Here is a 221,044-nt window from a genome sequence, read left to right as displayed (position 1 = left end):
AGATACGGCGCCTTCGCGTAGGCGTGGTCACGCAGCTGCGTGATGACCAGCTTCGGCGACAGCGGCTTGCCGGTGTTCCACGCGGGGCACTGCTCCTGGCAGCGGCCGCACTCGGTGCACGTCGAGAAGTCCAGCCAGCCCTTCCAGCTGAAGTCCTCGATCTTGCCGACGCCGAAGGTGTCCTCGTCCGGGTCGGCCTCCTCGAGGTCGAGGACCTTGCCGCCGCTCATCATCGGCTTGAGCGCGCCGAGAGCGACGCCGCCGTCGGCCTCACGCTTGAAGTAGATGTTGAAGAAGGCGCTGAAGCGGTGCCACGCGATGCCCATGGTCATCGTGCGCGCGACGACGATCAGCCACACCGTGGCGCTCATCAGCTTGACGAACGCGAAGATCGTGACGAGGTTCGGGCTGGCCGGCAGCAGCTGGCCGATCGGGTTGGAGACGAAGGACGCCCACAGGGGTCCCTCGTGGGTGTTCAGCGCGGACTTCGCGGCGCGGACGCCGATGATGCCGATGCCCTCGATGAGCACGACGGCTTCGATGAAGTACGCCCACTTGAAGTTGGAGCCCTGGAAGCGCGACTGGCGGTCCGCGCGGCGCGGGTGGTTGCGCTGGCGGATCGCCATCAGGACCAGGATGCCGACGATGGTGCCGAGCCCGAGCAGCTCCATGAGCAGCTGGAACGGCGGGAAGTCGTCGAGGATCGGCCAGCCCCAGGTCGGGACGAAGACCTCGCCGTAGGCCTCGAACAGGGCGAGCGAGCCCAGCAGGAAGCCCCACATGACCAGCCAGTGCGCGGGGCCGACGCTGCGCTTGCGGTTCATCCGCGTGTGCGCGGCGAACTCCTTGACCAGCGTCTTGAACCGCGGCCAGAACGGGCCGTTGCGGGTCGAGTCGGGCTGCCCGAGACGGATGACGCGCACGAAACGCGCGATCGTCGCGGCGAACATCCCCCAGGCGACGACGCCGAGGACGACGGCGATGCCGCCCAGCGTCAGTTGTAGAGCGCCCATCGTTCGGGTGCCTTTCGTCCGGATGATTCGTGGTGGTAGCCGGCAGACTAATGCTTCCTACCGATGAGTAACCCGTTGAGTGGCCCTAAGTCCCACCGATGTGGTGTACGTCGCTCTTTGTTTTGGGACGATCGTTCAGGTAGTTTTCACCCTATGGGTGCGTACCTTCTCCTCGCGCTGGCGATCGCCGCCGAGGTCTCCGCGACGGTCTCGCTGAAGCTCTCCGAGGGCTTCTCGAAGCTCGGGCCGTCGATCGTCGTGGTGGCCGGGTACGCCGTCGCGTTCGTCGCGCTGTCCTACGTGCTCAAGCTGGGCATGCCGATCGGCGTCGCCTACGCGATCTGGGCGGCGGCAGGCGTCGCCCTGGTCGCGGCCGTCGGCGTCGTGTTCCTGAAGGAGCCGCTCAACGCGGCCATGATCGCCGGGCTGGCGCTGGTCATCGGCGGTGTCGTGCTGATCGAACTCGGGAGTGCATCGACGTGAAACTGCAGGTCGACGGGCGTAAGGCGCGCGGGGAGAAGCGGCGCGCGGAGATCATCGAGGCGACGCTGCGGGTGATCGAGCGCGACGGCGTCGCGGGCGTCACCCACCGGACGGTCGCGGCCGAAGCCGGCGTCCCGACGACGTCCACCACCTACCACTTTTCGTCGCTGGACGACCTGCTGGTCGCCACCCTCATCTCGTGCGCCAGGGACATGGCGACCGAGGTCTACTGGATGATCGACCGGGCGCGGTCGCGTGGTTCGCGCGGCGCCGAGGAGGTCGCCGGCCTGCTCGCCGAGGCGCTGGGGCCGCGGCGCGGGCGCACGATGGCGGAGTACGAGCTGTACCTGCTGGCGGCGCGGAAGCCGGAACTGCGCCCGGCCGCCCGCCGCTGGCTCGACGTCCTGACGTCCATGGTCCGCCACGACGACGAAGTGGCGTTCCGCGTCTTCCTGGCGGGGATCGACGGGCTGCTGATCCAGGGCCTGATCGACGACGAGCCGCCGTCGGCCGACGAACTGCGTCCCGTGGTGGACTACCTGCTGAAACCGCGTTGACGGGCCGGTTAGCTTCGGATCATGCGGACCTTCGGTGAGTACGAACTGGACGACGACCGGACGCGGCTGGACCTCGACGTGGTGTGGAAGTTCCTCTCCACCGAGGCGTACTGGGCCCGCTGGCGCACTCGGGAGCAGGTCGAAGCCGCGATCGCCGCGTCGTGGCGGGTCGTCGGCGCGTACCGCGACGGCGAGCAGGTCGGCTTCGCCAGGGCGTTCTCCGACGGTGTTTCCTCCGCCTACCTCGCCGACGTCTTCGTCGTCGAATCCGCGCGAGGCGGCGGCCTCGGCAAGGAGATCGTGCGCGAGATCGTCGACAACGGCCCCGGCGCCGGGTTCCGCTGGATGCTGCACACCGCCGACGCCCACGGGCTGTACCGGCAGTTCGGGTTCGCCGAGCACACCAAGGGCCACTACCTCGAACGCGAGAACGTCAACGTGCGCTGAAGGACGGCGTACAGAGCACCGGGGACGGCCAGGCCGATCAGCCACGAGACGTCCGCGCCGCCCAGCACCGGGGCCATCGGGCCGACGAAGACGCCTTCGACGTTCGAAAACGGGATCTGCGCGGCGATTCCGGCGAAGTACGCGATGAGTGCCGGCGCGGCCCAGCGTCCGTAGCGGCCGCCCGGGTCGTACATCGCCTCGAGGTCGTAGGACTCCTTTCGCACCAGGTAGAAGTCGACCAGGTTGATCGAGCTCCACGGCGTCAGGAAGTACAGCAGGAAGTCCAGGAACAGGACGAAGTTCCCGAGGAACTCCCCGCGCCCGAGCACCGCGATGACCCCGCCGAGCACGCCGACGACGGCGATGTACCCGACCCGCGCCCGCTGTGACAGCACGGCCCGGCGGCTGAACGCCGTCAGCGCTGTCGCGACCGTCATGGAGCCGCCGTAGATGTTCAGGACGTTCACGGTGAACTTCCCCAGTGCGATGGCGAACAGCAACGGGATGAGCAGCGCCTCGCCGCCGAGCCCGACGACGTACGCGACTTCGTGGCCCTTGAACGCCTTCCCGGCGAAGGCGTAGGCGAGCGCGCCGAACGACATCGCCCACGTGGCACCGAGAACGGTGCCGCCGTAGGTCCACCAGAAGGTCGCGCGCACCGACGTGCCCGACGGCAGGTAGCGCGAGGTGTCGGCGACGTACGGGCCGAACGTCAGCTGCCACGACGCCGTGAGGGACAGGGCGAGCAGGAACTTCGGAAAGTCCAGCGTGGGTGCGCCGAGGACCGCGCCGAGGTCGTGGCCGCCGACGAGCCGGACGGTGAGATAGACGAAGACCACGACGCTCAGTGCCGAGGCCACCCAGCCGAACCGGTGGATCAGCCGGTAGCCGACGATCGCGATGAGCGCCGACGCGGCGGCGTACCCGCAGATGGCGACGTCGACCGGCAGCCCGGTGATCTGCGCGACCGCCTGCCCGCCCAGTACGTTGCCGCTGGCGAAGTACCCGAGGTACATCACGACGACGAGGACGAGCGGGAGAACCGCGCCGTACACGCCGAACTGCGCGCGCGACTGGATCATCTGCGGAATCCCGAGCTTCGGCCCCTGCGCGGCGTGCAGCGCCATGGGCACGCCACCGAGCACGTTGCCGCACAGGACGGCGACCAGCGCCCACAGCGGATGCACGCCGACGAGCACGGTCAGCGCGCCGGTGACCGCCGAGGTGATCTGCATGTTCGCCGCGAACCAGAGCGTGAAGAGGCTGCGCGGATGGCCGTGCCGTTCGCTTTCCGGGACCGGGTCGATGGACCTGCGTTCGAGGGCTGCCGCCACAGGGAACCTCCAGTGTTCGTCGTTGCCGTTGGTGGTGACATGACCGCAGTGTGTCATCGGGCACCGACAAAAAGGGGCCCGGCGCCGATCCGGCACCGGGCCCGCGGGCGAAAACTCAGCCCTTGTTCTCGTACACCGGCGTGATCACCGCGCGGGCCAGGGTGTGCCCGAACATGTTGAAGCCCAGGAACGCCGGCGTCGCGTCCTCCGGCACTTCCAGCTTCTCGACGTCCAGCGCGTGCACCGCGAAGTAGTACCGGTGCGGGCCGTGCCCGGGCGGCGGCGCCGCGCCGAGGAACCGCTTCACGCCGCCGTCGCCCTTCAGCGTCACCGCGCCTTCGGGGAGGCCGGAGCCGTCGCCCGCGCCGGACGCCAGCTCCGTCACCGACGCCGGGATGTTGAACACGGCCCAGTGCCAGAACCCGCTGCCGGTCGGGGCGTCCGGGTCGTAGCAGGTCACCGCGAAGCTCTTCGTCTCCGCCGGGAAGCCCTCCCACGCCAGGTGCGGCGACCGGTCCTCGCCGCCGGCGCCGAAGATGCCCGACAGCTGGGGCGTGGCCAGGGTTTCGCCGTCGGCGACGTCGTTGCTGCGCAGCGTGAACGACGGCACTTCGGGCAGGGATTCGTACGGACCGGGTGCTTGCGGCATGGATCCTCCTGATCACGGAACTCCAGACGTGCGCCAGGTTAGGCCCCGAGCCCGCCCCGCGCGTCTCAGGGAGGGATCTCAGGGTCTTTCGGGGGGATACCCCCATGTACGGCGGGCTCACCCGGCCATAACGTTCTCGGCGCAGAGGGAAACGAGACTTGAGGGGACCACGACCATGGCGCGTCCGCTGCTGGCCCTGGGTGGCATCGTCCTGATCGGCGTCGGGCTGGCGACCGCGTTCGGCTGGGGCTGGGGATCGGACTACGAGAACACCAGCACCGTTGCGCAGACCATCCGCAGCGTGAAGCTCGCGGGCGACTCCGGCTCGGTCCGGATCCGCACCGGCTCGGGGCCGTCGACGGTGCACGAAAAGGTGAGCTACCACTGGCGGAGCAAGCCGGGTGACACCTTCTACCGCGTCGAGGGCGACCAGCTCGTGCTCGCCGACTGCGGAACCAACTGCTCGGTCGACTACGAGGTGGTCGTGCCCGCCGGCATTCCGGTCAGCGGCAAGCTCGAATCCGGGGGACTGGACGTCTCGGGGGTGTCGAGTGTGGACGTTCAGGCGAACTCCGGGCACGCCCGCGTCGAGGACGTCTCCGGCGCGGTGAAGCTGCGGCTGGACAGTGGCTCGATCGACCTGCGGAACGTCGGCGAAGTCCAGCTGCACAGCGACTCCGGCAGCATCAACGGGGACGGCGTGCGCGGGCCGGTCGAGGTGACCTCGTCCAGCGGCAGCGTCGACTTCACGCTGACGCAGGCGAACAACGTCAAGGTGAACGCCGACAGCGGCAGCATCGACGTCACCGTGCCGGGCGGGTCCTACCACGTCATCGGCACCAGCGACAGCGGGCACCGCGACATCGACGTCCCGAACGACGGTTCCGCACCGCACACGCTCGACCTCACGACCGACAGCGGCAGCGTCACGGTCCGCGCGGCCTGACTTTCCTTACTACGGGGGCATTTCCGATGGGCAAGATCGAACGGCGCGTGCTGGCTTCCGCGCTGCTGGGGGCGTTGGCGATGCTCGGCGTCGTGGGCTTCGCCCGGGTGGACGGGGGCGGGACGCCGGCGCTGGGGGTGCCGGCGTCCGCGGATTCCCACTATCGAGTGACTTCCTGGTCCGAGACCTCGACGAAAGTCGTTGTGCCGCAAGGAAACCCCGATTTCTCCCTCGTTTCCTGGACGACCCGCCGCTCCTGAACTGTCGGTGGTCGCTGTTAGGAATGGGGTACGCCGAAGGACGGCGTGCAAGGGGAGGAAAACGTCATGGGAATCCGCCAGGCAGCCGCGGTCGTCGCCGCGGTCGTGATCATGGCGGCGGTGCCAGCCGTGGCCGAAGCGTCGGGCCTGCCGTGGCGGGCGTGTGCCACGCGGCAGGAGCCGGCGGCCGAGTGCGCGACGGTGGAAGTCCCGATAGACCGCGCCCGGCCGTCCGCCGGGGTGGCGCGGCTCGCGCTGGCCCGGCTGCCCGCGCTCGATCCGGCCCACCGGATCGGTGCCCTGCTGGTGAATCCGGGCGGGCCGGGCGGCTCCGGCGTCGGGTTCGTGCAGTACGGCGGGCTCGCTTCGCCGGACCTGGCGCAGCTGCGGCAGCGGTTCGACATCGTCGGCTTCGACCCGCGCGGCGACTGGTACAGCACGCCGCGGATCACGTGTGACCCGGCGCTGTGGGATCCGGCGGTCGACCGGTTCCCCTCGACCCGGCGGGCGTTCGACGCGCTGGTGGCGCACAACCGGAAGGCGGGCGAAGACTGCCTGGCCAGGACCGGGCCGCTGCTGGCGAACGCGGACACGCAGAGCGCGGCCGAGGACATCGAAACGATCCGGGCCGCGCTCGGCGAGCAGAAGATCTCCTGGCTGGGCCTGTCGTACGGCACCGAGCTGGGTGCGGTGTACGCGTCGAAGCACCCCGGCCGGGTGCGGTCGATGGTGCTGGACGGCGCGGTCGACCACGCCCGCCCGCTGCGCCAGGCGATCCTCGAAGAGGCGGCGGCCACCGAGGACGCTTTGGGCCGGTTCGCGACCTGGTGCCGCGGCTCGGCCGGCTGTGCGCTGCACGGCCAGGACGTCCTCCGCTTCTACGACGACGTCGTGGCGCGGGCGGCACGCGGCACGGTGTGGTCGAGCGAGCTGGGCCGCCCGGCGACGGCCGACGAGGTCTCCGCGGGCGTCTACAACCACCTGTATCTCCGGGAGGAGTGGCCGGCGCTGGGCAGGGCACTGGCCGCGGCCGGCGGCGAGTTCCCGGACGCCAAGGGCCTGACCGAGCGGAACCAGTTCCGGTCGCCGATCTACGGGGCGTACCGCGCGATCGGCTGCCACGACTTCCCGTCGCCGTTCACCGGCCCGGCGGACATGGCCGTCATGGCCGGGCTGCTCCGCGTGGCCGCGCCGCACAGCTGGCGGTACTCGGAGTACTGGGACTTCACCAGCGGCTGCACGGGCTGGCCGGTCCCCGCGAAGAACCCACCCCAGCCCCACCCGGTGCACGGGACCCCGCCGCTCCTGGTGGTCGGCGGCGCGCACGACCCGGCAACACCGCTGGCGTGGGCCCGCGGACTGGCGGCGAGCATCGACGGAGCAGCACTGCTCACCCGCACGGACGACGGCCACACGGGCCTGTTCAACTCGGCGTGCGCCCGCGTGGCCGAGGTGGGCTATCTGGTGAGCGGCACCGTCCCGGCGCGTGGGGCGGTGTGCGGGTGAGGAGAGATCGGCCCGCGACGGCCGGTGGGTGGGTTCGGCAGGCGAGCCGAGGGGCCGATGGGCTCGACGGCCGGTGGGCGGTGCCTTCGGCCGGAGGCGGGCGGCGGCTCGGCCGGGGCGTGGAGGGGCGTCGGCGTGCGGCCCGGAGCTTGGCGAGGCTGGTCCGGGGCGTGCCGGGCGGTGCCTCGGCGGGAAGGGTTGGTCGGCCCGCCTGGAGGCGCAGGGCCGTCCGGAGCAGCAGTCCCGGAACCTTGGCGAGGCGGGCACTCGGCCGCGGGGGCCGGGCCAGTGCGCGGCGCGGCGGCCCGGCGGAGGCGGTGGCGTCCAGCGGCTACCCGGCGTTCGCTCAGCCGGGCCCCGGCGAGGCAGCCCGGCCCGCCCGGGTGAGGCGATTCACCCCACCGCGAGCCGCCGGAACCAGGCAAAAGCGCAGGTGAGCGGCGTCACAGCAGCTTCCGCGGCCCTCGCCCGCCGAACCTGGGAACAAGAACCCGGACCGGCTCGTTAGGCTGGGTACGAAGGTTGAGCGCAGTCGACTCAAGTCCAGCTTGACGAGGTGCGTGAAGGCCGGATAGAACTTGCCAGGGCCCCGCTCAAGGTGGGGACGAACGTGCAGGTCACGAACAGAGCAGGCTTACACAGGAGGAAAGCACCATGGCGCGAGCGGTCGGCATCGACCTCGGCACGACCAACTCGGTCGTCGCCGTCCTTGAGGGCGGCGAGCCGACGGTCATCGCCAACTCGGAAGGCTCCCGGACCACCCCCTCGATCGTCGCCTTCGCCAAGAACGGTGAAGTGCTGACCGGTCAGCCGGCGAAGAACCAGGCCGTGACGAACGTCGACCGGACGATCCGGTCCGTGAAGCGGCACATCGGCACCGACTGGAAGACCGAGATCGACGGCAAGGCCTACACCCCGCAGGAGATCAGCGCGCGCGTGCTGATGAAGCTGAAGCGGGACGCCGAGGCGTACCTGGGCGAGGAGATCACCGACGCGGTGATCACCGTCCCCGCCTACTTCGAGGACGCGCAGCGGCAGGCCACCAAGGAGGCCGGGCAGATCGCCGGCCTGAACGTGCTGCGCATCGTCAACGAGCCGACCGCCGCCGCCCTGGCGTACGGCCTCGACAAGGGCGAGAAGGAGCAGACCATCCTGGTCTTCGACCTCGGTGGTGGCACCTTCGACGTCTCGCTGCTGGAGATCGGCGAGGGCGTCGTCGAGGTCCGGGCCACCTCCGGTGACAACCACCTCGGTGGTGACGACTGGGACGAGCGCATCGTCAAGTGGCTGGTCGACAAGTTCAAGGCCGCCAACGGCATCGACCTGACCAAGGACAAGATGGCGCTGCAGCGCATCCGCGAGGCGGCGGAGAAGGCCAAGATCGAGCTGTCCAGCTCGAACTCGGCCAGCATCAACCTGCCGTACATCACCGTGGACGCGGACAAGAACCCGCTGTTCCTCGACGAGACGCTGTCGCGCGCCGAGTTCCAGAAGATCACCTCGGACCTGCTCGACCGGACCAAGGCGCCGTTCAACAACGTCATCCGGGACGCCGGCATCTCCGTCGGCGACATCGACCACGTCGTGCTCGTGGGTGGTTCCACCCGCATGCCCGCCGTCGCCGAGCTGGTCAAGGAGCTGACCGGCGGCCGCGAGCCGAACAAGGGCGTGAACCCGGACGAGGTCGTCGCGGTCGGCGCGGCCCTGCAGGCCGGTGTGCTCAAGGGTGAGGTCAAGGACGTCCTGCTGCTGGACGTGACCCCGCTGTCGCTGGGCATCGAGACCAAGGGTGGCGTGTTCACCAAGCTCATCGAGCGCAACACCACGATCCCGACCAAGCGCTCGGAGATCTTCTCCACCGCGGACGACAACCAGCCGTCGGTGCAGATCCAGGTGTTCCAGGGTGAGCGTGAGATCGCCGCGCACAACAAGAAGCTCGGCATGTTCGAGCTGACCGGTCTCCCGCCCGCCCCGCGTGGCGTGCCGCAGATCGAGGTCACCTTCGACATCGACGCCAACGGCATCGTGCACGTGACCGCGAAGGACCTGGGCACGAACAAGGAACAGTCGATGACCATCACCGGTGGCTCCGCGCTGCCGAAGGAGGACATCGAGCGGATGGTCAAGGACGCCGAGGCGCACGCCGAGGAGGACAAGAAGCGCCGCGAGGAGGCGGAGACCCGCAACCAGGCGGAGACGCTGGTCTACCAGACCGAGAAGTTCCTCAAGGACAACGACGACAAGCTGCCCGAGGAGCTCAAGGGCAAGGTCAAGTCGGCGATCGACGAGGCGAACGAGGCGCTGAAGGGCACCGACTCGACCAAGATCCGCGAGGCGATCGAGAAGCTGAACACCGCTTCGCAGGAGCTGGGCTCCGCCCTGTACGCCAACGCGAACGCCGGTGCGGCGGGCGCCGAAGGCGCCGCGGGTGCGGGTGCGGCCGGGGACGCCGGTGCGGCCGGTGGCCAGGCCAAGGCCGATGACGTGGTGGACGCCGAGATCGTCGAAGAGGACCCGAAGAAGTGACCCACAGCTACGACGAATCCGAGAACCAGGGCCGCGGCCCCGAGGAGCCGGTGGTCGTGCGGGATCGGCGTCGGGTGGACCCCCAGACCGGGCAGGTCCGCCCGCCCGGTCCGGCCCACGCCGCGCCGGAGCCGGAGGAGGCGCCCGTGGAGCACGCGGGCCCCTCGCTCGGCGACACGATCGTGGACGACTCGGTGTCGGTCGTCTCCGACGTGGAGAAGGAGCTGGCCGAGCGCACCGCCGACCTCCAGCGCCTGCAGGCGGAGTACGCCAACTACCGCAAGCGGGTCGAGCGCGACCGGGAGGCGGTCGTGCTCGGCGCCAAGGCGTCCGTGGTGAACGACCTGCTGCCGCTGCTCGACGACCTCGAGCGGGCCGAGCAGCACGGTGACCTCACCGGGGCGTTCAAGGCGGTCGGGGACAAGCTGATCAGCGGCCTGCAGCGGGCGGGTCTCGAGTCGTTCGGCGCCGAGGGTGAGCCCTTCGACCCGAGCGTGCACGAGGCCGTGCAGCACAACACCTCGCCGGACGTGGCGGGCCCGACGGTCACCGTGGTCATGCGCCGCGGCTACCGCTTCGGGGACCGCGTACTGCGGGCGGCGCTGGTCGGCGTGACCGACCACGAGCCCGCTGCGGCCCCGGTGGACCCGTCCGTCGGTGGCGAGCTGCCACTCGACGGCGGAGTCGATGAACACCAGCAGTAAGCACTGTCGGTTCAAGTGGGAGGAGGAGACGCCCGATGAGCGCACGGGAATGGATCGGTAAGGACTTCTACCGTGAGCTGGGCGTCTCCTCCGACGCCACCGCGGACGAGATCAAGAAGGCCTACCGGAAGCTGGCCAAGGAGAACCACCCGGACGCGAACGCCGGCAACGCGCAGGCGGAGCAGAAGTTCAAGGCGGTCTCCGAGGCCTACGGCGTGCTGTCGGACCCGGCCAAGCGCAAGGAGTACGACGAAGCGCGGCGGCTCTTCGGCAGCGGGGGCGGGTTCAACTTCCCCGGCGGCGGCACCGGCGGCTTCGACATGGGCGACATCTTCGGCCAGGCCGGCGCCGGTCAGGCCGGGGGCTTCGGCGGGCTCGGCGACATCCTCGGCGGGCTGTTCGGCCGCGGCCGGACGTCGGCGGGCGCGACGGCCAACCGGCCGCAGCGCGGCGCCGACGTCGAGACCGACGTCCGGATCGACTTCACCGAGGCGGTCAAGGGCGCGACCCTGCCGCTGCGGCTGTCGAGCCCGGCGACCTGCGGGACGTGCGGCGGCAACGGCGCGCGGCCGGGGACGTCGCCGCGGACCTGCCCGACCTGTTCCGGGTCGGGCCTGGTCAGCCGCAGCCAGGGGGCGTTCGCGTTCTCGGAGCCGTGCCGCGACTGCCGTGGCCGCGGGACGATCATCGACGACCCGTGCCCGGAGTGCGGCGGCGAAGGCGTCAGCACGCGGACCCGCACGCTGACCGTCCGGATCCCGCCTGGCGTCGACGACGACCAGCGCATCCGGCTGGCAGGCCAGGGCGAGCCGGGCCGGGGTGGCGCGCAGGCGGGCGACCTGTACGTCCGGGTGCACGTGGCCCCGCACGCGTTGTTCGGCCGCAAGCCGAAGTCGCTCGACCTGACGCTGACCGTGCCGGTGGACTTCACCGAGCTGGCGCTCGGCACGACGATCACGGTGCCGACGCTGGACGGCAAGGTCTCGCTCAAGGTGCCGCCGGGCACCGCGAGCGGACGGGTGCTGCGCGTGCGCGGCAAGGGCGTCACCAAGCGCGACGGTTCGCAGGGCGACCTGCTCGTCACGCTCCAGGCGGCGATTCCCGCCAAACTGGACGACAAGGCGCGCGAGGCACTGCAGGCGTATGCCGAGGCGATGGCCGGGCACGACCCCCGGCCCGAGATCACCGAGCTGCTGCAAGGTAGGTGAGTGTGATGTTCGGCGGGAAACCCCCGGAAGGCGACGAGGAAACCCCGGTGTTCGTCATCTCGGTGGCGGCCCAGCTCGCCGGGATGCACGCGCAGACCTTGCGGACCTACGACCGGCAGGGCCTGGTGTCCCCGGGCCGCACCCCCGGCGGCGGACGGCGCTACTCGATGCGGGACATCGCGTTGCTGCGCGAGGTCCAGCGACTGTCCCAAGAGGACGGTGTGAACCTGGCCGGGATCAAGCGCATCATCGAGCTGGAGAACCAGGTCGACGCGCTCCGTGCCCGGGTCGCCGAGCTGACCGAGGAACTGGCGGCGGCCTACGCGGCGGCCGAGCAGGCCGCGGCGGCGGCGCACGCGTCCTACCGCCGCGACCTCGTCCCGCTCAACCAGCAGACGGCGATGGTGGTCTGGCGCCCCAAGCGCCGCTGACCCCAGCAGCAGCCGAAGGCCTCCCCGGGTGACCGGGGAGGCCTTCGCCCATCGGAGGAGGTGGGGGACGCGAGCATCCGGCGGCGGCCGCCCGGTACCCGGCCGCCGAACCGGAGAACTCGCCGACCGGGCGCCGGACTGGCGCGCTTCGGGCTGGTGATCGCGAGGTCTGGCGGGCGGCCGGGCGGGTAGACCGGCCAGCCCCGAGCCGGTAACCGCGAGAGCCTGCCGGGCGGCAGACCGGCCGGACCGGCGAGCCCCAAGTGGGTGACCGCGAGGTCCCGCGAGCGGCCGGACGACAGACCGGAACGGCTCGGCCGCGAGCAACTCCTCCCGGCTGCTCGCGGCCCCGCGCCGCGGGTCACGTCTTGAAATTCAGCAGCTGCCGCACCTCGGCCGTCCGGGACTCGACTACCCGGCGGGCCAGGTCGCGGGCCTGGGCGTTGACTCCTCCGTTCGGGCCGTTCTCCGTGCGGGCCAGCTCGGCCGCTCCTTGCTGCTGGCCTGTCAGGACGTCCAGGAACCTGCGGGGGAACTCCGCGTCCGGGGCCGTCCTCAACGCCGCGACCGCGTCCGGAGACGCGCCGTGGCCAGCGTGACCTGCGTGGGCGTTCGTTGTCTCCGGCTGGTTCCAGGCCCGCAGCCAGCTCCTCATGTCGGCGGTCTCGGTCCGCTGGGTCACCTCGATCGCCGCCGCCAGTTTCTTCAGCTCGGCTTCCAGGTTGCGGTTCGCCGCCAGGTGGGCGATCTCGATGCCCTGCTCGTTCTGGGGGATCAGCATCTGCAGGAACATCACGTCGGCCGCGTTGTACTCCGGTGGGGGCGGGGGGGGGGGGGCTGCCCGGACCCCCCCCCCCAACCCCCCCCCCCCCCCACACACCCGGGCCGCCCCCGGGGCGGGGGGGGGGGGGGGGGGGGGGGGGCGGCGCCCCCCCCCCCCCCCCCCCCCCCCCCGCCGCCGGCCACCTTCTCACTGGCGCTGCCAGAGGGCCGGGGTGTTCGGGGGCTCCCAGCCCGCGATTGCCGTGTGGGCCTGGAGGCAGCGGTAGCTCGCGCCGCCGTACGTCACCACGTCGCCTGCCTGGTACGCCGTGCCAGGGGACCAGGTTCCGCTCGACGGCGGCGTGGACGTGGTCGTCGGGGGCCGGGTCGTCGTGGTGGGTGGCGGGGTGGTCGTCGTCGGTGGTGGGGTGCTTCCGCCGATCTGGAGGTCGACGCAGCTGTAGAACGCGTTGGCCGTGTCGGAAATGTTCCAGATCGCCAGCACCTTCACGCGGCCCGAATACCCGGCCAGGTTCACCGTGTGCGACACCGTCGGCGGCGGCTGCTGGTTGTTGCCGCTGAACGACGCCACCAGGTTGCCGCCGACGTAGTACTCGTAGTTCTTCGTCGCGTGCCGGGCGGTGAACACCCAGTTGAACGTCACCGTCGTGCCGACCGCCTTGGCAGGCCACGGCTTCGACTCGTCGGACAGCTGCGAGAACTGGGCGTTGCCGCCGTCGCAGCTGCGCAGCCCTTTCGGGCCCTCGACGCTCTGGGGTTCGTACACAATGCTGCCGCAGTCGGGGACCTTGCCCGCCGCGCAGTTGGCCTGCCTGCTCGGCGGGTCGGACACGTAACCGTGGGCACTCGCGGTGCCGGCGGGGAGGACGACGACCAGCACCGGCGCCAGCAGGACACCGGCCGCGGCCGCGAAGAGCTTCCTGTTCCAGGTCATTTCGGCTCCTCGAAGGGGAACAGCGTCGTTCCGGGAGGGGAGGACGAACGAGCACAAGATGTGGTCTAGACCATAAGGCGATTCCGGCACAACGGTCAACGAACTACCGCCATTCGGCGGTTTCACTGCGCCGCCCGGCCCAGTGCGATGGTCGGGACGGCCGGTCAGTCCAGCGTGAACGGGTCGTAGGAGATCCGCTCCAGGTCGATCCCGCTCGCCAGCAGCTTCGCGATGGTCGCCTGGATCATCGACGGCGACCCGGACACCAGCACGTCGTGGTTCTCCCACGACCCGCGCTGGGTCACCGCGTGCGCGAGCGTTCCGCGGTCGCCGCCCGCGAGCGCGCCCTCCTCGGTGACCGGGGTGACCGTCAGCCACCGGCACGTCGCGGCCATCCGCCGCAGGTCGTGCAGCGCGTACAGGTCCTCCGGTCTTCGGCCACCGAAGAACAGGTGCACCGGCGGGTTGCGCTTCCAGCGGGACAGGTCGTCGAGAATGGCCAGCAGCGGCGTGATCCCGGTGCCGCCGCCGATCATCAGCAGCCGGTTCGTGGTGGCGGGCCGCACGGTCAGCACGCCCATCGGCGGCCCGAGCCGCCAGACGTCACCGGGCTTGGTGTGGCTGACGATGCTCCCGCTGACCCAGCCGCCGGGCACCGCGCGCACGTGGAACGTCAGCAGGCCGTCGCCGCGGGGTGCGTTCGCCGGGGACAGGTACCGCCAGAACCGGGGCCGCTGCGGCACTTCCACGCTGACGTACGCGCCGGCGCGGTACGGCAGGAGACCCTCGGTGCGCACCTTCACCAGCGCGACGTCGCGGGTGAGCCTGCGGTGTTCCAGCACGGTCGCCGCCCACGTCGCCGGCCCGGCCTCCGCCTGGGCGGCCTCGCGCATGGTCTTGGCGATGAGCCCGTACGCCGCGGTCCACGCCGACGCCACCTCGGGTGTCCACTTCTCCTTGAGGAACCGTTTGAGCGCCGCGATCAGCGCGACGCCGACGGCGTCGTAGTGGCGGGCGACGACGCCGAACTTGCGGTGGTCGCGGCCCAGCTGCGCGAGGAAGGTGGCCAGCTCGTCGGGCCGGTCCACCATCTGCACGACGTACACGATCGCGCGCAGCAGCCTGCTCCGCTGGGCCGCCATGGTGACCGGGAACAGGTCGCGGCAGTCGGGGGCGACGACGAACAATGCGCCGTAGAAGTACTGCGCCAGTTCATCGGCTTTCGGCTCGATCGCCGCAAAGCTTTCACGAATCAACCGTGCCAGCTCGCGACCTTCCACGGCGGAAACGGGAAGCGGATCGGGCATGGCTGAGATCTTCACGAATTCAGCTCTCATCGGGAACGGTGATCTCCAGTCGTGCAAAAGTTTTTTGCGCCGCCCACGCGGCGTCGCTGTCGCGATGCCGCCCCCGAGGGTTCCCGACTGTAGGCGCATTCCCGTGCAGATGCGCGTGATTCCGCGCGTTCCGCTCGATCGGAGCAATTTCACCACGCGCCGTCAACCCGATCTGGCGGTGCGTGAAAATGATCAGGAAACGCGATTAATCGATGGTGAACGGGTCGTACTGGATCTGGTCCAGTGCGCTGCCCGCGACCAGCATCCGCGACACCGTCGCGCGGATCATCGCCGGCGAGCCCGACACGAGAATGTCGTGGCCGGGCCAGGCCCCGTACCGCGTGACCGCTTCGGCCAGCGTGCCCTGCTCGAAGCCCGGGACGTCGCCGCCGCGCTCGACCACGGGCGTGATCGTCAGCCACGGGTTCACCGCCGCGAGCGCGCGCAGCGCGTCGAGGTCGTAGAGGTCCTCGCGGGTCGGCCCGCCGTAGAACAGGTGCGTCTTCGGGTTCTCGCCCCACAGCGCGAGGTGGTCGAGGATCGCGCTCAGCGGCGCGATGCCCGTGCCGCCGGCGACCATCAGCACGCCGCGCGAGGTCTCCCGGTCGACCGTCATCCGGCCCAGCGGCGGGCCGAGCCGCCAGACGTCGCCGGGCTGGGTGTGGCTGACGATGGCGCGGGACACCCACCCGCCGTCGACCGCGCGGACGTGGAACTCCATGCCGCCGTCCTCGCGGGGCGCGTTCGCCGGCGAGAGGTAGCGCCACAGCCGCGGCCGCTGCGGGACTTCGACGCTGATGTACTGGCCGGGCAGGTACGGCACCGGCTGGTCGGGCAGCAGCCGGACGAGGGCGAGGTCCCAGGTCAGCCGCCGGTGCTCGACCACGGTCGCCTGCCACGACGGCGGGTTCTGGTCGGCCGCGGCCGCGTCCTGCATGGCCCGCGCGACGATGGTGAACGCCTCGGCCCATGCCCGCTCGACCTCGGGCGTCCACTCCGGGCCGAGGTGGTTCTTCAGTGACGCCAGCAGCGCGGTGCCGACCGCTTCGTAGTGCCGGGGCACCACGCCGAACTTGCGGTGGTCGCGCCCGAGCTGGCGCAGGAACGGAGCGAGGTCGTCCGGCCGGTCGACCATCTGCACGATGTGCACCAGCGCGCGCACCAGCCTGCCGCGCTGGATCTCCATGTTGATCGGGAAGAAGTCGCGCGTGGTCGGGGCGAGGGTGAACAGCATCCCGTAGAAGAACTGCGAGATGTCCGCGATGTACGGCTCCGACTTGGCCCAGCTGTCCCGGATGAGCCGGACCATCGCGACGACGGCCGCGGGGGTTTCGCGCGGGGCCGAGGATCGGGGGAGCGGGCTGACCGAGTCGGCTGTCATGGGTACGGGGTCACGGGTCGGGGACGGTTGGCCGGTGGCACCCGATCATGCCCCGCCGGTCCGGGCGCGGGGACGGCGGTTCCGCACACAGCCGCCTCCTGGGTCCATCGCCACTGCATCCACCTCGTCACTCGAACGCGCCGCGCGCGCGGCTCGTCCGCAGGGTAACCGGCGGACAGCCTATTGCCCGCATTGTTGCTCCGACCGGGTGTATTACGCGTGGGGGACCTCACCGGCCCGATGGTTGCCCTCGGCAAGCGTCCGGCAATAAACTTGTATGGCACAACTAAGGGAGGTTCGGATGGGCTCCGACGACACCGACGACGTCCGGGTCGAGCTCATGCGTGAGCTGAAGACCGCTTCCCAGCTGCAGCACGCCTGGATCATGCAAGCGTGGCAGAGCGAGCCGGGGCTGCACCCGGCGGCCGCCATGCTGCTGTCGGACCTGGCCAAGCACGGCGAGGCCCGGCCGTCCGAGCTGGCGAAACGCCGGTTCGTCGACCTGTCGGTGGTGAGCAGGCAGATCGCCCAGCTCGCCGCCGCCGGGCTGGTCGACCGCCGTCCGGCACCCGAGGACGGCCGGGCGTCCCTGGTGAGCGTGTCGGAGAAGGGCCGTTCCGAGTTGGCCCGCTGGCGCGCCAACTACCTCGCGTTCATGGAAGAGGCGCTCGGCGACTGGGACGACCAGCGCGTCACCGACCTCATCGAGCGGCTCGCCGAGATGAACGCCGCCCTCCGCCGCGCACTCGGCAGCGACGCCTGTCTCGCCGGGAAGTAACCGGGACGAGGTCACACCCGCAGTGTTCTTCTGCCTGCCGGATTGTGTCCGATCGGTCCTGACTTCCCGCCTGCCGTCAGGGTTAACGTCGGCGGGATGACGCGGAGCCGGATCGCGCTGCTGTGCGCGCTGGGGATCGACAACTTCGGCTCGGGTCTGTTCCTCCCGCTGGCGCTGGTCTACGTGACGGAAGTGGTCGGCGTGCCGCTGGCGGTGGCGGGCACCGCCGTCACCTTCGGTACCGTCGCCGGCCTCGCCGTGCCGCCGCTGGCCGGACGGCTCGTCGACAGCGTGGGACCGCGCGCGGTGGTGATCGGCGCCCAGCTGCTGCAGGCCGTCGGGGTCAGCGCCTACCTCGTCGCCGACGGCGCGGGCCCGGTCGTCGCCGCGGCGATCCTGCTCGCCGCCGGGCAGCAGCTCTTCTACAGCTGCCTGTTCACGCTCATCGCGGACGTCGCGGGCGACGTCCCCAAGGACCGGCCGTTCGCCGAGGCGGGCATGGTGCGGGCGGGCTGCTTCGGGCTCGGCGGGCTCGCCGGGGGTGCGCTGCTGGCCTCGCTCGGTGCCGCCGGCTACCGGATCGCGCTCGTCCTGGACGCCGTGACGTTCTTCGCGGCCGCGGTGATCCTGGGCCTGTTCGTCCACCTGGCCCGGCCGCGCCACCGGCACGGCGAGGGGTCCGCCCGGGTGCTGCGTGACCGGCCGTACCTGACGCTGATCCTGTTCAGCGGGCTGTTCGGGCTTTCACTGGACTTCTTCCTGATCGGCCTGCCGGTGTTCGTGCTCGACCGGCTGCACGGGCCGGAGTGGCTGCCGGGGGTGATCGTCGCCCTGCTGACCGTGCTGACCGCCGTCGGCGGCACCTTCGCGCTGCGGCTGACCGCGCGGCTGACCCGGATCGCCGCGATGCGGGCAGGCTCGGCGTTGTTCGCCGCGTGGTGCCTGGTCAGCGCCGGCGTGCTGCTGGTGCCCGATGACTGGCGCGTGGTCTACCTGCTGGTGTCGACGCTGGTGTTCGCCGCGGGCGACCTCGTCTTCGGGCCGCGGTCGGGCGCGCTGGCGGAGGCCGCGGCACCTCCGGTCGCCCGCGGTCGTTATCTGGCCGCGTACCAGTACGCGTTCACCGTGGCGCAGGTGCTCGCGCCCGCCGTGGTGGCCTTGTTCGCGGTCGCCGACTGGTTACCCTGGGTGGTGGTCGGGACGTGTGCGTGTCTCGCCGTGGCCGGGCTCGGCCCGCTCGGCTCGCGGCTGCCGGCGAGCGCCGTCGCCCCCGGTCGAAGTTGAGCGGAACAGACTCAAGTTTTCGTGCGTTAGAGGAAGTGACGGGTCGCGGACACGCCCGTCACCTGGACTTTCTGTAGTACCGAGCATGAGGTGAGGGATGGACGCTTTCAACCCGACCACGAAGACCCAGCAGGCGATCTCGTCGGCGGCGCAGGCGGCCACGATGGCGGGCAACCCGCACGTGTCGGCCGCCCACCTGCTGGGCGCCCTGCTGGCGCAGGGTGAGGGGCTCACCGCGCCGCTGCTGACCGCGGTCGGGGCCGACCCGGAGGTGGTGCACAAGGAGCTGGAGCCGCTCATCGCGGCCCTGCCGTCGGCGACCGGCGCGACCGTGTCGAGCCCGCAGTTCGACACCTTCGCCGTCAAGTCGCTCACGCGCGCGCAGAAGCTCGCCACCGAGCTGGGGGACGAGTACGTCTCGACCGAGCACCTGCTCGTCGGGCTCGCCACCGAAGGCGGGCAGGTCGCCGACCTGCTCAAGCGGCACGGCGCGACCCCGGACGCGCTGCAGGAGGCGTTCGCCAAGGTCCGCGGCTCCGCGCGGATCACCAGCCCCGACCCGGAGAGCACGTTCAAGGCGCTCGAGAAGTACGGCGTCGACCTCACCGCGCGCGCCCGCAACGGCGACCTCGACCCGGTCATCGGCCGGGACACCGAGATCCGCCGCGTTGTGCAGGTGCTGTCGCGGCGCACCAAGAACAACCCGGTCCTGATCGGCGAGCCGGGCGTCGGCAAGACGGCCATCGTCGAAGGACTGGCCCAGCGCATCGTCGCCGGCGACGTGCCGGAGTCGCTGCGCGGCAAGCGTGTCGTCGCCCTCGACCTCGGGTCGATGGTGGCCGGCGCGAAGTACCGCGGCGAGTTCGAGGAGCGGCTGAAGGCCGTGCTCAAGGAAATCACCGACTCCGCGGGCGAGGTCATCACCTTCATCGACGAGCTGCACACGATCGTCGGCGCGGGCGCCACCGGCGAGGGCGGCGCGATGGACGCGGGCAACATGATCAAGCCGATGCTCGCCCGCGGCGAGCTGCGGATGGTCGGCGCGACCACGCTCGACGAGTACCGCCAGCACATCGAGAAGGACGCCGCACTGGAGCGGCGCTTCCAGCAGGTGCTCGTCGGCGAGCCGTCGCCGGAGGACACGATCGCGATCCTGCGCGGGCTGAAGGAGCGCTACGAGGTCCACCACGGTGTCCGGATCACCGACGCCGCGCTGGTCGCCGCCGCGACGCTGTCCGACCGGTACATCACCGCGCGCTTCCTGCCGGACAAGGCCATCGACCTGGTCGACGAGGCCGCGTCGAAGCTGCGCATGGAGATCGACTCGCGGCCGGTGGAGATCGACGAGGTCGAGCGCGCCGTGCGCCGCATGGAGATCGAGGAGATGGCGCTGGCGAAGGAGGAGGACTGCGCGTCGAAGGAGCGCCTCGCCGCCCTGCGCGCCGAGCTGGCCGAAAAGCGCGAGACGCTGACCGCGCTCACCGCGCGCTGGCAGAACGAGAAGGGCTCCATCGAGCGCGTCCGCGAACTCAAGGAGCAGCTGGAGCAGCTGCGCGGCGAGTCCGAGCGCGCCGAGCGCGACGGCGACCTCGGCAAGGCCGCCGAGCTGCGCTACGGCCGGATCCCCGCGCTGGAGAAGGAGTTCGAAGCGGCCACTGCGGCGAACGAAGCCAGCCAGCAGAACGTCATGCTCAAGGAGGAGGTCGGCGCGGACGACGTCGCGGACGTGGTCAGCGCGTGGACCGGCATCCCGGCGGGACGGCTGCTGGAGGGCGAGACCGGCAAGCTGCTGCGGATGGAGGAGGAGCTGACCAAGCGGGTCATCGGGCAGGCCGAGGCCGTGCAGGTGGTCGCGGACGCGGTGCGCCGCGCGCGGGCGGGCGTCGCCGACCCCGACCGGCCGACCGGCTCGTTCCTGTTCCTCGGCCCGACCGGCGTCGGCAAGACCGAGCTGGCCAAGGCGCTGGCGGAGTTCCTGTTCGACGACGAGCGCGCGATGCAGCGCATCGACATGAGCGAGTACGCCGAGAAGCACTCGGTGGCGCGGCTGGTCGGTGCCCCGCCGGGGTACGTCGGCTACGACCAGGGCGGCCAGCTCACCGAGGCCGTCCGGCGGCGGCCGTACTCGGTGGTGCTGCTCGACGAGGTGGAGAAGGCCCACCCGGACGTCTTCGACGTGCTGCTGCAGGTCCTCGACGACGGGCGGCTGACCGACGGGCAGGGCCGGACGGTGGACTTCCGCAACACCATCCTGATCCTGACCTCGAACCTCGGCTCGCAGGCCATCGCCGACCCGACGCTGGACGAGCGGCAGCGGCGCGACGCGGTGCTCGAGGTGGTCCAGCGGCAGTTCAAGCCGGAGTTCCTCAACCGGCTCGACGACATCGTCGTGTTCCACTCGCTCGGCACCGAGCAGCTGACGTCCATTGTGGACATCCAGGTCGCGCGGCTCGCCAAGCGGCTCGCGCAGCGGCGGCTGCACCTGGAGGTCACCGACGGGGCCCGCGAGTGGCTCGCGCTCAACGGCTTCGACCCGATCTACGGCGCCCGTCCGCTGCGGCGGCTGGTCCAGTCGGCGATCGGCGACAAGCTGGCGAAGGAGCTGCTGTCGGGCGAGATCCGGGACGGCGACACCGTGCGCGTCGACATCCCGGACCTGGAAGCGGGCGACGCCCTGACGGTCACCCGGGTCTGACCTGCAAGTCCGTGAATGCCACATCGAGGGACTTCAAGTCCGTCAATGTGGCATTCACGGCGTCCGGGGAGTCCAAAGTGGCGATTTGTCGACTCCGGGTGCCCGAAATGGCCCGAATGGGCCCGGCGACACGGGCGCCGGCGATCATCTCTTCGGCGTAGCAGGCGATACCCTGGCCGTCGTGGGTATTCCGGCGTGGATCTGGTTCGTCATCGCCGCCGTCGCGCTGGTCGCGGGGCTCGGCTTGCTCGCGGCCGACCGGGCCAAGGAGGGCTCGCGCAACCGTGAGCGAATGCGCTGGGCGCAGCTGCGCGGCTGGCAGTTCGTCGAGGAGGACGAGCGGCTCCCGCAGCAGTGGTCCGGCGGCGCGATCGGCTACTTCGGCGCGGACGCGGCGGTGAACGTCGTCGCGGGCTCGACCTTCACCTCCGACGGCCGCCGCCCGGTGTTCATCTTCGACATCGAGTCCGAGGGGCAGATCCCCGCGGTCGTGGTCGCCGTGCGCTGCAACAAGAAGCACCGGATCCCGATCGAGATGTGGCTGTCCAGCGTGCCGTTCCAGCGCGCCGACATGCCGGAGATGCTCGGCCCGATCGGCGCGCGCTACGCCTTCGCCGACGACGCCGAAGGTGCCCGCGTGGTCATCACCCAGGAGCTCGTCGACGCCGCGGACCAGCTCGGCGGCGACGTCGGCGTGGCCTGGCTGGAGAACGAGTGGGTGCTCGCAAGCGTCGTCCCGACCGCGGGGCCGTCGCGGCTGGAGCGCCTGCTGCGCGACCTCGGCGAGATCGCGGACATCGTCGACCCGTTCGACGAGGACTACGACGCGGGCCGCCACCAGGCGAGCGCGCCCATCCCGACGCCGGGTACTCCGGCCGCGGGGACGCCGGTGCAGCAGCCTGCCGAGCCGGAACCGCCGCAGCAGACCGAGAGCTGAAAGCCCGGTTGACGTCCGGAGGACGTCGGAGCGCTAGAGGCCGAGCGCGGGCTGGTCGAGCACGCTGACCGACAGCGACCGGTCGAGCGTGCCGCGGACCGACGTCGTCGCGCCGCCTTCGGCGTGCACCACGTGGTCGGCGGCGAGGTCGCCGCGGATCGAACCCGCCGGGCCCGCCGGGCCGTACGCCTGCGTTGTCTTCAGCCAGCCCGACGCGGGCCCGAGCTGACCGCCCGCCTCGTGCTTCTGTGTCACGTCGAGTACGCCCGCGAACTGGCCGGTCACCTGCTGCTCGGACGACGTGCCGAGGGCGCCGAGCCTGCCGAGGTCGATGGCCTGGCCGGACGAGCGGCGGGCGGAGACCGCGCTCAGGAGGTCGCCGGAGATGGTGCCGCGCAGGCCGGTGTCGAGCTGCTCGGTGTTCTGGCTCAGCACGTCGACGCCGTCGGCCAGCCAGATTCCGTGTGCCGTGCCTTCGCCGGCGCCGATCCGGTGGCCGGTACTGCCCGCCGGCGGCGTCAGGGACACCTCGCGCGCGGCACCCTGGCCGAGCTGCTGGTGGTTCGCGGTGACCGCGCGGACGTCGCCGAGCCGCAGGCGGTGCTGGCCGGAGCGGACGAGCGACTCGCTCTCCTGTGCCGCGGTCGAGGCCGCCGTCTGCCGCTCCTCGCGGTGGACGATCGCGGACTCGGTGAGGTCGTTGGCGAGCACCGCGCCGGCGACTTCCTTCGCCACGAAGTCGTGGCGGGTCGCGGTGACGGTCTCGCGCGTCACCGCCGACCCGTCGTCGCCGGAGGTCGAGACCTCACGGCCGAGTGTTCCGTCGTGGCGGTGGTCGAGCGGCAGGGTCAGCTCGGCCGGCAGCGGTGCCGGGGTGGCCAGCGCGGTCGCGGGCGCGGCGAAGAGCAGCGCGACGGGCGCCGCGCCGGCGGCGACCTTGGGCAGATAGCCGCTTTTGCGCCTGCTGTGCTTACCCATGCGCCGGACGATACTTCCCTGCCGGATCGACCGCACGCGGAGGTCTGACCAGCGGGTATCGTTCACCCACATGACTCACACAGCCGTGATCACCGGAGCCACCGCGGGTATCGGCGCGCAGTTCGCGCGCACGCTCGCGGCCGAAAAGTACGACCTGGTGCTCGTCGCCCGTGACACCGCGCGGCTGGAGGCGTTCGCCGCCGAACTGCGGGAACGCCACGGTGTCGGCGTGGAAGTGCTGCCCGCCGATCTGTCCGAAGTGGACGGACGCGCGGCGGTCGAGGAACGGCTTGCCGCCGGCCCGGTCGACCTGCTCGTCAACAACGCCGGATTCGGGCTGAACGGCGACTTCTGGACCATCCCGCCGGACGCGCTGCAGCGTCAGCTCGACGTCAACGTCACCGCGGTCCTGCGGCTCACCCGTGCGGTCCTGCCCGGCATGATCGAGCGCGGCCACGGTGACGTCATCCAGGTCAGCAGCGTCGCCGGGTTCTTCAGCGGCCGCGGCTCGACGTACACGGCCAGCAAGAACTGGGTCACGTCGTTCACCGAAGGCATTGCCGCGTCGCTGCCGAAGGGCATCCGGATGATGGCGCTGTGCCCCGGGTTCACCGCGACGGAGTTCCACGAACGGGCCGGCATCGGCAAACCCGGGCCGAAATTCGCCTGGCTGGGTGTCGAACAGGTGGTCTCCGAAGCACTCGCGGACCTGCGCCGCGGCAAGGTGATTTCGGTGCCGAGCCTGCAGTACAAGGCCGTCGTCGCGATCGGCGGCCTGCTGCCGCGCGCGGTGCTGCGCCGGATCAGCGGCGGCCGCGGCCGTACCTGATCGGGGGTGGGGTTTTCCTCACCCCGGAACTGCGGTTCACCGCAATGTGCCGGAGGCCGCGGCTGCCTAGCGTTGTCCCCATGGCGAACGACGCAGTCCGGCTGGAGGCCGTACGCAAGGAGTACGGCGAACTGGCCGCGCTGGACGGGGTTTCGATCTCGTTCCCGCGCGGCGGTTTCACCGCGGTGATGGGGCCCTCCGGCTCGGGCAAGAGCACGTTCCTGCACTGCGCGGCCGGTCTCGACCGGCCGACGGCGGGCCGGGTCGTGCTCGACGGGCAGGACCTCGGCGGCAAGAGCGAGACGTACCTGACGAAGCTGCGGCGCGACCGCGTCGGGTTCGTCTTCCAGGCGTTCAACCTGCTGCCGGCGCTGACGGTCGAGCAGAACGTCGTGCTGCCGCTGCAGCTGGCCGGGAAACGCCCGGACCGGCGGCTGGTGGCGCGGATCCTCGCGCACGTCGGGCTCGACGGGCGTCGCAAGCACCTGCCGGGCCAGTTGTCCGGCGGCCAGCAGCAGCGTGTCGCGATCGCGCGTGCGCTGGTCACGAAGCCCGCGGTGCTGTTCGCCGACGAGCCGACCGGCGCGCTCGACACCCGCACCGCCGCCGACGTGCTGGCGCTGCTGCGTGATTCGGTCCGGTCGTCGGGCCAGACGGTGATCATGGTGACGCACGACCCGGTCGCCGCGTCCTACGCCGACGCCGTCGTGTTCCTCGCCGACGGCCGGATCGCCGGCCACCTCGCGCGGCCGACCGCGGAGGCCGTCGCCGAGCGGATGACCCACCTGGGTGCCTGGGAGCGGATGGCGGTGCGAGCCTCGTGATCCGCCTGGCACTGAGAACCCTGCGCCTGCGCAAGGGCGGCTTCCTGGCGACGTTCGTCGCGGTGTTCTTCGGCGCGCTGATCGTGTCGGCGTGCGGTGGCCTGATGGAAACGGGAATCCGTACGGAGACGCCAGTGCAGCGGCTGGCCGCGGCCCCGGTTGTCGTCGGCGGGCAGCAGAACCTCAAGCTGCCTGAGGACGACCCGGCCACCCTCGACCCCGAGGACAAGCACAAGTTCGAGAACGCCACGCTGCCCGAGCGCGTCCGGCTCGACGCGTCCCTCGCCGACCAGCTGCGCGCGGTTCCCGGTGTGACGCGGGTGGTCGGCGAAGTCAGCTTCCCCGCCCAGATCGGCACGGCGAGCGTGCTCGGCCACGCGTGGGAGTCCGCCGTTCTGGCGCCGTACACGGTGAAGGGCGAAGCGCCGAAGCCGGGCGAGGTCGTCGTCGACGCCGGGCTCGGGATCGGTGTCGGCGCGACACTGCCGGTCGCGGCACACGGCGTCGTCGGCCAGTACCGCGTCTCGGGAATCGCCGAAGCACCGCAGGCGATGCGGGACGCGGCGGTGTTCTTCGCCGCTTCCGACGCCGAGCGGCTGTCCGGGCACCCCGGCCGCTTCGACACCATCGGCGTCTTCGGCGGTGACGTCGCCGCGGTGACGAAGGTCGTCGGCGACGCCGGGATCGTGACGACCGGGGTGGCCCGGGGCGTCCTGGAATTCCCCGAAGCGGGCAAGAGCGGCGAGGACCTGATCGTGCTGGCCGCCGTCTCGGGCGGGCTGTCGGTGCTGGTCATGGTGTTCGTCGTCGCGGGCACGCTCACGCTGTCGACCCAGCAGCGCCAGCGTGAACTCGCGCTGCTGCGCGCGATCGGCACGACACCGCGCCAGCTGCGGCGGATGGTGCTCGGGGAGGCACTCGTCGTCGGGGTGCTCGCGGTCGGCGGCGCGGTGGCGCTCGGCCCGGTGCTCGGGCAGTGGCTGTTCGGCCGGCTCGCCGCGCACCACGTCGTCCCGGACGTGCTGCGGTTCGCCCAAGGCTGGCTCCCGGCGACGGTCGCCGCGGGTGCGTCGCTGCTGGCGGTCGTGGCCGCCTCCTTCGTGGCGGGACGGCGGGCGGCGAAGGTCCGCCCGACGGAGGCACTCGCCGAGGCCGCCGTCGAGCGGCGCTGGCTGACGCCGATCCGGCTGATCACCGCGATCCTGTGCTTCGCGGGCGGCACGGCACTGGCGATCGTCACGGTCGCCGTGATGACCGGCCCGGTCGCGGCCAGCACGGCGGGCCCGGCGGTGATGCTGTGGGCGTTCGGCCTCGCCGCGATCAGCCCCGGTGTCACCAAGGTGACGGCGGCACTGCTGCGCTGGCCGGTGCACGCGATCACCGGCGTCACCGGCCGGGTCGCGCTGCTCAACACCCGCGTCGGCGCGGTGCGGACGGCGGGCGCGGTCACCCCGATCATGCTCGCGGTCGGCATCGCGACCGCCAACATCTACCTGCAGACGACCCAGGAAGCCGTCTCGAACCAGGCCTACACCGAGGACCTGCGCGCGGACGCGGTCGTCGGCTCGCCGGTCGGCCTCGACCCGTCGGTGCGGGAGCGGGTGCGTGCCGTCCCCGGCGTCGCCGGGGCCTCCGAATACGTCACCAGCACGGTGTTCGTCGAGAAGCCGTTCGACGGCAACCAGGACAAGGACGGCTGGCCCGCGCTCGGCGTCAGCGAGCTGACCGGGAACGCCGTCGAGGTGCCGGCGAAGCTCGGCCGCCAGGTCGGCGAAACGCTGTCGCTGCGCCTCGGCGACGGCACGCCGGTGGACGTGCGGGTGGCCGCCGTCGTCGCCCAGCGGCCCGGCTTCGAACGGCTCGTGCTGCCCGCCGGGCTGCTGGCGCCGCACACGACGGCCGGGCTCGCGCCGCAGCTGCTGGTCCGCGCCGCTCCGGGCGTCGACGCGGCGACGCTGACTGCGCGCCTTCGCGAAGCGACGGCCGGGCTGCCGGTGTTCGTCGGCGACCGCGACGCGCTGATCGCGGCGCACGCGAAGGGCAACGAGATCGGCGCGTGGGTCAACTACCTGCTCGTCGGGATGATCATCGCCTACACCGTGATCTCCGTGGTGAACACGCTGGTGATGGCCACCGCGAAGCGGCGGCGGGAGTTCGGGCTGCAACGGCTGGGCGGGTTCACCCGCGGCCAGGTGCTGCGCATGGCCGGTGTCGAGGGCGGGCTGATCGCGGCCATCGCGGTGCTGCTCGGGACGGCCGTCGCCGCGGGCGCGATCGTGCCGTTCTGCCTCGTGGTGACCGGCTCGGTGCTGCCGTCCGGGCCGCTCGCGATCTACCTGGTGGTGCTGACGATCGCCGTCGTGCTCTCGCTCGTGGCGATCCTGGTCCCGGCCTGGGCGGCGACGCGCGGGCGTGCGGCCGATGCCACATCCGCCGGTGCGTGAACCCGGCCGTGTGTAAGACTCTCGGCCGTGGCGAACCCCGGGTTGGATCAAACGGCGAAACTCGAACTGGCCAGGCTGGTCACCGATCTTTCCGTGGTGCACGGAAAAGTGACACTGGCGTCCGGCAAGGAAGCCGACTACTACATCGATCTCCGGCGGGCGACGCTGCACCACGCGGCCGCGCCGCTGATCGGCAAGCTGCTGCGCCAGCTCACCGCGGACTGGGACTACGTGGCGGCAGGCGGCCTGACCCTCGGCGCCGACCCGGTCGCACTGGCGATGCTGCACTCGGCGGCGAACGACGGGGTCGTGCTGGACGCGTTCGTGGTCCGCAAGTCGACCAAGGAACACGGCATGCAGCGGCGCATCGAGGGCATGGAGGTCCGCGGCCAGCGCGTGCTGGCGGTGGAGGACACCTCCACGACCGGCGGCAGCGTCCTGATGGCGGTGGCGGCCCTGCGCGAGGCGGGCGCGGACGTCGTGGGCGTCGCGACGGTCGTCGACCGCGACACCGGGGCACGCGAGGCCATCGAGAAGGAAGGCCTGGAGTACCGGTACGTCCTCGGCAAGGACGACCTCGGCCTCGACTGAGCGCGGCACGAAGTGGCGTCGGTGACCGCGGTCACCGACAATGCTTCGTGACGATTTCCCCGCGTCGGTGTCCTCCCGGTGAGGAGGTGCCGTGACGACGACTACGCCGCTCGACGACGTCACCCTGGTCGGCCGCGCGCGGGACGGCGACGTCCGGGCGTACGAGCAGCTCGTGCTGCGCTACCAGGGGCCGATGTTCCGGCTCGCGGTGAAGATGCTCGCCCACCGCGGCGACGCCGAAGACGTCGTGCAGGAAGTGTTCCTCAACGCCTGGCGCAAGCTCGGCCAGCTCGGTGACGACGCCGCGTTCGTCGGCTGGCTCTACCGGGCCACCACGAACCGCTGCCTCAACGCCATCCGCGCGCGGCGGCCGGTCGCCGACGTCGACCTCGACACCGCCGAGTCGCCGCGTGCCGACCTGCAGCCGGAGCGGGCCGCCCAGGTGAGCGGCCAGCTCGCGGCGTTGACCGCGGCGCTGGCGCAGCTGACTCCCGAGCAGCGGGCCTGCTGGCTGCTGCGCGAGGTGCACGGCCGGTCCTACGAGGAGATCGGCGACATCGTCGGCGCGAACGCGACCGCGGTCCGTGGCCGGATCGCGCGCGCCAGGGCCCAGCTGGCGGAGGTGATGAAGCCATGGCGATGACGGACTACGAGCTGCCCTGCGAGCGCGATGTCGAGCAGGTGTGGGAGCGGCTCGACGCGGTCGGCGCCGGGCTGGCCGACGAGCACGAGCTGACCTGCCCGCACTGCCGCGCCGCGCGCGAGAGCCTGCTGGCGCTGCGGGAGGCGACCGCGGAGCTGGCCGCGGAGGACGACGCGCCGTCGCCGGACCTGTTCGGCCGGATCATGTCGGCGGTGCGGGCCGAGGTGCGGCGCGGCTCGATGGTGCGGCTGCCGACGCCCGAGTCCGGGTACGTCGAGGTCAGCGAGCAGGCGGTGGCGGCGGTGCTGCGGTACGCGGCGGACACGGTCGACGGCGTGCGGGCGCGGCGCTGCCGGGTGCGTGCCGACGGCGAAGGCGTCGTCGACGTCGAACTCACCCTCGCGGTGAGCGTGCGGAACGCGACGGGCGGTGAAGCGTTGGCGAAGGTGCGGGAGCGGGTGACCGCGGCGGCCGCAGCCCGGGTGGGCCTGACGCTCGCGCGGCTCGACCTGCGGGTGGAAGACGTCTACGGGGAGCCGCGGGAATGAGCGTGGACTACGTCGTCGCCGATCCGGTGATCGCCAGCGTCGCGGCACGGGCGGCCCTCACCACGCCGGGTGTCGTGCGGCTCGAGCCGGGCGTGCGCGGCCTGGTGACGTCGTGGACGCGGGCGGCCCGGCAGCGCTGGAAGGGCCTCGACCCGGCCCCGGCCGACGGCGTCCGCGTCCGCACGGCCGACGGCAGGCTGACCGTCCAGATCGACCTGGTCACGACGGCGGCCGACCAGGCCGCGGCGGTGGGCCGCGCGGTCCAGCGCTCGGTCGCCCGGTTCGTGGCCGAGCAGACCGGCCTGGTCGTCGACGAGGTATCGGTGTCGATCCTGGACATCGAGCCGGTGACCCGATGACGGCGAAGGAAGCCGCCGACCGCATCGTCGGCGCCCTCGGCAAGGTGGACGGCCTCCGCCCGGCGACCCCGGTGTCCCCGGAGACGACGTGGCTGCCGGTCGACTGGGCCGGCCTGGCCGTGGACCTCGGCCCGGACCTGGTCCAGGTCCGCGTGATCGCGACCCGCCTGCCGATCCCGCCGCTGCTGGACCAGGCGGCCGAGGCGGTGCGGCCGGTGTTGGCGGGGACGCGGTGGGCGCAGGCCCGGTTGCGGCTGGTGGTCACCGATCTCGATGGTGCCGCGTTCGGCTGAGGGCGAAAACCCGACGCCGCGCGCCTGCCCCGGGCGTACCGTCGAGGTCATGGAGGAGCCACCGCGCGAGCCGCCGGAGCCGCCCGGGCCGGTGCGGCGGCCGCGGGATCCCAACCGGAAGAAGCCGGATGGCGCTCCCGACCAGTACCCACACGAGGAGCCGACGCAGTATCCCGGGAAACGGCCCCCGGAATTTCCACCCGGCGTGACACCTCCGTCACCGCCCAGGTGAACAGGTTGCTCTGCTGGGTTAAACATCACACAGCCGGGCACTCTTGAGGGCGGCCTGATCCGGACATCGGAGTAAAGTCGCTGGTAGGGGGATTGGGTGAAGGGGGCGTGTGGTGGCGAAGTTCCTGGCCGACGTGACCGTGACGCTGCACATCGGCGCCCTGCTCTTCATCGGGCTCGGCGGGTTCCTGGCCTGGCGGTGGCCGAAGGTCGTCTTCGTCCACGTCTTCTTCGCGCTCTGGGGCGTGCTGGTCAACGTCACGCCGATCCCGTGCCCGCTCACCGCGCTGGAGAACCACTTCCGCCACCAGCAGGGCCTCGGTGACCTGCCCGGCGGCTTCAACGCCTACTACTTCTACGACACCCTCTTCCCGCGGTCGTTCCTGCCGGTGATCGCCGTCTTCGCGCTCACCCTGCTGGTGCTGTCCTACGTCGGCGCGTACCAGCGGTGGCGCCACCGCCACGACGGCGAAGGAACCCACGCGCGTCCCGTCCACCTCGGTTAGACGACAATCGACGGGTGAGCACATCGCCCGGACCCACCGAGTGGGTGAGCCGCGAAGAGGTCGGCGTCGGCCCGTGGCCGGGTGACTGGCCCGAGGACGAGCGGTACGACCCCGAGCTGCTGCGCGACGGCGACCGCCGCAACGTCGTCGACGCCTACCGGTACTGGCGCCGCGAAGCCATCGTGTCCGATGTGGACAGCCGGCGGCATCCGTTCCACGTCGCCATCGAGAACTTCCAGCACGACCACAACATCGGCACCGTGGTCCGCACGGCCAACGCGTTCGCCGCGGCCGAGGTGCACATCGTCGGACGGCGGCGGTGGAACCGCCGGGGCGCCATGGTCACCGACCGCTACCAGCACCTGCGGCACCACGACGACATCGGCGGCCTGGTCACGTTCGCCGCCGAGCGGAACCTCGCCGTCGTCGCGGTCGACAACACCCCCGGGTCGCAGCCGGTCGAGACGGCCGAAATCCCGCGCGAGTGCGTGCTGCTCTTCGGCCAGGAAGGCCCGGGGCTCTCCCGCGAAGCGCAGGACGCGGCTTCGCTGGTGGTGTCGATCGCCCAGTTCGGCACGACCCGCTCGATCAACGCGGGCGTCGCGGCCGGGATCGTCATGCACGCCTGGATCCGGCAGCACGCCGACCTCGGCCGCGCCTGGTAGTCCGGACCGGCGGCGGCGCCCTACAGGCCCCAGCCCCAGCGCAGCTGGGCCACGCCCGTCGCGTTGTTGATCTCCAGGCCGCTGCCGCTCTGGCGGGTGATCGAATACGTGTCGCCGGAGCGCAGGCCGGGCCAGTAAACGACCCCCATCCCCCGCGAGCGCGTCAGATCCGTCGTGGCGGCGAAGTACGCCGTGAAGTTGTTGCCGTCCTGGTGGCCCGCGGAATAGTTCAGCCCGGTCGTCATCGGCGCGCCCGCCTCGTCGATGATCGTGCGCGAGGAGTACGACCCGAGCCGGTTGCTCAGGTTCGTCGTCCACGCCGAGCGGGTCGTGTCGCTGGCCCAGTAGCCGTAGAAGTGCAGGGACAGCAGCGTGCCGTTCAACGCGCTCGCCGCGCCGACGCCGGTGACGTTGTCGTTGTAGCCCGTCCCGCTGATCAGGACCCGGCCGCGCGGGATGTTCGAGTGCCGCGACAGCCACGACGAGCAGAGCGAAACCCAGTCGTTCAGGCTGTAGCCGAACGGCTCGTTCATCGGTTCGAAGTAGACGTTCCCGTTGCCGCCGTAGTCGCTGGTCACCTTGTCCCACATGGTGTTCCATGCGGACAGGTCGTCGACGAGGCCGTCCTTGTTCGCTTCCCAGTAGCCGAAGATGACCTTCATGCCGTGGGCCAGCGCCGAGTCGGCGGTGCCCTTGTACCGGGCCCACCAGTCGGAGTTGACGCTCTGCGGGTTGATCGGCAGCCGCACCGTGTTCGCGCCCAGCTTGTCGCGGAAGCCGGCGAGGATGCCGTCGGCCGTGGCGCGCACGGTGCTGTAGCTGTCCCCGGCGGTGAGGCCGGTCGGGATGACCCACCCGTCCACGTAGTTGTCGCGCGCGTCCGCCCAGTTGACCCCGCGGAAGTCGTTGGTCGTTGCCGAGGCGCTGTGCGGGACGGCCAGCAGGGGCACGGTGAGTGCCGCGGCCATGGCCGCGCGCAGCCAGGTACGAGTGCGGGTGCGCTTCATACGAACTCCGATGTCCGAGGGGCCGCGAATGTTTACGTCAACATCGCCAGGCGAGAATGCGGCAGCCCCCGCACCGGTGTCAAGGGTCAGGCGGGCACGACCTCGACCGGAATCCCGTTCAGCACCGACGTTCCGGACAGAACGTCCAGCAACGTCTCGTCGGCGAGCAGATTCGCGTTGACGCCGGGATTCGCGCGCGCCACCCGCGTCCGCGAGCCGTCGGCGTCGTGGCCCCAGCCGTGCGGAATGCTGACCACGCCCGGCCGGACCTCGTCGGTCACCTCGACCGGGACCTGCAGCTTCCCGGCACGGGACGTCACGGAGGCGAGGCCGCCGTCGGTGAGGCCGAGGCGTGCCGCGTCGGCCGGGTGGACCTGCACCGTGCACCGGTTGCCGCGGGCCAGCGGGGCGAGGTTGTGCATCCACGAATTGTTCGAACGGAGGTGACGGCGGCCGATCAGCACGAGACCGTCGTCCGAAATCTTCGAAATTTCCTCCGCCAATCGCGGAACGTCGGCGACGACCGTTTCGGGCGCCAATTCGATCCGGCCGGACGCGGTGCACAGCACGCCGGGAATCCGCGGCCGCAATGGCCCGAAGTCCATCCCGTGTGGGGCGGCTTCGAGGTCGGCCAGCGTGACGTCGTAGGGCCCGGCCCGCAGCATCAGGTCCACCAGCCGGGCGGGCCCGGTGCGGTCCCCGGCGACAGCGACGTCGAGCCCGCTGCGCCGCGCGGTCTCCGCGGCGACGAAGTCGTCGAGCGCCGCGACGTCGGCCTCGGGGCCCTGACCGGTGACGATGCCGGTGAGCCGCAGCAGGGTTTCCCACTCCTGCGGCACCTCGGACGGCAGCGTCGCGGGCGTCCAGTTGGCGACGTTGCGGACCGAGAGCTGGTAGAAGGCCAGATCGAAGTGCGGGCGCTCCAGCGGCGACGGGCCGGGCAGGATGACGTCGGCGTGCCGTGACGTCTCGTTGAGGTAGACGTCGAGGGAGATCATGAAGTCCAGGCGTTCGAGCGCCGCGGCCAGCCGCCCGGCGTTCGGCGTGCTCAGGCACGGGTTGCCGCTGACCGTGATCAGCGCGCGGACCTGGCCCTCGCCCGGCGTTTCGATCTCGTCGGCGAGGGTCGCGACCGGCAGCTCGCCGAGGACCTCGGGGTAGCCGCGGACGCGGCTGTGGTGGCGGCCCACCCGGAACGGCCGCCGGTTCCCGGTGGGACGGCACGCGGCCAGCGGGAACATCGCGCCGCCCGGCCGGTCGAGGTTGCCGGTGAGCACGTTGAGAACGTCGACCAGCCAGCTCGCGAGGGTCCCGAACGGCTGTGTCGTGGTGCCGATCCGGCCGTAGACCACGGCGTTGTCTGCGTCGGCCAGGTCGAGGGCCATCCGGCGGATCTCGGCGGCGGCGATGCCGGTGCGGGCGGCGACGGCTTCCGGGGTGAACGGCCGGGCCAGCTCCCGCACGTCGCCGAGGCCGCTGAGGTGGCCGGCGAGGCGGCCGGGCGCCACGCGGTTCTCCGCGAACAGGACGTTGACCAGCGCGAACAGCAGCAGCGCGTCGGTGCCGGGCCGGATGGCGTGGTGCTCGTCGGCGAACGCGGCCGTGCGGGTGCGGCGCGGGTCGACGACGACGATCCGCCCGCCGCGTTCGCGGATCCCGCGCAGCCGCCCACGGACGTCCGGCGCGGTCATCAGGCTGCCGTTCGAGACCAGCGGGTTGGCGCCGAGGATCAGCAGGTGCCGCGTCCGGTCGAGGTCGGGCACCGGGATGGCGAGCGGGTCGCCGAACATCATGCCCGCGGAGTAGTGCTTCGGCAGCTGGTCGACCGAAGACGCGCTGAAGAAGTTCTTGGTGCCCAACGCTTTGTAGAGCACGCCGCCGTAGAGCGACAGCGCGATGTTGTGCACGCCGGGGTTGCCCGCGTAGACGGCGACGGCGTCGCGTCCGTGCTGGTCGAGGATCGGCGGGAGCCGCCGGGCGATCTCGTCGTAGGCCTCCTGCCAGGTGACTTCGGCGAACTCGCCGTCGCGCTTGAGCAGCGGGGCTCGCAGCCGGTCGGGATCGTGGTGCAGCGCGCCCAGCGACGCGCCCTTCGGGCAGAGGTAGCCCTTCGAGAAGACGTCCTGCTCGTCGCCGCGCACCCGCGTGACCTGCTGGTTCTCGTCGAGCGTCACTTCGAGGCCGCAGATCGCCTCGCACAGCGGGCAGGTGACGTGTGCTGTGGTCATGGGCACCTCGCAGACCGTCGGGATCCCTCAACATACCGAGCGGTATGTCGGTGGGCAAGGCAGGATGACGCCATGGACGTCTCGGCTGTGTCCGCCGCGGAACGCGCGGTGACCGCCCGCCACCTGCGCCGGGTCTGGGCGCTGCCGGCCACGGTGCTGGGCCGCAGCGGCTGGCCGGCGACGGCGGGGCAGCGGCTGCACTGGCACTGGAACTACTGGTGGCAGGCCCACCTGCTGGACGCACTGGCCGACGCGCAGCTGCGCGCACCGTCGCCGCGGCGGCTGGCGCTGATCCGCCGGTTCGTGCGTTCGGTGCGGCTGCGCAACTTCGGCAGGTGGACGAACGACTACTACGACGACATCGCGTGGCTCGGCCTTGCCCTGCAACGGGTTGCGCCGCTGGGCATCGACGTCGGCCCGGCGCTGGCGGCCATCGACGCGCAGCTGCTGTCAGGCTGGACGTCGGCCGCGGGCGGCGGGATCTGGTGGCGCCGCGGCGACGACTTCAAGAACGCCCCGGCCAACGGCCCGGCGGCGATCTTCCATGCGCGGTCGGGAAATCGCGGCCGGGCCCAGGCCATCCTGGACTGGCTTTCGTCCACTTTGGTCGATCCGAAGACAGGCCTGGTGTGGGACGGCATCCGCGCGGACACCGGCGAGCTGGTCAAGCACATCTACACGTACTGCCAAGGGGTCTACCTCGGCGCCTGCCTCGAACTGTCCGAACTGGACAAGGCGGCCCGCACGGTCCGCGCGGTGGAAACCCACTGCGCGCCCGGCGGGGTGATCCGCGGCCAGGGTGGCGGCGACGGCGGCCTGTTCGCGGCGATCCTCGCCCGCTACCTGGCCTTGGCGGCACGTGCCCTGCCGGGCCCGGAAGCCGCGACGGCCCGCGCACTGGTGCTGACGTCGGCGGAGGCATGCCAGTCGGGCGCAGTGTCCACTTCGGAGGGTCCGGTGTTCGGTGCGTTCTGGGACCGGCCGGCACCATGGCCGTTGCCGGACGACGCCCCGGAACGCGACCTGTCGGTCCAGGTGGGCGGCTGGATGCTGCTGGAGGCCGCGGCGACGCTGTGAGCGTCAGTTCTGAACGCCTTCCGTGCGCGGGTCGAGGTCGATCCGGCCGCGCTGGCCGTATTCGCCCTCGCCGGCTTCCTTCCAGTAGGCGATCGCGGCGTTGAGCCGGGCCTTCTGCTCCGCGTCGCTCGCCGCGTACTTCTCGGCGGCCTTCTTGATCCGGTCGGCCGCCATGAGGTAGCGCGCGGTCGTCGTCCGGAAGAACGACTCGACGTCGTTGCGCAGGCCGATCAGCGCGGTGTCCGCCGCGGTGGGCACGACACCGCGGCCGACCAGCTGGCCGTCGGCGTAGGACGCCGCGGCGACCTTGCCCAGCAGGCCGGAGTAGATCTCGGCGGCGTCGTAGCAGTGCTGGGCGATCTCCATGACCACCGCGACGTCCACGGCGTACCGGCCGGACGCCGACGGGTCGGTGCCGTCGCCGTCGGGACTGCTCTTCTCGAAGTCGTAGAGCTCCAGCACCTTCCGGTCGACACCGGCGAGCCGCTCCTCGATGGCCGTGACGGCCTTCTGGTAGTCCTGTTCGGCCGCGGTCAGCTCCGTGCCGAGCGTCCGGACGGCGGAATCCAGGTGCGCGAAGAAGGCGCTCAGCTGCGGGAACCGGAACCCTCCGTTCGGGTTCGCCTCTTCGATGCTCAGTGCGACGTCGACCACGAAGCCGATCACGGGCAGCGCCGTGCCGATCTGCTCCGGCAGCTTCTGGCCCAGTGCCTTGGCGAGCGATGTGGCGATGCCCCAGGCCTCGCTGGCGGCGTTCACCGCCTTCTTCACCTTCGGCGTGTCCGCCGGTGCCGAGGGCGGCGCGGCTTCGAACAGCTCGCGGGTGGCCTGGGCGATGAGCTGCAGGACGTTGCTGCGGGTGGCGTGGACCGTCGTGGCCCGCATCGAGTAGCAGTTGGCCAGCCAGCGCACGAGCACGCCCTGGTTCTTCAGCGTGGGGCCGACGGTCGAGAGGAAGCCGCCCTTGAGGCTGTTCGCCGCGAGCCCGGTCCAGCCGGCCATCCAGGCCCGGTTGTTGTTGCCGTCGTCCCGGACGGAGAGCTTTTCGACCATGCCGGGCAGGGTGTAGGCGTCGACCGAGCCGTCCGGGCGCAGTGCCCCGTCGACCTTCAGGAGGCTGTCGCGCGCCTCTTCCAGCGACGACAGTTCCGGCCCGCCCGCGAGATCGGGGACGGCGTTCGCCAGCTGTTCCCGCTTCTCCCACGCCCAGTCGCCGACCTGCGCGAAGACGTCGGCCGCCCGGCATTCGACGTACTTCGCGTCGGGGACGCTCCAGCCGTCACACGGTACGGACGGGCGGTTGGCCGGCGTGCTGTCGTTGACCGCCCAGGCCACGATCGGGCAGGTCGTCAGGTGACCCCGCGACTCGGGCGGGACCTGCCAGCGGGCGGGCGACGGCGCGCCGTCGATCTGGCTCGTCCCGCCGCGCAGCGTCAGCCCGGCGTCCCGGATCCAGCGGCGTTCCAGTGTCTGCCAGTAGTCGTTGAGTGCTGCCGAGAGCGAAGCCGAGTAAGCGCTTCCACTCAGGTACTGACCGCTCATGCGCCACTTCCCCCGTCTTCGCCTGCGTCGAGCGCGACGAGAGTAGCAAAAAAGTGACGCATTCGGACAAGTTGTCACTCCACGGCGTCCGGAAATGTCAGCAGCCGCAGGACGCGCCGTGCAGGAACTTCGGGGCCAGCAGCACCGTCTCCGGCGGCCGGTCCGGGTCCGTCATCCGGGACATCAGCAGCTGCACCGCCCGGCGGCCCAGGTCCGGCACCGGCTGGGCCAGCGTCGTCACCGCCGGGCTCACCCGGCGCGCCCAGTCCATGTCGCCGTAGCCGACGACCGCCAGCTCCGAACCGATGTGGATGCCGCGGCGGTGCGCCTCGTACTGGACGCCCACCAGCATCGACTCGTCCGCCACCACCAGCGCCGTCGGGGAGGGCCAGCCGTCGAGGAGCTTGGCCGTCGCGCGGGCCGCGCCGCCCGGGGTCGACAGGCCGGACTCCACCAGTTCGCGGTTGAAGCGCAGGCCCGCCTGCTCCAGCCCGAGCCGGTAGCCGCGGACGCGCTCGCGGCTGACCTCCAGGCCTTCGTCGCCGGAGATCAGGCCGATCTTGCGGTGCCGCCGGGCGGTCAGGTGCCGGACCAGGGACGCCACCGCGTGCACGTTCTCCGTGCCCACCTGGTCGACGTCGTTGCGCGCGGCGATCCGGTCCACCAGCACCGTCGGCACGCCCATCCGCACCAGGCCGTTGACCACCGCTTCGTCGCCGGCCGACGGCACCAGCAGCACGCCGTCGACCACGTCCGCGCGCAGCGCGCGCACCACCGCGGCCTCTTCGCTGACGGTGTCCCCGGTGTCGGCCAGCACGACGTCGCACCCCGACTGTGCCGCGGCTGCCCTGATCGCGCGCAGCAGCTCACCCGAGTAGGGGTTCGCGTGCACACCCATCGCGACGCCGATCCGGGAGGTGACCGGGGGGTCCCATAGCCGGAGCTCCGGCGAAAGTGCGGTCATAAGCCCTCGCAGACGCTCAGCGGAACGGTATCCGCTGAACGGCCGCGTACCGCCGGCAAAACCGCAGAATCACTGATGTGAGTGAACCGGGGGACAGCCGCACGACTCACGGTGACGCAGAGTGGGCGGCAGCCGGACGGTTTCGGCCTTGCGGGCCGGGTCGTTGATCCGGGCCAGCAGCAGCCGCACCGCCTGGCGCCCGATCTCCTCGATCGGCTGAGCCATCGTCGTCAGCGGCGGGTCGACCAGGTCGGCCCACTCGACGTCGTCGTAGACCACCACCGGCAGGTCACGCCCGATCCGCAGCCCGCGGCGGCGTGCCTCGTGCAGGACCCCGACCATCATGCTGTCGTTGCCGACCACCAGCGCCGTCGGCGGCTCGGGCAGCGCCAGCAGCGTGCTCAACGCCAGCGCGCCGCCCTCGCGCGAGGAGTTCCCGCAGGCCACGAGCTCCGACGACCACGTGAGCCCGGACCGGCCGAGCCCCAGCCGGTAGCCGAGCACGCGCTCCTCGCTCGTCGACAGCCCGGGCACGCCGCTGATCATCCCGATCCGCCGGTGCCCGAGCGTCGCCAGGTGCGCGGTCAGCGCCGACGTCGCCTGGATGTTCTCCGACCCGACCTGGTCGACGTCGGTGCGGGTGGACAGCCGGTCGATGAGCACCGTCGGCACGTCCAGTGACACCAGCTCGCCGATCACCGGCCCGTCGCCCGGCGCCGGGGTGATGAGCAGGCCGTCGACGCGACGGGAGCGCAGCGCCCGCACGGTCTCACGCTCGGTGTCCGCGGCGTCGTGCGTGTCGGCCAGCAGGACGGTGTAGCCGTGCTCCGACGCCTCGCGCTCGATCGCCTGCATCAGCGTCGCGAAGTACGGGTTGGCGACCAGGGAGATCGCCATCCCGATCGACCGCGTCCCACCCGTGACCAGGGAGCGCGCGATCGCGTCGCCGGTGTACCCGGTCGCCTCGATCGCCCGCAGCACGGCCGCCTTGGTGCTCTCCGCGACCGCGCGCGTCCCGTTCACCACGTGCGAGACGGTCGTGATCGACACGCCCGCGAGCTCGGCGATGTCCCGCTGGGTCGGCCGGGAAGATCTCGGCTGCGGCATCCCCATCCTTTCCGGCAAGCGTTGCGCAAACGCTTGCGTGTCAGGAGCAGTCTGTCTACGTTCCCGACCATCGGCAAGCCTCGGACCTACCAAGGGCAGGGAACCCATGAGACAGCGAAGTCTCACCGCAATCGTGCTGGCTGCCGTCCTCGCCGCGACGACCGGGTGCACGGTCGAACGCCACTGGGGCGGCAACACCAACACCGGCGGGAGCGGCAAGGCGAAGGTCGGCCTGGTCACCAAGACCGACACCAACCCCTACTTCGTGGAACTCCGCAACGCGGCAAGAGCGGCCGCGCAGGCCAACGGCGCCGACTTCAGCGCGCTCGCCGGCCAGTTCGACGGCGACAACGACGGCCAGGTCCGGGCCATCGAGAACCTCCGCCAGCAGGGCGCGAACACCATCCTGATCACGCCGAGCTCGTCGACCGGCGTGCTCAAGGCGATCAAGGACGCCCGTGACGCCGGCATCCTGGTCATCGCCCTCGACACGGCCACCGAGCCGCCGGACGCCGTCGACGCCACCTTCGCCACGGACAACTTCGCCGCGGGCGAGCAGCAGGGCGCCTACGTCAAGGCAGCTCTCAAGGGCGTCCCGCCGAAGCTGCTCATGGTCGACGGCACCGCGGGCAGCTCGGTCGACACCCAGCGCCACGGCGGGTTCCTCAAGGGCATCGGGCTGACCGACGGCTCGCCGGAGATCAAGGGCCACACCGCGGCCAACGGCGACCAGAGCCTCGCCCAGCAGGGCATGGAGAACCTGCTGCAGCGCAGCACCGACATCAACGCCGTCTACTCGATGAACGAGCCGATGGGCCGCGGCGCGTACGCGGCGCTCAAGGCCCGCGGGCTGACCGGGCAGATCGTCATGGGCTCGATCGACGGCGGCTGCGAAGGCGTCCAGAACGTCAAGGACGGCCAGTTCGCCGCCACCGTCATGCAGTTCCCGGCGAAGATGGCCGAGCAGGGCGTGCTGGCCGCCGTCGAGTACGCCAAGACCGGCAAGAAGCCGTCCGGCTTCGTCAACACCGGGTCCGCCGTGATCACCGACAAGCCCGTGCCCGGCGTCGAAAGCCACGACACCGCCTGGGGCCTGCAGAACTGCTGGGGAGGCAAGAAGTGACGACGGCAGTGGCAACGAAAGAACGTGAGTCCCTCGGCGAGTTCCTCCTCCGCGCCCCCGCGGTCGGCCCGGCGCTCGCGCTGGTCGTCGCGATCGTGGTGTTCTCGCTGGCCACCGACACGTTCTTCGATCTCGACAACCTGTCCACCGTGGTCCAGCAGTCGCTCGTCGTCGGGACGCTCGCGCTGGGCCAGACGCTCGTCATCCTCATCGCGGGCATCGACCTGTCCAACGCGGCGTCGATGGTCGTCGCGACGCTGATCATGGCCAAGCTCGCCGCGGCGGGCACGAACGGCTTCGTCGCGCTGCTCGCCGGCGTCGTGCTGACGATCATCGTCGGCATCTTCATCGGCTCGCTCGCCACGCGGATCAAGCTGCCCGCGTTCATCATCACGCTCGGCACGTTCACCATGCTCACCGCGGTGTCCAAGCTGATCGCCGGCGGCCAGGCCGTGCCGGTGACCGACGGGCTGCTGCAGTGGCTCGGCACCAAGCGGTACCTCTTCGGCGGCATCCCGATCACCTACGGCATGACGCTGGCGCTGCTGATGTACCTCGGGATCTGGTACGCGCTGACGAAAACCGCGTGGGGCAAGCACGTCTACGCCGTCGGCAACGCGCCGGAGTCCGCGCGGCTGTCCGGTATCAAGGTCAACCGCACGGTGCTGTCGGTGTACGTCGTCGCCGGGCTGACCTTCGGCATCGCGGCGTGGCAGGCGCTCGGCCGGACGCCGAACGCCGACCCGAACCAGTTCCAGCTCGGCAACCTCGACTCGATCACCGCCGTCGTCCTCGGCGGGACGAGCCTCTTCGGCGGCCGCGGCTCGGTGCTCGGCACGCTGATGGGCGCGCTCGTCGTGGCGGTGCTGCGCTCGGGACTGACGCAGATGAACGTCGACGGCAACTACCAGGACCTCGCCACCGGCGCCCTGCTCATCGCCGCCGTCGTGGTGGACCGGATCGCGAGGAGGCAGCAGCAGTCATGACCGAACCGATCCTGTCCGCACGGGGACTGGTCAAGCGCTACGGCCGGGTCACCGCCATCGACGGTGCCGACTTCGACCTGCTGCCCGGCGAGGTGCTCGCCGTGGTCGGCGACAACGGCGCCGGGAAGTCCTCGCTCATCAAAGCCCTTTCCGGGGCGCTGATCCCGGACGAGGGAGAGATCAAAGTGGACGGTCGCACCGTCCACTTCAAGTCCCCTTTGGACGCTCGCCACTACGGCATCGAGACGGTGTACCAGGACCTCGCCGTCGCGCCCGCGCTCGACATCGCGTCGAACATGTTCCTGGGCCGGGAGAAGCGGCTGCGCGGGCCGCTCGGGCTGTTCCGCAAGCTCGACACCGCGACCATGCGGAAGGAGGCGCAGCGGATCCTCGACGAGCTGGGCATCAACATCAAGTCGATCAGCCAGCCCGTCGAGACCCTGTCGGGTGGTCAGCGCCAGGGTGTCGCGGTGGCCCGCGCGGCCGCGTTCGGCACCAAGGCCGTGATCATGGACGAGCCGACCGCCGCGCTCGGCGTCGCCGAGTCCGGCAAGGTGCTCGACCTCATCGGCCGGATCCGCGACCGCGGCCTGCCGGTGGTGCTGATCAGCCACAACATGCCGCACGTCTTCGACATCGCCGACCGCATCCACGTGCACCGCCTCGGCAAGCGCGTCGCGGTGGTGTCGCCGAAGACGCACACGATGAACCAGGTCGTCGGCCTGCTCACCGGTGCGCTGCGGCTCACCGAGAACGGCGAGGTGGAAGAGGCCGCGGCCGCGACCCACGTGGCCGGGCTGAGTTGAGAGTCCTGCTGGCGGGGCTGTGCACCGTGGACGTCGTCCAGCGGGTCGCGGAGCTCCCGGCGCCGGGCGAGAAGGTGCAGTCGCTGCGGGTGGACGTCGCCGCGGGTGGGCCCGCGACGAACGCCGCGGTGACGGCGGCCGCGCTCGGCGCCGAGGCGACCCTGCTGACCGTCCTCGGGGCACACCCGCTGGCCGCGCTCGCCCGTGCCGACCTCGAAACCCACGGCGTCCACGTCGTCGACCTCGCGCCCGCACTGGCCGATCCACCGCCGGTCAGCGCCGTGGCCGTCCGCGACCGCGACGGCGAGCGGACAGTGGTCTCCCGCAACGCCGGAGGGCGCCACTTTCACGTGAAAGTGCCGCATCCGGAGGCCGACGTCGTGCTGCTCGACGGGCACTATCCGGAACTCGCGCTGGCCGTCGCGCGGGAGAAGAAGGCGCCGGTCGTGCTCGACGCCGGGAGCTGGAAACCGGTGCTCGACGAGCTGCTGCCGCTGGTCGACGTCGCCGCCTGCTCCGCGCACTTCCGCGCGCCGGGCCCCGGCCTGCACGAGCGCGGGGTGCCCACCGTCATCACCACCGCGGGGCCGGACCCGGTGCGGTGGTCCACTGCGGACGGCGGCTCGGGTGAGGTGCCTGTCCCGGCCGTGGCGGCGCGGGACACACTAGGGGCGGGCGACGTCTGGCACGGCGCCCTCGCCGTCGCCGTGGCCCGCGAACCGACGGTGACCGACCGGATTCGCTTCGCCAACGAGGTGGCCGCCGAACGGGTGCGGCATGTGGGACCGCGGTCGTGGACGACCGCGATCGCAGGAAGGATCAGGACATGACGGCGTTCGACGACCTGCTGGCCCGGGCCGAGGGCCTGACCGTGCGCGGGCAGCGCAACGTGCTCGGCATCGTGGGCGCGCCCGCGTCCGGCAAGACCACGCTCGCCTGGGCGCTGGCCAACGCGCTCGGTTCGCGCGCGGCCGTGGTCGGCATGGACGGTTTCCACCTCGCGCAGGTCGAGCTGCGGCGGCTGGGCCGCACCGAGCGCAAGGGCGCCCCGGACACGTTCGACGCGGCAGGCTACTACCACCTGATCCGCCGGCTCGCCGAAGGCCGAGAGACGGTGTACGCGCCGGAGTTCCGCCGCGAGATCGAGGAGCCGATCGCCGGCGCGGTCGCGGTCCCGCCGGAGGTCCAGCTGGTCATCACCGAGGGCAACTACCTGCTGCTGCCGGACGACCCGTGGAGCGGGATCCGGCCGCTGCTGACCGAGGCGTGGTTCCTCGCGCCGGACGAGCCCGAGCGGATCGAGCGCCTGGTGTCGCGCCACCGCCGTTACGGCCGTTCGCTGGTCGAGGCCCGGCAGCGCGCGCTGGGTTCGGACCAGCGCAACGCCGACCTCATCTCGCAGACGCGCGACCGCGCGGACCTGGTATTGGAGAACCTGCCGCTGGCCAACTTCGCGATATGACCCTGGTCGTCACCGGCGGCAGCCGCGGCATCGGCGCGGCGATCTGCGTGCTGGCCGCCGCACGGGGACATGACGTCGTCGTCAATTTCTCCGGGGATCCCGCGCCCGCCCGCGAGGTGGCCGAGCGGGTGCGCGCGGCGGGACGGCAGGCGCTGCCCTTCCGCGCGGACGTCTCCAGTGAGGACGACGTCCGAGCGCTGTTCGACGCGGCCGCGGAGCTGGGCCCGCTGACCGGGCTGGTCAACAACGCGGCGATCACCGGCAACACACCCGGACGGCTCGACTCGTACGAGGTCGACGTCGTCCGCCGCACCCTCGACGTGAACGTCACGGGCGTGTTCCTGTGCTGCCGCGAGGCGGTCCGCCGGATGTCCACCCGGTACGGCGGGGCGGGTGGCGCGATCGTCAACATCTCGTCGACGGCCGCGCGCACCGGCTCGGCCGGGGAATGGGTCCACTACGCCGCGTCGAAGGCGGCGGTCGACACGATGACCTACGGGCTCGCGCAGGAGGTCGCGAGTGACGGCATTCGGGTCAACGCTGTCGCACCCGGGATGGTGCACACTGGACTGCACGAGGCCGCCGGGATGCCGGACCGGCTCGAGAAGTACGCGCGGCAGATCCCGATGGGCCGCGCCGGGCAGCCGGCGGAGATCGCCGAAGCCGTGCTGTGGCTGCTTTCGCCGTCCGCGTCCTTCACCGCCGGTGCGGTGCTCGAGGTGGGCGGCGGCCGCTGATCGTCGTGCACCGGCATTTCTTCAGCTTCGTGTGGTGAGCGTTTCCCGGAACCGCGCGAAAGGTGAACAGGAATGACCGTGCTGCGTACGTTCGAGCTGCCCGATTCGGTGAGCGGGACAACGGCGGACCGGGATCTCGGCCGCCGGCTGGTCCGCACCTGGGAGACCGACGGGATCTTCCAGGTCGCCGCCACGGCCGAGCAAGAAAAGATCACCGAGGAAGCGCTTACCGAAAGTCGGCGCTTCTTTGCCCGATCATTGCCGGAAAAGGCGCGGTTCGTCAGCGACCTGACCTACAGCGGCTACATCGCCTCGGGCGAAGAAGTGACTGCGGGGGAAGCCGACTTCTCCGAAATCTTCACGGTGTGCCCGGACATCCCGCTCACCGACAAGCGAGTCGCCGACGCCTGGCCGTGTCACGGGCCGGTGCCGTGGCCCGGCGAGGACTACCGGGCCGCGATGGAGAACTACCTCCGCGAGGTCGGCGGGATCGGCGAGAAGCTGCTGAAGCTCGTCGCGCTCGGCCTGGAGCTGGAACCCGGCCGGCTGACCCGGCTCACCCGCGACGGCTGGCACCACATGCGCGTGCTGCGGTTCCCCGCCCGGTCCGCGACCACCGAACGCGGGATCGGCGCGCACACCGACTACGGGCTGCTGGTGATCGCCGCGCAGGACGACGTCGGCGGCCTCTTCGTCCGGCCGCCGGTGCCCGGCGAGCCCCGCAACCGCAACTGGCTGCCGGAGGAGAGCACGGCCGGGATGTACCAGGACGAAGGGCCGTGGCACTTCGTCGAGCCCGAGCCGGGGGTGTTCACCGTCTTCCCCGGCGACATCCTCCAGTTCCTCACCGGCGGCAGGCTGCTGTCGACCCCGCACAAGGTCCGGCTCGCGACGCGGGAGCGTTACACCATGGCGTACTTCCACGAGCCGTCGTTCGGTGCCGTGGTCCGGCCCCTGACCGGCGGCGACGAGCCGATCCACTACGGCACGCACTTCACGAACATGTTCACCCGCTGCTACCCCGACCGGGTGACGACCCGGCGCATCCACCGCGAAGGACGGCTGGCCGTGCTGGATCGTATCCGCGACCCAGAGTGAGGCCGCAGTCGCGTTCGGTGCCGGATTTCCGTGTGGTGGGACGGCCGGAGACGGCGAGATCACGATTGGCCGGGGAATTGGTCACCTCGGTTTCGGCACGCGGACGCTGTGCAACTCTGGGAAGCCGCCACGCGAAAGGACGGCTTCGGAAGCCATGGCCAAACTCATGTCCGTGCACCACCTGGCGCTCACCGTGACCGACGTGGACCGCAGCGTGCCGTGGTACGTGCGTGTCCTCGAGCTCGAGGAGGTCACCCGGCGCGAAGAGCCGGAGACGGGACTGCGGAAGGTCGTGCTGCGCTCCGCCGGCGACGAGTTCTCCGTGGTGCTGGTCCAGCACGCCGACACCGGACGGCGCGGGTTCGACGAACGCCGCACCGGCCTCGACCACGTCGCGTTCCGCGTGCACTCGGCCGCCGAGCTGGCCGAATGGGAGAGCAGGCTCGCCGAGTTCGGCGTCCACTACCAGCAGGCGGCCCCGTCCCGCACCTTCGAGGGCTCACGCGTGCTGGTGTTCCGCGACCCCGACGGCATCCAGCTGGAGATCTGGGCCGACCCGGAACTCTGACTCAGACGTACCGAAGGTGCCCTTCAGCGCGCGGGACTCAGGAAGTGCGGGCGTCGTCCGGGGTGTCCACCGGGCGGCGCATCTCCTGCCGGTAGCGCAGCACCCCGTACCCCGTGCCGACCACGAAGAACGCGATGCTGATCCACAGCGCCGCCGTCTTCACCCAGGGCAGGGCGTCGAGCAGGCCCGCGCCGTAGTAGCCCAGGAGCACCAGCGTCGGCACCCAGAGCAGGCCGCCCAGGGTGGTGGCCAGGAGGAACCTGCGCGGGTCCATCCGGGCCGCGCCCGCGATCAACGGGGCCAGCGTGCGGATCCAGGGGATCCAGCGGGCCGCCACGATCGCGAAGAAGCCCTTGCGGTCCAGGAACCGCTGGGCGCGCTCGAGGTTGTGGCGGTTCAGCACCTTGCCGTCGCGGCGGGCGATCAGCTTCGTGCCGCTCGTGCGGCCGATGTAGTAGCCGATCTGGTTGCCGAGGACGGCGACGATCAGCGCGGCTCCTGACAGGAACCACGCGTTCGCGTCCGACCCGTGCTGTGCCAGCACCACCCCGGCGCCGAACAGCAGCGAGTCGCCGGGCAGGAACAGGCCGATGATCAGCGCGCACTCGACCAGGACGAAGCTCAGCACGATCACCCAGACGAGCAGCGGTCCGGCGGTGTCCAGCCAGCTCACGCCGACGCCCGCGGCCTCGATGCTCACGACGTTCACACCGCGAGCCTACGTGGCCCGGGTGAACTGTCCGCGGCGAACGTGCGAATCGAGCTGTCCGGAATATCCGTCGTCTACGAACGGTGAAGGCCCCCTCACCAGCGGTGAGAGGGCCTCCGGCCGGGAACTCAGAACTGCGGGAGCGACTCGCCCTGTACCGCTTCGATGTCCAGCTCGATCTTCACCGTCGTGCCGACCGCCGCGACGCCCGCGCGGACCATCGCGCTGTAGTTGATCGCGAAGTCGTTGCGGTGCAGCGTCGTCTCCGCGTGGAACGCCGCGCGCACGCCACCCCACGGGTCCGGGCCCCAGCCGCCGTAGGTCAGCTCCAGCTCGATCTCGCGGCGTTCGCCGTGCAGGGTCAGCTCGCCGGTCAGCGTCCACGAGTCCGCGCCGCGCTGCCGCAGCCCGGTGCTCTCGAAAGTGATGACCGGGTGGACGTCGACGTCGAGGAAGTCCGGCGAGCGCAGGTGGTCGTCGCGCATCCGGATGCCGGTGTCGATGCTCGCCGCCTTGATCTCGGCGTGCACCGACGACCGCTCGGCCGGGCGGCCGATCTCGATCCGGCCGGACAGGTCCGGGAACCGCGCCTTGATGCTCGCGATGCCCAGGTGCCGCGCGGTCGCGACGACCGACGAGTGCATCGGGTCGATCACCCACGGTCCCGCGGGCGGCAGCTCGATCGCCTCGGCGACCGGGGCCAGCACGACGTCGCCGAGCGAGCCGCCGCCGTCCGAGGCGATCTGCACCATCCGGGCGACCGGGGTGAACCCGGCCGCCGTGACGACCGCGGTGTAGGTCCCCGGCGCCAGCGCGTCGGTGACGACGTTCCCGCGGACGTCCGCCGCCTGCCGGGCGACCTGCCGCCCGGCCGGGTCGGTGACGGTGAGCACCGCGTGCTCCACCGCCCAGCCCCCGTCCGTGCGGAAGGTCGCGCGCAGGCCGGTCATGACCGGTCGGCCAGCTCGTCGAGGGCCTGGTCGTAGCTCAGCCGGACGTCGTGGTCCGCCTCGCCGCCGGTCAGCTCCACCTGGCTGGTCGCCGGCGGGTAGCCGCTGGCGACCACGGTGTACGCGCCCGCGGGCAGGTCGCTGACCACGTACTTGCCCTCGGCGTCGGTCCGGGCCACGGCCGCGACGTTGCCCTCGGCGTCGAGCACGGTGATCCGCGCGTCCGGGACCACCCGGTCGCCCTCGGTCCGCGCGGTGCCGGTGAGCAGCACCGAGCTGGCCAGCTCGACGTCGTGGCGCAGCACGCCGCTGTCGGGCACGGTCAGCGTGACCGCGACGGGCCGGTAGCCCGCGCCGCTGGCGACCAGGGTGTAGGCCCCGGCACCGACGCCGACGAAGGCGTACGTGCCGTCCGTGGTGGTGATGAACGCGCCGTTCACCTCGCCGCGGCCGTCGGTCAGCGTCACCGTCACGTTCGGCAGCGGAGTGCCGGTCGCGGCCGAGCGCACGGTGCCGGTCAGCTCGCCGGACCCGGTGAGCGTGACGTCGACCGTCGCGGGCCCGTTGCTGATCACGACGCTGGAGGCCTGCGGCTGGTGGCCGTGCGCGGACACGATGAGCACGTACGCGCCCGGGCCCTGGCTGGGCACCGAGAAGCTGCCGTCCGCGCTGCCGGTGGCCCGCGCGACCTGGCGGCCGCGCTGGTCGATCAGGGTCAGCGCGGCGCCCGGCACGTGACTGCCGTCCTGACGGCGCACGTGCCCGGTCACCGGCAGGCCGCCCGCGCCGACCGGGGTGTCGATCTCGGCGTCCGCCACGGAGTTCTTGATCGGCAGCGCACCCGAGACGGCCTGGTAGTCACCGTGCCCGTTGGTGCTCAGCGCGTGCTTGCCGCCCCCGACGAGTGCCGGTTCGCGGTCGAGCGGACGCACCGGCTCGACGATCTCGGTCGGCTCGTCGGCGTGGTCGTCCAGCAGTGCCTCGCCGCCTTCCATGGCCGCCGCGGCCGGGGCCGCGTTGGTCAGCGGGATCTCCTTCATGAACAGCAGGACCAGCGTGGCCAGCAGCGCCACCGCGCCCGCGATGTAGAAGACGGTGGTGATCGAGTCGGTGAAGCCGACCAGCACCGGCGTCTTGATCGCCTCCGGCAGGTTCTGGATGCCGCTGGTGTTCTCGGACAGGTTGCCGATGCCCGCGCCCGCACCCGGCGGCAGCTGGCCGCCGAACGCCTTGGTGATGTTGGGCAGCAGGGTGTTGAACAGGACGGTCAGGAAGATCGCGACACCCGCGGTACCACCGATCTGCCGGAAGAACGTCGCCGACGCGGTCGAGACACCCATGTCGCTGCGCGGGCCCGCGTTCTGCACCGCGATGATCAGCGTCTGCATGCACTGGCCGAGGCCGAGGCCGATGATGGCGGCCGCGACGAGCGGGTGCCACAGCGCCGAGTCGTACTTGACCTGCGCGAAGAAGAACGCGCCACCGGCGATGAGGATGGTGCCGACGATCGGGAACACCTTGTAGCGCCCGGTCTTCCCGGTGATCCGGCCCGACACGACGGAGCTGAACATGATGCCCGCCATCAGCGGCAGCATCAGCAGGCCCGACTCGGTCGGCGTGTACCCCTGCACGACCTGCATGAACTGCGGGATCATCGTGATCGCGCCGAACATCGCGACACCGACGATGACACCGCCGATGATCGCCACGGTGAACGTCGAGTTCTTGAACAGCCGCAACGGGATCAGCGCCGCGTCCTTCATCAGCTGCTCGACCACGATGAAGGCGATCACGCCGACGCCGCCGACGATGTAGCACCAGATGGCCTTCTGGTCGCCCCAGCCCCACTTCTGGCCCTGCTCGGCGACGAGCAGGAACGGCACGACGGCGACGACCAGCGTCAGGGCGCCCCACCAGTCGATCTTGTGGTCGTGGCGCTCGTGCGGCACGTTCAGGACCTTGGCCACGACGAACAGCGCAAGGACACCGATCGGGACGTTGATCAGGAAGACCCAGCGCCAGCCGTCGATGCCCGCCAGGTCGTCGAAGCCGGCGAAGAGACCGCCCAGCACCGGACCGAGCACAGTGGACAGACCGAACACGGCCAGGATGTAACCCTGGTACTTGGCGCGCTCCCGCGGCGGCACGATGTCGCCGAGGATGGTCATGGCCAGCGACATCAGGCCGCCGGCACCGAGGCCCTGGATCGCGCGGAACGCGGCCAGCTGGTACATCGACTGCGCGAACGTCGAGGCCAGCGAACCGGCGACGAAGATGGTGATCGCGGCCAGGTAGAACGGCTTGCGCCCGTAGATGTCGGACAGCTTGCCGTAGATCGGCGTGACGATCGTCGAGGTGATCAGGTACGCCGTGGTCGCCCACGCCTGCAGGTCGAAGCCGTGCAGGTCGTTGGCGATCTTGACGATCGCCGTGCCGACGATCGTCTGGTCGAGCGCGGCGAGGAACATGCCGCACATCAGGCCGCTCAGGATCGTGACGATCTGGCGGTGGCTCAGCCGTGGCGGTTCCTTCGCCACGGGTTGGTCGACGGTGGTGCTGCTCATGCGTTGGCCCCCTTGGCCGGTGCAGCGGCGGACGCGTCGGCGTCGGCCAGCTGTGGAGAGTGGTTCTCGATACCTGTGTTCAGCCGGGCGAAGAGCCGGTTCAGGGTCTGGATGTCCCCTTCGGTCCAGTCCCCGAGCACTTCGGCCAGCCACTGGTTGCGCTTCTTGCGGTTCTCCTCGAAGACCCGCAGGCCCTCGGCCGTCGGCGCGAGCAGGCAGGCACGCCCGTCTTCCGGGTCGGCCTGGCGCTCGACCAGCCCGTGCTGCACGAGGGAGCTCGACTGCCTGCTGATCGTGGAGATCTCGGAGTGGAGCGACTCGGCCAGCTTGCTGGTCCGCTGCGGGCCCTCGTGGATGAGGGTGAAGAGGATCGCGTACGCCGCCCGCTCGATGCCGTCCGGTCCCTGCTTCGCGACCTGCGACTTCGCCTTGTTGATCAGCCGGACCAGGCGCACGAGCTCGTGACCGAGCTGGTCGGCGAGATCCAGTTCGGCCGTGGGCCGGGTGGTGTTCGGTGCCATGGTGATCCTTCAAGGCGTTGGTTGGCGGCTGCAACTAGTTGCCTCAGGCAAGGATGTGCCTTCATCAGCGGTTGTGCAAGCGGAGTTACCCGGGATGTGTCGCAACACACTTTAGTTGCCGTATGCAAGCACATTTCTCCGGGGCTGCTCCGGAACAACGGCGGCCCTAGGGAGTTGGAAGGGGTATGACCGACGACACAGTGCTCAAGGACTTCCTGGCAGGCCACGGCCACGGCGTCCTGGCAACGATCCGCCGCGACGGGCGGCCCCAGTTGTCCACGATCACCTATCTCTACGACGCGGAGCCGGACACGATCACCGCGTCCATCACCGAGACCCGCGCGAAGACGAAGAACATGCGCCGCGACCCGCGGGTGACGTTCCACGTGGGCAGCGAGGACGGCCGCAGCTACGTCGTGGTGGAGGGTCGCGCGGAGCTGACCCCGCCGGCGGCCGCGCCGGACGACCCGACGGTGGAGGCGCTGGTCGAGTACTACCGCCGGGCCGCGGGCGAGCACCCGGACTGGGACGAGTACCGCCAGGCCATGGTCGCCGACCAGCGGGTCGTGCTGACGATCCACGTCGAGAAGCTGCTCGGCCTGATCCGCTAGCGTCCGGCAAATTCGAAAGAAAACTTCCGCAGTGCGGACTCTGCGGGCTTACGATGAGGCCATGGGCAACGAAGCTTTGGTCACCCGGCTGCGCGACCTGCTCGGCAGGAACGCGGTGCTCACCGACGCCGACGTCACCGCCTCCTACGCGCGGGACATGATGCCGCTCGCGCCGTCGGGGCGGCCGCTGGCCGTGGTGCTGCCCGTGGACACCGCGCAGGTGCAGGCCGTGGTCAAGGCGTGCGGCGAAGCGAAGGTGCCGATCGTGCCGCGTGGGGCGGGCAGTGGCCTCTCCGGCGCGGCCAACGCCGTCGACGGCTGTGTCGTCCTCTCGCTGACCAAGCTCGACCGGATCGTCGAGATCGATGCCGGCAACCGGCTCGCCGTCGTGCAGCCGGGTGTCGTCAACCTCGACTTCCGCACCGCCGTCGAAAAACACGGGCTGTTCTACCCGCCGGATCCGTCCAGCTACGACTGGTGCACGATCGGCGGCAACCTCTCGACCAACGCCGGCGGCCTCTGCTGCGTGAAGTACGGCGTCACCACCGACTCGGTGCTCGGCCTCGAAGTCGTCCTGGCCGACGGCTCACTGCTGAAGACCGGACGGCGGACCGTCAAGGGCGTCGCCGGGTACGACCTCGCGCGCCTGTTCGTCGGCAGCGAAGGCACGCTCGGCGTCATCACGCAGGCGACCGTCCAGCTCAAGCCGCTCCCGCAGGCTCCGGCGACGCTCGTCGCGGGCTTCACCAGCACCGAAGCGGCGGGGGAGGCGGTCGCCCGTGTCGTGCGCGAAGGGCTTGTGCCGTCGCTGCTGGAGATCATGGACGCGTCGTCGATCAAGGCGTCGGAGACCTACCTCAAGACCGACCTGGGTGCGGGCTCGGACTGCCAGGCGCTGCTGCTCGGCCAGTCCGACGCGGGCGGCGAGGTGGCCCGCCGCGAGCTGGCGGCCCTGGAGCAGATCTGCGTCGACTGCGGCGCGCACCTGGCGTACACGACGGAGGACCTCGAAGAGGGCCGCATGCTCCTGCAGGCGCGCCGGGTCGTGCTGACGGCGCTGGAGACGTACGGCATCTGGCTCACCGACGACGTCTGCGTGCCGCGCACGCGCATTGCCGAGCTGATCCGCGGCTGCGAGAAGATCAGCGAAGAGGTGGGCCTGCGCATCGCGGTGGTCGGCCACGCCGGCGACGGCAACATGCACCCGACGATCGTCTACCAGCCGGACGACCCCGACGAGTTCGCCCGCGCCCGGCAGGCGTTCGACGCGATCCTGGAGGTCGGGCTGTCCCTCGGCGGCACGGTGACCGGCGAGCACGGGATCGGCAAGATCAAGCGCGAGTGGCTGGAACGCGAGATCGGGCCGGTCGGCCTGCGGGTGCATCGGGAGATCAAGCGGGCCCTCGATCCCGAGAACCTCTTCAACCCGGGTTCGATGTTCTCCATGACCTGACAGAAAAAAGGGCCCCACCGCCGACCGGTGGGGCCCTTCGCCTGGAGGGGGACGTTCAGTCCCTGATCCGCGGAATCCGCTGCGTCACCTCGGCGTCGGTTTCCGCCACCGCCTTCTTCTCGCGCCGCGACTTCAGGTACTCCAGCGCGATCGGCACGACCGACACCAGCACGATCAGCACGAAGATCGCGTCGACGTTGTCGCGGATGAACGAGATGTTGCCCAGCAGGGAACCGAGCACCGTGATGCCCGCCGCCCAGAGGATGCCGCCGAGCACCGTGTACGTGAAGTAGCGCTTCGGGTCCATCCGGCCGATGCCCGCGATCCACGTGATGAACGTGCGCACGAACGGCACGAAGCGGGCCAGCACCACGGCCTTCGGGCCGTGCTTTTCGAGGAATTCGTGGGTCTTGTCGACGTATTCCTTCTTGAAGAACTTCGAATCCGGCCGGTTGAACAGCCTCGGGCCGACGAAGTACCCGATGTAGTAGCCGACGACGTTGCCGAGCAGCGCCGCGACCGTCACCAGCACGCACACCAGCCACAGCGGGGCCTTCAGCGTGCCGTTCGCGATGAACAGGCCCGCCGTGAACAGCAGGGAGTCGCCGGGCAGCACCGGGAAGATGCTGCTCTCGACGAAGATGATCAGGCACAGCACCGCGATGACCGGCGTCGTCAGGCCGCTCAGCAGGTGCTGCGGGTCCAGCCATGACGGCAGCAGCGACATCGTGTTGACCGTGCTCTGGGCGAGAATCACCTCGAAAACGGTACAGGGTCACCCTGAGTCGTGACTGAGACCCGGGTCAGACCAGGGTCAGCAGCCCCACCACGGAGCCCGCGGCGAGTCCCAGCAGCACCGCCAGCAACAGAATCCAGTACGCCGGAAGCTGCGCGGCCTGGCGCGGGGGCTCCGGCGGCCGCGGGGCGTACGCGGTCGGTGCTTCGGAGGCGGCGTCGAGGGCCGCGCGCTCGCGCTCCAGCGAGTCCGCGCCCGCGCCCGACAGCAGCCCGTACGCCGAGGGCAGCTCGTTGATCGCGGCGGTCGGGACCGCGTCGGTGCCCGGCTCCGGCTCGCGGGACGGTGCCGCCGAAGGGGCGAAGACGGCCTGCGCGCGAAGGGCGTCCGCCAGCAGCTGCTCGGGGTCCTTCGGCTCGCTCATCTCCGCCCGTCCGCTCGCTGGAAACCTATGTGCTCAAGGTAGCCGTACCCACCTCGGCAACCCACTCGCCCCGGCGCAGCACCTTGGACGGCCGCAGGTCCCGGTCGAGGACCACGAGGTCGGCCGCGTAGCCGGGGCACAGCATCCCGGTGCGATCGGCGATGCCGAGCAGTTCGGCGGGCCGCTGCGACGTCGCGTGGACCGCGTCGAGAATGCCGAGTCTGGCACCCTGGACCAGGTTACGGAAGGCGGCGTCCATCGTCAGGGTGCTGCCGGCCAGCGAGCCGTTGTCGGCGAGGGTGGCGACGCCGTCGTGGACGTCGACCTCCAGCCTGCCCAGCGTGTAGCGGCCGTCGGCCGCGTCGGTGGCGGACATCGCGTCGGTGATCAGGACCGTCCGGTCGCGGCCCGCGTGCTTCGCGGCCAGCCGGACCACGGTCGGGTGCAGGTGCACCAGGTCGCAGATCAGCTCGATGGTGATGCGCTCGTCGTCCAGCAGCGCCCCGATCGGGCCGGGCTCGCGGTGGTGCAGCGGCCGCATGCCGTTGAACAGGTGGGTCGCGACCGTCGCGCCCGCGTCGATCGCGGGCAGCAGCTGCTCCTCGACGCCGTCGGTGTGCCCGATGGCCGCGATGACGCCGGACTCGGCCAGCTGCCGGACCGCCTTGACGCCGCCGTGCAGCTCGGGGGCGATGGTGACCATCCGGATGGCGCCCTGGCCCGCGCGCAGGAGCTTCTCGACCGTGCCGGTGTCCGGCTCGAGCAGCGTCTCCGGGTCGTGCGCGCCGCAGCGGGCCTTGGAGATGAACGGCCCTTCCAGGTGGATGCCCGCGACTTCGCCGTCCTGGACCAGCTCACGCAGCGCCGCGATCTGCTCACGCAGGATGTCCACCGGGTCCGAGACCAGGCTGGCGAGCATGGTGGTGGTGCCGTGACGGCGGTGCGCCCGCACCGCCGTCCGGAGTTCCTCGGGATCGAGCGAGGTGAAGGAGGCGCCTCCCCCGCCGTGGCAGTGGGTGTCGACGAAGCCGGGCACGACCAGCGCGCCGCCGACGTCGACGTGCTCGCCCGACGGCGGGTTCCCGGAACCCACGCCGGCGATCCGCCCGTCGGAGACGGCCACCCAGCCGTCGTCGAGTATGCGGTCCGGGGCTGCGACCCGGCCGCCCATGATCACGAAATCTCCGGCGCCTCTCACGCACCCCAGCATATATTGGTCTGGACCAAGCATGGTGATACGACTCGGTGACTGGAATGGTCCACCCGGGTCACTGTGGGGCTTGCATGGCCTTCTGCAGCGCTTCGAGCGCCCGGCTGGCGGTCGATTTGACGGTACCCTTCGAGATGCCCGCGGCCTCGGAGATCTCGGCTTCGCTCAGCCCTCCGTAGTACCGCAGCACCAGCACCTCGCGCTGGCGGGGCGGCAGCTTGGACAGCGCGCTGACCACCGCCTGGTGCTCGCTGGAGAGCATCGCGAGGCTCTCGGCCGAGCGCGCGTTCACCGCGTGCGGCGGCACGTACTCGCGGGCGGTCTTGCGGCGGCGCAGCACGCTGCGCGACCCGTTGACCACGGCGGTGCGCAGGTAGCCGACGGCGGCCGCGGCGTCGCGCAGCCGTCCCCAGTTGCGGTGCAGGCCGGTGAAGGCCTCCTGGACCACGTCCTCGGCCGTCGCGGGCTCGTCGACCAGCAGGATCGCCAGCCGGACCAGCCGCATCCGGTGCTGGCGGTAGAGGTCCTCCAGGGTCAGCGGCGCGGCTGTCTGCGCCGGGGCCGGCCCGTCCATGACCCGCAGGTGGCCGAGGGTCGCCTCGACACTGCGTTCCGCATTGCCCTCGAGCATGAACCCCTGCCTGTTCTCGACCCCGGTTTGCACGGTGTGTCGCGTCAGCAGGTTCACGGTATTCACAGCGCTCACACAGGTACTGACGCACGCCCAGCCTATCGGGTTGGACTGCCGGTGCCACAGATCGGATGCTGGTACACGACTGTGACACGGGTAGCGTCGATCTTGTCCCGTCCACTCCCGACCCCGGAGATCCACATGGCCTGGTACCTCGTCGAAATCACCTACGTCCAGGAGAAGATGCCGGACGTCCGGCCGCGGCACCGCGAGTTCCTCTCGAAGCTGGCCGAGGAGGGCCGGGTCGCGATCGGCGGCCCGCTCGGCGACGGCACCGGCGGCGTCACGCTCTACCAGGCCGACGACGAGGCGCACCTCAAGGAGACGATCGACCAGGACCCGTACTTCCTCGAAGGCGTCATCGCGAAGCGGACGGTCCGCGAGTTCGTCCCGGTGCTGGGTGCCTGGCTGCCGCAGGAGTCATAGATCGAGCACGGCGCTGCCCCGGTCGACGCAGATCCGCACGGATCCGCCGTCGGCCGTGGGCACCGCGCAGGTCCCGCAGAAACCCTGACGGCACGAATACGGCGTTTCCGGGCGCACCTCGCGCAGGACGTCCAGGGCACTGCGGTCGCCCGGCACCTCCAGCACCCGCCCTGACCTGCGGAGCACCAGCCGGAACGGCTCGCCGGCGACGATCGGCGGCGGCGCGAACCGCTCGAAGTGGACAGCCTTGGCGGTGGTCAGCGCCAAGTCGACGCGGACGCCGGTGATCATCGGCGCCGGGCCGCAGCAGTACACGGACGCTCCTTCGGGGAGGTCCTCGAGGAGTTCGGCACCCGAGGCGGGCATGCCGTACTCGCTGTCCGGGCGGATCCGGACGCGGCCGCCGTATCCCGCCAGCTCGTCCAGGAACGGCATCGAGGCCCGGCTGCGGCCGGTGTAGACCAGCCGCCAGTCCGCGCCCATGGCGGCCGCGCGGTGGACCATCGGCAGGATCGGCGTGATCCCGATGCCGCCCGCGACGAACAGGAACGGCCCGCCGCCGACGAACGGGAACGCGGTCCGCGGGCCGCGGACGGTGACCCTGGTGCCCGGCGCCAGCGCGTGCACCTCGGCCGACGCGACACCGACCCGCCGGACGGCGATCCGGTAGTGCGAGCGGTCGCCGGGATCGCCGCAGAGGGAGTACTGCCTGGTCAGGCCGGACGGCAGGACGAGGTCGACGTGCGCGCCCGGCCGCCAGCCCGGCAGGTCCGGCCCGGTCAGGCGGACGCTGACGACGTCATCGGCCTCGGCCCGCACCGACTCGACGACCAGCGGCAGATCCCGGTCGACCGCGCGGACCGGCGGCCGCCGCTTCCCGCTGAACTGCGCAAGCCGCCGGTACACGCCAACGACACCGACCAAAGTGGACATCAGGAGGTCGGTCCGGCCGCTGCCGTCGAGCCGGGTCGGCCGCCCCAGCGTCACCCCGCCGCCCGCGCCGCGGGCGAACTCGCCAGGTACGCCACGGCCTGGTCGGTGTTCCCCGTCTGGGCCGGGTGGTACGACCTGCGGAAGTACGGCCGGATTTCCCGCAGCAGCTGCCGTCCGGTCGGCAGCAGCCCGCGCTTCGCCGCCCGGCGGTAGCCCCGCAGCGAAGCACGGCCCGGCCGCGTCGGGTCGTTGCGCATCAGGTACCGCGTGCCGCGGGCGAACACCCACGCCAGCACCGGCGTCACCGCCGCCATGCTGCGCACCCGGCGGGTGTGGCGGCCGTCGAGGTGGACGAACAGGTCGAACGCGACCGACCGGTGCTCGACCTCCTCGGCGCCGTGCCAGCGCAGCAGGTCCAGCATCACCGGGTCGGCGCCCGCGGCCTCCAGCGGCGCGTCGAGCACCCACTGCCCGAGGAACGCCGTGTAGTGCTCGATCGCGGCGATGATCCCCAGCCGTTCGACCAGCCATTCCTCGGCCGCCCGGCCGGTGAGGCCGCGGTCGCCGAGCAGCTTCCGGAACAGCCACTCCATCTGCGCCACGAACGGCCGCACGGGTACGCCGGCGGCTTCGAGGTGCCTGGCCGCGCCGTCGTGCGCCTCGGCGTGCACCGCCTCCTGGCCGATGAAGCCGAGGACGTCCTCCTTCAGCCGCTCGTCGCGGATCAGCGGCACCGCCTGCTTGAACACCTCGACGAACCAGCGTTCGCCCTCGGGCAGCGCCAGGTGCAGGACGTTGATCGTGTGCGTGGCCTGCGGTTCGCCGGGGATCCAGTGCATCGGCAGCGCCGCCCAGTCGAACTTCACGTCCCGGGCGTGCAGGACGAGCTGTTCCTCCGGCGAGGTCACGACGCCCGGCCGGACAGCTCGTAGTCGGCCGGGTCGACCTTGCGCGTTTCGAGCCAGTAGCGCCAGGTGAAGCCCGGCCAGATGGTCCGGTTGACGCCCTTGGCGTCGAGGTACCAGCTCTTGCAGCCACCCTGCGTCCAGACGCCCTTGACCAGCTTGTCCTGGATCTCCTGTTGGAACTTCTCCTGCACGCCGGGCCGGACGTCGAGCGCGGCCGCGTCGCGGGAGTCGGCGAGCTTGATGGCGTCGACGACGTACCGCGACTGCGACTCGATCATGAACACCACGGAGTTGTGTCCCAGCGCGGTGTTCGGGCCGAGCAGGAAGAACAGGTTCGGGAAGCCGGAGACGGTGATGCCCTTGTGCGTCTGCATCCCTTCGGTGGCCCACTCCTTGGCCAGGTTGCGGCCGTCGACGCCGGTGATGTCGAGGTACTCCAGCGCGTCGGTGACCTTGAAGCCGGTGCCGTAGATGATCGCGTCGACCTCGTGCTCGACGCCGGCGTTGTCGACGACCGAGTGCGCCCGGACCTCCTTGATGCCGTCGGTGACGACCTCGACGTTCGGCCGGTTCAGCGCCGGGTAGTAGTCGTTGGAGATCAGGACGCGCTTGCAGCCCATCGTGTAGTCCGGCGTGACCTTCCGGCGCAGCGCGGGATCCTTGACGCCCTTGGCGATGTGGCGCTTCGCGATCAGCTCGCCCGCCTTCATGATCGCCGGGTGGCCGTTGAAGCCGATGGCGCGGGCTTCGAGCAGCCAGTACAGCGCGTTGCGGTACAGGCGCTGGGTGCCGGGGACGCGCTTGAACAGCGTCTGCGCCCACTCCGGCATCGCGTGGTCGGGCTTGGGCATGATCCACGGCGGCGTGCGCTGGAACAGCGTCAGGCTTTCGACGTCCGGGGCGATCTTCGGGACGAACTGGATCGCGCTCGCGCCGGTGCCGACCACCGCGACCTTCTTGCCGCGCAGGTCGTATTCGTGGTTCCACCGCGCGCTGTGCCAGGTCTGCCCCTGGAACTTCGCGATCCCCGGCAGCTCGGGGATCTGCGGGATGTGCAGGCCGCCGACGCCGGAGACGAGGAACTGCGCGGAGAACTCCCGGCCGTCCTTGGTGGTCGCCGTCCAGCGGCGCTCCTTCTCGTCCCAGTGTGCGCCGGTGAGCTCGACGCCGAAGCGGATCTTCTCGCGCAGCCGGTACTTGTCCGCGACGCCCTTGAGGTAGGCGAAGATCTCCGGCTGCGGCGAGAACGACCGCGACCAGCCCGGGTTCTGCTCGTACGAGAACGAGTACATGTGCGACTGCACGTCGCACGCGCACCCGGGGTAGGAGTTGTCGCGCCAGGTCCCGCCCACCTCGTCGGCCTTCTCCAGGATCACGTAGTCCCGGATGCCGGCCTTTTCGAGCTGGATCGCCTGGCCGAGCCCGGAGAACCCGGTACCCACGATCACGACCTTGAACCGCTCGGTCATCTGTCGGCCTCCGCTGCTTCGAGGATGCTGCCCAGATGACGTTACCTCAGGTAACAGTTACTTGGAAGTACTCCCTACTGGTTAGTACGTCCCGCCGAGCTTGCCGTGGTCCCAGCTGGCCACCTTGGTCGGGTGGAAGACCAGCCCGACGCGCTTGGGGGCCTGACCTGCGATGAACGCGCTCAGCTCGGCGGGCACCGGGTCGCCGGGCTTGGCGCCGGCGTACCGCTGCATGAGCGTGATGCCCATCCGGGTGACCTCGGCGGTGTCCTCGACGATCTCGACGTCGGCCTCGAACGAGACGCCGCGGAGCTTCTCGTAGCTGTCGCCGTCCTCGATCAGCACGGTCGCCTCCGGCAGCCGCCGGAAGTTCTTCGCCTTCTGCGACGTGCCGTATGTCCAGGTCGCGACGCCGTCCCCGTGCGGGAAGTACCAGAGCGGCGCGAGGTGCGGGCGGCCGTTCGGGCCGATGCTGGCGACGTTGATGACCTTCTGCTCGGCGAAGTACGCCCGCACTTCGTCCTCGGTCATCCGGATCTGGTCGCGACGGGACATGCTCACCCCTTGGTGGCGGCCCGCCCGCCGTGGCCGGTGACCGCCGACTCGAATGCGCCGCGCGCCTCGATGTCGGCCAGCGCGGCCCGGTCCGCCGAAGGTACCCGGCTGCGCGAGCCGATCTCGACGATCGGCGGCAGGAACGCGCGGAACAGCTTGAGCCCGCCGACCCAGCGCGGCACGTGGATGGTCCGGGCGCGCTTGAGGATGCCCGCCTCCAGGTCGTCGAGGGCGACGTCCAGGGGATAGGTCTTGCCGATCAGGCCCGGCATCGACGCGCGCAGCTTGCCGAACACCGGGTGCGCGTCTGCGCTTTCGACCAGGTCGGTGCGGATCCACGTCGGGTGCGCGACGCCGACCTTGACGCCCAGGTGGGCGACCTCGGCGCGGAGGCTGTTCGAGAAGGCTTCGACGCCGGCCTTCGCGGCGGCGTAGTTGGCCATGCCGGGCGCGTGGGTGATCGCGGCGAGGCTGGAAACGGCCAGCAGGTAGCCCTTGCGCTCGATGACGTGCGGCAGCGTGACGCGGAAGGTCCGCCAGACGCCGAGCAGGTCGACCTCGATGACCTTCTCGAACGCGGCCCGGTCGACCGAGCGGACGAAGCCCGCGGTCGCGATGCCGGCGTTGGCGACCACGATGTCGATCCCGCCGAAGTGCGCGACGACGTCCTTGGTGACGCTTTCGAGCGCGTCCCAGCTGGTGACGTCGGCTTCCCAGGACTTCGCGTCCGGCCCGATCCGGTCGGCGACCTTCTGCTGCTCCTCGGCTTCGAGCCCGACGAGGGCGACCTTGGCGCCGCGAGCGGCGAGCCGTCCGGCCAGCCCGGCGCCGATGCCGCGGGCGGCGCCGGTGATCAGCACGACCTTGCCGTCGACCTTCTTGGTGCCGTTGAGCAGCGAAAACGGGTTGGCCACGGTGCCTCCTAGACGTCGCTTCACGGGCACGGTACCTCACCTTACCCGCGGTAAGCTACCCAGCAGTAGGTCAATTTCACGGGAGGTGCTCCCACAATGCGGGAAGCCGGGAGGAAAATCGGCGTCTCGCGCGTTGGGGTGTTCCATGGCAATCGAACTGGGCAAGCTCGGAATCTGGCGGTCCTACAACCAGGTGGACGCGAAGTTCGCGGCGGAGGCGGAGAAGCTCGGCTACGGCGCGATCTGGCTGGGCAGTTCGCCCGGCGGCGACCTCGCCTTCGTCGACGAGCTCCTCGCGGCGACGGACTCGCTGGTCGTCGCGACCGGCATCGTGAACATCTGGCAGGACGCCCCGGCGGACATCGCGCGGGCGTACGAGCGGATCGCCGGAAAGTACCCGGACCGCTTCCTGCTCGGCATCGGCGCCGGCCACCGCGAAGCGACGAAGGAGTACAAGAAGCCGTACGCGGCACTGGTCGACTACCTCGACGGCCTCGACGAGGCGGGCGTCCCGGTCGCCGGGCGGGCGCTGGCGGCGCTCGGCCCCAAGGTCGTCCAGCTGGCGGGCGACCGCACGGCGGGCGCGCACCCGTACCTGACCACGCCGGAGCACACGCGCAGCACGCGGGAGATCCTCGGCGCGGGCAAGCTGCTGGCTCCGGAGCACAAGGTGGTCCTCGGCACCGACGTCGCCGAGACCCGCGCGATCGGCCGCAAGACCGTGAAATTCTACCTCGGGCTGTCGAACTACGTCGCGAACCTGCGCAAGCTCGGCTTCACCGAAGAAGACGTCGAAGGTGAGGGAAGCGACCGCTTGGTCGACGCGCTGGCCCTGCAGGGGGACGCGGCGACGATCGCCCGCGGCCTGGCGGCCCACCTCGACGCGGGGGCGGACCAGGTGATCGTCCAGGTGCTGAACGAGGACCCGTGGCCTGCCTACCGGGCGCTGGCCGCCGAGCTGCTGTGATCCCCGTCCGGCCGCCGGTTCGCCGGCGGCCGGACCCTTCTCCTTCTGAACCGATCCGACGTGCGGGAAAGTTTCTGTGCGGGGACCGGTGTGCGGCGGCGGCGGACCTCGTACGATGCGGTCGGGACCACCCTGTGCCAAGGAGGAGTCAACGATGCCCATCGCCACCCCCGAGGTCTACGCGGAGATGCTCGACCGGGCCAAGGCGAACGAGTTCGCCTACCCGGCCATCAACGTGACCTCGTCCGAGACCGTGAACGCCGCCATCCGCGGCTTCGCCGAGGCGGAGAGCGACGGCATCATCCAGTTCTCCACCGGCGGTGCGGAGTTCGCGTCCGGCCAGAAGGTCAAGGACATGGTGACCGGCGCGACCGCGCTGGCGGAGTTCGCCCAGGTCGTCGCGGCGAAGTACGACGTGAACGTCGCGCTGCACACCGACCACTGCCCGAAGGACAAGCTGGACGGCTTCGTCCGCCCGCTGATCGAGATCTCGGCGGAGCGCGTCAAGAACGGCCAGAACCCGCTGTTCCAGTCCCACATGTGGGACGGCTCGGCGATCGACCTCGACGAGAACCTCGAGATCGCCGCGGAGCTGCTCGCCAAGACGGCGGCCGCGAAGATCATCCTCGAGGTGGAGATCGGCGTGGTCGGCGGCGAGGAGGACGGCGTCGAGGCCGAGATCAACGAGAAGCTGTACACGGCCGAAGGCGACTTCCTCAAGACGATCGACGCGCTGGGTGCGGGCGAGAAGGGCCGCTACCTGCTGGCGGCGACGTTCGGCAATGTCCACGGCGTGTACAAGCCGGGCAACGTGAAGCTCCGCCCGGAGGTCCTGAAAGGCGGCCAGGAAGCGGCGGCGAAGAAGCTCGGCCTGGACGCGGGAGCCAAGCCGTTCGAGCTGGTCTTCCACGGCGGCTCGGGCTCCCTGCCGGAGGAGATCCGCGCGGCAGTGTCGTACGGCGTGGTGAAGATGAACGTGGACACGGACACGCAGTACGCGTTCAGCCGCCCGATCGCGGACCACTTCTTCAAGAACTACGACGGCGTCCTGAAGATCGACGGCGAGGTCGGCAACAAGAAGGTGTACGACCCGCGCTCGTACCTGAAGGCGGCGGAAGCCGGCATGGCGGCCCGCGTCGTCGAGGCCTGCCAGGCCCTGGGCTCGGCGGGCACGAAGCTCAAGTAAGTCTCTTCGCGCGAAGGGCCGCCACTCGCTGTGGCGGCCCTTCGTCGTGTTCAGACTTCGACGACTTCGAGCAGGCTCTCGAGGCCGTGGAAGTCCTTGGCGTTCCGGGTGTACAGCGGCAGCCCGTGGACGGAAGCGATCGCGGCGATCATCAGGTCCAGGCGCCGTGGCCGGGGTGACCGGCCCGCGGCCACGGTCAAGGCGACCAGCGTGCCGAACCGCGCGGCCGCCTCGTCGTCGAACGGCAGCGGGGTGAACTCGACGATGGCCGCGGCCACTTGCTCGTTGCGCACAGCTCTCTCGGCCGGATCTGCTGTCATGGCCACGCCTTGGTGCAGCTCGGCCATTGTCACCGCGGTGATCTCGGGATACTCGGGGAGCACCTCGGGGTCCAGCGACGCGAGGCCGAGATAGGTGCAGGTGTCCAGCACGCCGGAGGCATGACGGTCAGCCACGCCGACGCTCCCAGGGGTTGTCCCCGTCGCCGATCCGGTCTTCGCCGCCGAAGAACTCGTCCGCCTCGCGCCGCATGGCGGCCGCGTCCACCCGTGGCAGGCGCTTGTGTCGTTGGCACAGCTCTTCGGCCGTGAACCGCTTGCGGCGCGGCACCGGCCGCACTTCGGCGATCTCCACACCGTTGCGCGTGACGTGGTAGGTCTCGCCCGCTTCGACCGCGTCCATGACGGCGGCCGAGCTGTTGCGGAATTCGCGCTGGCTGATGACCTTCACGCCTGAAGTGTAGCACCCTGTAGCACGCGGTGCTACAGCGTTGCCTGCCTCGCGGTCCACCGCCGGGTCAGCGGACCCGCGGCCGCCCACAGCGCGAACACTCCGGCCAGCGCCGCCAAAGCCGTCCAGTAGGCGACCGGTGGTGCCGACTCCGTGTGCGCGTCCCCGAGGATCCACGGCCGGAACTGCGACTGCACCCAAAGCGCCCCGTACCCGAACGCCGTCACCAGCAACGCCCCCGCGGCCGCGCGCACCGGGCCCGACGCCATCAGGAACGCCAGATCCACTGCCAGGCCCACGAAAAGCAGGTAGAACGGCACGGTCGACACCGGGAAACCCAGTCCCAGCAGCAACGGCCACATCACCGACCGGTAAGCGACATACGCCAGCGCCACCGAAGAAGCCGCCCAGCGGAATCCCAGCGTCCTCCGTGCCAGAACGAGGATCAACGCCATGACTCCGATGCCCCACAACGGATAGACCCATTCCGGGATCGGCATCGTGAAGTGCAGCACCGCCGTCCGGTCGACCGGGTGGCCGATCTGGTTGGCCGCGAAGTCCAACAGGGACTGCTCCGCCTCCGGCTCGCCGCGTTCCCACGCGCGCAGGCCGAGGATTCCGTACTCCTGCTGGCCGTTCGGGAAGAACGTGTTCTCCAGGAAGAACGCCCACAGCCCCAGCAGCACACCCGTGCGGAACCGGCCGGGCGGCGCGTACCGCAGCCAGCCCAGCAGGACGCCCGCCTGCATGATGCCCGTTCCCAGGTACAGCATCATGTGGGACGGGCTCCACGCCGTCAGGTCGAGGCCGTTGACGCGGTGGTTGATGACGTCCAGCGGCGCCGCCACCAGGAACGTCAGCAGGCCGATCTGCATCAGGCGCAGCGAACGCTTGTCGCAGCCCAGGCCCGTGTAGCTGTGGATCGCCACCAGCACCACGATGATCACCGTGCCGACGGTGTTGATCAGGTGCGGCGGGGCCAGGTCGTCGCGCAGCCACCGGAAGTGCCACGACATGTCCCACGACGAGCCCAGCAGCTTGAACGCGAACGCCGTCAGCCACATGCCGTAGCAGAACCGCAGCACCCAGTCCGGGGTCGGCTGCCCCGGTGCGCCGCGGTGCCAGTGCCGCGTGAAGAACAGCCGCGTCTTGCCGAGCGGGCTGCGCGGGATCACGTCCGCCGGGACGTCGACTGCCTTGGCCATGCCCGACATCATGGCCGGTCATGGTCACGAGCGGGCTAAGAAGGCCGAAAACCGGGGTTCACCCGTAGGGGTGGCCAACTTGCCTTGGCCCGCGACGGCTTGGCATGGTGTGCCGCCATGATGCCGAAACGAGTTGTCGCGGGCGTGCTGGTCGCCGCCCTGGTGCTGGCCGGTGGCGGGGTGCTCGGGGCGCTGTTCTTCTGAGGGCAGAATGGGCGGCATGACGCACAACCTGCTCGGCCCCGAGCCGACGCTGCTGCCCGAGCACACCGCCGCCCAGGCCGCGCTCGACGCCGGGAACGATCCGGCCACCGTCGCGGCCGAACACCCCTACTACAGCGAGGCGTGGGCTTCGCTGGCCGAGAAGGCCCTGGACGCGGGCGAGACCGTCGCCGCGTACGCGTACGCCCGGACCGGCTACCACCGCGGCCTCGACCAGCTGCGCCGCGCCGGCTGGAAGGGCTTCGGCCCGGTGCCGTGGTCGCACCGCCCCAACCAGGGCTTCCTGCGCGCCCTCGCCGTCCTGGGCAAGGCCGCGGGCAAGATCGGCGAGACCGAGGAGTACGAGCGCTGCAAGACCTTCCTCGCCGACTCCGACCCGGCCGCGTCCGAGGCCACCGGCCTGAAGTGACCCGCCCGGTCGTGGGGGGGTCACAAAGTGTTTAAAACCTGTTGGTAACACAAACACCCCCCCGGGCCTGAGGGCCCCCCCGGGGGGGTTGGTTACAACCTGTTTTCAACCCCTGTTTCTCACTCACGACCAGCCGCGGCAGACCTCAGAACAGGCCGCAGTTGACGGGGGCCGGGAGACCGGCGAAGCGGCCCTCCAGCCAGGCGAACGCCTCCGGGAACGCCCGCACCGCGCCCAGCACGTGCGTCGGCACCAGCGAGGTGCTGAACTGCACCTTCACGCCCTTGCCGCACCACGTCCGGCCCAGGTCGCGGTCCTGCGCGTAGGGCACGATGTCGTCGAGTGCGCTGTGGACGATCAGCACCGGCGCCGACGGCTTCAGCGTCCCGATCTTCTGCTCCGCCACCCGCGACCGGTACGGCTCCTCGCCGAGGTACGCGGTCAGCGAGCGGCCGTCGTTGGTCAGCGTCGCCGACTGCGTGAACGCGTGCGCGGCGATCGCCTCCACCGTGCACTCGGTCCGGACCTGCTCGAACAGCTGCTTGCCGCGGGCGTTGAGCAGTGCCGGGATGTTCAGCTCCGGGTACGCGTAGTTCATGCTCACCAGCGCGAAGCCGAGGAAGCCGACCGCGTAGTGACCGTCGAGGAGCTTGGCGACTTCGGCGAGGTCCGCCGGCACCGCGCCCGCGTACGCGCCCTTCAGCTTCAGTTCCGGCGCGTAGCTCGGCTGCAGCTCCGCCGCCGCGGCCGACGCGCCGCCGCCCTGGGAGTAGCCCGCGATCGCGACCGGCCCGTCGTCCGGCAGGTCCGCTTCGGGCAGCCGTTGCGCCGCGCGGATCGCGTCGAGCACCGCGTGTGCCTCCGCCGCGCGGTTGACGTACGTGTGGTCGCCCGGCGTGCCGAGCCCTTCGTAGTCGGTGACGACGACGCCGTACCCCCGGGTCAGCAGCCCGGCGATGAACGGGCCTTCGTACTCGAAGCCCGCGGCCAGCGCCTTCGACGGCGCGCAGTCGTCGCCCTCGCCCTGCGTGCCGACGGCGTAGGAGACGATCGGCCGGGCCCCGGCGCCGTGCCACGCCGACCGCGGCGTCAGCACCGTGCCGGTGACGGCGATCGGCGAGCCGTGCGTGTCGCGGCTGAGGTACATGATCCGCTGGACCTCGGCGTCGGCCTTGATCAGCTTGATCGGGTCGATGTAGAACGTCGACGCTTCGTGGCGGATGACGTCGCCGTCGCGGCCGGACGGCAGGGGTGACGGCGGGTCGTAGAAGGAGGCGGCGGAGGCCTGCGGCGGGCCGGCGACCGCCAGCGCCAGCACCGAAACCGTGGCGACGGCCGCGGACACGGCGCGACGGGGGAAGATACGCATGCTTGCTCCTCGTTGAGCAGGACGAGTGCGCGGGGAAGCACCTTTTCAGACACAGGTGTCGGAAAAAGAATCACGTGAGGTGGACCACCATGTCAAGCCCCGCTCCGCGTGGCAGGCCGCGCAAGCTCCCGGTCGGGGAGCAGCGCGCCCGCGTACTGCACGCGACGGCGAAGGTCGTCGCGCAGCACGGGATGCAGGGCGCGACGATCGAGCAGATCGCCCGCGAAGCCGGCGTCTCGCGCCAGGCCGTCTACGAGCAGTTCGGGGACCGCGCGACGCTGTTCGCCGAGGTCGTGGCCGTCACGGAGGAGCACGCGTTCGCCGCCATCGCGGGCCCGTCGGTGACCGATCCGCAGTCCGGGCTGCGGGCATGGGCCCGCGCCAACTACGCCAACATGGTCACCTTCGTCGCCGACCACCCCGAGGCCTACGGCGTGCTCCGCGCGGCCGAGCGGGCGGGCGACCCCGCTCTCACCCGGTTGAGGGAGAGGCTGGCCGCCGTCTACGCCGAAGCCAGCCGGCGGCGGTGGGCCGCGCACGGCATCGACTCCGGCCGGGCGGACCGCGCGCTCGTCACCCTGTTCTTCGCCATGACCGAGTCACTGGTCCAGGCCACCTGGGACGGCGAGCCACCGGACCAGGACGCCCTGATCGACCTGCTCACCGAGTTCACCGTCGGCGGGGTCGCCCGCCTGCAGGCCAAGGCGAGCGACGTCATCGAGCGGCTGCGCTAGGCGACGGCCATCTCCGGGAGTGCCACCGAGCCGACCACCCGGTTGCGCCCGCCGTGCTTGGCCGCGTACACGGCCGCGTCGGCGGAGGCCATCACCTCCTCGATGGACGATCCGTCGAGCGGGTACGCGGCGACGCCGATGGATGCCGTCTGCCGCTGGATGTCGACGGCTTCGCCCTCGTTGGTCCGGGTACTGATGACCAGCTCGCTGACCCGCTGCCGGATCCGCTCCGCGGTGACGATCGCGTCCTCTTTGGACGTCGCGGGCAGCAGCGCGACGAACTCCTCGCCGCCGAAGCGGCCGACCAGGTCGTGCGCCCTGGTTTCCTGCTTGACCACCGCCGCGACCGCCTTGAGCACGTCGTCCCCCGCGAGGTGCCCGTAGGTGTCGTTGATCCGCTTGAAGTGGTCGAGGTCGATCATCATGGCGCCGAAGCTGCCGTTCTCCCGCTCCGCGCGCGAGATCTCGCGCTGCGCGCCGTCCTGCCAGGTGGTGGCGTTGAGCAGCTGCGTCTTCTGGTCGGTGGTGGCCAGCTCCTCGAGCCGCTTGATCAGCACCGACCGCTGCAGCACGTACAGCGGCAGGATGACCAGCACCGACAGCAGCGGCTCGTGGCCGAGCACCAGCACGAGCAGCCCGCCGACGCACAGGGTGGACAGTTCGAGGAGGTTGTCGTCCATGCCGCCGAGGCAGCTCTCGGCCGTCGCCTCCTCGGGGTTGGCGAGGTAGAGGCCGAGGCCGGTGAGGGCGGCGTTGACCACGAAGTACACGAGCACGGCGATCGAGACGGCCAGGACGCTGAGCCCGTCCGAGTACAGCGTGACCAGCCCCGCCGAGCAGGCCGACAGCGTGGCGCTGGTGGCGTTCGCGGCGACCCGGTGCGGCTGGCCCGGCCGGGTGCCCGACCAGCTCCGCAGGGCCAGGCCGACGTAGAGCGTCACGCCGAGCAGGGTGACCAGCTGGGTCGGCAGCAGGAGCGCGGCGGGCAGCAGCCACACCGACGTCATGTTCATGTGCGGGCCGGCGCTCAGGATGCGCCGCTGGCGCTCGATCCGGCGGCTGACCTCGGTCTGCGCCAGTGCGAGCCCGGCCAGCAGCCCGAGGATGCCCAGGTGCTTGAGCGTGATCGGCGTGGTGACCGTGGCGACGGCCGTCCAGCCTGCCAGCACGGCGATCGCCGCGAGGGTGACGGCGATCCAGCGCGGCGGCCGCCGCCACAGCGCCCAGCCGGCAACACCAGAAATCACGCCTTGTCCAGACCGTTCCCCCGATGTGACCATTTTTCCCCCAAACCCTTGTGCTCTTCGGTGGTGATGAACCACTCACGGACAGTTTCAACGCGTTTGCCGTCTGTCCACAAGGGCTTAAGGTGTGTACATTTTCCGGGACGCCGGATCGAAGGGTGGCCAGCGATGCGTTCCAGAGATCAGTGACCGGAGCCGCGCCGCAAGGTCGCGATGACGAAACCAGCGTGTTGAGCGCGTTCAGGCGTGTTCGGCGCGCTGGCTTTCCCAGTCATGCCCGGAATCGGCAGCCGCGGTCCTCGACCGCCGCCACGCCAGGGCGAGCGGCACCGTAAGTATCAATCCGGCAACGCCGAAGATGCCGACGGTCGTCTGTGGCCCCACGAAGTCGGTCAGCGCGCCGCCCAGGAGCGGGCTCACCCCCAGCATCGTCGTCAGCCCGGTGTTCGACAGCCCCATCGTCTGTGCCCGGTTCTCGTCCGGGACGGCCAGCGTCAGCGACGCCGTGGCCTGCAGCAGCGCCACCGAGCCGAACGCGCCCGACAGGACGAACAGGACGAACGACACCCACGGGTCCGGCTGCGCGAAGCCCACCAGCATCGGCACCCCGCACAGCGCCGACAGCGGCGCGATCAGCTTCGGCCGGACGTCCGCGGGCACCCACCGCGTGAAAACGAACGTGCCGATCACGCTGCCCACCGGGTCCGCCGCGAGCAGGAGCCCGACGAGCCCGGCGCCACCGCCCGCCGCCGCGACGTACGGCGCAGCGATGCCCTCGTAGACCGGCAGCAGGCCCATCAGCCAGGTGAACAGCACGAGTGCCCGCAGCGCGGGGCTGGCGAACGCCACCCGGCCGCCGGTGCCGATCGTGGCGAAGAACGACTTCCGCTTCTCCGCGTTCGCGGCGGCAGGCCGTGACCGCACCCCAAAGCGGACGAACGTCGCCGACAGCAGGAAGGTGGCCGCGTCGAGCGCCAGCGCCACGTGCGGGTCGAGGGCCAGCAGCAGCGCGCCGCCGCCGGCGAACCCGAGCAGCTGCGCCGTCTGGACGGTCATCGTCCGCACGCCCATGCCGACGACGAACCGGTCGCCCTCCAGGATCTGCGGGAGCAGGGCCAGCTGGGCGGCCTTGAACGGCGGGTTCAGCAGCGAAACGGCCCCGACCAGCACGCAGACCAGCCAGAACGGCAGCGCGGGCACGGCGACGAGCAGGATCAGGCCCGCCCGCAGCAGGTCGACGGTGACCATCACGGTGCGCCGCGGGAAGCGGTCGGCGAGCCCGGTCAGGAAGATGCCGCCGAGCAGCGACGGCGCGAAGGTCAGCGCGTAGGTGAGGCCGGTCAGCGTGGCCGAGCCGGTGGAGCTGTACACCAGGATCGAGAGCGCGACTCTCGCCAGCTGGTCACCGGCGATCGACAGCAGTTCGCCGAACCACAGTGCCCGGAATTCGGCGACCCCGAACACCTCGCGGAACGTGACGCGATCCGGCGGTGCTGCCATGCGTATCTCCCGACCTGTTGTGCAGACCGCGTCTGTCGCGCATGACCTCCGGCGACGAGACGACCAGTCGGTCATGAGGCAGTCACGGTACGTGAGTTACCTCAGCCAGTGTCCCGTGACTGTTGGTAAATTCCTAGGTTCTTTCGCTGGTATCCAAGGTGTCACGGAGTTTTCCCGAACGGGTCAGACGATAGCCCGCCGTGTCTGACCGGTTGCCCAGGAGTCACCAATGGATCATTCCTCACCCGATGGGCGAGGACCAGAGGCAAAAGTAGCCACCTCGTCGGGTGAGGTGGCTACCGCTCAGGACCGCCGCCGGTGGTGCTCGATGACCTCGATCGAGGCGCGGACCTGCTCGAAGGTGGGCGGCGCCGCCCGGTTGAAGACGACGGTCAGGGACCGGCGCGGGATCACCACGAACTCGACGTCGACCCCGGCCGCCTCCGCGGCGGCCTCGACGACGTCCCGCCAGTGCTGCGGGTCGATCCCGTCGGGATCGGCCCATTCGTGGGCGAAGATCGCCCAGTTCCCCCGGAGGAGGGTGCCGACCACGTCCTGCGCGGTGTGGACGCGATGCGGCGGGCCGATCTCATCGGCCACGTCTTCGCGGCCGCGGCGGTGCTGGGCCATCCGGGGATGGCAGGCAGGCCCGGGCGCCTGGGTGGACGAGGGACAAACTGCGCTCCTTCCGCCGGTGTACCCGGGGAGTTCGGAGCCGCGCCCGGAGCGGATTGGTGCCGCGCCCCAGCGAGCGGGGGGGGGGGGCTTCAGAGGCATTCGCCGAGCCGCCCGGATTCCGCAGTGTGAGAACCCGGCTTCGCGGCGCAGCTCCGGCGTAGCTTCGGCGGCGTGGCCGATCTTCCGCCGTTCACCCTCGCGATCGTGGGCGCCGGGCCCCGCGGGGTCGGCGTTCTCGAACGGCTCGGGGCCAACGCCCCGGAGCTGCTCCGCGGGCGGCGGCTCGAGGTGCACCTGATCGACCCCTTCCCGCCCGGGCCCGGCCGCGTCTGGCGGTACGACCAGTCGCCGCTGCTGCGGATGAACTCCATGCCCGAAGACGTCACCATGTTCACCGACGACTCCGTGCAGCTGGCCGGCCCGGTGCGGCCGGGGCCGTCGCTGCTGGAGTGGGCGCGGCAGGTCCGGGACGGCGCGCTCGACGCCGAAGTGCCGTCGGACGTCTACGCCGAGCTGGCCGCGCTGGACAGCTTCGACTTCCCGACCCGGCGGCTGCAGAGCGCCTACCTGAGCTGGGTGTACCGGACCGTCCTGGAAAGCCTGCCCGAGAGCATCGACGTCGTCGAGCACGCCGCGCGCGCGACCGGCGTCGACGGGCGTGCCGTCGCCCTGTCGGACGGGTCCGTGCTCGACGCGGACGCCGTCGTCTTCACCGTCGGGCACCTCGACGCCGAGCCGGACGAGCGGGAGCGCGAACTCGCGTCGTTCGCCGCGCGGCACGGCCTGGCCTACTACCCGGCCGGGTACACCGCCGACGTCGACTACTCCGGCATCGCGCCCGGGGAAACCGTGCTGGTGCGCGGGTTCGGGCTGGCGTTCGTCGACCTGATGCTGCTGCTGACCGAGGGCCGCGGCGGCCGGTTCGAAGAACTGGACTCCGGCGGCCTGCGCTACCACCCGAGCGGCGCCGAGCCGGTGCTGCACGTCGGCTCCCGGCGCGGCGTGCCGTACCACGCGAAGATCGGTTACCGGCTGCGCGGGAAACCCTTGCGGCTGCCCAGGTTCTTCGACGCCTACGCCATGGACGGGCTGGCCGGGGACGCGCTCGACTTCCGCCGGGACGTCTGGCCGCTCATCGCCAAGGAGCTGGCCTGGGGCTACTACAGCGAGCTGTTCACCGGGCACCCTGACCGCGTGCGGCTGGACTTCGCGGTGTTCGCCGACGCCTTCGCCGACCTGGACTGGGATTCGCCGGGCATGCGCGACCTGGTCGCGCGGGCGGTGCCTGCCGAGGCCGACCGGCTCGACCTGGACCGGCTGGACCGCCCGATGGCGGACCGCGTGTTCGGCACTGCCGAGGAGTTCGGCAAGGAGCTGCGGGAGTACGTCGAGGCCGACCTCGCGCGCCGGGCGGACCCGGAGTTCAGTGCCGACCTCGGTGCCTTCATGGCCCTGCTGTCGGTGTACTCCCAGCTGCCCGTCCTTGTCCAAAAAGGACGGCTGGCGGCGTCGTCTCAGGTGTCCGATATGGACGGATGGTTCCACGGGTTCTTCTCGTACTACGCCAGCGGTCCGCCCCCACGCCGTCTGGAGGAGCTGCTGGCGTTGCACGAAGCGGGCGTGGTTTCCTTTGCTGGAGCGGAAATGCGGGTGACAGCGGAACGAGGCGTCTTCGTGGCGTCTTCGGCCAGCCACCCGGACACGGTGGAGGCCCGCACGCTCGTCGAAGCGCGGCTGCCGGGCCCGAGCGTGACCCGCGCGGCCGACGAGCTGCTCCGGCAGCTGCGTGACGCGGGCGAGCTGGCCGAGGAGACGGTCGCGGACCCGCTGACGGGCACGCGCCTGCCGTCCGGCCGGATCCACACGCGCGTCACGGATTCCCGCCTGCTCGACGGCGCGGGCCGCCCGCACCCGCACCGGTTCGCGGTGGGCCCCCACACGAGCGCCCGCTCGGCGGCGGCGTTCACCCGGCCGCGGACGAACGCGTTGTCGTTCCGGCAGAACGACGCGGTGGCGCGGGAAATCCTGGCGCTGGTCAGCTCGCCCAGCTGACCAGTTCGCCGAGCACCTTCTCCGGTGCGGGCATGCCCGCGATCTCCGTGGCGACGCGCTGGGCGACGTCGCGCGCGGCCGGGCCGGTCAGCAGTTCCCGGGCCGCGGCCTCGATCGCGTCGATCCGGATCGCGTCGCCCACCAGCGCCTTCGCCGCGCCCAGCGCCGAGAGCGCGCCGGCGTTGGCGAACTGGTCGGCGCCCTGCGGCAGCACCAGCTGCGGCAACCCCGCGGCGAGCGAGGCGAGCACCGTGCCGGAACCGCCGTGGTGCACCACCAGCCCCGCGTGCTTGAGCACTTCGGCCTGCGGCACGAAACCCGCGACCTGCACACGGTCCGGCAGTTCGCCCAGCGCCGCGGGATCGCCGGGACCCATGGCCACCAGGACGTCCACCGGCAGCCGCGAGAGGGCGGCGATCGCGCCGCGCAGCACGTCGGTGGCGCCGAAGACCACCGTGCCCAAGGTCAGGTACACGAAGCCGTCCGCGGGCAGCGGCGGCAACGGGACGTCCGGGTCGACCGGGGTGGGGCGCATCCGGAACACCGTCGGCACGCCCGCGCTGCCCGGGTCGCGGAGGCTGTCGGGCCAGACGTCGACGCAGGCGTCGCCGAGTATGGCGTCCGCGGGCAGCGTGCCCCAAACCGGCTTCAGCCGTTCGGTGGCGACCGCGAGCACCTCCGGCGGCATCGACCGGCCGATCACGAGCGAGACGGCCGGGATGCCCGCCTCCCGCGCCACCGCCCCGGCGCCGATGTCACTCTGTTCGTAGATCACCAGGTCGGGACGCAGTTCGGGGAGCAGCGGCCGCAGATCGGCCGCCGTCGCGAGCGGCAGCAGCTCGGCGAACATCGTGATGCCGATGTCGAAGACGCCGGCGTCCTCACCGTGCCGCCGCCGGGCTTCGGCCTCCGCGTCCCCGATGCCGATGCCGACCCGGTGGGCGGCGAAACCGAGGTCGCGCACCTTGCCGACGAACGCTTCACCGGTACCGAAGACGACCTCGTGCCCGGCCGCGCGTGCCGCGTTCGCCAGCGGCAGCAAGGGGAACAGATGGCCGTACGCCGGGCGGCACGAGAAGAGGATCCGCACCGCCCGAGCGTACCGGCGTCAGCAGCGGTTGAGCATGTCCGTCAAGGCGGACTTCTCGGCCGAATTGACCGTCAGCTTGAACTTGTACTTCACCGCGACCCACATCTTCGCGTAGGTGCACCAGTACGAAACCAGCGGCGGCTTCCACGCGTCCGGCGACTTGTCGCCCTTCTCCTGGTTCACGTTGTCCGTCACGGCGATCAGCTGCGGGTCGGTGAGGTCGTTCGCGAACGCCTGGCGCTGCGCGGTCGTCCACGCCGACGCGCCGGTGCGCCACGCGTCGGCCAGCGGGACCACGTGGTCGATGTCCACATCGGACGCCGCCGTCCAGGTTGCGCCGTCGTACGGGCTGAACCACCTGCCGGAGGTGGCCGCGCAGCTCGAATCCGTCACGACGTTCGTGCCGTCGCGCTTCAGCACCACTTCGCGCGTGTTGCAGCTGTTGCCCTGGTCGATCCAGTGCGGGAACTTGTCGCGGCTGTAGCCGGTCTGCGAGCCGTCGGCCTTGACGGTCAGTGCCGCCAGCTCCGACTTCGCGGTGGTCGCCGACGGGATGCCCGGCGGGGTGGCCTCGGCGACGCCGGCGAGCGTTCCGGAGAGCACGGCGGTGACCGCGAGCACGGCCAAGGAATGACGAACGGCACGCCTGGTCGGCATATTGCTGCCTCCGTGTCAGGGGCGGGGACAGCTCACCCTGATACACGATGGTGGCGCATGCAACACGTATAGGTGACGTGTTGCTGTCCGTTGGTGAACACTGCGTGAGCGCTCAGAGGGCGCCCCGCACCAGCCGCAGGTCCTCGGTGTGCCGGTACCACGTCCACTTGTTCACCGCGCGGTCGTAGACGACGTCGTCGCGGACCGGGCGGGTCGGGATGCAGCCGATCTGGAACGCCCGCGAGTACAGCGTCGTCGGCCGCTTGAAGATCGTCCCCTTCACCACGCGGACCGCCAGGCCGGGGCCGCCCGGGTCCGGGGTCACCTCGATCGAGGAGGCCGGCCCGCGCAGCGCCACCTGCTCGTCGGCGTAGGCCACGCCGCGGACGAGCCGCAGCTGCCCGCGCCCGACCAGCACGCCGCCGACGTCGTCGCGGATCAGCGGTACCGGGTCGACCTCGCCGCGCAGCGCCAGCGCGAGCGCCCGCAGCGGCGTCTTCGGCAGGCCCCAGAGCGCGCCGACCACCGAGTCCGGCGACGACGGCACGAAGCCGACCGACACGCCCGACAGTGCGTCCCTGCGGAGCAGCCGCAGCACGACCGCGGCCAGGTCGGCGTCCGTGCCCGACACGATCAGGTGATCGTGTTCGCCCAGCAAGGGGTCGATTTCCGCCTTGCCCGGACGGCTCGGCACGCGGACCGAACCGACGTCGTCGACCTCCTCGAAGCCGGCCGCCTCGTCGCCACAAGCCACCACTATTCCGCGCACCCGCGGGTCCTCCGTTACAGTCATGCACCGGCATTTCCCACCGCCACCGGTGTCCGTCCGGGACACTGAACCTCAGTCGTCGAACACCTGGAGTGTCACATGCCGGCCATCGTGCTCATCGGTGCCCAATGGGGAGACGAAGGCAAGGGCAAGGCCACCGACCTGATGGGTGACCGCGTCCAGTGGGTCGTCCGCTACCAGGGTGGCAACAACGCCGGTCACACGGTCGTCCTGCCGAACGGCGAGAACTTCGCCCTGCACCTCATCCCCTCCGGCATCCTGACGCCCGGCGTGACCAACGTCATCGGCAACGGCGTGGTGGTGGACCCGGGTGTGCTGCTGGACGAGCTGTCCGGCCTCGAAGCGCGGGACGTCGACACGTCCAAGCTGCTGATCTCGGCCGACGCGCACCTGATCATGCCGTACCACGTGGCCATCGACAAAGTCACCGAGCGCTACCTCGGCAGCCGCAAGATCGGCACCACCGGCCGCGGCATCGGGCCGTGCTACCAGGACAAGATCGCCCGCGTCGGCGTCCGCGTGCAGGACCTGCTCGACGAGAAGATCTTCCGCCAGAAGGTCGAGGCGGCACTGGAGTTCAAGAACCAGGTGCTGGTGAAGGTCTACAACCGCAAGGCCCTCGACGCGAACCAGGTCGCCGACGAGGTGCTGGCCGCGGGCGAGAAGTTCGCGCACCGCATCGCCGACACGCGCCTGCAGCTCAACCAGGCGCTGGAGCGCGGCGAGACGGTGCTGCTGGAGGGCTCACAGGGCACGCTGCTCGACGTCGACCACGGCACCTACCCGTTCGTGACGTCGTCGAACCCGACGTCCGGCGGCGCGAGCGCCGGTTCCGGCATCGGGCCGGGCCGGATCACGACGGTGCTCGGCATCCTCAAGGCGTACACCACACGCGTCGGCTCCGGCCCGTTCCCGACCGAGCTGCACGACGAATCCGGCGAGTACCTGCGCAAGCAGGGCGGCGAATTCGGCGTCACGACCGGCCGCTCGCGGCGCACCGGCTGGTTCGACGCGGTGATCGCGCGGTACGCGGTCCGCGTCAACGGCATCACCGACTACTTCCTCACGAAGCTGGACGTGCTGTCCGGCCTGGAGAAGGTGCCGGTGTGCGTCGGCTACGAGGTCGACGGCTTCCGCACCCAGGACATGCCGATGACGCAGACCGACGTGCACCACGCGATCCCCATCTACGAAGAGCACCCGGGCTGGTTCGAGGACATCTCGGCCTGCCGCACGTTCGAGGAGCTCCCGGCGAACGCGCGCGCGTACGTCGAGCGCCTGGAAGAGCTGTCGGGCGCCCGGATTTCCGCAATCGGCGTCGGCCCGGGCCGCGAGCAGACGATCGTGCGGCACCAGTTCGTCTAGGTCAGCTTGGTGCTGACCGGCGTCTCGTTGCGGAACAGGTCGAGCACCGGGCAGTGCTCGTCGACCTCGCGCTTGAGGTCCTCGTAGCGCTCCCGGCTCGCCGGTCCCTCCAGTTCGACCGACACCCGGACGTCGCCGAAGCCGGGGCGGGTGTTGAACGAGAAGCCGAAGAAGCCGTGCAGGTCGAGGTCGCCGTCGACGGTGACCTTGATCGAGTCGATCGGGATTCCGCGCTTGGCCGCCCAGAACTGGTAGGTGATGACCTGGCAGGAGCCGAGTGCGGCGAGCGCGTACTCGACCGGGTTGGCCGCGTGGTCGGTGCCGCCGAGCGCGGCGGGCTCGTCGACGGTGAAGCTGTGGTCGCGCACCTTGACCTCGACTTCGGTCCGGGTGCCGGGCTTGAGGACGTGGTCGACGCTGAAGGAGACGGCGGCGTTGTGCGGGTCGGCGTCGACGGCCCGGCGGGTTCCTTCGATGACTTCGGTCAGCGACATGAGGCTCTCCTGAAGATCGGGATTTCGCTACAGGGTGGGCGAATCCCGCTGGCCTCGCTCGGGTTCCCAAGTCCTGGGAAGCCGGAAACCCCGCTGGTGTCCGTCGCTAGCTTGGAATCATGACCATCGGAGTCGCGCTGCCTGCCGGGGACACCGGGTCCGCGGCGAACCTCGTCGACGAGCTGCTCGGCCAGACCCGCCAGGCCGCCGCGGCCGGGCTGAAGTCCGTCTGGTTTTCCCAGCTGCCGCTGAGCCAGGACGCCGTCACCGTCGCCGCGCTCGCCGGGCGGGAGGTGCCCGGGATCGAGGTCGGCACCTCGGTGGTGCCAACCTATCCGCGGCATCCGCTGCTGGTCGCGAGCGCGGCCCAGACCGCCGCGGCCGCCACCGGGGGCCGGTTCACGCTCGGCATCGGGCTCGGCGCGAAGAGCTTTCTCGGGCCGGTCTACGGCACCGAGTACCCGCCGCCGGTCCGGCACCTGCGCGAATACCTGACCGTGCTGCGGCAGGTCTTCGCCGGGGAGGCCGTCGACTTCGCGGGCGAAACCGTCGAGGCGCACGTCCCCGGACCGTCCACTGTGGCCGGTGGGAACGACGTGCCGGTCCTGGTGGCCGCGATGGGGCCGCAGGCTCTCGCGGTGACCGCGGAACTCGCCGACGGCACCCTGCCCTACCTCGCCGGGCCGAAGGCGCTTTCCGAACGGATCGTCCCGGTCCTGGCCAAGGCCGGGACGCCCAAGCGGATCGTCGCCGCGGTGCCCGCGGTCGTCACCGACGACCCCGACGCCGTGCGGGCGCTGGCCGCCGAGCAGATGGCCTTCTACGGGCAGATTCCGTCGTACCGGAGGATTCTCGACGCCGAAGGCGTGGACCACCCGGTCGAGCTGGCGCTGATCGGCGACGAAAAGACCGTGGCCCAAGGCATCCAGCGGTACTTCGACGCCGGCGCCACCGACGTCGTGCTGAGCCAGACCGGCATCCGTTCCGCCGAGGAACGGCTGCGGACTTGGGAAGCCCTCAGCCCAGCCGGTTCGTGAGCGTCGCCGACACCGACAGCTCCTCCAGGTCCAGTTCCCGCAGCACCTTCCGCAGGACTTCGTCGTCGAGCCGGCCCGCGCGGTTCTCCTCCAGCATCGCCTTGCGTTGCGTGATCAGCAGTTCCCGCCGGGCCTTCGCGAACTGCGCCTGCGGGCTGCCCGAACGTTCCTCGCCGGTCAGCGTGATCGCTGCCTTGGCGAAGCGGTAACGCGTGTCCACGAGACGTTGCAGGCGCTCCTTCAACCGGTCGATCTTCTCCGGCGGCAGGTCCAGGGAGGCCAGCCGTTCGCGGCCGATCTCCTGCAGGCGTTCGTACGCCGCCTGCCGGGCGACCTCGCGCGCGGCCAGCTCTTCGGCTTCGTCGCGGGCGGCCTCCGCCGGGTCCTGCACCTTCAACGCCCGGATCAGCGGCGGCAGCGTCAGGCCCTGCAGCAGCACGGTCCCGACGGCCACGGCGAACGCGAACAGCTGGATCTCCTCCCGGCCCGGGGTGCCTGCCGGGACACCGGCGGCCGCGGCGAGCGTGACGACGCCGCGCATGCCCGTCCACGAGACCACCGCCAGCGTCCGCCAGGGCGGTGCCGCGCGGCCGCGGCCGAACAACCGCATCGCCTGCGGCAGGTAAGCCGAGACGAACACCGCGGGAATCCGCACGAACATCGTCACGCCGAGCACCGCGGCCGCGACGAGGGCGAGCGTGCCGTCGTCGCGGGCCGCGTGCTGGGCGCCGTCGAGGACGACGGGCAGCTGCAGGCCCATCAGCGCGAACACCAGCGCTTCCAGCAGGACGTCGATCGACGCCCACACCGACCGGTCCTGCATGCGGGTCGCGGGTGACGCGTACAGCGATCGCTGGCCGAGGTAGAGCCCCGCGGCGACGACGGCGAGCACGCCGGAACCGCTGAACTCCGGGCCGAACGGGTGCAGGTGCTCGGCGGTGACGTACGCGCCGAACGGCACGATGATCCCGAACGCCGACTCCAGCAGCGGGTCGTCGAGCAGCCGCCGGATCGCCACCACGGCCGCGCCGATGGCGAGGCCGACGGCGATGCCGAGCACGGTCGCCACGCCGAACACCGCGAACCCGTGGCCGACCGAGCCCGCGGTGCCCGCGACCGCGGCGAGCGCGACCTTGTACAGCGTCAGCGCGGCCGCGTCGTTGACCAGGCTTTCGCCGGTCAGCACGGCCATCGCGCGCCGGGGCAGGCCGAGCTTGCGGCCGATCGCGACCGCCGTCACGGCGTCCGGTGGCGCCACGACCGCGCCGAGGACCAGCGCGGAGGAGAACGGCACGTCCGGCAGCAGCAGGTGCACGACGACGGCGACGACCACCGCGGTCACCGCCACCAGCACCACGCCGAGCGCGACGATCGGCCGCAGGTTGGTGCGGAAGTGCGTCACCGAGCTTTCCAGCGACGTCGAGTACAGCAGCGGCGGCAGCACGACGGTGAGGATCAGTTCCGGTGCCAGCTCCAGCCGCGGCACGCCGGGGATCAGCGCGACCCCGAGCGCGACGACCACCACCAGCAGCGGTGCGGACAGGTTGTAGCGCCGCGCGAGCGCGGTCAGCGCCAGCGAGCCGGCGAGCACGCCCAGCAACGTCAGGATCTCCACTTCGGTGATCTTTCCGCAGGTCGGGGCCGTCTGCTCGCTTCCGGCGAGTGGAAGCGCGATGGATTCTGTCGGGGGTGGTGTGCATACTGTTCGCATTCCGCACACCTGTGCGGAGGACGTGCATCGACGCACCACCGGAGGTTCCCCATGTCCCCTGGCACCCGCTCCTGGGTCGTGCCCCTGGCCTGGACCGCCGTCCTGCTCGACGGGTTCGACCTGGTCGTGCTCGGCACCGTCCTGCCCGTGCTGCTGCGCGGCCACGTCTGGGGCCTCACCCCGGCCACGGCGTCGGTCGTGTCGACCGTCGGGCTCGCCGGGATGATGCTGGGCGGGCTGGCGATCGGCACGATCACCGACGTCATCGGCCGCCGGAAGTCGCTGATCATCTCCGTGGCGTTGTTCTCGCTGTGCACCCTGTTGTGCGCCTTCGCGCCCTCGACGTTCGTCTTCGGCCTGCTGCGGTTCGTCGCGGGCCTCGGGCTCGGCGGCTGCCTGCCGACGGCGATCACGCTCGTCACCGAGTACGCGCGCCACGGCCGGGCCGGGAGCGCGACGACCACGGTGATGACCGGCTACCACGTCGGCGCGGTGCTGACCGCGCTGCTGGGCATCGTGCTGATCTCGCCACTGGGCTGGCGCGCGATGTTCGTCGCGGGGGCGCTGCCCGCCGTGGTGCTGATCCCGCTGATGCTGAAGTTCCTGCCGGAATCCGAGTCGTTCCAGCGGGTCCGCGAGACCGAGCGGTCGGCGGGGCACGCCGTCGCCGGGCTGTTCCGCGGCGGGCTGCTGCGCGCGACGATCGCGTTCTGGGTGACGTCGTTCATGGGGCTGCTGCTGGTGTACGGGCTGAACACGTGGCTGCCGGAGATCATGCGGCAGGCCGGGTATCCGCTGGGGGCCGCGCTGAGCCTGCTGCTGACGCTGAACGTCGGCGGCATCGCGGGCCTGCTGGTCGCGGGCCGGGTCGCCGACCGCGCCGGCATCCGCCCGTCGGCCATCGCCTGGTTCTGCGCGGCGGCGGTGTTCCTGGCGCTGCTGAGCGTGAAGCTGCCCGCCGTCGGGCTGTACGCGGCGGTGTTCCTGACGGGCTGTTTCGTGTTCAGCGCCCAGGTGCTGGTGTACGCCTACATCGGCCGCATCTACCCGGACGCGATCCGCGCGACGGGCCTCGGCTGGTCGGCGGGCATCGGCCGGATCGGCGCGATCTCGGGTCCGATCCTCGGCGGCGCGCTCCTGACGGCCGGAATCGCCTACCCGTGGGGCTTCTACGCGTTCGCGGGCGTCGGCGCCCTGGGCGCGCTGGCAGTCACAGTGGTCCGCCCGGGCCACCACTCCCCAGCCCCATCACCTGCCCCGGCAACGGAAAGCCCCGCGACTTCCTGAGTCTGCCGCAGCGGTCGTGAGTGGTAATTCGCGTTCTAACCCTCATTACCACTCACGACAAGCCGCGGCAGACCGCCTAGCCGAGTTCCTTCAGTTCCTGTTCCACGGCCGCGAGTTCGGCCTCGGAGCCCTGGACCTTGGGGCCCTTGAACCACTTCCGCGCGGAGACCACCCACCACAGGGCGGCGCCGCCCAGCACCACGAGGAAGGCGATCGGCGTGTAGTTGAAGGAATCCGCCGTCACCGGCGACACCTGCGGCAGCATGAACAGCACGAAGATCAGCGCGACCCACACCGTCGCGACGATGCCGATCGGCTTGCCCCAGCGGCCGAGCGTCCACGGGCCCGGCTCGAACGAGTCGCCGCGGCGGACGCGCAGGAACACCGGGATCACGTACGCCACGTACAGCCCGACCACCGCGATCGACGTCACCGCCGCGTAGGCCGTTGCGCTCCACAGGTACGGCAGCGCCAGCAGCAGCGCGCCGCCCGCGGCGAGCCACACCGCGTTGGTCGGGGTCTGCGTGCGCTTGTTGATGCGGTGCCAGAAGCCCGATCCGGGGATCGCGCCGTCGCGGGCGAAGGCGTAGATCATCCGCGAGTTCGCCGTCACCGACGCCATGCCGCAGAACAGCTGGGCGCCGATGCAGATCAGCAGCAGGAACTTGCCGGTCACCGCGCCGGTGGCGTCGATGAAGATCTGCGCGGGCGGGACACCCGTGGCCGAGCCGACCGCGCCGTCGTAGTCCTGGATGGCGAACGTCAGGCCGACCAGCAGCACCCAGCCCGCGACCAGCGACACGACGATCGACATCACGATGCCCCGCGGGCCTGCCTTGGCCGCGTTCTTCGTCTCCTCGGTCATGTGCGCGGACGCGTCGTAGCCGGTCAGCGTGTACTGCGCGACCAGCAGGCCGAGCGCGAAGACGTAGACCGAAGAACCCCAGCCGGTCTGGTTGACGAAGCTGCCGAAGACGAACGACGCGTCCTGGTGCTTGTCCGGCACGATCAGCAGCACGCCCACGATCACCAGCACGCCGAGCACGTGCCACCACACGCTGACGTTGTTGAGCACGGCCACGATCCGGACGCCGAAGGTGTTCAGCAGGCCGTGCACCACGAGGATGATCGCCAGCAGCAGGATGGTGTGCCCCGGCGTCGCCTCGAAGCCGAACTGCAGGTCGAGAAAGGCGTTGAGGAACAGCGCCGCGCCGAAGTCGATGCCCGCGGTGACCGCGATCTGCCCGATGAGGTTGAACCAGCCGGTGAACCACGACCACGCGGGCCCGTTCTTCGGCGCCAGCTTCGCGGCCCAGTAGTACAGCCCGCCGGCGGTCGGGTAGCTGGAGCAGACCTCGGCCATGCCGAGCCCGACCAGAATCACGAACAGCCCGACCAGCGGCCAGCCCCAGATCATCGCGGCGGGCCCGCCGGTCTTCATGCCGAAGCCGTAGAGCGTCAGGCAGCCGGACAGGATCGAGATGATCGTGAAGGAGACGGCGAAGTTGGAGAACGCCGACATCGTGCGTTTCAGTTCCTGCGCGTACCCCAGCTGGTGCAGGCGGGCCGCATCGTCGTCGGCGTGGTCGGGGGCGGTCTGCTGGTCGGAAACATCCATCGGGCACCTCTTGAAAGGTATGCGGCCAGACCATTGAATTCGCCGAAGGTAGCCCTGGTCCCCCAGGGTGTCAAGGCTTGGCCAGCATCTCGTCCAGGTACCCCAGCAGGGGACCGCCACCCCGGTGGTTGTTCGAAATCAGGGTCGCGGTCAGGCCCGACGCCGGCACGTGCGTGCTCCGGAACGTGACGCCGTGGTCGCCGCCTTCGAGCCGGACCCAGCCCGGACGCGGCAGCCAGAAGCCCAAGCCGTAGCCGTCCGCGTGCGGGCGCAGCATCCGGTCCGCCCACTCCCGCGGCACGATCCGGCCTGCCGTCAGTGCGGGCCAGAACCGCCGGAAATCGGGTGCGGTGCTGTAGATCCCGCCGTCGCCGTGGCCCATGACCGGCAGGCTGAACACGTTGGTGCGGCCGTCTTCGAGGTATCCGGTGGCCGTCCGGCCGGGCAGCGCGTCCGAGCGGAGGAAGGCGGTGTCGGCCATCCCGGCGGGCACGCAGACGCGGTCCCGGACGAGCGTGGCGAAAGGTATGCCCGAGATCCGTTCGGCGATCAGCCCGAGGACGACGAAGGCGCCGTTGTTGTAGCGGAACTCCTGACCGGGCGGGCATCGCTGCGGGAAGCCGTCCAGCGCGGCCAGGTAGTCGGCCGAGGTGGCCAGGAGCGGATTCGGCGGCGGGTCCGCTTCCTCGTCGCAGTAGTCACCGATGCCGGACGTGTGCGTGAGCAGGTGCTCGACGGTCACGCGGTCGTCGATGAGCGGCAGGTCCCCGCCGAGCACCTCGCGGGCGGTGGTCTCCAGCTTCAGCCGTCCCTCGGCGACCAGCCCGATGACGGCGAGCGCGGTCAGTCCCTTGGTGCCGCTGGCGATCGCGAACCGGGTGTCGACGGTGTTCTCGACGCCGTACGCGAGGTGCGCGTGGCCGTAGGCCTTCGCGAGCAGCGTCTCGTCACCGCGGTTCACCAGCACGACACCGGAGAAGCCGTGGTTCCGGGAAAGTGCGTCGACGGGCTCGCTCATACGGGACAGCGTCCCCGAGCGAGCCCGGCGGCGGCAATCACTTAAGGGCGGACTTACCGGCCCAGGAACGCGTGCAGCGACTCCAGCGCGGTGTCGGGCTGGTCGGCGAAGAAGCCGTCGACGCCCGCCTCGAAGAACGCGGCCTCCTCGGTGAAGACGTCCCCGTAGGCGTCCGGCTCGGCCGAGGAACGCAGGTTCGCGGGCAGGAACGGGTTCTCGTTCCGGAAGGTGTAGGGCTGCACCTTCAGACCCGCCTTGTGCGCGTCGGCGACCAGTGCGGTCGGCCGGGTCAGGTTCCCGGCCGCGTCCAGGGGGATGATCTGGCCCTTCTCCGGCCCGAGGTACTTCGCGTACTTCGCGATGTCACGCAGGCCCTGCGGCGTCACGAGGTCCTTGTACGTCCGCTTGTCGCCCTTCGCGACGAAGTCCGCCGGCGCGCCGGTCGCCGAGGTCAGCTGCAGCAGCGGCGTCCGCACCTGCCGGTGCAGCTCGATCAGGTTCGACACCTCGAACGACTGGATGATCGCGGGCGCGTCCGGCCGGTCCAGGCCGTTGCGCTTGAGGATCGCCACCAGCTTCGGCTCGGTCGGGTTGCCGATCGACCGGAAGAACGTCGAGTGCTTGACCTCGGGGTAGGTGCCCAGCGTGCGGTGCAGCTCGCGGCCGAGCCGCCGGGTCAGGTCGAGCACCTCCTGGTAGGAGGCGATCTGGTAGCGGCCGTTGTACAGCGTGTTGTGCGGCCGGTTCTGCGGGATCCGCTCGACCGCGCGCAGCGTCTTCAGCTCGGCCAGGGTGAAGTCCTGGGTGAACCAGCCGGTGGTGGTGACGCCGTCGAGCACGACGGTCTTCTTCCGGTTCGCGAACTCCGGGTGCTTCGCGACGTCGGTGGTGCCGCCGATTTCGGGCTCGTGTCGGGCGACGAGCTGGCCGTCCTTGGTGGGCACGAGGTCGACGTCGACCCAGTCGACGCCCATCCGGAAGGCGAGCTCGTAGGAGGCGAGCGTGTGCTCCGGCCGGTACCCGGGCGCGCCGCGGTGTCCGATGATCACGGGTTCATCGTGACCCCGCCCGTGCGCGGCCGCATCGGCGGACCCGCTTTCGGCGGCACTCGCCGACCCGACGGCGAACCCGGTGACGCTCAGCAACGCCAGTGCGGCCAATGTCAGCACGCCGACACGTTTGCGCTTCATCTGGTGACCTCTTTTCACGCAGGGTGTGCCCTGGATGTACCCGCGCCACCCTCGATGCCGCAAGCGTCCGAAGTGCGTACCTGGGCGGTCGCGCCGGTAAACGGCACGTGCACTCCCGGCCCGCGGGTTGGGTGGTCTGCCGCAACCTGTCGTGAGTGGCGATTAGGGTTCTAACCCGAATTACCACTCACGACCGCGGACCGGAGGCGGGCACGGTCACCCGGCCGATCGGTGGAGCCGGGGCCTCGGGGCCGCCGCCCGGGGACGGCGAAATGTCCGCCGCCGTCGCGGGCGGATACGCTGTGCGGCGTGCGCGTACTGGTAATCGGCTCCGGCGCTCGTGAGCATGCCCTCGTCCTCGCGGCGTCCGGCGACCCCGCCGTCACCGCGCTGGCCTGCGCGCCCGGCAATGCCGGGACCGCCGCGGTCGCCGAGCAGCTGGGTGTCGAAGCCTCCGATCCCGAGGCGGTCGCCGCGCTCGCGAAGAGCTGGCAGGCCGACCTCGTCGTCATCGGCCCGGAGGTGCCGCTCGTCGCCGGTGTGGCCGACGCTGTGCGGAAGCTCGGCATCGCCTGCTTCGGCCCGTCGGCCGCCGCGGCGCGGATCGAGGGCTCGAAGGCCTTCGCGAAGGACGTCATGGCCGCGGCGAACGTCCCGACCGCGCGCTGCGAGGTTGTCGACAACCCCGCGCGGCTCGATGCCGCGCTCGCCCGCTTCGGCCCCACCTGGGTCGTCAAGGACGACGGGCTCGCCGCCGGCAAGGGCGTCGTCGTCACGCCGGACATCGAGGTCGCGCGCAAGCACGCGATCATGCTGCTCGACGGCGGCCACCCCGTCCTCCTGGAGTCCTATCTGGACGGTCCGGAGGCCTCGCTCTTCTGCTTCGTCGACGGCCACACCGTCGTGCCGCTGCTGCCCGCGCAGGACTTCAAGCGCGTCGGGGACGGCGACGCCGGCCCGAACACCGGCGGCATGGGTGCCTACGCGCCGCTGCCGTGGGCGCCCGAGAACCTCGTCGACGAGCTGGTCGAGAAGGTCGTCCAGCCGGTCGCCGACGAGCTGGTCAACCGCGGTGCCCCCTTCTCCGGCCTGCTCTACGCCGGGCTCGCGCTGACCTCCGACGGCCCGCAGGTCATCGAGTTCAACTGCCGCTTCGGCGACCCGGAGACCCAGGTCGTGCTGGCGCTGCTGCGCACCCCGATCGCCGGGCTGCTGCACGCCACCGCCACCGGCAAGCTCGCCGAGCACCCGCCGCTGGAGTGGGCGAGCGGCGCCGCGGTCACCGTCGTGATCGCCGCCGACGGCTACCCGGGCAAGCCGCGCACCGGCGACGTCATCACCGGGGCCGAGCTGGAAGGCGTCCTGCACGCCGGTACGCGCCGCCGTGACGACGGCGCGGTCGTCTCCGCCGGCGGCCGCGTGCTGTCGGTCGTCGGCACCGGCAAGTCGCTCAAGTCGGCACGCAAGCACGCGTACGAGATCGTCGAGAAGGTCCACCTCGCGGGCTCGCACCACCGCACGGACATCGCGCTGAAGGCGGCGAACGGCGAGATCAGCGCGCCGGGAGCGAAACAGCGCGCCTGATTGCACGGATCGGGGGAACCGGCCGGGGACGAGTTTCGTCCAAACTAAGGCTGCCGTCACACCCTCGTTGGTAGCCTCGACGGGAGCCGGCCGGTCACTGTCCGTATGACGTCAGGGGAGAGCATGTCAGGACCCTCGCACGACCTCAGCCCGGCGGTGCCCGTGGCGCCGGCGGCCGCGGACGTCCTGGTCCGCCCGGACAAGCTCCTCGACGTCGCCCGGATCGTCGAGGAGCAGGCCAACGCCCTCGAAGACCAGCTGGTCACCAAGCTGGACCAGCTGCGGATCGACGCGCCGTCCGCGGACGTCATCAGCACCCAGTCGGTCCAGGCGTGGAACACCCTGATCGCCGACGGCGACCGCTCCTACGCCGGCCAGGTCCGCGAGTACGTCGCGGGCCTGAAGCGCCTCGTCTCGCAGCTCCGGGAAGCCGCGAAGGACTACCGGATCAGCGACGAGGAGAAGGCGGCGGTGTTCGGTGACCGCGGCAAGCACGGTGCGTAACCACGCGCTGCGGATCACCGGCGGCGTGCTCGCGACGGCGGCGCTCGCCGGCTGCTCGGCGGGCACGTCCGGCACGCCGTACCCGGTCGAGACGGCCGCCACCGCGGCGTCGCAGAGCGCGAAGGCCGCGCAGCTGCCCCGGCGCCCGGCCGACCTGCCGCTGCAGGGCGCCGACCTGTGCGGCCTCTTCCCGCAGGTGCAGCTCGACACGCTCAAGATCACCAGCACGCCCCGGCAGGCCGACAGCCCGGACGGGCCGGTCTGCGTGCTCGACGCCGACGGCGAAGAGCCGTTCCACGGCTACCAGGTGGGCTCGGTCGCCGCGGACCTCGACCAGTGGCTCACCGGTGCCCGGCACAAGAACAGCATGACCACCGAGCCGAAGACCGTCGGCGGCTACCCGGCGCTGACGAGCTACCGCGCGGCGGGCGACCCGGCCGACTGCACGACCCTCGTCGGCGTCGCGCAGGGCCGGACGCTGTCCGTCCGGACGTTTCCCATCACCCGCGGCAAGCTCACGCAGCCGCAGCTGTGCGACATGGCGGCGCGGGCCGCCGACATCGCGCTGCAGACGTTGAAAGCACGCAACTAGGGAGGGCGCGTGGAATTCTCCGAGTTCGCCGCCGGGATCCAGAACCACCGGTTCGACGGCTGGACCAACACCGCGATCGCCGACCAGATCACGCGGATGGTCAACGGCGAGGGCACCGGCAGCATCGGCACCGCCGTCGACGCGCTGAAAGCCGTCGCGACCGCGCTCTCCCACACCGACCAGACCCTGCGCGAGCAGCTGCAGAAGCTCGGCGTCGAGTGGCAGAGCCAGGCAGGCGGCGCCGCGGGCCAGGTGTTCACCGAGCAGGCCGGGTTCTCGCAGGACGCCATGACGAAGATCGTGCACGCCGCGACGATGGTGTTCGAGCAGGGCGAGGCCTTCAACCGGACCAAGTACAAGCTGCCGGACGCCGAAACGGTCCGGAAGGGCGCGGGCGGCTACACCCTCACCGACGGGCTGATGCTCAGCCTGATCGGCTTCGAGACCGACCACGCGCGCCAGGTCGAGGCCGCGAACGACGCCAAGGCACAGGCCCAGCAGGCGCTGAACGAATACGCGCAGCAGAGCGGCGCCAACCTGCTGTCGACGCAGTCGCTGTCGGACCCCGAATCGCTGAAGCTGACGACCCCGGGCGTCAAGCCGGGCGTGCTCGACGTCGCCGGCTCCGCGGTCGCGGTGACCCCGGACGGCGGCGTGAAACCGGCCTCGGACAGGGTCCGCTCGGTGCGCGTCGAGCCGCCCGCGGTGCAGCCGGTGTCGCACCAGGTGTGCGCGGACCCGCCGACCTCGGCCTACGGCGTCGCCGCCGCGCCGCAGCAGCACTCCCGGCCGCCGCGGCAGACCGGCTCGTCGGGGGTGGCGCCGGTCCAGCACACGACGCCGAGTTCGTCGACGACGCCGTCGAGCGTGAAGCCGCCGACGGCCAACCCCGGCCCCGGCTGGGTCAACACCAACACCCCCGGGCGGGGCGCGTCCCACGAGCCCGGCCGCTTCCCGCCCGGCCCGGTGACCGGGGGCACCGGCGAGCCGTTCGTGCCGCCGGGCGCACCCGGCGCGCTGCCGCCCGGCTCGACGCCGCCCGGGTCCTCCCCGGCGACGGCGCCGATCAAGTCGCTCGGCGGTGGCGGGAGCGCGTCCGGCGGGGCCACCGGCATCGACAGCTCGCCCGGCCGCGGTCCGGACGGCCTGCTCGCCAAGGGCCGTACGGTCGGCGCGGCCCCGCAGCCGCCGTTGCCGCCCGGCCAGTTCACGGCCGAACGCGGGTTCGCGGTGAAGCCGGGCGTGTCCCCGGGCGAGCTGGGCGCGGGCGCGGCGGCCGTCGGCGCGGGCGCGGCAGGCGGCGCGCTGAGCGGCGACCGCGAGCGCCAGCGGCGGGAGAGGAGCCAGCCGAAGGGCCCGGTGCGGCCGCTGCCGGTCGGCGAGCTGCCCGAGGAGGAGGCCGTCGCGCTGCGCAAGTCGGAGCAGATCAGCCCGAAGCAGCAGCCGGGCGAGGCGAAGTTCCTGTCGGAGGCGGCACCGCGCGACGACGACGCCGAGCACGTCCGCCGCTACGGCGTCGACGACCAGGACCTGTTCGCCGACCAGCGGATGGTGTCGCCGGACGTCCTCGGTGACCACGGGGACGGGCGCTGACCGTGTCGCTGGTCCTGTCCGCGCGCGAGTTCGACGTGCTCTGGGAGTCGTTCGAGCTGCCCCGGCGGCACGTGTCGCTGGACGTGCCGAGCGAAGGAACCACCCGCAGCGAGCGGCAGGAGCTGGTGGACGCGGCGTGGGCGTCGCTGAGCGAGCGGCGCCTGGCCCGCAACCGCCGGGTGTCCGGCGAAGTGGCCGACCTGCTGCACCTGCTGGCCCGCCCCCGGTTCGGCGTGGACGTGTGGGTGTGGGCGGACCGCGAAATCCGCGGCCGCGCGGTGAGCCTGCGCGGCCAGGCGGTGCTGGCGGTGGTGGACAACGGCGAGGTGTGGCTGATCCCGGCCACCGAGGACGCCCTCCCGGAAGCGGCGGTCTCGGTGGCGGGCGAGCTGGGCCCGGGCATCGGCCAGACGGTGAGCATCCCGTACGACGTCCTGCGCGCGGCGGACGCGGCCGCGAAGGGCGACGCAAAAGCGCTGGTCACGGCCCTGGAGGACCGTGGAGTGGCGTTGTTCCAGGCCCAGGAGCTGTCAGGAATGCTGCTGGGCCAGGAAGCCCGCGGCCAGTTCGGCGCGGAACGCACTTCCCGCGACGGCGTGATCCACCGCGCGGGCCGGGTGGTGGCGTTCTTCGACACGGACGCGGGCCGCTACCTGTTCCAGGTGGCGGAGGACCGCGAAGGCCGCGAATGGGCCACGGTCACCCCGGCGGACAACGCGTTGCTGGCCACCAGGATCCGCGAACTGATGGCGGAGGCCTGACCTACTTCACCGGCGGCAGCTGGGACAGCACCGTGCGCGCGTACGCCTCGGCGGCCGGGCAGATCCCCGTCGGCTGCGGCGGCTCCGGGTCGGGCGTGAAGACGAGGCTGAACTCCTCGGTGTAGTAGGCGTCGACCTGCCGGTGCGTCCACGTGATCGTGCAGCGGTCGATCTTGTTCTCGCCGGTGTCGAGCTGTTCGTAGGCCTTCGTGCCCGCGACGTCGACCGCGCGCTGCCCGTCGAGGCTGAGGTCCTTGTTCGTGCCGCCGGTCAGGGACAGGACGTACGAGCCGATCCCTTCGAAGTACCACTGGCACTGGTGCAGCAGCGTCTTCACGTCGTCGGCGGGCTTGTCCACCGGGCTCTGCAGGTCCTGGCACAGGTCGACGGAGATCGCCGAGCCTGCCGCGGCCGGGAAGCGTTCGGCGGTTCCGTCCGAGATCTCCTTGAGGATCACCGAAATCGCTTCGCGCGGCGCCGCGCACGCGTCGCCGGACTTGCGCTGGGCCGAGGCGGTGACCGCGTTGTTCGGGGAAGCCGTGATCTTCACCGCGGCATCGCAGGAACTGTCGTGCTTCTTGAAGTACACGTCGTGCCCGTCGAGGCGGATGGGCGTGACGCCGTCCAGGGAGACGGGGTTGAAGAGGCTGAGGTCGATGGTGGTGCTGCGCGTCTTGTCCGCCGTCTCGTCGAACGACAGGGAGCACTGGTCCAGCAGGCCCGCCCGGCGGTCGGCGGGCCGCACCCGGCCGGTGCCCGGCATCGAGTCCGGCGGCAGCAGCTTGCAGGGGTCGATCTGCCGCAGATCGGCCAGGCTGAAGGGCTCGGGCTTCGGTGAGGTCGTCGCCGTGACCGGAGCGGACCCGGCGGTCTTCCGGCCGCTGTTCGCCGCCACCACAGCCACGGTCGCCCCGGCGACGGCCACCACGGCGACGACCGCGGCGGCCACGAGCGGCCACCGTCGCCGTTTCCTGCCGGGAACCGGGAGTGCCAGAGCCTGGCTGACCTGCGCTTTCTGGGTCCCGATCAGCGCGTGGACGGCCGGTGGCCACGGCGTCACCCCGGGCTGGACCGGTCCCAGGAAGTCCAGGATCTGCGCCGGTGTCGGCCGTTGTGCCGGGTCCTTCGCCAGGCACGGCTCGATCAGCCGGCGCAGCTCCGGCGGCAGCGCACCGAGGTCGGGGCGGCTGTGGACGACGTTGTAGAGCACCTGCGGGGTCGATCCGCCGCCGAAGGGCGCGCGGCCCGTGGCGGCCATGGCCAGCAGCCCGCCCAGGGAGAAGACGTCGCTCGCCGGGGTGAGGGGGCGGCCGTCGGCCTGCTCCGGCGACATGAAGCCGGGCGAGCCGATGATCGAGCCGGTGTGCGTCAGCTCCGAGTCGCCCTCGGCGGCGCGGGCGATCCCGAAGTCGATCACGCGGGCGCCGTCGTCGGTGAGCAGGACGTTGCTCGGCTTGAGGTCGCGGTGGATCAGCCCGGCCCGGTGGATGTCGCTGAGCGCCGACGCCAGCCCGACGGCCAGCACCCGCACGGCCGCGGGCGGCAGCGGGCCCGCCGCTTCGACGGCCTCCTTCAGCGACGGCCCGGCCACGAACACCGACGCCAGCCACGGCGTCGGCGCGTCCGGATCGGCGTCCATGACCGCCGCGGTGTAGGCACCGGAGACCATCCGGGAGATCTGCACTTCCCGGCGGAACCGCGACCGGAACCCGTCATCGTGCGCGAAGCCGGGATGGACCTGCTTGACGGCCACGAGCCTGCCGTCCGGCGACACCCCGAGCAGCACCCGGCCCATCCCGCCTTCCCCCAGCGCGGCGACCAGCCGATAACGCCCGACCTGGCGTGGTTCGTCCGGGTTCAGCGGTTTCATGATCGGCGTTCCTCCCCGCCGGACATGCTACAAAGCGTGTCCGGTGCCCGCTGGGGTGGAGTTTGCCGGAGATCCGTACGCACGACCCGCGTGAAGTCATAAAGTGAGCGCGGGAACCGTCCTGGTCATGGCGACGTCCGATCGGGCGGAGACAAGTTTCCGAAGGGGATGACGAACCGTGCCTGTCTACGACCCGGACTCGATGGCCATCGCGGCCCGCCAGGTGGAGAAGCTGAAGGACGAGTTCGAGAAGTCCAAGCAGAAGGTCACCGGCATGGACCACGAGAAGGAGAGCCCCTTCGGTGGCATGGACCAGACGGGCGACGCGCACGGCGCGGTCGGCAAGTTCAAGGACGGCGTGCACAGCCAGTTCGACGCCGCGGGTAGGCACATGGAGGCGCTGGGCTTCGCCATGCGCAAGGCGGCGGGCCTGATCGCCGAGACCGACCAGGTCGGGGCGAGCGACCTCAAGCTGCACGTCGACAAGTGAACTGAGCAGGGGGCACGGCAGTGGCATTGAACGGGCATGGCGCGGGGAACCCGGACAACTGGGACGCCTTCATGGCGAAGGTCAACCAGGTCGAAAAGGTCAATCTCCAGGTCATCACGGACGCGGCAACGCAGTTCCGCGAGGCGGGCAAGAACGCCGGCGACCACAATGCGGCGCTGCGGAACACGACCGAGGCCCTCAACGGCACCGTGTGGGCAGGCCCGGCCGCGGACGAATTCTTCAAGTACGTCCGGAAGGTGCGCGACGCCGGCGACAAGGTGCAGAGCCACCTCGAGGACGTCGCGAAGGACCTCGACAACCTGCAGGCGAGCCTCGCGCAGATCAAGAAGAACGTCCAGGACAAACTGGACGCCGCGGAAAAGGCCGTCAACGCCCGCAACGACAAGGCCGAAGCCGACATCAACAAGGCGAAGAAAGCCGAAGCCGAAGCGGCGGAGCATCCGGACAAGCCGAAACCGAGCCCGAGTTCCGCGGAAATCCTCGCCACGGCGAAGACGGACATCCACAACATCACCGCCGGTTTCGACAGTGACGTGGCGGGCCTGCAGGCCCAGGCCGACACCGCGATCAAGGCCTCCCAGAAGCTGATGTCCCAGCAGATCGAGGGTGGCTACGACCAGGTCCCGCTGCCGAGCAGCGCCGGCTCGGCACCGAAGAGCACCGGCGGCATCCACAGCAACGGCTCCTCCCACCACGGCGGCGGCGGAGGCGGCGGAGGTGGAGGCGGCGGCGGTGGCCTCGGCCCCAGCGGCGGCCCGCCCTCCTCGCCGCCGCCGGGGAACGTCCAGCAGTGGATCCAGGAAGCGCTCAAGGCCCTGCAGGCCGCGGGCGTTCCGGTGACCGAAGCCGACATTCCGAAAATCTGGGCGATCATCCAGCACGAATCCGGCGGAAATCCAAACGCCATCAACAACTGGGACTGCGTGCCGCTGGACACGCAGATCGTGACCAGGCGCGGTCTGCTCAAGCACGACGCCGTCGAGGTCGGCGACGAGACGATCGGGTTCAACCCGGCCACCGGGCGCAGCGAGTGGACCCGGATCACCCGGGTCGTCCACCACGAAGACGCCGAGCTGGTCCGCATGGTCAACTCCCGGTGGCAGGCGACCACGACGCCCAACCACCGCTGGCTCAACCTGCCCCGGGTCAACGTCCGGCGCACCGGCCTGCCGTCCGTCTGCCCGGAATGCGGCTGGGAGCCCCGGGCGGCGCGGCAGCCGGAAACCGGCGTCGCGGTGCACCGGCGCAAGAAGCACGGCTTTGTCTCGGCGAAGCAGGAAAACCGGTACGAGACCGAGCCCGGCTTCGTCACCACCCAGGACGTCCGCTCACGCGACCGGATTCTGCTGGCGGCACCTGCCGCGACCGAATCGTCGCTGGACATCAGCGTGGCGGAGGCCGCCATTCTCGGGTGGATCGCCGGGGACGGTCACATCGAGACCCGGCAGCACCGTCCGACCGTGTCGATCGCGCAGTCCAAGCCGGAAATGGTGGCGAAACTCCGTCGGCTTCTCGACGGCGTGCCGCATGCGCTGTACGTCGACGACCGCGGTGGGTGCGGTCCCCGGCACCAGTTCCGGCTGGACCACGACTACGCCAAGGACCTGCTGGCGCGGGCCGGAAATCCCAAGTCCGACGCCGTCGAACAGGTGCTGGCGATGTCCACCGGACAGCGTGCGGCGTGGCTCGAAGCGATCGTCGACGCCGAGGGCAGCCGCTACCTGCGACCCGGCTACTCGCGACCGCAGGTGGTCGTCTACCAGGCTCCCGGTGCCGTCCTCGACGCGATCGCGCTCGCCGGCTACCTGTCCGGAGCGCGGCCCCGGGTGCTCCCGGTGCACCGGGCGAACCAGCCGGAGACCTGGCGCCAGGAGTTCTCCGTGCACCTGAACAACCCGATCGTCACCGGCGCCTTCCTGCACAAGGAAGCCGCCGGCCGCGGGGACGTGTGGTGCGTGACGACGGAACTGGGCACGTGGACGGCCCGGGAGGGCGACCACCTCTTCCTGACCGGCAATTCCAATGCCGCCGCCGGGCACCCGTCCAAGGGGCTCATGCAGTGCATCGACTCGACGTTCAACGCCCACAAGCTGCCCGGTCACGACAACATCTACAACCCGGTCGACAACATCATCGCGGGCGTGCGGTACTCCTTCGACCGGTACGGCAGCCTCGACAACGTGCCGGGCATCAAGGCCATGGCCCATGGGGGTGCCTACCGCGGCTACTGATCCCGGCGCGTCCGGTGCGCAGCGTTAGCCTGGCCGCATGGTCGATCCTGCGCTGCGGGCCGGTGTGCCGCCCTTTCACGTCATGGAGGTTCTTTCCGCGGCTGGTGCCCGGCAGCGCAGTCATGGTGATCTCGTGTCGCTCGCTGCCGGGCAGCCGTCCGCGCCCGCGCCGAAGCCCGTGCTCGATGCCGCTCAGGAAGCGCTGCGGAACCACACCCTCGGCTACACCGAGCAGCTCGGCCTTCCCGAACTGCGGGAAGCCGTGGCCGGGCACTACCGGCGGCGGTACGACGTCGACGTCCAGGCGCACGACGTCATCGTGACCACCGGGTCCTCCGGTGGCTTCCTGCTCGCCTTCCTCAGCGCCTTCGATCCCGGTGCCAGGGTCGCCATGGCCCGGCCCGGCTATCCGGCCTACCGGAACCTGCTGTCCGTGCTCGGCTGCGAGGTCGTCGAGTTCGCCACCACCGCCGAGACGAACTTCCAGCCCACCGTCGAGCTGCTCGACCGGCTCGGCCCCGTCGACGGCCTGATCGTCGCCAGCCCCAGCAATCCCACCGGGACCGTGCTGCCGCCGGGGGAGCTGGCCGCGATTGCCGGCTGGTGCTCCTCGCACGGGGTCCAGCTGATCAGCGACGAGATCTACCACGGCATCTCGTACGGCGCCGGACTCGACTGCGCGTGGCAGTACGGGCACGAGCCGATCGTGCTCGGGAGCTTCTCGAAGTACTTCGCGATGACCGGCTGGCGGCTCGGCTGGATGCTCGTGCCGCAGCGGCTGCACCGCGCCGTCGACGTCCTGACCGGAAACTTCACCATCTGCCCGCCGGCCGTTTCGCAGTACGCCGCCCTGGCCGCCTTCACGCCGGAGGCCTACGCCGAGGCCGACGCGCACGTCGAGCGGTACCGCGCCAACCGCGACCGGCTCTTCGCCGGGCTGAAGCGCATCGGGCTCGACAAGCTCGCGCCCGCGGACGGGGCGTTCTACGCCTATGCCGACGTCAGCGCCTACACCGACGACAGCCTGAGCTGGTGTCAGCGGCTGCTCGCCGAAACCGGGCTGGCCATCACGCCCGGCGTGGACTTCGACCCCGTCGACGGCGGCAAGTACGTGCGGTTCTCCTTCGCCGGCAGCGCCGGCGACATCGACGAAGGGGTCCGCCGCCTCGGGGCCTGGCTCGGCCAGGGGGAACCCTGATTCATCCCTGAACGTTGGCCCGACGAGGGGAGTTTCACCGCCGCGGGTGGCACATTGGGAGTCACCGGGCCGGTGGGGCCACGGGAAACGGAGGAGCCATGTTCTGGAAGATCGTCGGCGGCCTGCTCGTCGCCTGGGTGGCGTTCATGGTGCTGGGTGCCGTGATCGGCTTCGTGTTCAAGGCCGTCCTGTGGATCGCCGTCATCGGCGGGATCGCGTTCCTGGGCGCGGCGGGCTACAAGGCCCTCAGCGGCAAGAAGGACTACAAGCGCATCAACCGCTACTGACGTTTCAGGGGATCCGCGCCACGCCGCACAGTGCCGTCCAGTTGACCGGCGTCAGCGGCGCCAGGCGCGGTCCGTCCGGCCACCACAGATGGGGGGCCGTCAGCCCGGGTTCCAGCAGCTCGAGGCCGTCGAAGAAGGATTCGATCTCGGTGCGCGTGCGGTAGAGCGTGTCGAGCGCGGCACCGGCGTACAGCCGCTGCAGCGAGGCCGCGACGCCGTCCGCGTCCGAGCCGTCGGCCGGGTTGTGGTGGTGCAGCAGGATCAGGTACGAGCCCGGCGCCATCGCCTCGACGTACGACTTCACCACGAGCTGCGCTTCCTGCAGGTCCGTGATGTGGTGGACGATCCCGCACAGCACGAGCCCGACCGGGCGGCCGGTGTCGATGAACCGCGCGACGTCGGCGAGGGTTTCGCCAGGGTGCAGCGGGTCGTTGCCCGAGATGTGCGTGAAGTCGTTGTCGACCAGCACGGCCCGGCTATGCGCCTGCACCACCGGGTCGTCGACGACGTAGACGACGTGCGCCTCCGGGTTGTACCGCTGCGCCACCTGGTGGGTGTTCTCCGCCGTCGGGAACCCCGAGCCCAGGTGGAGGAACTGGTCGACGCCGAGCCGTTCGGTCAGGTAGCGGACCGAACGGACGAGCCACTGGCGCACTTCCCTGGCCATCGCCGGGGATTCCGGCGCGATTTCCAGGATTCGCCGGACGAGGGCGCGGTCGGCCGCGTAGTTGTCGTGCCCGCCCATGAGCGCGTCGGAAACGCGAGCGATGCTCGGCCGGTCGAAGTCGACACGGGCCGACGGTTGTTCGCTCAACGCCATGGGCTACCTACCGGGGAAGTCGGTGGGGGACGTCCACAGCCTAGGACATCGATTTCACGATCGGTAGGCGGACATGCGGTGTGGGTGAAGATTCAGCCCAGCCAGGCGCGGGCGGCCTCGGCGCCGCTCCACACGTGGGCCTTCAGCCCGACCGCCCGTGCTCCGTCCACATTGGACGCGCGGTCGTCGAAGAACAGGCAGTCGGCCGGTTCGGCGCCGAGCTCGTCCAGCAGAAGGCGGAAGATCTTCGCGTCCGGCTTGACGCACCGGACGTCGCCGGAGAACAGCGTCACGCGGAAGTGCCGCACCCAGTCCTGGGCGCGGACCCACTCGCCGAACACCGACGGCGCGTTCGACAGCAGCGCCAGCGCCGCGCCCGCTTCGGAAAGGGCTTCGAGCAGCGCCTCCGACGCCGGTTCCAGGTGCCCCCAGCCCTCGACGTCGATGCGGGTCAGCTCGGCCGACATCGCTTCGTCGACGGACACGCCCACGGCGTCGCCGACCGCCTGCCAGTACTCCAGCGGGGTGCTGCCGGCGTCGTACGGGAGCCGGTGGTCCCAGTAGGCCTTCTCGAACTCCGGCAGCGGCGCACCCATCACCGCGGCCAGCTCGGGACGGGCGGCGCTCGGCTTGCTGAGCACGTCGCCGTAGTCGAACACGATCCAGTTCATGGTATTCCCCCAGGTCAGGAGCCGGTTTTGAGGCGGCGCAGTGCTTCTTCGACGTCGGCCGCGCTCAGGTCGCGGTGCGTGACGAACCGGATCTTGCCCGCCATCGGCACCGCGCGGATGCCGAGCGAGTCGAGCCAGGCCAGCGCGGTCGGGATGTCGGGCACCTCGGCGAGCACGATGTTGGTGTCCGGCCGGTTCGTCGGCCAGCCGTGCTCGCGCAGGCCGTCGGCGAGCCGCTGGGCGTTCTCGTGCGACTCGGCCAGCTCGGGGATGCGGTCGAGGGCGACCAGGCAGGCCGCGGCCAGGACACCGCCCTGCCGGACGCCGCCGCCGAGCATCTGCCGCATCCGGCGGGCCCGCTCGACGAACTCCGCGCTGCCCGCGACGACCGAGCCGACCGGCGCGCCGAGGCCCTTGCTGAAGCAGGCCGACACGGTGTCGACGCCGACGGTCAGCGCGGCGGGCGGCACTTCGAGGGCGACCGCGGCCTGCCAGAGCCGGGCGCCGTCGAGGTGCACGGTCAGGCCGGCCTCCTTCGCGACCGACAGCAGCTGGGCGTGCTCGTCGGGCGGGGTCACCGCGCCGCCCGCGGCGTTGTGGGTGTTCTCCAGGCAGAGCAGGGACGTCCGCAATGTGAAGTACGGCCCGGGGTGTCCGATCGCGGCCGCGAGGGCGTCGGGCGAGGGACGGCCGGGGCCGCCGTCGTGCTCCAGGATGTCCGGCATCCCGCCGGCCAGCCACGCCGCCGAGCCCAGCTCGTTGACCAGCACGTGCGCGCCGCGCGTGGCCAGGAAGCGGTCGCCGCGCTGCAGGTGCAGGCTGAGCGCGATCAGGTTGGCCATGGTCCCGCTCGGCACCCAGAGCGCGGCAGGCATGCCCAGGACGTGCGCCGCCCGCTCCTCCAGCACTGCCACCGTGGGGTCGCGCTCGAGGACGTTGTCGCCGACCTCGGCGGACGCCATCGCCGCCCGCATCACCTCGTCCGGCCGGGTCACGGTGTCGGAGCGGAAGTCCAGCGGGGGCAGCGAGAAGGTCACGAGCCGATCACATCACACCTTCCTCCCGGGGATCAATGAGGCACCGAGTGGTCGAACCCACTCCGCTCGTGCAACCGTGGACGCCCCTGATTCCGTCCTCCCGGGCGAACGACAACAGAGCGGAGCACGACTGCGCGTGGACCAGCGCGACGAGCAGGAGTTCGCGGAGTACTTCGCCGCCAGGCGGGACGCCGTGCGCCGGACCGCGTACATGCTCTGCGGCGACTGGCACCGCGCGGACGACCTCGCCCAGACGGCGTTCGTGGCACTGCACCGGAGGTGGAAGAAGATCAGGGATCGCGCGGCGACCGACGCGTACGTCCGCAAGACGCTCGTCCGGGCGACGATCGACGAATCGCGGCGTCCGTGGCGGCGCGAATGGCAGACCGAGACGCTGCCCGAGCCGTCCGACGACGCGCCCGGCCTCGACGACCTCGTCGCGACCAGGGAGGACCTGCTCGCGGCGCTGAAGGAAGTGCCGCCCCGGCAGCGGGCGGTGCTGGTCATGCGGTTCTTCGAAGGACTCGACGTGACCGGCGCGGCGAAGGCGCTCGGCTGCAGCGAAGGCAACGTCAAGAGCCAGACCGCCCGCGGGCTGGCGAACCTCAGGCAGGTGCTGGAACGGGAGGTGGAGACCAATGGATGAGCAGGAGCTGCGCTCGTTGTTCTCCGCCGCGCCGGGTGAGGCCCCCGAGCCGTCGTTCACCCAGGACGACGTCGTGCGCGAATCCCGCCGCCAGACCGTGCGCCGCCGCAACCGGTTCACCGCCGGGGTGGGGGCCGCGGTGCTGGTCGTCGCCGGCGTCGGGGCTTACGTCCAGCTCTCCGGGGGTAGTCCCAAGTCGGCGTCGACCATGGCGCAGGACAACGCCGTGTCGGCGCAGTCGGAAGCCGGGTCCGCGCAACCCGGCGACGGCTCGATGCGTCCTCAGATCGACGGGGAGTCACCGAACTTCCCGGCCCGGCCGCCTCAGCAGGGAGACAGCGGGGACGGGAAGACCGGCCGGCTGGCCGAAGGCGCCTCCGGGTGCGAACAGGTGGACGGGGAGCTCGCCATTGCCCTCGCTGGCGAGCTCCCCGGCCACGTCGTCGCCGCCCAGGCCGTCCCGGGCGGCGCCTGTTCGACGGTGTCGCGGTCCGCGGGGTTCCCGGTGCCGGGCGGTGAAGTGGCCGCGGCGGCGTATCCCCGCGGTGTCCCGGTGCCGTTCAAGGCCCAGCCCGCCGGCACGGTGACCGCGCAGGTGGCGACCGCCTCCGGGGGGATGCTGGTGCTGGTCAGCGTGCCGTCCGCCGGTGGCGTGGCGCCGTACGCCGACCAGGTGGAGCGGTTCGCGCGCGCTCTCGCGCCCCGCTTCTGAGCCCGCGGGCGGCCGGTTGGCAGAATGACCGGTCATGACCGCTGCGACCACCCCGAAAGGGGAGCGACGGCGCGCCGCGCTCGTCGAGGCCGCCGCGAAGCTGCTCGTCGAGGGCGGGTTCGACGCGGTCCGCCACCGCGCGGTCGCCGAGCGCGCCGGCCTGCCGCTCGCCTCGACGACGTACTACTTCGACTCGCTGGAAGACCTGGTCACGGCGGCCGTCGAGCACCACTCGAACCTGGAGCTGGAGACCGGCCGCCGACGGCTGGAGGAGCTGGCGACCCGCCACCGCGGCGTCCAGGCGACCGTCGAGCTGGTGCTGGAGATGCTGCTGGGCCCGGAGAGCGGCGACCCGGAGGCCGACGCGGAAGCGGTCCTGCTGCGCTACGAGCGGCTGGTCGCCACCGGCCGCCGCCCGTACCTGCGGCCGCTGATGCGGACGCTGTCGGCCCAGCTCAACGAGCTGCTGATGGAGATCTTCGCGCGCTCGGGCACCCCGGTTTCGGCCGCCGAACTCGAACGCCTGGTGGCGCTGGTGGACGGCGCGGTGGTCAACGCGCTGATCGCGGTCGACCCGGAACCCCGCGCCGCGGCGGCCCGGATGCTGCAGGCCGCCCTCGAAGTTCCGTGAATGGCACATTGAGGGACTTGGAGTCCGTGAATGTGCCATTCACGGCTTCGGGCTAGGCGCGCTGGGCCTTTTCCTGGTCGTCGCGGGACTGGGCGACCAGGGCGAGCATCGCCTGCTCCGCCGCCGCCGGGTCGCTCGCCACGATCGCGTCGACCACCTTCCGGTGGCTCGGCACCGGGTCCTCCGCCGCCGGGGCGCCGTGGACCAGCTTGTCGCGCTCGGCCAGGCCGATCGCGATGATCCGCTCGACCCTTACGAGGAAGTTGTTGTGGGTGGCGGCCATCAGCCGCCGGTGGAAGGCCAGGTCGGCCTGGACGCTCGCCTCCGGGTCGGTGCCCGCCGCGGCCATGTCGGCCAGTGCCTCCCGCAGTCCCTCGATGTCCTCCTCCGACGCGCGCCCGGCGGCGATGCGGGCCGCCGCCGGTTCCACGATCGCGCGGACCTCGGTCAGCTCGTCGAGCAGGCCCGGGTCGTCGGCGGCCGCGGTCTGCCAGCGCATGACGTCGGCGTCGAGCATGTTCCACTTCTCGCGCGGCTGGACGAACGTGCCGCGCTTCTGCCGTGCGTCGATCATGCCCTTGGCCGCCAGCACCTTCAGTGCCTCGCGCAGCGCGGTCAGGCTGATGTCCAGTTCTTCGCGCAGGGCGGGCAAGTCGAGGACGGTGCCCTCGCCCCACTCGTCGGAGAGGATCCGGCTGGCCAGTGCCTCCACGGTCTGGCCGTGCAGCCCGCGGGGCCGGTGTTCGGTCATGGAGGGCCCTCTCAGCTGGCAGGTGAGGCGCATCCTACGGTCAGGGCAGCGAAACCGGCAGCACGAATGTCGGGGAGCCGGTCGGGTGGTAACGCAGCTCGGCCTCGCCCGACGCGGTCAGCGTGAACGCCGTGATCGCGTCCTCCGACTGCGCTGCCACGTAACACGTTCCGTCCACCAGCGCGAAGTGCCGGGGGTTCGCGCCGCACGGCTGGTCGGCCACCGCGGCCGTCTCGTCGAGGGCGAACTCCGTCACGCAGTCCGGGCCGCGGTTCGACACGTACAGGCGGGAATCGCTCAGTTCCAGGTGGGCCACGAGGTTCGGCACGGACGGCTCGGTGAACGTCGAAGCCGTCGACGACACCACCGAGAAGGCACCCGGCGATGTCTCGCGGACCGTCAGCAGCGTCCCGGCCAGCTCGCCGACGACGTACGCGAGGTCGGTGCCCGGCCGCCGGACCAGCTGCCGCGGCCCGGTGCCCGGCGGCAGCGCGGACACCGCCAGCGGCTCCAGCGCACCCGAGGAAGTCAGCGTGTAGCTGCGGATCTCGTCCGTGCCGAGGTCGACCGCGCTGACCATCCCCTGGCCGGGGACGGCCATGTGGACGTGCGCCGCCTCCTGGCGGTCGGCGCGCGGGCCGCTGCCGGTGTGCTGCACCAGCGCCGTCCGCGACCCCACTTCGCCCGACGGCGACAGCGCGAACACCGCCAGGCTGCCGCCGGTGTAGTTGGCGCACAGCAGGAACCGGCCGTCGGGGGTCACCGCGAGGTGGCACGGGTGCGCGCCACCCGTCTCGGCCGTGCCCAGGATCGACAAATCGCCTGAGGAAGACATCGACAACGCCGTCACCGCGCCCGAGGACGTCTCGTTGGCCGCGTAGAGCACCGGCAGCGACGGATGCCGCGTCAGCCACGACGGCGACTCCAGCGACAGCGAACCGATCTCGCGCAGCTCACCCGACGGCGACCGCGTGAACGTCGTGATTCCCGTGCCGTTCCCCGCTTCCCCGGTGTAGCACCCGACGAAGACCAGCTCAGCCATGCGCGCTCCTCAACAGCGTCTCGACCCGGGCGGCGCACCCGCCGCCGGTCAGCCTGGCACGTCGCCGGTTCCGCGCGGCGAACGGCCGTCATAGCCACTGAAATCTTAAATTAGGAGTTAATCTTGACGTCGGCCGCGGCCGTGGTCATGCTGCTGGAGCGACCCGGAAGGGAGAGGCGATGCGGACAGCGGTGGTGACCGGAGCGGCGTCCGGAATCGGCGCGGCGACCGCCCGGCGGCTGCTCGACGACGGCTACCGCGTGCTGGGCGTCGACATCGCCGAACTGCCAGAGGGGATCGTGCCGGTCCGCGGTGACGTCCGCGACGACTCGACGTGGGCGGCCATCGGCGAGGTGGACGCCCTGGTCAGCAACGCCTACGTGCCCAGCACCGGGCCGCTGCACGAAATCGATCGCGCCGAGTGGCAGCGCCAGCTCGACGTCAACCTGACCGGCACCTACCTCGCCGTCCGGGCCTGCCTGCCGTCGCTGCGGGCCCGCCGCGGCGCGGTCGTGCTCGTCTCGTCGGTGCACGCCCACTTCGGGTTGCCAGGCCATCCCGCATATGCCGCGAGCAAGGGCGCGCTGGTCGCGCTGGCCCGGCAGCTGGCCGTCGAATACGCCCCCGAGGTGCGCGTCAACTCCGTGCTGCCCGGCCCGGTGCTCACCGAGGCCTGGGCCCGCATCTCGCCGGCCGACCGCGAACGCAGCGCGCGGGCGACCCCGGCCGGCCGCCTCGGCAGGCCGGAGGAGGTGGCGAACGTGATCGCGTTCCTGCTCTCGGCCGCGGCGTCGTTCGTGACCGGAGCCGAGCTGACCGTCGACGGCGGCTGGTCGGCCGCCAAGGATTCCGCGTAGAGAGGGACACGGGTGAAGATCACCGGAGTCGAAACGTTCCTGGTCGCGCCGCGCTGGCTGTTCCTCAAGATCGGCACCGACGAGGGAATCTGCGGCTGGGGCGAGCCCGTGGTCGAGGGCCGCGCGGAGACCGTGCGCGCGGCCGTGCACGAGCTGTCCGAACTGCTGGTCGGGCAGGACCCGCTGCGCATCGAAGACCACTGGCAGGTGTTGCGGCGCGGCGGTTTCTACCGCGGCGGCCCGGTGCTGTCCAGCGCGCTGTCCGGCTACGACCAGGCGCTGTGGGACATCGCCGGGAAGGTCCGCGACGCGCCGGTGCACGAGCTGCTCGGCGGTCCGGTCCGCGACCGCGTGCGGGTCTACAGCTGGGTCGGCGGCGACCGCCCGCACGGCATCCGCGAGGCCGTGGCCGCGCAGGTCGAGGCGGGCTTCACCGCGGTGAAGATGAACGTCGCCGGCCCGCTGCCCGCGATCGCGTCCCCGGCGGAGGCGGACGCGGCGGTGTCCCGTGCCTGGGAGGCGCGGGAGGCCCTCGGCCCGCACCGCGACCTGGCGATCGACTTCCACGGCCGCGTCTCGCCCGCGATGGCGCGGCGGCTGGTCCGGCTGCTGGAGGACGTCCAGCCGATGTTCGTCGAGGAGCCGGTGCTGCCGGAGACCCAGGGTGACGCGCTCCGCTCGGTCGTCGAGGCGTCCACGGTGCCGGTCGCGGTCGGCGAGCGGCTGTACTCGCGCTGGGAGTTCAAGCCGGTGCTCGACGCGGGGGTCGCGGTGGTCCAGCCCGATCCGTCGCACGCGGGCGGCATCTCCGAGCTGCGGCGGATCGGCGCGCTGGCCGAGCTGTACGGCGCGTCGCTCGCGCCGCACTGCCCGCTCGGGCCGATTTCCCTGGCGGCGTCGCTGCAGGTCGCGTTCGCGACGCCGAACTTCCTGATCCAGGAACAGAGTGCGGGCATGCACTACCACGAGGGCCGCGAGCACAGCTACCTCGTGGATTCGTCGATCTTCGCCTTCCGGGACGGCTACGCGGCCAGGCCGCTGGGGCCGGGCCTCGGCATCGAGGTCGACGAGGCGGCGGTCCGGCGGGCGGACGAGCTCGGGCACGCGTGGCGGTCCCCGGTGTGGCGGCACGACGACGGCGGCTTCGCGGAATGGTGAAAGCGCTTCACCGCAGGCGGATTTCTGCGATCATGCCTCGTGCCCATCACAGCCAGAAGCCTGACCGCCGCGGTGTTCGCGCTGGCGATCACCGCCCTCGTCCCCGCCACGGCCACCGCACAGGAGACACCGGCACCGGAGTGCCCGGCCAACCTCGACTGCCGGTTCGTGCCCGCGGCGTACGACTGGTCCAGCGCCGACCACAGCGATCCCAACAACTACGGCAACTACGACCCGGCGAACCGCCCGGCCGACGGCCAGAAGATCCAGTACATCGTCATCCACGACACCGAAAGCGTGCCGAGCAGCACCGCGAGCCCGTACGACCAGGCGATCGCGGCCTTCAAGGACCCGGCGAGCGGGTCCAGCTCGCACTACGTGATCCGCTCGTCCGACGGCCAGGTCACGCAGATGGTGCCGACCAAGGACGTCGCCTGGCACGCGGGCAACTGGACGATGAACGAGCACTCGATCGGCATCGAGCACGAGGGCATCGCGGCACAGGGCGGCACCTGGTACACCGAGCAGATGTACCGGGCGTCCGCGGAGCTGGTGAAGTACCTCGCGGCGAAGTACCACATCCCGCTGGACCGGCAGCACATCCTCGGCCACGAGGACATTTCCCGCGAGCGCACGAGGAACTTCGGCGCCGCGCACTGGGACCCGGGCCCGTACTGGGACTGGGCGCACTACATGGACCTGCTCGGCGCGCCGATCAAGGCGACCGGTGCGGCGGACAGCGGCGTCGTGACGATCAAGCCGGACTACGCGACGAACCAGCCCCCGATGACGACGTGCACGGCGGGCACCTGCACCCCGCTGCCCGCGCACGGCGCGAACTTCGTCTACCTGCACACGGCCCCGGACGAGAACGCGCCGCTGATCACCGACCCGGTGGTGCACCCGGACGGTTCACCGGGCACGACGTCGATCGACGACTGGGGCGACAAGGCGGTCGCGGGCCGGTCGTACGCGCTCGCCGGTGAGCAGGGCGACTGGACGGCGATCTGGTACGGCGGGCAGAAGGCGTGGTTCGCCAACCCGGGCCACCGGGCGACGGTGCCGGGCCGCGGCCTGCTGCTGACGGCCCCCGACGGCGTCTCGTCGGTGCCGCTGTACGGCCGGGCGTTCCCGGAGCAGTCCGAGTACCCGTCGGCGATCCCGTTCGACCCGATCTGGACGGTCGCGCCGATCCCGTGGACGCTCCCGGCGGGCCAGACGTACGTGGCGACGGGCTCGTTCCGCGGCGAGAACTACTACGCGCGCTTCGACCCGGCGGCGGTGCCGGCCAACCACACGCTGGTGGCCGGGAACACGACGTACTTCCAGCTGTCGTACAACCACCGGGTGGTGTACGTGAAGGCGTCGGACGTCAAGGCGCTGCCGTACGAGTCCTGACCGGCCGCGGTGACGGCCCGCGCCCCGGGCCGTCACCGCGCTGACCTGCGCAGGTATCGTGAGGGCGTGACGGACAAGCCCTCCATTCCGAACGTGCTCGCCGCCCGCTACGCCTCGGCGGAGCTGGTCTCGCTCTGGTCGCCGGAGCACAAGGTCGTCCTGGAGCGGCAGCTCTGGCTCGCCGTCCTCAAGGCGCAGAAGGACCTCGGGGTCGAGGTGCCCGACGGCGTCATCGAGGCCTACGAGCGGGTCCTGGAGAACGTCGACCTCGGGTCGATCGCCGCGCGCGAGCGCGTCACCCGGCACGACGTCAAGGCGCGGATCGAGGAGTTCAGCGACCTCGCCGGGCAGGAACACATCCACAAGGGCATGACCTCGCGCGACCTCACCGAGAACGTCGAGCAGCTGCAGCTGCTGCGGTCACTGGAGCTGGTCCGCACCCGCGTCGCCGCCGTGCTGGCGCGGCTGGCCGCGCTCGCCGTCGAGCACGCCGACACCGTCATGGCCGGGCGCTCGCACAACGTCGCTGCGCAGGCCACCACCCTCGGGAAGCGGTTCGCCACCGCCGCCGACGAGCTGCTGGTCGCCTTCGACCGGCTCGACAACCTCATCGAGCGGTACCCGCTGCGCGGCATCAAGGGCCCGGTCGGCACCGCGCAGGACATGCTGGACCTGCTCGGCGACGAGTCCACTTTGGACCAGCTGGAAGACCGCGTGATGCAGCACCTGGGCTTCAAGAACCGGTTCGTCAGCGTCGGGCAGGTCTACCCGCGTTCGCTCGACTTCGACGTGCTGTCCACTGTGGTCCAGCTCGCCGCGGCGCCGTCCAGCCTGGCCAAGACGATCCGGCTGATGGCGGGCCACGAGCTGGTCACCGAGGGCTTCAAGCCCGGCCAGGTCGGCTCCTCGGCCATGCCGCACAAGATGAACACCCGCTCCTGCGAGCGCGTGAACGGCCTCGCCGTCGTGCTGCGCGGCTACCTGTCGATGATCGGCGAGCTGGCAGGCGACCAGTGGAACGAGGGTGACGTCTCCGACTCGGTCGTCCGCCGCGTCGCGCTGCCGGACGCCTTCTTCGCCCTCGACGGCCTGCTGGAGACGTTCCTCACGGTGCTCGGCGAGTTCGGCGCCTTCCCGGCGGTCATCGAGCGTGAGCTGGATCGCTATCTGCCGTTCCTCACCACGACGAAGGTGCTCATGGCGGCCGTCCGCGCCGGTGTCGGACGTGAGACGGCCCACGAAGCCATCAAGGAGCACGCGGTCGCCGTCGCGCTCGAGATGCGGGAGGGCCGGGCCGAAAACGACCTGCTCGACCGCTTCGCCGCCGACGAGCGGCTCCCGCTCGACCGCGGTGAGCTGGACAAACTCCTCGCGGACCGGATCTCGTTCACCGGGACGGCAGGCCGTCAGGTCGCGCAGGTGACCGAGCGCGTCGAACGCGTGCTCGAGCGGTTCCCGGAGGCCGCGGGCTACGCGCCGCAGCCGATCCTGTGAGCTGACGCACGAGTCCACGGACTGGAACGAATCCCACCCGAACGGGCGAAATCCCTAGTCTCGATCGCTGACCACGGAGCGCTGCGAAGCGCTGATCCTCACCATGGAAGAAGCGATGAGATCCACGCTGTCCAAGATCACCGCCGTCCTCACCGCGGGCGCGCTGACGTTGTCCCTGGCCGCCTGCGGTGGTTCGAGCGCGCAGGCGACCACCCTGCGCGTCGGCACGCTGAGCGACGCCCCGCCGTCGATCTACCTGGAGAACGGCCGCTTCACCGGCTACGACAACGAGCTGCTGCGCGACATCGCCAAGCGTGAGGGCTTCGAGGTCGAGTTCGTCGGCACGGAGTTCTCCGGCCTGCTCGCCGGGGTCGCGAACGGCAAGTTCGACATCGGCAGCTCGACGATCTCCAGCACCGAGGCACGCAAGAAGACGGTCGCCTTCTCCAACGGCTACAACACCGGCTTCACCACGGTCGTCACGGCGAAGGGCGCCAACCTCAAGAGCGCCGCCGCGCTGGGCGGGAAGCGCCTCGGCGTGGTCCAGGGCTCGGTGCAGGACGAGTTCGCGGGCAAGGTCGCCGGCGCCCAGGTCGTCCGCTTCCCGGACTACAACGCCGGCTTCGCGCAGCTGAAGAACGGCACGCTCGACGGCTGGGTCGTCCCGCAGGACATCGGGCAGAAGTACCTCGACCAGAACCCGGCCGTCCCGCTGGAACTCGGGTACACCGTCGAGGACAAGGACACGCCGTCGGCGTTCGCGGTGTCCAAGAAGAACACCGAGCTGCTGAAGAAGCTGAACGACGGTCTCGCGAAGGCGATCGCGGACGGCACGGTCGCCCGCATCTACGGGCAGTTCTACAAGAACACGCCGCTGTCGAAGGAACTCCAGCCCGGTGGGCCCGGCCTGCCCGTGAAGAACCTGGACGCGTGACATGAAGAAGCTGATCGTCACCGTGCTGGCCGCCGCGCTCACGCTGACCGCGTGCGGCTCCGGCAGCGATTCCGGCAGTGGTGGGCAGACGCTGCGCGTGGGCACGCTGAGCGACGCGCCGCCGAACATCTACCTCAAGGACGGCAACTACACCGGCTTCGACAACGAGCTGCTCAAGGCCATCGCCGCCAAGCAGAACCTCAAGCTGGAGTTCGCCGCGACCGACTTCTCCGCGCTGCTCGGGCAGGTCGCCTCCGGCCGCTACGACATCGCCAGCTCGGCGATCGCGCAGACCGACGAGCGCAAGAAGACAGTCGACTTCTCCGCGGCCTACGACTTCGAAACGATGAGCATCCAGGCCAAGCAGGGCACGCCGGTCACCGACGAGAAGGGACTGGCGGGCAAGCGCGTCGCCGTCATCCAGGCGACCGTCGGCGACCACTGGCTGACCACCACGGTCCCGGCCGCGCAGGCCGTGCGCTTCCCCGACTACGCCGCCGCGCTGACCGCGCTCAAGACCGGCGCCGTCGACGCGTACATCCTCGACCAGAGCATCGCCGAGAAGAACGTCACCGACAACCCGGACGCCAAGCTCGTCGTGGTGAAGAGTTTCGTCACCGACGTGCCGCACGGGTTCGCCGTGAAGAAGGGCAACACCGAGCTGCTCGGCAAGATCGACGCCGGGCTCAAGCAGGTGATCGCCGACGGAACCTGGCTTAAGCTGCACCAGCAGTTCCTGCCGACCGCTCCGGTGCCGGCCGGGTTCCGAGGTTAGGAGAAGCATGAGGAAGACACTGGTCACGGCGCTCGCGGCCACGCTGCTCGCCGCGCTGACGGCGTGTGGCGGCGGCAGTGACTCCGGCAGTGACGGGAAGACGCTGCGCGTGGGCACGCTGAGCGACTCCAAGCCGAACGCCTACCAGGAGAACGGCACCTTCACCGGCTTCGACAACGAGCTGCTGAAGGCCATCGCCGCGAAGGAGAACCTCAAGCTGGAGTTCGTCTCGACCGACTTCTCCGCGCTGCTCGGCCAGGTCGCGAACGGCACCTTCGACATCGGCAGCTCGGCGATCGCGCAGACCGACGCCCGCAAGAAGACCGTCGACTTCTCGGCGCCGTACAACTACCAGGCCCTCGGCATCGAGGCCAAGGAAACCGCGGGCATCACCGACGAGAACTCCCTGGCGGGCAAGCGGATCGGCGTCGTACAGGGCACGGTGTCGGACAACTGGCTGGCGTCGAACGCGCCGACTGCGCAGGCCGTCCGGTTCCCGAACGACGCGGCCGCGCTCAGCGCGCTGAAGACCGGCGCGGTCGACGGCGCGGTGTTCGACCAGGCGACCGCCGAGGACTACGCGAAGCACAACCCGGACGCGAAGCTCAAGGTCACCAAGGCCATCGTCACGACCATCCCGCACGGGTTCGCGGTCCGGAAGGGCAACACCGAGCTGATCCAGAAGCTGAACGACGGCATCAAGAAGGTCGTCGCGGACGGCACCTGGGTCAAGGTGCACGACCAGTTCGAGCCCACCGCGCCCGTGCCCGCCGAGTTCAAGCCGGGGCAGTAAGTCCACAATGGATCAATTCTTCGACACCTTCCTCAACTGGGAGTACATCTGGCAGGTCTTCCCGGACCTGCTGAAGACCGGCCTGCTCAACACGCTGATCCTGGCGGTCACGTCCGCGCTGATCGGCACCGTGCTCGGCATGGTGCTGGCCGTGATGGGTCTGTCGACCAAGATCTGGCTGCGCTGGCCTGCCCGGGTGTACACCGACATCTTCCGCGGGCTGCCGGCGATCCTGACCATCCTCGTGATCGGCCAGGGTCTCGGCACGCTCGCGCGGGACGTCGTCGGCACGAACCCGTACCCGCTGGGCATCCTGGCGCTGAGCCTGATCGCGGCCGCCTACATCGGCGAGATCTTCCGGTCGGGCATCCAGAGTGTCGACAAAGGACAGCTGGAGGCCAGCCGCGCGCTGGGGATGAGCTACAGCAAGGCGATGCTGCTGGTGATCATCCCGCAGGGCGTGCGGCGGGTGCTGCCCGCGCTGGTGAACCAGTTCATCGCGCTGATCAAGGACTCCAGCCTGGTGTACTTCCTCGGCCTGCTGTCCGAGCAGCGCGAGCTGTTCCGGATCGGCCAGGACCTCGCGGCCAACACCGGCAACCTGTCGCCGCTGGTCGCGGCCGGGTTCGTCTACCTGGTGATCACGGTGCCGCTGACGCACCTGGTGAACTACATCGACAAGAAGCTCCGGACCGGCCGCAAGGTGCGCGCGGACGAGCCGGGCGACGAGGACGAGCTGGACCTGGTCGCCAGCGGGAAGGTCGGTTCGTGACGACGGCGGTGCGATCGTCCAGTGTGGAGCTTCGCGACATCCACGTCCGCTTCGGCACGCTGGAAGTGCTGCGCGGGGTGGACCTTCGCGTGCCGAGCGGCAAGACGACGTGCATCATCGGGCCGTCGGGCTCGGGCAAGTCGACGCTCCTGCGGTGCGTGAACCGCTTGCAGGAGCCCGATTCCGGCGACCTGCTGCTCGACGGCGAGTCGGTGATCAAGGCGGACCCGGACGCGCTGCGCCAGCGTGTCGGCATGGTGTTCCAGCACTTCAACCTGTTCGGGCACCGCAGCGTGCTGGACAACATCGTCCTCCCGCTGCGCAGCGTGAAGAAGCTGGGCAAGGAGGAGGCGGCGGAGATCGCCCGCGCCCGGCTGGCGGAGGTCGGACTGGCGGACAAGGCCCCGTACCGGCCGAGCGCGTTGTCGGGCGGCCAGCAGCAGCGCGTGGCGATCGCGCGGGCGCTGGCGATGGACCCCGAGGTGATGCTGTTCGACGAGGCGACCAGCGCACTGGACCCGGAGCTGGTCAAGGGCGTGCTGAACCTGATGGCCGGGCTGGCTTCCCGTGGTCTCACCCTGATCGTGGTCACGCACGAGATGGGTTTCGCACGCAGTGTCGCCGACGAGGTGGCGTTCATGGACGCGGGCCGCATCGTCGAGCAGGGCCCACCGGCCCGCATCTTCGACGACCCGCAGAGCCCCCGGTTGCAGCGGTTCCTGTCGCAGGTGCTCTGAACGGAGGACACGGCGGCGGCCACCGCAGCGGGTAGCCTGCGGAGATGGCGAGAATCGCTCGGCTGACGTACTACCCGGTCAAGTCCTGCGCCGGAACCGACGTGTCCTCGGCCGAGGTCACCGCGGACGGGCTCGCGCACGACCGGGTCTTCCAGGTCATCACGCCGGAGGGCGAGCCCCTCACCCAGCGGCCGCACCCGGTGCTGGCGGTCGTGCGGCCGCGGGTGCTCGGCGACCGGCTCGCGTTGTCGGCGCCGGGCCGCGAAGACCTCGTCTTCGCCATCCGGTACGACCGCCCGCGGCGTCCGGTGTCGGCGTTCCGCTGGCAGGGCGAAGGCGTCCACCAGGGCGCCGAGGCCGCGGAGTGGTTCTCGGACCTGCTCGGCCGTCCCGCCGAGCTGGTCCGCGTCACCCCCGGGCACGAGCGCGTCACCGGCGGCGAGACGCCGGGCACGGTCGCGTTCGCCGACGCGCACGCCATGCTCTTCCTCGCCGAGTCCTCTTTGGACGAACTGAACGCCCGCATTGCCGAGCGCGGCGGGCAACCGGTCCCGATGGACCGCTTCCGCCCCAACGTGGTTCTCGCCGGCTGGGCGGAACCGCACCGCGAGGACGAGGTCCGCGAAATGACCGTGGGCACCGCGAAGTTCGGCTACGCCGAGCGTTGCGTGCGCTGCACGGTCCCGATGGTCGACCAGGAGACCGGCGCGAAGGACGGCCCCGAGCCGATCCGCACGCTCGCGACCTACCGGCGTGACCCCGACGGCGGCGTCGTGTTCGGCATGAAGGCCGCGGTGCTGCGGCCCGGTCAGGTGGCGGTCGGCGACGAGGTGATCGTGCACTCCTGGGCCGGGCCCAGCCCGAGCACGGCGGCCGCGGAGCCGCCGTTGACCGCGACCGCGAGCCGTCCGGCCGAGTCGGTGTAGAGCACCGTCGCGCCCGCGGGCACGTCCGCGAACGTCCGCCCGATCACCGTGCTCACCGCGACCCGTTCGCTGTGCACCGAAACCGCGCCCGAGAGGCCCGACAGCTCCAGGTCGGCCGGGGTCGCGGCCAGCTGGACGTTGCCGAAGTGGTCGACGGTCAGCACCTCCGACACCAGCTTGCCGGGGAACGCCGCCACGAACGGCTCGGGCATCGCCACCAGGTCGCCGACCGGGTCGCCGAAGTCGGACGGCGCCACGCCCAGCGCCAGGTGCGCGGCCGCGGGCGCGAAGACGTCACGGCCGTGGAACGTCGCCGACGTGACCGGCAGCCGCAGCGACGGCTCGGCCAGCTCGTACGCCGCCCGGACGCCGCCCAGCGCCTCCGCGGCCGGCAGCAGCACGCCGTTGTCCGGCCCGACCAGCAACCCGTCCGCGGCGACGACCACCACCCCCAGCCGGGTGGTTCCCACGCCGGGGTCGACGACGGCGACGTGCACCGCTTCCGGCAGGTAGGGCACGGTCTGGGCCAGCGCCATCGCGCCGTGGCGGATGTCCTGGGGTGGCACTTCGTGGGTCACGTCGAGCACCCGCACGGCGGGCGCCAGCCGCGCGATCACGCCGTGGCAGGCCGCCACGAAGCCGTCGCGCAGGCCGTAGTCGGTGGTCACCGAGATCCAGTCGTACGCCATGCCAGCATCATCCATGGTGGCGGAGGGTGCGCGTTAGGGTTCAGCGCGTGACCCCCCTCCCCGCCCTCGCCACCGGCAAGGTCCGCGACCTCTATGCCGTCGGCGACGACCTGCTGATCGTCGCCTCCGACCGCATCTCGGCGTTCGAGCGCGTGTTCCCCACCCCCGTCCCGGACAAGGGCCGCGTGCTCACCGCGATGAGCGTGTTCTGGTTCCGCGAGCTCGCCGACGTCCTCCCCAACCACCTCCTGGCCTGCGACGGGCCGCTCATCCCCGAGTCCGTCCGCGGCCGGGCGCTGCTGGTCCAGCGGCTCGACATGCTGCCGGTCGAGGCGGTCGTCCGCGGCTACCTGACCGGCCGCGGGTACGGGGACTACCGCCGGTCCGGGTCGGTGTGCGGGGTCGCGCTGCCGCCGGGCCTCGCCGAGTGGGAACGGCTGCCCGAGCCGATCTTCACCCCGTCCACCAAGGCCCGGCCCGGCGAGAAGGACGAGAACATCGACTTCGACACGTGCGTGGCGGTGCTCGGCCGCGCGCTCGCCGAGGAGGTCAGGGAGGCGTCGCTGGAGCTGTACCGCCGGGGTGCCGCGCGCGCGGCGGAGCAGGGCCTGCTGCTGGCCGACACGAAGTTCGAGTTCGGCATCGGGCCGAACGGCAGGCTGGTGCTCGCCGACGAGCTGCTGACGCCGGATTCGGCGCGCTACTGGCTCGCCGAGGGCCACCAGCCGGGCGTGCCGCGGCCGTCGTTCGACAAGCAGCACGTCCGGGACTGGCTGGTCGGCCCGGCGTCCGGCTGGGACTGCGTCTCGCCGCTGCCCCCGTTGCCGCCCGAGGTGGTCACGGCCACCCGCGAGCGCTATCTCGAGGCGTATCACCGCATCACCGGGCTTTCGCTGGCAGACTGGCCTCGTGATCCTGCTGATCTGCGGCAGCCTGCGGGCAGGCTCGGGCAATGCGGCGGTGCTGGGGACCGTCGCGACCCTCACCGCGAGCAAGACGTACACCGGCCTCGGCGACCTGCCGCACTTCAACCCCGATGACGACCGCGACCCGCTGCACCCGGCGGTCGCCGGCCTGCGCGCGGCGATCAAGGAGGCGGACGCGGTCCTGGTCTGCACGCCCGAGTACGCGGGCGGGCTGCCGGGTTCGTTCAAGAACCTGCTCGACTGGACCGTCGGCGGCGGCGAGCTGTACGGCAAGCCGGTGGCGTGGATCAACGCGTCCTCGGTCGCGGCGCCGACCGGCGGCCGGGACGCGCACGACTCGCTGCGCAAGGTCCTGACCTACGCGGGCGCCCGGATCGTCGAGGAGGCGTGCGTGCGCATCCCGGTCCCGCGCGACGCGGTGGCCGACGGCCAGGTCGTCGATCCCGACCTGCGTGGCCGCATCGCGGTGGCGGTGAAACGGCTGCGCGAGGGCGTCTGAGGCTTCCGGCAACGGTCGCCCGCCGGTTCTGCGCAGTTCACGGGGGTTTCAGCCGCGTGCGTCCCAATGGGGTGCGTGGAAGCTCGCTTGCTGGTTTCGCTGTCGGGAATCACCCCGCGCACGCTGCACCGGTGCGCCGACCTCGCGGCCGAGCTCGACCGCCGCAGGGTACCGCTGTCGGTGCTGTACGCCGCCCGGACCGGCGAAGGCCCGGTGACGGAGTGGGTGCGCGCCCGCGCCCGCGGCGGTGATTCCGTGTTGCTGCACGGATACGACCACACGGTGACGCCCTCGCACCGCGCGGTGAACCTGGGCAAGAAGGCGGAGTTCGCGGCCCTGCCTGCCCACGAGGCACGCCTGCGGTTGATCGCGGCGCGGGCGTTGCTGGACACCGTGGGCCTGACGGCCGACGGCTTCGCCCCGCCCCGCTGGATCGCGTCCCAGGGCACGCTGCAGGCACTGGCCGAGCACGGCTTCCGGCTGTGCGCGGACCTCGGCGCGGTCCGCGACCTGGTCACCGGCGAGGTGCACCGCGCCCGCGTCCAGGAGTTCACCAGCCAGTCGCATCGCACGGAGACGGTGCGCTGCTTCGCACTGGTACTGGCGGCGGCGCGCGCGGCCCGCCGGGGCGGCCTGGTCCGGCTGGGCGTGGACGCCACGGACCTGACCCGCCCCGGCCTCCGCCAGGCCCTGCTCGACGCGGTCGACGTCGCGCTCGAGAACCGCGCGTTCGGCACCACGTACGGGTCGTTGCGCGCGGTGGCGGCCTAGAGCTTCGCGGGTTCGCCGCGGTCGAGCACCTTGACCTCGGTGCCTTCGGGCGCGAGTTTGCCGAACAGGCCGTAGTGCATGGCGGGCCGGGCGAGCACGGCCTCGTGAATCGGCACGGCCACCCGCGGCGCGACGGCCCGCAGGTAGTCGACGGCCTCGCCGGCCTTCAGCCACGGCGCACCGGTCGGCAGGCCCAGGACGTCGATCTGCTGCTCCGGCACGAAGAACGAGTCGCCGGGGTGGAAGAAGGCACCGTCGTCGAAGACGTACCCGATGTTGGGAATCACGGGAACGTCGGCATGGATGACGGCGTGCTCCCCGCCGACGGCCTTGATCGAGGTGTCCCCGACGGCGAAGGCGTCCCCGACGTTGGCGACGTCGAAGTCCAGGCCCAGCTTCTCGATTTCCGGCGCCGAGCCGGGGTCGACGATCAGCTTGGCGGCCGGGTTGGCTTCGAGGACCTTCGGCAGCCGCTCGACGTCCAGGTGGTCGAAGTGCTGGTGCGTGACGAGCACGGCGGACAGCTCCCGCTCGTCTTCGAAGCCGGTGGAGAACACGCCGGGATCGATCAGGATCCGCTCGGCGCCGGTCTCCAGCAACAGGCAGGCGTGTCCGAAATGGACGATACGCATCGATGCTCTCCTTCGCACGTGGACGATTCCAGCGTAGTCCCGTTCAGAGCTTTCCGGTGAGCAGCGCGTCGCCCAGTTCGGTCCGCCGGTACAGCACCCGGTGTCCCCGCCGCTCGGAACTCAGCAATCCCGCGCCGCGCAACGCCGTCAGGTGCGCCGAAACCGTTGCCGGGGCCAGGCCGTGGCGCCGGGCCAGCTCGGTCGTCGCCGCCGGGCGGTCGAGCGTGGCCAGCAACGCCGCCCTTGTCCGGCCCAGTACCTCGGCCAGCGGTTCCGGTGGTGTCGCCGAAGAAGTCCACAGGGAACCGACCCCGCGGGCCGGGTACAGCAGCGAAATCTGCCATGGCGGCACGGTCACCACGCCGACGTTCGGCCACGCGAACACCGCCGGGATCAGCAGCAGCCCGCGCGAGTCGACGGTGAGGCGCTCGCGGGCGCGGACGTCGACCAGCACCGACGTCCCGGACAGCCGGACCCGCGGGTGCAGTTCCGCCAGCATCGCCGCGAGCCCGCCCGTGCCCAGCTGCCGCGTCCGGAACGCGATGTCCGCCGCGAGCAGTTCGCGCAGGCGCGGCCACTCCGGCGCCAGCAACGCGTGCCACACCACTTCCAGCTGCTCGGCCAGCAGGTCACGCGCGGCCGCCGGGTCGTCCGGCAGCGCCGACAGGTCCGCGTCGACCATGCCGAGTTCCAGCGCCACCTGGTGCGGCGGCGTCGCCCGCACCACCCGCAGCTGCGCCTCGGCCGTCGTCTCCGGGCCGTCGGGCGGCGGGCTCAGGAACTCGGTGATGTAGTGCCGCGCGCTCAGCACCGCCGTCAGCTCGGGCACGTCGGGCAGGCCGGACAGCCACGGCAGCCGCGCGGGATGCCGCCGCAGGCCGAGCAGCGTCTGGACGGCGCCCAGGACCTCCTCCAGCGGCGAGATCGCGAACCGCACGCGCTGGCTGCCGGCCGCCGTCAGGACCAGCTCGATCACGACTGATTCGCTCTCACCCGAATCAGTGTGCCGCAGGACCCCGCCACGCGAGCGTGTCCGCATGTCGTTGTTCACCCATCGCGCCTACTGGCGCTGGTCGGCGGGCGTCCAGCTCGCCCGGCTCCCGGCGACCATGGCGCCGCTCGCGTTCACCCTGCTGACCACGGCCACGACCGGCTCGTACCGGCTCGGCGGCGTGCTGATGTCGGTCTACGTCACCGCCGAGATGCTCTGCGCGGTCCCCGTCGGACGGCTGCTCGACCGCGCCGGCCCGGCACGCGGGTTGCCGGTGCTGCTGCTCCTGACCGCCGCCGGGTTCGCGGCACTGGCCGTCGCCGCGGCGAACGACGTGCCGGACGCCGTGCTGCTCGCGCTGGTCGTGCTGCCGGGCATCACGGGCGGGGCGCTGTCCGGCGGCTTCCGGACGCTGCTCGCCGACACCGTCGACGACGAACTGCTGCCGCGCGCGATCTCGGTCGACTCGATGATCCTCGAAGGCGTGCTCGTCGGCGGCCCGGCGCTGGTCGCGCTGCTCGACGTCGCGGGCACCTTCGTCCCCGTCGGCGCCATGGCGGTCGCGTGCGTGGCCGCCGCCGTGCTCGTGCCACGCCGCGCGGGTGACCCCGATCGGGTGGAACCCGCCGCCGACGTCCCGCCCGCCCGGCTCGCCGGGTACCTGCCGTGGCTGTGCTGCGCGTTCACCGTGGGCCTGCTGCTGTCGACGATCGAGGTCGCGCCGCTGCCGCTGGTCCAGCGCCTCGGCGCGCCGGACGGGGCGGCGCCGGTGGTGATCGCCGTGCTGACCGGGGCGAGCATCGCGGGCAGCGGGTGCTACGCGTGGCGCGGCAAGACCGGTGACGCGCGGCTGTTCCTGGCCGGGTTCGTCGTCGGCGGGCTCGTGCTCAGCGCGGATCTCGGGTGGCCGGGACTGCTCGCGTCGGTGGCGGTGATCGGCGCGTGCACCGGGCCGCTGGTCGCCGCGACGTCGGTCAACCTCCAGCGTCTGCTGCCGAAGAACCGCAGGTCGGCGGGGTTCTCGCTGAGCTTCACCGTGCAGGCGGGCGGCTTCGGGCTCGGCTCGCTGGCGGTCGGCGTGCTGCCGTTGTGGCTCGCCCCGCTGGCCGGTGTCTTTGCCGCGGCGATCGCCGGTGCAATGCTGGTGGTGAAGCCCCGGCAAGAGCTATTGGCACGCTGTCAGTAACGTCGTAACCTGGGCTGACCCTCGACCTCACGGGAGACGCCGATGACTGCCGTCCAGCCGAAGCCGACGTCGGTCGGCGAGACCTTCGACTCGCTCAGCCCGGCGACCGACGAGGTGGTCGGAACCTACCCGATCCACACCGCCGAGGACGTCAAGGCGGCCGTCGAACGGGCGCGCGTCGCGGGACAGTGGTGGGCGGACCTCGGCTTCGCCGGGCGTGCCGAGCGGCTGCGGGCCTGGAAGGGCGTGCTGACGCGGCGGCTGGGACAGCTGTGCCAGGTGGTCCGCGACGAGACCGGCAAGCCGATCGCCGACGCGCAGCTGGAGAGCGTGCTGGCCATCGAGCACATCGCGTGGGCGGGCAAGCACGCGAAGAAGGTGCTGGGCAAGCAGAAGCGGTCCGCCGGGCTGCTGATGTCGAACCAGGCGGCCACCGTCGAGTACCAGCCGCTGGGCGTGGTCGGCGTGATCGGCCCGTGGAACTACCCGGTGTTCACTCCGCTCGGCTCGATCGCGTACGCCCTCGCGGCGGGCAACGCGGTCGTGTTCAAGCCCAGCGAGTACACCCCCGGCGTCGGGAAGTGGCTGGTCGACGCGTTCGCGGAGGTCGTGCCGGAGCAGCCGGTGCTGCAGCTGGTCACCGGCTTCGGCGAGACGGGCGCGGCGCTGGTCCGCGCGGGCGTCGACAAGATCGCGTTCACCGGCTCGACGGCCACGGGCAAGCGCATCATGGCCGCGGCGGCCGAGACGCTCACCCCGGTGGTGATCGAGGCGGGCGGCAAGGACCCGGTCCTGGTCGACGCGGACGCCGACCTGGACGCGGCCGCCGACGCGACGGTGTGGGGCGCGTTCTCCAACTCCGGCCAGACGTGCATCGGCGTCGAGCGGGTGTACGTCCACGAGAAGGTCCACGACGAGTTCGTGAAGAAGGTCGTCGAGAAGGCGAAGGACGTCCGAGCGGGCTCGGACGAGGCGGCGCAGTACGGCCCGGTGACGATGCCGTCCCAGCTCGGCGTGATCAAGCGCCACATCCAGGACGCGCTGGCCCGCGGCGGCAAGGCGGTCCTCGGCGGAGAGGACGCGGTGGACGACCGCTACGCCCAGCCGACGGTGCTGGTCGACGTGCCGGAGGACTCGGAGGCGGTCAAGGAGGAGACGTTCGGCCCGACGGTGACGATCGCGAAGGTCCGCGACATGGACGAAGCGGTCGAGCGCGCGAACGACACGAAGTACGGCCTGGGCTCGACGGTGTTTTCGAAGTCCCGCGGCGTCGAGCTGGCGGAGAAGCTGCGCACGGGCATGACGGCGATCAACGCGCCGCTGTCGTTCGCGGGCATCGCGTCCCTCCCGTTCGGCGGCGTCGGCGACTCGGGCTTCGGCCGCATCCACGGCCCGGAGGGCCTGCGCGAGTTCGCCCGCACGAAGGCCATCGCGCGCCAGCGGTTCACGGCCCCGATCACGCTGACGTCGTTCAGCCGCAAGCAGTCCACGGACGCACTGGTGGCCAAGCTGGTGACCATCCTCCACGGCAAGCGCTGATCCGGTAGCGAAGGCCGCCTCGGGTTCGCGCCCGAAGGCGGCCTTCGACGTTTTGCGGAAAAGAATGCGCGAACTGCGTGCCCGTGATATCCGTTCCGCGGTTTCCCTGAATTGCCGCGCGAAGCGCTGAAGAACAATTTTCGCCGGTGACCGGTGGAAACAGGAGTGCAAGACTTCGGTGGGATAGCTGGAAAAGTGCCTTTTTCCTGTCGAAGGAGCACGCTGTGAACTCATCCCGCAGTAACCGGTGACTGTTTCGGCGGCCGCTCGCCCCGGCCTGGCGACGGCCGCGCCGATCGTCGTCATCGCGGTATTCGGAATCACGCTCGGCATCACTTACCCGCTGCTGGCGTTGCTGCTCGAACAGCGTGGCCTGCCGAGGGGCGTCATCGGGGCGAACGGGGCGATGACCCCGCTGGGCATGGTCGTGTCGGCGCCGCTGATCCCCCGCCTGGTGCGGGTCGTCTCGCCGTGGCGGGCGATGGCGGCCGCCTCGGTCGCCATCGCGGTCCTGCTCGCCGTCCTCGCCGGCTCCGACGACCTCGCGCTGTGGTTCGTGGTGCGGTTCGCCGTCGGCTCCTGCGCGGTCACGATGTTCGTCCTCGGCGAGACGTGGATCAGCGAGGCCGCCGCCGGGCCGCGGCGGGGGCAGCTGCTCACCGCCTACACCTCGGTGATGGCACTGGGATTCGCGGTCGGGCCTGCCGTCATGGCGGTGGCCGGGGACGGCTCGCTGGTCCCGCTCGTGGTCGCCGTCGCCTGCTCGCTGCTCGCGGTGGTGCCGCTGTGGGCGGCGCGGGCCCGGGTGCCGCGGATGGTGTCGAGCGGCGCGATTCCGGTGCGGGGCCTGCTGGCCCGGCTGTCGGTGCTGCTGCTGGCGGTGGTGTCGGTGGCGGTGTTCGACGGCGTCACGCTGCAGTTCCTGCCCGCTTACGTGCTCGGCGAAGGGCTTTCCCCGCGGCTGGCCGCGCTGGCGCTGACGGTCCTGCTCGTCGGGCAGGTGCTGTTCCAGTACCCGCTCGGCTGGCTGGCGGACCGGATCGGCCCCCGGAGGGCGCTGGTCCTTTCGCTGTCCGCCGGCGCGGCGGGCGCGCTGGCGCTGCCCTGGGCGGTGGAGGTGCCCTGGCTGTTCTGGCCGCTGGTCGCGGTGTGGGGCGGCCTGGCCTTCGCCGGCTACCCGCTGGCGCTCACCATCCTGGGCGACGGGCTGAAAGGGGCCGGCCTGCTGCTGGGCAACACGGCGTTCGCGATCGTCTGGGGCCTCGGCGGCATCGCCGGGCCCCCGTACTCCGGCGTCGCGATCGACTGGCTCGGCCCCGCGGGCATGCCGCTGTCGCTGGCCACGATCTGGCTGCTGGCGCTGGCGGTCATCGCCGTGGCCCGCTTCCGCACGCCCGGAACTGTCGGTGCCCACCGCTAAGCTGGATACCGGGGGCCGCGGCCCACCCCTCACCGCCCCCGGATCAGGTCGGCGGCCTTCTCGGCGACCATGATCGTCGGCGCGTTGGTGTTCCCCCGCGGCACCACAGGCATCACGGACGCATCCACCACCCGCAGGCTCTCCACGCCCTGCACCCGCAGCTGCGGATCGACCACCGACCCGATCGCGCACGTCCCGACCGGGTGATACAGCGTCTGCGTGTTCTCCCGGATGTGCTCGGCCAGCTCGGCGTCGCTCAGATCGTGGCGCTCCGGCAGGAACGGCTTGTCCAGGAACCGCCGCAGCGGCCCTTCCCTGCCGATCTCGATCAGCGCGCGCAGCCCGGCGATCATCGTCTCCAGGTCGCGGGGTTCCGAGTAGTACGCCGGGTCGATTTCCGGCTTCCACAACGGATTCGCGGACTTCAGCCGGAGACGGCCGCGGCTGGCGACGTCCACCAGCGTCGCCGCCGACGTGAATCCCGGGACCGTCGGTTCGCGCAACCCGTTGTCGTAGAACAACGTCGGCGCGACGTGGATCTGCATGTCCGGGGCGGGCAGGCCGTCGGTGGTCGGGTAGAACGCGCCCGCCTCGCCGATGTTCGACGTCAGCGGCCCGCGCCTGGTCAGCTGGTAGCGCACCAGCCCGCGCGGTGTCGCGGCGTCGACCAGGTCGGTGGTGCCGCGCGTGGACCAGATGATCCCGCACGCCGGGTGGTCGTGCAGGTTCTCGCCGACGCCGGGCAGCGCGGCGACGACGTCGATGCCGTGCTCGCGCAGGTGCTCGGCCGGGCCGACGCCGGAAACCATCAGCAGCTGCGGCGAGTTGACCGCGCCGCCGGAGAGGATCACCTCGGCGGCCGCGTGCGCCGTCCGCTCGACCCCGGCGTCCAAATAGGACACACCGACGGCGCGGGTGCCCTCGAAGACGACGCGGGTGGCCTGCGCGCAGGTCTTCACGGTGAGGTTCGGGCGGGCGAGCGCCGGGCGCAGGTAGGCGTCGGCGGTGGACCAGCGGCGGCCCCTCTTGCAGGTCACCTGGTAGACGCCGGCGCCCTCCTGGCTTTCGCCGTTGAAGTCGTCGGTGCGCTTGAGGCCCCAGGCGACGGCCGAGTCGACCCAGGCGTGCGACAGCTCGTGGGTGAACCGGCGGTCCTCGACGTGCAGCGGGCCGTCGGTGCCGTGCAGCGGCCCGCCGAGCCGCTGGTTGCCCTCGGCGCGCTTGAAGTACGGGAGGACGTCGTCCCAGCCCCAGCCCTCGGCGCCGTGAGAATCGCGCCAGCCGTCGTAGTCGGCGCGGTTGCCGCGGATGTAGATCATCGCGTTGATCGACGAGCAGCCGCCCAGCATCCGGCCGCGCGGCCAGTACGACGGCTTGCCCGTGTGCTTCTGCTCGACGGTCTCGTAGTTCCAGTCCCACCTGGTCTTGAACAGCGACGGGAACGCCGCGGGAATGTGGATCTCGTCCGCGGTGTCCTCGGCGCCCGCTTCGAGGAGCAGGACCTGGGCGGACGGGTCCTCGGTGAGGCGGTTGGCGAGGACGCACCCCGCGCTGCCGGCACCGACGATGACGTAGTCGTAGGAGTCCTGGACGGCCACGGCGCCTCCTGTTGGCGAGATGTCAACGACTCATCATGGCGCAGCCCGGCGCCGTCGGCCAGTCTAGGTTTCGCGGTGGTCCTCGCCGGGTGGGCGACCGGGTGAACTATGCTCGCGGGGTATCCACGACCTGCGTGAATAAGGAGCAGCCTGCCGTGGCCCGAGTCGTCGTCGACGTCATGCCGAAGCCCGAAATCCTCGACCCGCAGGGACAGGCCGCGCTCGGCGCCGCCGGCCGCCTGGGGTTCACCGGGATCACCGAGATCCGCCAGGGCAAGCACTTCGAGATCGAGGTCGACGACACGGTCGACGACGCGACGCTCGAGAAGATCGCCGAAGGCTTCCTCGCCAACCCGGTCATCGAGCAGTGGACGATCAAGCGGGTGGACGCGTGAGCGCGCGCATCGGGGTCATCACCTTCCCGGGCACGCTGGACGACGTCGACGCGGCCCGCGCGGTCCGCTACGCCGGCGCCGAGGCCGTGTCGCTGTGGCACGCGGACGAGGACCTGCGCGACGTCGACGCGGTCGTCGTTCCCGGCGGGTTCTCCTACGGCGACTACCTGCGCGCGGGCGTGATCGCCCGGTTCGCGCCGATCATGACGTCGGTCATCGAGGCGGCCCGCGGCGGCATGCCGGTGCTGGGCATCTGCAACGGCTTCCAGATCCTGTGCGAGGCCGGTCTCCTGCCGGGCGCGATGATCCGCAACCAGGGCCTGCACTTCATCTGCCGCGACCAGTGGCTGCGCGTGGAGAACACCTCGACGACGTGGACCACCCGCTACGAGCCGGGCGCCGAGATCCTCGTCCCGATGAAGAACATCGACGGCTGCTACATGGCCGAGCAGTCCACTTTGGACGAGCTGGAGGCCGAGGGCCGCGTGGTGTTCCGGTACGTCGGTGGCAACCCGAACGGGTCCCGCAACGACATCGCGGGCATCCGCAGCGAGAACGGCCGGGTCGTCGGGCTGATGCCGCACCCGGAGCACGCGATCGACGCGCTGACGGGTCCGTCGGACGACGGTCTCGGCATGTTCTTCAGCGCGGTGGACGCGCTGGTGAAGGCTTGAGGGTGGGCCACCGCCCCCGGTGATCATTCTACCGGGGACCACTGACAGTTCCGGGGCTGCGGACGTGGGTTGTCCACAGCCCCGGACCGCTTTCAGCTCTTGCTCTGGTCGTTCGACAGCCACTTCTCCGGCCGCACCCGCACCAGGATCGACTTCTCGCCCAGCGCCGAGTCGACGTACGCCGTGGCCTGGTCCTCCGGCCAGTACCGCTTCGCGATCCGCAGTGCCTGCTCGCGCGTGGGCGGCTCGTCGTTCGCCACCACCGGGCCCTCCACCGTCACGTACTTGTACGGCGGGTTCTCGTCCTGCGCCACCAGGCTCAGGCGGCCGGCGGCGCGGATCGACCGGTCCTTGACCGTGTCGCGTTCCATCCAGATCAGCAGCTCGCCGCCCGGCGAGTAGTCGTACCAGACCGGCACCGCCAGCGGCGCGCGTCCGGCGCGCTCCACCGCCAGCACTCCCACGTGCACTCCGCTCAGGAACTCCTCGCGCTCCGCGGCGGTCATCACGAACGACGACATGGCACTCCCCAGGTAGGTGATCACTACCTGGGGAGCAACACGCCGGGCAGTCCGGACATTCCGGACTACGAAGCCGCCGCGACCAGCCGGGCGTACGAGCCGCCTGCCGACAGCAGTTCCTCGTGCGGGCCCAGCTCGGTGATCCGGCCGCCCTCGACCACCGCGACCCGGTCGGCCGCCGCCGCCGTGTGCAGGCGGTGGGCGATCGCGATCACCGTCCGGCCGGACAGCACGCTGTTCAGCGAACGCTCCAGGTCGCGGGCCGAGCCCGTGTCCAGCAGCGACGTCGCCTCGTCGAGCACCAGCGTGTGCGGGTCGGCCAGGACCACCCGGGCCAGCGCCAGCTGCTGCGCGATCGCCGCCGGCACCGGGTGCTCGCCCGAGCCCAGCTTCGTGTCGAGCCCGTCCGGCAGGGTGGCGACCCAGTCCGACGCGCCCGCCGAGGCCAGCGCCGCCAGCAGCTCCTCGTCGGTCCAGTCGCCGCCTTCCCGGCGGGCCGGCAGCGCCAGGTTCTGCCGCAGCGTCCCGGAGAACACGTGGTGCTCCTGGGTCAGCAGCAGGACCTCGCCGCGCAGCACGTCGTCGGCCAGCGCCGAGACGTCCTGGCCGCCGATGCGCACCGAGCCCGACGACGGCGCCGCGATGCCCGCCAGCAGCCGCCCGAGCGTCGACTTGCCCGCGCCGGACGGCCCGACGATCGCCAGCCGCTCGCCGCGCGGGACCCGCAGGTCGATGCCGTGCAGCACCTCGCGGTCGGCGGTGTAGGCGAACCGGACGTCATGCACGTCGATGTCGCGCCCGCGCGGCACCTCGGTCACCTTCGGCGCATCCTCGGCGGCCACCGAGTGCACGCCGAGGATGCGCCGCGCCGCGGCCGCCGCCACCTGCAGGTCCTCCAGCCAGAACAGCGCCTCGTTCAGCGGCGCCGCCATCCCCTGCATGTACAGCAGCATCGTGGTGATCTCGCCAAGCCCGGCCCAGCCCTGCGTGTACGCGAGCAGCCCGAGCGGCAGCATGACCGCCAGCGGCACGACGTAGCTGATCTCCAGCGACGGCAGCCAGCGCAGCTGCAGCGCCCGCATCCGGCGTTCGCCGTAGATGCTCTGGTCCAGCGCGTCGTACGCGGCGCCGATCCGCCGCTCGGTCAGCCCGAGCGCCTCGATCGTGCGCGCGCCCTCCGCGGTCTCGTGGACGCTGGTGGTCAGGTCGGCCCAGCGGTCCAGCATCCACTGCATGATCGCCGGGATCCGCCGCTGGTACCAGACGTTCACCGGCACCAGCAGCGGCAGCGCGACCAGCAGGCCCAGCGACAGCAGCGGCGACGTCACCACCATCGCGACGACGGTGAACCCGACGCCGACCGCCGCGACGAGGATCTGCGGCACCGCGAACCGCGCGGCGTGGTCGATCCGGCCGAGGTCGGTGGTGGCCCGGCTGAGCAGGTCGCCGGTGCCCGCCGCCTCGACCGTGCCGAGCGGCAGCTGCAGCGCGGTCCCGACGAACTCCTCACGCGTCTCGGCGAGCACCAGCTCGCCGAACACCGCCGCGCGCATCCGCGCGATCTTCCGCGCCACCGCCTGCAGCAGCAGGATCGCGACGAACGCCGCCGCCAGCACGTCGATGTGGCTCGTCGTGGTGCCTGCCGCGACGTCGTCGACGAGCGTGCCGAGCAGCTGCGGCCCGGCCAGGCCGATCAGCGTGGCCACCGCCAGCGAGCCCAGCAGCAGGCCGAACTCGCGTTTGTGGACGGCGGCCGTCTTCAGCGCCCACCGGCGGACGTCCCGCCGGGTCGCCGTGGGGAGCCGTTTCATACCGTCACCGCTTTCGCCGTGAAGACTTCGTCTGCCACATGTGTCCACAAGGGACTCTGGCTGAACACCACCGTCGTCTTGCCGCGCCGCAGCCGCGCGACGCGTTCGGTGATGCGGGCCTCCGTGTGCGCGTCGACCGCCGACGTCGGCTCGTCGAGCACCAGGACGTCGGCGTCGGTGGCCAGCGCGCGGGCCAGGTTCAGCCGCTGCCGCTGACCGCCGGACACCTCGCGGCCGCGCTCGCCGATCACCTCGTCGACGCCGTGGGGCAGCGCCTCGACGATGTCGTCGGCGTCGGCCGCGTACAGCGCTTCGGTGATGCTCACGTCACTCGGCCGCGCCGGTGCCAGCTGTTCGCGCAGCACGCCGGAGAACCAGATGTCCTGGTTGTGCGCGTAGACGACGCGCTGCCGCAGCTCCGCGAGCGCGACGCGGTCCGCCCGGACGCCACCGACCAGGACTTCCTCGCCGTCGGCGGGATCGGCGAACCGGGCCAGCCGGTCGGCGACGGCCTCGCCTTCGGCACCGAAGTCGACGACCGTCAGCCTGCCGGGCGCGACGCGGACCCCGGACTCGGTGTCCACCAGCTCCAGCGGGCCCTCGGGCAGCGGCACCGGCTGCTCGGGGTCGGCCAGCGTCGGCCGGATGGCCAGCAGCGCCACGACTTTCCGCGACGCGACCAGTCCCGAGGTGATCGACCCGACGGCCTCGGTGGCGGCGTTGACCGGCCAGATGAGGAAGGCCGAAACGCCGTAGAAGGCGACCAGCTGCCCGACGTCGATCGTGCCTGCCACGGCCAGCCGCGCACCCAGCCAGGTGATCACCACGGTGACCAGCCCCGGCAGCGCGATCTCGGCGGCGGCCAGCCAGGCTTCGGCCTGCCCGACCTCGATCCCGGCCCGCCGCACCCGCTGGCTCGTTTCGCGGAAGCGCGCGAAGAACCGCCGCTCGCCACCGATGCCCCGCAGGATCCGCAGGCCGGACACGATGTCCGCCCCGAGCGCACTGACGTCACTGCGCTTCTCCCGCTGCTTCGCCTTCCGCTTCTGCAGCGGCGCAAGCAGCGGCCCGATCCCGAGCACGGCAACGGGCACGCCGACCAGCGCGACGACCCCGAGCAGCGGCGACGTCGAGACGAGCCAAACGGCCACGACGACGAAGGCCAGCAGCGACCCGAAGGCCCGGCCGGTCATCTCGACGGTGTTGCCGATGTGGTTGACATCGGTGGTGGAGACGGCGACGAGGTTCCCGGTGGTGGTGTGCTCGCGCAGCCCCGCCCCGACACGCGTGGTGTGCGCCGAGACGACCCGCTGGGTCGAGCCAGCACCGTGCAGCCAGAGGCCGTAGTTGAGAAAGTGCAGCCAGGTCCCGAACAGGGTCTGGACAACCCCGAGCGCGGCGGCAACAAGCGCCCACCGCGCAACGGCGGCACCATCGTGCGCCCCGATGGCCCCGATGCCCTGCCCGACAACGAGCGGAAGCAGCGCGCCCGGAAGCGCCCAGACAACCCCGATCGCGGCAGCACCGAGCACGGTCCCGAGCCGAGCCCGGAACACGGCAAGCAGAAACCGGCTCGCGGTCGGCCGCCCAGGCAGCCGCAGCGGCGGAAAGGGATATGTGGCGGAAAGCACGATTCCCGACGGTAAGCCGAGGCCGGGAGGAAGGCGACCGATTTTCCGGCGGCCCCGCTGGTTGGGTGCCCCTTCGCGCAGCCGTCCGGGCAGCTGCGCGTGGCGCTTCAGCCACCCCCCGGCGCTTGGGGGACCCCCGGTTTCAACGTTACTCCCAGGCACCGACAATTCCGGGCCCGCGAACCGGAGTTGTCCCCAGGCTCCCGGTCCGGCCGCGCCAAGATCGTGCCCGGACCGCGCTCGAGCCTGGACTGGGCTCCGGCCGCGGCGAACGTGTGCCGAAACCCGGGCGCTCGGGCCGTGCCCGGACCGCGCCCGACCCGTGCCACCCAGGCCCGAGACCCCACTCACCAACCCCCGGCCTGTCACCTCCGTCACACCACCCGCGGCCCCTCCGATTTCCCCGCCCCAGTGTCCAACGCTCCTCGGCCCGGCACGTATCCTGGCGGCCGTGGCGAACCCTGACACGGACACCGTGACCAGCACCGTTGACACCACCGAGCGGGCCGGGGCGACCCCGGACCACACCCAGCCCTATCGCGAGCTCGGGCTCGCCGACGACGAGTACGCCCGGATCCGGGAGATCCTCGGCCGCCGGCCCACCGATGCCGAGCTGGCCATGTACTCGGTGATGTGGAGCGAGCACTGCTCCTACAAGTCGTCCAAGAAGCACCTCCGCTACTTCGGGGAGACCGCCACCGACGAGATGAAGGCCAAGATGCTGGCCGGCATCGGCGAGAACGCCGGTGTCGTCGACATCGGCGAGGGCTGGGCGGTCACCTTCAAGGTGGAAAGCCACAACCACCCGTCCTATGTGGAGCCCTACCAGGGTGCCGCGACCGGGGTCGGCGGCATCGTCCGCGACATCATGGCCATGGGCGCGCGGCCCCTCGCGGTCGCCGACGCGCTGCGGTTCGGGCCGGCCGACGCGCCCGACACCAAGCGTGTGCTGCCCGGGGTCGTCGCCGGCGTCGGCGGCTACGGCAACTGCCTCGGCCTGCCCAACATCGGCGGCGAGCTGGTCTTCGACCCCTCCTACGCCGGCAACCCGCTGGTGAACGCCCTGTGCGTCGGCGCGATGCGCGTCGAGGACCTGCACCTGGCCTTCGCCTCCGGCACCGGCAACAAGATCATCCTGTTCGGTGCGCGCACCGGCCTCGACGGTATCGGCGGCGTTTCCGTCCTGGCGAGTGACACCTTTTCGGGTGACGAGTCCGCGTCGGGCCGCAAGAAGCTGCCGAGCGTCCAGGTCGGCGACCCGTTCACCGAGAAGGTGCTCATCGAGTGCTGCCTCGAGCTGTTCGCGCAGAAGCTCGTCGTCGGCATCCAGGACCTCGGCGGCGCCGGGCTGTCCTGCGCGACGTCGGAGCTGGCCGCGGCCGGTGACGGCGGCATGCACATCTACCTCGACCGCGTTCCGCTGCGCGCCAGTGGCATGACGTCCGCCGAGGTGCTCTCCAGCGAGTCGCAGGAGCGCATGTGCGCGGTCGTCGCGCCGGAGAACGTCGAGGCGTTCATGGCCGTCTGCCGCAAGTGGGACGTCATCGCCACCGACATCGGCGAGGTCACCGACGGCGAGCACCTGGTCATCACCTGGCACGGCGAGACCGTCGTCGACGTCCCGGCGCACACGGTCGCCCACCAGGGCCCGGTGTACGACCGGCCGGTCCAGCGACCGTCCACTCAGGACGCTCTGGTCGCCGACACCTCGGCGAAGCTGCCGCGTCCGTCCACTCCGGACGAACTGCGCGCGGACATCCTCAAGCTGATCTCCTCGCCGAACCAGGCGTCGAAGGAATGGGTGACCTCGCAGTACGACCGGTACGTGCGTGGCAACTCGGTCCTCGCGCAGCCGTCGGACTCGGGCATGATCCGGATCGACGAGTCGACCGGCCGCGGCGTCTCGGTCGCGACGGACTGCAACAGCAAGTTCGTCTACCTCGACCCGTACCGCGGCGCGCAGCTGGCGCTGGCGGAGGCGTACCGCAACGTCGCGACCGGCGGCGCGACGCCGGTCGCGGTGTCGGACTGCCTGAACTTCGGCGCCCCGACCGACCCCGGCGTGATGTGGCAGTTCGAGCAGGCCGTGCACGGCCTGGCGGACGGCTGCGTCGAGCTGGGCATCCCGGTGACCGGCGGCAACGTCAGCTTCTTCAACCAGACCGGCGACACGGCGATCCTGCCGACCCCGGTGATCGGCGTGCTCGGCGTGATCGACGACGTCACCCGCCGCATCCCGACCGGCATCGGCGCCGAAGCGGGCGAAACCCTGCTGCTGCTCGGCGAAACGCACGACGAGCTGGACGGCTCGGCGTGGGCCCGCGAGCTGCACGGCCACCTCGGCGGTGTCCCGCCGAAGGTCGACCTGGCGCGCGAGAAGCTGCTGGCGGAGATCCTGGTCGCGGGTTCCCGCGACGGCATGATCTCGGCGGCGCACGACCTTTCCGACGGCGGCCTGATCCAGACGCTGGTCGAGACCGTCCTCATCGGACAGTGCGGCGCGCGGGTCTTCCTCGACAGCGACCAGGACCCGTTCGTCCAGCTGTTCTCCGAGTCGGCGGGCCGCGTGCTGGTGGCCGTCCCGCGCACGGAAGAGCTGCGGTTCACCGAGATGTGCACCGCGCGCGGCCTCCCGTGGCGCAAGACCGGCGTGGTCGACCCGGAGTCGGGCACGCTGGAGCTGCAGGGCATCACCGAGTTCACGCTCGACGAGCTGCGCGAAGCCTGGGAGCGCACCCTGCCCGCCCTGTTCGACTGAGCGGGTCGTGGGGGCCTTCGCGTGAAGGCCCCCACGGACCTCAGCCCGCCCGTGCCACGATCCGGGCGTCCCCGTCGCGCAGTTCCTCCAGCTCCCAGCCGTCCGGCAGCTGGACGTCCTTCTCCGGCCGGACCCGGGTGTTGTACAGCGAAACCGCGTCCGCCAGCGAGGCGAACCGCAGGTCGGTCTGCCCCGCGAACCACGTCCAGCGCAGGTCGAGCGAGTCCGCGGCGACCGCGTCGGTGAAGACGGCGTCCTTCGCGAACTTCGCGTCCTTGAACGTCGTCGGCCCGGCGAACGTCGTTTCCGAGAAGTCCGCGGTCTCGGTGAAGTTCACCGCGCTGAACCACGCGTGGCTCTCGAAAACCGCGCCGCGGCAACGGAAGTAGCCGACCAGGCGGCCCTTGTCGGTCCCCGCGGCGGTGAGGTAGACGCGGCGCGTGAAGCGGCAGCCGCTGAAGTTCGTGCTGCTGTGCAGCGACGCGTGCCGCAGCAGCAAGCCGCCGACCAGCTTGCCCGAGAGGTCGAGGTACTCCAGCACCGCGCCGGTCAGGTCGAGGTCGTAGGACGGACCCGGTTCGTCGCGGCCGGGCAGCAGTTCCGAGATCAGCCGCTGCGCGGTGAGCCGGACGGTGAGTTCGAGTTCCTCCTCGGAGGTGGGATCCCGCGTCGGTTTCTCGTAGCGGCCGTGCAGGAACGGCCGCCGCAGGTACGAGCACAGCACGTCCAGCACCGTCTGCGTGTAGGACGGCCGGCTGCGCGCCAGCCCGGCGAGCGCGTGCAACGCCCCCACACGCACCTGGTCGGCCGAGTTGCCGAGCAGCTCGACGGCCTTCGCGAACCGTTCGTCGGCGACGCGCTCACGGTCCTGTTCCGCGCGCTGCGCCTCGAGTTCGTGCCGCTGCCGCTCGATGTCCTGACGGCGTTCCTCGACCCGGCGCCGCCGGTCGTTCAGCCACAGCGCGTACAGCGCCACGACCGCGCCGCCGGCGAGGCCGCCGGTCTTCAGCGCGTCACTGCGGCTGGTGGCGGGGTCGGTCAGCAGCCAGCCCCCGACCGCGGCCAGCAGGACCACCGACGCGAGGAACGTCCACGCCAGCGGTGACTTCCAGAGCCGCATCACTCACGAAACCAGCATGAGGCTGACGCAGAAGCCGGAACCGTCGATGTTCGTCGCCATGATGAAGCCGTCGACGTTCTTGCCTCCCGCGGTGCCACCGACCTCCACCTGCGCCATGAAGTCGCTGTCCGAGCCGTCGGCGGCCTCCAGCTGGAAGGGCGGCTTGATGAGGTCGAGCGACTGCGTCAGCAGCTCCCGCTTGTCGGCGCAGCCGAGCTGGATCGCGCCCGCGGTGTCGCCCGAGTTCAGCTTGGCGACGAAGTTCTTGATGACGCTGACACCTTCGCCGGAGCCGGACGGCTTTTCCGACGGCGGCGCCGACTTCTTCGGGGTCGTCGGCTTCGGGGCCGCCGTGCTCGACGACGGCGGGGCCGCGACGGTGCCCTCGTCCTTGGACAGGAAGAACCCGGGCGCGACGAACCCGGTGATGCCCACGGCCGCCAGCACCACGACCACGGCGGCGCCGATGGCGATCCACATGCCGGTCCTGCTCTTCTTCGGCGGCGCGGGCGGCCCGCCGAAGCCCTGCGAGTACCCACCGGTCGCCGGATCCCAGCCGGACATCTGGCCGCCCTGGTTCGGGTCCCAGGCCTGCTGCCCGTACTGCTGCGCGTTCGGGTCCGCCCACGCCTGCTGCTGCTGCGCGTTCGGGTCACCCCACCCGGCCTGCGGATATCCCTGCGGGTACTGCTGCGTCGGATACGGCTGCTGCTGGTTGGGGTCCCACCCGCCCTGCTGCGGGAAGCCGCCGGACTGCGGCTGCTGGCCGTACGGATCGGGCTGGCCGGGCTGCGGCGGGTACGTCATCTTCCATGCCTTCCGGGCGCTGGGTGGTTCGTGCGCTTCCGACGTCCGGCGTACGCATGCGGTTCCCCAGGACGTGAGCAGCGTTCTGCAAGCTCGGACGGTACGGCATGGCGCCGGCCCCCGGCCGTGGCGACATCGAAATCGGCACGGTCCGGGAGCCGGCGGGTGCGGGGATCAGCCGTTGGCGAGTGCCTGGAGCCGGTCGTAGGCACCGTTGAAGGTGTCCTGGTCGAGCGGGCTCGAGGTGTACTGCCAGACGGTGTAGTAACTCCAGTTGTAGGGCAGGGTGCCGACCGTCGAGGCGTACCGCGCGACCCAGAGCGGGGCGGTGCTGGAGAAGTCACCGCTCACGCACTGGCCCCACCAGCTCGTCGACGTGTAGATCACCGGCCAGCGCCCGGTCAGGGAGTGATAGGTGTCGTGGAAGTCGAGGATCCACGACGTCATTGCCGCCTTGCTCAGCCCGTAGCAGGTCGAGCCGTACGGGTTGTACTCCATGTCCAGCGCGCCGGGCAGCGTCTTGCCGTCCTTGGACCAGCCACCGCCGTGCGCGACGAAGTACCGGGCCTGCGCCGCGCCGCTGGAGGTGTTCGGGGTGGCGAAGTGGTAGGCGCCGCGGATGAAACCCTGGTTGTAGGAGCCGTTGTACTGCTGCGCGAAGTACGGGTTGGTGTAGCTGGTGCTCTCCGTGGCCTTGGTCCAGACGAACCGCTTGCCCTGGTTCCACCAGCTCGCCCAGTCGACGTTGCCCTGGTAGCTGGCGACGTCCATGCCGGCCACCGTGGCCAGCACCTGGTTCGGGACGGCCTGGCCGGGCTGTGGCTGCTGCGCGGCCCGCTGCGTGTCCGGCGTCGACTTGTCGCCTTCGACGCGCCGGATCTGTGACCCCAGTTCGTGGTTGTGCTGTGCGATGTCCGCGTTGATCGCGGCCACGGGGTCGACTTCGGGGGAGTAGGTCGCCGCCTGTGCCGTGCTGCCGAGCAGGAGCAGCGTGGCCGGGACGACCAGGGCGGCGAACAGCCGCCCTCTTCGGGAAGTGGACATCGTCGGATCCCTTCACAGATACCCTCGCTGAGGGCGGCTTACTGCAGGTAGCCGCCCGTGCACGATTGTTGGGGACGAAGTGGCGTTTGTCACTCAGTTCCGTGAAATTGGGTATACGCGTGGGTGATTTTCCCGGGAAGTTGATCTTTACTTGGTGACTGGTTAACACCTATTACTCAAAACGCTGCGCCGTTCAGCCCAGCGCGAGGGCGAGCAGCCGGTCCGCCGGGCCGTTGAACCAGTTCTGGTCGCCGGGCAGCGGGCCGCGGTCGGCGAACTGCCAGATGGTGTGCACGGCCCAGCCTGCGGGCAGTTCGCCGATGTAGGTGTTGTAGCGGGCGATCCAGAGCGGGTTGTCGCCGAACCCGCCGTTGTTCGCGGTGCACCGCTTCCACCAGCTCGTCGACGTGTAGATCGTCGGATACCGGCCGGTGGCGGCGCGGTAGGTGTCGGAGAAGTCCCGGATCCAGGCGACCATGCCCGCGGCGTCCTTGCCGTAGCAGGTTTCGCCGTACGGGTTGTATTCCGCGTCGAGCGCGCCCGGCAGCGTCTTGCCGTCGGCCGACCAGCCGCCGCCGTGGGCGAGGAAGTACCGGGCCTGCTCGGCTCCGCCGGAGACGTCCGGGCGGGCGAAGTGGTAGGCACCGCGGATCAGGCCGGCGTTGTAGGAGCCGTTGTACTGCTGGGCGAACTGCGGGTTGACGAACCCGGTGCCCTCGGTCGCCTTGACGTAGACGAACCGGGCGCCGGTGCGCGCCGCCCCTGGCCAGTCGACCGGTCCCTGGTGCCCGCTGACGTCGTGCCCGAGCTGCTGGTCGTCGTTCCCGTACAGGACGCCGGGCACCGCGCCGACGCCCTCGGCCTTGGCGATCTGCGAACCGGCGTAGTGGTCTTCGGCGCCGGCGTAGAGATCGGGAACGGCGTAGGCGGGCGACTGGCCGGCGATCAGCAGGACGGCGGCGGCGAAGGGCAGCAGCGAACGACGTTTCACCCTCATGCTCCCCACCGGTCTCGTGAGACTTGTCCAGCCTCACGATGCACCCGAGCCGCCGGATCGGCGACTCGGATGGTCACTCGACGGAGTGAAAACCGCAGGTCAACGACGTTGGGCGGTCTGCCGCGGCTTGTCGTGAGTGGTAATTCGCGTTCTAACCCGAATTACCACTCACGACCGCGGACCGGCGGCGGGCTCGGAAGACGCCCTCCAGGTCAGCGGCGTTCGTCGGCGAGGGCCTTCAGCAGGTGCTCGGCAGGCACCACGGCCGTGATGAGGTCGTGCGGGTTGATCGCGACCGGGTGGCCGCCGAGCAGGCCGACGATGTCGCGGCCGAGGACCGCGCGGGCGTGCGGCCACTCGCGCGGCACCAGTGCCTTGCGCGTGTACGCCGGGACCATGACGCGGCCGTCGGCGTTGTGGAAGCCGATGACCGTCCGCTGCACCGGCGACATCGCGTAGACGAACAGCGTCGCGTCGAGCACCACGCGCGGCAGGTCCGACGCCGGGCGGTGCTCGGTGCGGACGAGCTGGAGCAGCTGCTCGAGGTCGTTGGCGGGCTCCGGGAAGCCGAGCGCCTTGGGCGAGGGCCGGTAGCGGTCGTTGGGGTGGAAGTCCGCCACGACGTCGCCCGCCCCGTTCACCGGGTAGGCGCCGACGACCGCCCAGGACGGGACCGGACCGTTCGGGTCGAACGCTTCGTCGATGACGTACAGCCAGCTGTTGGGGTTGGCGCGGGCGTTCGCGCGCATCTCCGCGGTGATCTCCGGCGTGCCGTGCTTGCCGGAGCGCCGTGCCTGCTGGCCTTCGCGCCGCGCGGCGCGGTTGTGCTTGCCGTGCCTGCCGGGGCGATCGGCTCCGCTTCCGGTGGGCTGCTGCGAAACCATCCGATCCGCCTCGTCCCGCTGCGCCATCGTCATCCCCACGTTCTCGGGTGTGCCTGAAAAGTCTTGGTGCGCCACTCTACTGTTTGCCCATGGCCTCTTCGCGTTCGGTCGACCCCGGACAGTTACGTGCGGCGGTGCTGGCGATTTCCCCGTGGTTGCAGGGCGACGCGCCCGATCCGGCGCGGCCGGAACTCGCGGCGGCGGTCCGCCTCAGCCTGCGTGCGCTGGCGGCGGACGCGCCGGGGCGCACGGTCGAAGTCCGCGTTCCGCCGTTCGCGGCGGTGCAGTGCGTGGAGGGGCCGCGGCACACCCGCGGCACCCCGCCGAACGTGGTCGAGACGGACCCGCGCACGTGGCTCGAACTGGCCACGGGCGTCCTGGACTGGACCACGGCGGTGGCGGACGGCCGGGTGTCCGCATCGGGCACCCGGGCCGACCTTTCCCACTGGCTCCCCCTCGTCCGTCTCTGACGGACGGGAGTTACGGCTTGCGGCCGATGCCGCCGGCGATCGTCCGCTGTGCCACGTTCAGTTCCTTCAGCCGCGGTCCGTCCGGCCACCAGTCGGCGCAGCGGACGACGCCGGGGGGCACCATCTCGAGGCCGGGGAAGAGGTCCTCGATCTCCTTCTGGGTCCGGAACGTCCCCGAGCCCATCGGGCTGTGCAGGAAGAACTCCTCCATGCGGCGGGCGGTCGCGGAATCCTCGTCCTCGGGGTCGAAGAAGTGCGAAATCGCCACGTACGAACCCGACGGCAGCGCGTCGACGTACTCCTTCATGATCTCCGCCGGCCGCTCGTGCGGGCCGTTGTAGTGGTGCAGCGTGCCGAGCTGGAGGAACGCCACCGGCTGCGAGAAGTCGATGTGCTGCCGGACGACCTCGTTCTCGAGGATCCGCTGCGGCTCGAAGATGTCCTCGGCGACGAAGTGGGTGTTCTCGTTCTCCTCCAGCAGCGCGCGGCCGTGGGCCAGCACCACCGGGTCGTTGTCGATGTAGACGACCTTGATCTCCGGGTTGATCCGCTGGACGACCTGGTGGGTGTTCTCGGCGGTCGGCAGGCCGGAGCCGCAGTCGAGGAACTGCGTGATGCCGGTCTGGCCGGCGAGGAACCGGCAGGCCCGGATGAGGAAGCCGCGGTTTTCGAACGCGAGGTCCTGTGCCTCCGGTGCGGCCTTCTGCACCTTGTGCAGGACCTCCCGGTCGATCTCGTAGTTGTCCTTCCCGAGCAGGAAGGCGTCGTACACGCGCGCGATGCTCGCTCGGGTCGGGTCGACCCCCACGGGAACTCGTTCGGTCCGGGTCGCGGCGTCGGGCATGATGAACCTCGCAAGTTCTGTGTCGAAAGTCTCGTACTCTACGTAGAGTAGGACTCCACACGCACGCGGTAAACCGGGTCACCTCTTTGCGCAGGACGGCCCAACGTGTACTTTCGGTAGTCGGGCTAGAACCCCCTGGTGACGTGAGTGCGGAAGGTCCGGGATGAACGCGGTGAACGCGTCCAGTGGCGAGCAGAACATCGGCCCGACGGCGCGCCGGATGATCCTGGGCTCACAGCTGCGCCGCCTCCGTGAAGAGGCCGGGATCACCCGCCAGCAGGCCGGCTACAACATCCGCGGCTCCGAGTCGAAGATCAGCAGGCTGGAGCTGGGCCGGGTCGGGTTCAAGGAACGCGACGTCACCGACCTGCTGACGATGTACGGCGTCGACGACCCCACCGAGCGCCAGATCTTCCTGGACATGGTCAAGCAGCCGAACGAGCCGGGCTGGTGGCGGCGGTTCGGCGAGACCATGCCGAACTGGTTCACCGACCTGGTCGGCCTGGAGGAGGCCGCCGCGCGCATCCAGATCTGGGAGCCGATCTACGTGTCGGGCCTGCTCCAGATCGAGCCGTACGCGCGGGCGATCTTCAGCCACGGCCGCCCGGAGATGGCCGACGAGCGCGTCGACCAGCTGGTCGCGCTGCGGATGCGGCGGCAGAAGATGTTCAGCAGACCGGACGCGCCCCGGGTGTGGATGGTGCTCGACCAGTCGGTGCTGTACCGGCCGATCGGCGGCATCAAGGTCCTCAAACAGCAGATCGAATACCTGCTGGAAATGAGCGCGCTGCCGCACGTGTCGATCCAGGTGCTGCCGTACGAGCGCAGCGGGCTGTCCGCCGAACACGCGTTTTCGCTGCTGCGGTTCGGCGAGCCGGAACTGCCGAACATCGCCTACGTCGAGTACCTGACCGGCGCGCACTACATCGAGAAGCGCGAAGAGATCGAAAAGTACAGCCGCGCGCTCGACATGCTGGCGGTCGACGCGGAGACTCCGGAGCGCAGCCGCGCGATGCTCGCGAAGCGGCGCCAGGAGATCTAGAAACCCTTGCCTGTACCCGATTCGGCGGTGCCGAGGTGTGCCCGCTGACCGGTAACTTGGCGTAGCGATTAACCCGTTGGGACGAGTACCTGTCACCCGATAGGTTAGCGCTGACCGGCTGTTTCTTTACCGTCCGAGAACTTTGCAAGAAATTCTGCACGTGCATTTACCGCTGCACTCTCACGTGCTAGCCTCGGACACGCGGGCAAATGCACATGCATATGCATCGCTATCCGCTTCGAGAGGTGGGATCATGGCTGAGCGATTCGAGAACGGCATCCCGGCTGATCGGCTGACCGGTGCCCAGTGGCGCAAGGCGAGCTACAGCAACTTCAACGGCAACTGCGTCGAGGTCGCCCCGCTGGCCAACGGCGAGATCGCGATGCGCAACTCGCGCTTCCCGACCGGCCCGGCGCTGGTCTACACGCGTGCCGAGATGGCCGCGTTCCTGGCGGGCGCGAAGGACGGTGAATTCGACGATGTCCTCGGCTGAGGCCGTCGCACCCGTCTTCGACATCGAAACCGGACTGCAGGAACTGGTGGCCCGCGGCTACCAGTTCGTCCACCCCGCCGACGAGCGCGGCGAGGTCGTCGCCGTCGTCGGTGTGCGCGTGCACGACGACGTGGTGGACGTCGTCCGGCTGAACGCCGAAGACGACGTGGTCGCGACCCGGATGCCCGGCACGGAGGAGAACATCTTCGAGCCGGAGCGGTGGCTGTGGCGCCGCCGCGGTGACGGTGCCCAAGTGCTCACGGAGATCCTCTCGCTGCCCGACGCGTGCTGACTCCGCGAAGGCCCAAGGCCCTGTCCGAAGTGGTCAGAACCACGTCGGGCGGGGCCTGGCTCATGCCGGGACCGTTTACACTGAATCCGGCCTGACCACGTCTTCCCAGGAGCTCTTCGGTGGTTTCCGACCCCCAGCTCGTGTCCGACCAGCCCGAACCGGAACCCCGTGAGGAGTGTGGCGTCTTCGGCGTCTGGGCTCCCGGGGAAGAAGTAGCGAAGCTCACCTACTACGGCCTCTACGCCCTGCAGCACCGCGGGCAGGAGGCGGCCGGCATCTCCGTCTCCGACGGCTCCCAGATCGTGGTCTTCAAGGACCTCGGCCTGGTCAGCCAGGTGTTCGACGAGCAGATCCTGCAGTCGCTGCAGGGCCACATCGCCGTCGGGCACTGCCGGTACTCGACCACCGGCGCGACCATCTGGGAGAACGCCCAGCCGATCTTCCGCACCACCGAGACCGGCAGCGGCCTGTCCTTCGCGCACAACGGCAACCTGGTGAACACCGCCGAGCTGCGGGAACGCACCATCGAAGCGGGGCTGAAGCCGCACGCGGGCCTGACCGGCTCGTCCAGCGACTCCGACCTCATCTGCGGCCTGCTCGCCGCGAACGCCGCCGACAAGGGCATCGAGGCCGCGGCCATGGAGCTGCTGCCCACCCTGAAGGGTGCGTTCTGCCTGGTGTTCTCCGACGAGAACACCCTGTACGCCGCCCGCGACCCGCACGGAGTTCACCCGTTGGTGCTCGGCCGCCTCGAACGCGGCTGGGTCGTCTCCAGCGAGACGGCGGGTCTCGACATCGTCGGCGCGTCGTTCGTCCGCGAGATCGAGCCGGGCGAGCTGATCGCCATCGACGCCGAGGGCCTGCGGTCCTCGCGGTTCGCGAACCCGGACCCCAAGGGCTGCGTCTTCGAGTACGTCTACCTGGCCCGCCCCGACACGACGATCGCCGGCCGCGGCGTGCACGCCACCCGCGTCGAGATCGGCCGCCGCCTGGCCGCCGAGCAGCCGGTCGAGGCCGACCTGGTCATGCCGGTGCCCGAGTCGGGCACCCCGGCCGCGATCGGGTACGCGCAGGGCTCCGGCATTCCCTACGGCACCGGCCTGGTGAAGAACGCCTACGTCGGGCGCACGTTCATCCAGCCGTCGCAGACCATCCGCCAGCTGGGCATCCGGCTCAAGCTGAACCCGCTGCGCGACGTCATCCGCGGCAAGCGCCTGGTGGTGGTGGACGACTCGATCGTCCGCGGCAACACCCAGCGCGCGCTCGTCCGGATGCTGCGGGAGGCGGGCGCGCTCGAGGTGCACGTCCGGATCGCGTCGCCGCCGGTGCGCTGGCCGTGCTTCTACGGCATCGACTTCGCGTCGCGGGCCGAACTGGTCGCCAACGGCGTCGACCTCGACGGCATCCGCCGCTCGATCGGGGCCGACTCCCTGGGCTACATTTCCCTGGACGGCCTGGTCGCGGCCGCGGAACAGCCGAAGTCGCGGCTGTGCACGGCGTGCTTCTCCGGCGAGTACCCGATCCCGCTGCCGGAGGACGCGCTGATCGGGAAGCACCTGCTCGAAAGCCTCGACGCGGTCAATGGCGCGGCGACCCCGGTCAGCCCCGCCGGGTACGGTGCCGAAGACGCCGTCCGGCGTCCCTGAACAGTCCTTCCAGTAGGGAGTCCTTCCACCGTGAGCGAGTCCACGAGCGCCACGTACGCCGCCGCCGGCGTCAGCATCGAGGCCGGCGACCAAGCCGTCGAGCTGCTCAAGCCGCACGCCGAGCGGGCAACGCGGCCCGAGGTCATGGGTGGTGTCGGCGGTTTCGCCGGGCTCTTCTCCCTGAAGCTCGACAAGTGGAAGGAGCCGGTGCTCGCGTCGTCGACCGACGGCGTCGGCACCAAGATCGCGGTCGCGCAGGCGCTCGACAAGCACGACACGGTCGGCATCGACCTGGTCGCCATGGTGGTCGACGACCTGGTCGTGACCGGCGCCGAGCCGCTGTTCCTCCAGGACTACATCGCCGTCGGCAAGGTCCAGCCGGAGAAGGTCGCCGCGCTGGTCGGCGGCATCGCCGAGGGCTGTGTCCTGGCCGGCTGCGCGCTGCTCGGCGGCGAGACCGCCGAGCACCCCGGCCTGATGGGCGAGCACGACTACGACCTGTCGGCCACCGGCGTCGGCGTGGTCGAGGCGTCCGCGCTGCTCGGCCCGGAGAAGGTCCGCCCGGGTGACGTCGTGCTCGCGCTCGGCTCGTCCGGCCTGCACTCCAACGGCTACTCGCTGGCCCGGCACGTGCTGCTGGACATCGCGCGGATGCCGCTGGAGGGGCATGTCGAGGAGTTCGACCGCACCCTCGGCGAGGAGCTGCTGGAGCCGACGCGGATCTACGCGAAGGACTGCCTGGCGCTCGCCGCCGAGACCGAGGTCCGCACGTTCGCGCACATCACCGGCGGTGGCCTGGAGGCCAACCTCGCCCGCGTCATGCCGCGTGGCCTGGTCGCCCGGCTCGACCGCGGCACCTGGACCCCGGCGCCGGTGTTCGCGCTGATCGGCCAGCGCGGCAAGGTCGAGCGGGCCGAGCTGGAGAAGACGTTCAACATGGGCGTCGGCATGGTCGCGATCGTCGGCGCGGACGACGTCGACCGGGCGCTGGCCATGCTCACCGCGCGGCACGTCCCGGCCTGGGTGCTGGGCGAGGTCCAGCCTGCCGAGGACGTCGACGGCCCGCGCGCGGTGCTCTCGGGCGACCACCCGCGGTTCTGACGGTGGCGGCCACCGGTGACGTGGTGGTCGGCTCCCGGTTCGTGATCCCGGAGGCCGAGCTGAGCGAGCGCTTCTCGCGCTCGTCCGGCCCGGGCGGCCAGGGCGTCAACACGACGGACTCGCGGGTGGAGCTGTCGTTCGACGTGGCCGCGTCGCCGTCGATCCCGGACCACCTGCGCGAGCGGGTGCTGGCGGCGCTGGCGTCCCGGCTGGTCGACGGCGTCCTGACGATCGCGGCCAGTGAGCATCGCTCCCAGCTGCAGAACCGCGAGGCGGCCCGTGGCCGCCTCGCGAACCTGCTGCTGGACGCGTCGGCGCCACCGCCGCCCAAGCGGCGCCCCACCAAGCCGTCCCGCGGCTCGAAGGAGCGCCGCCTGGCGTCGAAGAAGCGCCGGAGCGACGTCAAGCGTGGTCGCTCCGGCCGCTTCGAGGACTAGCCGAAGGACAGGTGCACGCACTCCCCGGCAGGCCGGTAGCCGACCCGGGCGTAGACGTTCCCGATCCCCAGGTCACCGGGGGTGAGGAACGCCGTGTGCGCCCCGGCCTCGTGGACCTCGCGGGTGAGCCGGGCGGTGAGTGCCGCGGCGATCCCGCGCCCGCGGTAGGCGTCGAGCACGCCGATCCCGGCGATTTCGGTGGTGGCATCGACGATTTCGAGAGCGAGCCCGCCGCCGACCACCACGCCGGTTTCGGTGTCCTCGGCCAGGACGTGCCGCACCCCGGCGTCGATTCCGGCCTCGAGGCGCGCGACCTCGTCGTCGCCGATTTCCGCCGGCTCGCCGTACGCGGTGTTCTGCGCCGACCGCATCCGCCGGAGGTCCTCGGCGGACTCCGGCGCGCGCAGCCGGATTCCCGGCGGCACCGGGCGGTCGGCCCGCTCGGCGGGCGTGCACGTCATCAGCGGCACCCGCCGCTCCAGCGTGTACCCCGCGCCGGCCAGGAGTTTCTCCAGGCCGGGGGCGACGTCGGTGAAGTACTCCAGCCGCGGGAGCAGGCCCCGCCGCCGGTACGCCCCGGTCAGCGCGTCGATCTCGGCCGCCGTCGGCTCGGCGCCGTCGTCCGGGATCGCGTAGTTGAGCATCGGGTGGGTGGTGTCCGGCGAGTAGGTGGCCAGGAACGGGCCGATCCGCTCGGTCGTCCGGCCGCGGGGTGCCGTCCTGCGGACATACGTCTGGATAGCAGACATTGCTGGTGAAAGCCCTTTCAAGAGCGCGTCAAGGAACCGCAGCCACGAACCGGGCATGCGGGCGGAACGCTGGGCGCCGGGCCTAGCGAGGGCCGGCGCCGGAGGCGGCGCCAGGCATAGGCGGTCATTCCTTGACTCGAAGGGGCTCTTCCGGCCCAGTTTCGCACGGGCCGCAACCGGATTATTGACGCTCCGGGTGCGCGATGGCCGCGTAGCGCTTGTCCCACACCGAACGCGGCACCCGCAGGGTGAGCGTCGGCGCTTCGCAGATGGTGCGCCGCGGCGACGGGATCACCACCGGCACCACCACCGGGACCGGCGGCACGTCGAGCCAGCGCCAGCCGCGGCGGCTGAGTGCGGCGCCGAGCGTCGCGCCGACGGTGTTCAGCAGGACGTCGTCGGTCGAGGTCACGCGGCCGTCGTGGATCAGATATTGCGTGCCTTCCACCAGCACGGACGCGACCAGCGCGGCCAGCGCGACCCGCAGCAGCGTGCGCAGCCGGCGCACCCGCATCGGCAGCAGCGCGCCGAGCGGGCACAGCAGCAGGACGTTGCCGATCACCTGCCAGAGTGAACCGTCGTTGCCGAACGCGGCCGTGATGTCGGCGCCGGGCACGAGGTCGAGCGTGCTCTCGGCGGAGTCGCCGACGGGCATCGTGACCAGGCACAACACCAGGAAGGCGACGAGGCAGGCCGCGCTGTCGACGCCGGCCGTCGCGGTCGCGTAGCGGACGGGCAGTCTTCGGCGGCGCCGGGCCGCGAGCAGTGGCCAGCCGATCAGCGCGTACGGCAGAGCGACGGCCGAAACCGGAATCATCCCCCAGAAGGCGCGCAGCAGGGCTTCCATGCGCCTCCCTTCCCGAACCCCTGAAAAGATCTTCGATGCGCGATTAGACGGCCCCTCCCAAGATCACCTTCGCATCACAAGATCGACTCGGCAGTCCGAGCGGACCGCACTATTCGGTGATCTTTCCGGTGGCGCAGTTTGTCCGCACGTGGTTCGGTCAGGGGGTGCACTGTCCATTGTGGAGATTGTGGACAACCCTGTGGAAGAATTCGGGGATTAATCCGGAAAGCGTTGCAGCACAAGAAAAACGCGTGGTGCGCGGCTGTGTACTACTCGGCGAGCCTGCGGGCCTGGTCGAGCAGTTTCTGCAAGTGCAGGCCACGCCGGACGTCACACGGGTGGGTTGTCGTGCCACTCGCGATCATCGCCGCGAAGTCGTCCAGCAGTGCCGTGTAGGACTCCTGCGCCGAGCCCGGTTTGCGGCCCAGCGTCCGGTAGCCGTGCTGCCCCCAGACGGCGACCTCGACGACGGTCGGCTGCACCGGCAGCCGCAGCGAAAGCGTGGCGGTGCTGATCACGCCGCCGTCGTGGGCCAGCATCAGGTGCCAGAGATCGCCGGGGCTCTGCCGCGCCGCGACGACCTCGGTGATCGGGCCGAGCGCCGCGTCCAGCATGTCGAGCGCGTGCGGGCCGATGTCGAACAGTGCGCCGCCGTCGTCCTGACGCCACGCCGAAGCCGCGTACTGGCCGCCGAGCAGGGCGCCGGACAGCCAGCGCGCGCCGCCGCCCGCCCAGCCGCCCGCCTGCGCGAGCCCGGCGAGCCACTCCTGCGTCTGCGCCGAGAAGCGCAGGGTCAGCACGACGAGCGCGGCGACACCCGCGTCGGCGACCGCGTCGGCCAGCCGCTGCGCGCCCTCGAGGTCGGCGGCGATCGGCTTCTCGAGGATCAGGTGCTTCCCGGCCTCGGCCGCGCGCACGCCCAGCTCCGCCTGGATGGACGGCGGGACGGCGAACGCCACCGCGTCCACCTGCTCGAACAGCTCCTCGACGCTGCCCGCGGCGGTCGCGCAGTGCGTCTCCGCAAGCGCTTGCGCCGCCTCCGGCCGCCGGGCCCAGACCGCGGTGAGCGCGGTGCCGGGATGGTCCGCGAGGCCGGGCGCGTGGATCGTCGTCGCCCACGGGCCGGCGCCGATCAGGCCGACGCGCAGCTGTCCGTCCGCGATGAGCTGTCCCACGGCCCGCAGTCTAGGTGTGGCCCGCGTCGCGCCGGAACCGCACCTGCGGCAGGCCCCGCCCTGGCTAAAGTGCCTGCATGATCGCCTCTCGCCTGGCCCGTCTCGTCACCGCCTCCGCCGTGCTGCTCGGCGCCTGCCTCGCCGGCGCCGCCCCCGCTTCGGCGACGGGCACGGACGGGGCCTGCCCCGAAGGCGGCGGCGTCACGGTGGTCGTCGACTTCGGCGACCTGGGCCCCGCGCCCGTCGTCCGCTGCGCGCCCGGGACGCCCGCGAACGGCATCGCGGCCCTGCAGGAAGCCGGGATCGAGGTCGCCGGCTCGCAGAAGTACGGCCTCGCCGTGGCCTGCCGGATCAACGGCAAGCCCGGCCCCGACGTCGAGTCCTGCGCGGGGATGCCGTCGGCCACGGCGTACTGGAGCTATTGGCACGCCTCGGCGGGCGGGAGCTGGACGTCGAGCCAGGAAGGCGCCCAGACGGCGAAGCCGGCGCCCGGCTCGTTCGAGGGATGGGCGTTCGCGCGCCCGAAGTCGGCGAACGACCTGCCGTCCCCGCCGCGCATCGCCCCCGTGCGGCAGGCGTCCGCGCCGGCTTCCGCGCCCGCCGACCAGGGCGGCAGCTCGTTCCCGTGGGACGTGGTGGTCGGCGCCCTGGTGATCGTGGTCATCGGCGTCGCGGGAACCCTCGTCGCCCGCCGCCGGCGTGCGCAGTAGGGCACTGCACCCCGGCGCCTGGTGGGTCTGGGCGCTCGCGCTGGCCGTCGCCGCCAGCCGCACGACCAACCCGCTGCTGCTCGGCCTGATCATCGCGGTGGCCGGCTTCGTCGTCGCGAACCGCCGGAGTGACGCGCCGTGGGCGCTGGCCTTCCGGCTGTACGCGTACGTCGGCGCGTTCGTCGTCGCGTCGCGCGTGCTGTTCCGGATCGTGGTCGGCGGCGAAGACGGCGGGCACGTGCTGTTCACGCTGCCGCGGATCGCGCTCACCCCGGGGTTCTCCCTGTTCGGTCCCGCGTCGGCGGAGGAACTGCTCGGCGGGTTCTACGACGGCCTGCGGCTGGCGGCGATGGTCGTCTGCATCGGCGCGGCGAACGCACTGGCCAACCCGAAACGCCTGCTCAAAGCGGTGCCGGGCGCCCTGTACGAGGTCGGGACGGCGGTGACCGTGGCGTTGACGGTGGCGCCACAGCTGGTCGAGAGCGTCCAGCGAGTCCGGCGGGCCCGGCGGCTGCGGGCCGGCCGGACTCGCGGCCTGCGGGCGGTCCGGGGCATCGTGGTCCCGGTGCTGGAGGACGCGATGAACCGGTCGCTGCAGCTCGCGGCGGCAATGGACTCCCGTGGCTACGGCCGCCGGGCGTACCTGAGTCCTAGCCTGCGGGCCGCCATCGCCGGGTGCGTGCTCGGCGGGCTGGCCGGGGTCTGCGTCGGCGTCTACGGCGTGCTCGACGGGACGTCGACGTGGCTCGGCGTGCCGCTGCTGGCGGCCGGGCTGGCCGTGGCGGTGGCCGGCTTCGTCCTCGGCGGGCGGCGCGTGCGGCGGACGGCGTACCGGCCGGATCCGTGGGGTCGTCCCGAGACGCTGGTCGTGGTCGCCGGGGTGGGCGCGTGCGTGCTGCTGTTCGTCACCGCGCGGATCGACCCGGGGAACCTCTACCCGTCGCTGAGCCCGTTGCGCTGGCCCGGGGTTTCCTGGGTGCACGTGGTGTCCCTGCTGATCGCGGTGCTGCCGGCCTGGCTGGCGCCGCCCCCGGTGTCGGAGGTCGTCCGGTGATCGAGTTCTCGCGGGTCACGGTGACCTACCCGGACGCGGCGCGGCCGGTGCTGGCGGACGTCTCGCTGCGGATCGAGGAAGGCGAGCTGTGCCTGGTCGCGGGCCCGACGGGCGCGGGGAAGTCGACGTTCCTCGGCGCGCTCAACGGGCTCGTCCCGCACTTCACCGGCGGACGGCTGGCGGGCCGGGTGGTGGTCGCCGGGCATGACACTTCCTTGTACCCGCCCCGGGAACTGGCCTCGGTGGTCGGCGTCGTCGGGCAGGACCCGCTGGCCGGGTTCGTCACGGACACCGTCGAGGAAGAGCTGGCGTACGCGATGGAGCAGCTGGCGGTCCCGCCGGACGTCATGCGCAAGCGGGTCGAGGAAACCCTGGACCTGATGGGGATCGCGGACCTGCGCCACCGTCCACTTCGGACGCTGTCGGGCGGGCAGCAGCAGCGTGTCGCGATCGGCTCGGTGCTGACGGCGCACCCGTCGGTGCTGGTCCTCGACGAGCCGACGTCGGCACTGGACCCGACGGCGGCCGAGGACGTGCTCGCGGCGATCACGCGGCTGGTGCACGACCTGGGGACGACGGTGATCGTGGCGGAGCACCGGATGGAGCGCGTGGCGCAGTACGCGGACCGGTTGTTGTACCTGCCGGGCGACGGTTCGGTGCGCTCCGGGACGCCCTCGGAAATCCTGGCGACCTCGGAGATCGCGCCCCCGATCGCCGAGCTGGGGCGGCTCGCGGGGTGGTCGCCGCTGCCGCTGTCGGTACGGGACGCACGGCGTCTGGCCGGGCCGCTGCGCTCGCGGCTTCCGGAATTGTCGGTGGGTGGGGGTAGCTTCTCGGTGACCGGTCCGGCACTGGACGTGAGAGGGGTGGTGGTGCGATACGGAGATGTCCTGGCGGTACGCGGGGTCGACCTGCGTGTCGGACCGGGGGAGACAGTCGCGCTGATGGGACGCAACGGCTCCGGCAAGTCGTCGCTTCTCTGGGCGGTGCAGGGCAGTGGCCCGAGGTCGGCGGGGAAGGTCGACGTCGGCGGCGCGGACCCGGCATCGCTCAAGCCACGAGCGGCCCGTCGGCGCGTGGGGCTGGTCCCGCAGACCCCGGCCGACCTGCTGTACCTCGATTCGGTGGACGCCGAGTGCGCACAGGCGGACACCGAATCGGAGGTCCCGGCAGGGACGGCCCGCGGCCTGCTGGACCGGCTCGCCCCCGGAATCGCCGGTGAAGCGCACCCCGGCGACCTCTCGGAAGGGCAGCGACTGGCGCTGGTGCTGGCGGTCCAGCTGGCGGCGGCCCCACCGGTGGTCCTGCTCGACGAGCCGACCCGCGGCCTCGACTACCACGCGAAGAAGCGCTTCGCCACGGTCCTGCGAGAGCTGGCCTCGCAGGACCGGGCGGTGCTGCTCTCGACCCACGACGTGGAGTTCGTGGCAACGGTGGCGGATCGCGTGGTGGTCATGGCAGAGGGAGAGGTGGTCGCCGACGGCCCGGCAAGGGAGGTGGTCGTCGCCTCCCCGGCGTTCGCCCCGCAGGTGGCGAAGATCCTCGCCCCCCAGCCCTGGCTGACGGTGGACGAGGTCGCGGAGGCATTGAAGTGAGGCGCCCGCCGGCCGCGCGGCACCAGCCAGAGCCGGGCGACGCCTCGCCCCTGCCACCACGCGCCCCGGCGGCGGTCGTCGGTGCTCCGGGCATGCGGCCGCGTGGCGGCGTGGCCGGAGTCGCCGAGCGCCTCGGCGTGCCTCGGTGTCTCGGCGTGGTGGTCGCCGGTGCCGGGGTCAGGTCTTGTGGCGGCGTGGCCGGAGTTGCCGAGCGCCTCGGCGCGTCTCGGTGTCTCGGCGTGGTGGTCGCCGGTGCCGGGGTCAGGTCTTGTGGCGGCGTGGCCGGAGTTGCCGAGCGCCTCGGCGCGTCTCGGTGTCTCGGCGTGGTGGTCGCCGGTGCCGGGGTCAGGTCTTGTGGCGGCGTGGCCGGAGTTGCCGAGCGCCTCGGCGCGTCTCGGTGTCTCGGCGTGGTGGTCGCGGGTGCCGGGGTCAGGTCTTGTGGCGGCGTGGCCGGAGTTGCCGAGCGCCTCGGCGCGTCTCGGTGTGTCCGTGTGGTGGTCGCGGGTGCCGGGGTCAGGTCTTGTGGCGGCGTGGCCGGAGTTGCCGAGCGCCTCGGCGCGTCTCGGTGTGTCCGCGTGGTGGTCGCCGGTGCCGGGGTCAGGTCTTGTGGCGGCGTGGCCGGAGTTGCCGAGCGCCCTGGCGCGTCTCGGTGTGTCCGCGTGGTGGTCGCGGGTGCCGCGGTCAGGTCTTGTGGCGGCATGTCCGGAGCTGCCCGGCGTCCCGGCGCGCTTCGGTGTCTCCCCGCGGTGGTCGCCGATGTCCCGGCCAGGCCGCGTAGCGGCGCCGCCGAGCGCCCCGGCGTGCCTCGGCGTCTGGCAGCGATCAGCGCCAGGCGGCGGCCCCTCCGTGGCACCCCACCTGGACGGCCGTCCACTCCCGAGGCGGCGAACCCGCCCGGATCCGCCCGGATCGCCGCGCCCACCCCGCCGCACGCTCCAATCCCCGGAGCCGCGCAACCGACTCGACCCCTCCGGGCCTCCGCACCGCCGGAGTCCCCGGCATGACCGAGTTCCTCACCCCGCCTCGCCCCGTCCGGCTCACCCTCAGGCCCGCGCTGGTGCTCACCGTCGCGAGCCTCCTCGGGCTGGCCATGTTCTGCTGGCCGCTGTTCGCGCACCCGCAGCCCAGCGCCGCCGCGCACGGCGCTGATGCTCCGTTCGTCTTCATGGCCACGTTGCCCGTGCTGATCCTCGTCGTGCTGGCCGAGCTTTCCCGCGGGGGCATCGATGCCAAGGCGCTTGCGCTGCTCGGCGTGCTCTCGGCCGTCAATGCCGGGCTGCGGCCGCTCGGGGCCGGGACCGGGGGGATCGAGCTGGTGTTCTTCCTGCTCGTGCTCGCCGGGCGGGTGTTCGGGCCCGGCTTCGGGTTCGTGCTCGGCTCGACGTCGCTGTTCACCTCGGCGCTGCTCACCGCCGGTGTCGGGCCGTGGCTGCCGTTCCAGATGCTGGCCTCTTCGCTCATCGGGCTTGGTGCCGGGTTGCTTCCCCGGGCCCGCGGCAAGGCGGAGATCTTCCTGCTGGTCGCCTACGGTGTGTTCGCCGCCTACTTCTTCGGGCTCCTGATGAGCCTGTGGACGTGGCCGTTCCTCGCCGGCACCGGCACCCAGCTCGGCTTCGTGCCCGGCGCGCCGCCGGCCGACAACCTGCACCGGTTCCTGGCCTTCACGCTCGTGACGTCGACCCTCGGCTGGGACACCGGGCGGGCGATCACCAACGCCGTCGCGATCGTGCTGCTCGGGCCCGCCGTGCTCGCCGTCCTGCGGCGGGCCGCCCGGCGCGCCGCCTTCGAGGCTCCCGTGCGGTTCGATCAGGCCAGCTCGTCGTAGATTCCGGCCAGCTCGGCGAGCTTCCGGGTGTCCGGGACGTGGCTCGTGTCGAGGTCGAACACGCGGAAGCGGTTGCCGGGGGTGGCCGCGTCCGCCTCGCGGATCATGCGGTTCTGCAGGGCGAGCGGGATGACGCGGTCGCGCAGGTGCCGGACGTAGACGCGGGGCACCCGGCCCCAGCGGGTGCGGTCGCCGCGGGCCGGGGTCGAGCCCTTGGCGGGAAGCTCGTCGGGGGCCATGCCGTTGAGGAACGTGAAGAACTCCGCGTCCGTCGCTTCCGCCATGAACGCGTTCTTCGCCGCCGCGAGCAGGGCGCGGTCGGCGGTGCGCCAGTTGCAGCGGATCGCGCCGGTCACCGCCGGGTCCGCGGCGACGAAACCCAGGAGGTCGCCGATGGCCGACGCGGCCGCCTCGGGGGTCTTCAGGTACTCGTCCGGGGTCGGGAGGTCGACGCAGCAGAACGCCGCGTCGTAGACGAGGAGATCGATCAGGTGCGGTACCGCGTCCGCGACCAGGGTGATCGCCGCGCCGCCGATGCTCGCGCCGACCAGGACCACCGGGCCGTGCGCGGCCGCGCGGCGGACGACGTCCACTGTGGCCGCCACCTGGTCCGCCACCGTCACGCCGGCCAGCGGTGACCGCTCGGTCGCGAACGCCGCCAGGTCCTGGGGCGCCTGGTAGGAAAGGCGGAACTGGTGGCCCGCCAGGTCGACCCCGACACCGCGGTGGCCGCGCAGGACCAGCTCGGCCGGCGCGGCCGAGACGCCGTTGGCGCCCGCGGCGAAGACGAACGTCGTCACGCGGTGACCGGGGGACGGCCGCGGGAGGCCGGCGGCGGGAGCGGCTTGGAGGACGGTGCGTCGGGTCGGTTCGGGCATACCCGGCAGTCAAGCGGACCCGGGCGGCGGCGCCCAGCCGACGAAGTCGCCGTCCGGAGCACCGAACGGAGGCCCGGACCGCAACGAAAGTCGATCAGCTGTAGGAGTAGAAGCCCCGGCCGGTCTTCTTGCCGAGCAGGCCCGCGTCCACCATGCGCAGCAGCAGTGGCGGCGACGAGTACAGCGGCTCCTTGAACTCCGCGTACATCGAGTCCGCGATGGCCTTGATGGTGTCCAGCCCGATGAGGTCGGACAGGCGCAGCGGGCCCATCGGGTGGGCCGTGCCCAGCTCCATGCCGCGGTCGATGTCCTCGGCCGAGGCGAAGCCCGACTCGATCATCCGGATCGCCGAGAGCAGGTACGGCACCAGCAGCGAGTTCACGATGAACCCGGCGCGGTCCTGCGAGCGGATCACGGTCTTGCCCAGCGCCGTCGTCGCGTGCTCCTCCGCGCGGCGGGCGGTCTCCTCGCTGGTCAGCAGCGAGGGCACCAGCTCCACCAGCGGCAGCACCGGCACCGGGTTGAAGAAGTGGATGCCGACCACCTGCTGGGGACGGCCCGTCGCCATGCCCAGCTTCATGATCGGGATCGACGACGTGTTGGACGCGAACAGCGCGTCCTCGGCCTCGACGATCTTGTCCAGCTGGCGGAAGACCTCGACCTTCGCCTGCTCCTGCTCGAGGATCGCCTCGATGACGAGTTCGCGGTCGGCGAACTCGGCGATGTCCGTCGTGAACCGGAGCCTGGCCAGCGCCGCGTCGGCGTCCTCGGCCGTGAGCTTGCCGTTCTTGACGCCGCGCTGCAGGGACTTCTCGATGCGTGCCCTGCCCGCGTCGAGCGCCGGCTGGTTCACCTCGGTGACCACGACGTCCAACCCGGACCGTGCGTGCACCTCGGCGATGCCGGAACCCATCAGTCCCGCACCGACGACGCCAACCCGACTTACCACCGGTTCACTCCTTCATCGCTTCGCAGCCCCGCGTGCTGGTGGGCACGACTGTGGGCAGCACGCGACGCGCGAGGGCGGTGCCGGGTGGTGCCCGGCTTCACCCTCGCGCGTTTACGCGTGCTCAACGACGGTACTCGTCGTACCCGTCGTCGTACGGGTCTTCATACCGGCTGTCGGCAGAGTCCTCATGGTGGTTGTCACTGGAGGAGTTACTCGACAGCTCGCGCTGCAAAGCATCGAAGTCGGTCTCGTGCGAGCTGTACTTGAGCTCACGCGCCACCTTCGTCTGCTTGGCCTTAGCCCGGCCGCGCCCCATGGCTCGACCCCCTCGCACAGGGGCGGGGCGGCCGGGGGAATCGGCGGCCCCGCATCGTCTCGACAATTCTTTCCTGCTCACACCGTACCGTGTCCGGGGGGTTGGATGCGACGTGGCACGGTGTGCCGGTGGTGACAGTGTCCGGCGGACACCGGTTACCGGCCGGTCGGTGACGATCGGCGCAGGTAAACGTGCCACGATCTACCCCGTGCTCCGTCCCTTCGTGGCCTACCTGCGGGTGTACGAACCCCTGCTCGCCCTGGGCGACCCGCCGGACGAGCGGCTGCGTGCGGCCGTGGCGGCGGCCAAGCTGCGGCGGACGGACGTGGGCGCGCGCGAGCAGTCCATGTGGCTCAAGTCACAGGTCGCCGCGCCCCGGCGGCTGCTGCCCGCCGAGCTCGCCGACGGCCGTCCCGCGCCGAGCCTGCTGACCGACGTCCTCGTGCTGGATCCGGACGAGGTCCCCGGCGGCAAGGCCGAGCACGGGCCCCTGGTCTGCCCGCTGGAGCTGCGCGCCCGGTCGGCGGCCGCGCTGGTCACGTTCATCGGCGACGCGCATCCGGCGCTGAAGAACGTCGTCCTCGACGAGGGCGGCTTCACCCAGGAGAAGATCCGCGCCCGGACGAAGTCAGCGATGGCGGACCTGAGCACGACGGCGGCGCACACGCTGTCGACGACCTGGACCGTCCCGCTGCCGTGGTTCGTCCTGGTCGACCCGGACGACCGCAGGCTGGTCCTCGGCAGCGGCCGCGACGACCCGCAGCGCGAACTGTCCTGGCGGGTCACGCTCGCGGAGGCACAGCACCGGGCACGCGAAGCGGGCGAACTGCTGGAGCAGACGTTCGGCGACTCGGGGCCGGGCCGGGTGTTGTTCGAGACGCGCAGGTGGCTGGACAACTTCCACCCTGACTCGGTGGTCGAGCTGGACTACGGCGGTCTGGTCCAGCTGTTCTCGGACGCGGCCCTGGAAGCCGACAACACGGCCGACGAGGTCCACGACATCCTGGACGCGCTCCGCTCGGGCAACGTCGAGGAGCTGGCCGAGCTGTTCTCGGACCTGCGCGAGTTCTGGGGCGACCTGGCCGCCCGCGAACGCGCCAACTAGCGACGGCACCGCCTGGGGGCATCTCCCGCGCGCCTCGGCTGCCAGGCCGGAGAGTGATGGGTTCGCCTTGGGGACATCTCCCGCACACTTCAGCTGCCAGCCCGGAAACTGTCGGTGCCTGCCGGTAGCGTGGAAAACGGGGGCTGCTCAGGTCGGCTGCTCAGGTCGGCTGCTCAGGTCGGCTGCTCAGGTCGGCTGCTCAGGTCGGCTGCTCAGGTCGGCTGCTCAGGTCGGCTGCTCAGGTCGGCTGCTCAGGTCGGCTGCTCAGGTCGGCTGCGCGATGGCGGGATCAGCGCCGGGCTTCCTCGATCACCCGCGCAGTTCCGGCACCCGGATCTCGCCCACCGGACGTCCGCCGCCCAGCACCGCCGGGCGCGCGAGTTCCTCCAGGCCGCTCACGTCCACCCCGAGGTACCGCAGCGTCTCCACCGCCAACGGCGCGCAGGCTCGCTTGTTCCCGTCGTCGATCTTGATTGCCGCCGCGAAGCCGTCCGGCAGTGCGAACGCCTGGACACCCTCCGCTCCCGCCTTCGAGACCAGACCGTCCACGGCGGACATCAGCTCCGTGTCCTCGCGGCCCGTGCCCGCCACCAGCCACGGGTGGGCCCGCATCGCCGACGCCACCGCCGCCGGCGGTCCCTCCGTCGCCTGGGCCAGACGGCCGAAGGCCCTGGCCAGTCCTGTCAGCGAAAACGCGAACAGCGGTGCTCCGCAGCCGTCGACACCCGTGTGGGCGATCGGCTCGTCCGTCAGCTCCGCGACGGTCGTCGCGATCGTCTGCTGCAGCGGGTGGTCCGGGGCCTCGTAGCCCGCCGTCGGCCAGCCCGCGCGGACGCACGTCGTCAGCATGGCCGCGTGCTTGCCCGAACAGTTCATCATCACCCGGCGGGGCTCGGCCGCGTCGCGCATGCTCGGGACGTGCAGCGGGAAGTCCGGGGGACACGCCAGGTCCTCTTCGCACAGCCCGGCCGCCTCCAGCAGCTCCAGGACCCGCTTCACGTGCCCCGGCTCGCCGGAGTGGGACGCGCACGCCAGCGCCAGGTCCTCGTCGCGGAAGTCCAGTCCCGCGCGCAGCATGCCGACTGCCTGCAGGGGCTTGTTCGACGACCTCGGGAACACCGGGGATGTCACGTCGCCGAGTGCGAGGCGGGCCGTGCCCTCCGGGCCGGTCACCACCAGTGCGCCGCGGTGGACGCTCTCCACGAAACCCGACCGCACCACTTCGGCGAGCACCGGGTTGGTCACTCGCCGCGGCCCTCGTTCTCCAGCAGCTCGTCCACAGTGGCCGAACCCTGCTGGTAGCGCTTCGCGATCTCCGCGTTGAGCGTGTCCATCACGGCCTGGACCTCGCGCCGGAAGGACGACACCGACAGCTCCTCGCGGGCGTAGGTGTCCAAAGCGGAGGCGAGCTTCTCGTCCGAGAGGGACTCGACGTCGGTCAGGTCGGTGTCGCCGATCAGCGCTTCGGCGTGCCGCCGGTGCTCGCCGGCGCGGGACGGCTCCAGCTGCTGGTGCCGTCCGGAGCCCGCCGCCGGGCCCAGTGCGTTGTCCGCCAGGATCGTCGCCAGCTGGTCGACGATGCTGGACTTGCCGCCGCCGGAGCTGCGCCGGGCCTGTTCCGCACGCACGATGTCGATCCGGGCGTGCAGCAGCCGGCGCAGGTAGGACAGGTCCGTCTCCTCCTGCGCGGCTTCGTCGCGCCGCTCGCGCAGCACCTTCAGCGGCAGGTCACCCAGGCCGCTGAGGTATCCCGGGCCGAGCACGCGGTCGATCCGCCGCCTGCCGCCGGGCCGCACTTCGATCACAGCGCAGTTTATCCCGGTTGAGCGTGATCTCGCTGTCAGGGGCTTTCGTTCAGCCACGAAGTTGCGCCGCCGCCGCACGCCCGGGAGCAGGCAGTTCCGACGGCACGGAGTCCGGGTCGATCGCTGCCTGGACGAGGTTGTCCTCCGACCCCGCCAGCAGCTCCGCGCCCACCGGGGTCGACCGCTTGACCAGCGCCAACGCGATCGGGCCCAGCTCGTGGTGCTGGATCACCGTGCCGATCCGGCCGACCGTCCGGCCGTCGAGCAGCACCGGGTCGCCCGTCTCCGGCGTGACCTCCGGGGAGCCGTCGAGGTGCAGCAGGAGCAGGTTCCGCGGCGGACGGCCGACGTTGTGCACCTTCGCGACCGTCTCCTGGCCGCGGTAGCAGCCCTTCGCGACGTGGGCGGCCGCGCCCACCCAGCCCACCTCGTGCGGGATCGTGCGCTCGTCGGTGTCGACACCCAGCCGGGGCCGCACCGACTCGACGCGCAGGGCGTCGAACACCCAGCTGCCCGCCGCACGGGCACCCGCGTCGGTGAGCCGCTTCCACCACTCCGCCAGCGCGGCGCGCGGCACCGCCAGGTCCACGCTGGACCGGCCGGGCCACGGCATCCGCCGCGCGAACCCGCCGCCCGGCAGCGCCGCCACCGCGTACGGCTCCGGGCCTACCTCGGCGCCCACCGCGCTCAGCACCCGCTCGGCGTCCGGGCCGAGCACGGTCAGCAGCGCCAGCTCGCCGGTCGCGTCGCGGATGTCCACCTTGGACCAGAACTTCATCGCTTCGAGGTACTCGCGCAGCGTCTGGTCGCCGCCCTTGGGCAGCGCGCTGGTCGCCGTCGGGCCAGGGTCGGTGTCGAGGTACACCGTGCCGTCGAGGTGGGCCAGCACCATGTGCGTGTCGATGCGGCCCTGGCTGTCCAGCACCAGCGCCTCGGTGCCGGAGCCCTCGGCCAGCCCGGTCACGTGCTGGGAGATGACCAGGTGCAGCCACGACAGCCGTTCTTCGCCGGTGACGGCGATGAACTCGCGGTGCGAGCGGTCGATCACGACCACGCCGCGCGAAGCCGTGCGCTGCTCCGCGAAGGGGTCTCCCCAGTGCCAGGGGACGCCGGCTTCGGGGTGGTCGTCGGGCGGGGGGATCGATCCGGGCACGTCCAGCAGCGGCGAGCGGTACGGCATGCCTCCCAGCCTAGGTGAGTACCGTGTGCGCATGCGCGTGCTCGTCTTCCTCGACGGAACCCCGGCCGACCCCGACGTCGCCCAGATCAAGGTCGACGACCTCGGGCTGATGCGCGGCGACGGCGTCTTCGAGACGATCCTCGTCGTCGACGGCCGTCCGCGGGAGCTCGGGCCGCACCTGGACCGGCTGGCCCGTTCGGCGGCCATGCTCGACCTGCCCGCGCCCGACTTAGTGGCGTGGGAACGGGTCGTTTCGCTCGTGCTCGAAAGGTGGGCGGGCGGCCCGGAAATGGTGCTGAAACTGGTGTACACGCGGGGATCCGACGGCGATCCCGCCGCGGTGCCGACCGGGTTCGCACTGGGGTCGGAGGTGCCGCCGTCGATCCTGCGGGCCCGCGCCGAGGGCGTTGCCGCGATCACCCTGGACCGCGGTTTCCCGCCGGACCTCGCCGAGCGCGCGCCCTGGCTGCTGCTCGGGGCCAAGCCGCTGTCCTACGCCGTGAACATGGCCGCGCTGCGCGAGGCAGGCCGCCGCGGTGCCGAAGATGTGATTTTCACCGCTGCCGACGGTTCGGTCTTCGAAGGCCCGACCTCGACCGTCGTGCTGGCGAAGGGCCGGACGCTCTACACACCGCCGTCGAGCATCGGCATCCTGCCGGGCACCACCCAGGCCGCGGTGTTCCGCGGCGCCGAGAAGGCGGGCTGGGCGGTCAAGGTGGAGCCGCTGACCGTGCGGGACCTCGTCGAGGGCGACGGCGTCTTCATGGCCTCCAGCGTCCGCAAGCTGACCCGCGTGCACACGCTGGACGGCGAGCGGCTCCCCGAGTCCGGACCGGTGTACGCCGAGCTGGTGGCCGCCTACGAGGGCGAATACGCCTGAGCGATGGCGATCCGCACGATCGCCGGGGCGACCGCTTCGGCGCGGTAGGCGGCGATCTTGTGGTGGCCGTCGAGGATCAGCTCGCGGTCGCCGTCGGCCAGCACCACCGCGACCGGCCGGTGCCCGGTGCGGATGGCCGTCCGGTAGTAGCCGACGCGGGCCTCGTCGGACGGCGGCCACGTGTCGGTCGGGGTGAGTTCCCGCTCTTCGGCCGGCCGTTCCGGACCGCTCACCCGGTAGTCGCCGTCGACGAGCAGGTCGAGCACCGGGCCGAGCGTGGTGGCCAGCGGACGGCGCAGCTGCCCGGTGGCCAGTGCGATCCGCAGCGACTGCGGCAGCTCCGCCCGCACCCGCGTGTTCACGTCGAGGAAACCCGTGCCACCGCTGATCGTCACCTGTTCCACGCCTATCAGGACGGGCGGCGGCGCCACATGGTTCCGACCCTTACCCGGACGGGTGCACGCGTGATCGGCGTCTCACCCGCGTGGTGGTACCGGACTTTCAGGACATCCGGAAGCGCACCCGGGTGCCCGGCCGCGCCTGGGCGAGCGCGCCGAGCGCGGCCCGGCGCACGACCGCCGCGACGGGATAGCCGCCGGTGGTCGGGTGGTCGGCGAGGAACACCACCGGCAGCCCGCTCGGCGGCACCTGGATCGCGCCCGTGACGACGCCCTCGCTGGGCAGCTCGCCCTCGACGGACCGGCGCAACGGCGTCCCGTCGAGGCGCAATCCGACGCGGTTCGATTCCGCGGTGACCGTCCACCACGCCGAGAGGCTGCGCGCCGGGTCGTCGAACCAGTCGTCGCGCGGGCCCAGCGTCACCGGGATCACCAGGTCCGCCGGGGCGGCCACGGGGACGACGACGTCCGCGCCCGCCGGGATCCCGGCCGGGACGCCGAGCGGGAGCACGTCGCCGGCTTCCAGCGGCGGGGGACCGATGCCGGACAGGACGTCCCATGACCGGCTGCCGAGTACCGGTTCCACCGCGATCCCGCCGGACACGGCCAGGTAGCAGCGCAGTCCGGTGGCCGGGGTGCCCAGCGTCAGCGTCTGCCCGGCGCGGACCGGCACCGGCGCGTGGGAGCCGGCGCCGCGGCCGTCGACCCGGACGTCGACCGCCGGGCCGGTCACCGCGACCGTCGCCGCCGCGGTGAACCGCACGGAAAGACCGCCGAGCAGCGTCTCGATGCCCGCCGCGGCTTCGTCGTTGCCTACCAGGCGGTTCGCCAGCCGCAGCGACGCCGTGTCGAGCGCTCCCGACGGCGCGACGCCGAGGTGGGCGTAGCCGGGCCTGCCCAGGTCCTCGACCAGCGCGTACCGGCCGGGGTCGAGCACCTCGAGTGTCCTCATCGGACACTCCGGAAGCGGACGCGGTCGCCGGGGGCGAACAGCGCGGGCGGGTCGGCGTGCGGGTCGAACAGCGTCGCGGACGTGTGCCCGAGCAGCCGCCACCCACCCGGCGACTCGCGTGGGTAGACGCCGGTGAACTCGCCCGCGAGCCCCACCGAACCGGCCGGGACACGGGTGCGCGGCGACTCCAGCCGCGGTTGCCGCAACGGCTCCGGCAGGCCGGTCAGGTAGCCGAAGCCGGGGGCGAACCCGGTGAAGGCGACCGTGTAGACGGCTCCGGTGTGCAGCTCGACGACGGCTTCGGCGGACAGGCCGGCGTCGCGGGCGATCAGGTCGAGGTCCTCGCCGTCGTAGCGGACGTCCAGCGTCACTTCGCGGGGTTCGCCGGACGGCGGATGGGCGAGGTCGGCGTCCTCCAGCAGCGCCCGCACGGCGGCGACGTTCCCGACGACCAGCAGGCTGCGCGCGCCGGGCACGAGGTCCACGACGCCTTCGGGGCGGGCGGCCAGCACGGTGGCGTGGGCCGCCCGCATCCGGTCGGGGGAGTCGCAGTCCAGCAGGGCGGCGTCCTCGCCGCAGCGCCGCCAGCGCACGACGTCAGCCGGCGACGCGGCGGAGCAGGGCCGAAGTGTGGGGCTGCATCTCCTGGCCCATCATCGCGCGCTCCTCGACGTAGCCGAGGGAGCCCTCGATCAGGCCGTACAGGCGCTGGGCCGCGGTGACGTCCTTGGCCGTGGCCGTGCGGATCACCGCGTCGGTGCCCAGCTCCCAGGACGTCTGGTTGCGCGGCTTGCCGTAGTACAGCTCGACGATGCCGGTGTTGTGGGTGAGCAGCAGCTCGATCGTGTCGTCTTCCTGCGGCCGCCAGAACCCGGACTCGCGGGCGGCGGGGCGGACGACGTTGCCGTCGTCGTCCAGCAGCCAGGAGCGGGACTCGTGGATGAGGAACGGCCTGCCGTCGTGCGAGATCGTCAGCTGCTGCGCGAACTTGCGCGGGCCGTCGATGGTCGGGTAGTCGACCTCGCCCTCACCGCGCCAGACACCGACGAGCGGCAGCAGCGCGAGGCAGGCGTCATTGAGGTTCGGCCCCTCGCGCAGGTTCGCGGTGTCGTTGGGGATGGGCAGGTCGTCCCACAGCGGCAGGTTGCGCCCGCGGGTGCTTTCCGCGCGCCTCTCCGCTGCCGCGATGGCTTCGTCGCCGCTGGCGGTCATGGGTCAGCGCTGGTCCGCGTACAGCCGGTAGACGACGTACACGGCGAACCAGGTGATCGCGACGCCGGCCAGCACCAGCAAGGTCGTAAACAGAGCTTCCACGGGTGGGAGCTTAGTCCGCCCGGCCGCGTCCGGCCCCGCCCAGGGTGGCTGCGGTGAGCACGGTCACCCGGCCGGAAAGCCGTGAAGGCCACCTCGAGGAACTCGAGGTGGCCTTCACGAGGTCGGCACTCAGCCGACGGAGATGGCCAGCTGGTGCAGGCCCGGGCCCTCCGCGGTAACCGACGCTTCGCCGTTGCCGGTGCGGTGCAGGGCGCGCACCGTCCACTCGCCCGGCGCCGCGTAGAAGCGGAAGTCGCCGTCGGCCGAGGAGACGACCTCGCCCGTGAAGTCGCCGCCGCCGTCCAGCAGCCGGACGAACGCGCCGGCGACCGGCCCGTCCGCGCCCGTCACCTTGCCCGCGAGCACGACCTGCCCGCGCGTGTCGAAGTCCGCCGGCGTGGCCTCCTGGACCGGTGCGCCGCAGCTGTCGTCAACCGCCATCACTTGGCTCCCAACTCGACCGGCACGCCGACGAGCGAGCCGTATTCCGTCCATGAACCGTCGTAGTTCTTCACGTCCTGGTAGCCCAGCAGCTCGTGCAGCGCGAACCAGGCGATCGAGGACCGCTCACCGATGCGGCAGTAGGCGATGGTGCCCTTGCTCTCGTCGATGCCCTCGTCCTTGTACAGCTCCCGGATCTCTTCCTCGGTCTTGAAGGTGCCGTCCTCGTTGGCGACCTTCGCCCACGGCACGTTCAGCGCGCCGGGGATGTGGCCGGGGACCTGGGACTGCTCCTGCGGCAGGTGCGCCGGGGCGAGCAGCTTGCCGGAGAACTCGTCCGGGGAGCGGACGTCGACGAAGTTCTTCGACCCGATCGACTGGACGACCTCGTCGCGGAACGCGCGCAGCGACAGGTCCTGGTCCTTGGCCTGGTAGTTCGTCCGCTCGCGCTTGACCTCGTCGGAGTTCAGCTCGCGGCCGTCGAGCTCCCACTTCTTGCGGCCGCCGTCGAGCAGCTTGACCTTCTCGTGGCCGTACAGCTTGAAGTACCAGTACGCGTACGCGGCGAACCAGTTGTTGTTGCCGCCGTAGAGGATCACGAGGTCGTCGTTCGAGATGCCCTTCTCCGACAGGAGCTGCTCGAAGCCCTCCTTGGAGACGAAGTCGCGGCGCACCCCGTCCTGCAGGTCCTTCCGCCAGTCGAACTTCACCGCGCCCCGGATGTGGCCGGCGTCGTAGGCGGTGGTGTCCTCGTCGACCTCGGCGAACACGACGCCGGGGGTGTCCAGGTTCTCCTCGGCCCACTGGGTGGTGACCAGGACGTCTTCACGGCTCATGAAGCGAACTCTCTTTCTGGGGTTGAACGTAATCAGGACGCGCGGGCGGGGCTGAAGCGTTTGATGAGCAGGTACATCTCGCAGCCGAGGCAGAAGTTGAAGGCCGCGTTGAGGAAGGCCGCGAACAGCGCGAACGCCGTCGCGACGATGCCGAGCGGGGTGATCCCGGTGGCGAAGCCGACCGTGCCGGCGAGCGCGAACACGAACCCGACGGCCTGGGCGAACCGCAGCGGGGCCGCGTCCTCCCGCTCGTCGGTCGGGCCGAGGCGCGGGGCCACGAGCGTGCGATACACGATCGAGTAGGGCGCCGGCTTGAGCCCGACGAACGCGCCGATGGCGAACACGACGGTCTGCAGTGCCAGCAGCGGCCACCACTGGGTGACCAGGACGACCGCGAGCACGATCGTGGTCAGGATGGCGGCGAACCGCGGGCCTCGCGGGTCGACGGCCGGTCCGGCGGGCATGGTTCCTCCAGCTGGTGCAGAGGGGGTGCGTGCGAACGGCACGCGTCAGCGGCTTCGGGACGGCTGAGCCGGGGCGTCGTTCAGCGCCGGCCGGACGACGCGCGACACAGGCTGCTGCGGACGCGGCAGAGGTCCACTGCGCGCCGCTGCGTCAGGAAGAAGCTGGTCAGCCCGGTCACGGGTGCGAGGGTACCCACGGCTCCCTCAGGGTGGGAACCACGTTCATACCTTGGGACGATTCCCGGTTTCTGGGACGCCGGCCTGGTCAGGACGTCCGCGTCGTGAGATGGGGCCGGAGCGCTTCGAGCAGCTCGGGACCCTTCGGGACGCCGCCGACGCGCAGCAGCTCCCGGCCGTCCGGGGTCAGCGCGATCGTGGTCGGCGTCCGCAGGACCGACAGCGACTGCGCGACCTCGGGCTGGTTCGTGACGTCGAGTTCGACGTGGTGCAGGCCGTCGGTCCGGTCGGCGAGGTGGCCGAGGACGGCCTTCGCGTGCCGGCAGGGCGCGCAGAAGGTGGTGGAGATCTGGACCAGCGTCACCGCGGACGCCGGGTCGAGCGCGGCGGTGACGGGAGCGGGCAGCTCGCGGGTGGCGGGCCTGGCGGCCCGTACCCGGCCGTTGCGGGCCTTGAGCAGCACGCCGGCGGCCACCGCGGCCGCCAGCGTGGCCACGAGCACCCACACTCCCGTCACCGGCCGCTCCTACCTGCTCAGGTCCGCGAAGGACACGTTGGTCGCCTCGCCCTTGATCGTCACCGATCCGCTCTGCACCCGCACGCCGGTCGGGGTGACCGACAGCGGCAGGTCCTTCGTGCTGATCGCCGCCTTGAAGTTCGGCATCAGCGCGTTCTGCACCGCCTGGGGAACGACCGTGGTCTCCTGGTCATTCCCGAACTGCAGCCGCTTGGGGACGAAGTTGATCGTCCCGCCCTTGGCGTCGGCCTCGATCATCGCGAAACAGAAGATTTCCAGATCCTTGCCCGCGAACTGAAGGTGTCCCGAAATGCGGACACCGGTGCTCGACTCGTCGACCGGCTGGCCGTCGGCGTTCGTCTTCGTGGTCGTCGGCTCGCTCTGCCCGCTGTCGCCGTTCTCGACGTACTCGGTGGTCGACGGCTCGATCCGCAGGTCCTTGATCTTGTCCAGCGGCGAGAGCCGCGCCAGGTCGGCGGCCTTGATCGTGACCGAGCCGGTCAGCTTGCCGATGGTGATCGCCTTCGTGTTGCCGTTCGCCAGGTCCGACAGCGGGGCCGTGACGTCCTCCAGCTCGGCGTTGACGGCGACGTCCTGCAGCTTGCCCGCGACCGGGACCCCCGCGGCGGCCACGCTGATGTGACGGTAGTCACCTCCGAGCGCCTGCGTGAGGAACGGGAAGCCGCGGATCGTGACCGACGGGTCGTCGGACAGCTGCAGCTGCGTCCGCGCCTTCTGCGAGATCATGTGCTCGGCGAACGCGGCGGCCCCGAAATCGGCGCCCACCAGCAACAGAACCAGGACGACCAGCGCGATCACCCAGCGCCGGGCCCGGCGCCCGCGGCGCCGTGCGTCCGGCCTCGGTCCCGGTCGGTCGTCCCGGGTCACGGGCCTGCTCACCATCGCGTCCGTACTCCTGTTCGTCGGGGGCACCGGGGTTTCTCCAGGTGTGATCGATCCAGCACGGGTTAGGTGCCCGGCCGTTCAGCCGCTATTCTCACTTAGCACCGGCATACGCCACCTGTGAGGCGACGACTTGAGAAGGCGGTGCGGCTGAATGAGCCTGGACCTTCTGGTACTGACAGCGGAAGCCGACGCCACTTCGGTGCTTCCCGCACTGGACCTGCTGCCGCACACCGTACGCGTCCGCGCTCCCGAAGTGACGGCCCTGCTCGACGCGGGCCACCGCGACGTCATCCTCCTCGACGCCCGCAGCGACCTGGCCTCGGCGAAGAGCCTCTGCCGCCTGCTCAAGGGCACCGGCGAGGACGAGGCCGCGACGCCGATCATCGCCGTCGTCGGCGAAGGCGGGCTGGTGGCGGTCAGCGCCGAGTGGCGCACCGACGACATCCTGCTGCCCACCGCGGGCCCGGCCGAGGTCGACGCCCGGCTGCGGCTGGTCACCACCCGCGACGGCGGGTCCGCGCAGGTCGACGCCGAGCTGCGGGTCGGCGAGCTGGTCATCGACGAGGCGACCTACACCGCGCGGCTGCGCAAGCGCACCCTCGAACTGACCTACAAGGAGTTCGAGCTGCTCAAGTACCTCGCCCAGCACGCGGGCCGGGTGTTCACCCGCGCCCAGCTGCTGCAGGAGGTCTGGGGCTACGACTTCTTCGGTGGCACCCGCACGGTCGACGTGCACGTCCGGCGGCTGCGCGCCAAGCTCGGCCCCGAGCACGAGCAGATGATCGGGACGGTGCGCAACGTCGGCTACAAGTTCGAGCGGCCCGCCAAGAGCGGCCCGGCCCGCCCGGGTGTGCCCGCGCAGTCCGAGGCGCCCGCCGAGACCCCCGAACTCGCGCACTGACGACCCCATGCTTCCCAGGACGCGGTGCCGGCCGTCGCGTTGCGTCCGGTGAGCTCGTCTCGCCTGGTGCCATGAAAGGGTCTTTCGTCGCGTCCGACGTCATGAACGAGTCGTTCAGGACGTCGGTGACGCGCGGTTCCAGCCGTCACGTTTCGGCCGCCGCGGGTACGGTCGCAGGGTGAGCGGAACCGGCGAGTGGCGGCAGGAACTGGACGAGCGGCAGCTCGAGGACGTGCGGCGGCTGCTGCTGGCCGTGCGCGAGACCGACGGCAGGCCCGAGGTCGAGCCCGGCGGGGCGCTGCCCGGCGAGTTCGACGGCGGTGAGCACCTCGTCGCGTGCGTCGACGGCGAGGTCGTCGGCTACGCCCACCTCGACACCACCGGCGACTCCTTCGGCCACCAGGTCGCCGAGCTGTTCGTCCACCCCGCCCACCGCAACCGCGGCTACGGCGCGAAGCTGCTCCAGGCGGTCGACGAGCGGGCCGCGGTCGGCTTCCGCGTCTGGGCGCACGGCGACCACCCGGGTGCGCGGCGGCTGGCGCAGAAGGCGGGCCTGGAACGCAAGCGCGAGCTGCTGATCCTGCACGTCGACGTCGAGGGCGCGGACTGGCCAGAGCCGGTGCTGCGCGACGGCGTTTCGCTGCGGACGTTCGTGCCGGGCCAGGACGAGGATGCCGTCGTCCGGGTCAACGCGCGGGCCTTCGACTGGCACCCCGAGCAGGGCGCGCTCACCGCCGACGACGTCCGCGCCGACGAGCGGCGGCCGTGGTTCGACGCCGACGGCTTCTTCCTCGCCGAAGAACACGGCGAGGTCATCGGCTTCCACTGGACGAAGGTGCACGAGCCGGTGCCCGGCCGGTTCCGCGGCGAGCGCGTCGGCGAGGTCTACGTCGTCGGCGTCGACCCGGCCGCACAGGGCGGCGGGCTCGGCCGGGCGCTGACGCTCGCCGGGCTGCGGTACCTCGCGAGCCGCGGGCTGCGGCAGATCATCCTGTACGTCGAGGGCGACAACGCGCCGGCTCTGGCGGTCTACACCAAGCTCGGGTTTTCGCCTCACGAAACCGACGTCCAGTACGGTCGGTGAGCACGGTCGACGCCCTGCGAGCGTGTCGTCACGGACGGCAAACCCGCAGGTCACAGGCGGGACACGACGGCCGTCCAAGGGAGTAGCCCTCCTCACATCGGCGGGCTTGTTCACTTTCCGTTCATTTGTTCACGGCCGCCCGTCCATCAGCGCTGCCTAATGTCCGGATCCGGCGCGGCACCACGCCGCGGCGACCCGGTCAAGCTCCTGATGGAGGAAACAGCAGTGAAGATCATGCGGCCCCTGAGCGCGGTGGGCATCGTCGCGAGCGCCGCCCTCGTGCTCGCCGCCTGTGGTACCGATCCCGCGGCGACCAACAGCAGCAGCTCCGGCTCGGCGCCCGCTGCGACCGGTACCGCCGACGTGGCGTGCGGCGGCAAGAGCCCGCTGTCCGCGGAGGGCTCGTCGGCGCAGGCCAACGCCATCCAAATCTTCACGCAGCAGTACACCAAGAAGTGCGCCGGCCAGCAGGTCAACTACAACCCGAGCGGTTCGGGCGCGGGCGTCAAGCAGTTCAACGCCAACCAGATCGACTTCGGCGGCTCGGACTCGCCGATCAAGGACGCCGACGCCGAGGCGGCCAAGAAGCGCTGCGGCAGCGACGCCTGGAACCTCCCGCTCGTGGTCGGCCCGATCGCGGTCGCCTACAAGCTGTCCGGTGTGGACAAGCTGGTGCTGACCCCCGAGGTCACCGCGAAGATCTTCAACGGCGGCATCACCAAGTGGAACGACCCGGCCATCAAGGCGGTCAAGGGCAACGAGAGCCTGAACCTGCCGGACAAGCCGATCCAGGTCGTGTCCCGTTCGGACGAGTCGGGCACCACCGACAACTTCCAGAAGTACCTGAAGGCCGCCTCCAAGGGCGCCTGGACCCAGGGCGACGGCAAGGCGTTCAAGGGCGGCGTCGGCAACGGCGCGGAGAAGTCCAACGGTGTCGCCAGCGCGGTCAAGGCCGCCGACGGCGCCATCACCTACGTCGAGGGCGCCTACGCCAAGGACGGCCTCAACGCCGCCCTGATCGACAGCGGCTCCGGCGGCGTCGAGCTGACCGCGGAGAACGTGGCCAAGTCCCTGGACGCGGCCAAGTTCCTCCACGAAGGCACGAACGACCTCGCGCTCGACCTCAACGGCATCTACGCCAGCAACACCCCGGGTGCCTACCCGCTGCTGCTGACGACCTACGAGATCGTCTGCTCGAAGTACTCGAACCCGGACGTCGCGAAGGCCGTCAAGGCGTTCCTGACGGTGGCCGCGACCGACGGCCAGCAGCCGCTGTCCGCGAAGGGCTACGTGCCGATCCCGCAGTCGCTGCAGACCAAGGTCCTGACTGCCGTCAAGGCGATCTCCTGACGCATTGCGACTGATACCCGAGTGATAGAGGCTGGTCAGAAGTAGCTGATGAGCGAGTCATCCTCGACGCGAACGCCCACCGGCGACCCCGGTGGGCGTTCGTCGTCCGTCACGACGCCCCCGGAGGTCCCGATTTCGGAGCAAGCAGCCCCGCCGGCGGCGCCCGAGCCGCCCGCGAGCGAGAAACCGAAGAAGGTGCGGCCCGGTGACCGCATCTTCCAGAACCTGACCACCGGGGCGGGAATCTTCGTCGTCGGCCTGATCGGCCTGATCGGGCTCTTCCTGCTCATCCAGGCGATCCCGGCGCTGAAGGCCAACAAGGGCAACTTCCTGACCAACCACGGCTGGTCGACCAGCGACCCGGCGAACATGTCGTTCGGCATCCTCGACCTGCTCGAGGTCACAGTGGCGACGTCGCTCGTGGCGCTGATCATCGCGATGCCGGTTTCGCTGGGCATCGCGCTGTTCCTGACCCAGTACGCGCCGCCGCGCCTGGCCCGGCCGTTCGCGTACGTCGTCGACCTGCTCGCCGCGGTGCCGTCGATCATCTTCGGCCTCTGGGGCATCCTCGTGTTCGCCCCGGCGATCGAGCCGTTCTCCCGGTGGATCAACGACACGTTCTCGTGGTTCCCGCTGCTGGCGCCCGGCAACGTCGCGCCGAGCGTGCGCGGCACGATCTTCACCGCGGGCATCGTGCTGGCCGTGATGATCCTGCCGATCATCACCTCCCTTTCGCGCGAGGTGTTCGAGCGGACGCCGACACCGCACATCGAGGGCGCGCTGGCGCTCGGCGCCACCCGCTGGGAGGTCATCCGCACCACGGTGCTGCCGTTCGGCAAGGCGGGCTACATCGGCGCGTCCATGCTCGGCCTCGGCCGCGCGCTGGGCGAGACGATCGCGCTGGCCGTCATCCTGCTCATCCCGCAGGGCCGCAACTTCGACTGGAGCCTCTTCGACGGCGGGTCGACGTTCGCGTCGAAGATCGCCGCGAACTACAGCGAGTTCAACAACGAGGTCTCGGCAGGCGCGTACATCGCGGCCGGCCTGGTGCTGTTCGTGCTCACCTTCGTCGTGAACTTCTTCGCGCGCTCCATCATCGGCAAGAAGGGGGAGTGAGCATGTCCACCTCGACACTCGAAGCGCCCGCGTCGACTCCGGCGTTCCAGCAGGTCAGCCTCGGCCGCAAGGTCAAGAACGGGATCGCGACCACGCTGGTCTGGCTGTCGTTCCTGGTCGCCGTCGTCCCGCTGGTGTGGGTGCTCTACACGGTGATCGCGAACGGCATCAAGCGCATCCCGTACAGCAACTGGTGGACGCAGGACTTCGGGGACGTGCTGTCCGACGAGGTCGGCGGCGGCGTGCTGCACGCCATCATCGGCAGCCTGCTGCAGGGCCTCGTCTGCGCGATCATCGCGGTGCCGATCGGCATGCTCGTCGCGATCTACCTCGTCGAGTACGGGCGCGGCAAGCTCGCCAAGGCCACCACGTTCATGGTGGACATCCTCTCCGGTGTGCCGTCCATCGTGGCCGCGCTGTTCATCTACGCGCTGTGGATCACCACGCTCGGCCTGCCGCGCAGCGGTTTCGCCGTGTCGCTTGCCCTGGTGCTGCTGATGATCCCGGTGGTCGTCCGCTCGTCGGAAGAGATGCTGCGGATCGTCCCGGACGACCTGCGTGAGGCGTCCTACGCGCTGGGCGTGCCGAAGTGGAAGACGATCATGAAGATCGTGCTGCCGACGGCGTTGTCCGGCATCATCGGCGGCATCATGATGGCGCTGGCCCGCGTGATGGGCGAGACGGCGCCGCTGCTGGTGCTCGTCGGCTACTCGTCCTACGTCCACTGGGACATCTTCAGCGGCGAGCAGGCCGCGCTGCCGCTGGTGATGAACAACGAACGCGTCACCAACTCGATGGACCCCGGCAGCGTCGGCTTCGACCGGATCTGGGGCGCGGCCCTCACCCTGGTGCTCATCATCGCGCTGATCAACCTCCTCGCCACCGTGTTCGCGCGCCTCGTCGCCCCGAAGAAGAAGTGAGCTGTTCCTGATGGCCAAGCGAATCGACGTCAAGGACGTGGACATCTACTACGGCAAGTTCCACGCCGTGGACGGCGTCACCCTGTCGGTGCCGCCGCGCAACGTCACCGCGTTCATCGGCCCGTCGGGCTGTGGCAAGTCGACGGTGCTGCGCACGCTCAACCGCATGCACGAAGTGATTCCGGGCGCCCGTGTGGACGGCCAGGTGCTGCTCGACGGCGAGGACATCTACGCGTCGTCGGTCGACCCGGTCCAGGTGCGCCGCACGATCGGCATGGTGTTCCAGCGTCCCAACCCGTTCCCGACAATGTCCATCAAGGACAACGTGGTGGCGGGCCTGAAACTGGGCGGCACGAAGAACCGCAAGACGCTCGACGAAATCGCCGAGCGCGCGCTGCGCGGCGCGAACCTGTGGAACGAGGTCAAGGACCGCCTCAACAAGCCGGGCGGCGGCCTTTCGGGCGGTCAGCAGCAGCGGCTGTGCATTGCCCGCGCGATCGCGGTCCAGCCGGACGTGCTGCTGATGGACGAGCCGTGCTCGGCGCTGGACCCGATTTCGACGCTGGCGATCGAGGACCTGATCGGCGAGCTGAAGAAGGACTACACGATCGTCATCGTCACGCACAACATGCAGCAGGCGGCCCGGGTTTCCGACCAGACGGCGTTCTTCAACCTCGCCGGCGTCGGCCAGCCGGGCCGGCTGGTGGAGCTGAACGACACGGAGAAGATCTTCTCCAACCCGGACGAGAAGGCCACGGAAGACTACATTTCCGGCCGCTTCGGCTGAGTCCACAACGGACAGACGAGAAAGCCCCCGGCCGCGGCCGGGGGCTTTTCCGTTGGCAGGACTCAGATTTCCTCGTCGGTGCCGTAGCCCGGCATCTTGCCGGTGACGACGAAGATCATCCGCTTCGCGACCGACACCGCGTGGTCGGCGTAGCGCTCGTAGAACCGGCCGAGGAGGGTGACGTCGACCGCCGCGGCCACGCCGTGCGGCCACTCGCGGTCCATCAGCACCGTGAAGAGGTGGCGGTGGATGTCGTCCACCTGGTCGTCGTCGGACTCCAGCGTCTTCGCCGCTTCGACGTCCTTCGACTTGATGACCTGCTCGGTCTGGCGGGCCAGCTTGACGGCGATCTCGCCCATCTCGGCGAAGTACGGCCGCACCGCCTCCGGCAGCACCGGCTCGGGGTGGCGGCGCCGCGCGGCCTTCGCCACGTGGAGGGCCAGGTCGCCCATCCGCTCCAGGCTTTCCGCGGCGTGGATCGCCGCGAGCACGGTACGCAGGTCGGTCGCCACCGGCGCCTGCAGGGCCAGCAGGGCGTACGCCTGCTCCTCGCACTGGGCGCGGGCGTCGTCGACCTTGGCGTCGTCGCTGATCACCTGCTCGGCGAGACTGAGATCGACCTCCAGCAGTGCCCGCGTGGCCCGCTCCATGGCTTCGGCGACCTGGACCGACATGGCGGCCAGGTGGTCGGCGAGCTGTTCGAGTTCGACATGGTAAGCCTCACGCATGGCCCAACCCTACGGCCATCCGGGGCCGAATACCGCATCGCCGGGTGAACCGCACGTGAACCCGGTCTAACGATCCTCGCGGATCAGCCGGTGGTGCCGCTCTTCTTGCTGGTCGTCGTCGACTTCGAGGTGCCCGTCTTCGACTTCGACGTGCTGGTCGGCGGGGCCTGCTCGCTCACCGGGACCGGCGCGTTCGGGTCGGGCAGCGGGGTGTTGTTGCGCAGCGCGTCGAAGAGCGCCTTCGTCTTGCTGCGGACGAGGACCTCGTTGCCGCGATTGTTGGCCATGCCGGTCGTCGGCACGGTGAGGAAGGTGATCTTCGACGGGTCGAGGCCCTTCATCGACTGCGCCAGCGTCATCATCTGCTTGACGCCGAGGTTGTCGCCGAAGGTGGCTTTCGCGAAGGCGGTGATGAAGTCGCTGAGCTTGCCGGGATCGAGCACGACGTCGGACGACATGACCTTCTTCAGCAGCGCGCCGATGAACTCCTGCTGCCGCTTGATCCGGCCGTAGTCCGACGTCGGGTCGTTCTTGACGTGCCGGGCGCGGACGAAGTTCAGTGCCTGGTCGCCGGAGATGGTGACGTCGCCGGTCTCCAGCAGCACCTTGCCGAGGATCGAGTCGTCGATCGGGATCTCGTTGTGGATGGTGACCCCGTGCACGGCGTCGACCATCTCCTTGAAGCCGTTGAAGTCGATGCCGACGAAGTGGTTGATCCGCAGCCCGGTGATCTGCTGGATCACCTTCGTCACGCAGGCGGGCCCGCCGACCGCGTAGGCGGTGTTGAGCTTCGCGATCTTCTGCTCGGGCACCTTTTCGTCGGTGGTCTTGTTCTGCGCGGGGTCCCAGCGCTGGCACTCCGGCCGGTCGATCTCGAGGTCACGCGGGAAGGAGGTGACGACAACCCGCTTCCGGTCGGCTGGGATGTGGGCGACCATCACGGTGTCACTGCGCGCGCCGGGCGTGCTGTCGGCGGTGCCGACGCCTTCCTCGGCGGAGGCGCCGTCGCGGGTGTCGGAGCCGACCATGAGGAAGTTCTCGTCGTTGGCCTGCGCTTCGGCGTCCTGGATGTCGGAGGAGTTCTCGTCGAGCGCGGAGACCTGGGTGAACTTGGCGTCGAAGTAGGTCTGGGCACCCCAGGCCCCGCCGACCCCGAGAAAGACGAGCCCGGCCACGACGGCGGCGGCAATCCGCCCGAACCGCGCGGACCGTTCGATCTTCTGCTGCTTCTTTTCCTGCAGCCGGGTCAGCGCGGCCTGCTCGGCGGCCTCGGCCTCGTCGTTCGTCGCGGCGACAACCCGCTGCAGGGCGGTACGGGTGCTCTCGATGAGCGAAGCGGGCGAGAGACGTTCACGGCGTTCACGCCGCTTCGCCTCCTCGGCTTCCATCTCGTCGTGCGCGGCGGAGAACCGGGCGAGGGTGTGGTCGATCTTGCGCCGGTACTGGGTGGCCTCGTCGATCGCTTCCATCTCGTCGGTCATGGTGAGCGGATCGAGGGCCGCCCGCGGAGGCACGGCCAGCGGTTGTGACGGCCGCTTGGGGGACTCGGCAACCGGGGGAGCGTCCGCGGCGGATTCGGGAGCACGCCGGACGGCGGGGGGCCGCGCAGGGGCGGCCGCGTCGGGCGCACGGCGAGGTTCGGGTCGCTGCGGCGCGGCTCCTTCAGGCCCAGCGGCAGGGCGGCGGGCATCGCGCTGCGGCGCGGCTTCTTCCGGCGTGGCCGTGGCCCGGCGGGGTGCGGGCGCATCGGGCGTGCGCCGCGAGTCGGGTCGCTGCGGCACAGCCCCTTCAGGCCCAGCGGCAGGGCGGCGAGCGTCACGCTGCGGCCCGCCTTCTTCCGGAGTCGCCCGGCGGGCCACCTCCGGCCGCCGCATCTCCGGGCGCTGCGGCACCGCTTCCTCCGCCGTCGCCCGGCGGGGCGCACCGGCCTCAGGCGCCGGACGGCGCGGGCGCCGGGGTGGCTGCGCTGCGGCCGACGTCTGCTGCGGACCCGGGTTCGCAGCCGGGGGGCGACGCTGGAGCGGGGCCTCCGGTACCGGGGCCGCCGCCGTTGTGCGGCGGGGCTGGCGGGGCCGCGGAGGGCGTGGTTGACGTGTCGCGTCCGTGGGTACTGGGTTCTCCGTGGACGCCTGCGCCGGCCGCGGAGCGCGGGGCGGAGCCTCGGCTCGGGGCGGCAGCGGGCGGACGCCGGTGGTCTTCGCGACGACGTCGGAGACGCTGAGCCCGCCCTGGTCCTCCATCGACCGGCGTCTGCCGCTCCGGCGACCGGTTCCCGGGCTGTCGTGCTCGTCCGGCACTCGGTCTCCTCCCGCGCGATCGACTTGGCCGTCTTCCCCCGCAGGAGGTGATCGTTCCCCCGCAGGTTTTCGTTATCGTACGGATACCCCCCGTTCGTGACGACACCCTCCCGGAATTTTCTTCACCTTGAGTCGACGAACGGCCGGTGAGCGTCGACAAACGGGTGAAGGGCGATGTCGGCAATCCGGGGTAATGTCGCGTTTGCGTTACTCAGAGTGGGTTATTAACTGCATGGTTTGCGCGTCGCGATAGGCCACTTTGTTCCGGCCCGCACGTTTCGCCGCGTAAAGCAGCGCGTCCGCGCTGCGCAGCTGGCGCTCGGGGGACAGCGGCGTCTCCGGCCCCGGCGTTTCGTGCGCCAGCCCGGCGCTGATCGTCATGCGCAGCCCCGGCTGGAGTTCTGACCAGGGATGACGCGCGACGCGCCGTCGTGCCGCGTCGACGATGCCGAACGCGGCCGCCGCGTCGACGCCCGGCAGCCACAGCACGAACTCCTCGCCGCCGTAGCGCGCGCAGAAGCCCTCCGGCGGCAGTTCCTCCTGCAGGAGATCGGCGACCCGGCACAGGACGCGGTCGCCGACGAGGTGACCGTACGTGTCGTTGACGCTCTTGAAGCGGTCAAGATCGATCAGCGCAATACCCAGCGGCGGCCGATCGGTGAACGGTCCGTACAGCCGCTCGTCGAGGTAACGGCGGTTGTAGCTGGACGTCAGCGCGTCACGCAGGCTCCCGTCGCGCGCGATCTCCAGCGCCGACCGCAGGTGCTGGTAGGCGCGGCGCCAGTCGCCCTGGGTGGCGAAGAGGCCGGCGATGGCCTCGTGCAGGCGGAGAAGGTCCGGCGGCTGCGGGCCGCCGGACCGGCGCAGCGCGCCGTCGCCCTCGGCGACCATGCCCACCTCGACCACGCTTTGGTTGTCGTCGCCGGGGCGGTTCCGCTTGAGACGTCGGTCCGGACGAAGGTGAATTTCGCTCAAACGGGAGGACGACGGTGACGCTGTGGAGTGGATCGCTCAGAGGCCGGAGAACGGCTCAATACCTTTGAGCTGCGAGAACTGGTCCTTCGCCCAGTAACTCACATTAGCCGACGCATCGTTCAGTAGCTCTTTGTAGTCGGTCCAGGTGACCCAGCGCCAGTCGCCGACCTCCTCCGGGTTCGGCGCGGGCTCGTCGTCGGCGTAGGCGGTGAAGACCGGGCAGAACTCGTTCTCGACGATCCCCTGGAACGGCGGCGTCCGGTACCGGTAGCTCGGCAGCAGGCAGCGCAGCCCGGACAGCGACGGCAGCCCCAGCTCGTACGCGGCCCGGCGGCGGACGGCGTCCTCGATCGCCTCGCCCGGCGCCGGGTGTCCGCAGACGCTGTTCGTCCAGACGCCCGGCCAGACCTTCTTGTGCAGCGCCCGCTGGGTGATCAGCAGGGCGTTGTCGGCACGCCGCAGGACGTAGCACGAAAACGCCAGGTGCAGCCGGGTGTGCTCGTGGTGACTGGCCAGCTTCGGGCCGGTCTCGCCGGTGGGCACGCCGTCCTCGGTGACGAAGACGACCTGCTCGGTCTCGGGTTCGATCGCGGTGTCCACGGTCCCAGTGAACACGATGAACCGGACCGGGCCGTACCGCGAGGCGGGTGGGTGACGGGCCGCTACCGTGCGTTGAGGTGCTCGACGAGCAGCGAGGTGACGGCCTCGGGCGTCTCCTCCGGCGCCCAGTGCGTGACGTCTTCGAGCATTTCGAACCGGTAGGGCCCGCTGACCCAGTTCGCGGTGTCGAGTGCGGCGGTCGACCCGAACGAGACGTCCTCGGTGCTCCAAACGTACAGCGTCGGCACGGCGATCTTGCCGATCTTCCCGCCCGGACGGCCCGCGCGGTACCAGTTGAGGGCCGCGGTGAGCGCACCCGGCTCGGACAGCCGCTGCACGTAGTCGTCGACCTTGGACGGCGACACGCGCCGCTCGAACATGTCCCGCAGCGCGCGGGCGTCGTTCTCCAGCATCCGCCGCTCGGTGACGCGGGTCTGCCGCCACTCGGTCATGTAGCGCGAGCGCAGATGCTGGTCCTCGTCGGTCTTCATGGCCTCGGCGAGCGCGGCGGGATGCGGCGTCGACACGACGGCGAGGCTGCGCAGCCGTTCCGGGTGCGCGTCGGCGGTCCACCAGGCGACAGCGCCACCCCAGTCGTGCCCGACGAGGTCGAACTCCGGCCACCCGAGCGCCCCGGCGATGGCGACGACGTCCCCGACGAGGTGATCGATCGAGTACTCGCTCGCTTGCTCCGGCCGCACCCCGGGCGAGTACCCCCGCTGGTCGGGCGCGACGGCACGGAACCCGAGCACGCCCAGGGTGGCCACCTGGTGCTCCCACTCGACGGCGGCTTCGGGAAAGCCGTGCAGCAACAGCACGGGCCGCCCGTCCTCGGGCCCGGCGGCGATGGCGTCGAAGGAACCGGCCTCGGTGGGGATGCTGATGTGGTCGATCACGCAGGCGAATCTACTTCGCGGTCCCGTACCACCTCGCTGCCCGGCCCCAGCAGTTCGGTGCCGACCGGCTCGACGAGTTCGCTCACCTGGATCCGGAGTCCGGGGCGCCCGGCGAGCGGCCGCAGGTCGAGCCGTCCCATCCCGGTCACCGTGAGCGTGGCGAGCCGGTCGAGTCCGGCCAGCGGGCTCAGGTCGGGCACGCCGCGTAGATTCTGCAGCCGGAGGGTGCGCAGCTGCCGCAACCCGGACAGCAGGGAAAGGTCGGGCAGGTAGATCGCGGTCAGGTCGAGCATCCGCAGCTCGGTCAGGTCGGCGATCGGCGCCGGATCCGCGGCCGGGCAGCCGATCAGGGTCAGGTCGCGCAGCCCGGGTGCCCACCGCCGCAGCACGCTCAGGTCCTTGAGGGCCTTGCAGACCAGGAACGCCAGGGAAACCGGTGCATCGAGGAAGTCGAGCGGGTCCAGATCGGTCAGCCGGAAGACATGGCTCAGCGACAGCGACCGCAGGCCGCGCAAGGGGGCGAGCCCGGCCAAGTGGGCTGGATCGTCGATCCAGCTCAGCCGGAGGTCCCGCAACTCGGGGAGTTCGGCCAGCGCCGCCCAGCCCTTGGTGGCGATCCGGGCTTCGAACGACCTCAGCCCGCGTACGTTGGCGAGCGGGGTGAGATCGACCGACGGCGGCAGCGGCGGCCCGGTCAGCGCGATCTCGGTCAGCCCGCTCCCGGCCAGCGACGGCAGGTCGTACCCCGCGAGGTCCTCCACCTCGAGCGTCTCGAGGCGGGGCAGGTCGCGGACGAAGTCGAGCCGCCCGTACCCGTCGGTGAACCGGCAACGCAGCCTCACGAGGTGGCGCAGGTGCGGCATGAGCACCACTTTCGCCGGGTCGTGGATGCTGAGGGAGCCGTTGTAAAGCGGGGAATCGGCGAGCACCCGCTCGGCATACTCCGCGGCGTCGAACTTGGTCTCGGCCGCGATCAGTACACCGACGACGAAGTGATCGCCGCAATCGCGGTACCGGGCGATGAGGTCCAGAGCACCCGGACCGCCGATGTCCGCCGCGGCCCGGATCAGGTACGGCACCTGCGACGGCGCCGGTGTGCAGCCGGCCAGCAGGTCGAGCACGAACTCGCCCGCCGCCGCCAGCGCCTCCGCCACCTCGAAGCTCGACGGCGGGATCAACGTGCTGGCCCGGTCTTCGACCTCGTTGCGCAGCCGTTCGCTCAGCACCGGCGACGTCTCCAGGCAGGCCAGCGCCACGAGATCGAGCTTGAGCCGCTGCTGCTCGTCCGCGTCCCAGCCGAGGATGCCGTCCAGCAGGCGTTCGCGCTGGGCCGGGTGCGCGTGACCCGCCGCGAGGACGACCACTTCGCGCCACTCGTCAAGGTGCGCGTTCGCCGTCAGGACACCGATGTCGTCCTCTTCGACGGCCGCCTGCGCGGCCAGATACTCCTGGAACGTCCGGTGCACGAAGTCGATCCGGCCCGGGACCGGTTCGCGCAGCACGCCGCCGCGGTCGAGGAGGTGCCGGAACACCGTCCGTGGCGTCACCTCGATCTGGCCCATCGACCGCAGCTTCGCCGCGATCCTGGCCTCGGCGTCGGTGGCCGCGGCGTCGGTGTGGCCGTTGCGGACCAGCCAGTACGCGAGGTGGCGCAGCAGCACGAGCTTCTCGGTCAGCGAAAGCCGGACGGCGGGTTCGATCCGCCGCTCGATGTCCCGGCTGTCGAGCAGCATGCGCAACGCGACGTCGTACAGCTCCATGCGGTTGTCCGGCAGCCGCCCGTTGCCTTCGTGGTGCAGCGCGCAGAGAAGCGCGCACAGCAACGGGTTCTCGGCCAGCCGTCGCAACGCACTGCGCGAGCCGATGGCCGTGAGCAGCGCGTCTCGTTCGCTGTCGAGGTCTTCGCCCGGCAGTGCCGCGTGCCAGCGCGTGACGAACGTGTGGACGTCGCGGGGTGTCATCGGCTGGAGCCGGACCTCGGTGAATCCCTGGTCGAGCAGCCATCCGGGGGCCACCGCCGCCGGCCGGGTGGTGACGACGAACCGGGCGCGCGGGAACGCGATGACGAGTTCGCGGAGCCATTCGCGCACCTCGCGGCGCCGCTCGTCCGGGAGCTCGTCGAGGCCGTCGACGAGCAGCACGGACCGGCCGCGCCGCAGGCGCTCCTGCACCCAGCCGGACGGCATCTCGTCGGCGATGTGCCTGCCGACGTCGTCGAGGAAGCGCTCCGGCGCCGGCAGCGGGGACCGGCTGAACCGCCGCAGCCGCACCAGGAACGGGTCGAGGTCGGCCCAGCCGTCGACGTCCTGCAGCTGACGGCTCGCGCACTGGACGGCCAGCCACTGCAGGAGCGTCGTCTTGCCGGAGCCGGCTTCGCCGCGCAGCAGGATCCGCCGCGTCCGCGGCAGGACGTGCTCGATCCGGTCGCCGGACGGCAGGTCTTCGTCCGAGGTGACGCTCAGGCTCAGGTAGGCGACCGACAGCGGGTAGAGCCGGGTCGCGTCGGTCAGGCCCGCGCCGAACAACGCCATCCGGTCGAGCGCCGTGACCACCTGGCGGCGGAAGTCGGCGGCGAAGTCGTCCGGGTGACGGCGTTCCGGCAGCGCGGCCAGGACGTTCCGGACCGTTTCGAGGATTTCCGTCTCGCGCCGCAGGACCTCGGTGAGCGCGCCGGGCTGGAACCGGGGCAGCGTGCTGGTGACCTGGACGAGGTATGCGCAGCATTCCCGCAGCACCCGCTGGTACAGCTGGGTCGCGTCGGACGAGAGGAACCGGGTGGCGCCGGGGACGGTCCGGAGCAGGTAGCGGTACAGGTAGGCGGCGTCGAGGTCGGCGGCGAACAGGTCGTCGTCGGTCAGTGCGGCGCGGTCGAACGTCTCGCGCACGGCATCGACCGCCGCGGCCCGCTCGTGCTCCGGCAGCGCGCGGAACTCCACGTCGAGGAACGGCAGGAGCCGGTCGGCGACCCGGGACTCGAGGTTGGTGAACAGCAGCCGCAGCTTGCGGCGGTCGTTCAGCCCGGTGACCTGCTTCTCCAGCAGATCGAGTGCCTTGGCCGACACGTCGGCGGCGATCGGGCGGTCGCCGAGCCAGATCTTCGAGGCCGCTTTCACCACCGCCGTGGTCAATGCGATCGCCGACGCTTCGAGGCTCACCGAGCCGAGACTAGCCGAGCACCCCGCCGGTGGTGACGAAGTTCGTCACGCCTCCTGGGCGCGGATCCGCCGCCGCGTCGGCAGCGTGCCCGCGAAACCCAGTGCCAGCGCCACGAGCACGCCCAGGTTCGCGTACGCCCACGCTCCTTCGCGGCCGCCGAGGCCGAAGGGCGCCAGGAGGTATCCCTGCCACTGCAGCCATTCCGCCGACGTGTTCGTCACCAGGCCCCAGCCCAGCGCCGTCGCCGCCAGCACCAGGGCGATCGGGCCCGGCCGGACGTCGCCGTAGCGGCCGTCGGGGTCGAACAGCTCCCGCTCGGCGTAGTCGCGGCGGCGCAGCAGGACGTCCGCGAGCATCACCCCGCACCACGCCGCCACCGGGACGCCCAGCGTCACCAGGAAACCTTGGAACTGGCCGAGGAACTCGCCGCCGAAGAACACGATGTAGACCGTGCCCGCGATCATGAGCACGCCGTCGACCAGCGCCGCCGCGGGGCGGGGGATGCGCACGCCCGCCGAGAGCAGGGCCAGCCCGGACGAATAGATGTCCAGCACCGCGCCGCCGACCAGGCCGAGCACCGCCACGATCGCGAACGGCACCAGGAACCACAGCGGCAGCAACGTCGTCAGCGCCCCGATCGGGTCGGCCGCGATCGCCTTGCCCAGGTCCGGCGACGAGCCTGCCAGCAGCAGCCCGAACACCAGCAGCACCAGCGGCGCCACCGACGCGCCGAACGTCGTCCAGCCGACCACGCCGCGGCTCGACGCCGACCGCGGCAGGTAGCGCGAGTAGTCGGCCGCCGCGTTGACCCAGCCGAGGCCGAAGCCGGTCATCAGGAACACCAGCGCGCCGACCCACTGCTGCGCCGAGCCGGACGGCAGCGCCCGCACCGCGTCCCAGTGCACGTCACCGGCCACCAGGACGACGTAGACGACCGTGAGCACACCGGTGATCCAGGTGATCCACGTCTGCAGTTTCATGATCGCGCCGAAGCCGAGCACGCCCGCCGCGACGGTCAGCGTGGCCACGACGACCAGCGCGATCACCTTCGTCGCCGCGCCACCGCCCCAGCCGAGGCGGTCGAACACCGTCGCCGTGGCCAGCGTCGCCAGCGAGGCCAGCACGGTCTCCCAGCCGACCGTGAGCAGCCACGAGATCGCCGACGGCAGCCGGTTGCCGCGGACACCGAAAGCCGCGCGCGAAAGCAGCATCGTCGGCGCCGAGCCGCGCTTGCCCGCGATCGCGATGAACCCGCAGAGCAGGAACGAGAACAGGATGCCGGCCACGCCGGCGGCGAGCGCCTGCCCGAGCGAGATGCCGAAGCCGAGGGTGAACGACCCGTAGCTCAGTCCCAGCACCGACACGTTCGCGCCGAACCACGGCCAGAACAGCTGACGCGGCCGCCCGCGGCGCTCGGCGTCGTCGATGACGTCGAGGCCGTTGGTCTCCACCTCGAGCCTGCGGGAACCGGTCATGGCGGGGGCCTCCAGCGGCTTGTCGATCCCGGTCGAGCGTACTTTGCAGGGATCAGGCGGCGACGAGCGTCCTGACCTCGGCGTTCGCCTCGGCGGCGATCATCTTGCCCGCCTTTTCGGCGACCTTGCCGGAGACGACCATGATCACCGCGAAGGACCCGGCGAAGATGACGGTGCTCAGCCAGACCATGGTGGGCACGGGCAGGGTGAACGCCCCGGCGATGCGGACGGCGCTTTCGATCGCGAAGCCGACGCCCCAGATCACGCTGCACCGCCGCAGGATGGCGTCGAACTCGGCGGTGCCGCTGAGCCGTTCCCACGCGGCTTCGTTGGCCGCCTTGCCGCGGGTGAGGAAGGGACGGATCGTCTTGGTCATGATCGGCGCCGCGGTGAACGCGGAGGCCAGGATGACCAGGCCGGTGATGCCGCTGCCGAGCGAGTCCTTGGCGATCATCATCCGGGCGTCACCGGAGACGAAGGTCAGCAGCATGCCGACGACGTTGGTCACCAGGACGACCAGGGCGAGCCCGTTGAGGGTCCGGTCCTTGGCGAACTGGTAGAGCGTCCGGACCAGCGGAAAGACCCCGGCGGCGGCGAGCGCGGCGAAGTCGCTCGCGCCGAGCGCGTGGAGCCCGTAGTAGACGCCGGTCGGGACGGCGATCTCGATCGCGAGGGTCTTGAGGAGGGAGCTGCCGGTCTGGTTCGTCGTCATGAGAAGAGCTTGTCGCGGCGAGGGTCCCGGAAAGGATGCCGTCCGCCACGACTTCGGCCTGACAGATGTCACGGTCGGCGGGGCTGCCTCGTCCGGTCCGCATGGGAACGTTCTTGCGTGTCACGGCCGGGCTGCAGACCCTGGCCCTCTTCCTGGCGCCGGTCACCGCCGGCCTGTTGCTGACCATGCCCCACGGGCATGCCCTGCACAGCGCTTCGGCGTACACGGTGTGGGTCGTCGCCGTGGTGCAGGTGGTGGCTGCGGTGCTCGCGTGGCGGCCGGGCGGCGGATCACCCGGGGCCATCCTCTACGCGGCCGTCTTCCTCGGGCTGGTGTCGGCGCAGGTCGCGCTGGGGATCGCGCACGTCAAGGTCGTGCACGTCCCGCTCGGCGTGCTGCTGTTCGGGGTCAGCCTGCTGCGGCTCAGCCGCCCGAGTGCATGTCCTCGGCTTCGGGAACGCAGTCGTCGTCCGGGTCGTCCAGCCAGCCGTGCGGCAGCGTGACCTTGCCCGGCGAGCCCTGCCGTCCGCGGGGACCGGTGGCCGCTTCCGGGAACGGGGCGTCGTGGTCGAGCTGGGCGATCAGGTCGTCCAGCTGGTCCATCGACGACACCATCGAGAAGCCGCGGCGCAGCTCAGAGCCCACCGGGAAGCCCATCAGGTACCAGGCCATGTGCTTGCGGATGTCCCGCATGGCCTTGTCGTGGCCGTCGTGCTCGACGAGCAGTTCCGTGTGGCGGCGCAGGACCTTCGCCACCTCGCCCAGCTTCGGCGGCGGCGGGATTTCCCGTCCCTGGAAGGCGGCTTCGAGTTCGCCGAACAGCCACGGCCTGCCGAGGCAGCCGCGGCCGACGACCACGCCGTCGCAGCCGGTCTCGGCGACCATGCGCAGCGCGTCCCCGGCGGTGAAGATGTCGCCGTTGCCGAGCACCGGGATGCTGGTCACGGCCTCCTTGAGCGCGGCGATCTTGGACCAGTCGGCCTGACCGGAGTAGCGCTGCGCGGCGGTGCGCGCGTGCAGGCTGACGGCGGCCGCGCCCTCGCCCTCGGCGATGCGGCCGGCGTCGAGGAAGGTGTGGTGGTCGTCGTCGATGCCGATGCGGAACTTGACGGTGAACGGGACGTCACCCGCGGCCTTGACGGACTCGCGGACGATCGCTTCGAACAGCTTCCGCTTGAACGGCAGCGCCGCCCCGCCGCCCTTGCGCGTCACCTTCGCGACGGGACAGCCGAAGTTCGAGTCGACGTGGTCGGCCAGCCCTTCCCCGACGATGATCCGGACTGCCTCGGCCATGGTCTTCGGGTCGACGCCGTAGAGCTGCATGGACCGGGGCTTTTCGTTCGCCCCGAAGGTCATCATGTGCATGGTCCCGGGATGCCGTTCGACGACGGCACGGGCGGTGATCATCTCGCACACGTAGATGCCGGCCCCGTACTCCTGGCACAGCTGCCGGAACGCGACGTTGGTGATCCCGGCCATCGGCGCGAGCACGACTGGCGGATCGACCCGGTAGGGGCCGATCTTCAGGACGGGCTTGCTCAGGGTGGCGGTCACGTCCTCCATTGTCGCCTGTGGTGTCGATCACGCACAGGCGGCCCGGTTCTCACTTGTTCCAGATGGTGGTGTCCGTGCGGAGCGTGTTGCCGGTCGACAGCACGGTCAGGAGGAACGTCCGGCCTTCCGCGGTGCGCCCGCACACGTAGTTGCCTCTCGCGACGTACGTCTGGTTGGAGCCGTCGGCGTCGACGGCCGCCGTGCAGTCGTCCTTGCCGGGCTGCCCGCTTTTCTTCCAGGCGGCCAGCCTGGCTTTGCCGTTGACGTACAGGAGATCGCTGCCGAGGTTCTCGATGTATTCGCCGTCGGTGTAGTTCGGGGGCTTCTGGTCCAGGTTGAACTTTCCCCATTCGAGGGAGTCGTGCCAGTACACATCCTTGCCCGCGCTGACCGGTGCCGCGCCCGAGGTGGCCGGAGGGGCCGCGCCCGCTGTCACGGTGACGGTCGCCGGCGCGGCTGTGGCGGTTGCCGGAGGCTTCGCGTCCGGCGCGCGCTGGTCCGGCCGATGAAGAACCCGGCCCCGGCGAGCGCGGTGACCAGCGCCGCGATCGCCGTGATCCACTTGTGTCCGAGTTCCCCCCACCCGGACTTCTTCGGCGGCTGGCTGACGTCACTCATCGTGTCCCCCCTCGACCTGACGTGATCGGGGCAACACTTTACGGGGTTGGCTCGGTGAGCCGGACCCGTGACCCGGTTTGAGTAGTGCTACGGATCCGCAGGTGGACGCCGTTGCGTGACCCTGTCCGGTATGACCACCGAAGCTGATGTGCTCCTCCGGCTCGCCGGCGAGATCGACGACCTGGGGCGTCGGCTCGCGGTGGTGGGCGCCGAACTGCGCAGCGTCCGGGCCGCCCAGCCGCAGCCGCAACCCCAGCCCCAGCCGCAGCAACCTCAGCCGCAGTCGGTACCCCAGCCGCAGCCGCAGCCGGTACCGCAGCCCCAGCCGCAGTCGGGGCCGCAGCCGCAACCCCAGCCGCACCAGCCGCAGCAACCTCAGCCGCAGGCGATGCCGCAGCCCCAGCCCCAGCCGATACCGATGCCGCAGTACCAGTGGCAGCCGCCGCAGCACTTTCCGCCGCCGCCGCCCGTTCCCCGGCCGACGCTGGGCGAAAAGCTCGGCAAGGAAGGCGCCGGAAGCCGGGTTCTCGCCTGGGTCGGGGGCGCCGTCACCCTCCTCGGCGTTGTCCTTCTCCTCGTCCTCGCCGTCCAACGCGGTTGGCTCGGCCCCCTTCCGCGGGTGCTCGCCGGGGCCGGGTTCGGGCTGGCGCTGGCCGGTGGCGGGGTCTGGCTGCATCGCAAGCCCGCCGGGCGGACCGGGGCCGTGGCCCTGGCCGCCACCGGGATGGCGACGCTCTACCTCGACGTCGTGGCCGCGACCACCCTCTACGAATTCCTGCCGGTGCCCGCCGGGCTCGGGGCCGGGCTCGTCGTTGCCGTCGGCGGACTGCTTCTTGCCGTGCGGTGGGAGTCGTCGTTGCTGGCCTGCGCCGTCGTCGTCGGCTGTGTCGTCTGTGCGCCGATGATCACCTGGGGGTTCACGCCCGAACTCGTCACCTTCCTGCTCATGGTGCAGCTCGCGACGACGCCGGTGCAGCTGCGCCGGGACTGGTCCGCCCTCACCCTCACCGCCGGGGTGCCGCCGCTGTTCGCCTCCGTGGTCAGCAGCGCCGTACTCGGCCCCAATGGCAGCTGGGCCAACACCGCCGTGGCCGCCGGCGCCGGGCTCGTCGGCGTTGCGCTCGCCCTGGTCGTGCTGCGACGCCGTGAGAACGACCCCGCCGCGCTCTCGGTGCTCGCCACCGCCGTGGTTCCGGTGCTCGTCGCCGCCCTGCTGCTGCCGAAGACGCAGGCCGTGCCGGTCACCGCCGGGGCCGGAGCCGTCCTGCTCGCCGTCTGGGCCGCTCGCCGCTGGTGGCCGGGGTTCGCCGGGCACGTTGCCGGGCTCGCCGGGCTGCTCGCGATCCTGCAGGCCACCGTCACGCAGTTCGACGGCCCCGCTCGCGCCGGGGTGCTGCTCGGCGAAGCGCTGCTGCTCGTCGTGGCCGCGGTGGGCGGCCGCAACCGGTTCGCGCTCGGGGCCGCGCTCGGGTTCGCCACCATCGGCGGCCTGCTCGGCTTCGCCTTCGACGTCACGCCCGCGCTGCTCGTCGTCCCCCGGACGCGTACGGCCGCCGACCTCGCTGGGGCGCTGGCCGTCGCCGTGCTGATTCTCGCCGTGTCCGTCGCGCTGCCGTGGGCGGCGGCTCGCCTCGGCGTCTTCCGCGGTCCCGCCCACGATCTGCCGGTGTGGCTCGCTGCCGGGATTTCGGCGCTCTACGGCGCCGCCGGCGTCGTGCTGTGCGCGTCGCTGCTGGTGGTTCCCGGCCGGACCGGGTTCCTGCTCGGCCACGCGCTGATCACCGTCTCGTGGACCGTCGCGGCACTCGTGCTGCTGCTGCGCGGGATCGACGTCGCCGGGCTGCGGGTCACCGGGCTGGTCCTGGTCGGGGCCGCGGTGCTCAAGCTGGTGCTGTTCGACCTCTCGGCGCTGGACGGGCTGGCCAGGGTCGGCGCGTTCCTCGGCGCGGGCCTGGTGCTCCTGGTGGCCGGGACGCGGTACGCGCGGCGGGTCGCCTCGCGCTAGCGCGGAAGAATTGTCGGTCCCCTGTGGTTGTCTGGATCACAACCGACGAAGGGGGTACCGACATGACAACACCGAAGCTCGCCGACCGGGCCGGAGAGAAGATCGCCTGGCTGACCACGGTTTCGCCGTCGGGCCGGCCCGCACCACGGCCGGTGTGGTTCGTCCTCGACGGCGACGACATTCTGGTGTTCAGCAAGCCGGACACCGCGAAGCTGCGGCACATCGCGGCGAATCCCGAGGTGAGCCTGCACCTCAACAGCGACGAGCACGGCGGTCACGTCCTCGTCGTGAACGGGAAGGCCCAGGTCGACGAGGCGAAGGCGTCCGAAGCACCGGGCTACCTCGACAAGTACGGCTCCTTCTACGCGCGCATCGGCTTCGAGACACCGGAAGCCTTCGACGCCGAGTACTCCGTCCGCATCCGCGTGGTGCCCAAGCGGACCTGGGGGTGGGACTGAGTTAGAAACTCACGTCCAGGCAGGCCAGCCGGGCGCCCGCGGTGCCCGCGTGTCCTGGGGCGGTGTGCGTGTGCGTCTCGTGGACGACCACGGACCGCGCCCGTCGCGAGCCGAACGTCCAGTCCACTTGGGACAGAGCGAAGCCGGTGCCGAGCCGGTCGGTGGTGAAGTCGAGCCAGATCTCGTTGCGCGGGTTCGCGTACGCGGGATCGACCGACGGCTTCACCGGGTCCGGCACGTGCTGGAAGTGCGGCCCGGCGGCGTCGCCGGTGGCGCAGCACGGCTGCGCGTGCGCGTGAGCGCCGTAGGCGCGCCCAGGACGCAGGCCGGTGACGACGAGCGTGGTCATCGTGCCGGTTCGCGCGCCCGAAAGGCTGAAGACGTGCGCGCGGGCGCCGGGCGGGACGAGGTCCGGGCGGTACGTCACCGCGTGGGCGCCGGGCGCGTACGCCGCGAACGTGCCGTGCGCGGTCGCGACGTGCACGGGTGACGCGGAGGCGGTGCCGGGGACGAGCACGGCAACGGCCGCCGCGGCGGCGAAAGCGGGGCGAAGACGCATGATCCTTCTCTAGCAGCGCCAAGGCCGGCCGACGTGATCTTCACACGAACGAGCGACCGCAGCGGTGGGAAAGCGACGTCCTTCTCATCCGGTGAGAGGTCTCGGCGCCGGTTAAGGTCGTTTCGTGCCCGAACACACCGGCGAAACCCGCAACGAGCAGCTGACGCGCAACGTCGGTGAGTTGCTGCAGGAGCTGCGCGTCGCGCAGGCCGGGGTGCAGATCCTGTTCGGCTTCCTGCTGTCGGTGGTGTTCACCGACCGGTTCCACGACGCCAGCGGGTTCGAGAAGTCGCTGCACCTGTCCGCGGTCGCGCTCGCCGTGGCCTCGACGGCGCTGCTGACCGCGCCCGCGGCGTGGCACCGGCTGCTGTTCCGCACGGGCAGCCGGGAGCGGATCCTCACCGTCGGCAACCGGCTGGTCCTGGTCGGGCTGGTCTGCCTGGCGCTGGCGATCACGTTCACCGTTGCGCTGATCGCGAAGGTCGTCTACGGCTGGATCGCGATGATCGTCATGGCTGTGCTGTGCCTGCTGATCTTCGGGGTGCTGTGGTTCGCCATGCCGATCCGGATGCACCCGGACAATGGCACTCAGCCGACGGGCCCGCCGAGGTAGAGCGTGTCCTCCTGGACGAAGCAGAGCGGGTTGCCGAACGGGTCGTCGGCATAGAAGGAGCGTTCGCCCCAGAACTGGGTCTCGATCGCGTCGTCGACCCAGCGGGGGCCCGCCGCGCGCACGCGCTCGAAGGTCTCCTCGACGTCTTCGACGGCGAGGTAGACGATCCGCGGGTCCTTGCGCGGCCGCGGCTCGCGGTCTTCCGGCGGCGCTTCGACGCAGGCGAGCACGACCTCGCCGCAGGTGAAGTAGTGGCGGTTGACCGAGACCCGTTCCCCGGGTGCGCCGAAGACCTGCGCGTAGAACGCCACGGCCGCTTCGATGTCGTCGACGGGCTGGATCAGCCGGAACAGCCTCATGCCGCGGACACTACCGCTGTTCATCCCCTGTTCGGCAGCAGTTGCCGGGACGGTCGGAACGCGCACGTAGCTTCCGGCGCGTGACTGACACTTCCCGCCGGACCTTCCTCCTCGGCGCGGGCGCCGCCGCGGCCGCGACCCTGCCGAACGTCCTCGCCGCGCCGGCCGCCGAGGCGCGGGGCCACCGCCGCCCCGACCCCGAAGATCCGCGTTTCACGCTCGTGGTCATGCCGGACACGCAGTACCTGTTCGACGAGGACCGCGGCGACGCCGCCCCGCTGGACGCCTCGCTGCGGTACGTCCTCGACGAGGCCGACGACAACGTTGTCTTCCTTGCTCACCTCGGCGATCTGACGCAGAACGGACGGCCCGACGAGTTCGCCAGGATCAGCCGCTCGTTCCAGACGCTCGACCGCCGCCGGTTCCCGTACAGCACGCTGGCAGGCAACCACGACATCGACGGCTCGACCGACGACCAGCGCGGCCGGACGCCGTACCTGGACGCCTTCGGGCCGCAGCGCCAGCGCACCTCGCCGACGTTCCGCGGCGCGTCGAAGGACGGCTACAACAGCTACCACGTCTTCCGCGGCGGCGGCCGCGACTGGCTGCTGCTCGCCCTCGACTGGCGGCCGTCGGCGGGCGGCCTGAACTGGGCGAAGCAGGTCCTCGCGCAGCATCCGGCGCTGCCGGCGATCCTCACCATCCACGAGCTGGTCTGGGCGGGCGACGACGGCCAGGCGCAGTTCTCGACGTTCGGCGAGCACGTCTGGCAGGAGCTGGTGCAGGGCAACGACCAGATCTTCCTCACCCTCAACGGCCACTACTGGCCGTCCGGGCGGACCGTCCGCAAGAACGCCGCCGGCCACGACGTGCACGTCCACATCACCAACTACCAGGACCGCTACTACGGCGGCAGCGCGATGATCCGGCTCTACCAGTTCGATCTCGCGCGCGGCGTGATCGACGTCCGGACGTTCTCGCCGTGGCTCGCCGCGCAGGACCACCTCACCGAGATGCAGCAGGTCGAGGTCGAGCGCAGCGGCGCGGCGGACTACTTCAGCCTGGAGATCGACTTCGCCGAGCGCTTCAAGGGCTTCGCGCCCGTGCCCGTCCCGCCGGGGCGGCCGGCGAAGCAGCTGCTGATCCCCGGCACCGTCGCGTACTGGCGCTTCGAGGGCGGGCAGGACGGAAAGCCGGTGCCGGACGACGTCGTTGTGCGCGACCAGACCGGTCGCGGTAACGACCTGACGCGGGTGACCGTGCCCGGCAGCGGGCCGGACGCCCTGGAGTACTCGGGTGAGTTCTCGCCGCGGCAGCCGTCGCGGACGAGCCTGCGGTTCGGCGGCAGCCGCAACCCGGACCGCGGCGCGTACCTGAAGACCGTCGACGCGGCGCCGATGAACCGGCTGAAGTTCGACTGCGGGTACACCGTCGAGGCGTTCTTCAAGCTGCCGCCGGACTTCAAGGACGGTCACCACGGCTGGTGCGGCCTGTTCTCCCGGCTCGGCAGTGGCGCGGCCGCCGGCAAGACCGGCGACGACCCGAAGGAGTCCGCGGCCACACTGTCCCTTTCGGACGGTGGCGAGCTGCAGTGGGCGGTGTACCCGCTGAACCAGGACCGGACCTCGACGAACTGGGGGCACGAGCTGGCGGTCGGGAAGTGGTGGCACGTCGCCGTGGTCAACGACGGCAGGCGCACGACGATGTACGTCGACGGCTGCCCGGTGGTGCGGAACCCGGCCACGCCTGCCGTCGGGCTCGCCGATCCGGGCGGGCCGTGGCTGGTCGGTGCCTCGTCCTACGACGGCCGGGTCGAGCGCAGCTTCGCCGGGCTGCTCGGGGACGTGCGGGTGGTGGACCGGCCGCTGAGCGTGCGCGAATTCATGCTGGGCTGAGGGCCTTGACAGCGGGTGGACAATAAAAAATCGGCGTGTTCTCCAAAACAAAGGAGTACCCGCCGAACCTGAGAAGAGTCTAACCGCTGTGAGGGGAACTTGTCAAACCACGGGTACGACGAGGAATTGCGGGAAGAACGGGCCTACGTCGCCGCGCTGTACGAGCGGCTCGACCGCGAGCGCGCGGTGGCGCAGGCCCGGTACCACCGGGCGCTCGGGCAAACCGGCCTGACACCGGGGGAACGGGAGGACGACGTCCGGTGCCGGTCGCGGGAGGCGGCCCGCCTGGACGTCGCCGACAACGGGCTCTGCTTCGGCAGGCTGGATGCCCTTTCGGGCGAGACCAGCTACATCGGCAGAATCGGGCTCTTCGACGCGGAAAACGACTACGAACCGTTCCTGCTCGATTGGCGGGTGCCGGCGGCGCGGCCGTTCTACGTCGCCACCGCGGCTTCTCCGGAGAACATGCGCCGCCGCCGCCAGTTCCACACGATCGGGCGACGGGTAGTCGATTTCACCGATGAGGTCCTGGGACGGCCACAGGAGGGGGTGCGCGGGGACGCGGCCCTGCTCGCTGCGATCACCGCGCCGCGCGGCGCGGGCATGCGGGACATCGTCGCGACGATCCAGGCGGAGCAGGACGAGATCATCCGCCTCGCCCACCAGGGCGTGCTGGTGGTCGAGGGCGGCCCCGGCACCGGCAAGACGGCCGTCGCGCTGCACCGGGTGGCGTACCTGCTCTACACGCGGCGCGAGCGCATGTCGCGCAGCGGCGTCCTGGTGGTCGGGCCCAGCCCGCTGTTCCTCGACCATATCGGCCGCGTGCTGCCCTCGCTCGGCGAGTCGGACGTCGTCTTCATGACCCCCGGCGACCTCTACCCCGGCCTGCGCGTCACCGCGGAGGAGACGCCGGAGGTGGCGCGGCTCAAGGGATCGCGGCAGATCCTGGACGTCCTCGCGGCCGCGGTCGCCGACCGGCAGCGGGTGCCGGAGGAGCCGGTGCCGATCGAGCTGGCCGACGTCACCGTGCAGCTCGACGCCGGTATCGCGGAGGAAGCTCGTCGGGAAGCCCGCAGTTCGGGGCTGCCGCACAACGAGGCACGCGCGGTGTTCCGCGAGCACGTCGTGCTGCTCGTCGCCGAGCGGGCGGTCGAGCGGATCGGCGAGGGCTGGCTGACCCGGGCGGACGGCGGGGCGTGGGCCGATCTCAGCGCCGACGTCCTGGAGGAGCTGCAGGAGCACGAGGAGCTCGCGGCCACGCTCGACGCGCTGTGGCCCGAGCTGACGCCGGAGACGTTGCTGGCGCAGTTGTACATGTCGCCGCGGCGGCTGGCGGCGGCCGGCGCCGACCCGGCGTTGTTCCGCGCGGACGGCGCCGCCTGGACGGTGTCCGACGTGCCGTTGCTCGACGAGCTGGCCGATCTGCTCGGCCGCGACGACTCCGCCGAACGGGCCGCCGCTCGCCGCCAGGCGGCCGCGGAGGCCGAGTACGCCGCGGGCGTCATGGACGTCATGAGGCTGGACCGCGAGGAAATGGACGAAGACGTCCTGCTGGCCGCCGAAAACGTCATCGACGCGGTGCAGCTGGCCGGGCGGTTCGCCGAGCGGGACCGGCGCGACCTCGCCGAACGCGCGGCCGCGGACCGCGACTGGACGTACGGGCACGTCGTCGTCGACGAGGCACAGGAACTGTCCGAAATGGACTGGCGGGTGCTGATGCGGCGGTGTCCCAGCCGGTCGTTCACGATCGTCGGCGACCTCGCCCAGCGCCGCAGTGCGGCCGGGGCCACGGCGTGGGCGCCGATGCTCGCGCCGTACGTCGGGGATCGCTGGCAGTACCGGCAACTGACCGTCAACTACCGGACGCCGGCGGAGATCATGACCGTCGCCGGCGCGTTGCTCGCGCGGTTCGCCCCCGGGGCGCGGCCGCCGGAATCGGTCCGCGCGTGCGGGGTCCGGCCGTGGTCCAGACGAGTTGCCGATGGCGAATTGCAGGAAGCCATCGACGACTTCGTCCGCGAGGAAGCCGGCCGCGAAGGGACCAGCGTCGTGCTCGGGCCGCCGGGCGTGCCGGGCACCATTCCGCCGTCGGCGGCCAAGGGCCTGGAATTCGACGCCGTGCTCGTCGTCGAACCCGAGCGGATCCTGGCCGGAGGCGCGCGTGGCGCGGCCGAGCTGTACGTCGCGCTCACCCGCGCCACGCAGCGCCTCGGGGTGCTGCACCGGGAGCCGCTCCCGGCGGAACTGGCCGGACTCGCCGAAGCCGGGGTCCCCGCGCGGGCCGGGCACCGGCGATTCCTGTAGCGCCTCGTGAGTGAGTAACAGTGTTCTAACACTGTTACTCACTCACGACGGCTATGCCGTGAGCCGGCCCCAGGAGTAGTTCTGCTTGGCCAGCTTCAGGTACACGAACAGCTCGGTCCCGGACACGCCCGGAATTTTCCGGACCTCTTCGCCCAGCACCTCGAGCATGTGGTCGTCGTCCCGGCAGACCAGTTCGGCCAGCAGGTCGTACCGCCCGGCGCACAACACGACGTAGTGCACGTTCGGCAGCTCGGACAGCTTGTCCGCGACGTCGCGGGGATCCGCGCCGTCGACGCTGATGCCGACCATGGCCTGCCGCGTCAGGTCGACGTTGGCGGGGTCGGTCACCGCGACGATCTGCATGAGGTCGTCGCGCAGCAGCCGCTGCACGCGCTGGCGGACGGCTCCTTCGGAGAGCCCGACCGCCTTGGCCAGCGCGGTGAACGAGGCCCGGCCGTCTTCCTGGAGCAGGGCGATCAGCGATCTGTCCGTATTGTCCAGCGTGCGCGCACGTGTTTCGTCACCCATGCCGTCCCTCCCTGTGTTTCGGCATGTGATTTGTCAAGTGCGCAGCGTATCGAGACCTGCCGAGAAAGCGAGACCCCCGCGCCAGCTTCGCGTGATCCGGCGTCGACGTGCCGATCAGCCGAGGAATCGGTGGCGACGGGTGGAAATCGCACGGCTTTCCGAGGCGGTTTTGTGCGCCCGCGCACAGCAGCACGCGCTTTCCGGGCCGCGGCAGGTACCGTCTGGCGGCTCTGTCGTCTCCCGCAACTCCAGGAGGACCAACGCATGTCGGAGGCCGTGGCGCTCGGCGTCGCTCCCGCTGTCCCCGCGAAGGGGCTGCGCGGCGGCGCCCTGGGCATGGTGTCGTCGATGGTGATCGGCATGTCGTCGACCGCCCCGGCGTACTCGATCGCGGCCACGCTCGGCCTCATCGTGCTGGCGGGCACCGGCTTCAAGGCGGCCGCGTTCGTCCTGCTGTCGTTCGTGCCCGTGCTGTTCGTCGCCGTCGCCTTCCGCGAGCTGAACACCGCCGAACCCGACTGCGGCACCAACTTCACCTGGGCCGCGCGGGCGTTCGGCCCGTACGCCGGCTGGTTCACCGGCTGGGTCGTGACGGTCGCGCAGCTGCTGGTGATGAGCAGCCAGTCCGCGCTCACCGGCCGGTACACGCTGCTGCTGTTCGGCGCCTCGGACGCGGCCGGGAACCGCTGGATCACGACGGCGATCGGCGCGGCCTGGCTGTTGGTGCTGTGCTGGCTGTGTTACCGCGGCATCGAGGTGTCGGCGCGGGTGCAGTGGATCCTGCTCGGCGTCGAGCTGGCCGTCCTCGTGCTCTTCTCCGTCGTCGCGCTGGTCCGCGTCTTCGACGGCACGGCGGGGCCGCAGGCCTCGGTGCCCAGCTTCGGGTGGCTGTGGCCGGGCGGGGTGTCCGCCGGGACCGCGGTCTCGGCGGTCCTGCTGGCCGTGTTCATCTACTGGGGCTGGGAAAGCTCGCTGTCGGTCAACGAGGAGTCCGCCGACCCGCGCCGCGCGCCGGGCCGCGCCGCGGTGCTCTCGACCGTGCTGCTGGTGCTGAACTACCTGCTCGTCACGGTGGCCGCGCTGGCGTTCGCCGGGGTCGGCAGCGACGGGATCGGGCTGGCCAACGAGGCGAACTCCGAGGACGTCCTGGCCGGGCTGGGTGCCGCGGTGTTCGGCGACGGCACCACGGGCAAGCTGCTCGGCCTGCTGCTGATCGTCTCGGTGCTCACCAGCGGCGCGGCCACCAGCCAGGCGACGATCATGCCGGCGGCGCGCACGACGTTGTCGATGGCCAGCCACGGCGCACTGCCGCGCGTGTTCGGGCGCGTGCACCCGCGGTTCCGGACGCCGTCGGTGGCGACCTGGGCGTTCGGGCTCGTCTCGCTGGCGGTGTACGTGCTGCTGGCGCTGGTCAGCGGCAACGTGCTCGCGGACTCGGTCGACGCGGTCGGGCTGACCATCGCGATCGAGTACACGATGACGGCACTGGCCTGCGTCTGGGTGTTCCGCCGGACGCTGTTCGCGAGCGCGCGCAACTTCGTGCTGCGGGGGCTCCTGCCGTTCACGGGTGGGGTGTTCTTCCTGGCCGTGCTGGGGTTCGCGCTGGTCGAGTACGCACAGCCGGACGCCGGCGAGACGACGGTGTTCGGCATCGGCGGCGTCGCGGTGATCGGCGTGGTGTCGATCGTGCTCGGGGTGCCGCTGATGTTCGCGGTGCACCGGGCCTGCCGCGACTTCTTCGCCGGCCGCCGCCTGCCGCGCGGCGCCGTCCCCCGCGGCGGCGACAGCATCGAGACGGCCTAGAACCAGGTGTCGAGCGCGACGTCCAGCGGGCCCTCCCCGGCCCACGCGATCACGCCGTCGGGCCGGAGCAGGAGCGGCCCGGTGTTCGCCGCCTCGACGACGTCGATGCGCGGATCCGCCGGGTGTTCGGTGGTCAGCAGGAGGCCGCGGCCGGTGCGGGTGTGCTCGTGCAGCCGGGTCTTGCGGCCGCTGCCGTCGACGAGTTCCAGGTCCGGGCAGTGCTCGCCGGCCGGCGCCGGGGCGGGGTAAGGCAAGGCGTAGCGGTGGCGGACGCCCGACATGAGGTCGGCGAAGAACCGGTTCGCCTCCGGCAGGTCCATCAGCTCGGCGACGATTTCGCGCAGCGCGTCCACGTGCGGGCCCGGGGCCAGCAACGCCGACTGGGCTCTTGTGTTGCGTAGCACCGCTTCGGCCGCCGGGTGCCTTTCGCGCGTGTACGTGTCAAGGAACCCTTCGGGCTTGTCGCCGCGGATGACGGCACCGAGCTTCCAGCCGAGGTTGGCCGCGTCCGGAATGCCGAGGTTGAGCCCCTGGCCGCCGCTCGGCGAATGGACGTGCGCGGCGTCGCCCGCGAGGAACACGCGGCCGCGTCGGTAGGTGTCGGCCTGCCTCGCCTGGTCGCCGAACCGCCGCCCGTCGCGGACTTCCTCGACGGTGACCTGCCGTCCGGTGACGCGGGCGATGCTCGCGGCCAGCTCGTCCGGCGTCACCGGCCCTTCGCGCTCCGGACCTGCCGGTTCCGAGACACCGGCCATGCTCCCGCCGGACATGAAGGTGCCGGCGGCGTAGCGTCCGCCCGGCGGGACGTCGCCGGCGAACCGGACGCACCCGGCGATCGTGCGCAGGAGCGCGGGCGTGCCGGGAAAGCCGAATCCGGCGAGCTTGCGGACGGTGCTGCGGCCGCCGTCGCAGCCGACCAGGTATTTCGCGCGCCACTCGCGTCCGCCCGCGGTGACGGCCACGCCATCCACATCGGACTCCAGCGCGGTGACGTCGTGCCCGCGCAGCACCCGGACACCCGAGGCGTGCTCCGCGAGGAGGCGTTCCAGCTCGGGCTGCCAGATGTTGGTTCGCGGCCGGTCGGGGTCCGGGACGATCTTGTGGATGCCCGCGAAGTGCCCGAGGGTGCTGCCGTGGTCGCGGGCGAGGTCCTTGGTGCCCGCGACGTCGGCTTCGGCGAGCCGGTCGCCGAGCCCGCGTCGCCGGAGCGCTTCGGTGGCCAAGGCGCCCAGGCCGCGGGCTTTCGTCTCGGTGGACGGGGTTTCCCGGCGTTCGAGCACCAGGGCTCCGGCGCCGGCCAGCTCGAGTTCCGCGGCGAGGAACAGGCCCACCGGACCGGCCCCCACGACGATCACGTCGGCATCCATGCTTCTCCTTAACTAGTTAAGGGCTAGGATGTCCTTAACTAGTTAAGGCGTCAAGGAGGATCATGCCGCTGGAGGTCGCCGACGCGGTGCGCGTCGCGCTGCGCCTGCTGGAGGACGAGGGCCTGGACAAGCTGACCGTGCGGCGGCTCGCCACCGAACTGGGCGTCAAAGCACCCGCGTTGTACTGGCACTTCCGGAACAAGCGCGCACTGCTCGACCACATGACGGACGCGATCGTGGCGCCGGTCGTCGCGGCGCTGCCCGGCTCCGGCCCGTGGCCGAAATGGCTGGAAGAAGCGGGCTTCGCGCTGCACACGGCGTTGCTCGCCCACCGCGACGGCGCCCGCGTCGCGCTCGGCGCGGACCTGCGGGTGGCGCGGGCGCTCGGCGAGTTCGCCGAGCGGACGACCGGGGTGCTGCACGACGCGGGTTTCCCGCTCGGCGAGGCCACGCGGGCGGCCGGGGTGGTGGTGCACTTCGTGCTCGGCCGGGCCGTCGAGGCGCAGACCCGGCCGTCGCCGGACGAGGAGGCGGCGATCATCGCCGCGTCCTCGTTCCCCTTCCCGCTGATGGCCAGTGGCCTGCGGGAACGCGCCGGGTCGACGGTCGAAGACGACTTCCGGTACGCACTCGGCGTGTTGCTCGCGGGCCTCCAGGCGGTCAGCCCAGGTCGCGGCGGCTGAGGTCCTCCTCGGTTTCCCGGCGCACCAGCAGCGTCGCGACGCCGTCCTTGACACCGACCAGCGGCGGCCGTCCGACCTGGTTGTAGTTCGAGGCCAGCGAGTGGTGGTACGCGCCGGTGCACGGCACGGCCAGGAGGTCGCCGGCGTGGAGGTCGCCGGGCAGGGCGATGCCGTCGGCGAGGACGTCCCCGGACTCGCAGTGCCGCCCGACGACCGTCATCGGCATGCGCTTCGCCGTCGAACGCCGTCCGACGAGCCGGGTCGTGTAGCGCGCGCCGTAGAGCGACGGGCGTGCGTTGTCGCTCATGCCGCCGTCGACGGCGACGAACGTGCGGCTGCCGCGCTTGACCGCACACACCCGGTACACCGTGATCCCGGCCGGCCCGACGAGCGCCCGGCCCGGCTCGATCGTCAAGCGGGGCAAGGGAAAGCCGTGAGCCGCGCATTCGTAGGCCAGCGCCACGCGCAGGCGTCGCGAGTAGCCGCCGAGGTCGAACGCGGGTTCGCCGCCGACGTACGGCACCGCGTGCCCGCCGCCGAGATCGAGTTCGGCCGGCGTCACGCCGTGGACGTCCCGGATCCGGGCGAGCACCGCGGCCATCCGCCGCGCGGCCGCCTCGTAGCGGTCGACGCGGGAGACCTGCGAGCCGATGTGGCAGTGCAGGCCCGCAAGGCGCAACCCGGGTTGCGCCTTCACTGCTTCGACGGCGGCGTCGACGTTGTCGGGAACGCCGTCGAGCAGCGAGAAGCCGAACTTCTGCCCCTCGGTGCCGGTGCTGATCGCGGCATGCGAACCCGCTGCGACGCCCGGCGTCACCCGGATCATCACCTGCTGCCCGCCGTGGGCCAGGGCGCCGAGCTGCGCGATCTCGTCGAGCGAGTCGACCACGATCCGCCGGACGCCGTACCCGAGAGCGGCCTTCAGGTCCTCCGGCGTCTTCGCGTTGCCGTGCAGCAGCATGCGCTCCGCGGGGAAGCCGACTGAGCGAGCGACGGCGATCTCGCCCGCGGAGCACGTGTCGAGCGACAACCCCTCTTCGGCGACCCAACGCAGAACAGCGCGCGTACACAACGCCTTGCTCGCGTACGCGACTTCGACGTCCGGCAGTGCTTCGCGGTACTCGCGTGCGGTGTCGCGTACCTGCTGTTCGTCGATGAGGTACGACGGCGTCCCGAAGCGGGCGGCGAGGTGACTGACGCGCGCGCCGGCGAAGAGCAGTTCGCCGTCTTCGCCGAGTCGGGTGCTTCGCGGCCAGACTCCTGGCTCGAGGTGATCGGCGGCTTCACAGCCGAGGCTGGGAAGAAGCTCGCTGAGCGTCACGGGTGCCTCCGGGCATCACGGCGGATCGGACTCCGCCAGCACACCCGCGGAGGCTGTTCCGCGCGTCCCCTGTGAATGCGGTTCTGACGTTGCGTGGCTGCCCGCTTACTCGTTCTTGACGCGCGAGTAACCCCGGCCACACCCCGGCTGACCTGCGCAGAGGTGAATTCCCGGGGTGGGCGTCGTCTTATCGGGCATGGTTACCGACACGATGGACGAGACCGAATTCGCCGCACTGACCGAGCAGCACCGGCGGGAGCTGCGGGTGCACTGCTACCGGCTGCTGGGGTCGCTCGACGAAGCCGAGGACCTGGTGCAGGAGACGTTCCTGCGCGCGTGGCGCGGCCGTGACCAGTACGCGGGACGCGCGAGCGTCCGTGCCTGGCTGTACCGGATCGCCACCAACGCGTGCCTCGACTTCCTCGGCCGCACCCCGCGGACGATCCCCTCGGTGGACCTGCCGGTGGCGGCAGACTCGCACCTGGCGCCGCGGCCCGCGGCCGCCGTTCCTTGGCTGCAGCCGTGCCCGGACGACCTCCTCGACGCCGCCATCGCCCGCGAGACCGTCGAGCTGGCGTTCCTCGCCGCGGTCCAGTACCTCTCGCCGCGGCAACGCGCCGTGCTGATCCTTCGCGACGTCGTCGGCTGGTCGGCGAAGGAGACCGCGGCCGCGTTGCAGACACCCCCGGCTTCGGTGAACGGCTCGCTTCAACGCGCGCGTGCCGAGTTGAAGGAGCAGCTGCCTTCGCGGCGTACGGAATGGCGCGTCGAATCGAGCAACGAAGAACGCGCGGTCGTCTCGCGCTACATCGCCGCGATCACGGCGGCGGACGACAAGGCCCTCGCAGCCGTGCTTCGCGACGACGTCCGCTGCAGCCACCAGCCGGGTGCCGGCGGCCACGACGGTCCGGAGCCGACCTGGTACGGCGGCCTCGCGACGGTCCTCGACGGCTGGGCGCCGGTGCTGCACGGGCCGATGGAACTGCGCATGGTGCCGACGCGGGCGAACGGCCGTCCCGCCGTCGCGACGTACCTCCGCCACGACGGCCGGTTCCACGCCTTCGGCCTCAACGTGCTGCACGTCGTCGACGGCCGGGTGGCGGAAGTGACCACCTTCGTCCCGGCCGTCTTCGCCGCCTTCAGCCTCGCGGCGACGCTCTAGGCCAGCCCCCACGACGACAGCAGCCCGGACAGCTGCTTCCGCTCGCCGTCCGTCAGCAGGCGGCTCGGCGGGCGGACGTCGGCGCGGCACAGGCCGAGCTGGGCGAGGGCGTCCTTGACCACGCTGACGTTGTTGGCGTTCGCGTTCGCCGCACGCAGTTCCTCGAACGGCCGGATGCGTTCCCAGACCGTCATCGCCGCGCGATAGTCCCCTGTGGACAGTGCGTGGAACATCTCGAGCGACGTCGCCGGGTCGACGTTCACCAGCCCGGAGGTGAAACCGGTGGCGCCGACGGCGAAGTAGCCCGGTGCCGAAAGCTCCGCCAGCCCGGCGATCCAGGTGAACCGCTCGAAGCCCGCGTCGCGGGCGACCGAACCGAACCGCACCGGATCCGGCACCGCGTACTTCACGCCGACGACATTCGGCGCTGCTTCGCCCAGCGCGCGCAGCTGCTCGCCGGTGATCGCCGGGTTGCGGACGTAGAGCACGACGCCGAGTTCCGGTACTGCGCCGGCAATCGCGGCGTGGTAGTCGATCCAGCCCTCACCGGAGACGTACGGGTGCACCGGCTGGTGGATCATGATCATGTCGGCGCCGGCGTCCCGCGCGTGCTGCGCGGCCCGCGTCGCCGAAACGACGTCGTGGCCGATCCCGGCGAGCACGCTCGCCCGGCCGGCCACCGCCTCGACCGTGACTTCCAGGCAGCGGCGTGCTTCGGCGGCGTCGAGGGCGTAGAACTCGCCGGTGTTCCCGTTCGGCGTCACGACCTCGATGCCGCCGGTGATCAGGCGGTCGACGAGCTTCGCGTACGTCTGCTCGTCGACGGCACCCTCGGCGTCGAACGGCGTGACCGGGATGGCCACCACGCCGGACAGCCGCCGCTTCTGGTCCTCGAACGTCATCGGGTCCCCTTCGAATCGCCGGTTTCGGTGGTGCGCCGGCCCGGGAGCGCGAAGGCGACCCGGTCCAGGAAATCGGTGATGTGCTTGCGCAGCAGGTGTTCGGCCTGCCGGGCGTTGCCGCGCTCGGCGGCGTTCAGGATCGCGCGGTGCTCGGCCGCCTCGCCCTGCCAGGTCGGGCTGATGCCCCAGCCGGTGACCGTGACCAGTGCGGCCTGGTCGCGCAGCCCGTCGAGGACCTCGACGAGCAGCGGATTGCCGCAGCCGGCGTAGAGCGCGCGGTGGAACAGCCGGTTGGTCAGGCTGGCCTTCGCGCGGTCGGCGGCCGCCGCACCGGTCTCGACCTCGGCCAGCACCCGCCTCGCCTCGCCGAAGTCCGCGCCTCGCTCGACCGCGCGCCGGACGGCTTCGGGCTCCAGCAACGCGCGCAGGTCGTACACGGCGTGCGCGCTCTCGGCGTCCATGACGCGGACCGTCGCCCCCTTGTACGTGCTCATCGTGACCAAACCGGAACCGGCCAGGCTCCGCAGTGCCTCGCGCACCGGCGTCTTCGACACCCCGAGCAGCGCGCCCACCTCGGCTTCGACGAGCGTTTCGCCCGGCCCGAACTCGCCGCTCAAGATCGCTTCCTTGACGGCGTCCCGCACGAAGTCCGTCCGCGAAACCGGCGGCGGCGGCCTCCTGGCCGAAGAAGAGCTCGCCACTGGCATGTCCGATCTGATATACGATGCGACATACAACATTATCACGGACCTAGGGAGCAGCCATTTAGCGTTGCACCGGCTTCCGATTCCGACGAGTGTTGCTGGCGGCGAGCGTCGCCGCCGGTCTGACGGCCTGCGGCGCGCCCGGCGGCGACGGCGGCCAGGCGGCGGATCCCCAGGCCGTGCCCGCCAAGCCCGGCAAGCCGGTCGAGCTGAACATCCTCGACGTCGCGGGCAACCTGCAGCTCACCAAGCAGATGATCGAGAACTTCCGTGCCGCCCACCCGGACGTGCTGGCCAAGGTCACCTATTCGACGGCGCCCGCGCCGAGCATGGCGGGCAAGCTCAAGGCCGAGCAGGACGGCGGCGTCGCCCAGACCCACCTCGTCCTCAGCGGCACGGACGGCCTGTCCGCCGGCATCGCCAACGGCACCCTGGCCAGGATCCTCCCGGACTTCGCCGACCGGTTCCCGAACCTGATGCAGAACTACCAGGAACCCGCGGCCAAGATGCAGGAGCTGGCGAACGGCCACGGCATCGAGCTGGTGTACTCCCCGGCCGGGCCGCTGCTGGAGTACAACCCCACCGCGGTGCCGTCGGCACCGGCGTCGCCGCAGGAGCTGCTCGACTGGGCGAAGGCACACCCGGACCGGTTCCAGTACGCGCAGCCGTCGAACTCCGGTCCCGGCCGGACGTTCCTGATGGGCCTGCCGTACCTGCTCGGCGACAAGGACCCGAAGGATCCGGACAAGGGGTGGGACAAGACCTGGGCGTTCCTGCAGGAACTGGGCAAGTACGTGAAGTACTACCCGTCCGGCACGACCGAGACGATGAAGAACCTGGCGTCCGGTTCGGTCGACATGGTCACGTCGATGACCGGCTGGGACCTCAACCCGCGCAAGCTCGGCACGGTGCCCAACACGGTCAGGACCGCGATCATGCAGCCGATGCACTGGGTCACCGACGCCCAGTACGCCCTGATGCCCAAGGGCCTGTCGCCCGACCAGGAGTCGGCGATCCTCCAGCTGGTGGCGTGGATGCTCAAGCCGGACCAGCAGGCCATCGCCTACGACGACGGTTATTTCTATCCGGGCCCGGCGGTCAAGGACGTCACCCTGCAGATGGCGCCGCAGAAGAGCCAGGACACGGTCCGGCAGTTCGGGCGCCCGGAGTACGAGCAGTGGATCGCGCAGTACCCCAAGGAGACGTCCCTGCCGGCGGAGCAGCAGGTCAAGGCGTTCGACAAGTGGAACCAGCTGGTCGGCGGCTCGAAGGTCGGCAAGAAGTGACGTTCGAGCAGCTGCGGCTGGAGGCGGTCTCGCGCAGCTTCGGCACGGCGAACGCCCTGCGCAACCTCGACCTCGCCATCACCCGCGGCGAGTTCGTGGCCCTGCTGGGCCCGTCCGGCTGCGGCAAGTCGACGGCGCTCAACTGCCTGGCCGGGCTGCTGCCCCTGACCGGAGGCAGCATCTGGCTGGACGACACCCGCATCGACGGCCGGCCCCCGGAGCAGCGCGGGTTCGGGATGGTGTTCCAGAACTACGCGTTGTTCCCGCACATGTCCGTCAGAGCAAACGTCGGTTTCGGCCTCAAGATGCGCAAGGTCGGCCGCGCGTCGGCGCGCAGCCGCGTCGACGAGGCCCTGCGCCTGGTGCAGCTGACGGAGCACGCGGCGAAGTTCCCGGCGCAGCTGTCCGGTGGCCAGCAGCAGCGCGTCGCCATCGCCCGCGCGGTGGTGCTGGAGCCACCGGTGGTCCTGATGGACGAACCACTGTCCAATTTGGATGCAAAGCTCCGCCTGGAGATGCGCATGGAGATCCGCCGCCTCCACCAGACGCTCGGCCTGACGACGGTGTACGTAACCCACGACCAGGAGGAGGCCCTGTCGCTGGCCGACCGCCTGGTGGTCCTGCGCGAGGGCGCGGTCCAGCAGATCGGCACCCCCGAGGAGGTCTACGCCCAGCCGGTGAACAGCTACGTGGCATCGTTCATGGGCTACCGCAACCTCCTGGAGGTGACGGTCACCGGCGCAACCGGCTCCACGCTGACGGTGGAGGGCAACGGAGTCCGCCTGACCGGCCGCGGCTCGCTCACGGAAGGCCCGGCCAGGGCGGCAATCCGCCCGGAGGACTTCACCGTCGGCGACGGAACGGAGAACGCTCTCGACGTCAAGGTGGAGATAGTCGAGTACCACGGCCGCGAGCTGTCGGTCTCGGCCCGGCTGGCGACCGGGGTGCCGGTCTACTTCCGGACGGACAAACGCCTCGCCCCCGGGGACACGGTGCAGCTCGGGGTGCCGGCTGAGCGGGTTCTGGTGTTCGCGCCATGACCGCCCTGGCTGGCGCGGTCGCCCTGGGTGCTCTGACCGCCCCGGCCGCGCTGACCGCCCTGGCTGCGCTGACCGCGCTGGCGGCCGTGCAGGGGCGTGGCGGACGCTCGGAGGTGGCCGCCGCTGCCCGGTCCGCGGGTGTGCCGGTGGCTCACGCCGGCCTGGCCACCTGCGTTCCGGGCGCCGCTGCTGCCCCGGCCGCCGGTGACCCGGTGGTCGCTGCCGGGCGGGCCGCCCACGTTCCGAGGGTGGCCGCCGCCATGCGGAGCAGCCGCGGTTCGGTGGTCGAGGTGGCACGGGCCGCCTGCGTTCCGAGGGTGGCCACCATGCGGACCGGTCGCGGTCCGGCGGTGGAGGCGGCCCAGGCCGCCTGGGTTCCGGTGGTCCCCGTTGCGGGGATCGGCCGTGGTGCCGCGGCCATCACCGCTGTGCGAGCCGGTTGCATCCCGGTCGCCGCTGGGAATGGGGAGGTTGGTCCGTGACCGTCGTAACCTCCGGCCGCCCCGCCCTGCGGCACCGGCTGGCCGAACGCGGTATTGACCGCACCCTGCTGCTTCTCGTGCCCGGTCTGCTCGTCATTGCCTGCCTGTTCGTCTACCCCTTTCTCTATGGCCTCCAGCTTTCCTTCGCTCCGCGCAAGGGTGGCGTCTTCGCCAACTACGTCCGCTTCTTCGGTGACCCCTACCTGCGCAACACCATCTGGACGACGCTCGGCATCGCGCTGCCCGCGACCTTCGTCAACGTCCTCGCCAGCATCCCGGTCGCCTATGTCATGCGCGGCCGCGTTCGTGGCAAGCGTCTTCTCACGACGATCCTTGTCGTGCCGATCACGCTCGGCACGGTGCTCACCGCGCAGGGGCTGATCATGTATGGGGGACCGGCGGGGTGGCTGAACAAAGTGCTCACCGTCCTCGGGATCACCGACCAGCCGCTGCCGCTGATCCACAACTACACCGGCGTGCTGCTGTCGCTGGTGATCACCGGCTTCCCGTTCTCGTTTCTGCTGACCTTGTCCTATCTCTCGGGCATCGACTCCTCCTTGGAGAAGGCGGCCGCGACGCTTGGTGCCAACGGCGTCCAGCGCTTCCGGCGGATCACGCTGCCGCTGCTGGCTCCCGGCCTGGCGATCACCTTCTGTCTCTCGTTCGTCATGGCGTTCTCGGTGTTCCCCTCCGCACAGCTTGTCGGCGACCCGGCGAACGAGACCCGCGTCATCTCGATCGCCGCCTATCACGCCGCGTTCGAGGAGTACGACTACTCGATGGGCTCGGCCGTCGCGATGCTCATGGCGGTGGTCATGCTGATCGTGATCGGCCTGGTCATGGCGTGGCGTGGCACGCTGTACCGCGGAGCGACCGGAGGCAAGGGATGACCGGTTGGGTCGCGCGTCCCGGACGTTGGGTCGTCTGGTCCGTGGTCGCGTTCTTCTTCGTCAACCTCGCGGGCGTCGTGCTCTCGGTGGTCGTCGACTCGTTCGGCACCCAGTGGTTCGGTACCTGGCTGCCGGACGGCTTCACCACCCATTGGTACGCCGACGCCTGGCGCGAGTTCGGCCTCTCCGACGTCCTCCTCACGACGGCGATCGTCGCCCTGGTGGTGATCGCCGTGTCGGTGGCGGTCGGCGTCCCGGCCGCCTACGCGCTGGCCCGCCGGTCGTTTCCCGGCAAGCGCCTGGTGCTGCTGCTGTTCGTGCTGCCGATCCTGATCCCTCCCATCACCTATGGCATCCCGCTGGCCACCGTGCTCTACAAGGTCCACCTCGCCGGCACGATCACCGGCGTCATCCTGGCCAATCTGGTGCCCTCGGTGCCGTTCGTGGTGCTGACGATGACACCGTTCATCGAGCAGATCGACCCGAAGATCGAGGCCGCGGCCCGCATGTCCGGCGCACGGACCGCCTCGGTGTTCACTCGCATCCTCGGCCCGCTGCTGCTGCCGGGCATCCTGGCCGCGTCGATCCTGGTGCTGGTCCGCACGGTGGGCATGTTCGAGCTGACGTTCCTGACGGCGGGCCCGGACTCGACGACGCTCGTGGTGGCGCTGTACAACTCCGTGTTCGCCGCGGGCATCCGCGCGAACCAGTCGGTCGACGCGATGGCCGCCATCTACACGGGATCCATGCTCGTGCTCCTCGTTGTCGCGTTGCGGTTCGTGAACCCGACCCAGCTGGTCACCCGCATCCGGGAGGAGACCTGAGGGCCGGTGGTGCTCGTTCGCTCATGTGATCGACTTTACCGCGGATTGTCGAACGCGTGATCGACACGATGGGGTGAAACGGAGCTTGCGGCTCCCCCGAGGGGAGGTGCCACGCTGGCGGCATGCGGTATTCGATCGGTGAGCTGGCCCGGCGCACGGGACTGACGGTCAAGGCCGTCCGGTTCTACTCCGACCGCGGTCTCGTGCCGCCGTCCGGACGCAACACCGCAGGTCAGCGCCGGTACGACGACGCCGCGCTCGCCCGGCTCGGCCTGGTACGCACCCTGCGCGAGCTGGGCCTCGACCTCGCCACGATCCGCCGGATCGTCGACGGCGAAGCGACCGTCGCCGACGTCGCGGCGAGGCACGCCGAGGCCCTCGCCGTGGAGATCCGCGTGCTCCGGCTGCGGCTCGCGGTCTGGAAAGCCTTGGCACGACACGATTCGACCCCGGAGGAGACGAGACACGTGCACGAACTGACCCGGCTGTCCGAAGTGGAGCGACAGCGCCTGGTCGGCGACTTCCTCGCCGAAGCGCTGGGCGACCGTCCCGGCCTCGTGCGCACGCTGACCCCGGAGCTACCCGAAGATCCCAGTCCCGCCCAGCTCGACGCCTGGATCGAGCTGGCCGGGCTGATGCAGGACGCGGAGTTCCGCGCGATCCTGCGCGAGCTCGTGGACAGCATCGAACCCGGCCTGCGGCGCGACCTGGCCGCGCAGGTGCGCGACGCCGTCACACCGGCGCTCGAAGCCGGTGTCCCACCCCGCTCGCCGGAGGCTGCGGCGATCGTCGACACTCTCGGCCGCGACCCCGGCGAGCTGCGGAAATGGCTCGTCGCGGTCAACGATCCCCGCCGTGAGCGCTACCTGGACCTGCTGGCGGTGATCAACGGCTGGGCGGCGCCGGAAAGCCTGACGCCGGCCTTCGACTGGCTGACCGCGGCTACGGCATCCTGACTTCCGCGGCGATCCGCGCCAGGACGTCGGCCGCGGGCGCGGCGTCGAGACGGCGTCCGTCGCGCAGCCGCACCGAAAGCTCGCCCGCGGCGGCTTCGCCGGGGCCGAGCACGACCTGGTACGGCACCAGCCGGCCGTCCCGGATCCGCGCGCCGAGGCTGCCTTCCGCGGCGATCTCCGCGCGCACGTCCCCGCACCGGTCCAGGATTTCGCGCGCGTACGGCAGTTCCGCCCCGGACACCGGCAGCAGCCGGACCTGGACGGGCGCCAGCCAGGCGGGGAACGCGCCGCCGTGGACCTCGATCAGCTGGGCGACCGCGCGCTCGATGCTGCCGATGATGCTGCGGTGCACGATGACCGGCCGGTGCCGGGCCGCGTCCGCGCCGACGTACTCCAGGCCGAACTGCTCCGGCTGGTGGAAGTCGACCTGGACGGTGGAAAGGGTCGATTCGCGGCCCGCGCCGTCGGCGATCTGGACGTCGATCTTGGGGCCGTAGAACGCCGCTTCGCCCTCGACGGCGTCGTACGGCAGGCCGTCGAGGACCGACCGCAGGATCTCCACCGAACGGTCCCAGTTGCCTGCCACGTACTTCCCGCCAGGGCCGGGCAGGGAAAGCCGGTAGCGCGCGACGCTGATGCCCATGGCGTCGTAGGCGCGCCGGATCAGGGCGAGCGCGGCGGACGCCTCGGCTTCGACCTGGTCGATGGTGCAGAAGACGTGCGCGTCGTTGAGCTGGATTGCGCGTACCCGGCTCAACCCGCCGAGCACGCCGGACAGCTCGGCCCGGTACATCCCGCCGATTTCGGCGATGCGCAACGGCAGTTCGCGGTGACTGCGGCCGCGTGCGCGGTAGATCAGCGCGTGGTGCGGGCACAGGCTCGGCCGCAGCACGAGCTGGTCGCCGCCGACGTCCATGGGCGGGAACATGTCGTCGCGGTAGTGCGACCAGTGCCCGGAAATCTCGTACAGCTCGCGTTTGCCGAGCACCGGCGAATGGACGTGCCGGTACCCCGCACGCCGTTCGAGGCGGCGGACGTACTCCTCCAGGCTGTGCCGGACGATCGCGCCGTCGGGCAGCCAGTAGGGCAGGCCGGCGCCGATCAGCGGGTCGCTGCCGAACAGGCCCAGCTCGCGGCCGAGCTTGCGGTGGTCGTGCATTGTGGACTCCTCGAAAGACGGCGAGGCGGTGACCACAAGACGAAGCCCGGGGCAACCGCCCCGGGCTGGAAACGTCGTTCAGCGCGCCGGGACACTCTCCGGCGTCGTCGTCAGTCCGGCACGCTTCATGTCTCCGAAGGTAGCAGGGGACGCCAGCTCATTTTCCGGTGTCGGCGAGGAACAGCTCCAGCTGTTCGACGACGAAGGCGTGGTCGTCGGCCTCCGGCAGCCCGGACACGCCGACCGTGCCCACCGGCCCGACGTCGCGCACCAGCACCGGGAACACGCCGCCGTGCGCCGCGTACTCGGCGGGGTCGAGGCGGGAGTGTTCCTCGAACGTCCGGCCCTTCGCGCGGAAGTGCGTGCCGACCATGAAGGAGCTGTGACCGTAGCGGTCGGTCACGCGGCTCTTGCGCTCGATCCACGCGTCGTTGTCGGCCGACGTCCCGGGCAGCGCGGCGTGGAAGAGGCGCTGGCCGTTCCGGCGGACGGAGATCGTCACCGGCAGGCCGCGGTCGCGCGCGGCGGCCAGCAGCTGCTGGCCGAGTGCGAGGGCGGTCTCGTTGTCGAACTTCGTGAACTGGAGGCGTTCTTCCTGGGCGCGGAGCTGGGCGAGGAGGTCGGCTTCGGTCATGCCGCCATTAAATCAACACTGTTGTGTAATTGCCAGGCACCGTTTTTGTCGGGGGTCTGTGGCAGCGTGTCGGACATGAACTGGAGGCGGGTGACATCCGTGTAGAAGACGGCGAAGCGGGGACGAGGAGATGGAGATGAGCCGGATCCGGCGGCGGACGGTGCTCGGCGGCGCGGCCGCGGCCACCCTGGCCGGTGCGCTGCCCGTGGCGTGCGCGCCGGCGCCGCGGACGGGCACGATCGACGACGTGCGGCACGTCGTGGTGCTGATGCAGGAGAACCGGTCGTTCGACCACTACTACGGCACCATGGCAGGCGTACGCGGCTTCGGCGACAAAGCGGCGTTGCGCGACGTCTTCCGCCAGCGCGGCGGCGGCGAGCCGGTGCTGCCGTTCCGGATCGACACGTCCGTTGTGGACGGTCAGGACCTCGGCGAGCTGCCGCACGACTGGAACAGCACGCACCGCGCGTGGAACGACGGCCGGTACGACGCCTGGCTGCCGGCGAAGAGCCCCATGACGATGGGGTACTTCACGCGCGAGGACATCCCGTTCCAGCACGCGCTGGCGAAGGCGTTCACGGTGTGCGACCACTACTTCTGCTCGATGCAGGGCCCCACGCACCCGAACCGGCTGTTCCACTGGACCGGCACGATCGACCCGGACGGGCTCGCCGGCGGGCCCGTCACGCACAACGCGCCGGACTACGAACCGTCGTTCCGCTGGACGACGTACCCGGAGCGGCTGGAGGCGGCGGGCATCTCGTGGCGGATCTACGCGAACGACGAAGAACGCGGCGTCCCCGAGCACTTCGTCGGCGACTACGGCGACAACCCGTTGTGGCTGTTCCAGAACTACCACGACGCCCTGCACTCGGCCGACCCGCTGAAGCGGCGGCTGGCCGAGCGCGCCAACCTGCGCACGCAGCTCAAGCCCGATTCCGGCAAGGGCAAGGACGTCGATCACGTGCTGGCCGACTTCCTGGCCGACTGCGCGACCGGGAAGCTGCCCGCCGTGTCGTGGGTCGTGGCACCCTACGGCTACTGCGAGCACCCCGCGGCCCGGCCGGTCGACGGGGCCGCGTACGTGCAGCGGATGCTGAAAGCCCTGTGGGACAAGCCGGAGCTGGGGGAGTCGACCGTCGTCTTCATCAACTACGACGAGAACGACGGCTTCTTCGACCACGTCGTCCCGCCGACGCCACCACCCGGGACGCCCGGCGAGTACCTGCCCGGAAACCGGCCGGAGAAGGGTGCGCCGTCGGGCCCGCCCGTCCCGATCGGGCTGGGGCCGCGCGTGCCGATGACGGTCGTCTCGCCGTGGAGCCGCGGTGGCTGGGTGAACTCGCAGGTCTTCGACCACACCTCGGTGCTGCGCTTCCTGGAGACGTGGACCGGCGTGCGCGAGCCGAACATCTCGGCCTGGCGCCGCGCGATCTGCGGCGACCTGACCAGCTGCTTCGACTTCCGCACGCACGACACGACGATCCCGCTGCTGCCGGACGCCGACGCGCTGCGCGCCGAGGCCGACCGGACGCAGCCTCGGCTGCCGAAACCCCGGGTGCGGCCGGGGGCACTGGTGCAGGAACCCGGCCGGGCGAAGGCGCGTCCCCTGCCGTACCAGCCGGTCACCTGGGCGGCGGTCGAGCCGGACGTCCTGCGGCTGCACCTGGCCAACCACGGCACGCACGCCCTGCAACTGGCCGTGTACGCCTACCACGCGGGCGGGGCGCCACAACGCTTCGACCTCGCACCCGGCAGCTCGACGACGGGCGTGGTCGCGCACAGCGGGTCCTACGACATCGCCGTCCACGGGCCCAACGGCTTCCTCGTCGAGGCCTCAGGCGGCCTGGACCTCGACGCCGCCGTCACGTATCTGACCACGCCCGGTCTCCGGATCACGGTGACCAACCGCGGACCGGCGCCGGTCACGCTCGACGACGTCACCCTCCCGCCGGGCGGCTCGCACGACTTCCCCGTGCCGGCTCAGGACGGCTGGTACGACGTCACGTTCGCCACGCCGGGGTGGCGCCGTCGCTTCGCCGGGCACCTGGAGGACGGCCGTCCGTCGTACACGCCGCCTTAGCGCAGGGCGTCGAGGGCGAAGGCGGCGAGCATCGCGACGCCGCTCGGCATCGCGTCCTCGTCGAAGAGCACGCGGTTGGAGTGGTTCGCCGCGGCCTCTTCGGGCGCGACGCCGGGCGGGCAGGCGCCGAGGAACGCGTACGCGCCGGGAACGCGCTGGAGGACGTAGGAAAAGTCCTCGGCGCCCATCAGCGGGTCCGCGAGCAGCTCGACGTTGTCCGGGCCGAGCACGGCCGCGCCGAGCCGCAGCACCTCAGCCGCGATCCGGTCGTCGTTCACGGTCACCGGGTAGCCCGGCTCGATGTCGGCGGCCACCCGGCAGCCGTAGGCGGCGCCGACCTGCTCGCACACCTTGGGCAGCTCGGCGCGGACCAGCGCGCGCGTCGGCTCGGACAGCGTCCGGATCGTGCCCTGCAGCTCGGCGGTCTCCGGGATGATGTTCGACGTCGTGCCGGCCTGGATCCGGGTCACCGAGAGCACCGCGGGGTCGAACACGCTGACCCGGCGCGTGATCATCGTGTGCAGCGCCCCGACCATCGCGGCGGCGGCCGGGACAGGGTCGATCGTGTGCTGCGGCGCGGAGCCGTGGCCGCCCTTGCCGGTGACGCGGACGGTGAACGAGTCGGCCGACGCCATCAGCGGGCCCGGCCGCAGCTGCAGCAGCCCGCTGCGGGCGTTGGCGAGGATGTGCACGCCGAACGCGCGCTCGACCCGCGTCCCGGCGGCGTCGAGCACGCCCTCGTGGATCATGAACCGGGCGCCGTGGTGGCCCTCCTCACCCGGCTGGAACATGAACACGACCGACCCGGCCAGCTGGTCCCGGCGGCCGGCGAGCAGCCGCGCCGCCGAGGCGAGCATCGCGACGTGCGTGTCGTGCCCGCAGGCGTGCATCGACTCCGGGTCCTCGGACGCGAACTCCAGCCCGGTCTCCTCGGTCAGCGGCAGCGCGTCCATGTCACCGCGCAGCAGCACCGCCGGACCGGGCCGGGCGCCGCGCAGGACGGCCGTCAGGGACGTCGTGGCCTTGCCCTCGGTGATCTCCAGCGGCAGGCCGGCGAGCGCCTCCCGGATCGCGGCCTGGGTGCGCGGCAGCTGGAGGCCCTGCTCCGGCCTGCGGTGCACGGCTCGCCGGAGCGCGACCGTGCGGTCTTGCAGTGCCCGCGCGTCGTCGAGGAGGCCCGCGAACGGGGTGCCGGGCAGGGTGGGCAGGTCAGTGGGGCCGGTCATGGTCCCGATAGTGCCTCATGCGGCGCTTCGGGTGCACCGTGCGTGCGCTCGGCCGGGCAGCGGAATACGGTGTGCGCATGGCGGTGGATGAGCCGGTCACGGGCTTCGCGGTGGCCGTGGTCCGGGAAGACGGTCGGTGGCGGTGCAGTGCGCTCGACCCGGGAGCGCTGACCGAGCTGGACGCGGCGATCACGGAACTGGGCAAACTACGCTCCACCGGTGCGGCGTTCGGGCTGCTGGCGGTCGACGACGAGTTCTTCGTCATCGTCCGGCCGAGCCCGCGGGGGCCCTCGCTGCTGCTCTCGGACGCGGCGGCGGCACTGGACTACGACATCGCGGCGGACGTCCTCGACGTCCTGCGCGTCGACCCGCCGGACGAGGAGGACGACGCCGTCTGGCCCGAGGGCGACCTGGAGATCCTGGCGGATCTCGGGCTGCCGGGGCCGGAGCTGGAGGTCATCGTCGGCGAGGTCGACCTCTATCCGGACGAGCAGCTGCAGATGATCGCGCAGCGCTGCGGGTTCGGCAGCGAGTTCGCCAAGCTCCTGGACGAGCTCTGAGACGCCCGTCCGACACCGAGGCCGTGGAGGCGGCGCTGGAGGCGGCGCGCGCCCCGGGCGCGGACGTGCCCATCGGGGCGGTCGTGTTCGGCCCCGACGGCGTCCCGCTGGCGGCGGCCCGCAACGCGCGCGTGGAGCTGGGCGACCCGACGGCACACGCGGAGATCCTGGCGCTGCGCGCGGCGGCCCAGGTGGTCGGCGACGGCTGGCGGCTGGAGGGCTGCACGCTGGCGGTGACGCTGGAGCCGTGCACGATGTGCGCGGGCGCGCTGGTGCTGGCCCGCATCTCCCGGCTGGTGTTCGGCGCGTGGGAGCCCAAGACGGGCGCGGTGGGCTCGCTGTGGGACGTGGTGCGTGACCGTCGTCTCAATCACCGCCCGGAGGTCCATGGCGGCGTGCTGGTCACCGAGTGCGCGTCGCTGTTGGAGACGTACTTCGCCACGAGACGCTGATTCGCTCCCGCTGAGCCGGGTACTCGGCGGGCATGACGATGAAGCACAAGATCCAGCAGAAGATCGGCGGCGCTCGTCAGAAGCTCGGCTCGGCGACGGGCAACCGCAGGCTCCAGCTGTCGGGAATGGCCCAGCGCCGCGGAGCCCAGGCTCGCGAGGTGGCCTTCGACCTGCGCACCCGAGCCCGCGGTGCGCTCCGGGAAGCCCAGCTCAGGCGACGCGCGGCCCGCGCTGCCGACCCCTCGTGAGACGCCGCCGGGGCCTCCGGTATTGTTCTCGGCGGTGGCGTGTCCGAGCGGCCGAAGGAGCACGACTCGAAATCGTGTGACGGTTAACCCCGTCCGTGGGTTCAAATCCCACCGCCACCGCTCTCATCCGGACCCCCGGTCAGCCCAGCTGGCCGGGGGTCCGTTCGTGTTCCGGGGCCGCGGCTTGACTTGAAGGGCTCTTGAAGTGTGACCGTGGTCGGGCACCAGCCGATCACAAGGAGCGCACCATGACCGTTCTCGTCACCGGGGCCACCGGCCACACCGGACGTCACGTCGTCGCCGGACTGGCAGCCGCCGGTGTCAAGACGAGAGTCCTCGTCCGTGACCGCGCGAAAGCCCCCGAAGGCGTCGACGTCGTCCAGGGCGACATCACCGATCTCGCCGCAGCCGCCGATGGAATCGATGCCGTCTACCTGCTCTGGCCGTTCTTCACCGCCGCAGGTATCGACCTGGAACCCTTGCGGGGCAAGAAAATCGTCTACCTGTCCGCGATGGCCGCCGAAGACGGGGGTGTCTGGGGTGACGTCGAGGCCGCCGTCAGGCGGGTCACCGACGATTGGACCGTCCTTCGCGTCACGGGGCTGGCGACCAACACGCTCGGCTGGGCCGAGCAGGCCCGGACCGGTGTCGTCCGCGGGCCGTACGGGCAGGCGAAGCGGTCGCTGGTCCACGAACGCGATGTCGCCGACATGGCCGTCAAGGCACTCACCGAGGACCACGCCCGGCAGACCTACCTCGTCACCGGACCGGAAGCCCTCACGCAGGCCGAACAGGCGCGGCTCATCGGTCAAGCGCTCGGAAAGCCGGTGCGGTGGGAAGAACAGCCGCTCGACGAGGCGAAAACGCAGCTGGCCCACCACATGGGCGAGGAATTCGCGGTGAACGCCCTGCGGCACTGGGCGTCGCTCGTCGAGGAGCCCGAACCCGTCTCGCTGGACGTCGCCCGGGTGGCCGGGCATCCCGCGCGGCCCTTCGAAGACTGGGCCCGCGAGCACTTCAGCTGAGCTGGACCGACCGGGCCGTCAACGGCTCCAGTTCCGCGGCCAGCTCGGACAGCGACGCCACCTTCGCCGCCACCGCGCGGACCACCGCCGTGCACGCCGAACTCACCGCGCTGACCACCTCGGCGGACCGGTCGCCCGTCAGCACCGCCGTCACCGATGGCTCGGCCGACGCGGCGATGCGGGTCACCTCCTTCGCCGCCGAGACGGCCAGTTCGTCCAGCTCGGCCGCGATCCGGGTGCCCAGTGCCGCCGTCGTCGCGGCCGCGCGGGCCGCCGTGGCGTACTGACCGTCCACTGTGTCCGCCCACGTGCCGAAGGTTTCCGTGCTGCCACCGGTTTCCGCGCGGTCGACGCCCGCGCGGAACTCCGCCTGCGCCGACGTCACCGCCAGCGCGCCCGCGTCCACCGCCGTGGCGGACGCGCGGATTGCGGACGGCGAGCAGTCCAGGTGCCGCAGTGCCGCGACCGGGTCCGCCACCCCGAGCCTGCCCGCCGCCGCGCGCAACGACGCCAGCGACGAAGCCGCCGCCGTCAGCGCCGGGTGTTCGAAGACTTCGACGGCGGACGTCACGGTGCCACCGCGATCCGGCCGCGGAAGCCGGTGCTGCGGGTGCTGCCCGCCGCCATGCGCAGGCGGCCGGCCAGGTCGGACGTCGCGTCGCCGAGGACCCGCGCGTCGGCTTCGCGGGCCGCCAGCGCGGCCGCCCAGCGGGCCGCCAGCTCGCGCGCCTGCGGCGAGATCCCGAACGGTGTCGAATCGACGCGGGCTTCGGCGAACCGGCCCGCCGCCTTGTCGTCGGCGGCGGCCGCCTGGTCCAGCTGATCGGCCGCCGCGCGCAGCCGGTCCGCCACGGGGCGCAGCCCCCGGATGTCACTGTCGATCCGCGAGCCTCTGCCTTCCGGCATGGGGACCTCCGTCATCAAGGGCGCTCACCCGATCGGGGAAGATCTTGCCTCATGGCCCCGCGCCGCCCGCATCGCGGTGACCTGCGGCATTGTCAGCGTTCCAGCCAGTGGACGTCTTGACCGCGCACCGGGACGAAAGCGACCATGAACGCATGCCCGCCACCTCGGAAAGCACGCCGATCCGGGCCTTCGCGCGGTCGATCGGGGAAGGCGTCGTCGCGTTGCTGCTGCGCCGCGGACGTCTGGGCTCGCCGCCTGCCTGACGCGAGCCCGCGTCCGCAGTCCCCGGAAACCCTTGGAGCACAACCATGTCCGTAGATCTGCCTGCCCGGATTCAGCTGCGCGAAGCCGTCACGCCCGCGGATGGCATCCTCGAAGGCCCGCGAATCCTGCGGGAACCGCAGAAAAGCTTCGAGCTGTTCGGCCTCCGTCCGCTGGGCCGGGTGATCGGCGCCGAGATCGACGGCGTCGACCTCGCGCGGCCGCTCACCCCCGAGCTGCGTGCGGAACTCAACCGCGCGCTGCTGGAGTGGAAGGTGCTCTTCTTCCGCGACCAGGACATCACGTCGGCGCAGCAGCGCGCGTTCGCCGCGAACTGGGGCGAGCTGGAGACGAACCCGTTCATCGCCCGCGGCGACGACGACCACGTCACGCGCTTCGAGCGGACCGCGGCCATGCCGGGCTACGAGAACGTCTGGCACACCGACGTCACCTGGCGGCCGAACCCGGCGCTCGGTTCGGTGCTGCGGCTGATCGAGGTCCCGCCGATCGGGGGCGACACGCTGTGGGCCGACATGGCCGCCGCCTACGACAACCTGCCCGAAGACGTCCGCGCCCGCATCGACGGGCTCACCGCGGTCCACGACTACCTCCCCGGTTTCGCCCGGTTCTCCGATCCCGCGCTGCTCGCGCGCTGGCAGGACCGCTTCCCGCCGGTCGAGCACCCGGTGGTCCGCACGCACCCGGAGACCGGGCGGCGCACGCTGTTCGTCAACCAGGCGTTCACCACGCACATCGTCGGACTGGACCGGGCCGAGAGCGACCGGCTGCTGCGGTACCTGTTCCTGCAGGCTCACACGCCCGAATTCCAGGTCCGGTTCAGCTGGCGGCCGAACTCGGTGGCGTTCTGGGACAACCGCGCGACGCAGCACTACGCGGTCAACGACTACCACCCGCACGTCCGGATCGCCGAGCGCGTCGCCATCGCGGGCGACCGGCCGTTCTGAGCCTTAGCCTGGGGTCATGACCGATGAACCCCGGGAAGTGGTGACCGGTTTCCTGAAGGCCCTCGAAGACCTCGACATCGACCGTGCGCTGACGTTCGCGGCGAGCGACATCGTGTACCAGAACGTGCCGTTGCCGCCCGCCCGCGGCCTCGCGGCGGTCGAAAAGCAGCTGCGGCTGCTGGCCCGGTTCGGTTCCGGGTTCGAGGCACGCACGCACCACATCGCCGCGGACGGCAACGTCGTGCTCACCGAACGCACGGACGTGCTGCGCCGCGGCGCGTGGGAGGCGGAGTTCTGGGTGTGCGGCACGTTCGAAGTGGAAGGCGGCCGGATCGTCCTCTGGCGCGACTACTTCGACTGGACGACAGTCCTGGCCGCGAGCGCGAAAGGCGCGGGACGCGTGGCGCTGGCCGGCGCGCGTTCGCTGCTCGGCCGCTACAAAGCGCGCCAGGCGGTGCGCTAGACGCGGTGCTCGCCGCGGTCGTGGTCCCGAAGGTCCACGACCGCGGCTATCCCCAGCACCAGCACGAACACGCAGCTGAGAACAATCAGCCCCCACATGATCGTTCTCCCTCCCCCCGTGTCGTGCCGACAGCGAGCTGTCGGGGAGTGGTCTGTGCCACTTTTCCGGCGGCTCACGCAGACCGTACCCCCGCTTGACATCGGTTGTTCCCGTCCTTGACCTGCATTTAAGGCAGATGCGCCGGATGGGTGACGCCGGAGTGTCCGGATGTAACAGATCGAGCGCGATCCGTTACGTACCAACGACAACCGACGCTATTCCGTCCCTCACTGTCACCGTGGTGCCACGCAGAGCGGAGAGATCCGCGACGTAGCGCAGCACCTTGCCCGCCTCTTCCCCGGCGAGTGGTTCGCACTCGTTGTCCGCGTTACGGCGCACCGGGATCAGCTCCAGCCGCGGTTCGTCGCCGAGCATGCAGCCGGCCAGCAGCCCGTCCAGGTGCCGCCCGCGCATTGCCGGCCAGTCGAACACGAGGTTGCCGAGGCTGTAGAGGATCGGCCGGCCGCGGTACACCTCGACGGCCTGGATGCTGTGCGGCCCGTGCCCGGCGACCAGGTCGGCGCCAGCATCGATCGCGGCCCGCCCGTAGGCGACCTGGTACTCGGTCAGGTCGGGGCCCGGCAGGCCCCAGTGCATCGAGACGACGACGTGGTCGTTCCCCGCCCTCGCCTGCCGCACGTCGGCGACCAGCCGTTCCAGGTGCTCGGGCACGGGCGCCGTGCGGACCAGCGGTGGCCGTCCCGGAATGTCGATGACGCGCGGATCCGGCTGGTAGGACGTGGTGGCAAACGCTTGCGCGACCCCGGGGGACGTCGCCTGCGCGGCCTGCCCGACCGGCCAGCAGAGCGAGGTGTAGGCGAGGAAGGCGACCTTCTGCCCGCCGCGCTCGAGGACCGCCGGCGCGTGTGCGGCGTCGCGGTTCGCGCCCGCGCCGCAGTGCGCGATGCCGGCGCGGTCGAGGACCGCGAGGCTCGCCATCGCCGCGGCCGCCGGGTAGGTGACGTTGTTGGCGCACGACACGACGTCGATGCCCGCGGCCGTCAGCGCTTCGACCATCTCGGGCGCGGAGTGCCGCCAGTTCGGTTTGTGCGGGATGTCCCCGTCGCCTGCCGTGCCCGACAGCGGCCCCTCCAGGTTCACGAATCGGAGGTCGGCGCCCTTGAGCAGCGGTTCCAGCCGTTCGAACGCCGTTGCGGGGGTGGCGCGGGCCTGGAGGTTGACGTCTCCGCCGAGGACAAGCGTGATCACGAAACCTGCTCTGCCGAGTGAGTGACGACGAAAGTAGTTGTTACGAATCGTTGCATCTTTGTCTTCCTCCTCCTCACTTGTTCGGGGGACTATGCCACGACTGTTCAAGCACAAAGGGGACTCAGGGTGACCAAGACCCACAGATCCAAGGCCGCCTTCACGGTGGCCGTCGCGTCGGGCCTGGTGCTCGGCGGGGTGGCCGCACCGGCCGCGCTCGCCGCACCCAGCGCCGACGCGGTCATCGCCGAGGTCTACGGCGGTGGTGGCAACTCCGGCGCGACGCTCACCAGCGACTTCGTCGAGCTCGCCAACCGCGGGACGGCGGCCGCGAGCCTGGCCGGGTTCAGCGTCCAGTACCTGCCCGGCTCGCCGGGCGCGTCGAGCACGTGGCAGGTGACGCCGCTGTCCGGCAGCGTCGCGCCGGGCGGACGCTACCTCGTGGGCGAGGGCAAGGGCTCCGGCGGCACCGTCGCGCTGCCGTCGCCGGACGCGACCGGCGCGATCGCGATGTCCGCCACCGCGGGCACGGTCGCCCTCGTCTCCGGCACCACCGCGCTGACCTGCAAGACCGCCGCGGACTGCGCTGCCGACACCCGGATCAAGGACCTCGTCGGGTTCGGCACGGCGACCGTGCGCGAAGGCAGCCCGGCCGCGGCGCCGTCGAACACGACGTCGGTCGCGCGCGGCACCGCGCTCGCCGACACCGACGACAACGCCGCCGACTTCACCGCCGGCGAGCCCACGCCGACCAACAGCGCGGGCGAGTCCACCGGCGGCGACCCCGGCCCCGCGCCGATTCCGGCGAAGATCCACGACATCCAGGGCACCACCCGGATTTCCCCCTTCAAGGACAAGAAGGTCGGCGGCGTCACCGGCGTCGTCACCGCGACCCGGACGTTCGGCTCCTCCCGCGGGTTCTGGCTGACCGACCCGGTTCCGGACAACGACCCGCGCACCAGCGAGGGCCTGTTCGTCTTCACCGGATCGGCGAGCCCGGCCGTCGCGGCAGGCGACGCGGTGACCGCGACCGGCACCGTCCGCGAGTTCTACCCGGACGCGCCGTCGACGTCGCCGTACCAGTCGCTCACCGAACTGACCAGTGCACAGTGGACAGTCGAATCCCACGGGAACGCGCTGCCCGCACCGACCGTGCTGGACCCGGACACCGTGCCGGTGACGTACGCGCCGTCGCCGGGCGGGAACATCGAGCCGCTCACGCTGGAGCCGTCGAAGTACGCGCTGGACTTCTGGGAGGCGCACGAAAGCGAGATCGTCAGCGTCACCGACGCCCGGGTCGTCGGCCCGACGAACTCGCACGACGAGCTGTACGTGACGACCAAGCCGGACCAGCACCGCTCGGTCCGCGGCGGCACCGTCTACCTCGGCTATGACCAGCTCAACAGCGGTGTCCTCAAGGTACAGTCGCTGATCCCGTTCGCGCAGCGGCCGTTCCCGAAGCTCAACGTCGGCGACGTGCTGACCGGCGTCACCTCGGGGCCCGTCGAGTACAGCAACTACGGTGGCTACACGCTGTTCGCCAGCGTGCTCGGGACCGAAAAGGACAACGGGCTGCAGGGCGAGACCACGCGTAAGCAGCGCTCCGGTGAGCTGGCGGTCGCGACGTACAACGTCGAGAACCTGTCCCCTGTGGACACCCAGGCGAAGTTCGACCGGCTCGCCGACGGCATCGTGACGCACCTCGCGACGCCGGACATCGTGAACCTGGAAGAGATCCAGGACAACAACGGGCCGACGAACGACAGCGTGGTCGCCGCCGACCAGACGCTGCAGCGGTTCACCGACGCGATCGTCGCGAAGGGCGGTCCGCGCTACGAGTGGCGCGAGATCGACCCGGTCGACGACGCCGACGGTGGTCAGCCGGGCGGCAACATCCGCGTGGCGTTCCTGTTCAACCCGGCGCGCGTGTCCTTTGTGGACCGTCCGGGTGGGACGTCGACGACGGCGGTCGGCGTGGTCCGCGAGCACGGCAAGGCGCACCTGACGGTGTCGCCGGGCCGCGTCGACCCGGCGAACGAGGCCTGGACGGCCAGCCGCAAGCCGCTGGCGGGCGAGTTCGTCTTCAAGGGCCGCACGGTGTTCGTCATCGCCAACCACTTCAACTCCAAGGGCGGCGACCAGCCGACGCACGGCCGCTTCCAGCCGCCGTCGCGCAGTTCCGAGGTGCAGCGGGCGAAGCAGGCGACCGTGCTGCGCGGGTTCGTCGACCAGATCCTGGCGGCGGACAGCCACGCGAACATCGTCGTGGCGGGCGACCTCAACGACTACCCGTTCTCGCCGGCGGTCCAGACGCTGACCGCGGGTGGCGCGCTGAAGGACCTGATCGCTTCGGTGCCGGAGGCGGAGCGGTACAGCTACGTGTTCGAGGGACAGTCGCAGGTGCTGGACCACATCCTGGCGTCGAACGCGCCGCGGGGCGTGGACTACGACGTCGTCCACATCAACGCGGAGTTCGCCGACCAGGCCAGCGACCACGACCCGCAGGTGGTGCGGTTCCGGCCCAGCGCCGGAAACGCGTTCCTCGACGGCGTGAACGACTGGCTGGACTGCCTGGAGCAGCTGTTCGGCAAGTGAGTGCGGGCGGGAAAGCCACCTTCGGGCCCGGTGCCGGAAGGTGGCTTTCCCGTTTTTGACACCTTTGAGTGATCGCGAAACCGCGGAGCGTCGACCACCGTCTTACCGTGGACGGAACCACAGGGGAGGGTGGCGTGGACGGATACGCGGTGAAGGTGAGCGAGCTGGGCAAGCTCATCGGCGACCTCGACACGGCGGCGGCCAGGATGACTGACGCGAACCGGAAGCTCGGCGGCGGCGGGGCGTTCGGCTCGCTCGGGACGGCCGAGCTGGGCAAGGCGGGTGCCGAATTCGAGGAGGCGTGGGGCTACGGAATCGGACGTCTCGGCGAAGCGGCGTCGGAGATCACCGAGCGGCTGAAGCGGGCGAAGGAGAAGTACGAGCGGATCGAGGCCGAATTCGGCGGTGAGCTGCGGAAGTTCGGCTCGGCGGTGGGGTCAGGGGACGGGCCGGTCGGCGGCGGTGGGGTGCCGGGCAGCGACGACCCCGCCGGGCGCGGCGGCGGTGGGGTGCCGGGCAGCGGCGACCTCGCCGAGCCTGGGGACCGGCCGGTCGGCGGCGGCTACACCGGCGGCATCACCGACATCCTGAACGGCCTCGGCCGATGAGCGCCCGCGACTTCCCGGCACTGGGCTTCGACCCGGCGCCCGGCGACCTCGACGGCATCGCCGACCTGGCGGGCAAGTACCGGGCGGTGAGCACCAGCCTGACCGAGGCGGACGACTCGCTGCGGCGGATCGTCCGCAAGCAGGGCATCTGGCAGGGCGAAGCGAGTGAGGCCTTCGCGCGGCGGATCGGCCCGCTGCCGCAGTACCTCGAAGGCGCGGCGAGGTCGATGGGCCAGGCCGCGGACGCGCTCGAAGCGTGGTCCCGCGACCTCGGCGACCTGCAGAAACGCGCGGCGGACCTGGAGGCCCGCGCGGAGGCGGCGGCCCGCGCGGCCGAGCAGGCCCGCGCGAACCCGGACCTGGCGCTGGCGAACCGGACGTTCCCCGACCAGGAATCCCTCCGGATCGCCCAGCGCCTGCTGGACAACGCGGGCCGGCAGCTCCAGGCCGCGATCGACGGCTGCCAGAACGTCCAGGACGCGGCGAAGCAGCTCCAGCAGGAGCACACCGAGGCGGCGGGCCGTGTCGCCGAGCTGCTGCGGAAGGCGAAGGAGCTGGCCCCGGACGAGCCGGACCTGCTCGACAAGCTGGGTGACGCGGTCGGCGGGGCACTTGTCGACTTGTCGAACACCCTCGCCGACGGCGTGGACGAGGCGTGGAACTTCGTCCAGGACCACGCGGAGCTGATCTCGAAGCTCTCCGACGTGATGGGCGACATCGGCAACGGTCTCGGGGTACTGAGCGACCTCCTGCCACCACCAGCGGGTGAATTCACGAGTCTCGTGGCCACCGCCGTGGGGCTCGGCGCGCTCGGCGGACATGCCCTCGCCAAGACGGCCGGCGCCGACGTGGCGCCCGAGACGCTGACCTTCGACCTGCTGGGCGCGGCTACTTCGCTGGCCGGACTCGTTCCCGTGCTCCCGGACGCCGCGATCAAGGTCGCCGCCTACGGGCTCCTCGGCGAGCAGGCGGCCGGTGAAGTTGCCGGTGGCAAGAACTTCGAGAGTCCCTGGGACGACTTCAACAACTACTGGGTGCCCAAGGACATGGGCCAGGCGGCAGTGGTCGCCGGCACGGTCATCGCCGGGCCTGCCCCGTGGGCCGTGGTCGCGATCGGCAATGCGGCCGACGCGGGAGTGCAGGCCGACAACGCCCCCGATCGCCGCCGCGCGCGGGCGGAAGACGAGGTGTGGAACTGATGCCGCTGCGGATCGACCTGCCGCCCGGGTTCTCCGGCCTGCCGGTGGGCAGCGACGACCAGCTGAACCGGCGGCACGCCTGGATGGTGGCGGAGAACGTCGCCGCCGGCGTCGGGAAGTCCGTCGAGGAGTTCGGCAGCTTCCTGATGGCGCTGGTGCCGGCCATGCAGGCCAACGGCGTCCGGGTGTTCGGCAAGTTCGCCGTCGGGCCACGGAAGGGTGACGTCGCGACCTTGACGCTGGGTGTCGCGCAGTGGCCGGAAGCCGCGCCCGGGAATCGCGAAGCCGTGGTGGCGGCGATGGCCGAGGAGTACCGGAGCCGTCACAAGGGCGCGGTGGTGCAACCGGTGCGGCTCCCGATCGGCCCGGCCGTCGTCGCGATCAGCGGCGGGGAGTTCCACCTGCCCGGGCGGGAGGTGCGGGCCCAGTTCAAGGCCGAGTACCAGATCCCGCTGCCGGACGACCGGTCCGTGGTGATCCTTTCGGTGGTCGCGGAGTCGGAGGACGCCTGGCCCGCGGTGGCCGAAGCGACCGCGAAAGTCGCCTGGAGCCTGCGCAGCGGGGAAACGCCGTGACCGGGAGGCCGATGTGGACAATGCACAGCTGATCGAGGAACTGCGCTGGCAGCTCAAGCAGATCGAGGACCGCAAGGCCGAGAACCAGCGCCTCCTGGCCAGCGGAAACCACACGACCGTCGTGTCGCCGGACCGGAGCGTCACCGTGCTGGCCGGGCCCGGTGGCCTGGTCAGCGAGGTCAGGCTCGCGCCCGAAGCAATGCGGTTCGACGCCGCCACGCTCGGCCGGACCATCACCGCGGCCGTCCGGGAAGCTGCGGCCGCCGGGGGACAGGTCACCCCGGCCGCTCCGCAGCCACCCGCGCCGCAGCGGCGGCGGCATATTCCGGCGGATGACGACGTCCCCTACGACACCGTCTTCGACGTCTAGGTGGGCGGTCTGCCGCAGCTTGTCGTGGGGGGTTATTATCGGTTGGAACCCCAAAAAAACACAACAACCCCCCCCCCCGGCCCCCACGG

General features: G+C 71.1%; 221 protein-coding genes, 1 tRNA gene and 3 pseudogenes (1 of these 225 running past the window's edge). 122 read left to right on the top strand and 103 right to left on the bottom strand.

The annotated features are described in order from the left end of the window. Positions 1 to 1,013: the beginning of a (Fe-S)-binding protein gene (locus ABJI51_RS09915; protein ID WP_348949405.1), read on the bottom strand. Its footprint begins 1,201 nt before the window's first position; 1,013 of the gene's 2,214 nt are visible here — the first part of the coding sequence; the start codon lies at positions 1,011 to 1,013; its stop codon lies beyond the left edge, outside the window. 153 nt (positions 1,014 to 1,166) lie between these two features. Here ABJI51_RS09915 and ABJI51_RS09910 point away from each other — a divergent pair, with 153 nt between their 5' ends. Genes ABJI51_RS09910 through ABJI51_RS09900 form a run of 3 tightly spaced genes read left to right on the top strand, consistent with a single transcriptional unit; the run spans position 1,167 to position 2,500 of the window. After that, positions 1,167 to 1,496, top strand: coding sequence for a DMT family transporter (locus ABJI51_RS09910; protein WP_348949403.1), 330 nt, complete (start codon positions 1,167 to 1,169; stop codon positions 1,494 to 1,496). Next, a complete protein-coding gene (locus ABJI51_RS09905; protein WP_348949401.1) occupies positions 1,493 to 2,053 on the top strand; it encodes a TetR/AcrR family transcriptional regulator in 561 nt (186 codons plus the stop codon). Before ABJI51_RS09910 ends, ABJI51_RS09905 begins: the two co-directional genes overlap by 4 nt. A 21-nt stretch (positions 2,054 to 2,074) precedes the next feature. Further along, on the top strand, positions 2,075 to 2,500 hold the full coding sequence (locus ABJI51_RS09900) for a GNAT family N-acetyltransferase (protein ID WP_348949399.1): 426 nt from the start codon (positions 2,075 to 2,077) through the stop codon (positions 2,498 to 2,500). Here the strand turns inward: ABJI51_RS09900 and ABJI51_RS09895 are convergent. Continuing rightward, the gene (locus ABJI51_RS09895; protein ID WP_348949398.1) at positions 2,467 to 3,834 is read right to left on the bottom strand and encodes a purine-cytosine permease family protein; all 1,368 of its coding nucleotides are present in this window, start codon (positions 3,832 to 3,834) and stop codon (positions 2,467 to 2,469) included. The two genes, ABJI51_RS09900 and ABJI51_RS09895, sit on opposite strands and share 34 nt — an antisense overlap. A gap of 115 nt (positions 3,835 to 3,949) precedes the next feature. Next, entirely contained in the window at positions 3,950 to 4,483 is a 534-nt protein-coding gene (locus tag ABJI51_RS09890; RefSeq protein ID WP_348949396.1) for a YbhB/YbcL family Raf kinase inhibitor-like protein, read from the bottom strand. 175 nt (positions 4,484 to 4,658) lie between these two features. On the opposite strand from ABJI51_RS09890, the gene ABJI51_RS09885 reads away from it, so the two are divergent. The 7 genes from ABJI51_RS09885 to ABJI51_RS09855 all read left to right on the top strand — a co-directional run bounded on the left by ABJI51_RS09885 (position 4,659) and on the right by ABJI51_RS09855 (position 12,064). Beyond that, entirely contained in the window at positions 4,659 to 5,429 is a 771-nt protein-coding gene (locus ABJI51_RS09885) for a DUF4097 family beta strand repeat-containing protein (protein WP_348949395.1), read from the top strand. Between the two features lie 26 nt (positions 5,430 to 5,455). Beyond that, on the top strand, positions 5,456 to 5,689 hold the full coding sequence (locus ABJI51_RS09880) for a hypothetical protein (protein WP_348949393.1): 234 nt from the start codon (positions 5,456 to 5,458) through the stop codon (positions 5,687 to 5,689). 66 nt (positions 5,690 to 5,755) lie between these two features. Further along, positions 5,756 to 7,195, top strand: a complete 1,440-nt coding sequence (locus tag ABJI51_RS09875) for an alpha/beta hydrolase (RefSeq protein WP_348949391.1) — start codon at positions 5,756 to 5,758, stop codon at positions 7,193 to 7,195. 654 nt (positions 7,196 to 7,849) lie between these two features. After that, on the top strand, positions 7,850 to 9,721 hold the full coding sequence (dnaK, locus tag ABJI51_RS09870; protein WP_348949390.1) for a molecular chaperone DnaK: 1,872 nt from the start codon (positions 7,850 to 7,852) through the stop codon (positions 9,719 to 9,721). Continuing rightward, the gene (gene grpE / locus ABJI51_RS09865) at positions 9,718 to 10,425 is read left to right on the top strand and encodes a nucleotide exchange factor GrpE (protein WP_348949389.1); all 708 of its coding nucleotides are present in this window, start codon (positions 9,718 to 9,720) and stop codon (positions 10,423 to 10,425) included. Before dnaK ends, grpE begins: the two co-directional genes overlap by 4 nt. A 35-nt stretch (positions 10,426 to 10,460) precedes the next feature. Beyond that, positions 10,461 to 11,633 (top strand): molecular chaperone DnaJ, encoded by a 1,173-nt coding sequence (gene dnaJ, locus ABJI51_RS09860; protein WP_348949387.1) that lies wholly within the window; start codon positions 10,461 to 10,463, stop codon positions 11,631 to 11,633. A 5-nt stretch (positions 11,634 to 11,638) separates the two neighbouring features. Next, complete coding sequence (locus ABJI51_RS09855; RefSeq protein WP_348949803.1) at positions 11,639 to 12,064, top strand: heat shock protein transcriptional repressor HspR; 426 nt, start codon at positions 11,639 to 11,641, stop codon at positions 12,062 to 12,064. A gap of 361 nt (positions 12,065 to 12,425) precedes the next feature. Here ABJI51_RS09855 and ABJI51_RS09850 read toward each other — a convergent pair whose 3' ends face one another. From ABJI51_RS09850 to ABJI51_RS09835, 4 genes are all read right to left on the bottom strand, one after another. Further along, complete coding sequence (locus ABJI51_RS09850; protein ID WP_348949385.1) at positions 12,426 to 12,944, bottom strand: DUF305 domain-containing protein; 519 nt, start codon at positions 12,942 to 12,944, stop codon at positions 12,426 to 12,428. A 90-nt stretch (positions 12,945 to 13,034) separates the two neighbouring features. After that, positions 13,035 to 13,781, bottom strand: coding sequence for a lytic polysaccharide monooxygenase (locus ABJI51_RS09845; RefSeq protein ID WP_348949383.1), 747 nt, complete (start codon positions 13,779 to 13,781; stop codon positions 13,035 to 13,037). Positions 13,782 to 13,945: 164 nt separating this feature from the next. Beyond that, complete coding sequence (locus ABJI51_RS09840) at positions 13,946 to 15,088, bottom strand: globin domain-containing protein (RefSeq protein WP_431605589.1); 1,143 nt, start codon at positions 15,086 to 15,088, stop codon at positions 13,946 to 13,948. 235 nt (positions 15,089 to 15,323) lie between these two features. Next, on the bottom strand, positions 15,324 to 16,499 hold the full coding sequence (locus ABJI51_RS09835; RefSeq protein ID WP_348949382.1) for a globin domain-containing protein: 1,176 nt from the start codon (positions 16,497 to 16,499) through the stop codon (positions 15,324 to 15,326). 301 nt (positions 16,500 to 16,800) lie between these two features. Between ABJI51_RS09835 and ABJI51_RS09830 the strand changes: the two genes are divergently transcribed. From ABJI51_RS09830 to ABJI51_RS09815, 4 genes are all read left to right on the top strand, one after another. Then, positions 16,801 to 17,277 (top strand): MarR family winged helix-turn-helix transcriptional regulator, encoded by a 477-nt coding sequence (locus tag ABJI51_RS09830; protein ID WP_348949380.1) that lies wholly within the window; start codon positions 16,801 to 16,803, stop codon positions 17,275 to 17,277. Positions 17,278 to 17,373: 96 nt separating this feature from the next. Then, positions 17,374 to 18,561, top strand: a complete 1,188-nt coding sequence (locus ABJI51_RS09825) for an MFS transporter (protein WP_348949378.1) — start codon at positions 17,374 to 17,376, stop codon at positions 18,559 to 18,561. A 97-nt stretch (positions 18,562 to 18,658) separates the two neighbouring features. Then, positions 18,659 to 21,256, top strand: a complete 2,598-nt coding sequence (gene clpB / locus ABJI51_RS09820; RefSeq protein WP_348949376.1) for an ATP-dependent chaperone ClpB — start codon at positions 18,659 to 18,661, stop codon at positions 21,254 to 21,256. Between the two features lie 181 nt (positions 21,257 to 21,437). Continuing rightward, complete coding sequence (locus tag ABJI51_RS09815) at positions 21,438 to 22,193, top strand: type III secretion system chaperone family protein (RefSeq protein ID WP_348949374.1); 756 nt, start codon at positions 21,438 to 21,440, stop codon at positions 22,191 to 22,193. Positions 22,194 to 22,226: 33 nt separating this feature from the next. On the opposite strand, the gene ABJI51_RS09810 is transcribed toward ABJI51_RS09815, so the two are convergent. Further along, positions 22,227 to 23,171, bottom strand: coding sequence for a hypothetical protein (locus tag ABJI51_RS09810; RefSeq protein ID WP_348949372.1), 945 nt, complete (start codon positions 23,169 to 23,171; stop codon positions 22,227 to 22,229). Positions 23,172 to 23,241: 70 nt separating this feature from the next. On the opposite strand from ABJI51_RS09810, the gene ABJI51_RS09805 reads away from it, so the two are divergent. The 10 genes from ABJI51_RS09805 to ABJI51_RS09760 all read left to right on the top strand — a co-directional run bounded on the left by ABJI51_RS09805 (position 23,242) and on the right by ABJI51_RS09760 (position 31,104). Further along, positions 23,242 to 24,000 carry an SDR family NAD(P)-dependent oxidoreductase gene (locus ABJI51_RS09805; protein WP_348949370.1) on the top strand — a complete coding sequence of 253 codons (759 nt, stop codon included), beginning with the start codon at positions 23,242 to 23,244 and terminating at the stop codon, positions 23,998 to 24,000. 80 nt (positions 24,001 to 24,080) lie between these two features. Then, positions 24,081 to 24,824 (top strand): ABC transporter ATP-binding protein, encoded by a 744-nt coding sequence (locus ABJI51_RS09800; RefSeq protein ID WP_348949368.1) that lies wholly within the window; start codon positions 24,081 to 24,083, stop codon positions 24,822 to 24,824. Further along, entirely contained in the window at positions 24,821 to 27,268 is a 2,448-nt protein-coding gene (locus ABJI51_RS09795) for an ABC transporter permease (protein WP_348949367.1), read from the top strand. The genes ABJI51_RS09800 and ABJI51_RS09795 overlap by 4 nt, the downstream gene beginning before the upstream one ends. 27 nt (positions 27,269 to 27,295) lie before the next feature. Beyond that, on the top strand, positions 27,296 to 27,859 hold the full coding sequence (gene pyrE, locus ABJI51_RS09790; protein WP_348949365.1) for an orotate phosphoribosyltransferase: 564 nt from the start codon (positions 27,296 to 27,298) through the stop codon (positions 27,857 to 27,859). 91 nt (positions 27,860 to 27,950) lie between these two features. Next, on the top strand, positions 27,951 to 28,502 hold the full coding sequence (locus ABJI51_RS09785; RefSeq protein ID WP_348949363.1) for an RNA polymerase sigma factor: 552 nt from the start codon (positions 27,951 to 27,953) through the stop codon (positions 28,500 to 28,502). Further along, positions 28,493 to 29,050, top strand: coding sequence for an Asp23/Gls24 family envelope stress response protein (locus ABJI51_RS09780; protein ID WP_348949361.1), 558 nt, complete (start codon positions 28,493 to 28,495; stop codon positions 29,048 to 29,050). Before ABJI51_RS09785 ends, ABJI51_RS09780 begins: the two co-directional genes overlap by 10 nt. Continuing rightward, a complete protein-coding gene (locus ABJI51_RS09775; protein ID WP_348949359.1) occupies positions 29,047 to 29,409 on the top strand; it encodes an Asp23/Gls24 family envelope stress response protein in 363 nt (120 codons plus the stop codon). Before ABJI51_RS09780 ends, ABJI51_RS09775 begins: the two co-directional genes overlap by 4 nt. Next, the gene (locus tag ABJI51_RS09770) at positions 29,406 to 29,702 is read left to right on the top strand and encodes a hypothetical protein (protein WP_348949357.1); all 297 of its coding nucleotides are present in this window, start codon (positions 29,406 to 29,408) and stop codon (positions 29,700 to 29,702) included. The genes ABJI51_RS09775 and ABJI51_RS09770 overlap by 4 nt, the downstream gene beginning before the upstream one ends. A 344-nt stretch (positions 29,703 to 30,046) precedes the next feature. Beyond that, positions 30,047 to 30,439, top strand: a complete 393-nt coding sequence (locus ABJI51_RS09765) for a DUF2784 domain-containing protein (RefSeq protein WP_348949355.1) — start codon at positions 30,047 to 30,049, stop codon at positions 30,437 to 30,439. A gap of 14 nt (positions 30,440 to 30,453) precedes the next feature. Continuing rightward, the gene (locus ABJI51_RS09760) at positions 30,454 to 31,104 is read left to right on the top strand and encodes a TrmH family RNA methyltransferase (protein ID WP_348949353.1); all 651 of its coding nucleotides are present in this window, start codon (positions 30,454 to 30,456) and stop codon (positions 31,102 to 31,104) included. Between the two features lie 20 nt (positions 31,105 to 31,124). On the opposite strand, the gene ABJI51_RS09755 is transcribed toward ABJI51_RS09760, so the two are convergent. Both ABJI51_RS09755 and ABJI51_RS09750 read right to left on the bottom strand, forming a co-directional pair. Beyond that, the gene (locus tag ABJI51_RS09755; protein WP_348949351.1) at positions 31,125 to 32,111 is read right to left on the bottom strand and encodes a cellulase family glycosylhydrolase; all 987 of its coding nucleotides are present in this window, start codon (positions 32,109 to 32,111) and stop codon (positions 31,125 to 31,127) included. 86 nt (positions 32,112 to 32,197) lie between these two features. Beyond that, the gene (locus ABJI51_RS09750) at positions 32,198 to 34,339 is read right to left on the bottom strand and encodes a molybdopterin-dependent oxidoreductase (RefSeq protein ID WP_348949349.1); all 2,142 of its coding nucleotides are present in this window, start codon (positions 34,337 to 34,339) and stop codon (positions 32,198 to 32,200) included. A gap of 72 nt (positions 34,340 to 34,411) precedes the next feature. On the opposite strand from ABJI51_RS09750, the gene ABJI51_RS09745 reads away from it, so the two are divergent. Then, positions 34,412 to 35,416 (top strand): glycoside hydrolase family 76 protein, encoded by a 1,005-nt coding sequence (locus ABJI51_RS09745; protein WP_348949347.1) that lies wholly within the window; start codon positions 34,412 to 34,414, stop codon positions 35,414 to 35,416. Positions 35,417 to 35,419: 3 nt separating this feature from the next. On the opposite strand, the gene ABJI51_RS09740 is transcribed toward ABJI51_RS09745, so the two are convergent. From ABJI51_RS09740 to ABJI51_RS09730, 3 genes are all read right to left on the bottom strand, one after another. Further along, a complete protein-coding gene (locus ABJI51_RS09740; RefSeq protein WP_348949345.1) occupies positions 35,420 to 36,958 on the bottom strand; it encodes a hypothetical protein in 1,539 nt (512 codons plus the stop codon). A gap of 97 nt (positions 36,959 to 37,055) precedes the next feature. Further along, the gene (locus ABJI51_RS09735) at positions 37,056 to 37,922 is read right to left on the bottom strand and encodes a substrate-binding domain-containing protein (protein ID WP_348949343.1); all 867 of its coding nucleotides are present in this window, start codon (positions 37,920 to 37,922) and stop codon (positions 37,056 to 37,058) included. Positions 37,923 to 37,991: 69 nt separating this feature from the next. Next, positions 37,992 to 39,029 carry a LacI family DNA-binding transcriptional regulator gene (locus ABJI51_RS09730; protein WP_348949342.1) on the bottom strand — a complete coding sequence of 346 codons (1,038 nt, stop codon included), beginning with the start codon at positions 39,027 to 39,029 and terminating at the stop codon, positions 37,992 to 37,994. A gap of 106 nt (positions 39,030 to 39,135) precedes the next feature. Here ABJI51_RS09730 and ABJI51_RS09725 point away from each other — a divergent pair, with 106 nt between their 5' ends. From ABJI51_RS09725 to ABJI51_RS09690, 8 genes are all read left to right on the top strand, one after another. Next, a complete protein-coding gene (locus ABJI51_RS09725) occupies positions 39,136 to 40,152 on the top strand; it encodes a substrate-binding domain-containing protein (RefSeq protein WP_348949340.1) in 1,017 nt (338 codons plus the stop codon). A gap of 8 nt (positions 40,153 to 40,160) precedes the next feature. Continuing rightward, a complete protein-coding gene (locus tag ABJI51_RS09720; protein ID WP_348949338.1) occupies positions 40,161 to 41,138 on the top strand; it encodes an ABC transporter permease in 978 nt (325 codons plus the stop codon). Beyond that, entirely contained in the window at positions 41,135 to 41,944 is an 810-nt protein-coding gene (locus ABJI51_RS09715; RefSeq protein WP_348949336.1) for an ATP-binding cassette domain-containing protein, read from the top strand. The genes ABJI51_RS09720 and ABJI51_RS09715 overlap by 4 nt, the downstream gene beginning before the upstream one ends. Further along, complete coding sequence (locus tag ABJI51_RS09710) at positions 41,941 to 42,774, top strand: PfkB family carbohydrate kinase (protein ID WP_348949335.1); 834 nt, start codon at positions 41,941 to 41,943, stop codon at positions 42,772 to 42,774. The genes ABJI51_RS09715 and ABJI51_RS09710 overlap by 4 nt, the downstream gene beginning before the upstream one ends. Then, positions 42,771 to 43,406, top strand: coding sequence for a nucleoside/nucleotide kinase family protein (locus ABJI51_RS09705; RefSeq protein WP_348949333.1), 636 nt, complete (start codon positions 42,771 to 42,773; stop codon positions 43,404 to 43,406). Before ABJI51_RS09710 ends, ABJI51_RS09705 begins: the two co-directional genes overlap by 4 nt. Beyond that, complete coding sequence (locus ABJI51_RS09700; protein ID WP_348949331.1) at positions 43,403 to 44,143, top strand: SDR family oxidoreductase; 741 nt, start codon at positions 43,403 to 43,405, stop codon at positions 44,141 to 44,143. Before ABJI51_RS09705 ends, ABJI51_RS09700 begins: the two co-directional genes overlap by 4 nt. Positions 44,144 to 44,215: 72 nt before the next feature. Beyond that, on the top strand, positions 44,216 to 45,241 hold the full coding sequence (locus ABJI51_RS09695) for an isopenicillin N synthase family dioxygenase (protein ID WP_348949330.1): 1,026 nt from the start codon (positions 44,216 to 44,218) through the stop codon (positions 45,239 to 45,241). 154 nt (positions 45,242 to 45,395) lie between these two features. Then, positions 45,396 to 45,809 carry a VOC family protein gene (locus tag ABJI51_RS09690; protein ID WP_348949329.1) on the top strand — a complete coding sequence of 138 codons (414 nt, stop codon included), beginning with the start codon at positions 45,396 to 45,398 and terminating at the stop codon, positions 45,807 to 45,809. A 37-nt stretch (positions 45,810 to 45,846) separates the two neighbouring features. Here ABJI51_RS09690 and ABJI51_RS09685 read toward each other — a convergent pair whose 3' ends face one another. The 4 genes from ABJI51_RS09685 to ABJI51_RS09670 form a co-directional block, all read right to left on the bottom strand. After that, on the bottom strand, positions 45,847 to 46,518 hold the full coding sequence (locus tag ABJI51_RS09685) for a DedA family protein (protein WP_348949327.1): 672 nt from the start codon (positions 46,516 to 46,518) through the stop codon (positions 45,847 to 45,849). A gap of 128 nt (positions 46,519 to 46,646) precedes the next feature. Next, positions 46,647 to 47,468 carry a YceI family protein gene (locus tag ABJI51_RS09680; RefSeq protein ID WP_348949326.1) on the bottom strand — a complete coding sequence of 274 codons (822 nt, stop codon included), beginning with the start codon at positions 47,466 to 47,468 and terminating at the stop codon, positions 46,647 to 46,649. Then, entirely contained in the window at positions 47,465 to 50,032 is a 2,568-nt protein-coding gene (locus ABJI51_RS09675; protein ID WP_348949324.1) for an MFS transporter, read from the bottom strand. The genes ABJI51_RS09680 and ABJI51_RS09675 overlap by 4 nt, the downstream gene beginning before the upstream one ends. Next, complete coding sequence (locus ABJI51_RS09670; protein ID WP_348949322.1) at positions 50,029 to 50,553, bottom strand: MarR family winged helix-turn-helix transcriptional regulator; 525 nt, start codon at positions 50,551 to 50,553, stop codon at positions 50,029 to 50,031. Before ABJI51_RS09670 ends, ABJI51_RS09675 begins: the two co-directional genes overlap by 4 nt. 185 nt (positions 50,554 to 50,738) lie before the next feature. Between ABJI51_RS09670 and ABJI51_RS09665 the strand changes: the two genes are divergently transcribed. Both ABJI51_RS09665 and ABJI51_RS09660 read left to right on the top strand, forming a co-directional pair. Further along, positions 50,739 to 51,164: a PPOX class F420-dependent oxidoreductase gene (locus tag ABJI51_RS09665; protein ID WP_348949320.1), complete on the top strand. Its 426-nt coding sequence runs from the start codon at positions 50,739 to 50,741 to the stop codon at positions 51,162 to 51,164. A gap of 61 nt (positions 51,165 to 51,225) precedes the next feature. Continuing rightward, positions 51,226 to 52,617 carry an FAD-binding oxidoreductase gene (locus ABJI51_RS09660; protein ID WP_348949319.1) on the top strand — a complete coding sequence of 464 codons (1,392 nt, stop codon included), beginning with the start codon at positions 51,226 to 51,228 and terminating at the stop codon, positions 52,615 to 52,617. Between the two features lie 55 nt (positions 52,618 to 52,672). Here ABJI51_RS09660 and ABJI51_RS09655 read toward each other — a convergent pair whose 3' ends face one another. From ABJI51_RS09655 to ABJI51_RS09640, 4 genes are all read right to left on the bottom strand, one after another. Next, complete coding sequence (locus ABJI51_RS09655) at positions 52,673 to 53,374, bottom strand: DedA family protein (RefSeq protein ID WP_348949317.1); 702 nt, start codon at positions 53,372 to 53,374, stop codon at positions 52,673 to 52,675. A 46-nt stretch (positions 53,375 to 53,420) separates the two neighbouring features. After that, a complete protein-coding gene (locus ABJI51_RS09650) occupies positions 53,421 to 53,777 on the bottom strand; it encodes a hypothetical protein (RefSeq protein WP_348949315.1) in 357 nt (118 codons plus the stop codon). Between the two features lie 25 nt (positions 53,778 to 53,802). After that, on the bottom strand, positions 53,803 to 54,954 hold the full coding sequence (gene nagA, locus ABJI51_RS09645; protein ID WP_348949800.1) for an N-acetylglucosamine-6-phosphate deacetylase: 1,152 nt from the start codon (positions 54,952 to 54,954) through the stop codon (positions 53,803 to 53,805). A gap of 91 nt (positions 54,955 to 55,045) precedes the next feature. Beyond that, a complete protein-coding gene (locus ABJI51_RS09640) occupies positions 55,046 to 55,618 on the bottom strand; it encodes an RNA polymerase sigma factor (protein ID WP_163046624.1) in 573 nt (190 codons plus the stop codon). A 201-nt stretch (positions 55,619 to 55,819) separates the two neighbouring features. Between ABJI51_RS09640 and ABJI51_RS09635 the strand changes: the two genes are divergently transcribed. Beyond that, the gene (locus tag ABJI51_RS09635; protein WP_348949798.1) at positions 55,820 to 56,104 is read left to right on the top strand and encodes a YciI family protein; all 285 of its coding nucleotides are present in this window, start codon (positions 55,820 to 55,822) and stop codon (positions 56,102 to 56,104) included. Here the strand turns inward: ABJI51_RS09635 and ABJI51_RS09630 are convergent. From ABJI51_RS09630 to ABJI51_RS09610, 5 genes are all read right to left on the bottom strand, one after another. Then, the gene (locus ABJI51_RS09630) at positions 56,099 to 57,037 is read right to left on the bottom strand and encodes a PDR/VanB family oxidoreductase (RefSeq protein WP_431605594.1); all 939 of its coding nucleotides are present in this window, start codon (positions 57,035 to 57,037) and stop codon (positions 56,099 to 56,101) included. The two genes, ABJI51_RS09635 and ABJI51_RS09630, sit on opposite strands and share 6 nt — an antisense overlap. A 50-nt stretch (positions 57,038 to 57,087) precedes the next feature. Next, positions 57,088 to 57,945, bottom strand: a complete 858-nt coding sequence (locus ABJI51_RS09625; protein ID WP_348949311.1) for a metal-dependent hydrolase — start codon at positions 57,943 to 57,945, stop codon at positions 57,088 to 57,090. Continuing rightward, positions 57,942 to 59,414 (bottom strand): flavin-containing monooxygenase, encoded by a 1,473-nt coding sequence (locus ABJI51_RS09620; RefSeq protein ID WP_348949309.1) that lies wholly within the window; start codon positions 59,412 to 59,414, stop codon positions 57,942 to 57,944. Before ABJI51_RS09620 ends, ABJI51_RS09625 begins: the two co-directional genes overlap by 4 nt. 81 nt (positions 59,415 to 59,495) lie before the next feature. Then, positions 59,496 to 59,969 carry a pyridoxamine 5'-phosphate oxidase family protein gene (locus tag ABJI51_RS09615; RefSeq protein ID WP_348949307.1) on the bottom strand — a complete coding sequence of 158 codons (474 nt, stop codon included), beginning with the start codon at positions 59,967 to 59,969 and terminating at the stop codon, positions 59,496 to 59,498. 2 nt (positions 59,970 to 59,971) lie between these two features. After that, on the bottom strand, positions 59,972 to 60,883 hold the full coding sequence (locus tag ABJI51_RS09610) for an SDR family oxidoreductase (RefSeq protein ID WP_348949305.1): 912 nt from the start codon (positions 60,881 to 60,883) through the stop codon (positions 59,972 to 59,974). Positions 60,884 to 61,028: 145 nt separating this feature from the next. On the opposite strand from ABJI51_RS09610, the gene ABJI51_RS09605 reads away from it, so the two are divergent. Further along, entirely contained in the window at positions 61,029 to 61,850 is an 822-nt protein-coding gene (locus ABJI51_RS09605; protein WP_348949303.1) for an LLM class F420-dependent oxidoreductase, read from the top strand. Between the two features lie 154 nt (positions 61,851 to 62,004). Further along, positions 62,005 to 63,036 (top strand): class II fructose-bisphosphate aldolase, encoded by a 1,032-nt coding sequence (gene fbaA / locus ABJI51_RS09600; protein ID WP_348949301.1) that lies wholly within the window; start codon positions 62,005 to 62,007, stop codon positions 63,034 to 63,036. Positions 63,037 to 63,086: 50 nt separating this feature from the next. Here the strand turns inward: fbaA and ABJI51_RS09595 are convergent, their stop codons facing one another. From ABJI51_RS09595 to ABJI51_RS09585, 3 genes are read right to left on the bottom strand one after another with little or no spacing between them, the layout of a single operon-like run. Next, positions 63,087 to 63,491, bottom strand: coding sequence for a type II toxin-antitoxin system VapC family toxin (locus ABJI51_RS09595; RefSeq protein ID WP_348949299.1), 405 nt, complete (start codon positions 63,489 to 63,491; stop codon positions 63,087 to 63,089). Next, positions 63,484 to 63,765, bottom strand: a complete 282-nt coding sequence (locus ABJI51_RS09590) for a type II toxin-antitoxin system Phd/YefM family antitoxin (protein ID WP_348949297.1) — start codon at positions 63,763 to 63,765, stop codon at positions 63,484 to 63,486. Before ABJI51_RS09590 ends, ABJI51_RS09595 begins: the two co-directional genes overlap by 8 nt. 32 nt (positions 63,766 to 63,797) lie before the next feature. After that, complete coding sequence (locus ABJI51_RS09585) at positions 63,798 to 64,970, bottom strand: hypothetical protein (protein WP_348949295.1); 1,173 nt, start codon at positions 64,968 to 64,970, stop codon at positions 63,798 to 63,800. A gap of 220 nt (positions 64,971 to 65,190) precedes the next feature. Between ABJI51_RS09585 and ABJI51_RS09580 the strand changes: the two genes are divergently transcribed. Next, positions 65,191 to 65,601 (top strand): DUF3151 domain-containing protein, encoded by a 411-nt coding sequence (locus ABJI51_RS09580; protein ID WP_348949293.1) that lies wholly within the window; start codon positions 65,191 to 65,193, stop codon positions 65,599 to 65,601. 145 nt (positions 65,602 to 65,746) lie between these two features. Here ABJI51_RS09580 and ABJI51_RS09575 read toward each other — a convergent pair whose 3' ends face one another. Beyond that, the gene (locus tag ABJI51_RS09575) at positions 65,747 to 66,970 is read right to left on the bottom strand and encodes a lipase family protein (protein ID WP_348949291.1); all 1,224 of its coding nucleotides are present in this window, start codon (positions 66,968 to 66,970) and stop codon (positions 65,747 to 65,749) included. 89 nt (positions 66,971 to 67,059) lie between these two features. On the opposite strand from ABJI51_RS09575, the gene ABJI51_RS09570 reads away from it, so the two are divergent. Beyond that, on the top strand, positions 67,060 to 67,704 hold the full coding sequence (locus ABJI51_RS09570; RefSeq protein ID WP_348949289.1) for a TetR/AcrR family transcriptional regulator: 645 nt from the start codon (positions 67,060 to 67,062) through the stop codon (positions 67,702 to 67,704). On the opposite strand, the gene ABJI51_RS09565 is transcribed toward ABJI51_RS09570, so the two are convergent. From ABJI51_RS09565 to ABJI51_RS09555, 3 genes are all read right to left on the bottom strand, one after another. Then, positions 67,701 to 68,984 carry a GGDEF domain-containing protein gene (locus ABJI51_RS09565; RefSeq protein WP_348949288.1) on the bottom strand — a complete coding sequence of 428 codons (1,284 nt, stop codon included), beginning with the start codon at positions 68,982 to 68,984 and terminating at the stop codon, positions 67,701 to 67,703. The genes ABJI51_RS09570 and ABJI51_RS09565 overlap by 4 nt on opposite strands. Before the next feature lie 204 nt (positions 68,985 to 69,188). After that, positions 69,189 to 70,448 (bottom strand): MFS transporter, encoded by a 1,260-nt coding sequence (locus ABJI51_RS09560; protein WP_348949286.1) that lies wholly within the window; start codon positions 70,446 to 70,448, stop codon positions 69,189 to 69,191. 303 nt (positions 70,449 to 70,751) lie between these two features. Continuing rightward, a complete protein-coding gene (locus ABJI51_RS09555; protein ID WP_348949284.1) occupies positions 70,752 to 71,078 on the bottom strand; it encodes a hypothetical protein in 327 nt (108 codons plus the stop codon). A 219-nt stretch (positions 71,079 to 71,297) separates the two neighbouring features. Here ABJI51_RS09555 and ABJI51_RS09550 point away from each other — a divergent pair, with 219 nt between their 5' ends. Continuing rightward, entirely contained in the window at positions 71,298 to 73,178 is a 1,881-nt protein-coding gene (locus ABJI51_RS09550; RefSeq protein WP_348949282.1) for an FAD/NAD(P)-binding protein, read from the top strand. On the opposite strand, the gene ABJI51_RS09545 is transcribed toward ABJI51_RS09550, so the two are convergent. From ABJI51_RS09545 to ABJI51_RS09535, 3 genes are all read right to left on the bottom strand, one after another. Beyond that, complete coding sequence (locus ABJI51_RS09545; protein ID WP_348949280.1) at positions 73,162 to 74,268, bottom strand: glycosyltransferase; 1,107 nt, start codon at positions 74,266 to 74,268, stop codon at positions 73,162 to 73,164. The two genes, ABJI51_RS09550 and ABJI51_RS09545, sit on opposite strands and share 17 nt — an antisense overlap. A gap of 18 nt (positions 74,269 to 74,286) precedes the next feature. After that, on the bottom strand, positions 74,287 to 74,925 hold the full coding sequence (locus ABJI51_RS09540) for an HNH endonuclease family protein (RefSeq protein WP_348949279.1): 639 nt from the start codon (positions 74,923 to 74,925) through the stop codon (positions 74,287 to 74,289). A gap of 112 nt (positions 74,926 to 75,037) precedes the next feature. Then, a complete protein-coding gene (locus tag ABJI51_RS09535; RefSeq protein ID WP_348949796.1) occupies positions 75,038 to 75,682 on the bottom strand; it encodes a hypothetical protein in 645 nt (214 codons plus the stop codon). Positions 75,683 to 75,793: 111 nt separating this feature from the next. On the opposite strand from ABJI51_RS09535, the gene ABJI51_RS09530 reads away from it, so the two are divergent. Beyond that, the gene (locus ABJI51_RS09530) at positions 75,794 to 77,080 is read left to right on the top strand and encodes an adenylosuccinate synthase (protein ID WP_348949277.1); all 1,287 of its coding nucleotides are present in this window, start codon (positions 75,794 to 75,796) and stop codon (positions 77,078 to 77,080) included. Here the strand turns inward: ABJI51_RS09530 and ABJI51_RS09525 are convergent. After that, a complete protein-coding gene (locus ABJI51_RS09525; protein WP_348949276.1) occupies positions 77,077 to 77,574 on the bottom strand; it encodes an OsmC family protein in 498 nt (165 codons plus the stop codon). The two genes, ABJI51_RS09530 and ABJI51_RS09525, sit on opposite strands and share 4 nt — an antisense overlap. 119 nt (positions 77,575 to 77,693) lie before the next feature. Here ABJI51_RS09525 and ABJI51_RS09520 point away from each other — a divergent pair, with 119 nt between their 5' ends. Continuing rightward, positions 77,694 to 78,611 carry a TIGR03564 family F420-dependent LLM class oxidoreductase gene (locus ABJI51_RS09520; protein WP_348949274.1) on the top strand — a complete coding sequence of 306 codons (918 nt, stop codon included), beginning with the start codon at positions 77,694 to 77,696 and terminating at the stop codon, positions 78,609 to 78,611. On the opposite strand, the gene ABJI51_RS09515 is transcribed toward ABJI51_RS09520, so the two are convergent. After that, positions 78,592 to 80,226: a cation:proton antiporter gene (locus ABJI51_RS09515; RefSeq protein WP_348949272.1), complete on the bottom strand. Its 1,635-nt coding sequence runs from the start codon at positions 80,224 to 80,226 to the stop codon at positions 78,592 to 78,594. The genes ABJI51_RS09520 and ABJI51_RS09515 overlap by 20 nt on opposite strands. 147 nt (positions 80,227 to 80,373) lie before the next feature. On the opposite strand from ABJI51_RS09515, the gene ABJI51_RS09510 reads away from it, so the two are divergent. Beyond that, a complete protein-coding gene (locus tag ABJI51_RS09510) occupies positions 80,374 to 81,609 on the top strand; it encodes an MFS transporter (RefSeq protein WP_348949270.1) in 1,236 nt (411 codons plus the stop codon). A gap of 76 nt (positions 81,610 to 81,685) precedes the next feature. On the opposite strand, the gene ABJI51_RS09505 is transcribed toward ABJI51_RS09510, so the two are convergent. The 3 genes from ABJI51_RS09505 to ABJI51_RS09495 all read right to left on the bottom strand — a co-directional run bounded on the left by ABJI51_RS09505 (position 81,686) and on the right by ABJI51_RS09495 (position 85,435). Next, complete coding sequence (locus tag ABJI51_RS09505; RefSeq protein WP_348949268.1) at positions 81,686 to 83,227, bottom strand: amino acid permease; 1,542 nt, start codon at positions 83,225 to 83,227, stop codon at positions 81,686 to 81,688. Between the two features lie 70 nt (positions 83,228 to 83,297). Then, on the bottom strand, positions 83,298 to 84,245 hold the full coding sequence (locus tag ABJI51_RS09500; protein WP_348949266.1) for a serine hydrolase domain-containing protein: 948 nt from the start codon (positions 84,243 to 84,245) through the stop codon (positions 83,298 to 83,300). A gap of 53 nt (positions 84,246 to 84,298) precedes the next feature. After that, positions 84,299 to 85,435 carry a glycerophosphodiester phosphodiesterase gene (locus ABJI51_RS09495; RefSeq protein WP_348949264.1) on the bottom strand — a complete coding sequence of 379 codons (1,137 nt, stop codon included), beginning with the start codon at positions 85,433 to 85,435 and terminating at the stop codon, positions 84,299 to 84,301. Between the two features lie 309 nt (positions 85,436 to 85,744). On the opposite strand from ABJI51_RS09495, the gene purD reads away from it, so the two are divergent. From purD to ABJI51_RS09470, 5 genes are all read left to right on the top strand, one after another. After that, complete coding sequence (gene purD, locus ABJI51_RS09490; protein WP_348949262.1) at positions 85,745 to 87,019, top strand: phosphoribosylamine--glycine ligase; 1,275 nt, start codon at positions 85,745 to 85,747, stop codon at positions 87,017 to 87,019. A 123-nt stretch (positions 87,020 to 87,142) separates the two neighbouring features. Beyond that, entirely contained in the window at positions 87,143 to 87,523 is a 381-nt protein-coding gene (locus ABJI51_RS09485) for a hypothetical protein (protein ID WP_348949260.1), read from the top strand. Further along, positions 87,498 to 88,115, top strand: a complete 618-nt coding sequence (locus ABJI51_RS09480; RefSeq protein WP_348949258.1) for a DUF3558 domain-containing protein — start codon at positions 87,498 to 87,500, stop codon at positions 88,113 to 88,115. Before ABJI51_RS09485 ends, ABJI51_RS09480 begins: the two co-directional genes overlap by 26 nt. A 9-nt stretch (positions 88,116 to 88,124) precedes the next feature. Continuing rightward, positions 88,125 to 89,708: a hypothetical protein gene (locus ABJI51_RS09475; protein ID WP_348949256.1), complete on the top strand. Its 1,584-nt coding sequence runs from the start codon at positions 88,125 to 88,127 to the stop codon at positions 89,706 to 89,708. Positions 89,709 to 89,710: 2 nt separating this feature from the next. Next, entirely contained in the window at positions 89,711 to 90,469 is a 759-nt protein-coding gene (locus ABJI51_RS09470; protein WP_348949254.1) for an ESX secretion-associated protein EspG, read from the top strand. Between the two features lies 1 nt (position 90,470). On the opposite strand, the gene ABJI51_RS09465 is transcribed toward ABJI51_RS09470, so the two are convergent. Beyond that, positions 90,471 to 92,339 (bottom strand): serine/threonine-protein kinase, encoded by a 1,869-nt coding sequence (locus ABJI51_RS09465; RefSeq protein WP_348949252.1) that lies wholly within the window; start codon positions 92,337 to 92,339, stop codon positions 90,471 to 90,473. 178 nt (positions 92,340 to 92,517) lie between these two features. Between ABJI51_RS09465 and ABJI51_RS09460 the strand changes: the two genes are divergently transcribed. The 5 genes and pseudogenes from ABJI51_RS09460 (at position 92,518) to ABJI51_RS09440 (ending at position 96,566) form a co-directional block, all read left to right on the top strand. Next, complete coding sequence (locus ABJI51_RS09460; protein ID WP_348949250.1) at positions 92,518 to 92,829, top strand: hypothetical protein; 312 nt, start codon at positions 92,518 to 92,520, stop codon at positions 92,827 to 92,829. Between the two features lie 71 nt (positions 92,830 to 92,900). Then, positions 92,901 to 93,158 (top strand): annotated as a pseudogene (locus tag ABJI51_RS09455) (WXG100 family type VII secretion target); the annotation flags it as partial. A gap of 1,707 nt (positions 93,159 to 94,865) precedes the next feature. Continuing rightward, positions 94,866 to 95,081, top strand: a pseudogene (locus ABJI51_RS09450) (transglycosylase SLT domain-containing protein); the annotation flags it as partial. Between the two features lie 37 nt (positions 95,082 to 95,118). After that, the gene (locus tag ABJI51_RS09445; protein ID WP_348949248.1) at positions 95,119 to 96,279 is read left to right on the top strand and encodes a pyridoxal phosphate-dependent aminotransferase; all 1,161 of its coding nucleotides are present in this window, start codon (positions 95,119 to 95,121) and stop codon (positions 96,277 to 96,279) included. 98 nt (positions 96,280 to 96,377) lie between these two features. Next, positions 96,378 to 96,566: a hypothetical protein gene (locus ABJI51_RS09440; RefSeq protein WP_348949246.1), complete on the top strand. Its 189-nt coding sequence runs from the start codon at positions 96,378 to 96,380 to the stop codon at positions 96,564 to 96,566. Between the two features lie 4 nt (positions 96,567 to 96,570). Here ABJI51_RS09440 and ABJI51_RS09435 read toward each other — a convergent pair whose 3' ends face one another. From ABJI51_RS09435 to ABJI51_RS09425, 3 genes are all read right to left on the bottom strand, one after another. After that, positions 96,571 to 97,386, bottom strand: coding sequence for an SAM-dependent methyltransferase (locus ABJI51_RS09435; protein ID WP_348949244.1), 816 nt, complete (start codon positions 97,384 to 97,386; stop codon positions 96,571 to 96,573). A 92-nt stretch (positions 97,387 to 97,478) separates the two neighbouring features. Beyond that, positions 97,479 to 98,057, bottom strand: a complete 579-nt coding sequence (locus tag ABJI51_RS09430) for an HAD family hydrolase (RefSeq protein WP_348949242.1) — start codon at positions 98,055 to 98,057, stop codon at positions 97,479 to 97,481. A 14-nt stretch (positions 98,058 to 98,071) separates the two neighbouring features. Continuing rightward, the gene (locus ABJI51_RS09425; RefSeq protein ID WP_348949240.1) at positions 98,072 to 99,094 is read right to left on the bottom strand and encodes a threonine aldolase family protein; all 1,023 of its coding nucleotides are present in this window, start codon (positions 99,092 to 99,094) and stop codon (positions 98,072 to 98,074) included. Between the two features lie 136 nt (positions 99,095 to 99,230). Here ABJI51_RS09425 and ABJI51_RS09420 point away from each other — a divergent pair, with 136 nt between their 5' ends. From ABJI51_RS09420 to ABJI51_RS09410, 3 genes are read left to right on the top strand one after another with little or no spacing between them, the layout of a single operon-like run. After that, positions 99,231 to 99,740: a SigE family RNA polymerase sigma factor gene (locus tag ABJI51_RS09420; RefSeq protein WP_348949238.1), complete on the top strand. Its 510-nt coding sequence runs from the start codon at positions 99,231 to 99,233 to the stop codon at positions 99,738 to 99,740. Beyond that, on the top strand, positions 99,733 to 100,452 hold the full coding sequence (locus ABJI51_RS09415; protein WP_348949236.1) for a hypothetical protein: 720 nt from the start codon (positions 99,733 to 99,735) through the stop codon (positions 100,450 to 100,452). Before ABJI51_RS09420 ends, ABJI51_RS09415 begins: the two co-directional genes overlap by 8 nt. Positions 100,453 to 100,486: 34 nt before the next feature. After that, positions 100,487 to 101,083 (top strand): TetR/AcrR family transcriptional regulator, encoded by a 597-nt coding sequence (locus ABJI51_RS09410; protein WP_348949234.1) that lies wholly within the window; start codon positions 100,487 to 100,489, stop codon positions 101,081 to 101,083. Between the two features lie 52 nt (positions 101,084 to 101,135). On the opposite strand, the gene ABJI51_RS09405 is transcribed toward ABJI51_RS09410, so the two are convergent. Both ABJI51_RS09405 and ABJI51_RS09400 read right to left on the bottom strand, forming a co-directional pair. Beyond that, positions 101,136 to 101,834, bottom strand: a complete 699-nt coding sequence (locus tag ABJI51_RS09405; RefSeq protein WP_348949232.1) for a FadR/GntR family transcriptional regulator — start codon at positions 101,832 to 101,834, stop codon at positions 101,136 to 101,138. A 40-nt stretch (positions 101,835 to 101,874) separates the two neighbouring features. After that, entirely contained in the window at positions 101,875 to 102,876 is a 1,002-nt protein-coding gene (locus ABJI51_RS09400; protein ID WP_348949230.1) for a lactonase family protein, read from the bottom strand. Positions 102,877 to 103,055: 179 nt separating this feature from the next. Between ABJI51_RS09400 and ABJI51_RS09395 the strand changes: the two genes are divergently transcribed. The 10 genes from ABJI51_RS09395 (at position 103,056) to ABJI51_RS09350 (ending at position 112,720) form a co-directional block, all read left to right on the top strand. Then, a complete protein-coding gene (locus ABJI51_RS09395) occupies positions 103,056 to 103,733 on the top strand; it encodes an SDR family NAD(P)-dependent oxidoreductase (RefSeq protein ID WP_348949228.1) in 678 nt (225 codons plus the stop codon). A 12-nt stretch (positions 103,734 to 103,745) separates the two neighbouring features. Then, positions 103,746 to 104,891, top strand: a complete 1,146-nt coding sequence (gene dgoD / locus ABJI51_RS09390; protein ID WP_348949226.1) for a galactonate dehydratase — start codon at positions 103,746 to 103,748, stop codon at positions 104,889 to 104,891. A gap of 39 nt (positions 104,892 to 104,930) precedes the next feature. Further along, positions 104,931 to 106,289 carry an N-acetylmuramoyl-L-alanine amidase gene (locus ABJI51_RS09385; protein ID WP_348949225.1) on the top strand — a complete coding sequence of 453 codons (1,359 nt, stop codon included), beginning with the start codon at positions 104,931 to 104,933 and terminating at the stop codon, positions 106,287 to 106,289. Between the two features lie 66 nt (positions 106,290 to 106,355). Continuing rightward, positions 106,356 to 107,783, top strand: a complete 1,428-nt coding sequence (gene purB, locus ABJI51_RS09380; protein ID WP_348949223.1) for an adenylosuccinate lyase — start codon at positions 106,356 to 106,358, stop codon at positions 107,781 to 107,783. A 115-nt stretch (positions 107,784 to 107,898) separates the two neighbouring features. Continuing rightward, positions 107,899 to 108,717, top strand: a complete 819-nt coding sequence (locus tag ABJI51_RS09375; RefSeq protein ID WP_348949221.1) for a substrate-binding periplasmic protein — start codon at positions 107,899 to 107,901, stop codon at positions 108,715 to 108,717. Between the two features lies 1 nt (position 108,718). Continuing rightward, positions 108,719 to 109,492 carry an ABC transporter substrate-binding protein gene (locus ABJI51_RS09370; protein ID WP_348949219.1) on the top strand — a complete coding sequence of 258 codons (774 nt, stop codon included), beginning with the start codon at positions 108,719 to 108,721 and terminating at the stop codon, positions 109,490 to 109,492. 7 nt (positions 109,493 to 109,499) lie between these two features. Then, entirely contained in the window at positions 109,500 to 110,285 is a 786-nt protein-coding gene (locus ABJI51_RS09365; protein ID WP_348949217.1) for an ABC transporter substrate-binding protein, read from the top strand. A 7-nt stretch (positions 110,286 to 110,292) separates the two neighbouring features. Next, a complete protein-coding gene (locus ABJI51_RS09360; RefSeq protein ID WP_348949215.1) occupies positions 110,293 to 111,057 on the top strand; it encodes an amino acid ABC transporter permease in 765 nt (254 codons plus the stop codon). Then, the gene (locus ABJI51_RS09355) at positions 111,054 to 111,794 is read left to right on the top strand and encodes an amino acid ABC transporter ATP-binding protein (RefSeq protein WP_348949213.1); all 741 of its coding nucleotides are present in this window, start codon (positions 111,054 to 111,056) and stop codon (positions 111,792 to 111,794) included. Before ABJI51_RS09360 ends, ABJI51_RS09355 begins: the two co-directional genes overlap by 4 nt. A 44-nt stretch (positions 111,795 to 111,838) precedes the next feature. Beyond that, the gene (locus ABJI51_RS09350) at positions 111,839 to 112,720 is read left to right on the top strand and encodes an MOSC domain-containing protein (RefSeq protein WP_348949211.1); all 882 of its coding nucleotides are present in this window, start codon (positions 111,839 to 111,841) and stop codon (positions 112,718 to 112,720) included. On the opposite strand, the gene ABJI51_RS09345 is transcribed toward ABJI51_RS09350, so the two are convergent. Continuing rightward, positions 112,603 to 113,409, bottom strand: a complete 807-nt coding sequence (locus ABJI51_RS09345) for an SAM hydrolase/SAM-dependent halogenase family protein (protein ID WP_348949794.1) — start codon at positions 113,407 to 113,409, stop codon at positions 112,603 to 112,605. The two genes, ABJI51_RS09350 and ABJI51_RS09345, sit on opposite strands and share 118 nt — an antisense overlap. Positions 113,410 to 113,456: 47 nt before the next feature. Here ABJI51_RS09345 and ABJI51_RS09340 point away from each other — a divergent pair, with 47 nt between their 5' ends. The 3 genes from ABJI51_RS09340 to ABJI51_RS09330 all read left to right on the top strand — a co-directional run bounded on the left by ABJI51_RS09340 (position 113,457) and on the right by ABJI51_RS09330 (position 115,605). Further along, on the top strand, positions 113,457 to 114,449 hold the full coding sequence (locus ABJI51_RS09340) for a phosphoribosylaminoimidazolesuccinocarboxamide synthase (protein ID WP_348949209.1): 993 nt from the start codon (positions 113,457 to 113,459) through the stop codon (positions 114,447 to 114,449). After that, a complete protein-coding gene (locus ABJI51_RS09335) occupies positions 114,370 to 114,834 on the top strand; it encodes an NADPH-dependent FMN reductase (RefSeq protein ID WP_348949207.1) in 465 nt (154 codons plus the stop codon). The genes ABJI51_RS09340 and ABJI51_RS09335 overlap by 80 nt, the downstream gene beginning before the upstream one ends. A 66-nt stretch (positions 114,835 to 114,900) precedes the next feature. Next, complete coding sequence (locus ABJI51_RS09330) at positions 114,901 to 115,605, top strand: DUF2334 domain-containing protein (protein WP_348949205.1); 705 nt, start codon at positions 114,901 to 114,903, stop codon at positions 115,603 to 115,605. Here ABJI51_RS09330 and ABJI51_RS09325 read toward each other — a convergent pair. Together ABJI51_RS09325 and ABJI51_RS09320 are read right to left on the bottom strand one after the other, a co-directional pair. Further along, the gene (locus ABJI51_RS09325; protein WP_348949203.1) at positions 115,602 to 116,237 is read right to left on the bottom strand and encodes an MBL fold metallo-hydrolase; all 636 of its coding nucleotides are present in this window, start codon (positions 116,235 to 116,237) and stop codon (positions 115,602 to 115,604) included. The genes ABJI51_RS09330 and ABJI51_RS09325 overlap by 4 nt on opposite strands. A gap of 43 nt (positions 116,238 to 116,280) precedes the next feature. Continuing rightward, complete coding sequence (locus ABJI51_RS09320; RefSeq protein WP_348949201.1) at positions 116,281 to 117,213, bottom strand: ArsR/SmtB family transcription factor; 933 nt, start codon at positions 117,211 to 117,213, stop codon at positions 116,281 to 116,283. Between the two features lie 61 nt (positions 117,214 to 117,274). On the opposite strand from ABJI51_RS09320, the pseudogene ABJI51_RS09315 reads away from it, so the two are divergent. The 3 genes and pseudogenes from ABJI51_RS09315 (at position 117,275) to ABJI51_RS09305 (ending at position 121,373) form a co-directional block, all read left to right on the top strand. Then, positions 117,275 to 118,422: pseudogene (locus tag ABJI51_RS09315) on the top strand (MFS transporter). Positions 118,423 to 118,456: 34 nt separating this feature from the next. Then, positions 118,457 to 119,953 carry an aldehyde dehydrogenase family protein gene (locus ABJI51_RS09310; RefSeq protein WP_348949199.1) on the top strand — a complete coding sequence of 499 codons (1,497 nt, stop codon included), beginning with the start codon at positions 118,457 to 118,459 and terminating at the stop codon, positions 119,951 to 119,953. A 247-nt stretch (positions 119,954 to 120,200) separates the two neighbouring features. After that, positions 120,201 to 121,373 carry an MFS transporter gene (locus ABJI51_RS09305; RefSeq protein ID WP_348949197.1) on the top strand — a complete coding sequence of 391 codons (1,173 nt, stop codon included), beginning with the start codon at positions 120,201 to 120,203 and terminating at the stop codon, positions 121,371 to 121,373. A 29-nt stretch (positions 121,374 to 121,402) separates the two neighbouring features. Here the strand turns inward: ABJI51_RS09305 and ABJI51_RS09300 are convergent, their stop codons facing one another. Next, positions 121,403 to 122,971, bottom strand: coding sequence for a GMC family oxidoreductase (locus ABJI51_RS09300; RefSeq protein WP_348949195.1), 1,569 nt, complete (start codon positions 122,969 to 122,971; stop codon positions 121,403 to 121,405). A gap of 155 nt (positions 122,972 to 123,126) precedes the next feature. Here ABJI51_RS09300 and purS point away from each other — a divergent pair, with 155 nt between their 5' ends. Beyond that, entirely contained in the window at positions 123,127 to 123,366 is a 240-nt protein-coding gene (gene purS, locus ABJI51_RS09295) for a phosphoribosylformylglycinamidine synthase subunit PurS (RefSeq protein WP_003056885.1), read from the top strand. After that, complete coding sequence (gene purQ, locus ABJI51_RS09290) at positions 123,363 to 124,040, top strand: phosphoribosylformylglycinamidine synthase subunit PurQ (RefSeq protein WP_348949193.1); 678 nt, start codon at positions 123,363 to 123,365, stop codon at positions 124,038 to 124,040. Before purS ends, purQ begins: the two co-directional genes overlap by 4 nt. 92 nt (positions 124,041 to 124,132) lie before the next feature. Here the strand turns inward: purQ and ABJI51_RS09285 are convergent, their stop codons facing one another. The 3 genes from ABJI51_RS09285 to ABJI51_RS09275 all read right to left on the bottom strand — a co-directional run bounded on the left by ABJI51_RS09285 (position 124,133) and on the right by ABJI51_RS09275 (position 128,003). After that, positions 124,133 to 124,561: a pyridoxamine 5'-phosphate oxidase family protein gene (locus ABJI51_RS09285; protein ID WP_348949191.1), complete on the bottom strand. Its 429-nt coding sequence runs from the start codon at positions 124,559 to 124,561 to the stop codon at positions 124,133 to 124,135. A 65-nt stretch (positions 124,562 to 124,626) separates the two neighbouring features. After that, positions 124,627 to 126,372 (bottom strand): ABC transporter ATP-binding protein, encoded by a 1,746-nt coding sequence (locus ABJI51_RS09280; RefSeq protein WP_348949189.1) that lies wholly within the window; start codon positions 126,370 to 126,372, stop codon positions 124,627 to 124,629. Continuing rightward, the gene (locus ABJI51_RS09275) at positions 126,369 to 128,003 is read right to left on the bottom strand and encodes an ABC transporter ATP-binding protein (protein WP_348949187.1); all 1,635 of its coding nucleotides are present in this window, start codon (positions 128,001 to 128,003) and stop codon (positions 126,369 to 126,371) included. Before ABJI51_RS09275 ends, ABJI51_RS09280 begins: the two co-directional genes overlap by 4 nt. A 451-nt stretch (positions 128,004 to 128,454) precedes the next feature. On the opposite strand from ABJI51_RS09275, the gene purL reads away from it, so the two are divergent. Beyond that, entirely contained in the window at positions 128,455 to 130,761 is a 2,307-nt protein-coding gene (gene purL / locus ABJI51_RS09270; RefSeq protein ID WP_348949185.1) for a phosphoribosylformylglycinamidine synthase subunit PurL, read from the top strand. Positions 130,762 to 130,801: 40 nt separating this feature from the next. Here purL and ABJI51_RS09265 read toward each other — a convergent pair whose 3' ends face one another. The 5 genes from ABJI51_RS09265 to ABJI51_RS09245 form a co-directional block, all read right to left on the bottom strand. Continuing rightward, positions 130,802 to 131,881 (bottom strand): pentapeptide repeat-containing protein, encoded by a 1,080-nt coding sequence (locus ABJI51_RS09265; protein ID WP_348949183.1) that lies wholly within the window; start codon positions 131,879 to 131,881, stop codon positions 130,802 to 130,804. Between the two features lie 3 nt (positions 131,882 to 131,884). Further along, positions 131,885 to 132,688, bottom strand: coding sequence for a hypothetical protein (locus ABJI51_RS09260; protein ID WP_348949181.1), 804 nt, complete (start codon positions 132,686 to 132,688; stop codon positions 131,885 to 131,887). A 174-nt stretch (positions 132,689 to 132,862) separates the two neighbouring features. Further along, positions 132,863 to 133,732: a lysozyme gene (locus ABJI51_RS09255; protein ID WP_348949179.1), complete on the bottom strand. Its 870-nt coding sequence runs from the start codon at positions 133,730 to 133,732 to the stop codon at positions 132,863 to 132,865. Between the two features lie 193 nt (positions 133,733 to 133,925). After that, on the bottom strand, positions 133,926 to 134,729 hold the full coding sequence (locus ABJI51_RS09250) for a lysozyme (RefSeq protein WP_348949178.1): 804 nt from the start codon (positions 134,727 to 134,729) through the stop codon (positions 133,926 to 133,928). A 212-nt stretch (positions 134,730 to 134,941) separates the two neighbouring features. Continuing rightward, positions 134,942 to 135,646, bottom strand: coding sequence for a type VII secretion system-associated protein (locus ABJI51_RS09245; RefSeq protein WP_348949177.1), 705 nt, complete (start codon positions 135,644 to 135,646; stop codon positions 134,942 to 134,944). 56 nt (positions 135,647 to 135,702) lie between these two features. On the opposite strand from ABJI51_RS09245, the gene ABJI51_RS09240 reads away from it, so the two are divergent. Further along, complete coding sequence (locus tag ABJI51_RS09240) at positions 135,703 to 136,083, top strand: sterol carrier family protein (RefSeq protein WP_348949175.1); 381 nt, start codon at positions 135,703 to 135,705, stop codon at positions 136,081 to 136,083. Positions 136,084 to 136,093: 10 nt separating this feature from the next. Here ABJI51_RS09240 and ABJI51_RS09235 read toward each other — a convergent pair whose 3' ends face one another. Next, positions 136,094 to 136,891: an SAM-dependent methyltransferase gene (locus ABJI51_RS09235; protein WP_348949174.1), complete on the bottom strand. Its 798-nt coding sequence runs from the start codon at positions 136,889 to 136,891 to the stop codon at positions 136,094 to 136,096. Between the two features lie 199 nt (positions 136,892 to 137,090). On the opposite strand from ABJI51_RS09235, the gene ABJI51_RS09230 reads away from it, so the two are divergent. The 6 genes from ABJI51_RS09230 (at position 137,091) to arfB (ending at position 141,938) form a co-directional block, all read left to right on the top strand. Further along, positions 137,091 to 137,969, top strand: a complete 879-nt coding sequence (locus tag ABJI51_RS09230) for a helix-turn-helix domain-containing protein (RefSeq protein ID WP_348949172.1) — start codon at positions 137,091 to 137,093, stop codon at positions 137,967 to 137,969. A 253-nt stretch (positions 137,970 to 138,222) separates the two neighbouring features. Continuing rightward, positions 138,223 to 138,462 (top strand): DUF397 domain-containing protein, encoded by a 240-nt coding sequence (locus tag ABJI51_RS09225; RefSeq protein WP_348949171.1) that lies wholly within the window; start codon positions 138,223 to 138,225, stop codon positions 138,460 to 138,462. Then, complete coding sequence (locus ABJI51_RS09220; RefSeq protein ID WP_348949169.1) at positions 138,449 to 138,754, top strand: hypothetical protein; 306 nt, start codon at positions 138,449 to 138,451, stop codon at positions 138,752 to 138,754. The genes ABJI51_RS09225 and ABJI51_RS09220 overlap by 14 nt, the downstream gene beginning before the upstream one ends. 119 nt (positions 138,755 to 138,873) lie before the next feature. After that, a complete protein-coding gene (purF, locus tag ABJI51_RS09215; RefSeq protein ID WP_348949167.1) occupies positions 138,874 to 140,400 on the top strand; it encodes an amidophosphoribosyltransferase in 1,527 nt (508 codons plus the stop codon). Between the two features lie 30 nt (positions 140,401 to 140,430). Beyond that, positions 140,431 to 141,501 (top strand): phosphoribosylformylglycinamidine cyclo-ligase, encoded by a 1,071-nt coding sequence (purM, locus tag ABJI51_RS09210; protein WP_348949165.1) that lies wholly within the window; start codon positions 140,431 to 140,433, stop codon positions 141,499 to 141,501. Between the two features lie 20 nt (positions 141,502 to 141,521). After that, entirely contained in the window at positions 141,522 to 141,938 is a 417-nt protein-coding gene (gene arfB / locus ABJI51_RS09205) for an alternative ribosome rescue aminoacyl-tRNA hydrolase ArfB (RefSeq protein ID WP_348949793.1), read from the top strand. On the opposite strand, the gene ABJI51_RS09200 is transcribed toward arfB, so the two are convergent. From ABJI51_RS09200 to ABJI51_RS09190, 3 genes are all read right to left on the bottom strand, one after another. Continuing rightward, positions 141,935 to 142,687, bottom strand: coding sequence for a GNAT family N-acetyltransferase (locus ABJI51_RS09200; protein ID WP_348949163.1), 753 nt, complete (start codon positions 142,685 to 142,687; stop codon positions 141,935 to 141,937). The genes arfB and ABJI51_RS09200 overlap by 4 nt on opposite strands. Before the next feature lie 181 nt (positions 142,688 to 142,868). Further along, a complete protein-coding gene (locus ABJI51_RS09195) occupies positions 142,869 to 143,534 on the bottom strand; it encodes a VanZ family protein (RefSeq protein WP_348949161.1) in 666 nt (221 codons plus the stop codon). Between the two features lie 269 nt (positions 143,535 to 143,803). Beyond that, entirely contained in the window at positions 143,804 to 144,709 is a 906-nt protein-coding gene (locus tag ABJI51_RS09190; RefSeq protein ID WP_348949159.1) for a Gfo/Idh/MocA family protein, read from the bottom strand. A 77-nt stretch (positions 144,710 to 144,786) separates the two neighbouring features. Between ABJI51_RS09190 and ABJI51_RS09185 the strand changes: the two genes are divergently transcribed. The 4 genes from ABJI51_RS09185 (at position 144,787) to ABJI51_RS09170 (ending at position 149,893) form a co-directional block, all read left to right on the top strand. After that, positions 144,787 to 145,419, top strand: a complete 633-nt coding sequence (locus tag ABJI51_RS09185; protein WP_348949157.1) for a hypothetical protein — start codon at positions 144,787 to 144,789, stop codon at positions 145,417 to 145,419. Then, positions 145,409 to 146,473 carry a CbiQ family ECF transporter T component gene (locus ABJI51_RS09180; RefSeq protein ID WP_348949155.1) on the top strand — a complete coding sequence of 355 codons (1,065 nt, stop codon included), beginning with the start codon at positions 145,409 to 145,411 and terminating at the stop codon, positions 146,471 to 146,473. The genes ABJI51_RS09185 and ABJI51_RS09180 overlap by 11 nt, the downstream gene beginning before the upstream one ends. After that, positions 146,470 to 148,068 (top strand): ABC transporter ATP-binding protein, encoded by a 1,599-nt coding sequence (locus tag ABJI51_RS09175; protein WP_348949153.1) that lies wholly within the window; start codon positions 146,470 to 146,472, stop codon positions 148,066 to 148,068. The genes ABJI51_RS09180 and ABJI51_RS09175 overlap by 4 nt, the downstream gene beginning before the upstream one ends. A gap of 1,000 nt (positions 148,069 to 149,068) precedes the next feature. Then, complete coding sequence (locus ABJI51_RS09170; RefSeq protein ID WP_348949151.1) at positions 149,069 to 149,893, top strand: ECF transporter S component family protein; 825 nt, start codon at positions 149,069 to 149,071, stop codon at positions 149,891 to 149,893. Here the strand turns inward: ABJI51_RS09170 and ABJI51_RS09165 are convergent. The 3 genes from ABJI51_RS09165 to ABJI51_RS09155 form a co-directional block, all read right to left on the bottom strand. Next, positions 149,875 to 150,771: an alpha/beta fold hydrolase gene (locus ABJI51_RS09165; RefSeq protein WP_348949149.1), complete on the bottom strand. Its 897-nt coding sequence runs from the start codon at positions 150,769 to 150,771 to the stop codon at positions 149,875 to 149,877. The two genes, ABJI51_RS09170 and ABJI51_RS09165, sit on opposite strands and share 19 nt — an antisense overlap. A gap of 94 nt (positions 150,772 to 150,865) precedes the next feature. Further along, positions 150,866 to 151,720, bottom strand: coding sequence for a 3-hydroxybutyryl-CoA dehydrogenase (locus ABJI51_RS09160; protein WP_348949147.1), 855 nt, complete (start codon positions 151,718 to 151,720; stop codon positions 150,866 to 150,868). Positions 151,721 to 151,841: 121 nt separating this feature from the next. Beyond that, entirely contained in the window at positions 151,842 to 152,036 is a 195-nt protein-coding gene (locus ABJI51_RS09155) for a DUF3073 domain-containing protein (protein ID WP_091319261.1), read from the bottom strand. A 208-nt stretch (positions 152,037 to 152,244) separates the two neighbouring features. Here ABJI51_RS09155 and ABJI51_RS09150 point away from each other — a divergent pair, with 208 nt between their 5' ends. Continuing rightward, positions 152,245 to 153,141: a DUF8083 family protein gene (locus tag ABJI51_RS09150; protein WP_348949146.1), complete on the top strand. Its 897-nt coding sequence runs from the start codon at positions 152,245 to 152,247 to the stop codon at positions 153,139 to 153,141. Between the two features lie 309 nt (positions 153,142 to 153,450). Here ABJI51_RS09150 and ABJI51_RS09145 read toward each other — a convergent pair whose 3' ends face one another. Genes ABJI51_RS09145 through ygfZ form a run of 3 tightly spaced genes read right to left on the bottom strand, consistent with a single transcriptional unit; the run spans position 153,451 to position 156,126 of the window. Continuing rightward, the gene (locus ABJI51_RS09145; protein WP_348949144.1) at positions 153,451 to 154,386 is read right to left on the bottom strand and encodes an asparaginase; all 936 of its coding nucleotides are present in this window, start codon (positions 154,384 to 154,386) and stop codon (positions 153,451 to 153,453) included. Continuing rightward, positions 154,383 to 154,946, bottom strand: a complete 564-nt coding sequence (locus ABJI51_RS09140; protein ID WP_348949143.1) for an RsiG family protein — start codon at positions 154,944 to 154,946, stop codon at positions 154,383 to 154,385. Before ABJI51_RS09140 ends, ABJI51_RS09145 begins: the two co-directional genes overlap by 4 nt. A 49-nt stretch (positions 154,947 to 154,995) precedes the next feature. Beyond that, on the bottom strand, positions 154,996 to 156,126 hold the full coding sequence (gene ygfZ / locus ABJI51_RS09135) for a CAF17-like 4Fe-4S cluster assembly/insertion protein YgfZ (RefSeq protein WP_348949141.1): 1,131 nt from the start codon (positions 156,124 to 156,126) through the stop codon (positions 154,996 to 154,998). 31 nt (positions 156,127 to 156,157) lie between these two features. On the opposite strand from ygfZ, the gene ABJI51_RS09130 reads away from it, so the two are divergent. Continuing rightward, positions 156,158 to 157,006 carry an aminodeoxychorismate lyase gene (locus ABJI51_RS09130; protein WP_348949139.1) on the top strand — a complete coding sequence of 283 codons (849 nt, stop codon included), beginning with the start codon at positions 156,158 to 156,160 and terminating at the stop codon, positions 157,004 to 157,006. Here the strand turns inward: ABJI51_RS09130 and ABJI51_RS09125 are convergent. From ABJI51_RS09125 to ABJI51_RS09080, 10 genes are all read right to left on the bottom strand, one after another. Then, entirely contained in the window at positions 156,985 to 157,410 is a 426-nt protein-coding gene (locus tag ABJI51_RS09125) for a hypothetical protein (RefSeq protein ID WP_348949137.1), read from the bottom strand. The two genes, ABJI51_RS09130 and ABJI51_RS09125, sit on opposite strands and share 22 nt — an antisense overlap. A gap of 97 nt (positions 157,411 to 157,507) precedes the next feature. Beyond that, positions 157,508 to 158,356 (bottom strand): 5-oxoprolinase subunit C family protein, encoded by an 849-nt coding sequence (locus ABJI51_RS09120; protein ID WP_348949135.1) that lies wholly within the window; start codon positions 158,354 to 158,356, stop codon positions 157,508 to 157,510. Then, a complete protein-coding gene (locus ABJI51_RS09115) occupies positions 158,353 to 158,949 on the bottom strand; it encodes a 5-oxoprolinase subunit B family protein (RefSeq protein WP_348949133.1) in 597 nt (198 codons plus the stop codon). Before ABJI51_RS09115 ends, ABJI51_RS09120 begins: the two co-directional genes overlap by 4 nt. Before the next feature lie 4 nt (positions 158,950 to 158,953). Beyond that, on the bottom strand, positions 158,954 to 159,568 hold the full coding sequence (locus ABJI51_RS09110) for a heme-binding beta-barrel domain-containing protein (protein ID WP_348949132.1): 615 nt from the start codon (positions 159,566 to 159,568) through the stop codon (positions 158,954 to 158,956). 231 nt (positions 159,569 to 159,799) lie between these two features. After that, entirely contained in the window at positions 159,800 to 160,111 is a 312-nt protein-coding gene (locus tag ABJI51_RS09105) for a DUF1416 domain-containing protein (protein ID WP_348949130.1), read from the bottom strand. Then, positions 160,111 to 160,947, bottom strand: a complete 837-nt coding sequence (locus ABJI51_RS09100; protein ID WP_348949128.1) for a sulfurtransferase — start codon at positions 160,945 to 160,947, stop codon at positions 160,111 to 160,113. Before ABJI51_RS09100 ends, ABJI51_RS09105 begins: the two co-directional genes overlap by 1 nt. A 32-nt stretch (positions 160,948 to 160,979) precedes the next feature. Then, complete coding sequence (locus ABJI51_RS09095; protein WP_348949126.1) at positions 160,980 to 161,411, bottom strand: DUF4395 domain-containing protein; 432 nt, start codon at positions 161,409 to 161,411, stop codon at positions 160,980 to 160,982. Positions 161,412 to 161,491: 80 nt separating this feature from the next. Continuing rightward, positions 161,492 to 161,590 carry a putative leader peptide gene (locus ABJI51_RS09090; RefSeq protein WP_348949124.1) on the bottom strand — a complete coding sequence of 33 codons (99 nt, stop codon included), beginning with the start codon at positions 161,588 to 161,590 and terminating at the stop codon, positions 161,492 to 161,494. Between the two features lie 86 nt (positions 161,591 to 161,676). Further along, on the bottom strand, positions 161,677 to 162,105 hold the full coding sequence (locus tag ABJI51_RS09085) for a TlpA family protein disulfide reductase (protein ID WP_348949123.1): 429 nt from the start codon (positions 162,103 to 162,105) through the stop codon (positions 161,677 to 161,679). A 9-nt stretch (positions 162,106 to 162,114) separates the two neighbouring features. Next, complete coding sequence (locus tag ABJI51_RS09080) at positions 162,115 to 163,008, bottom strand: LmeA family phospholipid-binding protein (protein ID WP_348949121.1); 894 nt, start codon at positions 163,006 to 163,008, stop codon at positions 162,115 to 162,117. A 154-nt stretch (positions 163,009 to 163,162) separates the two neighbouring features. On the opposite strand from ABJI51_RS09080, the gene ABJI51_RS09075 reads away from it, so the two are divergent. The 6 genes from ABJI51_RS09075 (at position 163,163) to pstB (ending at position 169,169) form a co-directional block, all read left to right on the top strand. Beyond that, positions 163,163 to 163,912, top strand: a complete 750-nt coding sequence (locus ABJI51_RS09075; RefSeq protein ID WP_348949119.1) for a winged helix-turn-helix transcriptional regulator — start codon at positions 163,163 to 163,165, stop codon at positions 163,910 to 163,912. A 178-nt stretch (positions 163,913 to 164,090) separates the two neighbouring features. After that, complete coding sequence (gene mshD / locus ABJI51_RS09070; protein ID WP_348949117.1) at positions 164,091 to 164,996, top strand: mycothiol synthase; 906 nt, start codon at positions 164,091 to 164,093, stop codon at positions 164,994 to 164,996. Between the two features lie 225 nt (positions 164,997 to 165,221). Next, positions 165,222 to 166,346, top strand: a complete 1,125-nt coding sequence (gene pstS, locus ABJI51_RS09065) for a phosphate ABC transporter substrate-binding protein PstS (RefSeq protein ID WP_348949115.1) — start codon at positions 165,222 to 165,224, stop codon at positions 166,344 to 166,346. Between the two features lie 195 nt (positions 166,347 to 166,541). Next, positions 166,542 to 167,462, top strand: coding sequence for a phosphate ABC transporter permease subunit PstC (gene pstC / locus ABJI51_RS09060; RefSeq protein ID WP_348949791.1), 921 nt, complete (start codon positions 166,542 to 166,544; stop codon positions 167,460 to 167,462). Between the two features lie 2 nt (positions 167,463 to 167,464). Beyond that, positions 167,465 to 168,382, top strand: coding sequence for a phosphate ABC transporter permease PstA (pstA, locus tag ABJI51_RS09055; protein WP_348949114.1), 918 nt, complete (start codon positions 167,465 to 167,467; stop codon positions 168,380 to 168,382). A gap of 10 nt (positions 168,383 to 168,392) precedes the next feature. Continuing rightward, entirely contained in the window at positions 168,393 to 169,169 is a 777-nt protein-coding gene (gene pstB / locus ABJI51_RS09050; protein ID WP_348949112.1) for a phosphate ABC transporter ATP-binding protein PstB, read from the top strand. A gap of 62 nt (positions 169,170 to 169,231) precedes the next feature. Here the strand turns inward: pstB and phoU are convergent, their stop codons facing one another. The 8 genes from phoU to ABJI51_RS09010 all read right to left on the bottom strand — a co-directional run bounded on the left by phoU (position 169,232) and on the right by ABJI51_RS09010 (position 180,008). Next, positions 169,232 to 169,897, bottom strand: a complete 666-nt coding sequence (phoU, locus tag ABJI51_RS09045) for a phosphate signaling complex protein PhoU (RefSeq protein WP_348949110.1) — start codon at positions 169,895 to 169,897, stop codon at positions 169,232 to 169,234. 83 nt (positions 169,898 to 169,980) lie between these two features. Further along, positions 169,981 to 171,378, bottom strand: coding sequence for an LCP family protein (locus tag ABJI51_RS09040; RefSeq protein WP_431605588.1), 1,398 nt, complete (start codon positions 171,376 to 171,378; stop codon positions 169,981 to 169,983). A gap of 1,023 nt (positions 171,379 to 172,401) precedes the next feature. Then, positions 172,402 to 173,085: a GGDEF domain-containing protein gene (locus ABJI51_RS09035; protein WP_348949790.1), complete on the bottom strand. Its 684-nt coding sequence runs from the start codon at positions 173,083 to 173,085 to the stop codon at positions 172,402 to 172,404. 120 nt (positions 173,086 to 173,205) lie between these two features. After that, complete coding sequence (gene idi / locus ABJI51_RS09030; protein WP_348949106.1) at positions 173,206 to 173,769, bottom strand: isopentenyl-diphosphate Delta-isomerase; 564 nt, start codon at positions 173,767 to 173,769, stop codon at positions 173,206 to 173,208. Between the two features lie 62 nt (positions 173,770 to 173,831). Then, positions 173,832 to 174,665: an alpha/beta fold hydrolase gene (locus ABJI51_RS09025; protein ID WP_348949105.1), complete on the bottom strand. Its 834-nt coding sequence runs from the start codon at positions 174,663 to 174,665 to the stop codon at positions 173,832 to 173,834. Beyond that, positions 174,662 to 177,820 (bottom strand): NACHT domain-containing protein, encoded by a 3,159-nt coding sequence (locus ABJI51_RS09020; protein WP_348949103.1) that lies wholly within the window; start codon positions 177,818 to 177,820, stop codon positions 174,662 to 174,664. The genes ABJI51_RS09025 and ABJI51_RS09020 overlap by 4 nt, the downstream gene beginning before the upstream one ends. Before the next feature lie 45 nt (positions 177,821 to 177,865). Continuing rightward, entirely contained in the window at positions 177,866 to 179,296 is a 1,431-nt protein-coding gene (locus ABJI51_RS09015) for a purine-cytosine permease family protein (protein WP_348949101.1), read from the bottom strand. Positions 179,297 to 179,348: 52 nt separating this feature from the next. Continuing rightward, complete coding sequence (locus ABJI51_RS09010) at positions 179,349 to 180,008, bottom strand: VC0807 family protein (RefSeq protein WP_348949100.1); 660 nt, start codon at positions 180,006 to 180,008, stop codon at positions 179,349 to 179,351. A 113-nt stretch (positions 180,009 to 180,121) separates the two neighbouring features. Here ABJI51_RS09010 and ABJI51_RS09005 point away from each other — a divergent pair, with 113 nt between their 5' ends. Further along, positions 180,122 to 180,511, top strand: a complete 390-nt coding sequence (locus ABJI51_RS09005) for a hypothetical protein (RefSeq protein WP_348949098.1) — start codon at positions 180,122 to 180,124, stop codon at positions 180,509 to 180,511. Here ABJI51_RS09005 and dusB read toward each other — a convergent pair. The 3 genes from dusB to ABJI51_RS08990 are packed head-to-tail and all read right to left on the bottom strand — an operon-like array spanning position 180,432 to position 182,180. Continuing rightward, positions 180,432 to 181,571 (bottom strand): tRNA dihydrouridine synthase DusB, encoded by a 1,140-nt coding sequence (gene dusB / locus ABJI51_RS09000; RefSeq protein WP_348949096.1) that lies wholly within the window; start codon positions 181,569 to 181,571, stop codon positions 180,432 to 180,434. The genes ABJI51_RS09005 and dusB overlap by 80 nt on opposite strands. Before the next feature lie 40 nt (positions 181,572 to 181,611). Beyond that, positions 181,612 to 181,998 (bottom strand): hypothetical protein, encoded by a 387-nt coding sequence (locus ABJI51_RS08995; RefSeq protein WP_348949094.1) that lies wholly within the window; start codon positions 181,996 to 181,998, stop codon positions 181,612 to 181,614. Then, on the bottom strand, positions 181,995 to 182,180 hold the full coding sequence (locus tag ABJI51_RS08990; protein WP_348949092.1) for a hypothetical protein: 186 nt from the start codon (positions 182,178 to 182,180) through the stop codon (positions 181,995 to 181,997). Before ABJI51_RS08990 ends, ABJI51_RS08995 begins: the two co-directional genes overlap by 4 nt. 130 nt (positions 182,181 to 182,310) lie before the next feature. Here ABJI51_RS08990 and ABJI51_RS08985 point away from each other — a divergent pair, with 130 nt between their 5' ends. Together ABJI51_RS08985 and ABJI51_RS08980 are read left to right on the top strand one after the other, a co-directional pair. Beyond that, a complete protein-coding gene (locus ABJI51_RS08985; RefSeq protein ID WP_348949090.1) occupies positions 182,311 to 184,185 on the top strand; it encodes a DUF2339 domain-containing protein in 1,875 nt (624 codons plus the stop codon). 62 nt (positions 184,186 to 184,247) lie between these two features. After that, positions 184,248 to 184,643 carry a TIGR03667 family PPOX class F420-dependent oxidoreductase gene (locus ABJI51_RS08980; protein ID WP_348949088.1) on the top strand — a complete coding sequence of 132 codons (396 nt, stop codon included), beginning with the start codon at positions 184,248 to 184,250 and terminating at the stop codon, positions 184,641 to 184,643. A 1-nt stretch (position 184,644) separates the two neighbouring features. On the opposite strand, the gene ABJI51_RS08975 is transcribed toward ABJI51_RS08980, so the two are convergent. Continuing rightward, a complete protein-coding gene (locus ABJI51_RS08975; protein WP_348949087.1) occupies positions 184,645 to 185,202 on the bottom strand; it encodes a superoxide dismutase in 558 nt (185 codons plus the stop codon). A gap of 124 nt (positions 185,203 to 185,326) precedes the next feature. On the opposite strand from ABJI51_RS08975, the gene ABJI51_RS08970 reads away from it, so the two are divergent. Beyond that, positions 185,327 to 185,815, top strand: a complete 489-nt coding sequence (locus ABJI51_RS08970; RefSeq protein ID WP_348949085.1) for a DUF6328 family protein — start codon at positions 185,327 to 185,329, stop codon at positions 185,813 to 185,815. Here ABJI51_RS08970 and ABJI51_RS08965 read toward each other — a convergent pair. Beyond that, positions 185,791 to 186,174 (bottom strand): VOC family protein, encoded by a 384-nt coding sequence (locus tag ABJI51_RS08965; RefSeq protein WP_348949083.1) that lies wholly within the window; start codon positions 186,172 to 186,174, stop codon positions 185,791 to 185,793. The genes ABJI51_RS08970 and ABJI51_RS08965 overlap by 25 nt on opposite strands. Positions 186,175 to 186,254: 80 nt before the next feature. Here ABJI51_RS08965 and ABJI51_RS08960 point away from each other — a divergent pair, with 80 nt between their 5' ends. Continuing rightward, positions 186,255 to 188,069, top strand: coding sequence for a laminin G domain-containing metallophosphoesterase family protein (locus tag ABJI51_RS08960; protein ID WP_348949082.1), 1,815 nt, complete (start codon positions 186,255 to 186,257; stop codon positions 188,067 to 188,069). Between the two features lie 99 nt (positions 188,070 to 188,168). Then, on the top strand, positions 188,169 to 190,373 hold the full coding sequence (gene helR, locus ABJI51_RS08955) for an RNA polymerase recycling motor ATPase HelR (protein ID WP_348949080.1): 2,205 nt from the start codon (positions 188,169 to 188,171) through the stop codon (positions 190,371 to 190,373). A gap of 51 nt (positions 190,374 to 190,424) precedes the next feature. Here the strand turns inward: helR and ABJI51_RS08950 are convergent, their stop codons facing one another. After that, positions 190,425 to 190,901: an Lrp/AsnC family transcriptional regulator gene (locus tag ABJI51_RS08950; RefSeq protein WP_348949078.1), complete on the bottom strand. Its 477-nt coding sequence runs from the start codon at positions 190,899 to 190,901 to the stop codon at positions 190,425 to 190,427. A gap of 264 nt (positions 190,902 to 191,165) precedes the next feature. Between ABJI51_RS08950 and ABJI51_RS08945 the strand changes: the two genes are divergently transcribed. Then, on the top strand, positions 191,166 to 192,704 hold the full coding sequence (locus tag ABJI51_RS08945; protein ID WP_348949077.1) for an APC family permease: 1,539 nt from the start codon (positions 191,166 to 191,168) through the stop codon (positions 192,702 to 192,704). Here ABJI51_RS08945 and ABJI51_RS08940 read toward each other — a convergent pair. Then, positions 192,701 to 194,071 (bottom strand): FAD-dependent oxidoreductase, encoded by a 1,371-nt coding sequence (locus tag ABJI51_RS08940; RefSeq protein WP_348949075.1) that lies wholly within the window; start codon positions 194,069 to 194,071, stop codon positions 192,701 to 192,703. The two genes, ABJI51_RS08945 and ABJI51_RS08940, sit on opposite strands and share 4 nt — an antisense overlap. A gap of 62 nt (positions 194,072 to 194,133) precedes the next feature. Between ABJI51_RS08940 and ABJI51_RS08935 the strand changes: the two genes are divergently transcribed. Next, complete coding sequence (locus tag ABJI51_RS08935; RefSeq protein ID WP_348949074.1) at positions 194,134 to 194,754, top strand: TetR/AcrR family transcriptional regulator C-terminal domain-containing protein; 621 nt, start codon at positions 194,134 to 194,136, stop codon at positions 194,752 to 194,754. On the opposite strand, the gene lysA is transcribed toward ABJI51_RS08935, so the two are convergent. Further along, positions 194,732 to 196,075 (bottom strand): diaminopimelate decarboxylase, encoded by a 1,344-nt coding sequence (gene lysA, locus ABJI51_RS08930; protein ID WP_348949072.1) that lies wholly within the window; start codon positions 196,073 to 196,075, stop codon positions 194,732 to 194,734. The two genes, ABJI51_RS08935 and lysA, sit on opposite strands and share 23 nt — an antisense overlap. A gap of 211 nt (positions 196,076 to 196,286) precedes the next feature. Here lysA and ABJI51_RS08925 point away from each other — a divergent pair, with 211 nt between their 5' ends. After that, positions 196,287 to 197,237 (top strand): RNA polymerase subunit sigma-70, encoded by a 951-nt coding sequence (locus ABJI51_RS08925; protein ID WP_348949071.1) that lies wholly within the window; start codon positions 196,287 to 196,289, stop codon positions 197,235 to 197,237. Here ABJI51_RS08925 and ABJI51_RS08920 read toward each other — a convergent pair. Both ABJI51_RS08920 and ABJI51_RS08915 read right to left on the bottom strand, forming a co-directional pair. Beyond that, positions 197,234 to 198,139, bottom strand: coding sequence for a dihydrodipicolinate synthase family protein (locus ABJI51_RS08920; protein WP_348949069.1), 906 nt, complete (start codon positions 198,137 to 198,139; stop codon positions 197,234 to 197,236). The two genes, ABJI51_RS08925 and ABJI51_RS08920, sit on opposite strands and share 4 nt — an antisense overlap. Continuing rightward, complete coding sequence (locus tag ABJI51_RS08915; RefSeq protein ID WP_348949788.1) at positions 198,136 to 198,840, bottom strand: GntR family transcriptional regulator; 705 nt, start codon at positions 198,838 to 198,840, stop codon at positions 198,136 to 198,138. The genes ABJI51_RS08920 and ABJI51_RS08915 overlap by 4 nt, the downstream gene beginning before the upstream one ends. Before the next feature lie 95 nt (positions 198,841 to 198,935). Here ABJI51_RS08915 and ABJI51_RS08910 point away from each other — a divergent pair, with 95 nt between their 5' ends. The 5 genes from ABJI51_RS08910 (at position 198,936) to ABJI51_RS08890 (ending at position 204,321) form a co-directional block, all read left to right on the top strand. After that, on the top strand, positions 198,936 to 200,129 hold the full coding sequence (locus tag ABJI51_RS08910) for an extracellular solute-binding protein (RefSeq protein ID WP_348949067.1): 1,194 nt from the start codon (positions 198,936 to 198,938) through the stop codon (positions 200,127 to 200,129). Then, positions 200,126 to 201,169 carry an ABC transporter ATP-binding protein gene (locus tag ABJI51_RS08905; protein ID WP_348949065.1) on the top strand — a complete coding sequence of 348 codons (1,044 nt, stop codon included), beginning with the start codon at positions 200,126 to 200,128 and terminating at the stop codon, positions 201,167 to 201,169. Before ABJI51_RS08910 ends, ABJI51_RS08905 begins: the two co-directional genes overlap by 4 nt. Before the next feature lie 478 nt (positions 201,170 to 201,647). Further along, a complete protein-coding gene (locus ABJI51_RS08900) occupies positions 201,648 to 202,541 on the top strand; it encodes an ABC transporter permease (RefSeq protein ID WP_348949063.1) in 894 nt (297 codons plus the stop codon). Next, positions 202,538 to 203,365 carry an ABC transporter permease gene (locus ABJI51_RS08895; protein WP_348949061.1) on the top strand — a complete coding sequence of 276 codons (828 nt, stop codon included), beginning with the start codon at positions 202,538 to 202,540 and terminating at the stop codon, positions 203,363 to 203,365. Before ABJI51_RS08900 ends, ABJI51_RS08895 begins: the two co-directional genes overlap by 4 nt. A gap of 122 nt (positions 203,366 to 203,487) precedes the next feature. After that, complete coding sequence (locus tag ABJI51_RS08890; protein WP_348949060.1) at positions 203,488 to 204,321, top strand: MerR family transcriptional regulator; 834 nt, start codon at positions 203,488 to 203,490, stop codon at positions 204,319 to 204,321. Here ABJI51_RS08890 and thrS read toward each other — a convergent pair. Next, entirely contained in the window at positions 204,308 to 205,480 is a 1,173-nt protein-coding gene (gene thrS / locus ABJI51_RS08885; RefSeq protein ID WP_348949059.1) for a threonine--tRNA ligase, read from the bottom strand. The two genes, ABJI51_RS08890 and thrS, sit on opposite strands and share 14 nt — an antisense overlap. 157 nt (positions 205,481 to 205,637) lie before the next feature. Next, positions 205,638 to 206,114: a heme-degrading domain-containing protein gene (locus ABJI51_RS08880; RefSeq protein WP_348949057.1), complete on the bottom strand. Its 477-nt coding sequence runs from the start codon at positions 206,112 to 206,114 to the stop codon at positions 205,638 to 205,640. Positions 206,115 to 206,250: 136 nt separating this feature from the next. Between ABJI51_RS08880 and ABJI51_RS08875 the strand changes: the two genes are divergently transcribed. Next, positions 206,251 to 208,197, top strand: a complete 1,947-nt coding sequence (locus ABJI51_RS08875; protein ID WP_348949056.1) for a phosphocholine-specific phospholipase C — start codon at positions 206,251 to 206,253, stop codon at positions 208,195 to 208,197. Here the strand turns inward: ABJI51_RS08875 and ABJI51_RS08870 are convergent. Further along, entirely contained in the window at positions 208,194 to 209,423 is a 1,230-nt protein-coding gene (locus tag ABJI51_RS08870) for a M20 metallopeptidase family protein (protein ID WP_348949055.1), read from the bottom strand. The genes ABJI51_RS08875 and ABJI51_RS08870 overlap by 4 nt on opposite strands. Before the next feature lie 77 nt (positions 209,424 to 209,500). On the opposite strand from ABJI51_RS08870, the gene ABJI51_RS08865 reads away from it, so the two are divergent. From ABJI51_RS08865 to ABJI51_RS08845, 5 genes are all read left to right on the top strand, one after another. Further along, positions 209,501 to 209,983, top strand: a complete 483-nt coding sequence (locus ABJI51_RS08865; RefSeq protein WP_348949053.1) for a tRNA adenosine deaminase-associated protein — start codon at positions 209,501 to 209,503, stop codon at positions 209,981 to 209,983. A 23-nt stretch (positions 209,984 to 210,006) separates the two neighbouring features. Continuing rightward, positions 210,007 to 210,435 carry a nucleoside deaminase gene (locus tag ABJI51_RS08860; RefSeq protein WP_348949052.1) on the top strand — a complete coding sequence of 143 codons (429 nt, stop codon included), beginning with the start codon at positions 210,007 to 210,009 and terminating at the stop codon, positions 210,433 to 210,435. Between the two features lie 32 nt (positions 210,436 to 210,467). Next, positions 210,468 to 210,683, top strand: a complete 216-nt coding sequence (locus tag ABJI51_RS08855) for a CsbD family protein (protein WP_348949050.1) — start codon at positions 210,468 to 210,470, stop codon at positions 210,681 to 210,683. A 33-nt stretch (positions 210,684 to 210,716) separates the two neighbouring features. Continuing rightward, positions 210,717 to 210,803 (top strand) — tRNA-Ser (locus ABJI51_RS08850). Between the two features lie 128 nt (positions 210,804 to 210,931). Further along, positions 210,932 to 211,708 (top strand): SDR family oxidoreductase, encoded by a 777-nt coding sequence (locus ABJI51_RS08845; RefSeq protein WP_348949049.1) that lies wholly within the window; start codon positions 210,932 to 210,934, stop codon positions 211,706 to 211,708. Here the strand turns inward: ABJI51_RS08845 and ABJI51_RS08840 are convergent. Both ABJI51_RS08840 and ABJI51_RS08835 read right to left on the bottom strand, forming a co-directional pair. Then, on the bottom strand, positions 211,701 to 212,279 hold the full coding sequence (locus tag ABJI51_RS08840) for a hypothetical protein (protein ID WP_348949047.1): 579 nt from the start codon (positions 212,277 to 212,279) through the stop codon (positions 211,701 to 211,703). The two genes, ABJI51_RS08845 and ABJI51_RS08840, sit on opposite strands and share 8 nt — an antisense overlap. Continuing rightward, entirely contained in the window at positions 212,276 to 212,614 is a 339-nt protein-coding gene (locus tag ABJI51_RS08835; RefSeq protein WP_348949045.1) for a hypothetical protein, read from the bottom strand. Before ABJI51_RS08835 ends, ABJI51_RS08840 begins: the two co-directional genes overlap by 4 nt. Positions 212,615 to 212,922: 308 nt before the next feature. On the opposite strand from ABJI51_RS08835, the gene ABJI51_RS08830 reads away from it, so the two are divergent. Then, positions 212,923 to 213,840 carry a TauD/TfdA dioxygenase family protein gene (locus ABJI51_RS08830; protein WP_348949044.1) on the top strand — a complete coding sequence of 306 codons (918 nt, stop codon included), beginning with the start codon at positions 212,923 to 212,925 and terminating at the stop codon, positions 213,838 to 213,840. 16 nt (positions 213,841 to 213,856) lie between these two features. After that, complete coding sequence (locus tag ABJI51_RS08825; protein ID WP_348949042.1) at positions 213,857 to 214,303, top strand: limonene-1,2-epoxide hydrolase family protein; 447 nt, start codon at positions 213,857 to 213,859, stop codon at positions 214,301 to 214,303. Positions 214,304 to 214,594: 291 nt separating this feature from the next. On the opposite strand, the gene ABJI51_RS08820 is transcribed toward ABJI51_RS08825, so the two are convergent. Further along, positions 214,595 to 215,611: a CapA family protein gene (locus tag ABJI51_RS08820; RefSeq protein ID WP_348949040.1), complete on the bottom strand. Its 1,017-nt coding sequence runs from the start codon at positions 215,609 to 215,611 to the stop codon at positions 214,595 to 214,597. 126 nt (positions 215,612 to 215,737) lie between these two features. Between ABJI51_RS08820 and ABJI51_RS08815 the strand changes: the two genes are divergently transcribed. The 5 genes from ABJI51_RS08815 (at position 215,738) to ABJI51_RS08795 (ending at position 220,955) form a co-directional block, all read left to right on the top strand. Continuing rightward, positions 215,738 to 218,203 carry a DUF8508 domain-containing protein gene (locus tag ABJI51_RS08815; protein WP_348949038.1) on the top strand — a complete coding sequence of 822 codons (2,466 nt, stop codon included), beginning with the start codon at positions 215,738 to 215,740 and terminating at the stop codon, positions 218,201 to 218,203. Between the two features lie 134 nt (positions 218,204 to 218,337). Continuing rightward, complete coding sequence (locus ABJI51_RS08810; protein WP_348949036.1) at positions 218,338 to 218,811, top strand: hypothetical protein; 474 nt, start codon at positions 218,338 to 218,340, stop codon at positions 218,809 to 218,811. After that, a complete protein-coding gene (locus ABJI51_RS08805; protein WP_348949034.1) occupies positions 218,808 to 220,010 on the top strand; it encodes a WXG100 family type VII secretion target in 1,203 nt (400 codons plus the stop codon). The genes ABJI51_RS08810 and ABJI51_RS08805 overlap by 4 nt, the downstream gene beginning before the upstream one ends. After that, positions 220,010 to 220,585 (top strand): hypothetical protein, encoded by a 576-nt coding sequence (locus tag ABJI51_RS08800; RefSeq protein WP_348949033.1) that lies wholly within the window; start codon positions 220,010 to 220,012, stop codon positions 220,583 to 220,585. Before ABJI51_RS08805 ends, ABJI51_RS08800 begins: the two co-directional genes overlap by 1 nt. A 13-nt stretch (positions 220,586 to 220,598) precedes the next feature. Then, the gene (locus ABJI51_RS08795; RefSeq protein ID WP_348949031.1) at positions 220,599 to 220,955 is read left to right on the top strand and encodes a YbaB/EbfC family nucleoid-associated protein; all 357 of its coding nucleotides are present in this window, start codon (positions 220,599 to 220,601) and stop codon (positions 220,953 to 220,955) included. Positions 220,956 to 221,044 lie beyond the last annotated feature (89 nt).

The sequence above is a fragment of the Amycolatopsis melonis genome, assembly GCF_040064235.1.
Taxonomy (GTDB): domain Bacteria; phylum Actinomycetota; class Actinomycetes; order Mycobacteriales; family Pseudonocardiaceae; genus Amycolatopsis; species Amycolatopsis melonis.
Note: the sequence above shows the minus strand (reverse complement) of the source record. Positions and strands in the feature narration are given on the sequence as shown.

Excerpts from the sequence above, each read along its gene's own strand:
- ABJI51_RS09910 (WP_348949403.1), top strand. The coding sequence starts at position 1,167 with ATGGGTGCGTACCTTCTCCTCGCGCTGGCGATCGCCGCCGAGGTCTCC.
- ABJI51_RS09900 (WP_348949399.1), top strand. The coding sequence starts at position 2,075 with ATGCGGACCTTCGGTGAGTACGAACTGGACGACGACCGGACGCGGCTG.
- ABJI51_RS09890 (WP_348949396.1), bottom strand. The coding sequence starts at position 4,483 with ATGCCGCAAGCACCCGGTCCGTACGAATCCCTGCCCGAAGTGCCGTCG.
- ABJI51_RS09885 (WP_348949395.1), top strand. The coding sequence starts at position 4,659 with ATGGCGCGTCCGCTGCTGGCCCTGGGTGGCATCGTCCTGATCGGCGTC.
- ABJI51_RS09880 (WP_348949393.1), top strand. The coding sequence starts at position 5,456 with ATGGGCAAGATCGAACGGCGCGTGCTGGCTTCCGCGCTGCTGGGGGCG.
- ABJI51_RS09875 (WP_348949391.1), top strand. The coding sequence starts at position 5,756 with ATGGGAATCCGCCAGGCAGCCGCGGTCGTCGCCGCGGTCGTGATCATG.
- dnaK (WP_348949390.1), top strand. The coding sequence starts at position 7,850 with ATGGCGCGAGCGGTCGGCATCGACCTCGGCACGACCAACTCGGTCGTC.
- dnaJ (WP_348949387.1), top strand. The coding sequence starts at position 10,461 with ATGAGCGCACGGGAATGGATCGGTAAGGACTTCTACCGTGAGCTGGGC.
- ABJI51_RS09855 (WP_348949803.1), top strand. The coding sequence starts at position 11,639 with ATGTTCGGCGGGAAACCCCCGGAAGGCGACGAGGAAACCCCGGTGTTC.
- ABJI51_RS09845 (WP_348949383.1), bottom strand. The coding sequence starts at position 13,781 with ATGACCTGGAACAGGAAGCTCTTCGCGGCCGCGGCCGGTGTCCTGCTG.
- ABJI51_RS09840 (WP_431605589.1), bottom strand. The coding sequence starts at position 15,088 with ATGCCCGATCCGCTTCCCGTTTCCGCCGTGGAAGGTCGCGAGCTGGCA.
- ABJI51_RS09835 (WP_348949382.1), bottom strand. The coding sequence starts at position 16,499 with ATGACAGCCGACTCGGTCAGCCCGCTCCCCCGATCCTCGGCCCCGCGC.
- ABJI51_RS09830 (WP_348949380.1), top strand. The coding sequence starts at position 16,801 with ATGGGCTCCGACGACACCGACGACGTCCGGGTCGAGCTCATGCGTGAG.
- ABJI51_RS09825 (WP_348949378.1), top strand. The coding sequence starts at position 17,374 with ATGACGCGGAGCCGGATCGCGCTGCTGTGCGCGCTGGGGATCGACAAC.
- clpB (WP_348949376.1), top strand. The coding sequence starts at position 18,659 with ATGGACGCTTTCAACCCGACCACGAAGACCCAGCAGGCGATCTCGTCG.
- ABJI51_RS09810 (WP_348949372.1), bottom strand. The coding sequence starts at position 23,171 with ATGGGTAAGCACAGCAGGCGCAAAAGCGGCTATCTGCCCAAGGTCGCC.
- ABJI51_RS09805 (WP_348949370.1), top strand. The coding sequence starts at position 23,242 with ATGACTCACACAGCCGTGATCACCGGAGCCACCGCGGGTATCGGCGCG.
- ABJI51_RS09800 (WP_348949368.1), top strand. The coding sequence starts at position 24,081 with ATGGCGAACGACGCAGTCCGGCTGGAGGCCGTACGCAAGGAGTACGGC.
- ABJI51_RS09780 (WP_348949361.1), top strand. The coding sequence starts at position 28,493 with ATGGCGATGACGGACTACGAGCTGCCCTGCGAGCGCGATGTCGAGCAG.
- ABJI51_RS09775 (WP_348949359.1), top strand. The coding sequence starts at position 29,047 with ATGAGCGTGGACTACGTCGTCGCCGATCCGGTGATCGCCAGCGTCGCG.
- ABJI51_RS09770 (WP_348949357.1), top strand. The coding sequence starts at position 29,406 with ATGACGGCGAAGGAAGCCGCCGACCGCATCGTCGGCGCCCTCGGCAAG.
- ABJI51_RS09755 (WP_348949351.1), bottom strand. The coding sequence starts at position 32,111 with ATGAAGCGCACCCGCACTCGTACCTGGCTGCGCGCGGCCATGGCCGCG.
- ABJI51_RS09750 (WP_348949349.1), bottom strand. The coding sequence starts at position 34,339 with ATGACCACAGCACACGTCACCTGCCCGCTGTGCGAGGCGATCTGCGGC.
- ABJI51_RS09745 (WP_348949347.1), top strand. The coding sequence starts at position 34,412 with ATGGACGTCTCGGCTGTGTCCGCCGCGGAACGCGCGGTGACCGCCCGC.
- ABJI51_RS09740 (WP_348949345.1), bottom strand. The coding sequence starts at position 36,958 with ATGAGCGGTCAGTACCTGAGTGGAAGCGCTTACTCGGCTTCGCTCTCG.
- ABJI51_RS09735 (WP_348949343.1), bottom strand. The coding sequence starts at position 37,922 with ATGACCGCACTTTCGCCGGAGCTCCGGCTATGGGACCCCCCGGTCACC.
- ABJI51_RS09730 (WP_348949342.1), bottom strand. The coding sequence starts at position 39,029 with ATGCCGCAGCCGAGATCTTCCCGGCCGACCCAGCGGGACATCGCCGAG.
- ABJI51_RS09725 (WP_348949340.1), top strand. The coding sequence starts at position 39,136 with ATGAGACAGCGAAGTCTCACCGCAATCGTGCTGGCTGCCGTCCTCGCC.
- ABJI51_RS09715 (WP_348949336.1), top strand. The coding sequence starts at position 41,135 with ATGACCGAACCGATCCTGTCCGCACGGGGACTGGTCAAGCGCTACGGC.
- ABJI51_RS09705 (WP_348949333.1), top strand. The coding sequence starts at position 42,771 with ATGACGGCGTTCGACGACCTGCTGGCCCGGGCCGAGGGCCTGACCGTG.
- ABJI51_RS09700 (WP_348949331.1), top strand. The coding sequence starts at position 43,403 with ATGACCCTGGTCGTCACCGGCGGCAGCCGCGGCATCGGCGCGGCGATC.
- ABJI51_RS09695 (WP_348949330.1), top strand. The coding sequence starts at position 44,216 with ATGACCGTGCTGCGTACGTTCGAGCTGCCCGATTCGGTGAGCGGGACA.
- ABJI51_RS09690 (WP_348949329.1), top strand. The coding sequence starts at position 45,396 with ATGGCCAAACTCATGTCCGTGCACCACCTGGCGCTCACCGTGACCGAC.
- ABJI51_RS09680 (WP_348949326.1), bottom strand. The coding sequence starts at position 47,468 with ATGACCGGCCTGCGCGCGACCTTCCGCACGGACGGGGGCTGGGCGGTG.
- ABJI51_RS09675 (WP_348949324.1), bottom strand. The coding sequence starts at position 50,032 with ATGAGCAGCACCACCGTCGACCAACCCGTGGCGAAGGAACCGCCACGG.
- ABJI51_RS09670 (WP_348949322.1), bottom strand. The coding sequence starts at position 50,553 with ATGGCACCGAACACCACCCGGCCCACGGCCGAACTGGATCTCGCCGAC.
- ABJI51_RS09665 (WP_348949320.1), top strand. The coding sequence starts at position 50,739 with ATGACCGACGACACAGTGCTCAAGGACTTCCTGGCAGGCCACGGCCAC.
- ABJI51_RS09660 (WP_348949319.1), top strand. The coding sequence starts at position 51,226 with ATGGGCAACGAAGCTTTGGTCACCCGGCTGCGCGACCTGCTCGGCAGG.
- ABJI51_RS09650 (WP_348949315.1), bottom strand. The coding sequence starts at position 53,777 with ATGAGCGAGCCGAAGGACCCCGAGCAGCTGCTGGCGGACGCCCTTCGC.
- ABJI51_RS09640 (WP_163046624.1), bottom strand. The coding sequence starts at position 55,618 with ATGCTCGAGGGCAATGCGGAACGCAGTGTCGAGGCGACCCTCGGCCAC.
- ABJI51_RS09635 (WP_348949798.1), top strand. The coding sequence starts at position 55,820 with ATGGCCTGGTACCTCGTCGAAATCACCTACGTCCAGGAGAAGATGCCG.
- ABJI51_RS09630 (WP_431605594.1), bottom strand. The coding sequence starts at position 57,037 with ATGTCCACTTTGGTCGGTGTCGTTGGCGTGTACCGGCGGCTTGCGCAG.
- ABJI51_RS09620 (WP_348949309.1), bottom strand. The coding sequence starts at position 59,414 with ATGACCGAGCGGTTCAAGGTCGTGATCGTGGGTACCGGGTTCTCCGGG.
- ABJI51_RS09615 (WP_348949307.1), bottom strand. The coding sequence starts at position 59,969 with ATGTCCCGTCGCGACCAGATCCGGATGACCGAGGACGAAGTGCGGGCG.
- ABJI51_RS09605 (WP_348949303.1), top strand. The coding sequence starts at position 61,029 with ATGGCAATCGAACTGGGCAAGCTCGGAATCTGGCGGTCCTACAACCAG.
- fbaA (WP_348949301.1), top strand. The coding sequence starts at position 62,005 with ATGCCCATCGCCACCCCCGAGGTCTACGCGGAGATGCTCGACCGGGCC.
- ABJI51_RS09585 (WP_348949295.1), bottom strand. The coding sequence starts at position 64,970 with ATGGCCAAGGCAGTCGACGTCCCGGCGGACGTGATCCCGCGCAGCCCG.
- ABJI51_RS09580 (WP_348949293.1), top strand. The coding sequence starts at position 65,191 with ATGACGCACAACCTGCTCGGCCCCGAGCCGACGCTGCTGCCCGAGCAC.
- ABJI51_RS09575 (WP_348949291.1), bottom strand. The coding sequence starts at position 66,970 with ATGCGTATCTTCCCCCGTCGCGCCGTGTCCGCGGCCGTCGCCACGGTT.
- ABJI51_RS09570 (WP_348949289.1), top strand. The coding sequence starts at position 67,060 with ATGTCAAGCCCCGCTCCGCGTGGCAGGCCGCGCAAGCTCCCGGTCGGG.
- ABJI51_RS09565 (WP_348949288.1), bottom strand. The coding sequence starts at position 68,984 with ATGGTCACATCGGGGGAACGGTCTGGACAAGGCGTGATTTCTGGTGTT.
- ABJI51_RS09560 (WP_348949286.1), bottom strand. The coding sequence starts at position 70,448 with ATGGCAGCACCGCCGGATCGCGTCACGTTCCGCGAGGTGTTCGGGGTC.
- ABJI51_RS09555 (WP_348949284.1), bottom strand. The coding sequence starts at position 71,078 with ATGGCCCAGCACCGCCGCGGCCGCGAAGACGTGGCCGATGAGATCGGC.
- ABJI51_RS09540 (WP_348949279.1), bottom strand. The coding sequence starts at position 74,925 with ATGCCGACCAGGCGTGCCGTTCGTCATTCCTTGGCCGTGCTCGCGGTC.
- ABJI51_RS09530 (WP_348949277.1), top strand. The coding sequence starts at position 75,794 with ATGCCGGCCATCGTGCTCATCGGTGCCCAATGGGGAGACGAAGGCAAG.
- ABJI51_RS09525 (WP_348949276.1), bottom strand. The coding sequence starts at position 77,574 with ATGTCGCTGACCGAAGTCATCGAAGGAACCCGCCGGGCCGTCGACGCC.
- ABJI51_RS09520 (WP_348949274.1), top strand. The coding sequence starts at position 77,694 with ATGACCATCGGAGTCGCGCTGCCTGCCGGGGACACCGGGTCCGCGGCG.
- ABJI51_RS09510 (WP_348949270.1), top strand. The coding sequence starts at position 80,374 with ATGTCCCCTGGCACCCGCTCCTGGGTCGTGCCCCTGGCCTGGACCGCC.
- ABJI51_RS09505 (WP_348949268.1), bottom strand. The coding sequence starts at position 83,227 with ATGGATGTTTCCGACCAGCAGACCGCCCCCGACCACGCCGACGACGAT.
- ABJI51_RS09500 (WP_348949266.1), bottom strand. The coding sequence starts at position 84,245 with ATGAGCGAGCCCGTCGACGCACTTTCCCGGAACCACGGCTTCTCCGGT.
- ABJI51_RS09495 (WP_348949264.1), bottom strand. The coding sequence starts at position 85,435 with ATGAAGCGCAAACGTGTCGGCGTGCTGACATTGGCCGCACTGGCGTTG.
- ABJI51_RS09485 (WP_348949260.1), top strand. The coding sequence starts at position 87,143 with ATGTCAGGACCCTCGCACGACCTCAGCCCGGCGGTGCCCGTGGCGCCG.
- ABJI51_RS09465 (WP_348949252.1), bottom strand. The coding sequence starts at position 92,339 with ATGAAACCGCTGAACCCGGACGAACCACGCCAGGTCGGGCGTTATCGG.
- ABJI51_RS09445 (WP_348949248.1), top strand. The coding sequence starts at position 95,119 with ATGGTCGATCCTGCGCTGCGGGCCGGTGTGCCGCCCTTTCACGTCATG.
- ABJI51_RS09440 (WP_348949246.1), top strand. The coding sequence starts at position 96,378 with ATGTTCTGGAAGATCGTCGGCGGCCTGCTCGTCGCCTGGGTGGCGTTC.
- ABJI51_RS09435 (WP_348949244.1), bottom strand. The coding sequence starts at position 97,386 with ATGGCGTTGAGCGAACAACCGTCGGCCCGTGTCGACTTCGACCGGCCG.
- ABJI51_RS09430 (WP_348949242.1), bottom strand. The coding sequence starts at position 98,057 with ATGAACTGGATCGTGTTCGACTACGGCGACGTGCTCAGCAAGCCGAGC.
- ABJI51_RS09415 (WP_348949236.1), top strand. The coding sequence starts at position 99,733 with ATGGATGAGCAGGAGCTGCGCTCGTTGTTCTCCGCCGCGCCGGGTGAG.
- ABJI51_RS09410 (WP_348949234.1), top strand. The coding sequence starts at position 100,487 with ATGACCGCTGCGACCACCCCGAAAGGGGAGCGACGGCGCGCCGCGCTC.
- ABJI51_RS09405 (WP_348949232.1), bottom strand. The coding sequence starts at position 101,834 with ATGACCGAACACCGGCCCCGCGGGCTGCACGGCCAGACCGTGGAGGCA.
- ABJI51_RS09400 (WP_348949230.1), bottom strand. The coding sequence starts at position 102,876 with ATGGCTGAGCTGGTCTTCGTCGGGTGCTACACCGGGGAAGCGGGGAAC.
- ABJI51_RS09395 (WP_348949228.1), top strand. The coding sequence starts at position 103,056 with ATGCGGACAGCGGTGGTGACCGGAGCGGCGTCCGGAATCGGCGCGGCG.
- ABJI51_RS09375 (WP_348949221.1), top strand. The coding sequence starts at position 107,899 with ATGAGATCCACGCTGTCCAAGATCACCGCCGTCCTCACCGCGGGCGCG.
- ABJI51_RS09370 (WP_348949219.1), top strand. The coding sequence starts at position 108,719 with ATGAAGAAGCTGATCGTCACCGTGCTGGCCGCCGCGCTCACGCTGACC.
- ABJI51_RS09365 (WP_348949217.1), top strand. The coding sequence starts at position 109,500 with ATGAGGAAGACACTGGTCACGGCGCTCGCGGCCACGCTGCTCGCCGCG.
- ABJI51_RS09360 (WP_348949215.1), top strand. The coding sequence starts at position 110,293 with ATGGATCAATTCTTCGACACCTTCCTCAACTGGGAGTACATCTGGCAG.
- ABJI51_RS09350 (WP_348949211.1), top strand. The coding sequence starts at position 111,839 with ATGGCGAGAATCGCTCGGCTGACGTACTACCCGGTCAAGTCCTGCGCC.
- ABJI51_RS09345 (WP_348949794.1), bottom strand. The coding sequence starts at position 113,409 with ATGGCGTACGACTGGATCTCGGTGACCACCGACTACGGCCTGCGCGAC.
- ABJI51_RS09330 (WP_348949205.1), top strand. The coding sequence starts at position 114,901 with ATGGGGTGCGTGGAAGCTCGCTTGCTGGTTTCGCTGTCGGGAATCACC.
- ABJI51_RS09325 (WP_348949203.1), bottom strand. The coding sequence starts at position 116,237 with ATGCGTATCGTCCATTTCGGACACGCCTGCCTGTTGCTGGAGACCGGC.
- ABJI51_RS09310 (WP_348949199.1), top strand. The coding sequence starts at position 118,457 with ATGACTGCCGTCCAGCCGAAGCCGACGTCGGTCGGCGAGACCTTCGAC.
- ABJI51_RS09285 (WP_348949191.1), bottom strand. The coding sequence starts at position 124,561 with ATGTCGTCGTTCGTGATGACCGCCGCGGAGCGCGAGGAGTTCCTGAGC.
- ABJI51_RS09280 (WP_348949189.1), bottom strand. The coding sequence starts at position 126,372 with ATGAAACGGCTCCCCACGGCGACCCGGCGGGACGTCCGCCGGTGGGCG.
- ABJI51_RS09265 (WP_348949183.1), bottom strand. The coding sequence starts at position 131,881 with ATGCGGCTCTGGAAGTCACCGCTGGCGTGGACGTTCCTCGCGTCGGTG.
- ABJI51_RS09260 (WP_348949181.1), bottom strand. The coding sequence starts at position 132,688 with ATGACGTACCCGCCGCAGCCCGGCCAGCCCGATCCGTACGGCCAGCAG.
- ABJI51_RS09255 (WP_348949179.1), bottom strand. The coding sequence starts at position 133,732 with ATGTCCACTTCCCGAAGAGGGCGGCTGTTCGCCGCCCTGGTCGTCCCG.
- ABJI51_RS09250 (WP_348949178.1), bottom strand. The coding sequence starts at position 134,729 with ATGAGGGTGAAACGTCGTTCGCTGCTGCCCTTCGCCGCCGCCGTCCTG.
- ABJI51_RS09245 (WP_348949177.1), bottom strand. The coding sequence starts at position 135,646 with ATGACGATGGCGCAGCGGGACGAGGCGGATCGGATGGTTTCGCAGCAG.
- ABJI51_RS09240 (WP_348949175.1), top strand. The coding sequence starts at position 135,703 with ATGGCCTCTTCGCGTTCGGTCGACCCCGGACAGTTACGTGCGGCGGTG.
- ABJI51_RS09230 (WP_348949172.1), top strand. The coding sequence starts at position 137,091 with ATGAACGCGGTGAACGCGTCCAGTGGCGAGCAGAACATCGGCCCGACG.
- ABJI51_RS09225 (WP_348949171.1), top strand. The coding sequence starts at position 138,223 with ATGGCTGAGCGATTCGAGAACGGCATCCCGGCTGATCGGCTGACCGGT.
- ABJI51_RS09220 (WP_348949169.1), top strand. The coding sequence starts at position 138,449 with ATGTCCTCGGCTGAGGCCGTCGCACCCGTCTTCGACATCGAAACCGGA.
- ABJI51_RS09200 (WP_348949163.1), bottom strand. The coding sequence starts at position 142,687 with ATGTCTGCTATCCAGACGTATGTCCGCAGGACGGCACCCCGCGGCCGG.
- ABJI51_RS09195 (WP_348949161.1), bottom strand. The coding sequence starts at position 143,534 with ATGGAAGCCCTGCTGCGCGCCTTCTGGGGGATGATTCCGGTTTCGGCC.
- ABJI51_RS09185 (WP_348949157.1), top strand. The coding sequence starts at position 144,787 with ATGATCGCCTCTCGCCTGGCCCGTCTCGTCACCGCCTCCGCCGTGCTG.
- ABJI51_RS09170 (WP_348949151.1), top strand. The coding sequence starts at position 149,069 with ATGACCGAGTTCCTCACCCCGCCTCGCCCCGTCCGGCTCACCCTCAGG.
- ABJI51_RS09165 (WP_348949149.1), bottom strand. The coding sequence starts at position 150,771 with ATGCCCGAACCGACCCGACGCACCGTCCTCCAAGCCGCTCCCGCCGCC.
- ABJI51_RS09155 (WP_091319261.1), bottom strand. The coding sequence starts at position 152,036 with ATGGGGCGCGGCCGGGCTAAGGCCAAGCAGACGAAGGTGGCGCGTGAG.
- ygfZ (WP_348949141.1), bottom strand. The coding sequence starts at position 156,126 with ATGCCGTACCGCTCGCCGCTGCTGGACGTGCCCGGATCGATCCCCCCG.
- ABJI51_RS09130 (WP_348949139.1), top strand. The coding sequence starts at position 156,158 with ATGCGCGTGCTCGTCTTCCTCGACGGAACCCCGGCCGACCCCGACGTC.
- ABJI51_RS09120 (WP_348949135.1), bottom strand. The coding sequence starts at position 158,356 with ATGAGGACACTCGAGGTGCTCGACCCCGGCCGGTACGCGCTGGTCGAG.
- ABJI51_RS09110 (WP_348949132.1), bottom strand. The coding sequence starts at position 159,568 with ATGACCGCCAGCGGCGACGAAGCCATCGCGGCAGCGGAGAGGCGCGCG.
- ABJI51_RS09105 (WP_348949130.1), bottom strand. The coding sequence starts at position 160,111 with ATGGCGGTTGACGACAGCTGCGGCGCACCGGTCCAGGAGGCCACGCCG.
- ABJI51_RS09100 (WP_348949128.1), bottom strand. The coding sequence starts at position 160,947 with ATGAGCCGTGAAGACGTCCTGGTCACCACCCAGTGGGCCGAGGAGAAC.
- ABJI51_RS09095 (WP_348949126.1), bottom strand. The coding sequence starts at position 161,411 with ATGCCCGCCGGACCGGCCGTCGACCCGCGAGGCCCGCGGTTCGCCGCC.
- ABJI51_RS09080 (WP_348949121.1), bottom strand. The coding sequence starts at position 163,008 with ATGGTGAGCAGGCCCGTGACCCGGGACGACCGACCGGGACCGAGGCCG.
- ABJI51_RS09075 (WP_348949119.1), top strand. The coding sequence starts at position 163,163 with ATGAGCCTGGACCTTCTGGTACTGACAGCGGAAGCCGACGCCACTTCG.
- pstA (WP_348949114.1), top strand. The coding sequence starts at position 167,465 with ATGTCCACCTCGACACTCGAAGCGCCCGCGTCGACTCCGGCGTTCCAG.
- pstB (WP_348949112.1), top strand. The coding sequence starts at position 168,393 with ATGGCCAAGCGAATCGACGTCAAGGACGTGGACATCTACTACGGCAAG.
- phoU (WP_348949110.1), bottom strand. The coding sequence starts at position 169,897 with ATGCGTGAGGCTTACCATGTCGAACTCGAACAGCTCGCCGACCACCTG.
- ABJI51_RS09040 (WP_431605588.1), bottom strand. The coding sequence starts at position 171,378 with ATGACCGACGAGATGGAAGCGATCGACGAGGCCACCCAGTACCGGCGC.
- ABJI51_RS09035 (WP_348949790.1), bottom strand. The coding sequence starts at position 173,085 with ATGGTCGCCGAGGGCGACGGCGCGCTGCGCCGGTCCGGCGGCCCGCAG.
- ABJI51_RS09015 (WP_348949101.1), bottom strand. The coding sequence starts at position 179,296 with ATGACCGGTTCCCGCAGGCTCGAGGTGGAGACCAACGGCCTCGACGTC.
- ABJI51_RS09010 (WP_348949100.1), bottom strand. The coding sequence starts at position 180,008 with ATGACGACGAACCAGACCGGCAGCTCCCTCCTCAAGACCCTCGCGATC.
- dusB (WP_348949096.1), bottom strand. The coding sequence starts at position 181,571 with ATGGAGGACGTGACCGCCACCCTGAGCAAGCCCGTCCTGAAGATCGGC.
- ABJI51_RS08990 (WP_348949092.1), bottom strand. The coding sequence starts at position 182,180 with ATGAGTGACGTCAGCCAGCCGCCGAAGAAGTCCGGGTGGGGGGAACTC.
- ABJI51_RS08985 (WP_348949090.1), top strand. The coding sequence starts at position 182,311 with ATGACCACCGAAGCTGATGTGCTCCTCCGGCTCGCCGGCGAGATCGAC.
- ABJI51_RS08980 (WP_348949088.1), top strand. The coding sequence starts at position 184,248 with ATGACAACACCGAAGCTCGCCGACCGGGCCGGAGAGAAGATCGCCTGG.
- ABJI51_RS08975 (WP_348949087.1), bottom strand. The coding sequence starts at position 185,202 with ATGCGTCTTCGCCCCGCTTTCGCCGCCGCGGCGGCCGTTGCCGTGCTC.
- ABJI51_RS08965 (WP_348949083.1), bottom strand. The coding sequence starts at position 186,174 with ATGAGGCTGTTCCGGCTGATCCAGCCCGTCGACGACATCGAAGCGGCC.
- ABJI51_RS08950 (WP_348949078.1), bottom strand. The coding sequence starts at position 190,901 with ATGGGTGACGAAACACGTGCGCGCACGCTGGACAATACGGACAGATCG.
- ABJI51_RS08945 (WP_348949077.1), top strand. The coding sequence starts at position 191,166 with ATGTCGGAGGCCGTGGCGCTCGGCGTCGCTCCCGCTGTCCCCGCGAAG.
- ABJI51_RS08940 (WP_348949075.1), bottom strand. The coding sequence starts at position 194,071 with ATGGATGCCGACGTGATCGTCGTGGGGGCCGGTCCGGTGGGCCTGTTC.
- ABJI51_RS08935 (WP_348949074.1), top strand. The coding sequence starts at position 194,134 with ATGCCGCTGGAGGTCGCCGACGCGGTGCGCGTCGCGCTGCGCCTGCTG.
- ABJI51_RS08925 (WP_348949071.1), top strand. The coding sequence starts at position 196,287 with ATGGACGAGACCGAATTCGCCGCACTGACCGAGCAGCACCGGCGGGAG.
- ABJI51_RS08920 (WP_348949069.1), bottom strand. The coding sequence starts at position 198,139 with ATGACGTTCGAGGACCAGAAGCGGCGGCTGTCCGGCGTGGTGGCCATC.
- ABJI51_RS08895 (WP_348949061.1), top strand. The coding sequence starts at position 202,538 with ATGACCGGTTGGGTCGCGCGTCCCGGACGTTGGGTCGTCTGGTCCGTG.
- ABJI51_RS08890 (WP_348949060.1), top strand. The coding sequence starts at position 203,488 with ATGCGGTATTCGATCGGTGAGCTGGCCCGGCGCACGGGACTGACGGTC.
- thrS (WP_348949059.1), bottom strand. The coding sequence starts at position 205,480 with ATGCACGACCACCGCAAGCTCGGCCGCGAGCTGGGCCTGTTCGGCAGC.
- ABJI51_RS08880 (WP_348949057.1), bottom strand. The coding sequence starts at position 206,114 with ATGACCGAAGCCGACCTCCTCGCCCAGCTCCGCGCCCAGGAAGAACGC.
- ABJI51_RS08875 (WP_348949056.1), top strand. The coding sequence starts at position 206,251 with ATGAGCCGGATCCGGCGGCGGACGGTGCTCGGCGGCGCGGCCGCGGCC.
- ABJI51_RS08870 (WP_348949055.1), bottom strand. The coding sequence starts at position 209,423 with ATGACCGGCCCCACTGACCTGCCCACCCTGCCCGGCACCCCGTTCGCG.
- ABJI51_RS08865 (WP_348949053.1), top strand. The coding sequence starts at position 209,501 with ATGGCGGTGGATGAGCCGGTCACGGGCTTCGCGGTGGCCGTGGTCCGG.
- ABJI51_RS08855 (WP_348949050.1), top strand. The coding sequence starts at position 210,468 with ATGACGATGAAGCACAAGATCCAGCAGAAGATCGGCGGCGCTCGTCAG.
- ABJI51_RS08845 (WP_348949049.1), top strand. The coding sequence starts at position 210,932 with ATGACCGTTCTCGTCACCGGGGCCACCGGCCACACCGGACGTCACGTC.
- ABJI51_RS08835 (WP_348949045.1), bottom strand. The coding sequence starts at position 212,614 with ATGCCGGAAGGCAGAGGCTCGCGGATCGACAGTGACATCCGGGGGCTG.
- ABJI51_RS08830 (WP_348949044.1), top strand. The coding sequence starts at position 212,923 with ATGTCCGTAGATCTGCCTGCCCGGATTCAGCTGCGCGAAGCCGTCACG.
- ABJI51_RS08825 (WP_348949042.1), top strand. The coding sequence starts at position 213,857 with ATGACCGATGAACCCCGGGAAGTGGTGACCGGTTTCCTGAAGGCCCTC.
- ABJI51_RS08805 (WP_348949034.1), top strand. The coding sequence starts at position 218,808 with ATGAGCGCCCGCGACTTCCCGGCACTGGGCTTCGACCCGGCGCCCGGC.
- ABJI51_RS08800 (WP_348949033.1), top strand. The coding sequence starts at position 220,010 with ATGCCGCTGCGGATCGACCTGCCGCCCGGGTTCTCCGGCCTGCCGGTG.